We start from the raw sequence: 163,404 nt of genomic DNA, 5'->3' as shown, positions 1-163,404 counted from the left end.
AAAAAAAAAAAACCCCCTCCCCCCCAAGATGCGAAGGGGCGAAAAAAACTATTCCCTCCGGGGGGGGAAAGCACATTCCCCCGGGGGAGGCGGGGGGGGGGCGTTTTTGTGGGCGCCCCAGGGGCCTCCCCCCCCCCCGAAGCCGAGTACCGAGCTACGCCTTCCGGATGACTACGGGATACGGAGGCAAGTTTGCAGGGCGCGTCACGACGGCCTTGGGGTTCAGGGAGTGGTCTTCAATCGGGGCCCTTCCCACACCGAGGTCGTTCACCTTGGACGTGATGAAGTAGGAGCCCTCATTCTGGCCGGAAGCAGGGGTGATGACCCACAACTCATTGGAGGGGTAGAACGGCGGGACGCTGGGACCAACGATCAACGGGCGTACCGCGATCTGCTCCTTGGGCTCGGCACTCGGAAGCACCCATCCCGCACGCCGATCTGCCGTTTCGATCGTGAACACGTTCCGATCGTGACCAGGAGCATGCGTAATGATCCATTTCTGCGCAGGAGGATCGGGGAGCAGCGCAGCGAACAGCAGGTGGTCGATCACGACAGCGTGACCCTGCATCAGTTCAATCGTGCAGGTGAGCTCAGCCGCCCGAGCCACAGACGGCGCAGTCGCCGCGAACGCCAGACCAGCCAGTCCTGCGGCACCACTCCTCAGCACAGTCCTGCGACCAAGCTCCCCTGATGCGGTCATGTCGCCTTACTCCCTCGCTCGTCGACAAAGATCGTCCTGTCAACGAATTGGGGGGCCGCGGTTTCTGCGATGAGGACGGCGGCGGTGACCGGGCCCGAGGTGTCACTGGTGGCTGCGTCGGCTACCGCCGCCCGGACGGCGCGGGCTACTTCCAGCGGATGGTACCCGGGTGCGACCGCAAGCTGGACCTCGATGTGCCGACCTGGCGGATGGTCATGTTGCTCCACTTTGACCGGGCGGCTTCCCAGCACGGCGGTGAGGCGGGCCACGCCCGGAACAGCCGCTGCGACAGCGGCCAGCTCCCCGATGGGGCCCCGCATGGGTCCCGTTCCGGTCGTTGGGAGCGAGCTTCGCGCGGCTGCAGCCTCCGGTGGGGGCCCCATGGCGTTCTCTGCGGTCTGTGGCCTGACGACTCTCTCCGGGCCCTCGTGGAGATCCGTGACGCGCAGATCGACTGACTCAGTGGCCAGGCCGAGCCTTTCAGCGGCCACGTTGAGCAATGCGCTCCTCAACTGCTCCGCGGTGCGGGGAAGCGGCTCCCCCATGAATGCGGTGAATGCGGCCTCGATCCTGAGCGGGCCAGGCGGCAGCGCGCTGGCCGGCGGACGGACGGACGGCTCGGACACGGGGCCGAGCGATGCCGGTCCGATGCGCAGGCTTTCCAGCCGAACGCCGGGAATCTCGGCGGCCGTGCGCCCAAGGGCCCGGACGGCCGCTTGCTCGGTGATCCACGTCCCGTCGTCAGGCCCGCCGAGAGGGAGCAGCCGACCCAGGTCGAGATGGCGCCGTACTGCCTGCATCCATGCCTCAGTTTTCACCGGACTCTCACCCGCTTCCATGGCCGCGGTTCTCTTCCTCCCGTATTGTGCCCCGATTCCGCAGGAGCTCTGGGCAGGGGCACTTCGTACCACTCGTTGAACCACTCCGTCTCATGGCTCACACTCTGATAGATACCGCTAAAACGAATATAATCCTGTTAAAGAGTGCCTTGGTGATCTCCTTCAGGGAGGAACAGCCCGATGACTGAGAACACCGGCGGAAAGCACGGCCGTGCGCCCGGCTCTCGCGGCCGGACGACCATTGCCGACGTGGTGGTAGAGAAGATCGCCGGAATGGCGGCACGCGATGTGCCCGGCGTCCATGCTCTGGGTAGTGGATTCGCACGCTCGATGGGATCCATGCGGGAGCGGATGCCCGGCGCAGGTAGTGGCAAGTCCGTCACGCGCGGGGTCAGTGTCGAGGTGGGAGAGGTGCAGGCGGCCATCGATCTGGAGATCGTCGTCGACTACGGCGTCTCCATCACGGACGTGGCCAGTGACGTGCGCGAGAACGTGATCTCCGCAGTGGAGCGGATGGCGGGCCTGGAAGTCGTGGAAGTCAACATCGCGGTCAGCGACGTGAAGCTGCCCGACGAGGAGGACGAAGAGGAGCAGCAGCGGGTCCAGTAGCCAAGGGGGAGCAGCCCGCTTGAGTGAAGGAGCGAGTGATGAGCAAGGCTGTGGTCGGCTTGATTGCCGGAATGGCACTGGGCTTCGCCGGGTACTTCGGTGGCTTCTGGGCCTTCCTGCTGGTGCTGGTACTGGGCGCCGTCGGACTTGTCGCCGGGCGCTTGATGGAAGGTGATCTCGAGCCGGGTGACTTCATCCGCCGCCGCCATGACGACCACCAGCGGGTGCGCGACAGCCGGCGACGGGCTCAGGGAGACTGACGGCAGTGACCAGTGACGTCGATCGTCGTCCGGGCATTCCTCGCAGAGAGCGGGGTGCGACCACGGTCTCCGACCATGTCGTCGCGAAGATCGCTTCCCACGTGGCCCGCGAGGCGCTGGGCCGGTTCACCGATTCGGCCCGCAGTGTACCGACCGGCCACCGGACGCCACGCGTGACGACGTCTGTACGGGGGGCACCGGAGCGGAACGAGCACGTCGCAGGACGAGGCGGCGATCCCACTCATGGCCGTCCGGACGTGCTCGGCGAAGTACGGATGCGCATTGCCGTGGAGCTCGGCTATCCGTCCGACATCGGGGCTCAGTGCGCTGCGGTGCGCCGCGAGGTCATCGAGCAGCTCAGGACATGGGCCGGCATGGACGTGTCCGAACTCACGGTGTCGGTCGAGAGGCTGCACCCGGTGCACTCGCGGCATAGAGACCGGGAGAGAGTGAGATGAGCTCGAACACCTGGCGGCAGCCGACCGGCGATGGCGACATTCCCTCCGGTACGGGACAGGCAACTTCATCCGCAAGTACCCCCACTGGGGGCGCGACAGCCGCGGTCCACGAATCGCGCCGGTCGGCGCGCCGCTTCTGGTCCGCGCGACGGATTCCCGCAGCCATTGTGGCGCTGCTGTCCGTCGCAGGCATTGGGCTGCTCCTGTACGACGTGGTCTCGGTGCGGGCAGACCGGCCCGGGATGAGCTGGCGACGGCGGCTCGCCGAGGAACTGGCCACACGACCGCTGCATGACGTCTGGATGACCGTCGGGGCCGCAGTGGCGATGGCCCTTGGCCTGTGGCTTTTCCTGCTGGCGGTGACGCCGGGACTGCGCAGAGTGCTACCCATGCGGCAGCCCACCGGAATCCCCAGAACAGGGGAGGTCCACGCCGGGCTCGACCGCCACGCAGCAGCACTGAATCTGCGCGACCGGGCCGTACGGGTGTCCGGTGTGCAATCGGCACGGGTCGATTTCGGCCGCCGGAAGGTCAAAGCCCGGGCACAGGCACATTTCCGCGACCTCAACGAGGTTCACGCGGATCTGGACGCCGCGCTGAGCGAAGCCGTAACGAACTTGGGTCTCGCCCGGAAGCCCACGCTGGACCTGCGCGTCCGGCGCCCGAAGAAGGGGTGAGATGTCCCATGCTCAAGGCAGCGAACCGGGTGTTGCTGGGACTGCTCGGCCTTGGACTGTTCGCCCTGGGTGGCGGGGTGCTGCTCGGTGGGCTGGATCTGCAGCGCCACTGGGGGTTCGACATGCCGGGCTGGTGGCCCTTCCGAGGCCCGGAGGATGTCCTGCTGGGCACCTGGGGACGCGCCCGGTGGCGGGAGGAGGACTGGTGGTGGCCGACCGTCATTGCGGTGCTCGTCGTGCTTCTCGCGCTGCTCCTTTGGTGGCTTCTGGCGCAGCTGCGCGGACACCGGCTGGGCCAGGTCCTCATCGAGAGCGAAGGCGACGCGGCGGCCCGACTCAATGGCCGTGCGCTGGAGGACGCAATCGAGGAAGAGGCGCAGGTGCTGGATGGGATCTCGCGGGCCCATGTGCGGCTGACGGGTCGGCGTGCTGCTCCGGCCGCACGAGTACGGCTGTTGCTCAAGCCTCACGCAGAACCGGCGCGGACTCTGGAGCAACTGAGCGGGGAAACGCTCGCACACGCACGGGACTCGGCAGGCCTGGACCGCCTCCCGTTGGAGGTCCGGCTCCGGGAAGTCCGCCACCGCGCCCGCCGCGTCGCCTGAGCGTTGTTCCGTAAATGATCTACGACGTGTTCGCTGACTTGCTTGTGCCTTCGTCACCCGGCGAGGGAGAGGTTGTGCAGGCGGGCGATGCTGAGCATGGCGTGGTGGACGCCGTCGCCCTTGAGGCGGCAGTCGCGGAGGATCTTCCAGGTCTTCATCCGGGCGAAGGCGTGCTCGACGCGGGCATGGACTTTCCGGTGCGCGAGCTCTTGGACCGTGGCAGCACCCGAGTCCCTGACCGCCTTCGTGATCCGGACGCTCTCCAGGCGCAGTGGTCGTCCACGCCGAACGGCAGGGGCGCCGCGTCACCTACCGCACCCGTGCCGAGGTGGTGGCGCTGCCGGTGGCCGTGCAAGCGGATCGGGCGGCCCTCAAGGTAGTTCCCTTCCACGCCAGTTGTAGCCGGCGGGGCTGCTCAGCGAGTCGGCACATCGGCAGAGCAGGGGAAAACCAGGTGCGACTGCCCCCACCAGCCCCATACGCTGGGCGAACAGGACAATCCCCTCGGAGGAGCCCACCGCTTGCAGGCCGCAGTAACCGTCACCCCTACCCAGATCCCGGACCTCCTCCTGGGCCTCGCCACAGTCCGCCCGGTATTCCTCTGGGGTGCCCCCGGCATCGGGAAGTCCTCCCTGGTGAGGAAGTTCGCCGACTCCCTGGGCCTGGAGTGTGTAAGCCTGCTGGGTACTCAGCTCGCCCCTGAAGACCTGATTGGCGTGCCGCAGATCCGCGACGGCCGCTCCGTGTTCTGCCCGCCGGAGGCAATCGCCCGCGACGAGCCGTACTGCCTCTTCCTGGACGAGCTGAACGCCGCGACCCCGGATGTGCAGAAGGCTTTCTACTCGCTCATCCTCGACCGCCGGATCGGCAACTACGAGCTCCCGGCAGGCTCGATCGTGATCGGCGCCGGCAACCGCGCCACCGACAACGCCCTGGCACGTCCCATCGCCTCCGCACTCGTCAACCGCCTCACCCACGTCCACCTGCGTGCCTCCGCCATCGACTGGCTGGTGTGGGCGGGCGAGAACGGCATCCACCCCTGGGTGGTGGACTACCTCGCCGACCGGCCCGACCACCTGTGGTCGCAGCCGCCCAAGACCGAGGAGCCGTTCTCCACGCCCCGCTCCTGGCACATGCTCTCCGACGCGCTGCACTCCTTCGGGCCGGCGCTGGACGAGGAGACACTGAAGATCGTGGCCCACGGGACGCTGACCCCCGCCCATGCCGTCTCCTTCTGCGGGTACGCCAAGATCGTGCGACACACCTACGGCATCGAGGCGATCATCAAGGGAGACGCCTCCTGGCCCCGCCGCATCGAGGACCGCGACCTGCTCTACTACCTCGCCGAGGCGTTTCGGGGACGGCTCGTCAAGGAGCTCCCGGCCCGGCGCGAGCACGCCTCGGCCACCGTGCGCGAGACCTCCTACCGCGCCAAGTCTCTGCTCGTCCAGCTCGCCGAGATCTCCGTCGAGGTCGCCCAGACCGTCATCGCCGAGGACGCCGACGGCAACCCGGTGCTGCCCGCCTGGTTCCTGGTGGAGGCCGCCCGCGACATGCCGCGCCTGGTCGAGGCCCGGCGTTGAGCCGGTCCCGCAAGCAGGGCGCAGACCGCCCCGACCCGGCCGCCGAGGCCTTCGCCGCCGGCGCCGACCTGGTGCGCCGCAACCCCGCCCTCGCAGCCGTCGACGCCAACTTCGTCCGCACCAAAGGCAACGCCGACGCCCCTGGCCAGGGCCTCGTCCGGGCAGACTCCAACGGGCGGGTGCACGTCCACCCCACGCGCCGAGCCGAACCCGGCGAGTGGGCCTGGGCGCTCGCCCATGCCCTCCTCCACCTCGGACTCGGCCACCTCCCCGCCGCCAAGGAGCCCCGCGAACAGCCCGACCGCTTCGACCTCGCCGCCCGCTGCACCGTCGTCAACCGCTTCCTCGCCACCTTCCCCATCGGCACCGCCCCCGACCACCTCCCCGAGAGCTACCCCGACGGCGACGAGGAGCAGCTCGCCGCCCGCTGGCGCAAGACCGGCGTCCCGGCCGCCTACGAGCGGTGCGGCACCGCGGACGGCGAACCCGACCAGCTGCTGGTCCAGTGGCCGCACTGGGACACCGTCCTGCCCGACCGGCAACTCGCCTTCGCGTACGCCCTGACCCGTACGGTCTCCGCCGCGATGGACGTCGCGGGCGGCCGCCGAGACCGGCTCACCGGTGAGCGCGTCGCCCAGCGTCCCTGGGACCGCGCCCTCAACTGGTTCGTCTCGACCTACCCGCTGCTCGGCGGCCTCGCGGCCGGACTGACCGTCGTCGCCGACGCCGAACTCGCCCGCGTGCACGACATCTCCGTGGCCGCCGTGGACGCCGCCGCAAGCGAGATCTACATCAACCCGCTCAAGCGGTTCACGGACGAGGAGTGGCAGTTCATCCTCGCCCACGAGATGCTGCACGCCGCCTTGCGCCACGGCGGGCGCCGCGGCGCCCGCGACCACTATCTCTTCAACGTCGCCGCCGACTACGTCATCAACGGCTGGCTGGTTGAGATGAGCGTCGGCGCGATGCCCGAAGGGCTGCTGTACGACGCCGAGTTGAAGGGTCTGTCGACCGAGGAGGTGTACGACCGGATCGCCACCGGGCTGCGGCGTGGCCGACGCCTTGCGACCCTGCGCGGCAAGGGCGCCGGCGACATCCTGGGCGAACCACTGCCCGGCCGGACCGCCGACCCCGTCGACCTCGACGAGTTCTACCGGCGCGCCCTCGTCCAGGGCCACCAGCTGCACACCGACCGACAGCGCGGCCTGCTACCGGCCGGACTGGTCCAGGAGATCCGCGCACTTGCCCATCCGCCCGTCCCGTGGGATGCCCAACTGGCCCGCTGGTTCGACGAGTTCGTGCCCAGGCCCGAGCCGGTACGCAGCTACTCCCGGCCCGCCCGGCGCCAGGCCTCGACCCCCGACATCCCGCGCGCGGGCCGCTACTTCCCGCCCGAGGAGGTCGCCCGCTGCACCTTCGGCGTCGTCATGGACACCTCGGGCTCGATGTCCGGCCCGCTGCTCGCCAAGGCACTGGGCGCGATAGCCTCCTACGCCGAGGCCCGCGACGTGCCGGCCGCCCGAGTGGTGTTCTGCGACGCCGCCGCCTACGACGCCGGGTACCTGGCGCCGACGGAGATCGCCGGGCGGGTACGGGTCAGGGGGCGCGGCGGCACGGTCCTGCAACCCGGCATCGACCTGCTGCAGCGGGCCGACGACTTCCCGCCGACGGCCCCCGTCCTGGTGATCACCGACGGCTGGTGCGACGTGCTGCGGGTCCGCCGCGAGCACGCCTACCTGATCCCGGAGGGCGCGGGGCTGCCGTTCACCCCGCGCGGACCGGTCTTCCGGGTGCGCTGAGCGGCAGGGCCGCGTACGGCAAGGCCTCCTCGAACTTGCGGTAGCTCCGGGGCGCCCCCGGCCGGACCGAGGACGTGACGGGCCAGGATGCGTCGCTTGGCCTCGACCTCAAGCAGAACGCGGGCCGGGCCGTGCAGAGCCACATGCGGGGCGATCGTGGGGTGGAAGTCTGAGAGCTCTACCTGGCAGAAATCAACCGTGTTCCCCTGGACAGACCGCTCTCCGCAGTATCCGTCGCCGTCGCAGCGCCGGGCCAGGTCGGCCTCCTCATCCAGCCGTGTCCTGAGGAACGTCACCAGGTGTTCAGTCATGGGGACATCCTCGATGTTCTGCTGGGTGCCGTCACTTGCTTCTGTCGCCCGAGCGCGTTCCCTCGCGGGTCGGCGGTGAAACGATCTTGTCGTGGCTGGTGTGATCACGGCGTCTGAGCCGTCCTGGATGACCCCGTTCGCCGGGCTGAGCCCGCATACCTTCGGGAAGGTCGTGACGGCTCTACGGCGTGAAGGCGCCGACGTCGCCCGCAAGGGATGACGATGCGCCGGCTCGACCCGCTTTTCGGGGTGTCGAAGTTCGCAGCCGACCGCATCATCGACCATCTCGGGCCCATGCTGGCGCTCCGGCCCCGCAAGAGGTTCGCCAAGGGCACCGTGCTTGTCGTGGACGGCACCTTGGTCCCGACCCGCGACCACACCGTCGCCGAGCGGTCGAAGACATCTCATGTCGCTGGTAGGTCAACTAGGCGCTCAGACTGCGAGCTCCAGGGGTGCTGTGAAGGCACGATCGGGGTCGAATGGCGTGCGGCGTTGTAGGCAGTGGTGGGGGCAGCCGAGCAGTTTGTTGAACAGGTTTCTGAGAGCTGCCGTATGGCGCTCTCCACCAGTGCGCCGTCGGTCGTAGTGGGCGCGTGGAGCCTGTGTGCGTAGGGCTGCGAAGGCCCACATGCGCCCGGCTGAGGCCAGCCGCTGGTTTCTTGACGGTCCGTGCCACCACGACGTGGCTGCGGCCAGAGGACCGCGTGACAGGGGCCGCTCCCGCGTACGCCTTCATGGCGCGGGCATCCGCGAAGCGTTCGCGGTCATCTCCGATCTCGGCGAGCACTCGCGCTCCGGAAAGTACGGACAGCCCAGGGAGGCTCGTAGTGATTTCGGCATCTGGGTGCGCGAGGAATGCCGCCTCCGTCGCTGTCGCGAGCTGAGCGACGCTGTTGCATGCAGCATCGACCTGGCGGACGAGCGCTGTTGCCTGTTGTCCCAGTGCCTGCTCGACCTGCAGCGGTTGACGCGGGTAGTCCGCGCGGAAGATTGCCCGAAGCGGGACGCGCTCTGCCCGGGGCTGGTCCTGGACCTCGATGCCACGCTGATCACCTGCCACTCCGAGAAAGAAGCGGGAGGCCCGTCACCGCGGGCATGCCACCGTCGAGGACCACATCCGATGCGGCCAGACCACCGGCTTCGGCCGCTTCCCCTCCTGGGACTTCGCCATCAACGCCGTCTGGCTCGAACTCAGCCTCACAGCGATCGGCCTGCCGGCCCGGACCCGCGTCCTGCTGCTGAACGGCGAACCGGCCACTGCCGAACCGAAAAGGCTCCGCTACCGACTGCTGCACGCCGCCGCCCGCCTCACCCGAGGCGGCCGACGCCTCCACCTGCGGATATCGGCGACCTGGCCATGGAGAAACGAACTCGCCCACGCCTTCCATCGCCTTGCCGCACTGCCCCGACCTGCCGGCTGACCGACAACCCCCTGCCCGCCCACGACCCGAAGGACCCTGGAGAACCCGACCGCCGTGCCGGGCCTCCGCCATGCCCAAACAGCCAAATCACCTCGCCCACCCGACGGCTGACGAGCAGCGACGACTCATCACTCCAACCGAAACGGCGTTGGTCTTCATGGGGTCGAAATGTCGGTCAGTACCGTCTTGGAGCGGGTTCCGTTACGCGAGATGCCGCCATGGAGTTTCGTGCAGACGGGGCCATACCCCTCGATTTGAATCGCGCTTTCAGGATGATTGCCAGAAGCCGATGAGTCGCGTCATGGCATCGCTGGTGACGAGCGCTCGGGCGATGATGACGGCCATGCGGAAGCACCGGATTCCAGCGGTCTGCATCGCCGTGCATACGTGTGAGGCGCATACTGAAAAGACCTGGGAGAACGGAGGACGCCATGATCATTCTCGGCGTCATTCTGCTGGTCATCGGTCTGGTGGCCGGCATATCGATCCTGTGGACCATCGGTATCGTGCTCGTCGCGATCGGCATCGTTCTTTGGATCCTGGGTGCCGTCGGGCATGCAGTGGGCGGTCGACGGCACTACTGGTAGTGCCGCTTGCTCCGGATCTCCGTGCACGCGGCCACCGTGATGTCCAGCGGGGGCTGTGATGTGGGGGTGCTCGGATGCCGCGTGCCATTCAGCGTCCCGGATGGGAGCACACATGGCTGTACGGCATCAGCTCATCGCCCGGGAACCGTCCGTACTCTGGGCGGTTCTGGAGGACGAGAGCCGGTACGCGGACTGGGTGGTGGGGACCTTGGACTCCGCCCCGGGCAACGGGCGTTGGCCGGAAGTCGGATCGTCGTTCAAATACACGGTGCGTGTGGGGCCGAAGGAGTTCCACGGACGCACGACGGTCCGTCGTCTCGACGCCCCGCGCGCGCTGGAACTCGAAGTGCAGGGAGGGCCGTTGGGTACGGCACGGATAGCATTCGACATCCGGCCGTGGGGCGAGAAGACCCTGGTCATTCTCGACGAGCATCCACTGCGCGGCCTGGGAGGGAGTCTCCACAACACAGTTGTCGACGCCTTTGCACAGATCCGGCACCGCAGCATGTTGCGGCGACTTGCGGAAGTCGTCGAAGGAATGCCTCAGGACACGGGGTGAGTGACAGGCTGAGGGGACCAGCCCCAACTGCTGGTCAGCTGGCTGGGTCCAGTAGCTCAGCGAGACGCTCGTCTGGGGTTGACCAGTCGAGCGTCTTTCGTGGTCGGCTGTTGAGTTCGGAGGGCATCACCTCCAGCTGCTCAGGAGTGTGGGACGAGTCAATGTCCTTGGGGAAATGCCGTCGCAGCAGGCCGTTGGTGTTCTTCTTCGAGCCACGCCGCCCGGGGTAACGGAAGCTTAGCCAAGGGCTGTCCCGTAATCCCTGGCGGGCGCGCGACGACAGCTACGGCACCTCGCCGCGTTGTCGGAACGCCCGAATACATTTCGGGCGTCCCTCTGCCTTGCGATGCACCGCATCCGACGCCGCACGCTGATCCACCAGGGATTACGGGACAGCCTTAGCCGGATAGCGGAAGTAGACCGAATATCTGTGGACTTGCTGCACGGCTGGTGGGCCGCCATCTTCACGCCCTGGTCACAGGGCAGGGAACGCCAACGGCCCGGCGGAAGGGATTGGACGGTCGCGGCGAAAGCGTTACGTGTGGCCAGGAGACCGTGGCCCCACGGAGATGAAGGATGGGCTCGTGCCGTCGTCCGCTGCACCCCCAAATCATCGATCCACACAGCAGCCGCCCACCCCGGCTGACAGCCCTTGGCTCCGCTCAAGGTGCGAGGCGCCCGATACCGATCAGACTTGAATGCATGGCAGAAGAACGACAGCCCCGCGGCGAAAGCCACGACTTCCGAAACGCGGCGGAGCGATTTGGAAACACGCACCGCGAACACGTCAAGCTGCGTATTGCGGGCCTGCTGCCTTGTTGCAACTTCGTCCCCGCTGCAGGCACTCACGTTGAGGCCGCCGGAGTCCGGCCATGGGACTGATCACGGGGCTGCTCACGCTCCCCATCGCACCGGTCCGCGGTCTGATCGGGGCGGCGGAAGCTCAGCGACACTGTCGAGCGCGAACTGTACGACTCGGGAGTGCTCCGTGCCCAGCTGCCTGTACTGATCCGGGAACTTGAAGGCGGATGTATCGGCACGTAGGGAGTTCGAATCGGGAAGAGGGACGGCTGCTCGACCGGCTAGGTCGGCCCCGCACCGAACGATCGAAGGTGACGCACTCATGGATGACACAGCCAAGGTGACCCTCGCGGCCGCAGTAGTGGGCGGCTATGTGCTGGGCCGGACGAAAAAGGGCCGGCTGGCCCTGACCATTGCAACGTACCTGGCAGGGAGACGATTCGGCCTGGAACCCCGACAGCTTGCCGCCGAAGGAATGCGCAGACTAGGAGAGATGCCCCAGTTCGCCGAGCTGCAGGAGCAGCTGAAAGGGGAAGTCTTCGACGCAGGCCGTAAGGCAGTGGCTGCCGCCGCCGACCGGGGCATGAGTTCGCTGGCCGACGCCATCAGTGACCGTACGGCCCGGCTCGGTGAGAAGCAGGATGAGGGGGAGGAAGAGGGGGACGAGGAGGAGTACGAGCTGGAAGAGGGAGGCGCGGAGTACGAGGAAGAGGAGGAACCGGAAGAGGAAGAGGAAGAACCGGAGGCCGAGTACGAAGAGGGCCAGGCTGAGGAAGAGGAAGAAGAGGAAGAGCAGCCAGAAGAGGAATACGAGGAGGAAGAGGAAGAGGAAGAGCCGGAAGCGAGGCAGTCGAAGCAGCGCCGCAGTTCTCGCCAATCAGCCCAGCCCAGAGGAGGCGCGGCGCGCAAGAAGACCGCTCCCGCCCATGGAGAGAAGCCTCGGACGGCCAAGAAGTCTGCCGCCCGGAAGGCGGCCCCGGCAAAGAAGACGGCTGCGAAGAAAACTGCTCCGGCCAAGAAGTCCGCCGCCCGGAAGGCGGCCCCGGCAAAGAAGACGGCTGCGAAGAAAACTGCTCCGGCCAAGAAGTCCGCGGCCCGGAAGACGGCCCCGGCAAAGAAGACGGCTGCGAAGAAAACTGCTCCGGCCAAGAAGTCCGCCGCCCGGAAGACGACGTCGTCGAAGCGAGCAGCGTCCAAGCGCGCCGATCGTCGGAGGTAGCCAGTCATGACCAGGACGGAAACAGACCAGCCCACGGCGCAAATGTCGGGTGTGGACCGGCTTCGCGAAGAGGCGTCCAAGTTCCTCAGTGCACAGGTGGAGAGGCTCGCCGAGAAGGCGGGTGACAAACTGACCGACGTCACTGGGCAGCTCACCGATGTGGCTGAGAGTGGATCACTTCCTGCGATCGGCTCCCGTATTCTCCAGGGCGATTCCCCGCTGAAGGCATTCGTCGGAGAGAAAGCCAAGGGCGTCAAGGACAAAGTCGTGGGGAAGGTCAAGGAAGCGTTCGGCGGCGGAAAGGGGAAACGCAAGTCGAGCGGCGGCAAGGTCATGAACATTATCGAGGTTCTCGATGTGGGAGTGCCCCTGCGTGTCGCGTACGACCACTGGACGCAGTACGACCAGTTCAGCAGCTTCGCGAAGGGCGTTCGCGACGTCTCGAAGAACGATGAGATGTCCAGTGACTGGAAGGTCAAAGTCGGCCCTTCCTCGCGCGGCTTCAAAGCGACTGTCCAGGAACAGATTCCCGACGACCGCATCGTTTGGACATCCGAGGGAGCCAAGGGAACTACCCGTGGTGCGGTCAGTTTCCATGAGCTGGCACCCAGCCTGACTCGAATCGTCCTGGTCGTGGAGTACTACCCGTCCGGGTTCTTCGAGAAGACGGGCAACCTGTGGCGTGCCCAAGGGCGCCGAATGCGACTCGACTTCAAGCACTTTCAGCGATACGTCACCCTCGCCCAGGAAGAGCCCGAGGGCTGGCGCGGTGAAATCCGGGACGGTGAAGTCGTCGTGTCCCACGAAGACGCCATGGAAGAAGAGGCGGCCGAGCAGGAGGACGCACAAGGCGAGGAGTCCGAGGACGAGGACTACGAGGAGGAGCCCGAGGACTACGAGCCCGAGGACGAAGAATACGAGGACGAGGACGAGCCTGACGACGAAGAGTACGAGGACGAGGACGAGGACGAGCCTGAGGACGAGGACGAAGAAGAAGGCGAATACGAGGAAGAAGAAGGGGAAGAAGCCCCCTCCCGGGGGCGGGGACGACAGAGGTGACGCCGTGACTTGCGTCGCCTTCACGCAGAGGGGCCTACCCGTTTCGGGGCCGCAGAAGACCAATCTTGTCGGGCCGCAGCGTATCCAGATGGGTCGTGATCCGCCGCAGGACTTTGCGCGGCTTGGGCATCGGACGGTGCGGCGGGGCGGGACTGCGGACTGCCGGAGCAGACGGATGTACCTGCCGACGACACAGAGATCGCCTCGAAATCCCTGGTGCCGTTCGCGGATACCGGCGACGATGCGGCGCGGACGGCCGTTGACGTCCGTGGTTCCGTCCGGGGCCAAAGGTGGCTCTGCTTCGGAAGAGGCGTGCCAGGAACTTCCGCGGGTGGGACTGTAACTGCCCCGCCACGCGTACTGCACCGGCCACCTCGAAGGGCAGTTCCGTGTCGGTCACGGAGGACGCGTCGAGCCCTGCCCGCCGTGCGGCCTCTGCCTCGTCCCTGACCGCGTCGATGTGCTGCGGATCCCGTGTGCAGGTGGAGGCGGTGAGTGCTCCAGGTCGGCGTCGATGTTCAGTTCGGCGAAGAGAGCGGCCGTCCGGTCGAGCGCGTCCTGTTGTCATAGCGCGTACAGTCGGCGCTGCGGGCGCCGTGCTTCGCTTCCAACTGCGCCTACACCAAACCATGCGCAGCCGCCAGTTTTTGTCGTAGAGCCCCTGCTGGTCCGGTCCGATCTGGTCGACGTGCGCCCCGCCAAAGTCGGCCTCCACTTGGGCGCGGACCGCCCGCACGCGCCTATCCATGTCGTCGCCGCAGACGACGTGGTCAGGGACTATGCCTTCGGTGACCAGTTCGGAGGCCTGCTCGAAGTGTTTCGGGGTCCGCAGCACCTGAAGTCTGCGGCGGCCTCCAACCACAGGCGAGAAAACAGGCGGAGAAAAGGTTCCTGTACGAGTCGCAGAGTGGCGAGACTCTGCCGGGCTACCAGTAGTGCCTTCGACCAGCGACCGCGTGCCCCAGCGACCCCAAGATCCACAAGACAACCCCGATAACCGCGAGAACTATCCCGATTGTCCACAGTATGGAGATCCCGGTCACGAACCCGACGACAAGCAAAATGATTCCGAGAATTATCACGGTGTTCTCCGATCTTGCACATGCCCTCTCTTCTTACTGTGATTCCTGCGCACCGCAAGGGCAACTGCTCAGGGAATGGGCACATGCGCCTGCCATGACTTTTTCTCCAAAGGTGGGCCGTCGAAGAACAGGTCAACAAGAGTGAACACCGGCGTTCCACCACTTGCGAAACGCGCATGATACTGATCGCCGTTTGCGTGCGTCGTCAGTGCCCAGGGCCTCACTGGAAGTGATTCCTTCCACGGGAGACAGCGTGCCCACCACCCCACCGCTCACAGCGTTTCTTGTGCGGCAGCGATGGCGCTATGCAGCCAGTGGGGAGGCTGCGGCACGCGGTTAGGAGGCTGCACGCGGCGCTGAAGCAATGTGTGAGCTCCGAGATGCGGTCAGCCCAGGCCGTATATCATGGAACGGCGTCTTGTGAAGGTGACGCGGGCATCATGTCGTCTCCGATTCCGGAGCGGAAACATGGCCGTAGGCGAAGAGGACGAGACAGGGCGCGTCCGGCGTCCGTCCAGCAAGAAGCCCGTCAAGAAGACCGCCAGGAAAACCAGCACCGGACGGGCCAGCAGCCGCACGAACGAAACGAAGCGCGCGGCCCGTCGGGTTTCGGCCCCGCGAGCCATGCGGTATGCGGCTGAGCAGCTCCAGGAGCTTTTGGGGCGAGCACCCGAGTCCGTCTCGGCGGTGAAGCCGACGGAGGGCGGCTGGCAGGCGGACGTGGAAGTTATGGAGCTGGAGCGTATCCCCGGCACTACAAGCGTGATGGCGAGTTACCGGGTGACGCTGGACGAGGAAGGCGAACTGCTGGCGTACGAGCGCACCCGCCGCTACACCCGAGCCCAGATCGACCCGCGTGGCTAGGGCCGGAATGCCACTGCTGCACCGGCGCTCCACGGACGAACGGAAGCGGCCTCGTCCGGAGCCACGCGTGAGCTGTTGAAAGGAGGCACCATGACTATGGTGCCGCAGGGCGGAGGAACCGTTTCCAGGGCCGGCGGAGGAGGGTCGGGGAACCTTTACGACATCCTCGAGCTGATTCTGGACCGCGGCCTGGTGATCGATGTCTTTGTACGTGTGTCCTTGGTGGGCATCGAGATCCTCAAGATCGATGCCCGCATCGTCGTGGCGAGCGTGGATACCTACCTGCGCTTCGCGGAGGCCTGCAACCGCCTCGACCTTGAGGAGGGCCGCAAGGCTCCGTCTCAGTTGACCGACCTGGTCGGCGAGGTGACCGAGGGCGGAGCGCATGGCAAGGCCAAGGGTGCGCTGAGCGGGGCCGCTGACGTGCTGACCGACGCCCTGAAGGGAGGGCACGACGACGAGGAGGACGAAAAGAGGCGCAAGGAGCCCGAGGAGAGGCGGGAGCGGCCGCGGCGTCGGCCTGCCGCCCGACGCCGCGAGGAGTGAACCATGGCCGTATACGTGTATTCCATTGTCCTGGCCACCCATCCGCAGCGCTTGGACGGCCTCCACGGGGTGGGGGACCCGCCTGCGACCCTCCGCACGGTGCGCACCGAAATACTGTCCGCGGTCGTCAGCGACGCGCCCGAGGAGTTGCGTCCCAAACGCCGGGACCTCGGCGCGCACCAGGCCGTCCAGGAACAGCTGATGGCCGACGGCACCGTTCTGCCACTGCAGTTCGGCTTCACCACCGTGGACGACGACGCTGTGCGAGCGGTCCTGGAGGACGGTACGGATAATTTCAGCGAACGCTTGCGGGCGCTGGAGGGCTGCGTGGAATACCACCTGAAGGCCGCCCAGGACGAGGATGCGCTGTTGCGTCAAATCCTTCGGGAGTCCGACGAGGCGCGCGAGCTCAACGAGGAGATCAGAAGCGGCCGCAGCAGCCCGGAACTTCCGCTTGCCCTCGGGGAGCTGATCTCCCAAGAGGTACAAGCGCGGCAGGATCGGCTCGCCAGCGCAGTCCTCGATGCGCTGCGCGGACTCGCGCGGGAAGAACGCTCGTCGCGGCCGACCGGGAACGACTTCCTGAATGTGTCCTTCCTCGTGGAGCGGGACAACGAGAAGAACTTCCTCGGCGCGGAACAGGACATCGCCAAGGAACTGGGCGAGGACTTCGACCTGCGACTGGTCGGCCCGCTGCCCGCCTACAGCTTCGTCTGAGGAGTCCTCATGGGACTGTTGACTCAACTCGCGACTCTTCCGCTGGCGCCGGTGCGTGGCGTGGCCTGGGTCATGGAGCGCGTCGTCGAGGCCGCGGAGAACGAGTACTACGACCCAGCCCCCGTCGAACGGGAACTTGCCGCACTTGAGCGAGCGCTCGTGGCGGGAGACATCGACGAGGAAACCTTCGACCGGCGCGAGGACGAGTTGCTGGACCGGCTGGACGAGATCAGGGCCCATGTCCAGGGCGTCGATACCTGATCGCGGCAGCCGGTGGAACCGGCGCATTGCCACGCGCTCCCGTCGAAGCTCCGGGACACCAGGGAATTGAGGTGCAGCGGCCGTGACCGAACCCGTCGCCAGGAGGCTGGGCGACCTCCCGTCCAGGTCCGCCCCATACGGCCAGGGCTCCTCGGCCAATCTCGCCGACATCCTGGAGCGCGTCCTGGACAAGGGCATCGTCATCGCAGGCGATATCCAGATCAACCTCCTGGACATCGAACTGCTTACCATCAAGCTGCGCCTGCTGATCGCTTCGGTGGACAAAGCAAAGGAAATGGGCATCGACTGGTGGGAGCACGATCCCTCACTGTCGTCACGCGCCAACGACGGCTCCCGCTCACTCGCCGAGGAGAACAAGCGGCTGCAGGCTGAAATCACGGCGCTGCGCGAGGGACGTGAGCTGCCACGGGCCAAGGACGAGGAGAGCCGCGCCGCGGCTCCCCGGCGCACCTCACGCACCTCACGCACCAAACGGGCAGAGCCCAGCCCCCGCGGCGAGAGGCGGGACGAGCCATGACCGCCACGATCTCCTACGCGTACGCCGTAGCACGGGACGCCGACGGATCGCTGGAAGAAGCTCTGTCCGGGCTCCCTGGAGTGGCGGAGGCGCCGGTGCATCTAGTGCGTGTAGAACACAGCGACGATGTGGTCGTCGCTGTGAGCCCGGTACCCGAGCGGGACTTCCAAGAAGCCGCGCTGCGAGCGCATCTTGAGGACTTGGACTGGCTGGAGTCAGTCGCCCGCGCCCATCACCGGGTGATCGAGGCCTTGGCCGCCCGCACCGCCGTCCTGCCACTGCGTCTGGCGACGGTATACCTCGACGACGAGCGGGTGCGACTTATGCTCCGGGCTCGCCACGAGACGTTTGCCGGCAGACTGAACGACCTGGCAGCGCAGGTGGAGTGGGGCGTCAAGATCTATGTCGAAGCGGCCACTGAGACCGAGAGGCCGGCCGGCCCACCCACAGATGCGGGTCTGAGCCCCGGGCGGGCCTACCTCAGCCAGCGAAGAGCACAGCGACACGCCCGCGAAGACGCCTACCGGGACGCCGGACAGGCAGCCGAGCGGGTCGAGGCCGCTGCCCGCGCCTATGCGGTTGATCGCGTCCAGCACCGGCCGCAGCAAGGCGAACTCGCCCGCGGGCCGGGAGAGAACGTCATCAACGACGCCTACCTTGTGCCGCTGCAGCACGCCGAGGACTTCCGCGCCGATGCCATGCAGGCCGCAGAAGGACTACCCGGGGTACGCGTCGAAGTCACCGGGCCGTGGGCCCCGTACTCCTTCGCCACCCTCGCCGAAGCCGAACCGCTGAAGAGGGCCACGCCGTGAGGGCGGCGGGCAGGCCGGAGGCCACGCCGGAGGAGCCGCTGCCGCAACGGCAGATCGCACTGATCGACCTGCTGGACCGGTTGCTCAGCGGAGGCGTGGTCCTCACCGGTGACGTCGTACTCTCCATCGCCGATATCGACCTCGTACGCATATCGCTGCGCGCGCTGATCGTCTCCATCAGCGAACAGAATCCTTCCCCGTGGCATGCCATCTCAGCACCCATAGGAGATGACCATGACAGGTGAGGACCGTCCGCCCGGAAGCCGCCTCGACGAGATCGCCGATGCCGCCGCCCGCGCCTTCCGCATGCTGCCCGCAGTGCCGCAGGACATCCTGCCCCGGGGCGGCGCGGCGGCGCGAAGGCCGGCCCACCGGGTCACCACCGACCCGGACACGGTGGAACGGGATCTGATCAAACTCGTACTCACACTCGTCGAGCTGCTACGACAGCTCATGGAACGCCAAGCCCTTCAGCGGGTCGACGCAGGAGACCTCACTGAGGAACAGGAGGAGCGCCTCGGAGAAACTTTGATGATTCTGCACAGTCGTATGATTGAACTCTGCTCTCGGTACGACCTTTCCATGCAAGATCTCAACTTGGATCTCGGACCTCTCGGAACTCTGCTGCCACCACCCGAATGACCCCAGGGAGAACAAAATGGGCATCGGAAAGAAGTCCAAGAACATTGGCAAGATCGCGGAGGGAAAAACAAAGGAATCGGTCGGGCGGGCCGTGGGTAACGAAAGGTTGGAGGGAAAGGGGAGGGCCCAAAAGATGAAGGGCAAAGTGAAGCAGGCCGTCGAGAAGGGCAAGGACACCTTCAGGCACTGAAAGAAAGAAACGCCGCACTGACCCGCTGCCACACACACTCCGAGCAGGGGTGGGTCGGCGTTTAGCGGAGCAAGTGCAGACTCGTTGCAATCGGCACAAATGGCGGCGGGACAGTGCGCGCTCGGTGTACGAGGCGCTGAGGAGGGCGTTTGTCTTCGCTCACTTCATGTTTGTCCGGGTGGAACGGACATGCGACGGGCCGCTGAAAGGAATGTGCCTGGCGAAGGTATCCGCTACCACCGGCCGCTCTTTCGGTAAACGTCGACGGGTGTGGGCAAGCACATGCCCGTCAGAGTCGCCGTTGTGGGCTGCTCCGAGTCCGAAGCCCTGGCGAAGCTCTCCGCTCTCCACTCGATGCGGAAATCCTGGTTGTGAGCGATCCTGATTCCGATGTGAACGAGGTGGAACGCGAAGCGGGGAGACCAGTCGCAAGCGATGGAGATGCCAAGGAAGGGAAGACCGTGAGGCTCCCGGAAGCCCGAGGCGAGGTATCTGCCGCTCTGATCGAGGCGCTCGGCCGGGAACCAGGTCGGCGCAGCCTGCCCGACATACACCTGGTAGCGGGTACCGACCCGTACGACGATGACCTCCAACTCGCCCTGTACCTCTGCTACGAGTTGCACTACCACGGCTTCGACGGTGTGGACGGCGCCTGGGAGTGGGACCCGGAACTGCTCAGGGTACGTGCCGCGCTGGAGCGGGAGTTCATGGCTGCTTTGCGCGCTGACGTGCCGGTGGCCGAGGACATCGGCAGCGCGCTGGACGAACTCGTTCTGGAGCCGTCGGATGCCGACGGCGTGTCGTACTTCCTGCGGGACGAGGGCGAGCTGTGGCATCTACGCGAGTATGCCGCCCACCGCTCGCTGTACCACCTCAAGGAGGCCGATCCGCACGTGTGGGTGATCCCGCGCCTGACGGGCCGGGCCAAGGCAGGAATGGCCGCTGTGGAGTACGACGAATTCGGAGCGGGACGGGCAGAACAGGTCCACTCGAAGCTGTTCGCCGATCTGATGGCGGACCTCGACCTGGACGCCTCGTACGGACGCTACCTCGACGCCGGCTCTCGGCAGATGCTCGCGACCGTCAACCTCATGTCACTCTTTGGACTCCACCGCTCACACCGTGGTGCGCTGGTCGGTCACTTCGCCTCAGTGGAGACCACATCGCCACCAGGGGCGCGGCGCCTCGCTCAGGCATTGAAGCGGGCCGGTGCCGGGCCTGCGGCCATCCACTTCTACGCGGAGCATGTGGAGGCCGACGCCGTGCATGAGCAGCTCGTACGGCATGAGGTCGTCGCCGGTCTGCTCCAGGAGGAGCCGGATCTGGCACCGGACGTCGCCTTCGGTATCGCAGCCACGGGATGGTTGGAAGACCGGTTCGGGGAGCAGTTGCTCGGCGCATGGCGGGGCGGCGAGTCCTCAGTCTGTGTGCCGCTCTGAGGCCGACGGCGGGGCTTTCGGCCTCTTCCGGCCGCGGTGGCTCGTGTCGCACCAAGGGAAGATGAGGCTCCGCCGACAGGTACACAGTGCGACGACAGGCCGGTCCGAGCGTGCAATGCGGCCATCCTCCTGGACCACTTCGACCGGCCCCTCCACAAGCATGGGTCCGCCGGGCTCCTGCATGACGCGCCGTGCGGCTGCCCGAGGTGCGGTCTCCGGTTCAGTACGGCCGTTCTGCACGGATCACCACCAGCTCCTCTGCCTCCTGGCCGCGCTCGATCAGGCCCTGGGTCTCCAGCCAGTCGGCCCGTTCTCGCAGGACAGGCCCGAAGGGAACGAACCGGCGGTCGGTCACAGCCACGTCCAATCCGGCTTCAGCCAGCCGCGCCAGGGTCATCGCTGGGTTGCTCAGCACGGAGTGGACCGCGAGCAGCACACCTCCGGGGCGCAGTAGAGCGGGGCCCTTGGCACAGAGCCGGTCGAGTACCGCCCGGCCGTCGATCCCCGCCTCCCAGGCCCGAGCAATGCCGCGGCGCGGCATGCGGACGTTCGCGGATGGTACGTACGGCGGGTTCGCCAGCACGAGGTCGAACCTCAGGCCGGTCGCAGGCTCCGTCAGATCACCGCGGCTGGCCCGGATGGCCCGCGCGTGCCCCGACAGCAGTGCGTTCAGTCGTGTCGTGAGCACCGCCGCAGCCGACGTGTCGATGGCGATCACCCGGGCAGCGCCGTGGCGGGCGGCGGCGATCGCCACGGCGCCGGTACCAGTACCCACGTCGAGTACCTCCGCGCCGGGTGACAGATGCTCGCGCCGCAGAGCGGAAATCAGCATGGCTGTGTCTTCCTGTGGCATGTAGACACCCGGAGGCTGGAGGAGTTTCACTGTCGCGTCCGGCTCTCAGAGATCACGCAGGGCGGGCAGAAGGGTCTTCTCCGCCCAGTCGAGGAAGGGCTGCTGATGGTCACCGCCGACCTGGACCAGGGCGATCTCCGTGAAGCCCGCCACGGCGTAGGGACGCACTGCCTCGACGAAGGTGCCGATGTCGTCACCGCATGGGACGGAATCCGCGATGTCGTCCGGGCGCACGAACTGGGAGGCCCCGGTGAATCCGGCCGGCCCGGGGAGCTCTGCGTTGACCCTCCAGCTGCCGCACGACCAGCGGAACTGGTCGTGCGCCCGTTCGACCGCCGCATCCCGGTCGGTGTCGTAGCAGAGCGGCAGCTGGCCGACCCGCGGCTTGCACGTACCGCCGTGTCGGTCGAAAGCGTCCAGCAGGTCGCTCCTGGCTCGGTGGCAATGACAAGATTGCCCAGTCGGCCGGCGATCTCGCAGGACCGTTCCCCCGATACCGCGATCCCGATCGTCGGCAGCTCCTCGGGCAGATCCCAGAGCTTGGCGTTCTCCACGTCGAAACGGGTGCCGTGATCGCGCACATCGCGGCCGTCGAAGAGTGCGCGCATGACTTCTGCGGCCTCTTCCAGCATCTCCATGCGAACGTGGGCTGCGGGCCAGCCCGACACGCACGTCATCAACGGGATCCGCGAGGTGGCCTGTGCGGCCGCGCCGAGCACGCTCCATGCGTAAGGGGCGTGCTCCTGGGAGTCCAGCCACGGAAAGAAGTGGTCCGAGGCGACGGAGTAGTCGAAGCCGGCGCGCTCGACGCCCACCACATGCTCGACGAGCTGACGCGGACCGGCCTGTTCGGTCATCAGTGTGTATCCGACCAGCACCATGGAACACTCCTTGGCGAGTCCTGGGTTCCGAACACGAGCTGTCCGACTACGGGGTAGCCGGGTCATTTGACGAGGCCGCTCGCCCCGGGCCCGCGAGGACTCACGAGGCCGAATTTCCGCCGTCCCGCGACCTCACAACGGCAGCCGGCACCACCGATCGGTCCCACCCGAGGTAGAACTCGGCTTCGGAAATCGCATCGCGGGTGGTGCGCTGCCCCATGAGCACACACAAGGTGTACGCGACATCCTCGAGGTGTCGGCGGCTAGCCAGGTCGTGCGGCTCTGCCAGGACGACAACCTCCCATGCGCGATAGCGCCGCAGCAGCGAAACGACCAGGGATTTGTCCGGGTGCAACATCGCGGCTCCTTGGGCTGGGTGGCGGCCCACGCCGACTGGGTGACGGCCCACGCGTGAGGTCGCCGGCACCACTCGTAAACCCGAGTCGAGACGGGCGCTTTCCTCAATGGGAGACATGATGAAAACAGGGTGGGGCAATCAGCCTCGGCGACCTGGCGTTGCAATAGCTCCGGGCCGCCGAATTTCAGCGAACTTTCACCGAACGACGAAACCTGAGGCCTGGTGCCGGCCGTGCGGCGGGCACCAGGCCAGGGCCGCGCCTCGGGGGCCGTGAAACCCGGATACGGTCGCCCCGGGTACGCGGCCCACAATGCAGGTACTAACGTCCGGACTTCTTCAGCTGCTCAGCCGCCTTCGCCGCGGTCTCCTGGGCCTTGCCTGCCATGTGCTCGCCGCGGCCCTCAGCCTGCATGTCCTTGTCGTCCGTGGCACTGCCGACGGTTTCCTTCAGCTTGCCCTTGACCTGCTTGGCCTTGGCCTTTGCCTTACCCATGACGATTCTTTCCTTCACTGTGGGGGATGACGTAATCCACCTTGCGTCGACCGCTCCGAGGCCGCAATCGGTGAGGTGTCGCGCTCACGAGCAACTGGCGGGAGACGGCGTCGGAGCAGGAGTGCCGGCCGCGTCCGGCCTCGGCACGGAGTACACGCAGCGTTCTCTCCGAGGTCTCTTGTGCCTGCTCAGCGCATGGGCGGAGGAACAGCACAGTGGCTTCCCGCTTCAGCTGCCGCTGTCCGCTCGCCGCCGGAGGGCCGAACATGCATGCTGACAAAGGGGTCGTGTCCGCCTCGTAAGGTTCGCCATGGTTTCCACGCCCAGCCCGCCCCGGTCACACAGACCACCGGCAGAGGTCACGGAACTGGCCGGATGCACTGTCGGTGCCCCTTGCTGGGCAAGCCTCGCCACGCCGGACCCCCGAGCCGCCGAAGACTTCTACGGCGCCGTACTCGGGTGGGAGTTCCGGCGCACCTCCCTGGGTGAGGACTTCAGGATGGCGCTCGGGACGGGCGTGCCCACCGCGAGCCTGGGGTGCACAACACCGGCCTTGCAGGTGGCCCTGGACTGGACACCCTACTTCTGTGTCACAAACGCCGACGAGGCCGCTGCCCGCATCGTGGAACGCACCGGCACCATCGCAGTGGGTCCGGTTCGCCTTCCCCTCGGTCGCGGGGTGCTGGCTGCCGACCGTGAGGGCAATCGTTTCGGAATCTGGGAAGGGCAGCTGATCGCCGACTGGGAGTCCTGGCGCGCACACCGGCCGTGGCGACTGGAACTGCGCGCGGGAGACATGTTCGAGGCCGCCATCTTCTACGGCGAGGTGCTTGAGTGGGCCTGCGCCCGGCACGGTTGCTGCGAGGTCCGCTACGAGCATGGCGGCGTCGCGCTCCGGGACGTCGGAAACGTGGCAGCCCGGATCGTACCGGCCGGTACGGCGCTGAGCGGCGAGCGGACGAGTCCGCGCTGGAACGTCTACTTCCCCGTACCGAATGCTGACGCGGCAGCGGAGGCGGCCTCCCAGCACGGTGGCGGAACCATCGGCCGGGTCGTAGCGGGTGATCACCGCACGGCCCTGTTGCACGACCCGCACGGCGCGGTCTTCGGTGTCGAGTCTCCGCGCGGCTCCGTGGTCATCAGCGCGGCGTTTGGGCTCCGGCCCGGCGCAGATTCGGATCGGTCCCCGCGAGCCGAGAGGCCTGGCGAGGCCGCATAAGCGCAAAGATTCGGGGAACCACGACGGACCGTTCCAACCCGAAAGGACCTGGGAATGTCTGACAACGACGTGAGCATGCGGAAGGTGCTGGCCATCGTCACGAACTACGGCGTCGAGCAGGACGAACTGCTGGTGCCCCTCGAACACCTGCGGGGCTGGGGCGCCGATGTGGACGTCGCTGCTGTGTCGGCTGACGACGTTCAGACCCTGGTCAGCGACAAAGCTCCCGGAAAAACCATCCGACCCGAACTCACTCTGAGCGACGTTGACCCGGCCGATTACGACCTCCTGCTCGTGCCGGGTGGCACATTGAACGCCGATGCACTGCGTCTGCAGAATTCGGCGACGGAGATCGTCCGCTCCTTCACGTCGTCCGGGCGCCCCGTAGCGGCCATCTGCCACGGACCTTGGGCCTTGGTCGAGGCGGGTGTCACCGAAGGTAAGAGGCTCACCTCCTATCCCTCGCTGAGGACAGACATCGGCAATGCCGGTGGCGAATGGGCCGACGAGCCGGTCGTCAAGGATGACTCCTGCGGCTGGACGCTCATCACCTCGCGCAACCCAGGTGATCTGGAGCCGTTCCTCCAAGAGATCGATGCAGCGCTCGCCGTAGACACTCACTGAACGTGACCGGCCCTGCCGCTACGCGGCTTCCGGCTGGAGGACTCGTACATGCCATGGCGCGTACCCCGTAGCTGCTCTCCCACCTCGCTCCGAACCGCGGGCAGCTCCCCGCCAACGCTCTCGAACCAGCCGGCGCACTGCTCCGCGAGCTCCTCGATCGTGCCGGAGGCCCAGAAGAAGCCGCGCTCGGGCGACTCGTGAAGGCTCAAGAGCTGGTCGCGGACCTCCCGGCCTGCACGTGTGTGCCGTAAAAGTGCACGGGCCACTCGCCCGTGCCAGCCGGCGAGCCTCGTCGATAAGGCTGATACAGACGAGGGGGGGGGCCAAGAGGCGGAGATCGGCGTCGCCGAAGTCCCAGGTGGGCTGGGGCAAGACCGCAACCGACACCCCCGGAAAGCGGCTGAAATCGGCCACACTGACCCTGGCGCCGCTCAAGGGTTGTGCGCCCTTCACCGACCCGGGCGAGTCCGCCGCGCTCAAGGCGTGCGGGATCCCGGCCGCCGGGACCCACGGCAGCGTCTGCCGCGGCGACTCCGGTGGCCCACTGGTCGCCGGCGGGAAGGTGATCGGTGTGGCCTCCACGGGCAACAAGTACTGCGACGACCAGTACCCGGTCTCCGTCTTCACCCGGGTCAGCGCCATCGCCGCCGGGCTAGTCGTGTGACCCGGTTCACGGAGGGACAGGGCTGTCCCCGCCGCGCACCCGGTCGTCGATCCCGGCGCTCATGAACCAGCGACGGCGCAAGAAGCTCTCCCGGTACCTCGGCGCAGCAGTCCTCATGGGCGATGGCACCCGTGTGCAGGCGCTGCTGCGGGCCGGGGCCGCCTCGGAGCGAGCGGACAGCGGGGGCGTCACCCCGTTGTATCTGGCATCCGTGAACGGAGAAGCCGGGAGCGGCGGACCCGGTTCGGAAGGCACGCCCTTGTGCGCGGCCGCGTGCTGGGGGCACATCGCGGCGGCGCTCGAACTGCGGGCGCACGGTGCCGATCCGAACCTCAATGAAGATCACCGCACCGGGCCGCTCCCCCCTGGACTGGGCGTTCGGCGGCTCCCATCCAGAAGCGGTCATCCACCTCGTTGCAGCGGGAGCCACCGCGGAGCCCGACAGGATGGCCGGTTTTCAGCGGCACGGTGCGGACGCTGTGGGTGAATGAATGGTTACTCTTCGTCAGTTACCGTGACTGATCTTCAGCACCCGAGGGGACACCTGAATGAACCGCATGCACAACGTGCTTGCCGTGCTCGGCATCACCGCCGGGCTCATCGCGGCCCCCGCCGCGAGCGCCTCGGCGAAGCCGGAGGACCGGTCGTCTTCGTCCAAGGTCCGCCACGAGCCCTGCACCGGTGAGTTCCGCGGCGATGCCCGACTCGGTCCCAAGTGGCTTCCGAATACCCGGTTGGCACCCGTGGGCCCGCTCCTCAAGGGGTACAAGCGCACCGGAAACCTCTCCCCGCAGGCCTTCCTGAAGAAGTACTGGGAAGGCCCCGCCGACTCGGGCAGCTGGAAGTACCCGCCCAACGACGGATTCGGTCAGGTCAACGGGCAGCTCGACAAGGAGCCGACCAAGCTGCGTCCGGGCCAGCGTCTGGACCGCTTCGGTTCCGAGTTCGGCGGCTACCTGGCACCCGCCGGTGACGCGTACGCCGAGCGCGCGCTGCCGCCGCAGAACCTCAACACCCGTGACGCAGCCGTCGCTTGCGACTACCGCGTCTACAAGGTGGCCAAGCCCTTCTGGGTGTGGCAGGGCAGCATCGCCCCGTGGTTCGAGCAGCCGGGCGGCGGTCAGCAGATCAAGCTGGACGCGGTCTTCCTCGACCCAGGCCAGGGGCAGCGGCTGAACGTCAAGTGGTTGCTGGAGCACGACTACCTCACGTCCGCCGGCGCATAGCCTCGGCCGTGGACCGCCGGGAGCTGTACGCGGCGCTGAGCCGGGCAGGTGTGGCCGACGGCTACTACCGCATCGAGGGCGTCCACGAACCGGTCCCCACCCCCACGGACTTCCTGTTCCTGCGGCAGGCACCCGACGGGGTGTGGGAGACCGGTGCGTACGAACGCGGTACCTACGAGGTCATCGCACGGCACCCGAGCGAACAGGCCGCCTGCGAGCATCTGTTACGCCTTCTCCTCTGAGGAGCCGGCGAAGTGGATGAGACCGCGGGCGAGGTGAGGGCCGACGTCCGTTTGCTGATCGACCCCCGGCGTACGTCCGGCCGCGTCACGCGCGCGACCGGACGTACGGGTGTCAGTTCTCCGTGTGGACGCCGGTCAGCGCCGCACCGAAGTAGCCCTTGGCGTCGCCAACGGTGATTCCGGCGCTCTTGCCGCACAGGTTGACCGAGCCGCTCAGGACGGGCCCGGAGGCCGAGCCGCGGGCGACCCACACACAGCCGTCGCTGTTCTCGGTGGGCACGCCGACGATCGTCTCGGCCCGGCCGTCCTTGTTGAGGTCGGCAAGGTGCACCGCGGCACCGAACTGGTCCCCGGTCTCGACGGCGCCCGGCACGCCCGCGGTGTCCTGGGTGTATCCGGCAGCCTTCGCTGTGGTCAGGCCGGAGGCGGAACCGCGCAGCAGCACGGCCGTGCCGGCCGACTTGCGCGTGCCGACCGCCTCCTCGGGGGAGCCGACGAGAACGTCGGCGTAGCCATCGGCGTTCACGTCTCCGATGCTGAGCGACTGGCCGAACCGGTCGGCGTTCTCCGCGACGCCGGGAACCCCCGCCGTGTCCTGGTGGAAGATCTTCGGGCGCCGGGCGGTGGTGATGCCCTGCGCGCTGCCGTACAGCACCTGGATCTCGCCACCGCGGTGCGCCGAGCCCGTCCCGCCGGAAAGGGAGTCGTCATCGGCGATGCCGGTGACGAGGTCCCCGTAGCCGTCGCCGTTGACATCTCCGATACGGCCGGAATGGCCATCGGCGTAGGGGAGTTCGACGGGCTTGTCACCGAGGCCGCTTTCGCCGGGAGGGCCGTTGTCGATGTAGACCGATCCGCGGAGGTCGTCGTCCGAGGGGCCCGGCAGCCAGAACCGCTCCGCCCTGCCGTCGTGATTCACATCGCCCATCACCACGCCGCGGGTATCGCCCATGCGCCATTCCCGGTAGTTGGAGGCGCCCTTTCCGGTGCGGGAGAAGGGGCCGGTGTACGAGGCCCCTTCGCATCGGGAGCCGATGGAGACCTCCGGGGCGCCGTCACCGTTCATGTCCCCGGTGGCCAGGGACATGCCGAAGCCGCAGTACATGCGTCCATCCCCGTAACCGGCGGGCGGTGAGATGCTCGCGCCGCCCTTCAGCCCACCGGAGCCGCCCCACACGACGGTCACGGAGCCCCGGGCGTCCTTGCCGCCGACATCCTCGCCCTGGGCACCCACCAGCAGGTCCGCGTAGCCGTCCTGGTCCAGGTCGGCGCTGGCCACGGTACGGCCGAAGCCGTCCGATGCCTCGGGATCGCCCGGGATCCCGGACGTCGCCTGCGTGATGACGGTCCGGCGCGTGGCACTGACCGAAGAGGCCGAACCGTAGAGAATGACGACCGCTCCGGCCTCCGCCACGCTGCCATTGGCCGCGGACGGAGCACCGACGGCCAGGTCGCGGTAGCCGTCGCCGTTGAAGTCGTCCTGGACGGCTGCGGTGTTGGCTCCCTTGTAGGGGGCTGCGGCGGAAGACGCTGTCGGGACCAGCGGGGCGGCAACGACAGCTGTGATCACGGCAGCAGCCGTGACAGATCTGCGCAACGGGACTCCTTGACTCACTGACTCAAGCAACGAAACGTCCCTCTCGACACGCGAGGAACACAAAAGGTTGTACGTACCCGGAGCGCCGGGTCGGCGTGACCGTCCCGAGCGTCCGGCGAAGTGCCACAGCCCCTTCTTCTGAAATAGGAAGTATGTTCCGATGGTGAACATCGCGACCCGACCGGGTGATTGACCCCTCCGCCGGTGCGACGCCGCGCTGGGGTGCGGCTATCTCTGCTGCTTGTGATCGAGAACTTGCTGCGTGCCGCCACGGCGGTCGCTCTCACTGCCCTGCCCCTGGCCATGACGAGCCCGGCATCCGCCGGAGAAAGCCCGGTCGTACCACGGGCGACCCCATGTGCCGCCGTCGTGGCGCCTGCCGGACATGTCTGTGTGCCCTCGCCGAAGCAGTGCATCACGACGCCGTGCCCCCAGTACGACCTCGTCGCCATCCCGTTCTACCCGCTGCCCTCGGGCGGAGGGATCGTGGTTCCCCGAGGAGCAGCCCGCACTCTCTGACACCTGCCCGGGGCACGGCGCGCTCCGCTTTGCGCCTCGTGCCCCGGGGCCCGCGCCGAAGCGGGCCCGCCGCACCGTCGACAGCCCGCGCTCAGGGTCCCGGGACGAGAGCCGCAGCGGGCGTGCGGAGCACGGCTCGTGGTCGGGGCGGCGGGCTTCACGCGGGTCCGATGCGCAGCCAGGTGCGAGGACCGTCGTGCGTCCGCGACCGGGCGTTGTCAGTGGTCGCAGGTACGTTCGGTCGTGTCCTGCCGTTGTGGCGCGGAAGTCGCCCTGGTGCACGAAGGAGTGGTGCGTTGTCAGACTGGGAGAGGTCGAGCACGGCACGGGTGACAGCACCCGCACGACCGCGCAAGCTGGCCAAAGTCCCGTTCGTCGAGCTGGCCGACGGACGCCTGCAGGGTGTGGTGTCCAGCGGCTCGGACATCGGCCGGGTCTATGTGTCGTCGGTCGCCGCCGGTACCTACACGTTTGCCTGCAGCACCAACAACAACCGGCCGTGCGGCGGCGCGCGGGGGTCGTTCTGCAATCACATCCGGGCCCTGGTCAACGAGGCGGTGCTGCAGTACGGCGCCGAGCGCGTCGCCCGCTACCTGAAGGTCGAGACCGCTGACGGGGAGCCGAGCGCGCACACCATCACCGCCGGCATGAGCGACGCACGTCCGCCGCAGGGCGACAGCAAGGCCGCCGCACCCGTCTTCAGCCGGTTCCTGCGCCACCTCGCCTACCTCGAACTCACCCCGACCACCGCACCGTTGCCGGAGATGCAGTGGTTCCCGCCGACCAGGGCGGTGGCATGATGCGCACCGACCTGCTCCCGGAGACCATCACCGGACTCGATGAAGCCCTCACGGCTGTCGACGCCTTCGACCGGGCGCTCGTCGCCGGCCTGCTCCGTCCGCAACCCGCCCAGACCGCCGGGCTGACCGGACTCGCCCACGCGGTCGCCGGGACCCCGCTCGCCGCCAGGGTCGCCGAGGCGGCGGAGAAGGCGGCGGGCGGAGCCGCGAGCGAGGACCACTTCGTCGCCCTCGCCGCCGCACGCACCGCGCTCCTCGGTTCCGTCCACGACGCACTGATGACCCGCATCGAGGAGGCGACCGGCCGACCCCGCAGCGAGGAGACCGTCCCGTCGCCCACCGGCCAGCAGGCGGCGAACCTGCTCGCCGCCGCCCGCTCCTGGCTGTCCGATCTGGCGCGCTCCGGGTGGCAGGGCATCGACCACGACGTGGTCTCCGGGGCGGCGCCCGTCGTCTCCGCGATGCTTCCGGACCCCGCGCTGCGCCGCCTGGCGACGCTCCTCGACGGATTCGCCGCCGAACTTGCCGCGTCCTGTCCGGGCACGTCCCTGGAACGGATCCCGGCACGACGCTGGGCCGACCTGTGGGCACGCGCGCTGTTGCTGACGCTGCCCGGTGCGGCCGATGTGCCGGTGACCGGTAAGGCCACCGGCCGCCTCCTGCCCCTCGGCGTCGACGTCCATGAACACGCGACCGCTGTACAGGCCCAGGTCCACGCGGTGTTCGAGCCCGCGGACGGTGCGTCGCCCCGCCTGGTGCGTGCCGGAATATCGGTACCGAAGCCCGACACGGTCGTCGGAGCAGGGCTCTGGCAACTGCTCCGCCCGCACATGTCGCTCCTGGCGGCCGTCAGTGAAGGCCGCTCGATGGACCTCACCGACATGCCGGTCACCGCCGAGGGCGATCTGGTCTGGAGCGACGAGCACGCACGCCGGGGCGAGCCCGCCGACGCCTTCGCCACCGCTCGCGTCGCGCTGCCCACCGCCACCGACGCGGCGACCGCACCCCTGGATCGGCACCCGGCACGCATCGCCGTCCCCGTGTTCCTGGAGGGCTACGCCGCCCACAACGACGACGACGCACTGACGTTCACCCTCGCCGGAGCCCCTCTCGCCGTCGACACCGACCGCATTCCGACCGCCGGACCGCTCACCCCCGAGGCCGTCGCGGCATCCGGCGCGTGCATCGGACTGCTCCGCTGGGACGCCGGGACGTACCGCGTCCAGCCCCTGGCCGTCGAGACGACCGTACGGAAGAAGGCTGTCGCGATCCACGCCGGGGGATGGGCCGGCGGCACGACCGACAAGGCCGGAGTCAAGGCCGAGAAGGCCGCCACCGACGCCGTGACCGTGCTGCGGGAGCGTGCGGGGAGGCTGTTGCGGAAATGACGGAGCACACGACGGAACGAACCACCGAGGACACGACCCCGCGGACCCCGGAGGCGGATCCCCAGGACAACCGCCGTCAGGTGCTGTACTGGCGGCTCCTCGCCCGGCTCTTCGACCAGGAGGAACAGGGCGCGCTTGAATCCGCGAGCCTCGCCGTCGTCGAGGACATCGGCCTGCCCTCCGCACTGCTGGACCCACAGGTCTCCGTCGACTCGATCGTGCAGCGCCACCCGGAGCTGGTCGCCGAGTTCGACGGCCTGATGGCACCCGCCGCCGAGCCCGACGGCGCACGCGACCGGGCCGCCGAAGTACGACGGGCGGCGCTGGTGTCGAAGGTGCTGCTCAACGTCTTCGCCTCCGGCTCGGGCACGGTCACCGCCGGACAGCTGGCGCGCTGGCAGTCCGACGCGGGCTGGCTGGAGCGCGCGCTCGGCTGCAAACCCGGCGAGCTGCGTGGTGGCCGTGCCCGGGGACGGACCGCAGGGCCTGGTGCAAGCCCGACCGGCAGCGGCGGTGGCGGCACGACCCCCGACCTCAGTCGGCTGGTTCCGGCCATCGGCCCGGAACTCGGCACGATCGAGGCCGACCTCGTCAAGCGGATGCGCCTGCGCGAGGTACTGGCCGACCCCCGGCTCGCCGCGCAGCTGACCCCGAGCATGTCGCTGATCGAACAGCTGCTGCGCGACAAGAACAACCTCTCGGGCGTGGCCCTGGCCAACGCCAAGGACCTGATCCGCCGCTTCGTCGACGAGGTCGCCGAGGTACTGCGCACCCAGGTCGAGAAGGCCACAGTGGGCGCCCTGGACCGTTCCGTCCCGCCCAAGCGGGTGTTCCGGAACCTCGACCTCGACCGCACGATCTGGAAGAACCTCACCAACTGGAGCCCGGAGGAGGAGCGCCTCTACGTCGACCGTCTCTACTACCGGCACACGGTCCGCAAGACGACACCCCAGCGGCTGATCGTCGTCGTGGACCAGTCGGGCTCGATGGTCGACTCGATGGTGAACTGCACCATCCTGGCGTCGATCTTCGCCGGTCTGCCGAAGGTCGACGTCCACCTGATCGCGTACGACACCCAGGCCCTCGACCTCACGCCGTGGGTGCACGACCCCTTCGAGACCCTGTTGCGCACCAACCTCGGGGGCGGCACCGACGGCACGGTGGCCATGGCACTGGCCCAGCCGAAGATCGCCGAGCCACGCAACACCGTCGTGGTGTGGATCTCCGACTTCTATGAATGGCAGACCGAGCCACTGTTCGAGAGCATGGTCGCCATTCACCGCTCGGGAGCCAAGTTCATCCCCGTCGGCTCGGTCACCAGCTCCGGCCGCGGCAGTGTCAACCCGTGGTTCCGCGAACGCTTCAAGGACCTCGGTACGCCGGTGCTCTCCGGCCACATCCGCAAGCTCGTCCACGAGCTCAAGACATTCCTCGCCTAGAGACGTTCAGACGCTTAGAAAGGCCCTGTCATGTCCGACCTGTTGCGCGCCCCCGCCGAGATCAAGTACGCCGAGGAGCTGGAGTGGCTCGAATCCATCGACGACGGCCCCAAGCCCTTCTCCTGGCGGCTGTCCCCGAAGATGGTCCGCCTGTTCATCCTGGGTTCCGAGCGCTCCGACGGCCTGGACCGGGAGATCTCGCAGAAGTGGTACGGCGACCGCAGCTTCGTCGAGCGTTCCATCGTCACGCTCGCCTCCGACCGGGGCCTGCTGCTCATAGGTGACCCCGGCACGGGCAAGAGCTGGCTGGCCGAGCTGTTGTCCGCCGCGATCTGCCGCAATTCCACGCTGGTCGTGCAGGGCACGGCCGGCACCACCGAGGACCACATCAAGTACTCCTGGAACGTGTCGATGGTCATCGCCAAGGGCCAGTCGCGGGAATCGATGATCCCCTCGCCGATCATGACCGCGATGGAATCCGGCGCCATCGGCCGTTTCGAGGAACTCACCCGCTCCACCAGCGACGTGCAGGACGCGCTGATCTCGATCCTGTCCGAGAAGTACATCTCGGTTCCCGAACTGGACAGCGACAGCATCGTCTTCGCCAAGCCCGGCTTCTCGATCATCGCCACCGCGAACAGTCGTGACCGTGGCGTCAACGACCTGTCCTCGGCGCTCAAGCGCCGCTTCAACTTCGTCCGCATCCCGGTGGTGACGAACAAGAAGAGCGAGGTGGAGATCGTCCGCTTCCGCACCGAGGAACTGCTGCGCCGTCACCAGATCGAACTGGAAGTGCCGCCGACGCTCCTCGATGTACTGCTGCAGAGCTTCGCCGACCTGCGGGCCTCGGCGGCAGCGGCCGGCAGCGACGACGAGAAGCTGGAGTCCGCGCTGTCCACCGCGGAGCAGATCGGCGTGCTCGAGGACGCGGTGCTGCACAGCAACTTCTTCGGTGAGCGTGCCCTGACCGCCCGCACACTGGCCTCCTCGCTCGTCGGGTCGCTGGCCCGGCGCGAGCCCGAGGACCTGGCCATCCTCAACAAGTACCTGCACGGCGTCGTCGAGCCGCGCAGCAAGGAAGAGGGCGGATCCTGGCCGGAGTTCCTGGAGGGCGGCCGCGACGCGATCGCCACCCTGTCATGAGCAGTACCCACGAGGGGACCTTCGAAGGACTGCGTGCCCAACTGCAGGAGGCCGCCGCGTCGTTCGCCGACGGGCCCGACGCCCTGGAGGGCATCCTCCTCGGCATCGTCGACGACGTCGACCACGCGGTCCGCGAGCCGCTCGAGATCTTCCCCGTCTGCCATCACTCGCCCGCCTCGGCGATTGCGATGGCCCGCCGGCTGAGGGATAAGCAGCCCAAGGTCGTGTACCTCGAACTGTGCGAGGACATGGCACCGCTGCTGACCGAACTGCGCAACTGCAAGCTGCCGGTGGCGGTCCAGTCGTTCGCGACCGAGGTCGACGGCTTCCCGGCCGAGTGGTCCCCGCTGTCGGTGGTCGCACCGATCACCGAGGCCTCCGCCGAGTACCAGGCGATTGCCTACGCACTGGACACGCCGGGCGTCGAACTGGTCCTCGTCGACCGCTCCTCGGACCACGTCTTCCAGTGGGACGCGCGCGGAACGGAGACCGCCGAGCCGGCCGACCCGGACGCACCTCCCGTCGAGGAGGAGGCCGCGCTGCACGGCGACGCCGTCGGCGTGGAGATCGGAGATCTGCGACCGCGCTTCGCCGAGCTGGAGGAACACCTGCTGCGCCACGGCAAGGTGCGGCACTGGTCGGAATGGTGGCACCAGTACGTCGAACTGCCGCTCGGCGACAGCGACCACGACACCTACCGCCAGGTCATGCTTCTGATCGGAAGCCTCTTCCGGCGACTCGCTCCGGGCGACCCCCACCGGGTCCGTGTGGACGAGGACCGCGAACGCCATATGTGGACCAGGATGCGCGAGCACCTGGCCGCAACCGGTGCCGATCCCGCGGACTGCCTCTATGTCTGCGGCGCCTTCCACGCGGCCAGCCGCGTGCCGGAGTTCGGCGTGCACGGCACGGACACCTTCGAGATCAGCCCGCCCAGCGCCACCACGTGGCAGCACGGCCTGATTCCGTCCAGCCATGCGGCGATCGAGGCGCAATTCGGCCTCGCCGCAGGCTCGGTGTCGATCGCCGCCACCGTGTGGGCGAAGAACGTCAGACGCACGCGCGCGGAGCCGTACCGCCTGGCGGGACAGGCGGGCACGAAGAAATCGCGGGCCAGGAAGGTCGCAGCCGCAGCCGCGGTGGATCCCGTACCGGATCTCCCGCCCTCGGACAAGCTGACCGGTTTCCTGCGGCAACCGCCCGCCCTGGACCGGCTGGACGAGGCCGAACTGCTCGGCTGGTCGGTGGAGATCGTGCGCGCCGCGCGCCGCAACGGATACCTCGCCTCCACCGCCGACGCCATCGCGGTGTTCGAGACGTCGATCCTGTTGGCCGGAATGCGCGACCGGGCCAGGCCCACGCCGTACGACTTCCAGGACGCGGCCGTCACCTGCATCGAGAAGGACACCGTGCCCGGCCGGCGCGATGTGCGGCGCCTCGTGGAGATCATGATGGGCGGCGACCGGGTCGGCCAGGTCGGCTACGACGCGCTGCCACCCCTGGCCCGCGACGTGCACGACCGGCTAGCACCCCTTGGGCTGAAGCTCCAGCAGGGGGGTGTGCAACGGGCGTTGCTGGACATCGCGTCCCAGCCGGAACTGGAGCGGTGCTCCGACGTGTTGTGGATGCTGCGCTACCTGATGCCGCAGGGTGCCGCCCGGCCGATCATGGGCGAGCGGAAGCTGGGGGAACGGCCGATCCAGGAGTCGTGGGACCTCGCGCTCGGCACCTACCAGCGTGCGCTCATCGAGCTCGGCTACGAGGGCGTCAGCATCGAGCAGGTGCTGGAGCAGCGCCTGCGCCGTACGGCGTACGACCGGCGCGCCACCGCGGCGACGGTCCTGGAAGCCGTCGAGGACGCGACGCTGTACCTGCGCAGCCGCCGCCTCGCGGAGGAGCTGGGCACACACGCCCTGGAGGTGCTGTCGGCCGAACGCAGCGTCGACGGCGCACCGGAGGTACTGCGCCGGGTGCGGAGACTGCTGGCGTACTACCGCACCAGCGAGCCGGTGCTGCCGCCCTGGATCGAGTCCTTCGTCAAAGCCGGATACGCCCACTACTGCACCCTGCTGCCGACGGCGTTCACCGACGACGACGCCACCGTCCGCCAAGTGGCCGCCATGCTGGGTTTCCTGTTCAGCATGGAGAGCCTCGCGTTGTCGCTGGGGTGCGACCGGACCCAACTGGAACTGGCAGTGGTCCAGTCGCACCCGGAGGAGTCGTCGAAGACGGCGCTGCTGTGGGCGGCCCAGGTGCAGCTCGGACGTCTCTCCCGCGAGGACCTTCGGGCGAGGTGCGACGAGCTGCTGAGCAATCCCTTGGTCGTGCCCGCCTATCCGCGCTACCTCAGTGGCTTCCTGTACGCGCTGGATCCCGTCCCGGGCCTCACCGACTTCGTGGTGGAGGCGGTGTCGAACGCGTTCGGACGGCTGCCGGACCCGGTGCTCCTGCCGTGGCTGCCGACCCTGATCACCACTCTGCGATCGGGCGGCGCGGAGCTGGCCCCCCTGCTGATCCGCGAGGCCGGGCGGACCTTCCCCGGCCGGCTCGCGGCGCTGGACGCGTGGGTGCCACCGTGGCGGGCCCAGCCGGAGACGGAAGCCGCGCATCCGATACGCCACGCGGAAGGCGGCCACGGCTGCACGCTGCTCGCCGCACACCCGGCGACGTGCGACGCGGTGGCGAGTCTGCTGGGTTGCGAGGGGACATGGGAGACGGCGGACTCCGGCCCGGCAGGTGTGGCACTGACCGGTCGCCATCCGGATACGGCCGTCGCACTGGAGGCGCTGCTGGCCGGCGCATGACCTCGGAGGGCGCAAGTCCACGCAGCGGAGCCGTCGACGGCGGCCGCCGGGGTCATGTGTTGCACCGAGCCGACCGATGCATGCCGGCTCGGTGCCCCTCCTCGCCGCACCGGGCCGGGTGGTTGATTCACCTCGCTCCGGAACGAGCGCATCGACTGCTCAACACAGCGGGGCGGGATGCCCATCAACGGCGACGGTGCGGCTGAATCCCGCGAACGGCAGCGAGCCCATCATCCGGATCGAGGCCCAGTCTCCCTACGGCTGCACCACGAACCGGTAGACCGTGGAGTCGCGGGCCTGGAATCCCAGGCGTTCGTACAGCCGATTCGCTGCCTGACGGGACGGACGCGAGGTGAGGTCGACCGTCCGGACCCCGGCCGCCTCGGCCAGGCGCAGTGCCTCCTCCGTCAGCGCCGCCCCCACGCCGTGCCCCCGGGCCGCCGCGTCGACCACGACATCCTCGATGCGGCCCCGTACACCTGAGGGCAGCGGAAACATGATCAGCGTCAGCATGCCGACCGCTCGTCCTTCGACCCTGGCCACCAGCAGGGTGTTGGCGTCGCTGCGCAACAACTCGGCCACCGACTCCCGGTCGGGCGCACCGGCCGTCCTCGAAAGCTGGGGCAGAAGGCGAGAGACTGCTTCGACCACTTCGTCGGTCGCCCCGCGGACGACCTCCACCTCGACGCTCATGGGCGTGACCCTACCGACAAGTCCCGCAAGCGCGGTGGGAGGCAGGTGGCGAAGGTCCGGAGATCCACCGTGAAGTGCCTGGTCAGCGGCCCATTCGGGAAGTCGTGCAAGCTCTGGACGTCGAGTCCGGCCGCGTGATTCGATGGCGGGATGACATCGTTCTGGACGGGAAAGCGGATACGCCTGCGGGGTATAGAGCCCGACGACTGGACCGCGTTCATGCGCTTCGCCGAGGACGAGGAGCGGTTGGGAGACGTGCTGAACCCGCCTCGTTCCGCGGAGGGCCATCGTGCCTGGGCGAAGGAGCAGGCAGCCGCCAAGTCCGACGGAGACTGTTTCCAGTTGGCGATCGAAGCCGCCGACACGGGGGAAACGGTCGGAGCTGTGGGCTCGTTCCACGCCGACCCGCGGTCCGGCTGGTTCGAGTACGGCATCACGATCGGCGCCGACCACCGGCGCAACGGCTACGCGGCAGAAGCCGTACTGTTGCTGCTGCGCTTCATGTTCGCCGAGCGGCGGTTCCACAGGTGCCAGGCGCGGATCTTCGCACACAACGAGGCGTCGCTGGCCCTTCACCGTCGGCTCGGGTTCGTGGAGGAGGGACGCCTCCGCGACCATGTGTTCTTCGCCGGCCGGCACCACGATCTCGTCATGATGGGCATGCTCGCCGGTGAGTTCGCCCGACTGCATCCGGTGGGCGAACTCTGAGACCGTCCGTCAGTCCGGACCCCGTTCCACCTGTCCCGTCATCGGGCGCGTTCAGTCGACCGTTGCCTTGCCGAGGGCTTCGATGTGTGCGGGCCGGGACCGCTGCCGGTACTCCGCCCGGCGGACGGCAAGGGGGGCTACGAGGCCGGTCACGGTGAACAGGGCTCCTACGACGTACCACCCGGGGCGGCCCCAGGTGATGCAGAGCGAGATGAGCAGGCTCGGCCCGAGTGTTTCGGCCAGGCCCGCGCCCAGGCCGAAAACACCCAGGTACTGGCCGGTGGCGTGCTGCGGTGCGAGGGCGAAGGACACCTCGAAGCCTGCGGCGGAGTGCCACAGCTCACCGATCGTGTGGATCACCACCGCGACCATGAGCAGCGTGGCCGCGGCCCACGGCGGCATCCCCGCGGTCAGCGAGAGCAGCGAGCAGGAGACGAGGAAGGCCAGGCCCGATCGGCGGTAGGCGCCTGCGCCGGCTGCGGGGGAGTCGATGGCGCGGCTGGCCCGCACCTGAAACGCGATGACGATGAGGGTGTTGACGAGCATGGCGCCCGAAATGAGCCAGTGCGGGGCGGTGATGGCCTCGACCAGCCAGAGCGGAAGGGCCACGGTGAGCACCTTGAACTGGATGGCCATGATGCCGTCGAGCGCGGTGATCAGAAGGTAGGGCCGATCCCGCAGGGCGCCCCAGCGAGGGCCGTCGATGACGGGGCCGGGCATGACCGCGGGAAGCAGGACCAGGACGGCCGCGGAAGCCGCGCAGGCGATCACGATGCCGACGACCAGGAGTTGGTAGGCGGTACGGGTGCCGACCTGGACGGCCCAGCCCGCCAGCAGGGCACCGAGGGAGACGCCGATGTTGGTGACGGCACGGAGACGGGCGCGGAACTCCTGCGGCCGGTTCCCTCCGTAATGCCTGATGAGCGGGGAGCGGGCGGCCATCCCGGCGGCCTGCGCCCCGGTGGCCGCGCATACCGCCAGGACGAACGGCCAGAAGCTGTCCACCAGGAGGAAGCAGGCCGTCGCCAGTGCCCGGACGACGAGGGTGATCGCGTAGACGCCCCGTGCGCCGTGTCGGTCGGCGAGATGGCCGGCGGCCATGCCCATGACGAGCGAGACGCATCCGGCGATGCCGAGTCCGATCCCCACCTGGGCGGCCGGAAGGTGAACCGCCTGGGTGAAGTACAGCACCCCGGCGGTCAGATAGAGGCCGCTGCTGATGGTGTAGACGAAGTTCGAAGCGGTGATGACGCGCTGCGGACCGGTATCCGGTATCAGGTGGGGCACGAGGTGGCTCCGCGTTCTGGCTGGGCATGGGCGGCAGGGGGCAGGAGCAGGGGCAGGAGGGCGGAGGCCGGGGTGTCAGCTCTCTCGGGCGGTGCTGTGTCCGGACGGTGTGGTGACTGCCCCGCATCGAGGGGGCTCGTGGCCGCGCCGACGCTCTGCACCGGCCGAGACGTCAGGGCAACAGCGGTCATCGTGGTGACGACGCTCCACGCCGGTACGAAGCTGTGCGTGACGTCCTTGAGCAGGCCGAGCGCGGGCGGAACCACGACGATGGCGATCTGGTTGACGGACATGGCCAGACCGAGGGCGAAGCCGGTCCTGCCCGGCGGAGCCGACTCGGTCACGTAAGCGACCCAGGGGGCCGTACCAGCCGAATCCGAAGAACCCGAGCCAGACGGGCACGGAGCAGACGATTGCCGGTGATCGCCCCAGAGGTGTCATCAGCAGCACCGTCAGGATGCCTACGCCGCACTGCACCGAGATCAGACTCGTCCCGGACAACATGATGTGCGCCATGGACGGTTCGTGGGAAGCGTCGCGTATCGACGCTCTGCACCTCCCGCGGCCCGGGACGCCATCACGGATTCGACCGGGACCGGTCCGAGGCCGGACGGGGTGATCATGAGCGAGGGTGTGCGGGCATCGGCGTCGGGCGGTTCGCTTCGGAGGAGGCGGGGTGGCGGCCGATCGGTCACGGGCGCCAGTACAGCGACGGGTCGGGGTGGTTGGTGAAGCCGAGCTCGCGATAGAGCGGTTCACCCCCGGCGGAGGCGTAGAGGTCGACTCGGGCGACATCGCTCTCCCGGAACCAGCCGAGCAGGCCCTGCATGATCGAGCGGCTGTGACCGAGCCGCCGGTACGCCGGGTCGGTGACCACACCGATCACCTGCCCGATCCGGCCATTGCGCAGGTGCGGGCCGGGCAGCCGTTGCTCGATCGTGCCGATCCCACAGGCGGCGAGGCCGCTCCCACCCTCCACGACAAGGATGCGTACGGCATCCGCGGCCAACTGCTCCTTCAGCACCACGGCGAGGACGTCCAGCCAGTCGTTGCCTCCCGACGCGGGGTCGAAGAAGTCGCCGCCGAGGTTCTCGAACAGCATCACCCGCAGTCGTACGAGCTCCGCGATGTCGTCCTCCACCGCCTGCCGTACGGCTGCAGGGTCTCCAGTGCGTTGTGTCATGCCGATCAGGTTGGTGTAATGACCTTATGCATCTCAACCCTTACGGCGAGGATGTCGTGAACCTGGCTGCGGATCTGGCCAACCGGCGCCCGGCGACCGCCGAGGAACTCGCGGACCGCTGCCGCGCTGCCGGCCTGGTGGTGGACCTCCCGGCCACGCCGCAGGACCTCGACCGCACCCAGGAGGCACTGGACGCGTGGGAGAAGGCCGTCGACGCCGATGACGAGCACGAGCGCGCCGAGCTGCTCAACCGGATGCTGGCGGCGGCCGCCGCCTACCCGCGGCTGACCGACCACGCCGGAGACGGCTGGCACCTGCACTACCGCGACGACCGGCAGCCGCTCGGCTCCCTGCTGTTCTCACTGATCTCCGTCGGGACCGCACTGCATCTGGCGGGACGGGGCATGCACCGGCTGCGACGGTGTGCCGTGACCGAGTGCACCACGATCTTCGCCGACACCTCCCGCACCGGTCGGCAGCGCTACTGCTCCCAGCGGTGCGCCAACCGCGACGCGGTGCGCCGACATCGCGCGCGCACCGCACCGTGAGCGCATCGGGGCCGCGTGATGAGTTGTCGCCCGATCCGGCCGCTCACGTCCTCACCGTGGTGCGGGTGGCTCGCCGGGCCACTGCGTGCAGCAGGCCCCGGGGTAGGGCCTGCTGCACCCCGTGTGCACCGGACCGCCCCACCCCAAAGGCGGTGGTCAGCGCCATGGGAGGTGCACTCGCGCGTCCATAGTCTCGTCGGCGTAGGGATCTCACCAAGAGGTCCGACGGACCAGGAGGACCACCGCCGATGACCACCTCACGACGTCACGCCAAGCTGGTCGTGATCGCCGGGGCCGCCGCCCTCGCGTTGATGACGACCGCCTGCGATGACGCCGCGAAGTCCGCCCCACCGACCGACGCCAAGAATTCCGCGTCACCGACCGGCGCCGCGAAGCCTGCCCCGTCCTCCGACGCCACGACGCAGCGGAGGATCGACGCCGTCGCCGAGCAGGGCATCCCCGGTGTACAGGTGGTGATCTCCGACCCCGGACGCGGTACGCGCATTCTGCGCGCGGGGACGGGCAACACCGATACCGGGAAGCCGTTCCCCGATGACGCGCGGGTCCGGATCGGCAGCAACACGAAGGCGTTCGTGGCGACCGTCGTCATGCAACTCGTCGACGAGGGGCGGGTCGACCTGAACAGGAGCGTCGAGCACTATCTGCCCGGACGCGTGCGGGGCAACGGGAACGACGGGAGCCGGGTGAAGATCCGCGATCTCCTGCAGCACACGAGCGGGCTGACGGACTACGTCGCGGCGGGCGGCACGAAACCGGAGGACATCAAGCCCGGACAGCTGCGGTTGGCGGAGAGCGAAGAACCTCAGCGGCACTACACACCGGACGAACTGTTGAAGATCGCGATGTCCTTGCCGCCCGGCCCGGCGGCGAAGGACTCGGCGGTCTACTCGAACACGAACTACATCCTGCTCGGAATGCTCATCGAAAAGGTGACGGGCCACCCCGCCCCGGAAGAGATCACCACGCGCATCATCGATCGGCTCGGACTGAAGAAGACCTACTTCCCGAAGTCCGGGGAGACGGACATCCGAGGCCCGCACGCCCGCGGCTATCACCGGATCGGCGAGAAGCAGGTCGACGTCACCGATGGCGACGTGTCATGGGCGTACACCGCGGGCGCCATGGTCGCGACCGGCGCCGATCTCAACACGTTCTTCACGGCGCTGCTGCACGGTGACCTCGTGTCGAAGGACCGGCTCGCCGAGATGAAGCGCACCGTCCCGCTGAACAAGGACCCGAAGGACGGATACGGTCTCGGGCTCGTCCGCGTCCACAACTCCTGCGGCAAGGAGATCTGGGGGCACGGCGGGGGAATTCCCGGATTCATGACCGCGGGCGGTGTCGACCCGAAGGGCCGTGCGGTGGCACTGACGTTCAATCATGTCCCGATGAGCGAGAAGTCCAACGAAGCGGTGATGCGGGCCGTCGACGCCGCCGTGTGCGGGGACTGACGGAGACAGCTCATTACACGCTCCGGGGTCCGTCGTGTGTGCGACGGGCCCCGTACCGTCCTGGTGCACAGCGGACTCGACGCTGCTCGGCGTTCGTTTCATGGGACCGCGGATTCCGGGCCGCGAGCCGCAACCCGGCGAAAACCCGATGGACGGGACGCCCCGGGCACTGAGACAGTCCGACCGTGACCGCCACCCCCGCATCCCCCGTACTTACCCCCTTGGCCGACGGCCTCGTCCTGCGAGAGGCACGACCCGAGGACCTCGACCAGATCGGCGCCCTCCTCGCAGAACGCGGCGAACCGGCCGACGCCCTCGACCACCGGCTGGTCGTCAAGGATCCCGACGCCGGCTGGTCCGCCTGCGCCGTGGTCGTCGACGGCGACCGGGTCGTCTCCACCGCAACGCTCCTCGACGAGGACGTACGCATCGGCGGCATCCACCTGCCCGCCGGCCAGGTCGAACTGGTCGCCACCGACCGGGAATACGAAGGACGCGGACTCGTCCGGGCGCTGATGCGATGGGCCCACGACCGTTCCGCCGCCCGCGGCCATGTCATTCAGGCGATGATCGGAATCCCGTACTTCTACCGGCTGTTCGGTTACGAGTACGCCATCGACATCCCGCCGGCGCTTACCGTGCACACCGCACCGCCCGGCGACGGAGAGCCCGCACTCCGTGCCGCCCGCTCCAGTGACATCCCCTCCATGGCGGCCCTGCAGGAAACGGCCCAGAACCGGTTCGACGTGGCCATGCCGCACTCGGAGGCACGCCGGCGCTGGCTGCTGGCCCACGAGGCGAGCAACCTCTGGGTCGTCGAGCGCGGCGGCGCCGTCGTCGCCACCGGTCGCACCACGCCCCCGGACGACGAGGTCCTCCTGGCCGAGGCCGCCGCCCTCGACGAGGCATCGGCACGGGAACTGCTCCGCGGCGTCGCCGCGTCGGCCCCCGACAGCCGGATGCGAGTCGTCCACCGGGCCGGCACCGTGACCGCCGCCGCGTGGCAGGAGTTCCTCATCCACGAGCCGCCCACACAGGCGGAGCAGTACTACGTCCGCGTCCCGGACGTCGCCGCGCTGCTCGACCGGCTCCGGCCGTTGCTCTGGCACCGCCTCACCACGGCCGGGCAGGACCGCACCGGCCGCGACATCGTCATCTCCACCTTCGGCGCCCACTACCGGATCCCGGTCCGGGCCGACGGCCTCGGCCGGGTCGTCACCGGTGCTGCGATGCAGGGACCCGGAGCCGTGGGAGGCGTGGCAGTGGCCCCCGACCACCTGCCCGCCCTGCTGTTCGGCTCACACGGGATCGAGGGGCTGACCCGGATCCGGCCCGACGTCTACGCGGGGGACGAGGAACTGTTCCAGGCGCTCTTCCCGCCGGTCACGGCCGATCTGCTCACCTACTACCTGCCGTACTAGACCTCTCGACCTGGCGTATCCAAACTTCTACGACTCCGTACCGGACCTCGGGAGACAGGCGGCACGACCGGTCCGAGCCTGCGCCGAAATTCGGTGGCCCGGGTGCCCCGACGCCTGGACACTGACTGGTTATGTCTGCCAAGCCTGCAATCGGTCCGATGTGTACCCGAGATTCGCTCGCCTCCGATCTCCGTGCCATGGGCCTGCGCCCCGGTGAGACTCTCCTCGTCCACTCCTCGCTCAGCTCGCTCGGATGGGTCTGCGGCGGTTCCCACGTCGTCGTCATGGCGCTGCTCGACGTTCTCGGCGACGGCGGGACTCTGGTGGTGCCGACCCATTCCGGTGACAATTCGGATCCGGCGGAATGGGGGTGTCCGCCCGTGCCCGAGGCGTGGTGGGCGGGCATTCGTGCCTCGATCCCGGCCTTCGACGCACGGACCACTCCCACTCACGGCGTCGGTGTCATACCGGAGACCGTCCGCAACTGGCCGGGCGCCGTCCGTAGTTGCCATCCGCAGACGTCCTTCGCGGCCGTGGGCCCACGTGCCGCCGCGATCGTGGACGGCCACGCACTCGACTGCCGCCTCGGCGAGCACAGCCCGCTCGCCCGGCTGGAGGAGGGCGGGGCGCGGGTTCTCCTCCTGGGGGCGGGCTTCGATTCCTGTACCGCGTTCCACCTGGCCGAGTACCGGGTTCCCTCGCCGCAGACGGACAACTCCTTCGCCGTCATGACCCCGCAGGGCCGCAGCTGGGCGACCGTGCGCGAGACCTCGATCTCCGCGGACCGCTTCGACGACCTGGGTGCGGCCTTCGAGAAGGAACGCCCGGTGATGCGGGCCACCGTGGGCGGCGCGGAGGCCCGGTTGTTCGACCTGGCGGATGCCGTCGCCTACGCCGAGGGCTGGCTGTCCGAGCACCGGCCGAGGACCGCCACGATCTGATCGCAGCGGCGCCGCTCACGGGCAGTCCTCACGGCCTTCCGTTGCTGGTGGAGGACGCCTCGATCGGTCGTGGCGCGGGATCGGGCGCGGGAGCCGGGGCGCTGAGGTGCGGGGAAGCAGCCCGGGGTACACGGTTAGATCATGAACTCGGCCCTGCCGACCGCCATGCGGGTCCGTCACCGATCGGCGAACACCGTGCGACGGTCGGTGACGAGGACAGGGGTGAGTTCTTCGGCCATGGGAAACGGCGGCAGTGTGATCGCGGAATTCACGGCGGACCATCTCGACATGGAGGAGCTGTTCGCACGGATCGAGGCGCACCCCGCGGGCCGTAGGCGGCGGGAAACCCGAAGGAGCATCGAATGCCGGCCCTCGGAAGGATCAGGCCCGTAAACGGAGCTCCCTGCTGGGTCAGCCTGATGGCACGCGATCTGCACGCGGCCCAGGCCTTCTACACGGACGTCATGGGCTGGGAGTTCATCGCCAGCAGCCTCGGCAGCAACTTCTGCGTGGCGATGGCGCACGGCCGGCCCGTCGCCGGGATCGGATGCTGCTCTTCCGCTGCCACGAGCCCTCCCGCCGTCTGGACCCCGTACTTCGCGGTGGACGACGCCGACGAGACCGCGGACCGGGTCAGGGAACGCGGCGCCACACTCGCCGTCGGGCCCGTGAAACTGGGGGAGGGCCGAGCGGCGATGGCCGCCGACCGGGACGGGGCCGTCTTCGGTTTCTGGGAAGGCACGGCCCTGGCCTGGTCGGTGGGGCAGGGCAGCGCCCCCGCGCGGCTGGACCTGCAGACCCGCCACGCCTTCGAAGCGGCCATCTTCTACGCGGAGATCTTCGGCTGGGCCGAACCGCCCGGCGGCTGCACGGTCGACTACGCACAGGATCACGTCCGCGTCACGCTGGACGGGCGTACGGTCGCCACCCTGCGCGGCGGAGGTATCGAAACCGCCGCGGACCCCAGGATCCGGCCCCGGTGGAACGTCGACTTCCGCGTCGAGGACAGCGCACGGGCCGCGGCCACTGCCATCGACGCAGGCGGCGAATCGTCATTGGTTCCCGCACGTGACGGCCCTTCGAAGGATTCGTACATCATCCGTGATCCCGACGGCGCCCTCTTCACCGTGTCCGGCCCATGAGGGCAACCTCTCCAGGGCCGATGGACAATGTTGACCGGGCCCGTTGTGTTTCGGGATTATCGGTCACGGCTCCGGAGCAACAGGGCGCTCCGGAGCCTTCCTGCAGTCGAGGACGCCCCGGAAGGTGCTCTCGAAGCCGTTCGGACCGTTGAGGGTGAAGTCGTATGCCTTGTCCTCGGCGGCGGGGACCGTCACGGTCCTGGTGTCACCCGGGGCGACGGCGTGCTTCGCACTCTTGAGCTCGAAGGTCCCGCGGCTCGGTTGGAGATGATCCTGTGGGCCGCGTCCGAGGGGGTCGTCGGCACGGACACCGAGTGCCGGATCGTGCTGGTCGACCCGGCAGCGGCGCAGATCCTCGACTATCGGGCCGGTCGGCTCGGCGGCCAGGAACTCCACTCGCTGATCCTGCACTCACTCCCGAGGACCGGGCCTTCGCCACGAAAGGCGAGCCGGCGAGGGCCATCATTCTGCGGGCCCTCGCCTCACCCCTGCCCGTCGGCTGGGTCACCGCGGACCCCGCCTACGGCCAGGACACCCACTTCCGCCGATTCCTCGAAGACCATCGGCTCTCCTACGTCGTCGCCGTGCCCAAGCCCCAGCAGGTCCATGGCTCGCGCATCGACCACCTCATCCGCCGCGGGCTCACGCCTGGCCCTCGCCCGGGTGGTCGCCGTTATGGAGCAGTTCCCCGAACAGCGCGCGGTAGTGCACCATCGCGCCCCGCGGCTCCGCCGTGGTCGCCTGTCGACGCACCCTGCTGTCGGTTGAACGAGCTACCTCTTGTGATAGGCGATGAGTCTGATTGCCGAGGACGCGGCGCTCACCCAACCCCGACGTCATGGATCTGACGCTGCGTGCTTTCTGAACGGACTTATTCTGGATAAACACCGCAATTACCGGAGCACGTCATGATTCTCATCCTGGGGCTCATCATCCTGATCGCCGTGGTCGTCGTCGCCGTGGCCGGCATTGTCACCAACGGCGGCAGCGCTCACCAACTCACCAACGACTTCTCGGTATTCGGGTATCACGTGACCGGTTCCACCGGCACACTGTTCCTCTACGGCATCATCGTCGGGGCGCTGGCCATGTTCGGGCTGAGCCTGATCGTGGCCGCTGTGCGCCGCCCGTCCCACCATTCCAGAACCTCGCGCCGGGGCCTCAGGCAGCCCGGCCGCGAGCCAGCTGCGGATCGCGAAGACACGATAGGTCAACGCGACACCCACCGAGCGGAGACTGCGCACCGACCCCACGACGACCGCCCTGTCTCCCCGGGCGGTGGTGGGGCGCGCAGGTGGCACTTCTTCGGGCACCGATCCGCCCATCAATAGCCTTGGTGGCGTCGGCGTGCCGGGGCCGCGCCCACCAATGGGACGCGGCCCGACCGGCCTCAGAAGCCGGCGAACCGACCCCGGCCGTCGAGCACGGCGTCGGCGCCGACCGGCTCGCACGGTGGCATCCACGGGGCGGGCGTTGGGTGCTGTCGTCGTGCCTGGGACATGCGCTGCTCGCGCTGTGCGGATCCGCCGCACACAACGGGCGCGACTTGCTGACCTCCGCGTTGCAGATGCTCAGCCGTACCCAACTGGCGCTCGCCGTACTCGGCCTGCTGCTGTTGTGCACGGCCGGTGCCACATCGGCCCGTGCGATACGTGGCCGGATCCCGCACGAGACATGGCGGGCCGTGCACCTGCTCACCTGCCTGGGAGCCGCACTGGGCATCGCGCATCAGATGGCGGGGCCGGACCTCGCGGAGAACTCCTGCGCACTGGGGCGTGGGCACTGCTGCACACCGCGGTCGTCGTGCTGCTGGTTTGGTACCGGATCGTCGTCCCCGTATGCCAGGCACTGAGACACAACCTGCGGGTCCTGGAGGTCAGGGCCGAAGGGCCCGATGTGTTCTCGGTCGTGATGCAGGGCGACGGGCTCGACGAACTCCGAGCAGAGGCGGGGCACTTCTTCCGCCGGCGGTTTCGGCAGCGCCGGGTCCGGCACTCGGCATTGCCCTTCTCGCTCTCCGCACCCGTCCGGGAAACAAGCTCAGGATCACGGTCAAGGCGGTCGGGAACCACACCCGTCGGATCCGAAGAATCAAGCCGGGTACGCGAGTGCTGGCCACGGGCCCTTTCGGCGCCATGACGGCCCACAGACGCAAGCGGCGAAAGGTGCTGCTGCTCGCGGGTGGCGTGGGGATCACGCCGATGCGGGCACTTTTCGAGACGCTGCCGGGTGGGCCCGGCGACATCACCCTGCTCTACCGGGCCGGCAGTGAGGGCCAGTTGGGGATCGTCCTGGTGGTCGAGCACAAGAACGCCGACTGAGCACACGGACGCGGGCAGGAGGGCGCGGGCGGACCGGGACGCGGGCGACTCGCGCCCACGCCCCCGTCCGCACCACGGCACATCTCGCACCCCAGACCCTCACAAAACCTATACATCACCCTATACCTCGACAACACTCCGAAGTCGCACATCTACACTGTGCTGACATCTCGCGAAGAGGCGAGGTACTTGAGCATCACGGGGGCCCCATGGGATTCGGCTTCGGGCAGCGGCGCAGCGGACAACCTCCTGCCGAGCGGACCAGTTTCGTCGGACGCGCCGAGGAGATCGCGCTGATTCAGGAGGCCTTCCGCGAGGCACGGCTCGTGACCCTGGTCGGGCCCGGAGGCGTAGGCAAGAGCCGCACCGCTCTGCGCGCGGCGGAGGGCCTGCGGGAACGGTTTCCGGACGGGGTGTGGCTGGCCGAGCTGTCGGCCCTGTCCGACCCCGAACTGGTACCCGCGACGCTGGTCACCGTGCTGGGGGTCCCGGAGCACGCCGGGATGGAACCACTGGACGCGGTCGTCGCCCACATCAAAGGACAGCAGCTGCTCATCGTGCTCGACACCTGCGAGCACATGGTCGACGCATGCGCCGTGCTCTGCGACATCCTCCTGCGCGAGGCCGCCGAGGTGTGCGTCCTGGCCACCAGCCGGCAGCCACTCGATGTGGCCGACGAACAGACGATACCGATCGCCCCGCTCGGAGTGGACGACGCCCTGGAGCTGTTCACACAGCGAGCCGCCCGCGTCCTGCCGGGCTGGACCGTCACCGAATCCCACCGGGCTCAGACGCTGGCGCTCGTGGAACGGCTCGACAGAATCCCGCTCGCGCTCGAACTGGCCGCTGTGCGTCTGCGGGTCGCACCACTGGGGGAGCTGGTGGCCCGGCTGGACCGCCGGTTCGAGGTGTTCACCGGCGGGCAGCGTGCCGCCTGCGCCCGGCATCAGACGCTGCGCACGACCATCGGCTGGTCCTACGAGCTCTGCACCCCGGCGGAGCGCCTGTTGTGGGCACGCCTGTCCGTCTTCGCCGGGCCCTTCGAACTGGCGGCCGCGGAACGGGTGGGCGGGGGCGACGGACTTCCGTCCGACGTCGTCCTGGAGGCGCTGTTCGGCCTGGTGGACAAGTCGGTCGTGCAGCGGGTCGGCGAGGACGGGGCGTGCTACCGGCTCCTGGACACGATCCGTGAGTACGGCGCCGAACGCCTCGACGAGGAGAGCAGTGCGGCCCGTGTGCGCGGGCGGCACTTCGAGCATCATCGCGACACGGCCCGGCACCTGTGGGACGAGCTGATCACCCCCGCCCAGGCCGAGTTGCACCAAGCGGTGCGCAGCCAGATCGCCGACATCCGGGCCGCGATGAAGTACGCCTTCACGGCCACGGGCAGCGCGGCGGAAGGGCTGAGCCTTGCCGTGCAGCTCGCCCCCCACTGGAGGGCGACCGGCACCCTCTCGGAGGGGCGGTACTGGATCGAGAAAGGGCTCCAACTGGTCCCCGAGGACTGCGCGGAGCGGGCCTGGGGCCTGTTCATGACCGGAGTGATCGCAACCTGGACCGCTGACCTCGCGGAGGCGCCGACCTTCTTCCAGGAAGCGCGGAAGTCGGCGCTGAACTGCGACGAACAGCGCGTGGCACTGTTCACGGAGCCGTACATCGGAGCGATGCGGGCGCTGTGCGGCGAGATCGACGAGGGACTGGCCGACCTGGAGCAGGGGCGTCGGAGGATCGTCGCCGTGGGCGACTCACTGGGCATCAGCATGGTCCACTACGAAGGCGCGCTGCTGCGAGCCGTACTCGGAGACACCGACGGGGCCCTGGAACTGTGCGAGATAGGGCTGGCTCATCTGCACGGCACGGGTGATCGTCAGTTCTACGGGTCGACGCTCATGGCACAGGGCCTCGTCCTCTGGCTCGCCGGACGCCACGAGGAGGGGGCAGACGCGTTGCGGCAGGCGCTGGAGGCCATGAGCGAGATCGGTGACGTGCTGGTCGCGGCGCTCTGCTGCCTGGGCCTTGCCTGGCATGCCGCACAGCAGGAACGTCACGCCAGGGCAGCGTGGTTGCTGGGGTACGCGGAAAGCGCCCGGCGGCTGAGCGGTGACCCGGTGGCCATGTTGATGTCGGTGCTGGAACAGCAGGAGGCGACCAGGAATGCCGTACGGGGAGCGTTGGGAATCACGGAGTACGAACGCTGGCACGGTGTGGGGGCGCGGTTGTCGGGGACCGAGATCCTGGAGGCGGTGCGGGCGGACACCGACAGGCCCTCGGCGGTGCGGCGCCTGCCCCGCAGCGGTCAGGAGCCCGCGGCGGCCGATGTGCTCACTCCGCGGGAACGGGAGGTCGCCACGCTGGTCGCGCGAGGGCTGTCCAACCGGGAGGTCGCCGAACATCTTGTGATCTCCAAGCGGACGGCGGACACGCACGTCGAGCGCATTCTCACCAAGCTCGGCATCGATTCCCGTACCGAGATCGCGTCGGTGCTGAAGGCCTGAGGCCTGTCTCCGTAAATGACCTCCGAGGCCCACAGCGGCTATCCCATGACTGCGCGGGCCGCGTCGAGAAAGGCCAGTCTGTTGTCCTCCAGGTAGTCGCGCACGCTCTCACCGTCGGGCAGGCCTTCCCACACCGTCCGGTTGAGGTCGAGGAAGTACTTGCGTGCCGCGTCGTGCACGGCCAGCGGAAACTGGATGCGGATCAGCCGTTCCGCCACCCAGAGCCTGTTCATGGAGTCTCGGGTGGTGAGAAACCAAGGGGCCGTGTCGTCCCACTCCTGCGGCCGCCTGAAGGCCGCGCGCTCCGCCTCGGCCCCCGCCTCGACGAACCGCTCCAGCAGCGTGAGCCGCTCCGCACGCCGGGCCTCGGACAGTTCGGTCTGCTGTCGCCGCTGCTCCGCCCGCTCGGCCGATCGCTGCGTGGCGAACTGGACGAGGAAGGACAGCGCGCCACCGAGTGCGACGCCGCCCAACGATATGAGTGACACCCAAACTTGACCCGACATGGTGGCTATCGTTCCACGCTGTCGATCTCCGAACGCGGTCTTTCGGATGATCTCTGAGTTGTCCCACCACACACTCTGCGGTGACGAGCCGGCCGGTTCCGATCAGGCGACGGGCGACCACGAGTCCGGCAACGCGACGAGCGTGCGTGTCAGACCCCGCGAGACAGGCGGGACTTCTGAATCACGCCCTGGCCACGGTGCCATCGGCCGGACAGCCATATGGTCCGCCGGGCGTTGCCCATCGCCCGAGCCGCTCGAACCACTCTCGACACGATCGCTCAGAGCCTGCGTCGGAGCGACACTATGCTGTGGGCATGGTTGAGTCGTTGCCTTCCGTGGTCGCGGTTCGGTGGCGGCCGAGTGCCGGGTCCCTCGTTGGAGTCGGGCGCCGCACGCTCGTGGAGTCGCTGTATCTCCTCACCGCGCCGTTGAGCGCCGCTGTCGGTCTGCTGCTGGTGGTCGGCGGCCTCTGCGTCGGAATGGTTGGTTCGTTGTTGCCGGGCGGGTCGCCCCTCGCGGTCCGGGCTCTGGCCCTGGCGCGGTGGCCCGGCGATCTGGAGTGGTGGCGGATCGGCAAGGTCCGTTCCCGGGCCGACGGGGCGCGGGGCGCGGGCCGGCGGCCGAGGTCGAAGGAGACGGCCGACGCGGCGGACCCGGGGCTGTGGCTCGACCTGGCACATGCGGTGATGGTGCTCCCCGCCGTGCTGGTCACCTCGGTGGTGACGGCGCTGTGGTGGTTCGTGGGAGTCGCGACCGCGACGTACCCCCTGCGCAGCCAGGTCACGCCCGGGTCGCTGCGGCCCATGACCCTGTACGCGGGCAGCGACCAGTCCCACGTCGCCTTGAGCCTGGGGCTGACCTCGCCGTCCGAGCGGCTCGCCTTCGCGATCACGGTCGGCGTACTGCTGCTGCTCACCCTGCCGCTGCTGACCCGGGTGTGCACCGCCGCCCAGGCCGGTCTCGGGCAGGCGCTGCTGTCCACCATGTCCGCGTTGCACCGCAGGATCAGCGGACTGGAACAGGAGCGCGACACCGCCCGCGCCCAGGCCGTCGCAGCGGTGACGGCCGAGGCGGTCGCGGCGGTGACGGCCGAGGCGGTCGCCCTGCGCCGGCTCGAACGCGACATCCACGACGGGCCCCAACAACAACTGGTCCGTCTGGCGATGGAACTGGGCCGCGCCCAGCACAACTTCGACAGCAAGCCGGAACTCGTCCGGGCCGCACTCGCCGACGCGGTCATCCAGACTCAGGAGGCGCTGGACGAGCTACGGGCCCTGTCACGAGGCATCGCCCCACCGGTACTCGCCGACCGAGGACTGCGGGAGGCACTCTCCGCTCTGGCCGCACGCTGCGTCGTACCCGCCGAGCTCGACGCCGGTCCCCTGAGCCGTCGGCTCGACGCCGCCGTCGAGACGGCCGCCTATTTCGTGGTCGCCGAGGCGCTGACGAACGTGGCCAAGCACAGCTACGCCGGCCGATGCACAGTCGGCATGCGCCACACTGAGGAAGTCTTGCGGATCTGGGTGACGGACGACGGAGTGGGCGGCGCGGCTTTGGCAAAAGGACACGGACTGCAGGGGCTGGCCGACCGGGTGCACGCGGTCGGCGGCCGGCTGCGGGTCGACAGCCCCGAGGACGGCCCGACGACGGTCACCGCGGAGTTGCCATGTCGCTGAGCCCGGACGAACCAGCGCCTGAAGCACTGCCGGACGTCGCGGCCGGGGACCCCCTGCGGATCGTCGTCGCCGACGATGCGGTGCTGCTGCGCGAGGGGCTGGTACGCCTGCTCGCCGAGGACGGCCATGACGTGGTTGCGGCGGTCGGTGACGGCCCCTCCCTGGTCGAGGCGGTGCTCGCACACCGCCCGGACGTGTCGGTCGTCGATGTGCGGATGCCGCCGACGCACACGGACGAGGGCCTGCGGGCGGCGGTCACCGCCCGCGGACAGCTGCCCGGCGCCCCCATGCTGGTGCTCAGCCAGTATGTGGAGGTGTCCTACGCCACCGACCTGCTCGCGGACGGTTCCGGCGCCGTCGGCTATCTGCTGAAGGACCGGGTCGCAAAGGTCGAGGAGTTCCTGGACGCCCTGGACCGCGTCGCCCGTGGTGCGACGGTGCTCGACCCTCAAGTCGTCGCCCAGTTGCTGGCCGGACAGCGCCGGGACGACCCGCTGGGCGCGCTGACCGCGCGTGAACGGCAACTGCTGGCACTGATCGCCGAGGGCCATTCCAATACGGCCATTGCCCGGCGACTGGTGCTCTCCAACAGCGGGGTGGAAAAGCACATCGGCAACATCTTCGCCAAGCTCGGCCTACCGCCCGACGACGCCCGGCACCGCCGGGTGCTCGCCGTTCTGGCCTACCTCGACGCCTGGCGGCGGCCCCTCACCACCCGCCCTTGAAGAAGGCCAGGAGCGCGGGCGCCGGGTTGGCCGTAGTGGCCGTGTTCGCCACGGCGACAACGATGACGGCCAGCGACAACAAGGCCGACAGGAGACCGAACGACCTGAGGACGCGCCTCGTCCGCCTGTCGGACGCTCCTGTTCTCGCAAACCTCTTCCACGACGCCCCGCTCATGCCGGCAAGGACGACCGCTACCGCCGTGGCGGCCACGGCTATCACCGCGTGGTATCGGGAGAAGTCGCCGACCATCACCTCCAGAGCAGGCGGAGTTCGGTCACCGGTATTCGGGTAGTCAGCGAGAAGCTGCCTGACTTGATCGAGCGTATCGGCGAGTTCTCCGTGGGACGCGTGGATCGGCAGCATGGGCAGCAGTGAGGAAAGAGGCGCTGTCGCGCCCTGGATGTTGGCCATGACCGCCGCCAACGAGCACAGCGCGAGCACCGTGACGACAGCCCCGGCCGACGCGAGAGCGGCCCGGCTTCCCGCTTTGAGCCCGCCGGCCCGAAGGAATGCCTTCCAGAGATGAACGCCGAGCGCGATGAACACGATCAGCAGGATCGCAGCGATCACGGCCTTGACCACGTGGTAGTGGAGCCAGTAGTCGACAACGTTCTCCAAGTCCGGAGAGAAGTTCCGGTCGCCGGAACTCCAGTAGCCGACGAACGACTCGGAGAAGCTGTCGATGAGTTTGCGCCGATCGTCGAAGCCGCCGTCCGACATGCTCGTCGCCAACGGGCGAGGGGCGATGACGAAGGCAGGGACCAGGACCACGGCGAGAGCGACGAGCACAGCGATGGCGCGACCGGAGATACCTGCGGAGCGAGACTGTCCGTGCGTGCCGGTGGGTTGTGACGTTGTTGTCATGCCGACGACCCTTTCGCACCGGCGCTCACCCGGTCACTGCGGTCTGCCGCCCACTTGGGGTGTGGCAGGCCACACCCCACGCCATGATCGGCCGGTCAGGCCCTGGTTGTGCCGAGCGATGGCTGTGGTACAGCCGCAGGCGTGGGCGGTGGATCACACCGGACCGGTGGTCTGTCAGCCGGCGTTCGGAGCAGGTGACGCCGACCCGGCCGTACGTATGCCCGTCCCGCCACCGGTACGTATGCCGACGCCAAGAGGGTGACAGGGCCGGACGGCACAGATACGTGTACCGACCTGCGATTCAACGCCCGCCGGGGGACCGTGCCGTGCGGCAGGCTGGGCGTGCCGCTGGGGACGTGGAGTATCTGCGTGCAGCAGGGTGGATGCGGCTGTCGCAGGCCCGAGTGCTCCCTCCCCCCAGCGGCGCCGGAAACATGTGCCTGCGCTGTCGGCGGTGCAGGCGCATGATTCCGGCTGATCGCACCTGCGGGCGGCTGCTGGTGGCCCCGGGGCAGGTGGCGGGGCAGTGGTGTACGCGGATGGTGCTGTCGTCGCCGACGGTGAGGGCGATGGGCCGGTCGTGGAGGTCGGCCGATCCTACGGCACGGATCTTTTCGTGGTGTCCGGTGGCGCGGTGGATGTGGTGTCGGGCGGTGGCGACGTTCCAGCGGCGAATGGTCGTGTCCGGACTTCCGGGACCGCGACAAGTCGGCCCGAGACCGCTGCGGTTGCCAAGGTCATCACCGGCCCCGTGTGCCCGGTCAGACACCCACCCACCGGCGTCGTGGCGTCGCCGGCCGAGGAGACCCCAGCTGTCGATGTGCTCACGTCTGTCGCTCGTCGGCCGACAGATTTGCGCGGCGGGGTGGTATGCGGAACGGGCACAGCATGCACCCTGCCCTGGTGGTGTTCGGAGGTAGACAGCGTCTTCTTCCGGGTACCGGGACCCGGCACGCCGTCCGCTCCCCGACTCCTCGCCTACCGGCGGCGGATCTCGACCATGAAACAGCCGAACTCCACCGCGCGGACGTGTACCAGGGCCACTTCCGGATCGGCGAAGACCTCGCGCAGTGCGTGGTCCACCTCGGTGGCCCGCTCCTTGGGGATCTCGATGAGTCTCCCGCCGAGGATGTGCCCCTGGGCACCGTAGGCGCGCAGCACCCGGCGAGCACCGTGCAGTTCGACCGGATAGCCGGGGCCGACGGTCGGCCCGTCGCACTCCTCGGCGTGGACGAATACCGGGCCGCACTCGTCGTACGGCCCAGGCTCGGCGCCGGTCTCCGCCGCCCAGCGGCGCAACGGCGCGTACGAGACGAGGACGATCCGCTCACCTGCCTCGCTGTGTCGCAGACAGCAGCGCAGCGGCGCGCCGCCCTCCGGGTCGGTGACGGGTTCCCGGGCACAACCGGCGTCGTCCTGTTCCCGCAGTTGTTTCAGTACGGCGGGGTCGATGGCCCGCGCCTCATGAGTCGTGGTCATGGCTCCAGCATCCGCAGGAGCCCGCCCCGACGCTGGCGGAAATCAGACGTCGCTCTGGGAGGCGCCGGACCCCGTGAACCGATGCGGGCCGCACGGCGCGGCCAGGTCCCGTACGGCCTTCACCGGTGTCTTCCGACGACAACGTAAGTGTCGCTCGTGGACGGTCACTTGGGGAAGTACAGCGCCTCGGATGCCGTGGGCATCGGCTTCGTCTGCCGAGCGGCCGCCGAGTCCTCCTGCCGCCGTACCCACTGCCAGAGCCCACTGACCCGGTGATCGTGCTCGAATCCGGGGCCGAGAGGTCCGACCCGCTCGATCGCCTCCCCGGTGCGCGGATCGTCGCGTCGGGCAAGACCGTAGGCGGCCTCCAGACGCACGATCCGGTCGTCCTCGGCGAGCAGTGCCACCAAGGCGTCCGCCACGGCGGGCGTGCGGTCCCGGGACGCCGCGAGCGCCACCGCGGCCGTGGCCCGTACCTGGGCATCCGGGTCCTGGGCCAGGCGGAGCAGCGCCCGGACGATCTCCGGGGTGTGGTCGTCCCGAACGCCCAGCATCGTGCACGCGCTGCTGCGCACGGCGGCGACCGGGTCCTGCGCGAGAGTGAGCAACGCGGCCGTGGCCGCAGGTGTGTGGGCGGCGCCCTCCACGTGGAGGGTGTCGGGCACTCGGCGGCGTACGCGCGGGTCGGGATGGTCCGCGTACCGCAGCGCGATGGCTTCCTGTTCCGGATGCCCGTGCTCGCTGAAGGCGGCGAGCACCTGCGCGAGGACCTCACTGTCCGTTTCCTCGGCCGCCCAACCCGCCAGGAGCTCGCCTTCCTCCTTCTCGTGGTGGCCGGGGCCACAACGCACGATCGCCCTGGTCCACAGGTATCGGGCCGTCACCAGACGTTGTGCGGGAGCGGGATGGTGGCGTAGGGCCACCACGGCCGACCACGTCTCGGTGCTCCGCCGCTGGATCAGGACGTGGTGGACCGCCCACGCGTTCACATCGTCATCGGCCGGGTGCTCGACAGCGCGGGCGATCAGTTCGTCGACGGGTGTCAGAACGCGGAAGGCCCACTCCAGCAGAGTCAGGACGGCGCTGTGCCCGGCCCGCACGACGAGTCCGCCCAGCGAGACCTGATCGACGCGGTCGACGTCGTCGTCCTGGACCCGCACGGTCTCGGCGGGGCCCGGCGCACGAGTCCTGCGCCGCAACTGCTCGGCCGCGCCCGTCTCGTACCAGTTCCGCGCCAGGACGAGAAGCCGCTCACGGGAGGCTTCCGAAAGCCGCAGCCGGGGCTCGTCACCCAGCACCGCCGAGACGATCGCCGGTGAACCACCGTCCACGGCACGCCACAGCGGCGTGGTTCCGTCCGGCAGCAGCCGGTCGGGGTCCGCGCCGCCCTCCACCAACGCGCCGGCGACATGCTCGTCGTACGCGGCCACGGCCACGCACAACACCGGCAGTCCGGTCGCATCCACCGTGTCCGGATCCGTACCGCTCTTGAGCAGGGACCGCACCGCCCCGGCATCGCCCGCTCGTACCGCCGACACGAGTTGACCGTCGAGTCCGCCCTTGCCCATGATCCCGCCCCCCGATCCGCAATGACGCCGCCCAACAGCGGCCTGGGTCCCGATGGTGTGCCTCAGGCGCTCAGTTCTTACGGTCCGGACTCCACCCGTAGACCATCGGAGAGCTCTCGACGACCTCGCTCGGCCAGACCTGCCGAAGCCGGTCCAGCCGGACCCGGTGGTCCTGGACCCAGTCGTCCTGCGGCTGGATCGAGAAGACCGTGGTGAGCCGGTCGGGGTCGTGGACCGTCACGCTCACTGACCGGTCCTCGTTGAGCCGCATGCCGAGCTCAGGCCCTCGGCCACCGCCGATTCTCGCCGTACCCCCGGGAGCCAGCCCGTCGAGCTCGTGTTCCCAGGACGCGAGATCCCGCTGGAAGAGGTGGAGCTCAAGCCGCGCGTCCAGGAAGTCGGTGGACACCAGGACATCGGCGCGCAGGATGTCGTGCCCGGTGAGAACGCCTGGCTGATGGCGCCCGGTGACGCGGACGACGCACCGGTCGCCGTCCGCGTCCACCAAGTGGATCAGGTCGACCGGGTCCGGCTCTTCCACTGTGTGCCTCCCGTGGTCCGACTGGTGCGAGTAGCGTGCATCCTCTCCCATGGGAATACGCGCGGATGCGGGAGACCCCTCGAACACCTCGCACGCCGGGGTCGGCGGAGACCCGTCCCGCAGGGTCCGGGGCCACCACGCATCCAGGAAACCGGCGACGGACCGGCCCTGCTCGCCGGGCCATCGCGACCAGTCCGCCGCGGCCGGGCCCCGGGCCATGAGACCGGACTCGTCCGCGTCCTCCACCAGCTGTGGCAGAACCCGCCGGATGATCGCAGACCGTCGTGCCGGTGGAGAGGATCCTTCTGAGCGACCCTGCGGAGAAGGTCCGGGGGGAGCAGCACATCAGGAGGGCATTCCTCTTGTCGTCCGGATTTCATGGGCGCGGGCTCGGCGGCACCCGGGAGCGAGGATGTCGCAGAGGCTGTGCGTGCCGACGTCCGCTCCACTAGGGTGACGGCTGGGCCGTGACTGGCGCTGAGGTGGAGTACCACCGGGGAGCGGCCTGACATTCTGTCGAAGCCGTGCGCCTGGGCAACTCACCGTGAGGCTCAGGAGTGGCACGTGGCCCAGACGCAGACAGGTCGGCTGATGGACGGCACCGGCCTTGCCCGCCGCATCATCGCAACCAGCTCCGCAACCGCTGCGGAGATCCATCGGCGCACGGGGACGGTCCCGTGCCTGGCCACCGTACTGGTCGGAGAAGATCCGGCCTCGGTGACCTATGTCCGGATGAAGCGCGCCCGGTGCGAGAAGGCGGGTATCCGGTCACGGCATGTGGCCCTGCCCGCTTCGGTCAGCACCAGTGGCCTGATCGAAAGAATCACCGAACTCTCCGATGACCCCGGCGTGCACGGAATCCTGCTGCAACACCCCGTCGGAGCACACATCGACGAACGCGCTGCCTTCGAGGCAATCGTTCCGGACAAGGACGTCGACGGGGTGACCATGCATTCCTTCGCAGCGATGAGCTTCGGCCTGCCCGGCTTCGTGTCCTGCACCCCCGGAGGAATCATGCGTCTCCTGGCGGAGTACGGCGTGGAGCTCGCCGGTAAGCACGCGGTGGTGGTGGGACGCAGTCCCATCCTGGGCAAGCCCGCAGGCATGCTCCTCCTCGGGCGGAATGCCACGGTTACCTACTGCCACTCACGTACCTCCGGCCTGTCCGAGATCGTCCGGCAGGCAGACGTCCTGGTCGCAGCTGTCGGACGACCGCGTTTCCTCACCGGTGCGGACATCAAGCCCGGTGCGGTCGTGATCGACGCGGGGTACAACCCGGGCAACGTCGGGGATGTGGATTTCGAGTCCGCCAGGGAGCGGTCCGGTCTGATCACCCCTGTCCCCGGCGGTGTGGGGCCCATGACCATCGCCGTACTCCTCGCCCAGACGGTAGAGGCGGCAGCACGCCGGATCGGCGCGAGCCGACCGTAGGCTGCGATTCCTGACGGCCGGGCCGACAGCGCTCAGCCGGACTCCAGGGCATCACGGACGATGGCGGCGGACGCTCGGGCGGCGGTGAGGACCGGGGCCGTGTCGTGGGCGGCTCGGGCGAGCATGAAGGCGCCCTCCAGCAGGGCGATCACCGAGCCCGCGGTGTCCCGGGCGGTGTCCGCCTCGATGCCCGCCCCGGCGTAGAAGCCGGCGAGGGCCTCGATCCACGAGGCGAAGACATCCGCCGTCGCGCGACGCAGCCCCTCGTGTGTACTGGCGACCTCCAGGGCCACGGTGGCGATCGGGCACGGGTCGGCGAAGTCCAGCTCCCGGAGAGTCTCGGCGGCGCCCGTGAAGGCGGCTGCGGTGGCGGCTGCCGGATCCGCCTCCGGGTCGGCGAAAAGGCTGCCGATCAGCTCCAGGTAGGCGGCTCCGGAGGTGCGGATCACCTCCTCGCCGAGCTGCCCCTTCCCGCCGGGGAAGAAGTGGTACGCCGAGCCGTACGGGGCCCCGGCCTCCGAGACGATCTGCTTCATGCCGGTCGCCGCGTAGCCCTGCCGCCGGAAGAGCTCGGTGGCGGCGGTAACAATCCGCTGCCTGGTGTCGCCGGTGGTCCTCATGCCGGATAGTCTCTCACTAGATCGGTCTATCAAGTGATGGTCACGGGGAGGCCAGGCGATGCCGGAGATCGAACTGAGCGCCGGAACCATCGAGTACACCGACACCGGCGCCGGGGAGGACGCGGGGGAGGGCGTGGGCGAGACCCTGGTGCTTCTCCACGGGCTCGCTTTCGACGACTCGGTCTGGGACGCCCTCGTGGCAGATCTGCGCGAAGACTTCCGCGTGGTCGTCCCCGTCCTGCCGCTCGGCAGCCACCGCCGACCGATGCGGCCGTCCGCGGATCTGTCGGCCCAGGGCGTGGCGGACCTGCTCGCCGAATTCCTGGAGCGGCTGGACCTGCGCGAGGTCACGCTGGTGCAGAACGACGCGGGCACGGCCCAGCTCCTGCCCGGCGTACGCGACGAGCGCATCGCCCGACTGGTGCTCACCTCCTGCGAGGCGCTCGACAACTACCCGCCGGGCGTCCAGGGCCGCACCCTGTCGGCCGCGAGCCGAGTGCCGGGGGGCCTGTTCCTGCTCCTCCAGTCCTTCCGGGCGCCCTTCCTGGTGGCGATGCGCAGCTCACTGGGCGGCATGACGGCGCACGGGATCCCGTACGAGTCGGTACGCCGCTGGTACCGGCCACTGCTGACCGACCGGGCCATCCGCTGGGACCTCGCCCGCTTCCTGCGCTCCACGCGCAAGGACACCTATCTGCGGGCCGCCGAACGGCTGCGGCACTTCGACCGGCCGGCGCTGGTGGCCTGGGGCGCGGAGGACCGGATGATGCCGCCCGAGACCGGCCGACGTCTTGCCGAACTGCTGCCGCAGGGGCGATACGTCGAGATCCCCGGGGCCGGAACGCTGGTCCCCATGGACAACCCGGCGGCACTCGCCCGCGAACTGCGCCGGTTCATCGAGGAGAGCGCCTGAGGGCGGGAGGTCTGCGTCTCTTTGCCGGTGCGGGTTCCGCATGCGGTCCGGCCCGGCGCTGATTCACTAGGCTGTACGGAGCAATACCGCGCGGGGAGGGCCCACCGCGCCGCATCGAAGCAGTGCCCGTCGCTTTCCGGGCCGCTGCTCCCGCTCTGCCGGCACGCCCTGGCCCCCAAGAGAGGAAGCACCATGCCCTTCGCTCCCCTCGGCCGGCACAACGGCGAGCACAGCGACTACTGCAACACCAGTCTGTGCTGCCGCTGCCAGCAGCGGAACTGGACGACCCAGCAGGGCAACGAGCGGCTGTGCGGCCTGTGCGCGGCCTGCTGCCGTGAATGCGGCAGGGCGCCGGCCCCGCACCTGGACGGGCTCAGCGACGGGATCTGCGTGGACTGCCGGGGACTGTGCACCCGTTGCCACAACCCGCTGTCGGACGGAGGCGTCTGCCACTGCCAGCAGTGGAAGCAGAGTCCGGGCGGCGACCCGATCCGCTTCATCATGCAGGGCTTTCCCCAACCACTGCTCCAGGCCCTCGGGCACAGGGTCCCGCGCACCCTGCCCGACATTCTGTTCGAGGAGCTCGAGCGCCGGACGGCTGCCCAGCTCCTCGACCGTATCGAAAGGCGCTGGAGCAACCGCTGGTCCCACGCGATCCACGAACGCGACGAGGAGAACCGCCGCCGCTGGGCGCCCCAGGAGATTGCCGAGGCCCTGGTGAGCCCCGGTGCCTGCTCGAACCGGGCATGCGAGGACGGCTACCTGCTCGCCGACGGAGCGCCCTGCCCATACTGTCAGCGGCCGGCCCACCGCTTCGTCCCGGCCACCGCCGACGCGATCTCCACCTCGGAGCACGCGCGAGCGACCGCCGCGCAGATCCGGCAGGCGCTCATCGGCAACCGCTCCGCCGGAAAGAAACCCAACCGCGGGGCGCAGCCGGGCGCGTGGCCGACTCCTCCCGCCGGGTGACACCGCAGGCCGTGGCTCCGTGTCGATCGACGACCGGTGTCCGCCCCGCGGTGAGTCAGGAGCGACCCGCGGGGAAGAGTCTGGCGCGACCCCGCGACCCCGCGACCCCGCGACCCCGCGACCCCGCGACCCCGCGACCCGCTGGGGAGAGCCTGGCCGCCGTGCGCGCCACGTCCTCACGCGTGCGCCGCGTATCGGGCCCCCGCGGATCGCGGTGGTCACGGCGGCCTGCTCCTCCTCGTACCCGGTGGGCTCAGTGCGCCGGGGTGGCCGGCGTCTTCGCCGCTTCGGCGTTCTCCTGTGCGAGCCGTTCCATGCCGCTCTGCGTCTTGAGCGGCTTCTCCTTGATGAACAGCACGGCGATCAGGGCGAGGAACGCGAAGGGGGCTCCGATCAGGAAGACATCCGCGGTCGCGACCCCGTACGCGTGCTCGACCACCTGACGGGCCGGTTCGGGAAGCTTGGACAGGTCGGGGACACCATGGCCGGCGCCCCCGTTGTCCGCCGCCCCGCCGAAGCCCTTCGCCATCTCGCTCGCCACCCGGTGGCTGAGCACGGCGCCCAGCGCGCTCGTGCCGATCGCCCCACCGAGGCTGCGGAAGAACGACAGCACCGAGGTCGCCGCGCCGAGCTCCGACGCGGGTACGTCGTTCTGGGCCGCCAGCACCAGGTTCTGCATCAGCATGCCGACACCCACGCCGAGTACCACCATGTAGGCGCTGAGCAGCGCGAAAGAGGAGTCCGCGCTGATCGTGGAGAGCAGGCCCATGCCCGCCGTCATGATGATGCCGCCCGCGATCAGGAAGCCCTTCCACTTGCCCCGGGCGGAGATGATCTGCCCGGCGACGGTCGTGGAGATCATCAGACCGAGGATCATCGGCAGGCTCATCAGGCCCGCGACGGTCGGCGTCTTGCCGAGCGAGATCTGGAAGTACTGGGAGAGGAACACCGTGCCGCCGAACATGGCCACGCCGACCAGCAGGCTCGCCACGGTCGTCAGCGCCACGGTGCGGTTGCGGAAGATGTCCAGAGGGATGATCGGTTCCTGGACCTTGGACTCGACCAGCACCGCGGTGGCCAGCAGGACCACGCCGGCGGTGACCAGGGCGGCGGTCTGCCACGAAGCCCAGTCGAACCGGTTGCCCGCGAGGGTCACCCACAGCAGCAGTGAGCTGACCCCGCTCATGATGAGGACGGCACCGAGATAGTCGATCTTCACCTCTCTGCGGACCGTGGGCAGCTTCAGGGTCAGTTGGAGCAGCACGATCGCGAGCAGCGCGAACGGCACGCCGATGAAGAAGCACCAGCGCCACCCCAGCCAGGAGGTGTCCACGAGCACACCGCCGATGAGCGGTCCCGCGACGGTGCCGACCGCGAACACGGCGCCGAAGATGCCGGAGTAGCGGCCGAGTTCACGCGGCGGAATGATCGCCGCCATCACGACCTGGGCCAGCGCCGTGAGTCCGCCCGCACCGATGCCCTGCACCACACGGCTCACGATGAGCAGGCCGACGCTGTGCGAGAAGCCGGCGACGAGTGAGCCGACGATGAACATCGAGAGAGACAGCTGGATGAGCAGTTTCTTGTCGTAGAGGTCGGACAGCTTGCCCCAGATCGGGACGGTCGCCGTCATCGCCAGAAGTTCGGCGGTGACCACCCAGGTGTACGAGGACTGGCTGCCGTGCAGATCGGCGATGATCCTGGGAAGTGCGTTGGAGACCACGGTGGAGGCCAGGATGGCCACGAACATGCCGGCCATCAGGCCCGACATGGCCTGGAGTATGTGACGACGCGTCATGGCTGGTGCGGCCCCCTCGGGCGCACCGGCGGTACCGGTTTCGGGTGTGACGGCAGCGCTCATCGGCTGGCGTTCCTCATTCTCTGGATTCTCGGTTGGTCGGATGGTCGGAGTGATCGGGTGAAAGCCCCCGGTGGAGGCTCAGGGATGCGCTTCAGTCGTTCAGACCGGCGGCCAGCGAGGCGAACGCCTCGTGATAGATGCCCTGGAACGTGCGGGTACGGCCGGAGGCCACCCAGAGCTCGACGGCGGCGCGCACGGCGGCGATCGCCACGTGCGCGAGAAGCCTGGGACGGAGATCGGACTCGGGATCCTGGCCGAGGCGCTCGGCCACGGCGGCGATCAGCGCGCGTTCGTCCGCACCCTGGGCGGCCAGGAATTTGGACAGCAGTGAAGGACTCTTCCTGAGCACGGCCATCTGGAGCTCCCAGCGTTCGTGGTCCTCCTCGATGTGGGCGAGCTCCTGGCCGATCGCCTCGCGCAGGGCGTTGAGCGCCGTGAGTTCCTCCGGTGCGTCGAGCACCGCCCGACGGGTCCGTTCGGCGTTGTCCTGGGCGGGACGGGTGATCGCGTCCTCAAGGCACGGGAAATAGTTGAAGAAGGTGCGCACGGATACACCGACCGCGTCGGTGACCGCTTCCACCGTCACGTTCTCGAAACCGCGGTCTGCGGCCATGCGCAGCGCAGCGTCCGCGAGGGCGTCACGCGTCGCGCGCTTCTTGCGTTCACGCAGCCCGAGAGGCATGTCGGCGGCACTCATGAAGTGCATGCTATGCAAGTTTGCGCCTAGTGCAAAATTCTGCGGGCGGCGGGGATGCCCCCGCCGCCCGCTCCGACCCGGAAAGCCGCTCAGGGCGTCTCGTGCGCCGAGGCCGGGTACACCACTCCCTCCATGGAGAGGAGTTCGGCGATCCGCTCGGTGAGGTCCTGCGCGAGCAGCGGTCCGCCGTCCGCCGAGCGGATCCCGGGGGTCTCACCCGTCAGCACCCGGCCCACCCGGCCGCGCCCCGCGCTCAGCACCTCGCCCGTGACCGGCACCCCATCGGCGAGCAGCGCGGCCACCACCGGCGCGACCGCCTCGGGCGGCGCCTCCTCCCGCATCCGCTCCAGCGCCTCGGGCGGTACGCCCTCGGTTGCCGCGGACATCCGCGACCAGGCCACCGGAGCCACGGCGTTGACACGGATGCCGTGCGGGGCCCCCTCGGCGGCCAGCGTCCGCGTCAGCCCCACGATCCCCGCCTTGAGCAGGGAGTACGCGGCGTTCCCCGCCATCCCGTACAGACCGGCCGCCGAGGTGACCAGGACGATCCGGCCCCGGCCGCGCTCCATGAAGTGGGGCCAGGCGGCCCGAGCCAGCCGCCAGGCGCCCAAGGAGTGGACGGCCGTCATCCGCTCCAGCAGACCCTCGTCGATCTCGGTGAAGTCCAGCCCCGGCCGGTAGATCCCGGCGTTCGCCACGATGCCGTCGACCGAGCCGAACTCGGCGCACGCCAGATCGATCAGGGACTGTGTCCCCTCCACCCCGCTCGCGTCCGCGGTGCTGGCCACCGCTGTCCCGCCCGCCGCCCGGATCTCCTCCACGACCCGCGCCGCCGGGCCCGCGTCCCGGCTCCCGGTGCCGTCCGTCGCCGTTCCGAGGTCGTTGACCACGACACGGGCACCACGCCCTGCGAGGTCGAGGGCGTAGGCCCGGCCGAGGCCCCGGCCCGCGCCGGTGACGACGACGGAGCGCCCGTCCAGCCTCAGGGTGTCCCGCGTCATGCCGACACCTCCGGGCCCAGCGCGAAGCCCCGGTAGCCGGATCGCGCGACCTCCTCGCACCGCTCCCGATAATGGCTGAGCCCGCCCGCGTACGGCATGAACACCCGTGCCTTTCCTTCCACGTTGGCACCCACGTACCAGGAGTTGGCGCGCGGGTAGAGAGTCGTGTCGGCGACCTCGTTGACATGGGCGACCCAGGAATCCTGTGCCTCGGGCCGGGCCTCGATCCGGTCCACCCCGTCCTCGCGCAGCCGTCGCAGGCAGTCCACGATCCAGTCGACGTGCTGCTCCACCGCCCGCACCATGTTGACCAGGACCGAGGGGCTGCCCGGCCCCGTGATTGTCAGCAGGTTGGGGAAGCCGGCCACCGCGAGGCCCAGATAGCTGCGTGGTCCCGAGGACCACTGCTCCTTCAGGGACCGGCCGCCCCTCCCGCGGATGTCGATGCGGGTGAGCGGCCCGGTCATGGCGTCGTAGCCGGTGGCCAGTACCAGCACTTCGGCCGGGTACGTGCCGGCCTCGGTGCGGATGCCGTCCTCGGTGATCTCCACGAGCGGTTCGGCCCGCAGGTCGACGAGGTCGACGTTCTCCCGGTTGTACGTGGAGTAGTAGCCCGAGTCGACGCAGATGCGTTTGGCGCCGATGGGGTAGTCCAGCGGGACGAGCTTCCGAGCCGTCGCCGGGTCGTCCACGGCGTCCCGGATCTTCTCGCGGACGAACTCGGCGAGGTGTTCGTTGGCCTTTCCGTCCGTCAGCACGTCGGTGAAGACCGACATGATCTCGGTCCCGCCGATGGCCCACTTGCGTTCGAAGGCGGCCCGGCGCTCCTCCTCGCCCACATCGAGGGCCGAGCTGCCGGTGGAGGCGATGTAGAAGCCGGAGAAGCCGGAACGGGCATAGGTGCGCAACTCCTCCAGTTCCGCCTTGGCCCGCCAGCTCTCCCGGCCCGACAGCGGCCGGTTGCGGGCCGGCAGGCTGTAATTGGGGGTGCGCTGAAATACCGTCAGATGACTTGCTGCCGCAGCGATTTCGGGCACCGCCTGAATGCCGGAGGAACCGGTTCCTATGACGGTGACGCGCTTGCCCGCCAGGTCCACGCCCTCGTGCGGCCAACGGCCGGTGTGGTGCACCTCGCCGCGGAAGGCAGCGAGGCCGGGCAGATCGGGAACGCGGGATGCGGACAGGCAGCCCACGGCGGTGACGAGGAAGCGCGCACGGGCGCGGCGGCCGTCCTCGGTCGTCAGGAGCCACGTCCTGCTCTCCTCCTCCCACACGGCGGAGGCCACCCGCGTCTCGAAGGAGATCATCGGTCGCAGATCGAAGCGGTCCGCGACGTGCCTGGCGTAGCGCAGGATCTCGGGCTGGGTGGCGAAGCGCTCGGTCCAGTCCCACTCGGCGTGCAGCTCGGGGGAGAACGAGTAGCAGTAGTCCAGGCTCTCGACGTCGCAGCGGGCTCCGGGATAGCGGTTCCAGTACCACGTACCACCGACGTCGTCGCCCGTCTCGAAGGCGTGGCAGCTGAACCCGTGCGCGCGCAGCTGGTGCAGGGCGTAGAGGCCACCGAAACCGGCGCCGACGACGAGCGCGTCGTACTCCGGTACGGGGGTTGCTTGGTCGGTCATGTGCGGCTCCTTGCGGGGGAGTGGGTGGTCAGACGGCGAGACCGCGGCGCAGCGCGTCCAGCGCGCCCTCGCTCATGCGGCGGGTCACGGCCGTGTCGGGCACGAAGCCCGCCGCGCCGTGAAAGGTGCCGGGAAACAGGTGCAGCTCGGTGGGGACACCGGCCCGCACGAGGCGTTGGGCGTAGTCGAGGCCCTCGTCGCGCAGCGGGTCGAGGTCGCTGACGGCGACATACGCGGGCGGCAGCCCGGACAGGTCCTCGGCGCGGGCGGGCGCGGCATAGGCGGGTACCGGGGCCGCCGGGTCGCGGTCCGCCCCGAGGTAGGCCCGCCAGCTGTGCACGGCATTGGGGCGGTTCCACACCGGAGTGTCGGTGAACTCCCGCATCGAGGGGGTCTCCAGGCGGTCGTCCAGCTCCGGGATGTCGAGCAGCTGGAAGCACAGCTCCGGGCCACCGCGGTCCCTGGCGAGCAGGGCGAGGGCGGCGGCGAGGCCGCCCCCGGCGCTGATCCCGGCGACGGCGATCCGTGCCGGGTCCGCCCCGAGGCCGACGGCGTTCGCGGCGAGCCACTCCAGGGCCGCGTAACAGTCGTCGGTGGCGGCCGGATAGGGGTGCTCGGGGGCCAGCCGGTATCGCACGGCGACGACGAGGGCGCCGAGTTCGGCCGCCCAGCGCGCCGCGAGGGCCCGGTCGCCGTCCCCCTCCTCCAGGATGAACCCGCCACCGTGCACGTAGAGCACCGCGGGCAGTGCCGTCCCGGCCCCCGTCGGACGGAAGACCGCCACCGGAACCTCGGGGGCGCCCGCGGCCCCCGGAACGCGGTGCTCGCTCAGCTCGATGCCCTCGGGTACGGCGAAGGGCGGCGCGGCGGCGCCCATCGCCTCGACGGTGGCCCGTGCGGCGGCGGCGTCGCCGACGTCGAGGGCGGGCAGCAGGGAGAGCCACGGGGCGAGTTCGGGATCGACGGGCAGGGGAAGGGGCACGGGGGGCCTCCGGCGGACGGCACGGAGCGGCCCCGGACGGAACGAGGGCCGCCCGGGAGAGCCGCTGCTGACGTCCGTCAGTCTGGGTCCGCGGTCCTGCCCGCGGCATGCGCCGGATGGCGCGGGAACGGCCTCTGTCCGCGCCGCTTGGCGCCTTGCGCCCGGCGGACGGAGGGGGAAGGGGCGCCGGGGCCGCCGGCGAACTCCGTCTCCCCGGCGCACTCACACCGCCCCTCCCATGCGCCTCGCGCCACCCGCGTCGGCGGCCCTACGCCGGGTTGTCCCGCAGACGGCGCAGGGCGAGGGCCAGCGCGAGCCGGAAGCGGCCCACGGTCTCGCCCAGCCCGTAGCCGAGCGCCGCCTCCGCCCGCGCGACGCGCACCGCCACCGAGTTGTGGTGCAGGTGCAGCTCCCGCGCCGCCGCGCGCAGCGAATCCGTCTGCACCAGGACCTCCAGCGTGGTCAGCAGCTCCGTGCCGCTGCCGGGCTCCGCCGCGAGCGCGTCGAGGACGTCCAGGTCTCCGATGCCGGCGATGGCCGGGCCGGACAGTTCCCTCGCGAGCACCTCGAAGGCGCCGAGCGAGGAGTGGTAGATCGCGGGCTCCTCCACGACCGGGGCCAGGCCCACGTCCGAGCGAGAGGTCCCCGCGAAGCGCAGCGCCCGCACCGCACCCTCCCAGGAGCGGGGCGCCTCGGTCCCGGTGGCCTCGGGACCGACCCCGATCCGGAAGCCCGCCGGGGCGAGCAGCCGCTCCGGCAGCGGGCCCGCCACGGCCACCGCGTGCACGGAGCCGAGCGCGGCCGTCCGGCGACGGCCCGCCGAGGCGGGTGGGAGCCGTTCGAGGAGTGGTGCCATCCCCTCCGGGCCCCGACCGCCGTCGACGGCCAGGAGGGTGAGGGGGCCCGAAGGGGCGAGGCCCAGCAGCCGCAGCGCGCGGGCCCGTTCGGGCAGCGGGGCGGTGGAGCTGATGACGGTCTCCAGCAGCGCCGGGTCGAGCGGCACCGCCTCGCTCCCGCGACGGCTCAGTACGGTGTCGCAGGCCAACGCCAAACGTTCCAGAAGCAGTTCGTCGAAGGCCTGCGGGGCACCCTCTCGTGCCAGCCAGGCCCGCTGCCCGCCGCGCAGTTCCCGGACGGCCGCGCCCGGGGGAGGCCCGCCCGGCCGCGTACTGCCGTCCGGCCGGGCCGCGAGACCGTCGGGACCGGGCCCGGCCAGACCGACCGGACACTCGGCGACCCGGGCCGCCATGACCAGTACCCCGTCGAGGCCGAGCCGTTGCTCGACGAGGGTGTCGAAGAAGCCGATGAGCCGCATGGCGCTCTCCGCCCCGGCGTTGAGCCCGGCCAGCCGCAGCACGAGACCCCGCATGTGCCTACCCCGATCTCCCCCGTCGTAGAGGTGTTGTGATCTTGCGACGAGTGTCGTCCACCGCGGCGGGCTGGGGAAGAGTGCGGCCGGCCGGGGCTCCGGGGAGCCCGGGGACTGATCCCGAGGTCCCTTCTCGGTGAATCGGCCGACACACGTCTCCGGCCCGGAGTCCTGCGAGCGGCGAACCCGCAAGTGCTGCGAGCTGCATACCGCAGTCCTGCGAGCGGTGTACCGCGAGGAAACAGCCGGAGGGGCGCGCGCAGGGCGGTCAGGTCGGCCCGCACCTTGAGGGCGACGGCCCGGTCGAATTCGTCCATGTCCATGCGCAACAGGTCCAGGTCCTTGCGCGGGTTGGTTCCGCCGACGTGGTTGCACCGGACGTGCAGGTCGCCGAACTCGCCGATGGCCGCGGCGACCATGTCGGCGACCGAGCCCTCGCCGGTGACATCCACGGTGACCGGCAGCGCCCGGCCGCCCGCGGCCTCGATGAGCCCGGCGGTCTCCTCGGCTCCTTGGGTGTTGTGGTCGGCGATCACGACCCGGGCGCCTTCCCGGCTCATCAGTTCGGCGGCGGACCTCCCGATCCCGCTGCCCGCGCCGGTGACGACCGCGACCTTGTCCTTGAGTCGTTCCTGAGAACCGTCGCCGTGCGCTCCTCGCTTCGCGCTGCCCGGTCCCCGGGCATGTGCGTGCTGTGAGCTGACCCGGGACTCGCGTGAGGTGGCGAACTCCGGTCTCCGGGACCCGGTTCGGGTCGCGGGGACCGGAGTTGCCGTTCGGGCCTGGTGCGAGCCCGCGGGTGTTGTCGAGGGACCATTGCTGCGGGGGCCGCGGGTGTTCACGGCCCTCGCCCGACCGTTACACGGCCGGGCTTCGGCGGGCGTAGGTGAGGAAGGCTGCCCCGCTCTTCAGGACGGTGTGGTCGGTGAGTTCCCAACCGCACGGGTCGAATGCCGCGTTGTGGGAGAAGAGCGGTATCCCGGTGCCGATGGTCATCGGGCTCAGCTTGACGATCAGCCCGTCGATCTCGGAGTACAGCGCACCGGCCAGCTCGGCACCGCCCACCAGCCAGATGTCCTTGCCGTCCTGCTTCTTCAACTGTCGTACGGTCTCCACCGGATCGTCCGCGACCAGCTCCACCGCCGGGTCCGGGCTCTCGCTCAGCGTCCGGGAGAACACCAGATGCCGCAGGTGCGGGTAGGCGTCGGTCAATCCGGCCCGGAGACCGATCTCGTAGGAGCGGCGTCCTTCGAGGACGGTGTCGAAATGCGTGCCGTCGGCGGTGATGGACAGTGCGGCACGGGCCGGAGCGGGCAGGGTTTCCGGGTACTCGGTGATGAGGTGCTGAACGTAGTCCTCGGGCACGGGCCAGAAGCCGTCCGGACCGGTGGGGTCGGAACCGTCCGGTCCCGCGATGAAACCGTCGAGAGTGGACGCGATGTAGTACACGAGCTTGCGCACGGAATACCTTCCATTGACTGAGCGGCAGCGGCAGGGGCAAACGACGAGCGGCGGGCAGTGCGCAGCAGGCGCGAGCCGCACCCCTCGGCCCCTGGAGTCTCCATGATCATGCGTGCTTGTCACGGAGCAAGGGCGATTCGAGGAAAACTCAAAGACTGCTCAAGGGTGCGAACCGGCGGATGCTGATGGCCAAGACACCGTGCCGGTCATGGCCGGGGCCCGCGGACGGCCAACGGGCCGGGAGCCGGACGGGCTACTGGATGCTCCAGCGGTGCGGGTGGTCGGGATCGGCGGGGCACACGAAGACGTTGAGCTCGTCGGCGCGGCCCACGACGACCTCGGTGGGCGTGGCGGACCGGTGCGCGGGCCAGCACCTCACCGACTTCCGCGGACCTGCGCCGACGCAGGTGGAGCAGCAGGTCGTACCGGCTCGGGCCGTGCGCGTGGAAAGGGCACCAGAACACCTGGAGCAGGTCGCAGCCGTCCGGGCCGGCCGGCAGGTCGGGGACGTCCCGCCGGTACAGCTGCGCAAGGCCGGTCAACGGTAGGGGATCGGTCTCGCGGACGCCTGGGATCCGGTGCTCGCGGCCCAGCTCGTCCAGAAGGTGCCGTCCCTCCTCCGCGGGGCGGAAAAGGGGGTCGCGGGCCCACGCCAAGGCCAGGACCTCGCGCTCCCGGTGTATGTCCGCAGGACGCCGGCCACGTCCACGACCGTGGGCCTCGGTGCACACCGGCCACGGCTCGTCCGCCGGCCACAGCATCGGGCCACCCGCGGAACTGGCCGACACGTCCGGGTTCCCCGGCCTCGGGTGCAACCGGGTGGTGGTGCCCCGGTACGCGGCCAGCCCAGGAAAGAGCGGCTCGACATCCAGCGGCCGCGGCGGTGTGGTCCTCGTCATGGACCCGACCCTGGACATCCAGCGCCTTCGGTGACCGGGCGCCCCATGCCGACCGCCCTTCCACGGAAGCCCGGAACCCGACTCCGCCGAGCGGCCGTCCACCGGGCCGAGGTGCTCCGGGGTCACCGACGAACGCGGCCTTTCCGTCCACCGCCTGCGCACCCGCGTGCCCTAGGGAAGCCCTGTGGGGCTGGCCCTACGCAAGGTGGGTGGGTGGCCCCATGTCCCTGTGCCACCGTCAGTCGGCAAGATCCACACATGACTTCACAGCGCTTCCATGTCCGGCTCCTGGTCGGTGCGGCGATCCTCGGCAGTGGCGCGGCACTGACCCTGCCGGCCTCGTCCTCGACGGCCGCGACCCCGACCCGACCTGCCGCGACCGTGCCGGCCCCGATCGATGACACCCACACCCGGCCGGCGCAGGCCGGAACCGTCGTTTCCTTTCGCCAGGTGGCCGACCTGACGGCACAACAGGTGACCCTGGAGCTCCGAGGAAAGATCGATTCCTCCCAGGTCCGCTACGGAGTGACGGCGTACCAGATCGTCTACCGCACCACGAACAGCGCGGGTGAGCCCACCACGGCGAGCCAGCTCCTCGTATTACCGAAGACCGTCGGGCATCGTCTGCCGACCGTCTCCTGGTTGCACGGAACCATCGCCTACCGCAAGGACGTCGCCTCGGAGAACCCGGCCTCCGACGACCGACTCGCCGCGTACCTGTTCGCGTCGACCGGACGCGCGGTCTCGGCCCCCGACTATGTGGGCCTCGGCGCGGGCGAGGGCTTCCACCCCTACGGTGACCCACGGGCCACCGTCGCCGCCAGTGTCGACGGGCTGCGCGCGGCCCGTTCCTTCGCCCACCGAAACGGCCGGGAGCTCGAGCGTACGGTCCAGGTCAGCGGGTTCTCGCAGGGCGGGCCGGCGACGATGCTGGTCGGCCGGGCACTCCAGGATGAGGGCGCCGACCACTACTTCCGGCTCGGAGCGCTCGCTCCGGTCGCCGGCCCGTTCCACCTGTCCGTGTTCGAGGCGGCGGCAGCGGACGACAAGATCGCCAAGTCCGGTCTCTATCTTGCCTACTTCGCCACCGCATGGAACAAGACCTACGGCCTCTACAGCTCGCCGGGCGAAGCCTTCCGCGCGCCCTACGACCAGATCGTGGAGGGCCTCTTCGACGGTGACCACACGACCGAGCAGATCGCCGACGCGCTGCCGCCCGCTTCCAAGGACCTGTTCACCGAGGACTTCCTGGACAAGATCCGCACGCCCAGCGGCACCCTCAAGCTCCGGCTCAACGCGCTGGACACCACGTGCGACTGGAAGCCGAACGTACCTGTGAGCCTCTTCCACGCCCACGGTGACCAGGACGTCGATGACTCCCACTCCGGATACTGTGCACAACAGTTGAGGGGCAACGGCGCCGACTACCGGCTCACGGACGTCGGCGACTTCGACCACAGCGACTCGGTGAGGCAGGCCCTTCCGCGGATCGTCCGCTTCTTCGACGAGACCGCCGACGCCGGCTGAGACACCCTGCTCGACCTTGCCGGAGCCGACCCTCACCCTTGCGTCCGGGTCGGCCCCGGCTCTACGGCAGTACCAGTGGCTGGGCAGCTCAACCATCGGGCCTTGGCGTCGGCTCCGGCTCCGGCCTCGGCTTCGGGGATGTGCTGCCAGCTCTTGTCAGCGGTTCGGTGGGGTGTCTCCCGCGCTCGTGTTCATCCCGACGAGGAAGGCGAGTACGGCGACGTTGGTTCCCCGGATTCCTCGGACGTCGCCCCTTCCGTGTATACAGCGGATGCGAGGATGCCTTGATCCTTCCGATTCAGTAGCTGTTCAATCGGCGGATGACTGAGACCGATGCCGTCCCGGACGCCTGGGCTTCGCTGCCCGAGGGCTTTCAACCTTCCGAGGGCCTCGCCGATGCGTGGCTGCGGGGCCTGGGCTTCAACCGCGCCGCCCCGGCGGAGGTGCTGATCAGCCTCTTCGACGTGGGGAAGAAGCCCTTCGTGTATTTCCTCTACCGCGACGACCTTCCGGCCGGTGTCCTGGACGCGGCGGCCGTCCACCCCGCGAGGGCAGTCCGCGGCACAGCGGCGGAATCGGGGAGACTCTCGCCCGCGCAATGGAGCAGGCTCCTTGCCGCCACCGCGGATTCGCCGTTTCGCACTGTTCTGGCGGAGATGGCAGCGGATCAGGTGGCGCACCATGCCATGTACCCGGAGTTCGGAGTACGAATCGGTATCGAGCGGGCGCCGGACTCCGAGTCCCGCCCGCCTTCGAGCCCGGCCGAGATCGAGGCGATGGCGGCCACCGTTCCTGACATCACCGCCGATGACCGCACGTACGCGGTGTGGTGGATCGCCGCCCTTCACGCCGACGCCGACGCGATGCGCCGGCTCGCTGTGTCGCCGAACCTTCGGATCCGCCGCAGCGTGGCCCGCGCTCCGCACCTTCCGTCGGACGTCGTGGAGCTACTCGCCCACGACGAGGACCGCGTCGTGCGCCTGTTCCTCACCGAGTCCTGCGAGGACGCCCCGGCGAACCTGCTCCTGGAAGTGTGGAGCTGGTGGTCCGGCAGCTTCTCGTTCCCGGGGCGTCCCCTCAATCACCCCAACTTTCCCCGTCACGACCTGCTCCGTTTCGCCGAGGACCCGGATCCCCGTTTCCGCTTTCTGGCGCTCGACGACCCCGCATCGTGCGCCGCCCTCGTCGAACGGTTCAGCCGCGATCCCGACGCCCAGGTGCGAGGCCGCGCCGCCGCCGACCCGCGCCTGTCACCCGCATCCGCCGTCAGGCTGGCCGGTGATGCCGAGCGCAGTGTGCAGCACTCGGCCCGGCAGAACCCGGCCCTGCCGTCGGACGTCCTGATCTCCCTGCTCCTCGATGAGCACAGTGCCGAGGAAGCCGCCCAGAACCCTTCGATTCCGACGGCGGTCATGCACCGCGTGATCGCCCTGGCCGCAATCCCCGAGCGCGAGCCCGGCCGGTGATCCGTGGCCGGGCGAGGGTTTCCGTCAACTGGCCGTCCATGAGCCGGAAGGCCGGTGTGTTGCCCCTTCCTGGGTTCAGGCTCCTGCCCATGACCCATGCCTTCACAACATCTCTTTCGAAACAACTGTTGTAGGTCTATCGTCGGCGCATGGCCGCTCCCTCCACTTCCTCCGCCAAGTGCTCTGCCTCCGCCGAGTCCTCGGAACCGGACATCGAACTCGGCACCGCTGCCCTGCGCGTACTCGCTCACCCGCTGCGCCTGAACGTGCTCACCCTGCTGCGCGAGCGTGGTCCCTCCACCGCCACCCGCATCGCCGACGAACTCGGCATCAACCCCGGCGCGGCCAGCTATCACCTGCGCCGCCTCGCCTCGGGCGGACTCATCGTGGACGAGCCGGACCGGGGCACCGGACGGGAACGATGGTGGAAATCCGTCCATCGGCAGTCGATCCACGATCCCGCGGCCGCGCCCGCGGAACAGCGCGAGGCCGGACGCGCGTACGTACAGGCAGTCGCCGTGGCCGCTGCCGATCGACTGCGCCGGGCCGCGCAGGAGGTGGCGCTGCTTCCTGAGGAATGGCTCGACGTCACTGCCTACAGCGACTTCCTGCTGTATCTGACCCCTGGTGACGTGGACCGGATGAGGGCCGAGATCTTCGAGGTGATCTCCCGCTACCGGCACGGAGCGAGCGAAGCGCCCGAAGGTTCCTCTCCGGTGGTGCTGCAAGTGCAGGCGTTCCCGGTGCCCGGGACGGGTCAGCCGCCGACCGGCGACGCGTGAGCGCGCACGACATGTCCCTGTCCGCGCGGCCCGCGTTCCGGGACATCAATGTCCTGCGCTGGCTCACCGCGTATACGGCTTCGGTCACGGGCGACGTCGTGTACTTTCTCGCCCTGTCCTGGGCTGCCACTCGCGTCGGCGGGCCGCCGCAGGTGGGTCTGGTGGTCGCGGCCGGGGCGCTTCCCCGCGCGGTGCTCATGCTCGGCGGGGGCGTAGTGGCCGACCGGTTCGGGCCGCGCCGGGTTGCCGTCTTCAGCGACGCGATCCGCTGCGCGGTGATCCTCGCCGTGGCTGCGGCGGTTGTGCCGGCGTCCCCGAGCGTGTGGCTGCTGGTCGCGGTCGCGTTGGTCTTCGGCGTGGTCGACGCGGTGTTCATGCCGGCGGTGGGTGCGCTTCCGCCGCGCATCACGGCGCCTGAGCAACTCGCCCGGGTCCAGGGGATGCGCGGGCTGTCGATCCGGCTGAGCAACGCCGTCGGCCCCCTTCTGGCGGGATCCGTGCTGGTGATCGGTGGTGCGGCCGGTGCGTTCACGGTCGCAGGCGTTCTTTTCGCCGTCTCGCTCGTCGTTCTGCTCACGGTGCGCATCACAGCCGAGGCCGAGGCGGTGTCTCAACGTGCGTCCGCCTGGCGCGAGTTGATTGACGGCCTGCGATATGTCCGCCGCCACCGGATGCTCGCACCACTGGTCGCGGTGATCGGGCTGAGCGAGATGTGCTTCAGCGGTCCGGTCGCCACCGGCCTGGTTCTCCTGGCGGACGAACGCGGCTGGGGCGCCTCGGGCATGGGATGGGTCGCGAGCGCATTCAGCATCGGAGCGGCGGCCGCCGCGTTGCTGCTCACCGTGTCGCCCCGGATACCGCGCGCCGGACTGACGATGTCCGGCGCGTTGCTCGGCACCGCCGCGGGGGCGGCCGCCCTGGGGCACGCTCCCTCACTGCCCACCGCCGTGCTGTTCAGCGCCTTGATCGGCCTGACCAGCGGGTTCACCACAACCGTGACCGGTGCCCTGATCCAGACGGAGACCGACCCCCGATACCTCGGCCGGGTCACCTCGGTCACGACCTTGTGCACGCTCGGCCTCGCACCCGCACTCTTTCCGGTCGTCGGCGTCACCGTGGCCCTGTGGGGAGCGGACGTGTTCTTCGCCGGATGCGGCGCGATCTGCCTGCTCGCCGCGGCGCTCGGCCTGTCTGTGCCCGTGCTGCGACGCGCCGAACTCCGGCCGCCCAAGTCCGTGACACCGGCGGGACGGTGACCATCCGACCCTCTCGTCCCGCACGGCCGGGCCGGCGCGCAGCCCCGGAAAGGCCGCCGCGGTCGTACGCGAGTGCTCCACGCGACCTCGCGTGCCCCGGGGGCTACACCGACGGCAGGAGCGCCAGAGCCTGCTTCGCGTTGTGCCCGGCGACGCCGAGCATGAACGCCCGGTCGGGAAAGTCACCGTCGAGGAGGCGCAGTGGACCGGCCACCAGCGACAGACGCATCGCGAGCATGTAGAGGTCGAGCCGCTGCGGATCGAGACCGGGCCGGGCCAGCGCGGTGTACCGCTCGCCGAAGCGGAGCCGGAGGAAGACGTGCTCCCACTCGATGTCGAAGTACATCAGGTCCTCGATGTCGATCAGGACGGGGCGCCCTTCGGCGTCGATCAGGACATGGTCGGGCCCGAGTTCTCCGTGGATCAGTCCGTATTCCGTGCGAGGACTCACCCGGTCGGCCAACTCCCGCAGACGGTCGCGCAGCGCGGCGCCGGCCGTCGCGATGCTGCCGTCGCGGCCCGCCGCCTCCTCAAGGTCCCGCAGGGCGCGGTCGAGCACCCGCCGCTCGCACGAGACCTCGGACACGCCGTCGCCCCGCCCCAGCAGATCCACCTTGCCGTAGTGCCGGGCCCGGTCCCGGTGCATCACCTCAAGCATTTCGGCGAGGTCGCCCAGGGCCCCGGCGGCGCGCCCCGGGTCGGCTTCGAAGAGTGCTTCGAGCGTGCCGCCGGAGACGTCCTCGACCACGGCGACGTCCGCCGGGAAGCGGCGCCGGCTGTCATCCGCCAGGAGCACCCGCGGAGTCCGTGCCCCGAGACTTTCCAGAGTCCGTCGTGCGGTCAGGAACGGAACCATCCCGGAGGCGGGTGCGAACGGGTCGGCCGGATCGGTCTCTCGCGCGTCTGGCCAGAAGTTCTCGGCCTCGGCCCAGCTGTAGACGATCACACTCTCTGTACGGGGTCCGTCGAGGCGGACCCGGTACACGCCTTTCTTGCTTCCCCCGCGCAGCCGGTCCACCGCGACAACGCGGCGTCCCGTTCCCAGCGCATCATGCACGAGTTCCGACAGGTCTTCGATCTCCGCGAATTGCCGCATCGGCAGAACCTACAGAAGACGGCGCCGCGTCTGCCACTGGGTACATTTAGCCGCCACCGAGCTCTCCGGTCCCGTGGTTCATCGACGTTCCCGTAGTGCGTCGGCACCGCGTGCGGCCGGCCCGTCGCCCCGTGGACCGGACTGCTCGGCCCCCTCCGCATGACGGCCCGGGTCCTGGTCCACCCGGCTGTCGGCGCCAGCGTTCCTGCCCGCCCGGTCCTGGGGACCAGGCTCTCGGTCGTCGGCCTTCCGGTGCGGTCGGTCTCCCATGTGCTCTCCTTCGTACGCGTACGGGCAAGGCGGGTTCGTAGCCCGATCAGGCATTCCACCAGCAGGAACCGCCGATGGCGGTCACCATGGCGCAGCAGGAACAGGCGAGCCCCGACGTCCAGAAGCGCGTCCAGGACAGCTTCGACCGCCAGGGCCTCATGACCCACCTCGGTGCACGCATGACCCACATCAGCCCCGGCCGGGTCCACATCGAGCTCCCGTCCCGTCCCGAGGTGACCCAGCAGCACGGCTACGTCCACGCGGGCGCCACCAGCGCCATCGCGGACAGCGCCGGCGGTTATGCGGCGCTCACACTGTTCCCCGAGGAGTCCGAGGTCCTCACCGTCGGGTACAAGATCAACCTCCTCGCGCCCGCCGCGGGTGACCACATCGAAGCGATCGGGACTGTTCTGAAGTCCGGACGCACCCTGACCGTATGCCAGTTGGAGGTGTACGGCGTCCGGGCCGGCGGCGATCGGAAGCTCGTCGCCAACGGCCGGCAGACTCTGATCCGCGTGAACAGGCCCGCGGAGTGACCCCGCAGCCCGCCGACAGCAGGTGGACGCGAGAGCGATCCGGCGCTCCTCGTGGCCGATGTGGAGCCGGCCGGGCGATTTCCGGCGCTCACGTCGGCGGACGGACCGGGACGATGGCACTCAGCCCTTGATCAGCGGGTCATAGGGCTCGTCCTCCGCCGTGAAGACCAGGATGAAGTCCTTGCCCGTCCCGGTGGCGACCTGGTGCAGGCGAGCCAGGACCGCGGCTTCGCTGGGCAGGGCGAGGCCGAGAGCCTCGGCCGCACGGTCCCGTCGAGCTGTCAGGTCGGGCATGTCCTCCCGGTACTCGGCGGCCAGCTCGCAGCTCTCCTCCTCGGTGAACGCGCGGCAGTCGCGCCACCAGGGCGCGACCAGGAGGAGCCGCAGCAGCTCCGGCAAGCCGATCGCGACCAGAGCGGCGCCGCCTTCGGAGTCCGCGTACAGGACGGGACGCTCCTCGCCGCCATCGCCGCAGAAGAAGTACGTGCCCCCGCTCCATCACCCGCGAAGCCCTCCAACGCCTCGCCCGACGCGAGGTGGACGTTCTCGACATGGTCCCCCCGATCGAGGTCGAAGTCGCCCGGCCAGGCCAGGAAGCGGGCGGCCTCGTCGTGTTCGACGATGGCGGTGATCAGCGAGTGCATGCGCCGAACCATAGCCTCGATCCACCGACGTGGTGTGAAAGTGATCTCCTGGTGAACTTCGGCCGGGCCCTGGGCCGGGAGCCGGCTGTGGGCCGGACGGGGAAGAGCTCGGCCCGATCAACCCCCTCGCGGCCGTCGGCGGCGAGAACCCGCACCGCTCGGACCATGAATACGCCGCACCGTTCGCACCGTCGCACCCCAACCAGCAGTTTCCCAGGGCGCGTTGAGGCGATCCTGCCGACTGCTACGACGGGGGTGTGTGGATATCGATGTCGGTGATGAGGCTCCCGCCGTCCGTGTCAAGGATTCCGCACAGGCGGTTGACCGGCGTGTACAGGGGCCTGGCATCGGATTCGATGCCGTCTTCGTCCTCGAAGTCGAAGAGCCGGTCGAACGGCACGGTGACGAACGGCCACACGGCCGGGTCGGCCGTGGCGGAGTCGGGGTGGAACTGCCACCGGGTGCCACAGGTGCGGTTGTGGACCTCGCCGACATACCAGGCGGCTGTCTGGAGGAAGTCGCTGCCGCGTTCCTCCCATGCCTGGTCACTGCTGGTGTAGCGGGAGCGGACGAGGGCCTCCAGGCGATCGAGCGAGGCGGGGGTGAAGTCCCAGTCCCCGTCGTGCTGTTGGGCCCAAGCGGGAAACTCCTGCTGCTGGATCTGGAGCCAGGCGTCCAGGACGGGGTTGCTGGAGCGGATCCGGTCCAGCTCGGCCAGCTCCTGGTACTCGTCCTCGGTCATCTCCATACCGGCCGACCCTACTCGGTGTCCCCGCCGGTGCGGCAACGGCCCGCGTGTCGCGGCGCCAATCAGGTTGCATTCAAAAAGAGTTGAGGTACAGACTGCCTCGTTGGCGGTGTCATGTCACGGGGGGCTCACACCGCTCTCAAGTGTCCCCCAAGCCCCCTCAGGTAAGGGACAAAGAGTTGAAATCCATACGTTTACGCGTGAGGGCGCGCCTGTCGTCCGCTGTCGCGGTCGCCGCCGCGGCGACTCTCACGCTCACCGGCCTGCCGGGCCTCACCTCCAGTGCGGATGCCGCGCCGGCCAAGAAGCCGCCGAACCCGGGGATGCTGTGCCGGGACTACTTCGACCTGGCCGAGGATCTCCAGGCCATCGTGGATCTGCCCGACGCGGATGCCGACGCCTCGCGGGCCAAGTCCCAGTGGGACACCTACGAGTACGAGAACCCGGGCAAGAAGTGGGACGGCCTCGGTCCGCCGTCCGAGGAGGACGTCAAACGGCTGGAGAAGGAGGCCAAGGAGCCTCCGAAGTCCCGGGCGGTCGACCGGGTGTGGTGGAAGTGGATCAGGGCCAGCAAGAAGAACCCGAAGGCCTACGGTGACTTCACCTACTGGCGCGACATCATCCTGATCAAGAACGCCGGAAACGACCCGCGCGGCAAGGCGTTCGAGAAGAAGATCATCAAGGATCACGGGCTCGTCGGCGACGACTGGATCTGCCAGAAGGAGTTCGACTTCACCGACCCCGACACCGGCGAGACCCACCGGCGTCAGGCGGACGCCTGGAACAAGAAGACCGGGGAGGCGCTGGAGATCAAGTCCAACGGGCGCCCGGACCCCAAGCAGAAGCCCGGCGACATCGCCTGGTCCAAGCAGGAGAAGAGCCCGGTCAAGTCGCTGAAGTACGTCTTCGCCGAGCCGCAGGAGGAGGCCGCCAAGAAGCACCTGAGCGAACTGAAGAAGAACGCCCCGGGCAAGGTCACCGAGTACAACTACCGCTCCCGGAAGGTCGAGTTGGCCCCGAGCGGCGGCGTGCGGGACAAGACGACCACGATGCAGCCCCCGGGTTCCAAGGGTGTCACCGGCGGCGGCGCGCAGGACCTGATCCGCGAGTCGCGCCCGAACCCGAAGGCCATGAAGGAGTTCCTGGACCGCAAGAACGCGGCCGACCCCAACCGGCTCCAGCCCAAGGGGCCCGGCGGGGTGGACTTCACCACGCTGGAGCTGCGGTACATCGGCAAGCCGGTCAAGGGCAAAGGCGTCGACTACAGCTTCTCCGCCAAGGAAGTCCCCGAGGACACCGCCGGCTGGGGAGGCAAGGAGAAGGCGCAGCTCATCAATGACGCGTTCTTCACCTGGCTCGCCCTGACCCCGGAGAAGTTCTGGGTCAACCTCAACCCGGACCAGCCCGACAAGATCATGGACAGCGCGTTCGGGAAGACCGACGCCGGCCGGACCCTGCTGGAGGCCGACCTGGAGCTGAAGAGGGACTTCGCCGATGCGATGAACCCGACGAAGCGCCCGGAGGCCGACGAGTACTGGAAGTCGCTGCCCCGCAACTCCGAGGGCGTCCCCTGCTGGTTCCAGGTCCGCAACTGGATCGAGCCGGACACCGCGGTCGTCCGCGAGGAGAACGGCGGCATCCACATCCTGGATACGCCGCTGAAGGTCAAGGCCCAGTACCTGAAGATCGACAACATGCCGGGCGACCCGTACCTGTGCGAGTTCAACGAGGCCGAGAAGAAGGCCACCGAGGACCGCATGAACCGGCTGATCATGCCCGAGGTCGAAAGGCGCGTGAACAACGACGCGCGCTACGCCGACCTGCGTCGCGTCTACACGGCCCGGGTGGCGGCGGAGTTCATCCGCCAGCAGGACGCCAAGACCCCCACCGATTACCACAAGGTGATCAACAGCAACGACGTCTCCTCGTGGCCGCTGCGCGGGGAGAACAAGGACTGGACGCGGGAGAAGGTGTACCAGGCGTACCTGAAGTCGCTGCGTGAAGGCGAACAGCAGTGGGAGCACGACGCCGGCGGCGGCCGTTACACCATGAGTGTGGGCGGAGTGGACTTCTCCAAGCAGCCCAAGCGGAACATGGCCAAGCAGCGCTTCGACACCGAGCACCGCTATCTCCCTCGCGAGACGAAGTCATCGGTGCGCACGCTGACGGACAACGCCAAGGACGGCGACGCGAACCTCTTGCTCTTGGGCGGCAACACCGTCTCCTCCGACATCTCCAGCGGCGGCGACACCCCGGGACCGGACCCGAAGCCGACTCCCACGCCGACCAAGCCGGGTGAGCCGACGGGTAAGCCCACCGACCCCGGCACGCCCCCGGCCACCGGCGGCAACGGCGGCGGCACGGGCGGGAAGGATCCGGAAGGCGACCTCGCCGACACCGGCTCCAGCGCGCCGGTCGGACTGATCGCCGGACTCGCCGCAGCCCTCGCGGCCGTCGGCGGCGGCCTGGTGTGGTGGAAGCGCCGCCGCACCGCCGACCAGGAGTAATGTGACCGCAGCGCTCATTTGACGGCTTCGGCCCCGCACCCTATGACCGGGTGCGGGGCCGAAGTCGTCCATCGGTTCACTCCCGTCAGCGCGGGGTCGAGGTCCGTGCCGGTGGCGGTGGGCCGGAGGCCGAGGTCGACATGGGCGGTGAAGGCGAGCCCGCCGCCGGGAAGCAGCGGGGAGAGCCGGTAGGCGAGATGCTCACCGGGGCGTACGTCCTCGACGGCTCCCTCCGCGCGCCCGGCGACCGGGTCGGAGCCGTCCACGTCCTCCGCATCGCGGTACTCCTGGACGATCAGCCCACCCGGTCGCGCCTCGAAGACGAGCTCGGAGACGCGGAGGTCGTCCGGCGTCCACCACCGAGCGAGCAGCGAGGCCTCGGTCAGGTGACGCCAGACCAGCTCGGGGTGCCCTGCCAGCGACCGGTGGAACCTGAACGAACGGCCGTCGGCCCACCCCGACTCCTGTGCGGCGAGCCGCTCCGTGCGGAGGCTGAGCCCGTAGCGGTCGTAGGTCGCTTGCGGGCCACAGGCCTGGTCCGCGGTGTCGGCGAGCAGGGTGAGCGCAGCCGCCAGGTCGCGCAGGGCGGCGGGCCGGAGCGCGTAGACGCGGCGCTGGCCGGTGCGCTGCGAGGTGACGATGCCGGCGCGCTCAAGGGTCTGCAGGTGCTTGGGCGTCTGCGGCTGGCGCGATCCGGCCAGCTGGGCGAGGACACCGACCGGGCGCGGCCGCTCGGCCAGCAGGCTCACGAGCCGCCGGCGCGCCGGGTCGGCCAGTGCGGTGAGGAGTGCGTCCAAGGCAGTGAGTGTTCCTGGGAAGGAATATTCGCGTCCAGGGATATGCCGCTATTCCGTTGAGCAACTTCCTTGCCGGGCCCGCTCGATGTCGGCTGTCGGATAGGGCGTCCGCTTGCTCTCGGTAAGCAGGCGCCGATGGAACCCGTCCAGGACTTCGGCAGTCCGGGCGTGCCGGTCGATGATCGTGGCGATCACGGGCGCGACGCCCTCGGGCCTCTCGCCCGCGATCCAGCTGTGCAGAAACGCCCCGTGATCCACACTGCCGCGCAGGTTGTCGGGCAGATGGTGCCGGAGCAGATGGTTCGCGATGTAGTGGCCGTCATAGGCGAGATGGACGGAGAGGAACTCCGCCTCGATCCGCGAGAGTTCGAACCTTGCGCTCAGGGCGAGGCCGAAGTCCGCGAAGTAGATCGACCGGCCGTCGGTCAGGACATTGTGGAAATGGGCATCGAAGTGGACGAGCCCGCGGGATCTCATGAAGTCGGCTCCGCGCATCAGGGCTTCCTCCGCCCACGCGTATCTCGGGCCGTATTCGCCTTCCGGCGCGGCCGCCCTGTGGCCGCTGAGCCACGCGGCGAGCGTGTGCGGCACGTGTTCCAGGAAGATCACAAGACTGGTGGAGGACCGGCCGATGGCCTCCAGCCGCTCACGCACGGCTGGCGAGCCCTCCCAGTGTGCGACCGCCCCGTCGATACCCCCGAATTCGTCGGCGAATCCCTGGCGAGGGGAGTCCGGCAGGACCCGCCAGTGGTACATCAGCGGAAAGCTGTCGTGCTCGCCGCCGAGGACCCAGTCAGTGGTCATCGTGTGCACGGCCAGCTCCCGCCAGGCTCCGAACCCGGATGAGCCCACCCCGTACTGATAGAAGGTCGGCAGCCCGAAGACGTTCGCCGTCGACCGTACGTTCTCCGGCCGCATCTCGATGTCCGTCAGAGGGACCCGTTTGACGAAGATCCTGGCCCCACCGACTTCCAGCTCCGCGGACCTGCCCCCGATGCCGGACCCGAGCGGGGTGGCCGCGGCCACGACTTCGCCGAGCCGACGGTCGCTCAGCAACGACAAGTGAGTGGATACGGATCCGTATGTGGCCAGGCGTGCGGCACGCTGCGGGCCGGAACGGTCCATGAACGACTCCTCGATGCCCGAATGCCCACACCAGCGGTCCCGCCGACGCGGCCGATTCTATCCAGGGCAGCCGCCCGGCATTCCGGGCACTCGATGCGTCAGCCCGATGAACCCAATGAGAACTGTTCCGTCGATACTGGACAGTTACAACTGAAGGATTTGGGTTGGGGCATGGCCAACAAGACCCAGAGCGCATCCGCGTTCGCCGTCCGTGCCGCGCGGGCCGTCCAGGTGACCGTCGGCCGCCTGCGCCGCCGCATCCGAAGTGTGAACGACGCCGCGGACCTCACCCTCTCCCAGGCCTCCGTCCTCGCCCGGCTCTCCAAGAACGGGCCCGCTACGGCGAGTGATCTCGCTGCCGTGGAAGGCGTACGCCCGCAATCCATGGCCACCACGGTCGCGGCGCTCTCCCGCCTCGGGCTCGTGGAACGCCACCCCGATTCCGAGGACGGCCGCAAGCAGCGCGTCACCCTCACCGCTCCCGGCCGTGAACGCGCCGAGGGCGACCGGGCGGCCCGTCATGCCTGGCTGTCCCGTGCACTGGAGGAACGCTGCACGGCGGACGAGCGGCGGACGGTCGTGGAGGCGATGGCCGTCCTGGAAGGCTGATCGAGCCATGAGCGAGGGCGAGCCCTCCATACCCGCCGGCGCGGCGCCTCGCGGGGGCGACGGCGCGCGGGGCGACCCGGGAGGCCGCTTCGACCGACGCCTGATACCCCCGATGAACCTCGGGTCGGTCCTCAATCCGATCAACTCGACGATCAACGCTGTCGTACTCTGCCCGGCGGCCTGCGGGCATCGCCGCGCGCCTCGACCTCCCGGGCATCGGCCTGTTCGCGGCGATGCTCGTCACCCTGCTGCTGTTCCTGATGAACCTGGGCGTCGAGTCGCTGTACCTCCTCGCGATGGCCGTCGCGGCGGCCCTCGCGTTCGCCTGGCGCGAGCTGCGCGCCCGCGAGCCCTTCATCGACCTGCGGGTGCTCGCGCGAACGCACCCCTGCTCGCCACATACGGGCGCGGTCTGGTGGCGTACGTCGTTTCCTACGCCTTCTTCTACGGCTTCACCCAGTGGGTGGAAGAAGACCGCGGACTTTTCGCCTCCGAGGCCGGACTCGTGCAGCTGCCGATGTTTGCGCCGGCCATCGTCGTCTCGACGCTCACCGGTCGCCGCGAGGCCGTACAGGGCAAAATCGTCGGCGCCGTCGGCCAGATCGTCGCATGCGCGCTGATGCTGTCCCTGCACGCGAGCAGCCCGGTCCGGATGCTGCTCGTCGTTGCTCTGGTGTTCGGTGTGCCGCAGGGGCTCAACATCCTCGCTCTGCAGAACTCGTTGTACCGGCAGGCCGATCCGGAGCGCATGGGTGACTCGTCCGGGCTGCTGCGCACCTTCTCCTACATGGGTTCGATGGTCGCGTCCGCCGCATCGGCGCTCGCCCTCGGCCGGCACGCCGGCACCGGCGGCATGCACCAGCTGGCCTGGGTGATGCTCGGTGCGGCCGTGCTGTACCTGCTGATCACCCTTGCCGACCGCAGCCTGTACTCACTCGCTGCCCACGACGCAAGCCTGACGGGGCACCCGGCCGTGTCGTCTCCATGAGACCGCATGGTGGCCTGGGCGCGGACGACAGCGGCCGGCTGCGGCTGTCGCCCGCTCCAAGCGCTGAATACCCGCAGGATCAGGCGGAATAGCCCTTCGGCGGTATCAGGGTGGCGAGTTGGTCGAAGGAGAGCCAGTAGATCTGATTGCCGCTGAAGGATGCCGGGTCGGCGATGAGGACGGTGCGGTTCGCGTCGTCGTACCCGATGACCGTGAAGTAGTGGTAGATCGTCTGGTCCGACGGATAGCCGGGCGGCTGGTTCCCCGGCGGAGCGACGATGTTCGTCACCAGCGGGTAATTGTTGTCGATGTCCAGGACGATGTCGTTCCACAGCAGGTCGCGCTGGGCCTGGGTGGGTGGATCGTTCGGCATCTCCTTGGTCTCGTACCAGCCGGTCCCGAGGTTCGCGTTGAGCACGCCCGTCACCTGGCTGATGTGATCGGTGCCTGCCTCGGTCGTGCCGAGCTGCCGGGCCAGATCCGCCTGGCCGGGCGGGGCGATGCGCGCCGACAGTGCGATACGGGTCGCGGCGGGACCGCACCAGTAGCCGGTCTCCTGCACCTGGTAGTCGATCGACAGCGTGTGCGCGCTCGCCGTTTCCACACCACCGACCCGCAGGCGCGTGCCCGGATCGTGGTCTCCGCTGATGACCGGCGTCCCGGCCTTCGAACCGTGGGCGAGTACCGGCACCGAACCGGGGCGGGCGGCTTCCGCCTGGGCCGCGGCCGGGGCGACGAGCGTGCCGGCGGCGGCCAGGACGACTGCCGCGGCGAGGAATCTCTTGCGCATCGGGGCTCCTGATGGGAGGGGTGTGGGGGGAGTGGGGTGCGAAGTGCGGCGGGTGCGCAGGGCGCGGAGTGCGTTGCACACCCGTACCGCGTGCGTGGCCCGTGCCGCGTGCACGGTGAGGTACGGGATGCCCGTGGCCGACGAGGGATCAGGGGATCGGCGGGACGGAGGGGCTTTCGCGGGCGAGCAGGTCGCGGGCGAACGCTTCCCACTGCGCGTAACGGTCGGGATAGGCCGAGACCTGTACGGCCTGGCACACCTCGCCCGGTGGCATCGTCTCCCAGCCGTCGACCTGGATCAGCCCTGGGTTGCTGCCGAAGGGAGCCACACCGTAGAAGGATTTCGACGACGTGGCGACATCGGTGATCTGCTCAGGAGTGCCCCAGCCGGTGCTGGGACGTTGCTGGAAGATACCCAGGGAGTCGTGGTCCACCGGCGTCAGGTAGTTGACGAACTTCGACTCCTGCATGGCCGTCATCAGCGCGATGACCTGCCCCTGTTCGGGAATTCCCGCTCCCTTGCCGACACCGATGACGGTGCGCGCGTTGGCGAGCTCCTCGGGTCCGAGATCCGTGGCCGTGCGGAATGTCCGGAGCAGTTCGGCGTCGGACGAGTGTCGGAGGGCCGCTGCGGTCGCGCCGTCGACCTGTCCGCTGGCGGGCAGCCCGTGACGCTCCTGGAACGATGCCACGCCATGACCGGAGTCCGACTCCCCGCTCGTGGCCGCGGCGGCGGCACGCGGTAGGGGGGAGGCCTGGGCCACCCCGGGTGCGGTGAACAGTGTGCCGGCAACGGCGACCGAGGCGGCTGCGGTGCGGCCGAAGGCAGTGCGCAATGCCACTGCTTCATCTCCTTCGTGGGGTCGTCGCCCCGCCCATCCGCCCCACGCGTGGCCCGTTCTGTTCAGGGGCCTTGGTGTCGCGGCATCGCTCGGCACCTCCGCTACGGCGAGGTACCTCGAAGACGCACTGGGGATGCGCCGTTGGGAAACCGGGCCATGGGCAGGTGACGGCGAAGGAGCGTGGGGGGAAGCGGTGGGGGAGAGACGGTGGGGGGGTGGGGGGATGCGTGTGCGACAGCTCGCCTCAGCATCCTTTCGTGCCCATGACAGGCGCAAGCCCCGAAAGCCCAGGCTTACCGCTCGGTGCCGGGCGGCGCCGGCCGGTCCTCCGGGCGGGGCGTTCCGCCGCGCTCGCAACTACGCAGCAGCGCACGCCCTTCCGCGGTCGCGACGTGCAACGACCTCCCGTCCCGGCGGACCGTGGTCACCAGGCCGGCCGCGCGCAACACCTTCATGTGCTGGCTGATCGCCGGGTGCGTCACCCCGAGGAGACGGGCCAGGCCGACCGTGGAGGAGCCGGTCCGCACCGCTTGGAGAACGGCGGCACGTGTATGCCCGAGCAGTGCCCCCGGCACGCCGCTATCGGCTCGTTCCGGGGATGCGGGGCGGATCCAGTCCGTCGCGTGGTCGATCGGATACACCAGAACGGGGGGCAGTTCACCGTCGGCGAGCGTGATGGGCGTGGGCCAGCAGAAGAAGGAAGGCTGAAGTGTGAGCCCGCGGCCGTCGAGGCGGAGGTGATGGTCCACGGGGTAGTCGGCTTCGAGCACCGGTGGCCGCCAGCGCAGCCGCGGCCCGAGACTGGCCAACAGGCCCTCCGTACCGCCGTCGAGCAGTCTGTGCAGACGGACGATGCGGTCGGCATCGATGTGGGCATGGATGCGCGGCCAGAACGGGGCCAGCGCTTCCTGGTGGTACGTGCCCAGGGCGTGCCCCAGTCGCAGGAGAATGTCACCGTCCCCACCCGCCAGCGCGTCCGTCCAGCCCGGAAGCCGACGTGAAGCGGCGACCCGTGCCAGATCCCTGCGCAGCCGCGGACCAGGGGTACGCACCAGTGTGTCGACCGCCGACTGGAACGTCTCGCCGCCGCCCCGGGTAGGAGTGAGGAAATCCGGAGAACAGCCGTGAGGCGGCAGCAGCGCCGACAGGAACCGGCAACTGCCCGGGAGGCGCGGCCGGACCCACCGGCGCCATTCGCCGAACACTCCTTCTCCGTCGCGCCGTTGAAGTGTCTGCACACTGTTGCTGATCTCCCACAGATGATCCGGCCCCGAGGCGACGCGTACCCGCCCCAGGTCCTCGGACGTGAAGTACACCCGCAACACGACCAGTCCACCCCCGTACCCGACTCCATGGACACTCCGACCGACCGGAGCTGGGCTCCAGACGATCCCCGCACGGCAGTCTCTGTCAAGACGCTCGGCCCGCGCGCACGCCCCGTTCCGGGGTCCGCCCCTGGTACGGCCTGCCGCACATCACAACGGTCGGGGAGGTGAGCACCGTCCCGGGTCCCGCCGCCGACCGCCGTTGTCAGTGGCGTCCGGCAGACTTGCGATCATGTTCACAGGGATCGAAGGCCTCGACTGGGCGTCCATGGGCCATGCGTACGGCGATGCTTCGGACGTGCCGGGCCTGCTGCGGGGGCTGGCGTCCGCCGACGCGACCGAACGGGAGATCGCGCTCGACGGCATGCACGGTGCGGTGCACCACCAGGGGGACGTGTACGACAGCACCGTCGCGTGCATCCCGTTCCTGTTCGAACTGGTCACCACGGCCGGTCTGCCGGGGCGGGGCGGGATCGTCGAACTGCTCCGCAGCATCGACGGCGACGGCCGCGCCGTGGAGGAGATGTACTTCGAGTCCGACGACGAGGACGAGTACGCCGCCTCGGCCCGCAACCTCGCCCGAGCGGAGTCGGACACCCGGGCGCGCAGCGGACCGCTGCTGGACCTCCTCGACGACCCGGACGCAAGCCTGCGGCAGCAACTCCCGGGCGCACTCGTGCAGTTGCACGACGACCGGAGAGCGGTACTCACGGCGCTGCGCCGGCGGCTCACGATCGAGCAGGACCCGCGCGTGCTGCGGGCGCTGGCAGCCGCACTGGGCGAACTGGGCGTCCGTAACGCGGAGCTCGCGCCTCAGGCGGCGGACGCCCTGACCGCCCTCGCGCTCCCCGACACCGGCCGGACCGAACCGGGGCTGCGACTGGCGGCCCTGGTGCAGCTCGCGCGCTGCGCCCCCGGCCGGCTGCCGGAGCGGACCGTGGAGATGGCCGTCGACGTGATGCGGGAGGCACGGGAGGCGGAGGAGGAGGGCGCGGCGCGCGAGGACGGGGTGCCCGCCCCGGAGACGCCGACGATGATCTCGTACCTGCGTCGGCTCAAGGCATCGCATCGAGGCTCGGTGAAGGCTCCCTGGGCGACCGACCTGCTCAGGGAACTGCACTACGCCCTGGAGGACCGGGTCGCCGAACGATTCGCGCTGCTGGAGGACCAGTTGCGCAGTCCCGACTGGGGCCAGCGGCGCGAGGCGATCGACATGAGCGGTCTGCTCCTGACGGGATGGCGGGGCCCGCACGAGGAGCCCGTGCGGCTCCTGGGCGAGCAGCTCCGGGAGGCCGAGCCCCGCATCGCCCGGTGGGCGGCCGCGGAGCTGGAGTGGCTGTACGCCATCGGCGGCCCGGCGGCCGGTTCACTGGCCGAACGGGTGGCGGCCGGGCCGGGTTCCCCCACCCAGGCGCAGTGGAACGAGACTTCCTACGGGGCGGCGCTGAGCGCGCTCGCGGCGCAGGGCGACGCACGCGCCGTACCCGGGCTCGCCGAGGTGCTGCGGTTCGGACACGTGCCGGAAGTACTGGGCGACTGGATCGACCGGATGGGCCGGGAGGAGGCCGTCGCGCTGCTGCCCGTACTGGTCCGACGGCTGTCCTGGATCGATCCCGAGGACCGGCCCGAACGCACCGGGTACCTGCTGGAGGCCGTGGCCGCCACCGGCTCGGCCGAGGCGGTGGCGCCGGTCCTCCGCCTCCTGCGAACCTCCGGGACCGGAGGGACCAGGGTGCGGGGCGCCGCGCTGCGGGCACTGGCACGTCTCGGCGCGACGGCGCAGGAGGCACTGCCGGAGCTGAGGGAACTGGTCCGGGACAGCGATCCGAGCCATCGCGTCGACGCGGCTGCGGCGTTGTGGTCGGTCGGGGGTGAGAAGGACGTCGCGCTGTCCGCGCTGTCAGAAAGCCTCAAGGCCGAGCCTTGGTTCCATCGACACGACGCGATGCGGGTGATCGCCCGCATGGGCACCGAGGCAGCCGAGCTGCTGCCCGACCTGCGCAGACTCCAGGAGTCGCCCGAGGGGAACGGCGGCTGGGTCGCGGGCACCCTCGCGGTGGCGCTGTGGCAGGCGGGAAGGGACCCGGAGGAGTCGATGCCCGCGCTGCTGCACGCGTGGTCGGAGCATCGGGACAATCGCCCCGACGTGGCCGAGGTGTGGGCGCGGATGGGGCCCGCGGCCGCCCCCACCGTCCCGCTCCTCCGCCAGGAGCTCGCCGCCGCCCGGCGCTACGACAACACGGGCGGCACGGCCCGGAGCCGCTACCGCTGCGCCAACGACGAACAACTGCTGCGGCACGGCCGCGCCGTGATCGAGCAGTGCGGCGGCCGGTAGGGCGTCATCGGGCGGCCCGGGTTCGAACGACAGCGCCGCCATGTCCGCGAATGACGGTGGCAGCTCGTCCGGTCCGTGGTGCAAGGGCGATCTGCCGTCCGGGCGGGGACGGCGCTCCGAGAAGGCGTGGTACACCCGGCCGTTGATTTCGGTCAGCGCGAGGAGGGGCCCGTAGAACTCGCTCAGTTGCCGGTTGACCCGAGCGGGCCCTCCTGGCGTTGTGTCATCCGAAGGCTGTTCAGACAGGTCACGAGGTACCCGGCACATGCCAGCCCGACAGTGATGACTGCTGCACTCATGGGCCGCCCCCACCCCCACGCGCCGCCTGCGGATTCGGAGAGGGAAAACCCACGAGATGGGCGGCGGTGGCGGAGCAGGGCGGCGGCCTCCGGACAGCCGCGTGCAAGGCGGGAGGCTGCGCCACGACACCGGGCTCTCGACCAGCGTGATCCGACGGCCATCGTGGTCGCCATGTGTCGCCAGGCGCGGAGACGCCGAAGTCGGTCGGCCGAGGGTGTGTTCCACCTGGTGAGCAGGCGAAGACGACCGAATCCCGTCGAGACAGCCGCCGCCCGAGCATGCTTTAACGCGTTAATTCATCGGCCAACGGTCTTGTGGGACAAGGGTATTGACGCATTAATGACGGAGTCATACGGTGCGCACACGCTGTCCCCATCGAGCCGACGCCGGAGCGTACCCATGAAGCGCCGCACCTTCCTTGCCGGAACCACCGCCGTGTCCGTGCCCGTCGTGACCGCCCTGCCCGCAGCAGCCGCGCCGGCCCCTGCCGCGCAGCTCTCCGGTGACGACGCCGCCACGACCGTGCGCCTCGTCATCGACGGTGTGCCGCACGATCTTCCGCCGACCACGGTGTACAGAACGACGATCGAGGCAACCGACACGGCCGGGCAGGCGCGGGTCACCATGGTCGACGCGTACAGCGAGTTCTCGGTGGCGCTCCCCAGCCCGTACGTGCCGCACCTCGCCCGGGTCTCGGTGTGGCTCACCGGGATCGCACCGAAGAAGGGCAACCTCTGGCTGAAGATCTTCGACCAGGACAACGAGGAGTGGGGCACGCTCGCCGGCCGGGTCGACCCGACGGGTTTCGACGGGCGGACCCGCGTGACGTTCGAGCCGCAGCGGCTGGCCCGGATGACGTGGAGCGGGGTGGCCGACGGCAAGCTCACCTACCCGCTGCGCCGGCTCGTGCTCGTCTTCTTCCCCGACGACAAGCAGTCGGCCGATCCGTTCGTGTTCGACGTGGACTCCATAGAGGTGGTCGGCGACGGCGGGCCGGTGACCACCTGGAGCCGGGCCGGTGCGCTGGAACTGAGCAGCGGCGCGGACCGCGTCCTCGTCGACGATCGCGGCCGGCTGCTCGACTGGACATCCGGCGGCCGGGTCCAGTCGCCCGGTGTACTGCCACTCGCCGTGTACTACGACAACGGCACCAGTGTGTTCTCCGACGAGGCCGAGGCCGAGGTCACCCGGGTCGCCGCCGACGAGGCCAAGGTCCGTCTCACCGTGCCCGGTTTCTACACCGCGGACCTGACGGTACGGCTCCGCGCGGGGCGCCTGGAGCTGCGCCCGACAGCCGTACGTAACCTCTGGTCGCGGCCCATCCAGCTGGTCGCCTGCCCCGAAGTGGCCTACCGGGTCATCCCCGCCGACGGCACCATGCTCGGCATCGCGCCGAAGTGGGGCGGGCTCGCCCACACGCGCTCGGTGCTCGCCGGAGGGTTCTACGCCAACTACGGCATGCCGACCGCGACCCACGATCTGATCCTCTTCGAGGAGGACGACTCCGCTCTCGGCGTCTACTCCGTGCAGCCCGCGAGCGTGAAGCCGTTCCGCCCGACACAGTTCGGTTTCGTGGGCGGCCGGGCCCGCAGCGAGGCGCTGACCGGGTTGATGCACCGGGTCGACGCCTGGATCGCCCCCGCCGGATCGGACGTGCTCCCCGCGACCCGGCTGGTGGCCGGCGGCAGCGCCTTCGACCTGTTCGCGGCGTACCGGGCCGACAACAGGATGAACTCCTGGCGCGGTCTGGCGGACAAGCTCGACCCGCAGCTGCGCGCCGGGCTGGCCGACGCGGTGCACCTCAAGGTGGACCTCTGGCAGCCGACCGGCGGCACCTCGGCGACAGGCCGGCCCGAAGTGGCGTTCGACTACCTGCGTGCGGTGCCAGGGGGGCCGTACAGCGTCGAACTCGCCAGCTACTACTCCGACGGGCAGCACGATCACCACTACCCGGATTTCCTCACCTTCGACTACCTCGGCGGGCCGGCGGAGTTCCAGCGGCTCATCGACACCATCCACGACCGGGGGTTCTACGCCAGCGCCTACACCAACCCGACATGGTGGCACCCCGACAGCCGGGCGGTGGCGGCGCTCGGCGGCGTCGAACGGATCGGGATCCGTGACAGGCACGGCAAGCTGGTCACCAAGACGCACACCAACAACCTCGGGTACCTCATCGGCGGCTGGCGCAAGGCACCCCGGGCGCTGATCCTCGACCAGCTCCGCACGTTCCGCGACACGTACGGAATGGACATGATGTTCCAGGACGAGATCGCGCGCCGGGAGTACGACTACGCGGCCGACTTCTGCGCGCCGCCGTACGCGTACTGCGAAGAGCTGGTGGAGCAGACGGCGCAGTCCGCCGCGATCCTGCCCATCGGTACCGAGGGGGTCGGCGGTGACCGGATCTTCCAGAGCCTTACGTCGAGCCTCGGCTTCTATCTCAACACCATGCAGGGCGACCGGGCCGGCACGTACGACGGCCCCAACCGCAACGGCGTCGTCGTGCAGCAGTGGCCGTTGGGTACGGCCGTCATGCACGACAAGGTCGCGTTCTACCCGCACAACCTCGACCGGGGTGTGGACACGACCGAGAACCTGAGCTGGGCGCTGGCGTTCGGCCTCAACCTGCACTACCAGGCACAGCACATGACGGCGGACTTCAGGGCGGGGCGCGGATTCGAGCTGCTCAAGGGGCTGTCGCTCGTACAGAAGCGGGTCGCCGGCCGGTACTTCGGGCGGGCGATGACAGCGTTCCGGTACCTCACCGAGGATCTGAAGGTGTCGCGGACGGCGTTCGACGGGGGAGTGGAGATCATTGCCAGTCACGATCTCCAGCCACGCGCGTTGCCGCTGCCCGGCAGCCTGGGCACGGTGACCGTCGCACCGCACGGCTTCGTCGCCAGTGAGAACGGCACCCCGACGTATGCGCTGATCGACGACGCGCACCACCGGCCCGGCTACCTCGCGCGCTGGGCGGACGGCCGGTTCGTGCGCGAACTCGCGTGGTACCCGGCGGATCTGGCGGGGTACCGGTCGGACTCGGTGCACGCCGACCTCCGGCTCACCGCCACGCCCGCCGAACTTCCCGCGGGCGGCACCACCCGGGCGGCGCTGGCCCTCACCGCGTGGGACGGTGCGCCGGTCGACCTGGCCGGTGCGGACATCACCTGGGAGCTCGACGGCCGGCCGATCGTGCGCCTGGGCACCGACGCCGACGGCAGCGTGTGGCTCGCGCCGAAGCAAGGCGCTGCTTCCGGCTGGGCAACGGTCCGCGCCGTCGTCACCCGTGACGGGGTACCGGCCTACAGCGGTGTCGAGTTGGTCGAGATCACCGCCTGACCCGACGCGAGCCGGTCCCTCAGCACTCCGCTGCACGGCCTCCGCCGACCACGCAGCCCTTTCCCACCCATCCACCCGACCCGCCGGGCGCGTACAGGAAGACGCATGTTGGCGGCGGAAGTGGCGCGCCCTGCAGAGGGTTTAACGCGTTATGGATGCCCCCCGGTCGCGGCTGCGACGCCGTTCTTCTCGGTTCAGACGCTCACCGCCGTCCGGACGTGACGACGGGACGGGTTGCGTCCGCCCGGCGTCGCGGTGACGGACACCGCGTCCGGTGCGCGGTGCGGCTATGGGCGGCCGGTGAGGATGCTCCGAAGAGCCTGGAGAAGCTCCGGGCCGGTGGACGGGGAGGCGGCACGCCAGGCGACGTGGCCGTCTGGGCGGACCAGGACGGAACCCGCCGCGGGCAGGGCGCACAACCGGTTGAAGGAGCCGGGGTGTTCCTCGCGCAGCCGACCGCTGTCGAGCCGGTGGACGGTGACGGGGATGCCGGCTGCTGCGGCGGCGTCGGCCTGCTGTTGCCAGGCCGGAGTGTCCGCTGCTGTGATCAGGGCGAAGTCGGGTCCGACGAGGTCCAGGGTGGAGGAGATCCCGGGCGGTCCGTCGAGCCGTGTGTGCGGTGCGCGGAGTCCCGGGTCGCCGCTCGGGTGGTAGCCGGAGACGTCCAGCGGTGGCCGGGTGGGTGTGCCGGGGCCGGGGACGACGGCGGTGGAGCGGTAGGCGGCGGTGAGCAGGAGTTCGTCGTCGATGCGGTAGCCGGCACGGGCTCGGGCGTTCTCGGTGGACAGGTCGATGACCTGCCGGGCCACCGGGCGGCGCTCCGCCTGATAGCTGTCCAACAGTGCCGCGGTGGCGTGGCCGGTGGTGACGGCGGCGAGTTTCCAGGCAAGGTTGTCCGCGTCGCCGACCCCGGTGTTCATGCCGTGGCCTCCGGTCGGCGGGATGACGTGGGCCGCGTCCCCGGCCAGCAGAATGCGTCCGCTGCGGTAGGCGGAGGCCAGTTGGGCGTCCATGCGCCAGACCATGGTGTCGCGGACGGTCACCTCCAGGTCCGGGATGCCGGCCGCGGTCCGGACGAGGCTCTCAAGTCGCTTCCGGTCGGTGAGGTCCTCGTCCCCACGCCGGTGATCGGGGTCGAAGGGGTACTGGTAGATCCAGTGGTGGTCGTTGTCCACCGCCATGAAGCCACCCTGCCCGGGTGGGGTGAGGAAGTACGAGGCGCTCGCCCGGTCGGCCACCACCTCGCCGAGCGGTGCTTCGAAGCGGACGCTGAGAAAGTGGCCCAGGCCCGTCGGGCCGTCCATCCCGATGCCCGCACCGGCACGGACCGTACTGGCGGCACCGTCGCAGCCGACGAGCCACTGCGTACGCACGGTGTGCTGCTCGCCGTCGGCACGGTCCTCCAGCACGGCGCGCACGCCTTCCTCGTCTTGTGTGAAGGACAGCAAGCGCACGCCGAACCGGACCCGATCGGCCGCCAGTTCGCGGGCTCGCCGCAGCAGGACCGGTTCCAGTGCGTCCTGGGAGCAGATCATCCCTGGCGACGGGGTGTTCTCGTCACCGCCCGACGCGTCGTGAGCAACGCCCGTGCGCACGAAGGCCGGGTCGACCAGATCCCTGCCCCGGTAGAAGAAGACCTGCGAGGCCGGAAGGCCGGCGTCGCGGACGGCGTCTTCGAGTCCGCAGCGCCGGAAGATCTCCATCGAGCGGGCCGAGACCCCGCGGGCCTTGGGGTGACGGGAGGTGCCCGGACGGGCTTCGACCAGCAGATGGTCCACGCCGTGCCGGGACAGCAGGTTCGACAGGGTCAGGCCCACCGGCCCACCACCCACGATGAGTACGGGAGTCGTCGTCGGAAAATGCATGGGCTCTCCAGGGGGCGGGTCACGGCCGGCGTCGGAGCGGCCTGCCGCGAGGTGGATCCAGAGCGACCTGGCCGGATGACCACCGATCGTAACGCTCATTTCTTTATTTTGACGTTACCATGGGGGAGTGCTACCCGCTGGACGAACCCACCCGGTGAAGGTGAGAGGGTGAAGCCCATGACCGAGGACCCGACCGGGGCCAACCCCCGTGGCCTCCACTTCATCGCCGAACTGGCCAATACCGTCCAGGACGACGCCGAGGCGAGCGCGGCAGCGCTCCAAGCCCTCCTGGAGCGCCACAGCGGCCCGCCGTTCACGCTCACCGCGTCCGATGCCCGGCAGCTGCGCGAAGCCACCGCCCGCCTGATCCGCATCCTGGCGACGCACGACGAGGACCAGGCGGCCGAAGCGATCAACGCCCTCCTCGACGAGTACCCCGCCCAGCCCTGCCTCGTCCGCCTCCCAGGACGCCCCTGGTCCCTCCACACCAAAGCGCCCCAAGAAGCCGACCCCACCCACTGGCTGCTGTCCACCACCGGACTGGCCCTCGGGCTCTGGCTCAGTGAACGTGGCCGGTGCGCCTGGGGGCAGTGCGCCGCACCCGACTGCGACCACTACTTCATCGACACCGGCCGCCGCACCCCTCAGCGCTACTGCACCCCCCGCTGTGCAACCCGGGTCCGGGTCGCCTCGCACCGGGCCCAGCGGGGCAGGTAGAGCGAGCGGTCCGCGCCGGTGCCGTATCCCTCGCCGCCGGCGGGCCGGCGGAGCCGCCGTGTCGCGGGCGGGTTCTGCCACCGCACCCGAGAAATGGCTTGCGGGTGCCCGGATCCCCTGCCTACGGTGTTCCACATGGGTTCCCTGTGACAGTCCCCGTGCGACCGCGTTGAGTTCGACTCCGCTGTCGCACGTTCTCCTCCGTGCTTCCGCTCCTGCCACGATGCCGCCCCTCCGACGGGCCGTGGAGAGGGTTTCCGGTGTGCGCGGACGCGTCCACCCATCCGTGCCGATCGGCCCGGCCGAGAACAGGGGACTCCTCCATGCTCATGGCACAGCTATCTCTTCGGAACGTCACCCGCCGCTACGACGACCACATCGTGCTGGACGATGTGTCCTTCAGCATCAAGCCGGGCGAGAGGGCCGGCGTCATCGGCGACAACGGAGCCGGGAAATCCACCCTGCTACGGCTGATCGCCGGGCAGGACCGGCCCGACAACGGCGAGCTGACCGTGGTCGCGCCCGGCGGCCTGGCCCATCTCGCCCAGTCGTCGGATCTGCCCCCCGAGGCCAGCGTCCAGGACGCGGTGGATGCGGCGCTTGCCGATCTGCGTGATCTGGAGGCGCGGATGCGACACACCGAAGCCGGGCTCAAGGGCTTGGCGGGGACGGAGCTCACCACCGCGCTGGACGTCTACGCCCGTCTGGTCGCCCAGTACGAGGCACGCGCCGGTTACGAGGCCGACGCCCGGGTGGACATCGCCCTGCACGGACTCGGCCTGCCCGGCCTGGCGCGGGACCGAACCCTGGGCACGTTGTCGGGCGGCGAGCGGTCACGCCTGGCGCTCGCCACGACCCTGGCGTCCCAGCCGGAGCTGCTGGTGCTGGACGAGCCGACCAACGATCTGGACGACCAGGCGGTGGGCTGGTTGGAAGGACACCTGAAGGCGCATCGCGGCACGGTGCTGGCGGTCACCCACGACCGGGTGTTCCTGGAACGGGTCACCACCACCGTCCTGGAAGTCGGAGAGGGCAAGGTGACGCGCTACGGCGACGGCTACGACGGCTACCGCGCCGCCAAGGCCGCCGAGCGACGGCGCCGTCTGCAGGAGTACGAGGACTGGTGCGCGGAGCTGGCCCGCAACCAGCAGCTGGCCGCCACGAACGTGGCACGGCTGGAGGCGGTCCCGCGCAAGTTGCCGTTCGCCGTGTTCGGCCACGGCGGCTTCCGCGCCCGCGGACGCGGCCACGGGGCGATGGGCCGTATCCGCAACGCGAAGGAGCGCGTCGAGCGGCTGACGGACCATCCTGTCTCGCCGCCGCCCGAACCGCTGGTGTTCACCGGCCGCGTGACCACCGCCGATGGCCGGACGTCGCAGCCCGCGGCGGAACTCACCGGCATCCGTGTCGGGGACCGGCTGCACGTGCCGTCACTGCGGATCGGCGGCGAGGAACGTTTGTTGGTCACCGGGCCCAACGGGGCCGGCAAGACGACGCTGATGCGGGTGCTGGCGGGTGAGCTGGACCCCGATGAGGGGACGGTGCGCACGCGGGGCCGGGTCGGGCACCTGAGGCAGGAGGAGACTCCGTGGCCGCCCGAGCTGACAGTCCCGCAGGCGTTCGCCCACGGCCGCGGGGGTGACCTGGACGACCACACCCACCACCTCCTGGCTCTCGGTCTGTTCGCCCCGGCCGACCTGCGCCTGAGAGTGAGCGAGCTGTCCTTCGGACAACGGCGCCGGATCGAACTGGCCCGTCTGGTCAGCGAACCCGTCGACCTGCTGCTGCTGGACGAGCCCACCAACCATCTCTCCCCGGCCCTGGTCGAAGAACTGGAAGGAGCCCTGGCCGACTACCGGGGCGCGGTCGTCATCGTCACCCACGACCGCCGCATGCGTAGCCGCTTCACCGGCAGGCACATGGAACTGAGAGCCGGCCACCGCACAGAACTTCCGGAGGCCGCGGCGAGCTGAAGCTCTCGGGCCGCCTCCGCGCCCTCATCCAGCACCGGCGGCCATCCGCGGCCGTCCAACGGGCCCGGTGCGCACGCTCCGGAACGGCGACCTGGTCCCGCGAGGGCGTCGATGTCCGACTCGGACCGCTCGGCCCGCTGAAGTGCCAAGTCCAGTCGGCCGTTCCGCGCCGAGCATGCGGCACGGATCCCACCCCGTATCCGTGCCGGTTCGACAGCGATCCGTTCGCCGACGGAGGACGGAGCTATGGAGGACGGAGCTATGTACGCGTCCGTACGGTCTCGGTGAGCCCCGGCCCTTTACCGGTCCCGGACGCGGAGACCGCGGTCAGCACGGCCAGAAGCGCCGCGCTCCCGGTGAGGGAGAGTGCCTGTCCCCAGTCGACGTCCAGCACTCCGGTGGTGTGCAGTCCGAGCGTCGCGATGAGGGTCTGAGCAGCCGTCCGTAAGGTGCGCTCCGCCGTGGCCGTCCAGAAGGCCTTCGTGAACAGCGTGGCGGTCATCAGGACTCCTCGGTGTTGTCGACACCGGCGACGGCCCGCTCGATCGCGGCCTGGACTGCGGCGACGACGGTCTCCGAATCGGCGCCCGTGCCGACTTGACCGGCGAGCGCGGTGATCGCGGCAGTCTGGGCGGCCATCCGCTTGTCCATGGACCGGATGCGGGCCTGCATGTCCTTCAGGATGGACTGCGGCTGCCACGTCGGATTCGTCGAATGGTCCGCCGCGTCCGTCGGTCCGCCGATCGCGTCGGTCTTCCACACGGCGTCGAAGATGTCGCGCTTGGTGATTCCTGCCATGGGGTCCTCCTCGTGGTCGGAGCCGGGGTTCCAGCTCGCGGGGTGCTTGAGTCGCTCGGAAACGTCGGTGCGGAGCTTGGCCATGGTGAAACCACGTGGGTCGATCTTGTCGTCCGACCACTCCAGGTGGCCGATCACGGACTTCGCCGACCATCTGTGCGCCCGGCACATTGCGGCCTGGACGCGGACGATCGTGTCGTACTGGGCGGCCGGCCAGGGGTCCTTGCCGTCGCCGAGGTTCTCGCACTCCCACCCGTAGAACCGCGCGTTGCCGTCGACCCCGTCGCTGTTGCCGCGAGTGGGCGGAGTCGGCCGGGTGCCGTACGACTCGGCTATGACCTGCTCCAACACCTTGGGGTCGCCGCCGCCGGCGTGATTCGCGCGGCCCCAGCCGACCATGTGCACCCGGCCGTCCTTCGCGATCATCCCGTGGCACAGCGGACCGGGCAGCTCCGGGTAGCCGTCGCGGACCATCCGGACCGTCGCCGCGGTGCCCTTGGTCACGGTGTGGTGCACGATGCTGCCGTTGACCGGGCCCCAGGGGCCCTTCGAGTTGCGGTTGTGGGTACGCCAGTTGCCGACCTCGACCACGCGCACGCCCTCGGCGCGCAACGCCTTGAGGACAGCAGAGGCGGAGAGAGGAGTAGCCATTCGTTTCCCTTTCAGCCCGAGGTGTACGAGACGTTGCGGACCTTGCCGGTGAACCCGTCGTTCGTGCTGCCGTCGATCGACTCGACCGCCTCCACCCAGAGGCACGGACCGCGCAACGTGGTGTCCGCCGCCGTCACCGTGTACTTCGCTTCGCTGTTTCGTTCGCCACCGTTCGCGCGAAGGGGAGTTGGGCCGTGGTGACGTCCGGATCCATAGGAGTTTCATACCCCTGCGACGGCTTCCGGACTCGACCGCGCGGCCGGCAGTGTCCACGACTCGTCAGCAGCGAACGAGCGCAGACAGTTTTCAGCGGGAGGGTACGGGCTCGGGGCGGGCGTGGACGATGAGGGCCGTCACGTCGTGCTCCTACGGGTGGTGGAACGGCGCGCGGTGGAGACCGCGGCGGTGTTCGCGCCGACGATCACGGCGATGGCGAGCCAGGCGAGGGAGTCGAGCCGCTGCCCGAGGACGACGAGGCCGGTCAGGGCCGCGAAGGCCGGGTTCACGCTCATGAACACGCCGAAGAAGTGTGCCGGAGTGCGGCGCGGCGCCAGCAGGTCGGCCAGGAACGGCACCGCGGAGGAGAGCACCCCGGCCGCCAGCGCGCAGCCCAGCGCCGCTGTCGTGGGCGGGCGGTGCCACAGCGCCCCCGCGCCGACGGGCAGGTAGAGGGTGCCGGATACGGCCGCCGCGGCGGCCGAGCCCTCCAGGCCGGGCAGGCGGGCCCCGACGGTCCGGTTGAGCAGGATGTAGCAGGCCCAGCACGTCGCGGCCAGCAGAGCCAGGCCGATGCCCAGGTAGTCGGTGGACGGCGTGGGACGCGTGAGGACGGCCACCGCGCCCGCTGCCGCCACCGCGGCAACCAGGTCGATGCGCGGCGCCGGTACCCGGCCAGGCCACGGCCAGCGGCCGAGGAACTCCAGCGTGACCGCCAACCCGAGCCCGATCCGCTCGATCGCCGTGTACAGGGACAGGTTCATCCCCGCGAACACCAGTGCAAGACCCAGCACAGGACGCCACTGCGCCGCCGTGAAGGACCGGAGCCGCGGCCGGCCGACGGCCCCGAGCACGACGGCGGCCACCCACTGGCGTACCGCCACCACCCCGGCAGGTCCGAGCACCGGGAATGCCGGCGTCGCGATCGAGGCCCCGTCTGGTTGGACAGGCCGCTGCCGGGCATCAGCGCCACCCCGGCCCCGCGCCCCGTACCCCGGGAAGGGGCGGCGCTGTCGGCCGAGGTGCCCCGGGGAGCCGCAGCGAGGAAGGAATCGCGTTTCATGTCCTCCACGATGCGAGCGCCACGGGTATACGAAGAATGCATCCATGAACCTACCTATACGCTGGATGCATGGGTGAGATGCGGGACAGGGCGGCTGCGCTGGAGCTGAAGCACCTACGGTGTCTGGTCGCCATCATCGACACCGGCAGCTTCACCGACGCGGCCCACGAACTCGGCATCTCCCAGGCCGCTGTCTCCCGCACCCTCGCCGGTCTCGAAAGCCTTCTCGGCGTACGGCTGCTGCACCGCACCAGCCGCAGCGTCGCCCCCACCAGCACGGGTGTCCAGACCCTGGCCCGCGCCCGCCTCCTGCTCGCCGCCGCAGACGAACTCGTCCGCGAAGCCGCCACCGGCCATACCCGCCTGCACATCGGTCATGCCTGGTCCGCCTTCGGCCGGTACACCACCGAGTTCCAGCGCCGCTGGCACGAACAGCACCCCGAGACCGACCTGCGCCTCATCCGCCACAACACCCCCACCGGCGGCCTTGCCGAAGGGCTGTGCGACCTCGCCGTCATCCGTGCCCCGATCGACTTGAAGCCGTGGTCCCACGCGCAGATCGGACACGAGGCCCGCTACGTCGCTCTGGCGTCCGACGACCCCTGGGCCCGCCGCCGCAGTATCCGCCTGGACGAGGTCCCCGGCCGCACCCTGGCCATCGACCGCCGAACCGGCACCACAGCCCTGGATCTGTGGCCGGAGGAGGGCCGGCCCGCCGTCGAATACACCCATGACATCGACGACTGGCTCGCCGCCATCGCCACCGGCCGCTGCATCGGACTGACTCCCCAGGCCACCGCCGCCCAGTACCGCCGCGACGGCATCACCTACCGCCCGCTCCGCGGCGCCGAGCCGATTCCCGTCCACCTCATCTGGCGTGCCCACACCACGCACCCCGCCACCCACACCGCAATCGCCCTCGCCGCCGGCCTCTACCGCGAGGGCCGCGGCACCCCGCGCCCGCATGCTCCGAACCCGGCCGCCCGCCCCAAGTAATTCGCGGGCAGCGCGCCGCCCCCGTCCTGTCGCCGCGACGGCGTGGCGATCCCCCTGTCCGTGTCCCGGCGGGAGGAGCGTACGATCGTACGCTTCAGATGTACGATCGTACGCATGCCGACGAACCACTTCGCTGACGACCCGCGCACCAACTTGGAGCGGATGCTCGCGGGCGACCTCTACATCGCCGATGACCCCGAGATCGCCCGGCGCCAGCGGCGAGCGATGAAGCTGGCCGCCCGCTACCAGGCCGCCTACATCGAGGACGCCGACAAGGCCCGGCCGCTCCTCGCCGAACTGCTCGGCTCCGTGGGGGAGGGCGTTGACGTGCGGCCGCCGCTCTTTGTCGACTACGGCAGCAACATCACCATCGGGGCCCATACCTTCATCAACTTCAACCTGACCGCACTGGACGTCGCGCAGATCGTCATCGGCGAGCACTGCCAGATCGGTCCGAACGTCCAATTGCTCACGCCCACCCACCCCGTGGAGCCGCAGCCCCGGCGGGACAAGCTCGAAGCCGCACGCCCCATCACCATCGGCGACAACGTCTGGCTCGGCGGCGGCGCCATCGTGTGCCCCGGGGTGACGATCGGCGAGAACTCGGTGATCGGCGCCGGCGCGGTGGTCGTCAAGGACATCCCCGCCGATGTCGTCGCCGTCGGCAATCCAGCGCGCCTCGTCCGCGAGCTCTGACGGCGCTCGCATGGCCACCGGACGTACGGACCCGCAGCGGCGCGAACGGATTCTCGCCGCCACGCTCGACCTCATCGCCGACGAAGGCGTCGCAGGCGTCTCCCACCGCAAGATCGCTGTCCGCGCCGACGTGCCGCTCGGCTCGATGACCTACCACTTCACCGGCATCGACGAACTGCTGCGTGAAGCCTTCACACAATTCGCCGACCACATCGTGGCCGGCTTCGACGTCCGTCTCGGCCGAGTCGGCAGCCTCGAAGAGGCCCGTGAGGCCGTCACCGACCTCATCCACACACTCTCCGAGGGCCCCCGCCGTGACCTGATCCTCACCCAGGAGCTCTACACGCTCGCCGCCCGTCGCCCGGAATACCGGCAGCTGTGCCAATCGTGGATGCAGCGAAGCCGCCGCATCCTCGAACGGCACTTCGACGCCGGCACCGCACGCCAAGTGGACGCGCTGATCGAGGGGCTGACCCTGCACCGCGCCCTGGACGACGCCCCCCACGACCGCGAGCTGACACGCCTGGCCGTCGCCCGCATCACCACCGCGGCATAGCCGCACCCCGGCAGCCCGACCGGATTCGAACCGGCGTCCTCCCACACGCGGTGAAGGCGCGACAACCTCTGCGCTACGAGCCCCATCCTGTCCGCGGTCATACGGACCATCTGCGCTGCACCGCTCTTGCATTGTCGAAGGTAACGATGGATCGCCGGGCGTGGCAACGCCACAAGAGCCGAGCCGGAACCCGAGACATGACGACAGGGCACGGGACGGCCCGCCGCTGTGACGTCCGTTCCAGTGCTCGTCGAAGCGGGCCAGGCCGAGGTCAGCCGGCTTCGGTGAAGTCGAGATGACGGGTGTCACCGAGGCTGACGACTTGGCGGTTGTGGAAGAAGTCGTCTTCGCGCAGCGTGGTGATGCTGCCGGAGGGCGCCCGGAAACTGGCATATCCGGCCGACTCGATCGGCATCCTGATCCAGGACGCAACGACGAAGGTCAAGGAGCCGCCGTGCGTCACGATGACCTGATGCTCGCACGGGCTCCGAAGGATCTCGTCCACGGCCGCGTAGATGCGCTGCGCACACGCCGCCTTGGTCTCCGCGCCCTCGACGCCCTCGTCGTGTTCCATCCGCTCCCCGACGGCCGGCGGCGGGACGAAGCGCTGGTCCAGCGAACAGCACCACCCCGGCGCCGTCCGGGACTTGGGCCCGTAGCGCCTGGGCAATGGATCGCGCCGCACGGACACCGGCGGGCGTCAGTTGTGAGTCGTGCCACCCGCCGACGACTCCCTCGACGTGGTGCGTCGCCTCCGGGTGAGTGACGACGTAAAGAGTGCGCATGAGTGCGTGCCCTCCGGTAGTTGGCTTCTTGCTCGATTGCACTTCGCAACCATGGAGGAGACCGCTCGGAACTATCAAGCGGGTGCTTCGGCACGTGCTCGGGTGCTGGCGAAGCGGTCTCGCACCGCAGGACCAGGGCTCAGCCGTGGCGGGGTGCCGGCAGCTGTCCGACGCGACGGTCGAGCGGCGCCGATACCGGGTGCGCACGGACGGGGGATGCTGAGATACTCCCGGTATGCCGATCGTTGAAGTCTCGCCCGGAGTGTCCATCGCGTACGAGACCTTCGGCGATCCCTCCGATCCGGCTGTCCTGCTCGTGATGGGTTTCAGCGCGCAGATGATCGCCTGGCACGAGGACTTCTGCCGCGCACTCGCAGAACGTGGGCGTTACGTGATCCGGTACGACAACCGCGACTGCGGGCTGTCCACCAAGTTCGACGATCACCCCGTCGACGTGGGCCGGTTCACCGACACCGTGAGCTCGGGAGATGTAGCGTCCGCCCTCGCGATGGTGCCCTACACGCTGAAGGACATGGCCGACGACGGCCTCAACCTGCTCACCGCGCTCGGAATCGAACGAGCGCATGTGGTCGGATCCTCGATGGGCGGCATGCTCGCCCAGACGATGGCCATCGGACAGCCGACGCGAGTGCTGACCCTGACGTCGATGATGTCCTCGACCGGCGAGTCGGACTACGGCCGGCCCAGCGCCGAGGCCCAGGCAGTGCTCCTCCGCCCGAAGCCATCGGATCGCGAGGGGTACATCGCGGCGGCGGAGCGGGACCTGGTGTGGGCCTCCAAGCGATACGGCAACGTGGCGCTCCTTCGTGAGCTGGCCGCCGAGAGTTACGACCGCGCCTACTACCCGGACGGAGCCGGACGGCAACTCGGGGCAATGATCCTCAGCGGCTCACGCGCCGACGCACTCCGTGGGCTTCGAGTGCCGACCTTGGTGATTCATGGTCTGGACGACATCCTGACCGACCCCAGTGGTGGGAGGCGCACCGCCGACCTGGTGCCCGGAGCGAAGCTCTTGCTGCTCCCCGACATGGGGCACGACCGACCCCGCGAACTCTGGCGCGAGATCATCGACGCCCTGGACGCGCACACCCGCTGATCCCTTCCTCGTGCAGGCCGGGATCGCGCAGTCACGCACGCGTTGAGCACACGGTCTGGGAGCGTGCCCGCCCCACCACCGCAATGGCTGTCCCGATCCCCGCGATCACCAGCCCGATCCCGCCGAAGATCAGGGGCAGCAGCCACAGCGAGGCGAATCCGTTGATCCGCGCGTCCTCGGGGGAATCGGAGCGGTACAGCACCTCGACCCGCTCACCCTGCTCGTACGACGGTGGATTGGAAGCGGTCGAGCTCCGGAACGTCCTCGGCGTACCGTCCGACGAGGTGAACTCGACCACCGGGTACGCCACGGGCCTGTCGCTCTCCCGCTTCTTGCGGGAGGCGCCGCTGTGGTCGTTCCGCCACTCCAGCGCCACCACCGTGCCCGGGGCGCGCTTCGCGTCCGTCAGGAACGAGGCCGACACCCCTGCCAGGATCAACCCGACGACGAAGAACAGGGTCCCGAACGTGATCGTCCCGAATGTGATCCACCAACGGGCGCCCCGCCCACGCACCTGAACCCGCACGACGTCCCTCCCACTCGCTTGTCCGGAGTGAGAGGGACGCTATCCCAGGCACCCCGGTCGGCGTGCTGCCGCCCCGGGGGTGCGCGTGGTACGGCCGTTCAGGAACCGCCTGAATCGCCCATGGCCGGCACCTGGCGCAACGCCGCCGCAGGAATGCCGAGTTGCTCGGCCGGGACCGGCCGAGCGCTGGTGGCCGACTACGAGGCTCAGGCTCAAACCAGTTCCGGTTCCGGCTGCTGCGCCGGTGCGGCCTTCGGTTCCCACAGCCCGGTGGTCCGGACGTAGCCGTAAATCACCGAGGCCGTCGCCAGAATGAGAAGTGGTCCGAACACCCACGGATGTTCGGCCATCTCCACCGACAGATAGCGATACGACACCAGGAGTGCCGCGAAGACGGCTGTACCGTAGGCGACCAGCTGGATTCCCGACCGGTCCCAGCCACGGTCGAGCGACCGCAGTGCCGCCTCGATCGTGAGCGTGAACACCACGCCGGCAATGATGTCCGCGCCGTAGTGGTAGCCGAAGCCCAGCGTTGCGCCGAGCGTGGCAACCAGCCAGAACGCGCCCGCGAATTGCAGAATCCGTGGCCCCTTGCGGGAATGGATGAAGATCGCGGTGGCCCACGCCGTGTGCAGGCTGGGCATGCAGTTGCGCGGAGTGATCTCGTCGAATGTCATGTGGTGCGGGGTGCCGATCGGCGGCGGCGTGTCCGGCCACAGGTTGGCCACCGCCCAGTGCCCCCCGTCCGCGCCGTAGGCGAAGATCGGTCCGACCACCGGGAAGATCATGTAGATGCCCGGCCCGAGCAGGCCGATGACCAGGAAGGTGCGTACCAGATGATGGCCCGGGAAGCGACGTTCGACCGCCACCTTGCGTAGCTGGAACACCGCGACGGCGACCGCGGCCACCGGAAGCTGTGTGTAGATGGCGTCGAGGAAATGGGAGCCGATCGGGCCGGTGGCCGTGACGATCTGGCCCACCAGCCACGACGGGTTGCCCAGCGCATGATCGGCGGTTGCCACGTACTGGTCGAGCACGGTCGGGCGGGCCTTCGACGTGATGAGCAGCCAGGCATCACCCGTCTTGCGGCCGGTCACCAGCAGCAGGCCCAGCCCGACTCCCTTCAGCAGCAGGACACGTTCCTGGCCCGTGCGGCGCGTGACAGCGATGACCGCACAGCCCAGAATCACCCACAGTGCGCCGTTGCCGAAGGGATGGCCTTCGGTCACCTTGGTGTCCGTCGCCCACCGCACCAGCAAGAAGATGAGGTCGATGCCGATCGCGGCACCGGCGGCGATGAGCCGTTGCTTCCAGGTGAGCACCACCATCATCAACGCCATGCTGGCGTACAACAGGAAGCCTGATTTGGGGGCGATGATCACCTCTTGCGCCTGGGTGACGATCGGCCCCGGCATGCCGTAGTGGCGCGCGGCGATTTCCAGTGCGATGAGGAATCCGAGGGTTACCACCGCCGCTGTGGCCCACAGTATCGCCCGTGGTCGACGCCACGCGGCGATCGCTATTCTGTCGTCTTTTCGCGAAAACACCCGCGATGCTCTAGGTATCAATTGTTTGGCCGATTTGTTAGATGTTGGCTGGATGGTTCACCCTTCGTGCCGGATGGCGTGGATTTCCGGTGAAGGGCGGGCGATGAAAGCGCTCGTCGTGAGCTCGAACATGCTATCGGAGTGGTGTGGGCGGGTTCGCTGGTCACGGGTGGTTCGAAAGCCGGTCGGTCCTGGCTCGACGATTCGGCATTCCGTGGGGGAATGGAGCTCTCGAATGCCCGGCGGGCAGCGAGGAGGACACGGGTCGCCCAGTGGCTCCGATGCGTGCGCAGGAGGTCGTGAACGGGCTTACTGGACCGGTGAGTTGGTATCCCGTCAGTGCGCCTGATGCGGCCGACGCATGAAAGGCGGGATGAGATCCCACGGCCGGGAAGCGGGCCAGAGCGCCGGGAGCGGGGCACCCCGCACAAGAGAGAGGGTGCGACGGGGCGCTGTTCGCGGCGGAAACGAGTCGGTCCGTTCGGCCGGCGGCGGGACCGGATGCGTCGGCCGACTCCATGCGAGAGCCGGCTCTCCGCCACGTCCTTCGCCGCTTTCTGCCCGGGTGCGTCGCGGCGCCTCCAGCGACCCGCGATTCCGCCCGTGGGGTGACATCCTGCGCATGTCGGCCCGCGAGTCCGGAACGACGCGGCCCCTCCTGATACCAGCAGGGAATGCCCGAGCCCTCGCATCCGCAGCCCGACACCACGGATCCCGGCGCACCGTCCGAAGGACGACGACACCGGATCCGCACCGCGTCACGCCGGGCGCTGCGCGGCATCACCGGCCCCGCGGCCCGGAACCCGGACGTGCGACAGGCGCCGGCCGGCTCGCGGTACACGGCACGCGTGAACCCCACGCTCCAGACGGCCGCCGCCTACGCCTGGCGGATCCTTGTGGTGGGAGCCGTCGTGTACGCGGTCTTCTCGGCGCTGGGGCGGTTCCACGAGGTGGCGGCAGCCGTCTTCCTCGGCCTGGTCGTGACGGCGGTGCTGCGCCCGATCACGGATCTCCTGGCCCGTCCGATGCCGCGGGCGCTCGCCGTCACCGTGGCGCTGCTCGGCAGCATCGTCCTCGTTCTCGGTGTCCTGACGCTCGTCGGCGAGGCGGTCGCCGGAGAACGTGCCGGGCTGGAAAGGGAGTTCAGCGAAGGTCTGGGCAGGATCGAACAGTGGCTGGAGGGGCCGCCGTTCCGGCTGAATCCGAGGACGCTCGACGACCTCCAGTCCCGGATCGGGGAGTACCTGTCGAGCCATCGCTCCGCCCTCATCAGCACGGCCGTCAGCGGTGTGGGCCGACTGGTCGAGGTGGTGACGGTATTCGTCCTGGCGCTGTTCTGCTCGGTCTTCTTCCTTCACTCGGGCGACCGGCAGTGGGACTGGTTCTGCGATCAGCTCCCGCGGACGGCGCGAGCCCGGGTGGCGATCGCGGGCCGGGCGGCCTGGCGTACGTTCACCGGATACACCCACGGCATCATCCTGGTGGCAGGGACCAACGCCGTACTCGTGGGACTGGCCCTCTTCGTACTCGGAGTGCCACTGGCTCTGCCTCTGGCGCTGCTGGAATTCTTCGCCGCCTTCATTCCGCTGATCGGCTCGCCGATCGCCCTCGCGGTCGCGGCCGTGGTGGCTCTCGCGGCGAAGGGCCCGATCGTGGCGGCCGTCGTCCTCGTCCTGATCGTGGTCATCGGCCAGATCGAGGGCCACCTGCTGCACCCGCTCGTGATGAGCTGGGCCGTCCGCCTGCACCCGGTCGTGGTCGCACTGTCGGTGATCGGCGGCGCCATCGCGGCGGGAGTACTGGGAGCGGTGGTGGCAGTACCCCTCGTCTCGGTCCTCTGGTCGGTCCGTCAGGCGCTGCGCCCGGCGGACGAGTCCACATCCGCGAAGAGGTGAGCCCGTGCGCACCGGGAAGCGTGCGCCGAGGCGGAAGCGAGGCACCGGCCTCCCCGGCCGGCCCGCCCCCGCGCGTGGGGACGGAAGCCGAACCGCTCGCGCCGACGCTGCCGCACAGCCGTTGCCACCGCCCTTCACGGAGACCCGCGCCGGCCCTCGGGCAGGAGCAGGCCTTCGCCCCGCTCCACGGCAAGGTGCCGTGGAGCGGGCACACCGGCTCGCGTCAACGGGGTGTCAGGTGCTGCCTCCTCACGACCAGGCCCTTCGGCGCCTCGACGTGCGCCGTACCGTCGGCATCGACGGAGATGTCCAGCCGCCCGCCCGCGATGTCGAGCCCCTCGGCCTTCAGCGGACGGTATGACTCCGCGAACCCGGGCGCGACCGTGAGCGTTCCGCCGGGGACATCGGGGAAGAGCCCCAGCACCGACTGGAGGATCATCACCGACGAGGCCGCCGCCCAGGCCTGCGGGCGGCACGACGCGGGATAGGGCGAGGGCCGGGCATCGGTCACCGCTCCATGGCCGGCGAACAGTTCGGGAAGCCTGCCGTCGAAGGCCGAGGACGCGCTCAGCAGTCCCTCGGACAGGGACGCGGCCGCTTCCGGGAATCCGGCCCTGACCAGGCCGTTCACGGCGATGGCCGTGTCATGCGGCCAGATGGAACCGATGTGGTAGCCGTACGGGTTGTAGGCCACGGAGTCGCTGCTCAGCGTCCGCAGACCATGGCCCGAATCGAGGTCGGGCGCGCTGAGCCTGGCGGCCAGCAGGGCGCTCTCCTCGTGGTCGAGCAGGCCCGTGCCCAGCAGGTGGCCGAAGCCCGAGGTGACCGAGTCCACCGGCTTCTTGTCACCGTCGAGCGCCACGGCCGGGTACGGTCCCCGCTCGTCCTCCACCCAGAAGTGGCTGCGGAAACGGTCACGGAGCCGCTCGGCCCACTCCTCCCACCGGTCGGCGCCGGGGCGGCCGAAGGCGCGCAGCAGATCCGCGCCGCCCCGGGCCGCCTCGTACGCGTACGCCTGGACCTCGCAGAGCGCGATCGGGGAAGCCGCGATGCCTCCGTCGCCGTAGCGGATGGAGTCGCCCGAGTCCTTCCAGCCCTGGTTGGCCAGGCCCCGGCCGGTGTGGTCGATGTACTTCAGGAACCCGTCCCCGTCCGCGTCGCCGTGGTCGCGCATCCAGGCAAGGGCGGACTCCGCGTGCGGCAGGAGCTGTTCGACCTGTTCGGGCGCGAGGCCCCAGCGCCAGGAGTCGTGCAGCAGGGTGATCCAGAGCGGGGTGGCGTCGACCGTGCCGTAGTAGCAGGGCGGCAGGGAGAAGTTCTCGTTGAAATTCTGGGTGGCGCGGCGCACTTCGTGCAGGATCTTGCCCGGCTGTTCCTCGGTGGCCCGGTCGGACTTCGTGCCCTGCCTGCGGGCCAGGGTGCGCAGCGTTCCGGCGGCCAGGTCGGTGCCCAGGGGCAGCAGCATGCGGGCCGCCCAGAGGGAGTCGCGGCCGAAGAGAGTGAGGAACCACGGGGCCCCGGCGGCCAGGAACTGGTCGGCGGGGTTCTCCGGATCGGTGAGCCGCAGCCGGTCGAGGTCGGCCGCGGACTGGCTCAGCCAGTGGTCGAAGCGCCGGTCCGCGCTGCGCAGTCGCGGTGTGCGCCAGGGCAGGCTGTCCGCAGGGGGCGCGGGGAACTGGTCGCCGTCCTCGTGCGCCGCGTCGCAGTGCAGTACGGCGGTCCAGGCGGCTCCGGGGGCGAGTTCGATCTCGTACTCCAGCCGTCCGGCGGCCGGGTCGACGGCCGCGGGCTCCGCGGAGCCGGTGAGCCGTACGGCGTAGGTGTCCTGCGACCAGCGGAGTCCGTTCTCGGCGGAAGTGGCGGTGACCGGGCGATGGGCATGTCCGGACTTGACGCGCTCGATCGGGGCGAGGTCCGTCCCGGCGGTGACGATCAGCCGGACACGGACGTGCTGCCGCCCGGCGTTGGCGACTTCGAGGGTCTCCTCCAGGCGCCCGGGGGCGACGCGGCGGCGTCGGTGCAGGGTGACTGCCGGGTCCGGCGTGTCCTCGCCGAGGCCGCGCAGCACACTGCGGAAGGCCGCCCGGTCCGCGCCCTCCAGCCCTCCGCTCACCGGGGCGAGCACGATGTGGTCCGTCGCGACGGTCAGCCGGGCGAGTGCTCTGCTGTCGCCGTGGTAGAAGCCGTCGGCGGCACCGTCGATCTGACCGTCCGCACGCGAGATCACGAAGCTCGGCGCGTACAGCGTCACACAGGAGTCATGCAGGAATGGCTGGAGTCCTTCGGCCGACGGGCCTGCCCCCGTCTCGGAGTTTGTTATGTCGTGGGCCTTGACAGTTGTGTCCAACAGAGCAGAACCTCTCAGGCATTGGAGCGTTCCAAGAACCCTAACGACGACCTCAGGGCGTTGACAACGGTTTTGGAACGCTCCAATGAACTCGTCCATTCGCACAACCGGTTCCGGAGACCCTCATGCCCCGCTCCTCCAACACCCCCGCGACCAAGGCCGCTTCGGTAACCCTGGCCACGGTCGCGCAGCGGGCCGGAGTGTCTCCGCAGACGGTGTCGAACGCGCTCAACTCGCCCGAACTGCTGCGTCCGGAGACCCTGGACCGCGTCCTGCGCACCATCGACGAGCTGGGCTACCGCCCGCACCGAGCGGCGCAGACCCTGCGTACCCGCTCCAGCAAGCTCATCGGCTACGGCATACGTCCCACCGCCCCGGGCACCTCGGCCCCGGTCATGGACCGGTTCCTGCACGCCCTGTCCCAGACCGCCGACGAGGCCGGCTATCGGATCCTGCTCTTCGCCGCACCCCCCGGCAGCACGGGTCTCGACGGATACGAGGAACTCCTCGACCTCCACAGCGTGGACGGTTTCGTGCTGAGCGGCACCGACCGGGGCGACCAGCGCCAGGCCTGGCTGGAGAAGCGCGGTGTGCCGTTCGTGGCCTTCGGCCGGATGTGGTCCGGCCGACAGATCGGCGACTGGGTCGACGTCGACGGCGCCTCGGGCACGGACGCCGCGGTCGAGCATCTGGTGGGTCTGGGACATCGCCGGATCGCGTTCCTCGGCTGGCCGCGCGGCTCCGGGGTCGGCGACGACCGTGCCGCGGGCTGGCAGCGCGCCATGCGACGGCACGGCCTACCGGTGCGCGGCAGACGGGCACAGAGCGTCGATGACATCGCGTCGGCCCAGGCCGCTGTCGGACCACTGCTGGACGCGGGGGCGACGGCCGTGATCGCCGCCAGCGACATGCTCGCGCTGGGCTGCTATCACGCCCTGCGTGAGCGGCGGGTCGTGCCGGGCGCCGACATCGCCGTCGTCGGCTTCGACGACGACCCCATGGCGGCGCTCCTGTCTCCCGGACTCTCCACCGTCGCCCAGCCGCTGGAGGCCGTCGGCCGCGAATGCGTCCGGCTTCTGCTGGCCCGGATGTCGCAGGTCGGCGCTCCGCCCGAACGCGTCCTGCTCGAACCGTCCCTCGTCGTGCGTGACAGCACGTCCGCGTCGGACGACTGAACCACCACCCCCTCGCCCGTTCCACGGGCCACCGATTCACAGCGCGCCCTCTCCGGGCAGCTGAGCCGCAAGCCTCACCCCCCTCATGGAGGAACTCATGGGAACCCGTACGGCCGTCGCCGCGCTCGCCACCTGCGCGGCGCTCCTGACCGCCACCGGCTGCTCGTCCAGCTTCGGCAGCGACAAGGAGCCGGAGCAGGACAAGGCCGCCAAGCAGAATCTGACGGTACTGATCGCCACCTCGGGGGACTCCGAGACCCAGGCGGTCAAGGCTGCCGCCGCCGCGTACGCGAAGGAGTCGGGGAACTCCGTCTCCGTCGAGGTCGCCAAGGACATGAACCAGCAGCTTGCCCAGTCCTTCGCCGGGCACAAGCCGCCGGACGTCTTCTACGTCAACTCCGACCAGTTCGCGAACTACGCGAAGGGCGGCTCGCTGTACCCGTACGGGGACCGGATATCCGACGCCGACGACTTCTCCCAGCAGTTGCGGACCTCGTTCTCGTACGACGGGAAGCTGGTCTGTCTGCCGAAGGACACCTCCACCCTCGGTCTGGCCATCAATACCGACCTGTGGAAGAAGGCCGGGCTGACGGAGAAGGACTATCCCAAGAGCTGGGAGGAGCTGAGGACCGTCGCCGGCAAGCTCACCAACAACGGCGTCACCGGCCTGGTCACCAGCGACGAGTACCAGCGGCTCGGCGTCTTCATGAAGCAGGCGGGCGGCTGGCTCACCGACCCGGACCAGAAGAAGATGACCGCCGACACCGCGGAGAATGCCAAGGGGCTCAAGTTCGTCCAGTCCCTGCTCAAGTCGGGCTCGATGAAGTTCGCCAAGCAGGTGGACACCAGCTGGGGCGGTGAGGCGCTCGGCAAGGGCAAGGCCGCGATGACCATTGAGGGCAACTGGCTCGAAGGCGGCATGAAGCTCGACTACCCCGATGTGAAGTACGCCGTCGCACCGCTGCCCGCGGGGCCGGCCGGCCAGGGCACCCTCGCCTTCAGCAACTGCTGGGGCGTCGCCGCCGACAGCGCGCACCGCGACGCGGGAGTCGACCTGGTGAAGCACCTGACCTCCGCGAAGCAGCAGCTCGACTTCGCCGACGCGTTCGGAGTCATGCCGTCGCGGACGAGCGCGCTCAAGGCGTACGCCGGGAAGCAGCCCGCCGCCAAGGCCTGGGTGGACGGCAGCGCCTACGCGCAGGGCCCGGTGACGATCGCCGGCTTCGACAAGGTCCTGAGCCAGTTCAACACCGATCTGCAGTCGCTGCGCACCGCCGACCCGAAGAAGATCCTCGCCGACCTTCAGCGCAACGGCGAACAGGCGATCGCGAAGGGCAACTGAGCCCCATGCCCTTCCGCACGATGCGCGTGAGCGGTGTCCCCCGTACGACCGGCTCGCCCGGCGCACCTGACAGCGCACCCGGCGAGACCGGCACGACCGCGCAGGCCCGCGCCCGGCGCGCGGGCCTGCGCGGGGAGGGCGCCTGGGGCTGGCTGTTCGTCAGCCCCATGGTGCTCGTCCTCGGACTGTTCATGGTGCTCCCCATCCTGATGGCGCTGTGGGTGAGCCTGCTGCACTGGGACGGACAGTCCAACCCGTTCTCCGGCCAGGCCGATTTCGTCGGCCTGGACAACTACCGGTCGCTGCTCACACAGGACGGGCTCGACCGCACCCTCTTCGCCACGTCCCTGCGCAACAACCTCTACTACGTCCTGCTGACCGTCCCCCTGCAGACGGTGCTGGCACTGGGCCTGGCCCTGATCGTCAACCAGAAGATGCTGCGGGGGCGCGGCGCCTTCCGTACGACGTTCTTCTTCCCGTCGGTCACCAGCTCCATCGCCGTCTCCACGGTCTTCCTCTTCCTCTTCCAAGGCAGCGGAGCCGTCAACTCCATGCTGTCCTGGATCGGGGTCAAGGGACCGAACTGGTTCGCGGACCCGCGCGGGGTGCTCTCCCTGGTCCTGGGAGGTCTGGGAATCGTCGATCCCGAACGGCCCGCCGGCCTGCTGGCAGATCACTCCGCACTGGGGCTGTCGTGGTTCGAGTGGCTCTCGGGCCCCTCGGTTGCGATGTGCACGCTCATCCTGCTCGCCGTGTGGACGACCTCCGGCAGCTTCATGCTGATCTTCCTCGCGGCGCTCCAGAACATCCCGCGGGAACTGGAGGAGTCGGCGGCTATGGAAGGGGTCAACCGCCGTCAGATGCTGCGGTATGTGACGCTGCCGGCCCTGCGCCCCGTGCTGTTCCTGGTTCTGACGCTCGGGCTGATCTCCACCTGGCAGGTGTTCGACCAGGTGTACGTGATGGGCCAGGGCGCTCCGGGCAATACCACGCTCACGCCCGCCTTCCTCTCGTACTCGGCGGGCTTCGACAACGCGGACTTCGGGCAGGGCGCGGCGATCGCGTTCATCCTGCTCGCCCTGATCCTCGTCCTGACCGCGTTCCAGCGCTGGGCGCTGCGGGAGCGCGGCGTACGTACCAGGAGGAACCGATGACCGCCGCCGCTACGTCCGTACGCGAACGCGCCCGTCGCGCCCAGCACGACCGGGGCCGTCCCGTCCTGAGCCGATTCCGCCTGCCGTGGCGACTGGTGGGGTACACCGCGGTCCTCGGGCTGGGACTGCTCTATCTGCTCCCGTTCGTCCTCCAGTTGGTGACGGGCTTCAAGACGGACCCGGACGCCGCCGCGCACCCGCTGGCCCTGCTGCCGACCACTCCGACCACGGCCGCGTACCAGCGGCTGTTCGGGCTGAGCCGGGCCGCGGACGGAGTGCCCTTCCTGCGCTGGCTGGGCAACTCCGCTCTGATCGCGGTGCTGGTGACGGCGGGCCGGGTGCTGTTCGACTCCATGGCGGGGTACGCGCTGGCACGGCTGCGTTTTTGGGGCCGCTCGGTGCTGTTCGGCTTCGTGCTCGCGGTGATGGCGGTGCCCGGCGTGGCCCTGCTCATCCCGAAGTTCCTGGTGCTGAACACCTTCGGTCTCTTCGACACGTACACCGGCATGATCCTGCCGCTGCTGGTGGACGCGGCGGGCATCTTCATCATGAAGCAGTTCTTCGAGTCGGTGCCGCGCGAGGTGGAGGAGGCCGCACGGGTCGACGGGGCGGGCGTGTTCCGGATCTTCTGGTCCGTCGTCCTGCCCATGGCCAGACCGGCATTGATCACCCTGACGATCCTGTCGTTCCAGGGATCGTGGAACGAGTTCACGCACTTCCTCGTCAGCACGCAGTCCGGCCAGTACGAGACGCTCACCACGGGCCTGGCCCGCTTCGTCTCGGGCGGACTCGGCGGCGGAACGCAGTATCCGCTGAAACTCGCGGCGGCCCTGCTGTCCACCATCCCGGTGGCCGCGCTCTTCTTCTGCTTCCAGCGCTACTTCGTCAACGGCGCCAACGCGGGCGCGGTCAAGGAGTGAGCACCGGCCGGACGGGCCGCCCGGCGACATCCTCAGCCGGTAGGTCACCGACCCGGTGGCCGACCACCGGGTCGGCTTGCTCCGCAGCCGGCGGTTCGGGCGCCGGTCAACAGGAAGGCCGGCGCCGGGGCCGGGCAGGCAGCCCGCTCACGTATTCAGCAACCGGTTGAAGAACGACCGGTAGCGTTGCAGCGCGACACGCAGTTCCTCGGTCGGTACCTGCTCGCCTCGCTGCCACTGGCTTTCGAGCCCCTGCTTGTGGTCGGAGAAGGTCCTGGCGAGTGCCTGCATCACCTCCGCGACCAGAGTGTCCGCAGCACTGACCGCTTCCCGGGGATCATCGACGAAGTCACCCTGGATCCGCTGCCACCGGCTGCGGAACTCCTCCTGCTCCCTGCCGACACCGAGAAGGGGCTCGTCCCCCTCATCCCCGTCTCTGCTTCCGGCGGCGGGCGCGGCGCCGGAAGGCGGTGCGTGCGGTGACTCGTCCTCACGACCGTGGCCCGGGTCAGTCGTCGTGGCTTCCCCCGGGAAGGTCGGTGGCACTTCGGTCGGGGCCTCGCGGACCTCTGGCGCCGAGGCGTCCCCACCGCGTAGATCGTCAGTGGACAGGTTGCTTGCATCGGCCCCGAGGGGGTCCCGGTGTCCCGTCGCCATGGCTCTTCCTCCATCCGATCCGGCGCCTTCGGCGGGTAGCGGCCCGGACCGGAGGCGCACCTGGCGGTTCTTCCTCGCTACTCCCGCGGCCGCCCGCCATTGTGAAGCAGTTCGTCGAACAGAGCCCGGTAGTGGACCATCGCACCCCGTAGCTCTTCCGTGGTCGCCTGGTGACGGCTGCTGCGGTCGCTGACCTCGTGGGCGGTGCGGTAGTTCTGCAGAGTGCGGCCGTGCTCGACCGACAGATCGCTGACCTGCTGCTCGTATCCCTTGGTCGGATAGCCGCGCTCGCTCATCAGCGCGGTCACGAGCCGGTCGGCTTCGTGGACCGCGTCGTCGGGATGGTCGACGAAACGCTCCTGCGCCTGGCTCCAGCCCTGGGCGTACTTCTCCCGATCCGTCGCCGAGAGCGGTTTGATCTCCAGCGCGTCATGGCGCTGTTCCCGTTCCCTCAGTTCGTGTTCCGCGGCCGGCCGGCTCTGTTTCTCCTCCACGAGCCGCTCGTACTCCGGGCCGAACTGTTCCTTCAGATGGCGTCTGCGCGCAACCCTCCATGCTACGAGTGCGCACACCAGCAAAACGACCACTACCGCAACGATGATCGCTATGAGGGTTCCGGTCGACATGGCTCCTCCGCTCGCCGATCACCGAGAAACGAAGAATTGCCAGAGACGTTCCTGCGGTCTTCCCTCCCCGGGTCACGTCATTCATCACTCACCGCTCCCGGCGGAATCCGCCGGTGGATGACGCCGAGTGGCCTTCGGGAGCCGACGAGGGTTGCCCCGTCGCTCTACCAGTAGTGCCTTCGACCGGCGACCGCGTGTCCCATCCCGCCCAGGATCCACAGAATCAGACCCACCACGGCGAGAATGATTCCGATCGTCCACAGGATGGAGATTCCGGTCACGAAACCGATGACAAGCAGGATGACTCCGAGAACGATCACGACACGCTCCGATCTCGTGTGTTCTCCTTTCACTGTGTCTCCCGTGAGCCGTCGCGGCAACTGCCGACGGTCCGAGGGTTTCGTGCCGGGCAGGAGCAGCGGGTCACCGCCGGCGCTGCTCCCCCCGGAACCGTGCGAGCCACTCATCGCACCACACGGCTCATGCAAGCCCCACGCACGCGCTCGGCTGCGCAGAGTTCCCTATCGCTGCCTGACAGCGATCACGGTCGATGTCGTCTTCCGGATCGCGGGTTCAGGTAACGATCTCACCGGCCCAGCTGAATTCGAGGAGCGACCGGGGCAGGTACTCCGACTCGATTTCGAGGGGGAATCCCGCGTCGTGGGCGAGACAAGCGACGGCGAGGGGGCCGAGGGCAACGAGGCCTTCTGCATCCGTGGCCCGTTCCTCGGCCGCGGACCAGTACTCCGGGGGGAGCTCTCCGCGCGTGCCAGCATCCTAGCGATGATGGTCTGCGCGGCCGTGGTGAACGCCGAGGGGGGCTTGGCGTCCTGGCCGAATGCGCCGGTCGTCGACAAGCCAACGGACAGGAGCCGGTGCGGTGGCTCCGCGGTCACCCATATCTGCACCGCGCCGTTGATCAGCATCCGCGCATGGCGACCGTTCACCGATGCGGTTCCCGCCTGCCGCCACTTCCCCGCCGTCCCCTCCGAGACCGCACCGGCCAACGCGCTCGGGGTCAGCTCGGACGCCGGAAGCAGGCCCGATATCCGCTCGGGAGGGTTTGCGATCCAGGTGTCGGCCAGAGAGTCCGCGCTGCCCGGCTCGTCCCACAGCCACCACTGCCTGTTGCCGCGCAGTAGGGTCCGGCCGTTCCCGACGGCGATCTACGCCTGTGCTCCGTAGGCGCGACTCAGCGTGCCGTAGGACGTGCCGTCGCCTCTCACCGTGACGCGCACGCTGGTCGTCACGCCATCGCTGTCCGCCACGGTGCCTGCTTAGGTGACACCTCGCCAGGAGCGCAGGCCGTCCGTGGCCTCGGTCGCCATCTCCTGAGGTGTCCGGGCCTGCGGCCACACCAGATATGCCGTCAGAACCGCGCCGAGCAGCACCAACAGCGAAACCGCGCTCCAGCGCCGCGTACGGGTGGACAGTGCCCGCGCGACACCGCTCCTGAATCCCCGAAAGCGGAACCGCGGTGGCCTCTCGTCCCCTCGCACCCTCAACTGATCACCGGATACGGGAAGTTGAACTCATGTGTCCATCCGGTTCAGCCCGGTCGTCCAGGGCGGCCACGGCACCGGACACGAGCCGTACCAGCGCACCCGCCGTCGCCTTCGAGGCGGCAGGCGCGGAGCATCGTCCAAGTGTCCCGGGCGAGCGAGGGACGACCGTCAGGCCGACAGGGGGATGCCGGGTCGTACACGTGCGCCCCGGCGTGAGGGGCGCCCCTTGTCTCTCGTCAGGGTGCCGTGCTTCGGGTCCCCGCCGGGTACGTGCTGTGCAGCAGTTCCAGTCGGTTCTGGACGGCTTCGACTGCCCCGGGGCGTCGGCCAGGTACGTGGTGACGCAACGAGGCCAGGGGCAGGCCGAGTTCCAGGGCCCGCTGCGGGTCGCGAAGTTCATGCCACTGGTGGTGGGCGCGGTCCACGGCGCCTTCCACGGCGGGGTCGTCCGGGGGCTGTTGCCGGGCGAGGCGGGCGTCGGCGGCTGCCATCCACAGCTCGCAGCTGCGTGCCGGATCGTCGGCCAGACGAGCGAGGTCGGCCCGGACCTCCAGCCAGTGGGTGGCCTGCACGGAGCCCGCACCGTGGGTACGCAGTGCCCACCCCTCCCACATGGCTGCGAGCGACGCGGCTTCGCCGTGCCGCCCGGCGTGGGCGGCGGCAAGAATCGCAGGCAGCGGATCCTCCTTGGCCGCCTCGGCGCTTTCCCGCATCGGAGGAGGCGCTGTCGGACCAGAGGCTGGGGCCGGATATGGCTGGTTCGGGATCTGGACAGCGGACGCCGCGGGGGAGAGGACGGCCGTGTTGTCGATGGCCAGGAACAGTGCGTCGTGGGAGCCGGCCTGTGCGGCGACCTGTTCGTGGAGTTGGGCGAGCGGCGGGTTGATGCCACTGCGCCAGGTGGTGGCGAGGGCCTTCAGGTAGGCCGGCTCCGCGATTTGACGGCGGCTCGGCGGCGGGGTGACTCGGCCGTACACGCGGATCCCATGGCCGAGGACGAGGCCCTCGGTGCGGAGCTTCTGCCAGGCGTCCTGGGTGGCGACCAGGTCGATGATGACGGTGGTGGTGCCCGGCCGTCGCAGTTTGAGTTCGCCGGCCAGCCAGTGCCAGGGCAGTGCGGTGTAGCGCAGGGTGGTCGGCGTGGTCCGGGCGAGTGCGAGGTGGATCAGGTGCTGTTTGTGGTCGAGGTGGAGTTGTCCCGTCACGTAGAGGGTGAGTGGGCCGGATGCGGCGGCTGCGGCGCGGATGCGGGTGAGGACGGTCTGCGGGTCGGTCGGGTCGGCGAGTTCCACGATGGTGGCCGCCGTCGTGCCGGTCAGGATGCCGGGCGCGACCGCCGCGAGCGTGGGCAGGGCGCTGGTTGCGTCGATGAGACAGCCTTTGCCGGCCGGGGCTGCCGCGATCAGCAGCGCAGTCCCGGATGTCGTGTCCTCCCCGTTGATCATCACAACAGCACCGTAGCCGCTGCCCGGCGTGCGAACGTAACCAGCCACCAACTCCGGCCCGATGACTGGGTGGGGACTGTCATGAGACTGCCCGGTTGTCAGCGTGTCCGTGGCTGGGAACAGCCGCCGCGATGCCTCCCCGCCGCAAAGGGAAGACAGCCCCACTCCCGGCTTCGGTCGATCTTGGTTCGGATCGGCTCGCCTGCGAGGTGGAGGGCTTCCGCCTCCTGCTGGACCGCCGGATGGGGACACTGCCGCCGGTCCTGGTGAGAGATGAGAACGCGACCACTCCGCGGTACGACAGGACCTCCGAGGTCGCTGAGGTCCCTGAGGTCGCCGACGAGCCGAGCGAACAGGTCGAGCGTGGCGCCCGACGCGCGTGCGTCACCGTCACGGCTGTCGGCCCGTCACTTCGTTCGAAGCCGGCGTAAGTGTCCGCCTCGCCTCCGTCCCCCGTGGCGGGTCGAACAAGGTCTACCGTCGCACCACTTACCGCGTGCGGCTCGACCATCTGCTGGAACCGCTCAGCGTCCAAGGAGACGGCTGCACCGTCCACGAACCGCATCAACCAGAGGCTGTAACTCACAGGCCCACTCTTCCATCACCGTGATGCTCCCGACGACGAGAGAACCACGGCGGTCGTCGTCCTGTCGCTGGGTGTACGCATCGCCCTTGCCCCGTGCGCCCAGCCCGGCCAGGGTCGGCCCGTGGACAACCACGACGTCGCATCCGGACCGCCTCGCTCACCTCGCCCGCCTTGCCTCACATCGCCTTGCCTGCAAGGTCGCTCGGATATCGGCTGCCACAACGGTGATGGCCTACTCCAGGCCCCACCCGAAACTCAGGCCACCCGTTTCACGGGGAGCCTTCGCATCGCAGCCGTTGCCCTGCACGTGCGAGGCTGCGCTGGTTCGGTGGCTACTCCTTGCCGCTGTCGGTGGGGAGCGGAGCCGGACCGAGCGGGGTGAGGTCCTCGACCGCCTTCCGCACCTCGCGCATTTCGTTCCGCAACTCCGCAACGGCCTGCCGCACTTCTGAATTCAGCACCTCCCCGCCGACGCTGAGCCGGTCCCGGGCCCCGCGCAGGCTGACACGCATTCGGCCGAACTCGTCGACCACGGTTTTGTCGTACCCTGCTGGGCGGCCTGCCCGTTCGCTTCCAGCTTCTCGACGCCCTTGCCCAGGGTGTCCCGAAGATCGGCCCCCGTGGTCAAGACGGTGGTAGGCGGCATCGTCGGCATGCTGGTGAAGTCGGCGTCCTTGGGCCGTGGCATCTGCCCCCCATTGTTGCGTTCGGTAGTTGATCGAGTTCACTCCGTATGCTGCCCAAGTCGGCCGTGTCCTGCGCGCGATACGGATGAACCCACTCTCCGATCGGCACCATCCGGCCAAAAGTGCCGCAAAACAGCTGATCCGATGAGCCTCGGGGCCCCGGAAGGGGCTACGGGAGCGGTGCGGTCCTGGTCGGCTCGATGGTTGACGTGGAGCCGCGCATCGGTCCTCCGGGCGGCTGGGCGGTCCCCGCGGACGGAAATGATCCTGCCCGGTGGACCGCGATCACTGGGCAGTCAGTGCCGGCCGCCGCCCCGGCGATCCACGGAGAAGCGGGACGGGGGCGTGCCGAAGGCGCGGGTGAAGGCGGCGGTGAACGCCGCGGGAGAGGCGTAGCCGATACGGCCACTGACCTCGCTGACCGACCCGGTGCGGAGCAGCGGGACGGCCGCGAGCAGGCGGGCGCGGCCCCGCCAGACGGCTGGGCTGTCACCGGTCTCGGCGCGGAATCGCCGGGTGAAGGCCCGTTCGCTCATGGCCGTCCTGGCGGCCCACGCGGCGTTGGTGGCGTCGGCGTCCGGGGCGGCAAGGTACTCGCGGCAGAGCACCGCGAGGTCGGCGGAGGCGGGAATCCCCACATGGAACGGGAGCGGGGCACGCTCGGCGATCTCGTACAGGAGGAGCTCGGCGACGCTTCCCTCACGCCCGGACAGGCTGTAGTCGACCTCGAAATCGGCAGCGGCCAGGAGCAGCTCGCGCAGCAGCGGCGGAACGTCCACCACCGTGCAGGTGGCGGGCCACCAGGGGACGGCGCCCGGCTCGATGTACAGGCTCCGGGTGCTCACCTCCAGCATGTGGACCCGGTGCCGCGTATTCGGCGGGATCAGTACGGCGCGCTCGGGCGGAACGGTCCAGGTCCCCTCGGCGGTATCGACGACCATGACCCCCGTGGCGCCGTGGAGGAACTGCGCACGGCGGTGTTCGTGCCAGTCCAGTACGTGGCCGGGCGGGTAGTCGGTGCCGATCGGCAGGACGGCTCGGTCGACGTGGTCGACATCGGCCAGCGGGACGTTCTTCACCCGTCCATCGTAATGGCTGACACGCGAAGGAACTGTGCTGACCATCGCATGCGAGTAGAACCTCGGAGCTGATGGAGTGAGGTCATGGACTTCGTGATGTTGATCGGGGTCGGGCTCCTCACCGGGGTGACGACAGTGTTGTTCGGTTTCGGTGGAGGGTTCGTCGCCGTACCGGTCGTGGTGTGGGCGGACGCCGTACTCGGCGCGGACGCAATGCGGGTGGCGACGGCCACCTCGGCCCTGGTGATGGTGGTGAACGCAGGGTTCGCGACAGCCGTCACACCGCGGCGGGTGCTCCTCTCGCTCCGCGGCAGCGGCACGCTGCTTCTCCTGCTGGCGGTCGGCGCCTCGGCCGGCGCGCTCGCCACGCGCCTCGCTCCGGCCGCTCTGGCCCACTGGGCGTTCGTCGCGTACGTCGCTCTCACCATTGCTGACCTGCTCCTGCGCCCGGGATTCCTGCGCCCGAACACTCAGGTCGGGACGACATCCGACGCCCCGCGTCCGCTGCCGGCCGCCCTTGGCGCGCCGATCGGCGCGGTCGCCGCCTTCCTCGGCGTGGGCGGGAGTGTCATGACCGTCCCCGCGATGCGGCGGGCCGGGCACGCGATGCATGTGGCGACTGCGCTGGCCAACCCCCTCACCCTCGCCATCGCGTTGCCGGCCACCGCGGTGTCCCTGTACGTGGCAGCGGTCCCCACCGCCGCGCACACGCAGGTGCATCTCGTGGGTCTCATCGACCTCCGCGCCGCCTCGGCGCTGCTCCTGGGGGCGCTGCCAGTGATCGCGGTGCTGCGCCGACGCCCGCCACGGATCCCCGACCGCACCCACGCCTGGGCCTACATCGGGCTGCTCCTCATGGTGACGGTCGCGATGCTGCTCGTGGTCTGACCGGCCGTTTTGCTGCGGATTGATGTGTGTTGCCGAATCTCTTGGGGTGACGGTGTGGCTTCGCGGTGGATGGGCCATGGACTTCTTCCTCGGTGAGATCACGCGCGAGCATGAGGACATCGACTGGTTCGTTTGGGCGGACGATGCCGGTGCCCTGGCGGGAGGCTTGCTGCGGCACGGTTATCAACCGGTGCCAGGGCCGCCGCCTGACCCGCAGCCCGATTTCGCCAAGGACGGACTGGAGAACAGCTTTACGCTCCTGGGCCGGGATGCGGCCGGCCGCGTGGTGGTGGCCGGGGGCCCCTGGGCCGGTGCGCCGTGGCCCGAGGGAATGCTCGATGCCGGGCCGTATCGGTGGTCTGCAGTGTGCGATCGTCCGTCCGCAGGCCCAGATCGAGATCAAGCGGATGATGCCCGTCTGGGATCCTTCCCGGCCTCGGCGGACCAAGGACGCCGAGGACATCGCCCGGCTGGAGGCGGCCCTGTGCGTACGGGGCGAGCGGTCCGAGTGACGTTTCTTGGGCATCGGTCGTCCCTTACTGTGGGGCAGTGGCGGAGCGGCCACGAGTACGCGGGACCAGACGACGGCGAGGGACGGCTGCTGCTGCCATCATCGGCAAGGGCGCCCGGCCGGTGGTGAGTTGGCGGCGGGCCCAGATGGTGCTGCTGCGCTACTTCAGCCTGGACGGTACGGACCACGCCGACCACGAAGAGCAGGGAGACATGAGCCGCAACTACCTCATCTGGTGAAACCACGACGCCGACGACCAACGTCTATGTGCTGTTGCCGGATCGGGCCGGTTGTCTGCCGCGGTAAACCGCCACACAGGCTTGGTGACTTCTGGCGCTGGTTCCGTAGTCGATGGAACGGGCTTCGAGCGTGTGCGTTGCCGCCGAGTACGGCTCGGCGGCAACGCGGCGCTCGACGTTCAGTCCTGGACCTCAGTCGGGGCAGCGAACGAGATCCAGGTATCGGGCGGCAGGTCTGGGCGACCCGGTACCGGTCTGCGTTCCTCGGTCCATGCCTCGCCAGCGACCTCGGTGGCGACGCGGCGCCAGAATCCGACTGCGGCGATGTTGCCCTCCTGAAAGGCGACCTCCCACGGCCCCGGGTACCGCGCCGCGACTTGCCGAACGGCACACAGCCCGATACCCGTCCTACGCACGCCACGCACCACGAAGAAGCTGCTCAGCACGCGCGTCGGGCCAGTCAGGCCGCGAACGAGAGCGAGACCAACAGGGAACTCGCCACTGGACAGGAGATAGGGCGCCCAGTCGGCCTGTGTGAAGGCGGCGTGGAGCCGATCGCTGCGGAAGGTTCCGTCCGGGTCGGGCAGCACACCGCTGAACGCCGACATGTCATGTCGGAACAGTGACCAGAGGCGCTCCAGTGTCGGTCGGTCGGCCGGATCGGCATGGCGCACGGATACGTCGGTCATGGATCTCCTCCATGTTTTGCGGTTCGGTGGTGGCTGGGGCGTCTCGGGGTTGCTCGTCCGCGGCAGGACGGCGATGGCTGCCCCGTGTGCCCGAGGGCAAGGCCGCCGGGGCATGAAAAAAGCCTCCCTGGCGGAGACGTGGCCCGGCCGGGAAGGCGTAGTACTGACAGACAACTTATCAGGCTCACGGAGGCGCCTCGCTCTTGCGGGGCCCGATTACCCGGGGCAGCATCGGCTGATCTCCGCGACGTACTCGGTGCGGGAACCACCGCGTGTGCGGTCCCAGTTGCCCACGCGGCTCCGGTGGGAACAGAGCAGGCGGCTGAAGACGTAGGCCGACAACCCGGGGGTGATCTCATGAGCGAAGTGTTCCGTGCGATCCGGAGTCGGATGCCGATCCTGGGCAGTCGAAGGCGTCGGAAGCGCCTGCGCGGCAGAGGTAGCTCGGCGAACCCGGCTCAGGACAGCACCCGGGACTCGCTACCGTTCCCCGGCGTCCTCAGCTGTCGCCGGACTCGACGCCTCCTCGCAGCCCCCACTCATCAAGGCCGGAGTAGATCAACGCAACGCGACCTCTGGGAAAGGAGAGGGACTCGGCCTCCCCTGAATAGACGGCCACCAGCGAGTCGGTTCCTCGCCACCAGGTGTCCGCCAGGCCCATCACCTCGCGCACCGGCTCGTAGCCGTCCAGGTCGATGCCGTCGACGTCATCGCCGACGAGCTTGGTGACCTGCCTTGCCCACATGGATGCATGGTGGGCCAGTGCGAGCGACTCCACCCAGCCCTCGACGGTCACATGGAGGGGCGTCCACCGATCTGTATGAATGCCGAACTCACCGGACGGCCCGATCATGAATGAGTAGGGGACCGCGGTCCGCTGCATCCCAGCCTCGAACCACCACCCTTCAGAGTCCGAGCCTTCCGGCGAGTCCGGATCGAGGTACTTGGGGCCTCCGTCGTACCGTGGTGCGGGCGGCAGGAGCAGACCGCCCCATCGCTCTTGGAAGGCGACCATCCGGTCGATCACTGCCGCTGGGATGTCTCGCTCCAGCCACCACTGCCTGTGCCCCTCGACGGGCCGAACATCGACCTTGACGCCATGCGTGCCGACGAACGATCGAGCCCGTCGGGTCAGGCCGTCGGGCACATCGTGGATGAGGTGAAGATTCACCAGGAGGACGTTACCCAGTAGCCGTGGGGGAGAACGTCCCGGGGGCTGGCCTGCATGCCCGGCATCGACCGGACCCCCGGTTCGTACACCTCGAACCGCAGACGAAGTCGGCCTGGAACGCGGGTGTCCCGCGGTGTCCTCAGGGTCGGTGCGGTGGCGAGCGCACGGCCGGCAGAACTGTCGAGCAGTGGCACGGCGATGACGCGGTTGAGCTGAGCCACGATGTCGGCGGCGGACCGAGAAGGGTGGCGGTACTCGCCCGCTTCCAGGAGAAGCACTGCCCGGTCAGGCAGCAGCCGAATCGGTAGATCTGAATTCCCGCACAGCGGCGGAGCCTCACCGAATCGGTCAGGGACCAGCGAGTTCCGCCGAGGCATCCCGGCTGGCCAGGGCGGCTTGGCGGGCCTGGAAGATGGCCCGGAGCGCTTCCTGCCCGTCGACTCTGTCCAGTTCGGGCTCCTGGGAGAGGAGAAGACGCGCCTTGGCTTCGACCTCGCCCCAGGCGCGGCGACTGCGCCGGTTGGCCGCGCATCTCACGTCGCTGCGGAGGAAGCCCGAGCCGGCTGCGAGTCCGGCGGAGACCAGCGCCAGCAGGGCCGCGGGGACGCGGGCGTCCGCCGATGCGAGTCCGGCGGCCCCGGAGACACCGGCGAGGACGGCCGTCGGGAAGCCGAGTCCGATGTCGACGACGGTCCAGAAGCCCACGCGCCGGTCGGCGTTGCGTACTTCGCGGCGCGCTTCCGCCAGGAGGTGCTCCGTCTCGACCCGTAGACGTGTCGGCCCGTCCGGTGGGGCTCCGTTCTGCTGCTGTGCGTCGGCATCGGTCACTGCCCAAAGATCCCAGCCGGTCGGCCGGTGCGTCAGCCGAACGACATTCTTGCTGCGAACGGAAGGCCTCCTTCGGGGCTGCAGCCGTTCCGCGCGTCTCGTGCCATTGAAGTCGTCGTCGACCCGTGCCTGCGGGGATGTTCCGGCAGCCGCTCCAGGGACCCCGCAACCGCCTGGCCCTCCCCGGCAGGAGAGGGTGCATATGCCATCCGTCGGTGAGCGCGGGCGTCCCGGCGAGCTCGCCGCCCCCGTCGCCGACGCGATCAACGGAAGGGAGTTGACCGACGCCTGGCAGAACATCACCAACTGGCTCCAACACAACACCCCCGACCCCCACGCTGCGCTGCGCGCGCGTCGGCGTGAGCTGTGGTCTGTGATGCCCGTCAGCAGTCCGGGGACATGGCGGTCGGCCCCAGGCACTGCGTCCCGGGAGGGACGAGGTATGCGCGGACGGCCCCGTATCCACCGACCTGTCCCTGGGCCGGAACCGCCTTCCAGAGGGTCCAGGCGTTCGTGCAGCCCTCGGCCCACCGCTCGTGCAAGTGCGGCCTGAAGTCGTCGGGCTTCGTCCCGCGGTTTGCTGCCGCCGCTGGAAGAGGCCTTCCGGGGGTACCGCATCGACCGGAGGCTGCACGGTCCGGTCGGTCATCCGGAGCACGCGGGCGACGCGCGACAGCGGTGTTCTTCGCCGAGCATTCCATGGACGGTGGCGTGCTTCTCGCGGGCTCGGTCGGGGTGCGGATGAACACTGTGCTGTGGCGCGTGAAGGCCAAGGCCTGATTCCCGGACCCGATGGCCGACCCGGACCGGGCTGCCACCGGCTTCGGCCAGGCCCTCACTCGTCCGGCGTCCGAACGAGAGCCCTTCACTCCGCGTTCATGTCCTCTGGGCGTCGAAGGAGGCGAACATGTCGAGCAGCGGCTGCGGTGCGCGCTCATTGAAGATGATCTCCAGTCCCTCCGCGGACTCCCTCGCGGTTTCTTCGCTGCGGAGGAAGAGCGTTGCTTCGTAGGCGGACAGGGCCGCCTCGATGTTCCCGGAGTGCTCGGCCAGGCACCGCCCGAGGTCGGCGCCGTCGATCAGGGCGAGGTTGGCGCCCTCGCCGGCGAACGGGGACATCAGATGGGCCGCGTCGCCCAACAGGGTCACGCCAGGCACGCGTGCCCAGCGATGGCCCAGGGGCAGGGCATGGATCAGCCGGGGCACCGGAGCGCCGTCCGCGTCGGTGATCAGTCGCTGCAGTTCGGGAGCCCAGTCGGAGAATTGCTTCAGCAGGGCGGACCTGACGGCCGGGACGTTGGTGAAGTCGAGGGTGGCGACCCAGTCTTCGGGGGCGCGCAGAGCGGTGTAGACGTGCAGGCTGCCATCGGGTTCGCGGTGGCCGAGAAAGCCCTTGCCGTCGCCGAGGGCGAAGAACATGCCGCGGCCGAGCAACTGCGCGGCGGCGGGGTGACGGTTCTCGGCGTCCAGGAGATCGAGCTCCACGAAGGAGATCCCGGCGTACACGGGTACAGCGTCCGACAGCAGGGGACGGATACGCGACCACGCACCGTCGGCGCCGATCAGCAGATCGGTGGTGAAGTTTCCGCCGTCGGCGAGCATGACCTCGTGGCGTCCATCGCCCAGGGGCCGGGCGGCGGTGACCTTGGTGTTCCAGCGGACGGTGTCGTCCGGAAGGGAGTCGAACAGGAGGTTGCGCAGGTCGCCGCGGTCGATCTCGGGCCGGTGGCCGGAGCCGTCGTCGGCTTCGTCGCGCAGGACGCGGGCGTGCTTGTCGAGGATCCGCAGGGCCTCGCCGCCGTGGTGGACCTTGGTCAGGAATTCCTCGTGCAACTGTGCGGCACGCAGCGCGGCCTGTCCGGTCTCGGCGTGTATGTCGAGCATGCCGCCCTGGGGGCGGGCCTGTGCAGAGGCATCGAGGTCGAAGACGGTGGAGCCGATGCCGTTCACGTACAGGACGCGCGCGAGCATCAGTCCACTCAAGCCGGCACCGATGACGGCTATGGGGTGGTGGGGAGTACTGGTCATGGTGGTTGTCCTCATTCCTCTCGGAGCGGCAGAAGCAAGTGGCGACGACGCGTCACTGAGCGGTGCGCGCAGTGACGCGGATGCCGTTGATCACGGCGTGGAAGACCCAGGCGAGACGCTGCTCGGGGAGACCGGAGACGAGGTCCTCGCCGAGCGCGGCGATGCGCGGGTTGGTGTCGGAGGAGGCTTCGCGCAGCGCGGTGACCAGGGCGTTGTTTTCGGCTTCGGCATCGACGGCCTGGGTACGGGTGGAATGTTCCGCCGCGGTCGCGGTGGCCACCTGCAGCAGCACGTCCACGCCCCAGGCGGCCTGAGCGTCGGGCACATGGCCCTCGTGCAGGAGGGCGAGCACGGCCTCGACCAGGGCCAGATAGTTCGGGCCGGAGGGACGGGCGACCAGCGCCGACTGGGCCAGGCCGGGATGCTCGAACAGCACGTTCGTGTAGGAGACGAGGACCTGCGTCAGCCGCTCACGCCAGTCGCTTTCGCCGTCTGCCAGGGACAGCTCGACGGAGCCCAGCAGTGCCTCCAGGATCGCCGCATGCAATTCGGCCGTGCTGGCCACGTAGACGTAGAGCGAGGCGGGGCCGGTATCGAGTTCCTGGGCGAGGCGACGCATGGTGACGCGCTGCAGCCCCTCGGTTTCCATCAGACGGACCGCGGTGGCGACGATGCCCTCGTGCGTGAGGGCGGGCTTGGCGGGCCGCTCGCGGCGGCTGCGGGGGGGCGGGGAGCTCGGCATGCATCTCAGTATAACGAACATGTTCGTTACGAACATGTTCGTGCGCCTCAGGGGTGAGGCGAGCATGGCTGCCACCGCGACCTCGCACCGGGGGAGTGGGCCGGCCACCGCAAGGGACCCGAAGCGCCCACGCCCTGAAGCCGCCCTCCCGGCGCAGCCCTTGACACCTGCACCGGGGCGGGCGCATGGCGTGCGGTCCGTGGCGTGCGGCTCATGTGGGGGTGTTGTCAGCACCACCCCCACACGGGCCGCAGGCCACCTGACCCGCCGCCGACCGCGCAGCAGACTCTTCCCCAGCACCGGCAAGGACCCGCCGGGCACCGACCACGAACGGGGAAGAGCGATGACCAGTCACACACGCCGAAGGATCCTCCAAGGTGCGGCACTCGCGGCGGCCGGCAGCGTCGTCGGAGGCTACGGTCTCGGCCACTACGCCACCGTGGCGCAGGCCGCCACCCGTGGCACGGCAACCGGAGGGAAGCAGTCGTCCCCGTTCCTGGCGGGCGCCTTCGCCCCGGTAACCGAGGAACTCACCGCGTTCGGCCTCCAGGTGACCGGCCGGGTACCGCACGACCTGGACGGCCGCTACCTGCGCACCGGCCCCAACGCACTAGGCGTCGAGGACCCGCGGGCCCACCACTGGATGCTCGGCGACGGCATGGTGCACGGGGTGCGGCTGCGCGGCGGGCACGCCGAGTGGTACCGCAACCGGTGGGTACGGTCCTCGCAGGTGACGCGGAAACTGGGCGAGCAGTACCCGGGCGAGGCGCCCCCGGACGACTTCGCCTGCAACACACACGTCATCCCGTACAAGGGGCGCATCCTGGCCCTCCAGGAGAGCGGACCACTGCCGTACGAACTGGACGGCGAGCTGAACACGGTGCGGCCCTACGACTTCCGCTCCACGCTGGAGGGTGCGTTCACCGCACATACCAAGTACGACGCGGCCGCGGACGAGTTGCACGCGGTGGCGTACTACCCGACCTGGGACCACGTGCGACACCTCGTGATCGACCGGACCGGCCGGGTGGCACGGACCACGAGGATCCCGGTGGCGGACGCGCCGATGATGCACGACTTCGCTCTGACCGGGAAGTATGTGGTGATCGTCGACGTGCCGATCACCTTCGACATGGCGGCCGCCGAGGCAGGCGCACCCGTGCCGTATGTCTGGAACCCGAAGCACCCGATGCGGGTGGGAGTGATGCCGCGGACCGGCGGCGCCACCCGCTGGTTCGAGATCGATCCGGTGTACTACTCGCACACGCTGAACGCCTACGACCAGGGCGACACCATCGTCATGGAACTCACCACCATGCCCGCGCCGTTCCACGCCGCAGGCCGGGGCAATGGCGGGCCCTCCGCGACCGGCACCCCCGCGCTCGACCGCTGGACCATCGACCTGCGTGCGGGCCGCGTCCGCAGCACCCGGCTCGACGACCTGCCGCAGGAGTTCCCCCGCGTCAACGAGTCCCTGGTGTCGCGGCGGCACCGCTTCGCGTACGCGGCGAGCGCGGCGGAGATGTGGCGTGCCTACGAGACGCTCGACGGGGTGCCGCCGGACGACAAGTTCACCAACTGCCTGGTGAAGCACGACATGTTGCGCGGCAGCCGACAGGTGCATCGCTTCCCGGACGGCGCGGCGGCCGGGGAGCCCGTGTTCGTGCCGCGCCGCGGGGCACGGGACGAGGACGACGGCTACCTCCTGTCCTATGTGCACAACCCCGACCGCGGCGCGAGCGACCTGGTGATCCTTTCCGCGCAGGACTTCACCGGCCGCCCCCTGGCCCGCATCCACCTGCCGGGGCGGGTCCCGCTCGGCTTTCATGGGAGCTGGGTGCCTGACGCGTGAGGGAGCCACCTCCTGGGCTCCACGGCGGTGCCGGCTGCACTCGCTCGGCCAAGACCCCTGCCATCGGACCTGGATTCGCCGTGGTCGAACGGCCTGTCGCCGACGCCCCGCAACGAGTGCGTTGGGCCGTGTCTCATAGTTGATCTTGTGGCGCGAGGAGAGGCAACCGATACGGCTTGGTCGCGGAGAGGACCGCTGCTTCCGCAGAGCGACGGTGCTGGATACCGGGGGTGGAACGTCGTTGGTCGGTGTTTCGCGCGGTTGGAGCAGTTCCGTGTCGTGGCAATTCGGTTCGGCGAGTTGGCTGTCCGCTACCGGACCGGGGTCGTCATCGAGGCACTGGTCCTCTGGCAGAGATCGGACGATTGACATCGGCTCTCAGTCGGAGTTGAACCAGACCAGTACCCCGGGACCGTCCGGCGTGACCACTGGCACCCATGCCTCGTCGGCCTCATGCATGCGGCTCTCGTCCAGGCGAAGGTCGTGCGGCTCCTCAGTGTGTCCATCACATGCCCAGTACGAGATGCCGCCGACGATCTGGCCCAGCCTGTCCCGCTCATCGTCCGGCCACGGGTAGTTCCAGGTGCCGGCACCACGGAAGCCCTGCTCGAACAGTTCACGAAGCGCGTCCAGGGCGTCGGCGCCGGCTACGGGGACGAGGAAGCCCTCGACCTGGCCCTGCCGACAGGCTGTGCCCCCGTATTGCTGCTGATAGAAGACCCCCGTCCGGGCCTCCACGACCACATACAGCCACCCATCGGCCATCCCGTCGGGATCGAGGAAGACGAATCGTCGAGAGCTCATGGCGGCAGCCTTCCGGGCCGCGTCCACGAGTTCAACGGCATTTCGACACCACAAGATCAATCATGAGACGCGGCCTGGTGCGATGAGCATGTCTGACGGGATCGCCTGGATAGGCGCACACAGCACCACAGATGAATCCGCCGCCCAGCCCGGAATGCTCGGCGGGACATCGCTGACCCGTGCCCGCGGCCTCGACGCGGACGCGTTCCTCATCGCGCTGGGTGCAGACCTTGATGAGCTTGACACGCGTACCCCGTACAAGAATCTTGCCGTACCGGGTGGGCGGCCGGGCAGGCCGTCGCCCCGCGTCAATCCCGTCCCCGTCACGTACGGGACGTACGGGGACTGGGTGTACGTGCTGGAGGACTGGGGGACGGCGACGTGGGCGACCGGGTACCGGGACAGTCAAGTCGATGCGGCCCCATCCGGACGAGGAGATCGTCTGCGTGACGATGAACCGGTGGAGCCCACCGTCGGTGATCAGGCAGGCGCCGGGTGACGAGCACGCTTGGCGGGCCGACTTCGGACAGGACACGAGTCAGTCGTCCGCCTTGGATACGGCACTGCGTGCAGCGGGCGTAGTGTCCCCGTCTTTGCCGGACGAAGACGAGGCCGAAGGGGTGGCGTACTACGAGGAGCGCAGGGGGCGTCTCTCCACGGCTGTGTTCACCGCCATCGGCAACTACTGCGAAGTGTCCATCGACCCGACCGCCGTCCAGGCCCGTGACCTGCCGTCGGTGTTGATCCCCATGGAGCGATGAATGCACAGGACCGGCCCCCACCCCGTCAGGGCATTTCATTCGGAGCATCGGAGCATCGGAGCATCGGAGCATCGGAGCGTCTGGATCGGATCGAGCCGTTGTTACCCGATCGGACGCCGAGGCGAGGTGGCCGGTGGCGTGAGCACCGACAGATGATCGACGTGATCGCGTGGCAATGCCACACGGGCTCGCCCTGGTTGGCCTGCCTGTCCCGACGGTCACCGGACGTTCCGGAACCACGCCGGAAGCGGTCCCATCTACCTGGCCGGACTCCACCTTGCCGGCACCTTCCTCTGGTCCGCACGGTGATCCGAAAGAGGGCCTTTAACCTTCAGTGCGGCGGCGGTACGTGTTGATCAAGACGCCGGACGGTGTCGGCCGCGTGGCGGTAAGCGTCAGGTGGCGAGGGCTCTTGCCATCGGCGAAGAGCTGCTTCCCGCTACCCAGGATGAGAGGCAAGACCAGCAGCCGGTACTCGTCGACGAGGTCGTACTCGATCAGGGTTCCGAGCAGCCCTCCGCTGCCCAGCACCACCGTCTCGGTCTCGGATGCGGCCTTGATACGGCTGACCTCCTCCGCCAGATCTGCGCCGAGGAGGGTGGAGTTCGCCCATCTCAGATCCCTGAGCGTGTGGGAAGCCACGTACTTGGGCATCGCGTTCATTGCGGCCACCGCGGGGTCGTTCAAGTCGGCATCCGGCCATGTGGCGGCAAAGATCTCGTACGTCCTGCGGCCCAGGAGCAGGGCTCCGGCACCAGCCGTGGCCTCGCTCATGAACCGCTCCACCGCCTCGTCGACATAAGGCAGCACCCAGCCGCCTTGATCGAACCCACCGTCCCGGTCCTCGTCGGCCGAGAGGACCGACTGCATGACGCCGTCCAGCGATACGAAGTTGACCACGGCAAGCTGCCCCATGTGCTGCTCCCATCTGTGTGCTTGCTTCACCGATGTTGACCGCACACAGGAGCGGGACTCATCGGTCGTGCCGGCACTCTCCTTCTGGGCAGCGCGTCGATCCTGAAGAAACGGCCGCGGCGAATTCCACGGGCCGTTGCGACACGAGTGGTCAACTGGTGGTTCTCAGGAGCTGAGCGAGGCACTCGGCCGGGGCCTCCCAACCGAGTGTTCTGCATGGATGGCTGTTCAGCCCAGCGCCACGGCATCCAGCTCCTCGCGGCTGTATCGGTCCGGGTCGGTGCCTTTGAGGGAGGTGCTGCCGCAGCAGGCCGTTCGTGCATGTCTCTCGACATGCGGGGCCGGCGCCTGGAGGACTGGCGCAGCAGCGGGTTCTGTCTGATCCTGCGCGGCTTGGGTCGCGGTCTGCGGGCGTCAGCGCGGTGCTGGGCGGCGCAGGGCCGGTAATACGTCCGTCCGTTGGGCAAGCACGGTGCGGCTACGGCGTACTTCCCTGCTGATGGTCGAGGTGCTGCGGCCCAGCTCGGCGGGCAGCCACGCTTCTCGGTGCAGTCCGCCGGCACCGGAGAAAGACCGAGCACTTCGTCGACCAGGTCGGCGACGAACCGGGCGAGGCGGTCCTCGGGCAGCCAGTCGTCCAGCGACGGAGGCAGCAGCAGGACCTGGTGCGGGTCGAAGGCCCGAAACGTCCTGCCCACCGCCACCGGACGGCCCCGAGACCTCATCTTCTCGACCGGCCCGACCTCGGACAGTCCGCCCCTGCCGCGCATATCGTGATCACCGCGCATGAAGGATCGCGAAGCGCCGGCGGATCGCCGCCGCCGGGCCTTTGTGCGTGGCAGCGGTCAGCCTTGTTGGCGGAGGTCCAGCATGTAGAAGACCTTGTCGTAGCGGTGTTCGCGGACGGCGACGAAGTCGGGCAGACGGCCGTATTCCGTGAAGCCCAGCGACCGGTAGAGGCGCAGGGCGTGGGTGTTGTCGCCACGGGCGTCCAGGGTAAGGACCTCGATACCCGCCTCCCGGGCGTCAGCGATCAAGGCGGCGGTCAGCGCCCGACCGACGCCACGACCATGGACAGCAGCATCTACCGCGATCTTCTCCAGATCGGCGTGTGGCCGATGGGTCGGTCGGCCGTAGCGGAGCCAGTACCCCAACCCGACAAGCCGACGGTCGAGGTAAGCGGCACGCAGGGCCGCATCCCCGGCCTGCACCGCAGAGACGACGTGGCCGAGAAGTTCCGCCACCTCATCCCGCGAGGGCGGTTCGACCCAACCCAGCGCGGCACCTCCACTGACCAGGTCCGCCAGGATCTGGTGGGCCGACTCCGTAAACCGGACCTCCAGCTCCGGATCGGAGGTCAGTTCCATGGCGTCAAGGATTGCGGGCTCAGTGGTTACATCGCTGGTGATGGCCGGCTTCATAGTCGGCAGCCTAAGGGCTGTCCCGTAATCCCTGGTGGATCAGCGTGCGGCGTCAGATGCGGTGCGTCGCAAGGCGGAGGGACGCCCGAATACTGGATGTATTCGGGCGTTCCGACAACGCGGCGAGGTGCCGTAGCTGTCGTCGCACGCCCGCCAGGGATTACGGGACAGCCCTTAGGAGCGTGGGTCAGTAAACAACTCCTGGAATGTCGCGCCTCGTGGTGGAGTGGGGCTGTCGGGCGCTGCTGTTGAAAAGGCGTGGCTGCCCGTCAGCCGTGATGCGACAATCAGTCCGCATCTTGATCCAAATCCGCGTCCCGGAGGTCCGCATGGACATCGCCTCGCTGCTGCCGATGACCACGCCCCGGTTGTCGCTGCGTCTGTTCACTCCCGGCGACGCCGACGACCTGTACGCCTACCAGAGCCTGCCGAGCGTGGCGCGCTACTTGTACCGGCCGGCGCACACGCGGGAGCGCAGCGAGCAGGTTGCGGCCGAGCGCGCGGCGCACTCGATTTGGTGCGCCGACGGGGACAAGCTGGCGCTTGCTGTGTGCCGACGCGATGAGCCCGGCGTCCTTGGCGAGGTGACGCTCAGCCTGGCCAATGCCCGCGCCGCCCAGGCCGAGATCGGCTGGACTCTCGACCCACGTCACCAGGGGCACGGCTATGCGACCGAGGCGGCCGTGGCGCTGGCCGGGTTTGCCTTCGACAGGCTGGGCGTGCACCGGCTCTACGCACGGCTGGATGTGGAGAACACCGGGTCTGTGCGGGTCTGTGAGCGCCTCGGGATGCGTCGGGAGGCGCACTTGGTCGAGAACGACCTCGACGGGGATCGCTGGGGCAGCGAGTACATCTACGCGGCGCTGGCCGCGGACATTGGCGGTCAATCAGGCAGTTGAGCCCGACGCCGCCTCCTGTTCGTGATCTTCCATATGGAAGAATCCTGGTAGGTCTGGTGGGGATGGCTTGTTCGAGGTGGATACGGCGGCGGTGGAGCCGCAGACCGCGCCGACCGTGCCGGTGAAGAAGACGTTCCGGGTGTTCGTCCCCGATCAGATGATGTTGCTGCCGCCGTCGCTGGATGAGTGGTTGCCGCAGGACCATCTGGCGCGGTTCGTCGCCGAGTTGGTCGACGAGGCCCTGGACCTGGGCCCGATCCTGGCGGCCTACACCGAGAAGCGCGGGTTCCCGCCGTATGACCCGCGTCTGATGGTCCGGCTGCTGATCTACGGCTACACAACCAGGATGCGCTCGTCGTGGGCGATCGAGTGCAGGTGCGTGGACGATGTGCGTTCCGCTACCTGGCCGCCGGGGCCGGCCCGGATTACCGGTCGATATCCAGGTTCCGGGCCCGGCACCTGGACGCCCTGGCCGGGATCTACACCCAGTCGCTGCACCTGGCGCAGAGGCTGGGCATGGTGAAGATGGGCAGGGTGGCGTTGGACGGCACGAAGCTTGAGGCCAATGCCTCAAAGCACAAGGCGATGAGCTACGCCCGCTTGGTCGACAAGGAACAGCACGTCGAGGCGCAGATTGCAGAACTCGAAGCCGCGTCGGCCGCGCTGCTGGCCGACGCGGCCGCCGTCGACGCCGCCGAGGATGAGAAGTTCGGCTGCGGTGGCAAGGGCACCGATCTGCCCGGCGAGCTGGACCGGCGGGAGAAGCGCCTGGCGAAGATGCAGGCCGCTCGCGCGCAGATCGAGGCCGAGGCCGCCGAGCGGGCTCGGCGCCACGCCGAGGACAAGGAACGCCGACGCCAGGGGCGGACCGGTGCCGGCGACAATCCCGACGCCGTGCAGGCCGCCGGAGACAAGGCCGCCGAGGTTGCGCTGCCGATGGATAAGGCGCAGGCCAACTTCACCGACCCGGACTCCCGGATCATGAAGAACAGCGACGGGGCCTACATCCAGGCCTACAACGCCCAGGCCGTCGTGGACGGCGCGCACCAGATCGTCACCGCCGCCGATGTGACGACGAACCCCTCGGACGTGCTGAACTACACCATGATGCTCGACCAGTCCGCCGCGAACACCGGTATCCATCCCAAGCAGGCGCTGGTCGACGCAGGGTACTGCTCCGAGGCGAACCTCGCGGCCGCGGCCGACCGCAAGGAAGAGCACGGCACCGACACGTTCATGGCCACCGGTCGTCTGACCCACGACGAGCAGGTCAGCGCCGCACCGCGCGGACGCATCCCACAGGACGCCACGGCCCGTGAGCGCATGGCCCGCAAGCTGCGGACCAAACCCGGCCGCGCCGCCTACAGCTGCCGCAAGGCCATCGCCGAACCCGTATTCGGCCAGATTATGACCTGCCAGGATGGCCGTGAACTGCTGCTGCGCGGTGAGAACGGGGCCGTGGCGAATGGCGACTGCTGGCGGCCTGCCACAACCTCCGCAAGATCTTCCGGCACGCCGGAACCGCCGGGCTGGCCGCCGCCAGAGCCTGACGGCCCGGCCGGAGCCGCCTGAACAACGGCCCACCGAGCCCACCACTGCGGCACCAGGCCCGAACAAACGGCCGCGACCGGCCATCAGCCGATCCACAACCGCTCGTCGGCTGGGCCATTACCGACCCACGCTCCTAGCTGGAGTTGTCCGAGCTGGTGGTGGCCGGGGATGAGACGGAGACGAACGATGGCGCCCGCGACCTTGTAGACATTGCGGTTGCTGCTGCGGCAGCCGGCATGGCCGGGCCCAGCAGTAGATCGCTTCGCCTCGAGGATCACGGGTCACACCGCTCGGGCCAGACCCTGACCTGCATGGCCGACAGGCGACCGCGCCAGCCCAGCCCAGCCTGGCCCTGCCCGGAAAGTGTGCCCTGAGAGTTTGACGACACTTCGTGGCGTCAGGCCGATGACGCGAGGTCGCCGGGCAACATGGAGAAGAGGACGAGGTCGACTCGCCCGCCGTGAACAAAGCCGGCGTTCCGCAGTGTGCCTTCGCGGTGGAATCCGGCCTTGAGCGCGACCTTCTGGGACGCGGTGTTCTCCGTGGCAGCTCGCAGTTCCAGCCGTTGGAACTGCTGGTCGGCCAGGAGCCAGCGTGCCACTGCGCGTGTGGCTTCGGTTGCGACGCCGTGACCGCGAGCCCAGGGCGATACCCAGTAGCCGACTTCGCTCACCAGCGTTCGCCAGTCTGTCTTCTTCAGCCCGACCTGGCCCATCAGCCTTTTGGTGCGGGCGTCGGTGACGGCGAATTGGATGCCGTCTCCGTTGTCGCGAAGGGCATCGGCGGGGGCAGTGCACCAGTTGGTGGCTATCCAGCGTGTAGGGCCGGGGCAGTGGCAGCCATCGCTGGGTGAGTGGGTCCGCGCAGCTCGCGTGTGTGTCCGGGATGTCGCTGGTGTCGAACGGGCGGAGGATCAGCCGTTTCGTGCGTAGAACCGACTCGGGGAACATCTCCGGCTCCGTTCACAATTGATCGCCGATCGGCGATCACTGGTCCCGGGGACGGTAACAGGAGCCCCCGGTCCAGAAGCCGACGACATGGTCAGGGCCTTCCATCAGGAGCCACGACCACTGCAACATCTGCTGGTGCCCGGCAGGAGTGGCCGCAACCGCACCCACTCGGCGTCAGCCACGTCACCTCGTCCCATGCGCATACCAACAAATGGGTACGGACCAGTCGCATGAACGACCGGACAGGCCCGGGTGCCGACCAAAGCGGTCACGGCCCGCTCCCCGGCTGCCCGGCCTTCCCTTCGATGTCGTCGTAGACCGTGTCCCAGCGCAGGTTGGCGCCGTCGCGGCCGGCCCAGGAGGCGGTGCGACGGGCGGCGTCGCGGAGCTCGGCGGGCCATCTCGGGTCGGTCAGCAGTCGGTGCACTTCCTCCGAGATATTGCTGATGACCTGTCCCGCGACTTCCAGCAGGTGCCGGGCGAGTTGGTGGTCGCGGGGGCCGTAGCCGATGAGCAGTTCGTACAGGTGGGCACGCTCGCCGACCAGGAGACGCAGGTAGGGGCGCCAGGGGTTCCAGGCGAAACCCCGCCATCGGGCGGAGGGGCCGGATTCGGCGGTCGCGGCGGTGACGGCCGACCGCAGGAGCTCCTCCGCGTCCTCAGCACGTCCGGCCTCGTGGAGATCGACGCAGAGGCGGGGCATGGTGTCGAATCGGTGCGGCCATACGTTGCCCGGCTGCGTCAGGCTGTGGCCGCGAGGCATGCACAGGCTCGCCGGCTTGAAGGCCAGGGAGCGGAGGTCATCGAGGCCGATGTCGTGAGCGCCGTCCGCGAGTATCCGGCGTGCGTCGAGGACGGCGAGCCGGACCCTCAGCAGGTGGGCGGCGTTCCCGGCCAGCATGTAGGCCTCCTGCGCCCGCTGGGGCCGGTCGATCGTGGCGGCCATGGTCGTGGCCCGGTCGACCAGTTCGTCCAGGGTGGGGGCCAGGACTGCGCCCGCGGTGGAGAGGTCCCAGAGGGTGGGGGTGGCGGTGAGGGTCTGGGTCACCGCTTCCAGTAGCTCGGTCTGGGCGACGGCACTTGTGCGCAGCGCACGCAGTTGTTCGACCAGGTCGGCGGGGGCGCCCAGTGGTGTGAGGCCACAGCCGATCATCCGTGCGGTCAGCCGGTGCGCGGCCGCTGTGGCCTGGTGGTCCTTCTGTTCCATCAAGTGGGATGTGATGCAACGTAGTTGGTCGGCATTCCCGGCGGGCAGCTGCTTCTCGCTGGCCCGGACGAAGCCGACGAGGGCGTCGGTATCCGTGCGCCGCTGTGCGTCGCTCAGCAGCCACGGGAGGAGCAACCCAGGTGCCTCGGGGACACGGGCGATGACCTCTTCGCGCGGCGAGGGCAGCCGTTTGCGCGGCTGCCGTCCCCTCCGTCGGCGCTTCCCCTCGCCCTCCAGGCGCTTGACCTTGCCGGGGCTCTCCTCACCCTGCTCCTGCTCGAAGGCTTCCGGCTCCGCCTCCTGATCGTGGGGCGTGACACCGATGAGGTGGTCGAGGGCATGGGCGGCGAGGTGGTGGCCACCCGCCGCGGCGGCGACGGTGAGGTCGAGGTCCCAGGGAGCCGTGGTCCACGGCAGAAGGGTCACGGCACGCGGTTTCTCCGACCTGCGGTCGTCGGGCAGTGACGCCGCGACCACCCGGGCGGGCAGCCGTCGGCCCCCGGGAAGCAGAGCGGTCAAGGCCAGGGCGGTGGCCGACGGTTGCGGGGCCTGCCGTACCCGTTCGTGCGACAACTGCGTACGGCACCATTCCCGTGCCGTACGGCCGGCGGGAGTTTCGCCGGCCATGAGCAGCGGGCGCAGGAGGTAACGGGCAATGGACTTGCGGGCGTTGTCGCTCGGTGCGCAGGCCGCTGCGGTCGCCAGTTCCTCGCGCAGCGTCGATGCGGCGATGCGACTCCTGGGATGGCACAGAGTGCTGGCCACGCCGTGGAGAACGACATGGTGAGCGGCGACGGGCAGGTCACCGCGGGCCAGTTCGTTCAGGCAGGTACGCAGAGCCTGCAGGGTGTCCGCGGTTCGTTCGTGGGCCTGCGCGGCGGCCCAGCAGGTCGCGGCCGAGTCGATGATCCTGTCGATGTCCTTGGGGACCTTCTCAGGCACCCCGGCGAGGCGTTCCGGCAAGCCGCGGCACACCTCACCGTACGGGTCGGGCCATTCCGCGGCCAGCTCGGCGAGCGTGGCGAGGGTGTGTTCCAGGGGCGCGCCACGCCGTACGAAGGCGTCGTCGAGCATCTCGTCCATGACGGTGACGGCTGTGCGGTCGGGCTGAGCGGCGGGGGCGGCCGCCGCACCGTCCTCATGCAGATGACGCATCAGGGTGATCAGGTGAGGTGCGAGGGCGTATCGGGGCAACTCCGCGGCGGGCAGTTCGTAGAGGAAGCTGGCGGCGGTGGAACGCTGCTGCCGGATGAGCACCGTCAGGGTGTGCAGGACCTCGCGGCGCTGGGGGCTGTCGGCCGCGTCCCAGATCGTCCGCAGAAGCCTCGGCCAGATGTGTTCGGCGGGCCGACCCGTGGCGTTGAGGACCTCCAGGTAGTGCTCGGCGAGCAGCCTGCCGTTGTCCGGGTCCTCGATCAGAGGGACGGCGTCGGCCACGGAGCTGTCCGGAGCGTGACGCAGTCCGGCCAGGATGCGCAGGAAAGTCTCCCGCGCGACCGGAGAAGAAGCCTGGGCCAGGTGCGCCAGCCAGGGGTACCAGCGACTCGATCGGTGTGCGTGCACCCGGTCGCTGTAGTGGAAGGAGTGGCGGGCGGCCTCGGCGAGGTACAGGTCCTGGGGGTGCTCGGTGATGCGACCGACCGTTGCTTCGAGCCCCGCAGGGGCCTCGGCGAGGCCCCTGCCCGCGGCGTACTCGCCGATCGCCTGGTGGTGGAAGCGCAGTCGGCCGGGAAAAGGCTCGCCCAGTACGCCTCGCCGGAGCAGCAGTCCGATCCGGTGGGCCGCGGTGTCCGGGGGCAGGGCAAGGCGGGACGCAACGAGATCGCGGGCGCTTTCCCGCTGAAGCTCGATCGTGCCTTCGAGCAGGGTGGCCAGACCGAGTTCGGCGGCGGCCTCGCCGAGGGACAGAGTTTGTTCCTGGGGTTCCACGCCGGGGGCCGTCACCGCGTGCCGGGTGTCGCGGTCGACGCGCCACGTCCAGTAGTCGTGGAAGAGGCCGGCCACGTCGAGGTCGAATCCGCTCGGTCCCTTGGGCTGATACAGGTCGAAGATCATGCGCAGGTGCAGCGGGTGCCGGATCAACCTGCCCAGGGGCAGACCGCGGGCGGCCGCGTCCGTCAGAGCCCGCCTCATCTCCGGCAGGGTGCCGTCGCGGTCGTTGCGGGCCGGTGCGTACGCGTCGGCGTAGGCGTCGACCGCGCGGTCGAGTTCGGAGCCGGGGGCCCAGCCGTGGCGACGGTCGGCCTCGGGGCCGTCGTCGTACAGACCGAGGCGAATATCGGCGAGGATCGAGGTATAGGCGCCGGACTCGTGCTCCGTGTCCCGGCGCTGCTTGAGCAGACCGGCCTCGCCCGCCCGGCAGGCCAGGGCGACGGCGGTGTTCCTGGACCGCAGGACGGTTATGAGTTCGACGAAGTCGTGCGCGGTCTCCGGCTGGTGCAACAGCAGGTCGGCGGTGTCGAGCAGCAGGACGATACGGTGCCGGGCGCCTGGGGCGCCGGCGGCCCGTCTACGGTGTTCCTCCAGCAGCGCGGGGAGTTCGCGCGGGCGTAGATCCGCGGCCCCGCCGGGACCGGCCAGGAGGGAAGTCGCGGAGAGCAGGACGAGGCAGATGTCCCCGCGTTCGGACAGAACCTGGTACACGCCCCACAGGGAGCAGCTCTTGCCGACACCGGGCTCACCGACGAGAGCGGCGGCCTGCCCGGGAGCCGCACCGGCCAGTTGGCGGTCGATGTGCTTGAGCACCTGCCGCTCGGCTGCCCGTTCGATGCGGACCTCGGCCAGTGTCACGCGGTCGAGCCCAGGCCCGAACTGGTTGACGGTGACCGTCTCGAGGGACCGCAGTGCGCCTTTCCGAGCCTGCGCCAGCGTCGGCAGCCTCCGGTCGATTTCCTGCCGAGTGAGTGAGTGCGAGGCCGGGACCGCGGGTCGCCGTTGTGATCGCTGCCGTGCCGCGGACTGTTCCTCGTCGCTGTCGGGCAACGCCGCTGCGTACCGCTTCCGCAGCTCGGCGAGATCTCCGTAGCCGCTGTCGCACTTGGGGGAGCAGCCCGACTGCACTCGGGCCTCCTCGCAATAGTCCAGGCCGGCCTGCCTCCATACCCCGCCCTTGCGGATCCAGGTGGAGATGGTCCCGGGCGACCGCACACCGCACCATTCGGCCAGGTCCCCCGTGCGCATACGCCGTCCCTCGTAGCCGTGCGCGACGCTCCACATCCAGTGCTTCAGCGCATGGAGAATCCAGAGCCGGTCCTCGCTCCAGCCCTTGGTGTCCTGGGGCCACTGCACCTGACGGCCCGGACTCGCGGGATGCCATCGCTGTTCTTCACCGGCCAATTCTTCAACCCCCGGCGCAATCTGAAAAACGACCACTCAGTGTCATCCGACCAGGTGGGCAGCGTACGCGAATTGCGCGAGCAGCGGTCGGCGATCGGCTCCGTTCTGCACAACTTCCCCGTCGAGAAACCTCGTTCGTGCCGGAAGAACCGACATGACCAGGAGGAACCGATGAACCTCGACGAGCTGTTCGACCACGCGACGGACTGGGCGGAGACCATCGCCCCGTGGACGGGCATCAACCACGGACTGCGTCTCGCCCGGGACGTCGTCCGCTACGGCACGGTGCTGTGGATGACCCGAGGCTGCACCCCACGAGAACGGGCCCTGGCCTTCGCGGCGATGCACCGGTCACGCCGGGGCCACCGCCGGAGGAGGTGAGCACCTGGCGTCCCGCCCTCCGAGCCCCCGCGGACCACGCCCTGTCGAGACCGAATTCGGCGAGCTGGGCGAGCTTGTCCGCGGGGAGCATTGCGAGCCGCGCCTCCGGGTTCGAGGGCCACACCCCGGATTCGCCCCGATCGCCTTGGCCTCATCACCACCACCATCGGCCACGCCGTCCTTCAGCACCTCGACATGATTTCTGCGTCTCCACATGGGCACAGGGGGCGGTTCATGTGTCCTCTGTCCTCCGTAGCGCAGTGATCAACGACCCCCGTGTGGAGAGGAAGGTGCTTCTTGAGGTGAGCGCGACAGCCGAGGGCATCCAGCTGAACCGACTGTCACACGGTTGCCCCGGCTGCCGGGCGCGCCCGCGGAGGTGCTGGCCCGGCGGGCCTGCGCGCCCGCCTCGGCGAGCAGGCGCAGGCCCTCGCTGTACTTTGTACGGCGCGGGGCCGGGGGTCAGCGGTAGTCGTCCGGGGAGCTGTCCTTCCCGCCGTACGTGACATCCTCGAAGTACGCCCAGGCGTCGGGCCGACTGCCGTCCACGTCCCGTACGTCGTAGGTCCTGGCGAGTTCCGCGCTGGAGGTGGACTTCCCGTTCCAGCGGGCGGCCCGGTCCGGGTCGGCGGCGAGCGCGGCTACCCCGCGGGCGAGGTAGTGCGGCGATTCGGCGATCACGAAGCCCGGTTCCTGGGCGACGGCGTCGCGCCAGTTCTCCTCACTCACGCCGAAGTGGGCGAGCATCTGTTCCGAGCGCAGGAAACCCGGCGTGACGGCGACCGCCGTGCCCCCGTACTCCGCCAGTTCCTCGCCCAGCCCGAAAGCGATCCGGATCGGGGCGTTCTTCGCGAGGTCGTAGTAGAGGTTCTCGCGGTACCGGCGGTTGGAGACTGCCGTGCCGTCGGTGACCTCCACGTGCAGGGGCGCGTCCGAGCGGACCAGGAGCGGGAGGGCGAGTGCCGCGGTGATCACGTGAGAGCGCACCCCGAGTTCCAGGATGCGCAGACCGTCGGCGAGCGGCGTCTCCCAGCTCTTCTTGCCGAAGACGGAGCCGACGAGCAGGTGCTCCCCGCCCCAGAGGTCATTGACCAGGATGTCGAGCCGCCCCTGTTCACGGTCGATTCGCTGGACGAGGGCGCGCACCCGGTCCTCGTCCAGGTGATCGGTGGGGACGGCGATGCCCGTGCCGCCGGCCGCTGTGACCAGCTCCGCAGTCTCCTCGATGGTTTCCGTGGTCCGGCCGACCTCGCTGGCGTGCTCGCGGGTGGTGCGGCCGGTGACGTAGACGGTGGCGCCGGCGCGGCCGAGTTCGACGGCGAGGGCACGCCCCGCGCCGCGGGTGGCCCCGGCGACGAGCGCGACCCGGTGGGCGAGCGGGCCGTTCTGGCTGGTGTCCTGGGTGTTCTTGTTCTTGTTCATGGCACCACGGTGCACGTTAAAGGCGTCAGTTCATGTCGCCTTTTTTTCCCTGAGTTGTTCCCGCGTGCTCTGCGGGGGCGCAGCCGAGTTCCACGGCTGATGCTGATGCGGTGGTGGATGTGGGCTTTCGGAGATCAGGACCGCGACGGGGCGAGAAGCCCGTCGCAGAGCAGGCGATCATCGCCCTGCCGGACGAAACCTGACCGGGCCCGAGCCTCAGCCCAGTGATGGGCGGAGGCATATTCGCCAAACGGCAACGGCAACGGCAACGGCAACGGCAACGGCAACACGGCGGCGGCGGGAGTCCGGCCGATTCCGCCACGCTTCTCCGCAGCCCTCGGAGGTGAGGACACGCTCGGGCAGGCGCGAGACGACCGCTGCGACGCGCCGAGGAGGGCGCTGTCGTGAGGCCGACCCTCCGCGATCAGTTACGCCTCGGCCGCAGGGGTCGGCTGGGTCCTGGGCCCCTTGGCAGACTGCGAGGCGACCTTGACAGTGGCCGGCCAGGTCAGCGCCGACCGGTCGGCGACCCAGTAGAAACCATGCTCCGCCTTCCATCCGATCCATGGCGAGGTCAGTACGGTCGGGGGATGCCGTGAGCCTCCAGAGCGGTGGTGTAGCGGGCCAACAGTTCGTCGAGGTTGGAGAGAGGAAAAGGGCTGCGGCTTCACGGGCTTCAGCTACGTCACCCTGGTCGCAGGCCTCAACGATCTCAGCAACGTCGGCCCGGACGATCGATAGGGAATCGCCCGGGATCAGGACCCCGGGAACCTGCACGGGGGCAGCCGCACGACGGCATGATTGCCCGGATCCGTAAACAGTTCAGCCTCGATACGTTCCATTGGGCCATCCAACCCCATACGCAGAGGGCAGCCGCTGCTGCATACGTTCGAAGCAGCTGCAGAGGCGCAAACGGCGCCGCTCTTATGTGTGGCCAACCGCCATGCTCAGACTGGCCAACTGAAGCGCTCAGTGCGACCGCACCGCCCAGGCGCCCCGCTGTTCCCCTCCGCGCGCAAGAACGCCGCAGCTGGCCCGGAACAGTCAACCTGCACCTGCTGATCGTCCACGGTCCCGACCCGATCCACCTCGCCGAGGTCTTCGGGCTCCGTGAGAAGACCGCGATTCGCTGCGCGAACTCCGCCCGCCGACTCCTGGAATGACCCCGTCGAGAGCGGCTCTGGCTGTCGTGCCACGTCGAAGATGGCGTCGCGTTCACGGGCCGAGGGAATGGGCGGCCATAAAGCCATCGCAGTACCCCATAGAGGGCTGGTAGCAATTGATGATGTCGACTGAGCTTCTTGACCCGATGGAACGTCTCTTCGCCGAGCGAGCCTGCGAGCGCCTGATCGTCGAGTTCGTGCGCCGCCTTGATCTGGGAGATCCGGGCAGTGTCGCGGACCTCTTCACGCCTGACGGGGTGTGGGAGTGGCCTCACGGCGACCGCAGGGTGGAGGGGCGTGAGGCGCTCCGCAGCTACTTCGGTTCGCGCCCCAAGGACCGGCTGTCACGCCGTATGTCTACGAATATCCTGGTTACGGTGAATTCTGCGTCGGCGGCCACCGCCACCTCTTACTTCGCCACTTACCGGGTCGACGGCTATACCGATGGCATGGTGCCCCCGAGGCTCCCCGCGAACGTGGGCCACTACGAGGACACGTTCCGGAAGGTCGAGGACGCCTGGCTCCTCGCCGGCCGAGTCACGCACCTACCATTCGGCGGAGAGACGGTGCGTCTCAGCCACCCCGACCATTCGTGACTGCGGGGCCGAACCTGGCTATGTCCACCCGCCGCCGAGGCGCTGGCCGCCGCCCGGCGGCTTCACCACGAAGCCACGGATCCGACGCCGCGAGGCACGGCGACAAACTTTCGGGTTCCCACTGGGAACCCTTCAGTTTTCGCGAACTCGCCGGGGACTCGGGGTCTCGCCGAGGTGAGCCCAGAAAGGGCCACGACGTAATCTTGATTACTTCGGAGTGCGCGCCTGTGGCGCGGATCGGTCTCATGCCACATCTCATACGCACCCCAGTCCGGAAACGCAGCCGACTTGCGATGTCCAGGGGATCTACGGCCGATCGCCCCAGTGAAGACTCCGCACGGCGCGGTGGATCGCCCGCAGAGGAGCGGTGTCCCGTCCGCCGTTTCGAGTGTGGGGGCATCGGAAGGATTCCTGCGCCGGTCGCCGGTCGCCGGTCGCCGGTCGCCGGTCACCGGCCGTCGGCCGGTTCGCGCCGACGCTCGGTCTGCGGTCGCAGAGGCGCCTCCCTCGCGCGGGGGAGAGGCTCGGTCCGCGAGAGTGATCCTTGGGCCTGTTCGCTGCGCGAGGGTGGAGCCATGGCCCCGAAGACCTTTCACACGCCCCCACCCGTCAGGCGCATCGCCCAGCCGGTTCCCTGCCGGGCGATGCGCCTGGCCTACGCGCTTCCACTGCTCCTGCTGCCGTCGTGCCTGCGGCGGCTGCCCTTCGCCCTCCACTTCGAGATGGGGCAGGTTCAGGAACGCGGTATGCCGCCGTACTGGGTGAGCACTCCGTACGTTCTGGGGCTCAGCGTGCTCTCCGAGGTGACCGCGATCTTGGCTATCGGGCTGGTCCGGCGATGGGGCGAGGCGGCGCCTGCCTGGATTCCGATCATCGCTGGCAAGCACATCCGGCCGATGGCGGCCGTCGTCCCCGCCGTCATCGGCGGTCTGATCCTCGCCCTGATGTTCACTGACATTCCGATCGGCGACGATCGCAGACTCACCGCGTACGGCGTCATCGGCACCGTCGACTACACCAACGACGCCTGGCAGGCGCTCGCGACGGTGTGCGTCTCCCCGACCGGGGCATGGGGACCCATCGTCATCGTCCTGGCCATCGCCTACTACCGCGGCCGTCGGGCAGAGTGCCGAACGGGAGGGTGGCCGGCGCGCGGTCACCTGCGCAGCAGCGAAGCGCAGCTGCGCGACGTCCACAACTAAGCGCTCCGCGCCTGCTGTTGATGATGTTCGGGCGTGAGGCGGTGACCTCGGTGGGTGAGTGGTGGTGCGTTCCGGGAGGCGCGCCTTGAAGGAGCTGGTGTGGATCGAGGGAGCGGTGCACAACAAGCCTCGCAGAAAAACTCCACAAGTAACTTGGCGAAGTTGCTTGTGCAGTTTTATGCTGGAGCCATGAACGAGAACCCCGGGCGTCAGCAGTCCGCTGCGACCGCGCAGCGTCTCAACGACGCGATGAAACGACTGCGTGCACGCCTGCGCGCGGAATCGGGACAGCATGCGACCGGCCTGACCGCCACACAGCTCGGTGTGCTGGCGAGCGTCGTGCGGGAGGGGCCTGTCACCGCGGCCCGGCTCGCCGCGCTGGAGCACGTCAGCGCGCAGTCCATCGCGCAGAGCCTGGCGGTGCTCAAGGCCGCCGGGTTGATCCACGGCGAGCCCGACCCGCGGGACGGCCGCAAGAAGCTGATGAGCGCCGACCCGACCGCGACCGAGCTGGTCGACAAGCTGCTCGCCGGTCGCGCCACCTTCCTTGTGCGGGCCATCGACCAGGTTGTCGCTGCGGACGAGCGCAAGGACATGGAGAAGGCGATCGATCTGCTGGAGCGTCTCGCCGCGGCCGACTTGAGCGACGGCGCCATATGAGCAGCGGCGCCGAACCGACCGAGTCCGCGACGGACGACGCCGCACGCAGGCCCTTCGCGTGGACGTTCACCACCCCGCTCTACGTGGGTTCCAGCCTCAACCCGATCAACAGCTCCATCATCGCGACGGCCCTGGTGCCCATCGCCACCGACCTGCACGTCTCGGTGGGCGCCACCGCCGTGCTCGTCTCCTCGCTGTACCTGGCCAGCGCCGTCGCGCAGCCCACCGCAGGCAAACTGGCGGAGGTTCTTGGCGCACGCCGGATCTTCCTGTGCGGCATCGTCCTGGTGCTGCTCGGCGGTGCGGTCGGCGGCCTCGGCCGAAACCTGGCCGTGCTGACCGTCGCCCGGGTCCTGATCGGCCTCGGCACCTCGGCTGCCTTCCCCTGCGCGATGGTGCTGATCCGGCGCCGCGCCGAGCAGGCCGACATGGACTCGCCGCCCGGCGGCGTCCTCGGGGGCGTCGCCATCGCGGGTATGGCCACCGCCGCCGTGGGCCCGCCGATCGGCGGCCTCCTGGTGGGAGCCGCGGGCTGGCGCTGGGCCTTCCTGATCAACATCCCGGTCACCCTGATCGCCCTGGCCATGGCCATCCGCTGGCTGCCCAGGGATCCTCCGCTCGACCGCGCGGACAGCGGCTTCCGCCAGGTCGCCGGCCGGATCGACCTGCCCGGCATCATCGGCTTCGCCGCGTCCATGACCGCGCTGGTCATCTTCCTGATGGGTCTCCCGCACGTCGGATGGGTCGCGCTCGCCGTCTTCGTCCTGACTACCGTGCCCACGGTCATGTGGGAGCTGCGCAAGACCACACCCTTCTTCGACTTCCGAGGCCTCGCTGCCAATGGCGCCCTCACCCGCACCTACCTGCGCCAGGCACTCACCCTGTTGGGCGTTTACACCGTGATGTTCGGCGTCACCCAGTGGATGGAGGCCGCATACGGGATGTCCACCCTGAAGGCAGGGCTCCTCCTGCTGCCGATGGGAGCCGTTTCCGCACTCCTCTCACGCCCGCTCGCCAGCCGCAACCTCGTACGCGGACCACTGATCGCCTCGGCGGTGACCATGCTGCTCGGCTCGGCCGGCATCATGCTGCTCACCTCGCACAGCCCGGCGATCGCAATCGTCCTGGTCTCCCTGGTCTTCGGCATCACGACCGCCACCACCACGGTCGGCAACCAGACCGCCCTCTACCTCGCGGCCCCGGCCGACCAGATCGGCACCGCCTCCGGCCTGTTCCGGACCTTCGGATACCTCGGAACCATCACTTCCTCCGTGATCGGCAGCATCGTCTTCCGTGACGGTGCCAGCGACCACGGTCTGCACTCCCTCGGCCTCGTGCTGATCGCGGCGGGAGCCGCCGTCCTCCTGCTGACCGTCCTCGACCGCCGCCTGATGGGCGGCAATACGAGCCGCCCGACCGACGAAACCACCAACACCGCCGGAATCACCACCAAGGAGAACACCGCGTGACCACCCCTACGCCAACCCCCTCCACGATCACCCCCAGGCGGACCGCCCTCCTGGCCATGGACTTCCAGAACGGGATCGTCCCCCTTGCCCCCGACGCGGACGCGCTCGTCGAACGGGTCAGGGGCGCCATCGACGACGTCCGTGCCGCCGGCGGCACCATCGGCCATGTCCGCGTTGCCTTCACCGAGAACGACTGGGCAGCGGTTCCCGAGACCAACAAGTCGTTCACCGCAGTCGCCACGGCGAGAATGCTGCACCACGAGGGCACCGCCTCGCAGATCGACGACCGCCTCAGGCCTCAGGACGGTGACATCGTCGTCCGCAAGATCCGCTACGGCTCGGTGTCCACCACCGATCTCCACGATCAGCTGACCGACCGCGGCATCGACACCCTGGTGCTCGCCGGGATCAGCACCAGCGGCGTCGTACTGTCCACCCTCATCGACACCGCCGACCGCGACTACCGCGTCTACGTCCTGTCCGACGGCACCGCCGACCCCGACCCCGAGACCCACCGGGTTCTGATCGACAAGGTGTTCCCCTCCCGCGCCCACATCATTGACACCACCGAACTGCGCGGACTCCTGCAGTCCGCCTGACGTCGCAGACGGGGAGTAGCCGACGGCCGCGGCCACGTAGGCCGTCAGCTCGTGGTCGCCGTCGCGCGATTGCACGCACACCGTCATCATCGCCGGGGCCTCGTCCACCCGGCCCGGCCCCATGAGCAGAGTCAGGTTGACCACCGTGTCCGGAGCCAGGTTCCGCGCCGCGCCGATCTGCCGCTTCAGGGACATTACGGGGGACGTCCGCCATCGTCAGGGCATGCGCGTCCGCCCACAGATAGAGACCGGACTGCCTGTCGCCGAGAGCCACCACGCCATCCGGGAGTGGCAGGCGTTCCTCGGAGCCAGTCCAGACGGCTTCGCGCCCACGTGCACGTTGCCTTCGGAGATCCAGAACAAGCCCACCATGCCCATGGGTTGCGCACACATCAAACGATTCGGGACGTCCGCCGCGACGTGCGACGCAGCCAGGAAGCTCCCACGTCCCGCCCCTCCACACACAGCACGGCCCGAACCACCAGTGTTGCGACGAGGAAGGCTCGCCGGTCCGAGGCGTGCGAGATGATCGCGTCATGAATGAGATCGTCTTGATGTCGGACTCGAAGGTCGCCGCAATTCCCGTTGCGGAATGCGGCGAACGTCTCGTGGATGTCCGCCGTGGCGGCTCGTTGCTGGTCGACGCACGTCAACAGGACCCGGCGGATGCCTTCGCCTTCCTGCGCGACGGCGTGCTGGACCGGCTGCTCAAGGCCCAGGCGATGCTTCCACGGGGCCTGCGGCTGCTGTTCGTCGAGGGGTACCGGCCACCCTCACTCCAGCGGCAATACTTCGAGGAGTACGCAGACCAACTGCGCGCCGGCCACCCCGAGTGGCCCGACGGGCAGATCCACTCGGCGGCGAGCCGCTACGTGTCCCCGCCCGACATCGCCCCGCACAGTGCCGGCGCGGCTGTCGACCTCACCCTGGCCGACAGCAGCGGACGCGAGCTGGACCTGGGCACACCGATGAACGCGGACCCAGAAGAGAGTGAAGGCGCCTGTTACACCCACGCCCTCAACATCAGCGACGAAGCCCGCGCCAACCGGAAACTGCTGGGCTCTGCGCTTACCACAGCGGGCCTGGTGAACTACCCGACCGAATGGTGGCACTGGTCCTTCGGCGACCGCTACTGGGCGCTGATCACAGGGGAGGCCGCGGCCCTCTACGGCGCGAAGGAGACCATCCCGTGCCGCTGACCGGACCAGCTGTCCCGGGACCGGCCTGCCCGGACCGGCCGTTCAGGCGCCTACGGTCGGCGGTGAGGCGTTGCCAGCCGGATGCCCTTCTCGTTGCGGATGCGGGCGCGGACGCGGGCGAGGATGATCGGCTGGCGGCCGCCGAGGTCCGGCTTGTGCTTGGTGACGGAGCCAACGCCTGGTGACGAGGATGTGCCGCGGGTGCAGTCGGGTGAAGCTCGTACCACAACGGGCTTGATTCAGCGACGAGTTCCTCTTCCGAGTTCCCTTTCTTAGTTCCCTTTCCGGGCCTCTCCGGATGCTGGGGCCGCGAGTGATGCGTGACTGGCTCCAACTCTGCCCTGTGCGGGGGAAATTCAGGTTTGTGAGGTGGCGGCACTGGCTACCCTGCACCGGTACACGCTACGCAGCATGAGTTCAGCTTGGAGGAAGAACCGTGAAGCTTCGAATAGCGGCTGTGACTGTCACCGGTCTCGTGGGTCTCGCCATGACGGCAGGCCCTGCCCGCGCCGATGCGGGCTCGGTCGATGTGGGCTCGGTCGATGTGGCTTCCACCAGTACGGCAGTGACCCCGCTGGCCGGTCAGGACGCCTGCTCGACCCTCTATGTCGGCACAGTCCTTACGGGTCGGGGCTGTTTCGAGTCCTACGGGGACAAGATCTGGGCCGAGGACCTCAGGGGCGATGGCCTGCGAGTGATTGTCGAGACCAGATACAACTATGACCGCCCGAACGACGAGTGCCACCAGGCCGGCGGCGTGGGATCGGGCGGATACTGCAACTACAACATGAGGGAGGACGGTCAGGTGAGCTTCCGTGTCGTCACACGGAACGGCGCCACGGGGCCGAACGACACCACTGGCGCCTGGACCAGGTGGCTCGCGATCGGTTGAGCCGCGGACGCGGGGAAGACCGACTCGCGCGGTCCACCACCACGTGCGATTCCCGTAGCGGTGGCGAGCCCTGCGGAGCACAATGAATGAGCCCTTTTCGGAAACGCCTTGCGGCAGCTTGTGATCTTCGCTCGGGAGTTGCGGCCGTGTTCGCGTCGGAGCGGGACGAGGGCGGCGCGGGCGATGCGGGTGACGGAACGGGGGGGTGAGGCTGACCACGGGCAGGGGCCTGAAGGTGACCTTGAGCAGAGGTTTAGCATGCTCGGCCACACCGAGGATGCCGCGGATGACGGAGTGGAACGCCCCTACACCTTCGGCCAGTTCGCCGCCCTTGGGGTTCTTGACCGGGTGGCGGAGGCCGTGGCCGGGGCTTTCGCCACCGAGGTCGGTCGAGGTGGGGACACCCGGGGTGACGGAGCGTCGGTTCAGGGATTCGCGAGGGTCTCGGCGGTGGCCCTGCCGACATCGAGTGCACCAGTACAGGTGGTACTGGGCAACCCGTGAAGCCTCTCGGTGCCTGGAACCTTCTCTTCGCGGACTCGTTCCTACCGGGGCTTCACTCATAACTGATGTTGGGTCAGGTTCGCTTGATGCCTTCGCTATGCGTATAGATGTCCGCTACAGGGCGGTCACCTGTCGGCCACAGCACTCCTCTGTCCTGCGGTAGTTCGCCAGCAGTCATGAAGATCCCCGACCCGGCGGACGGGCGGCATGAGTCAATACTCTGAGCCCCGTCCACACTACCTGGGAGAGTCATGACAAGTAGGTTCACGGAATTGGCCGTTGACTGTCACGATCATCCGGAGAGACTCGCGGCCTTCTGGCGCGAGGTTTTGGACTTCAAGGTGATCGACCGGAGCGAGGGAAAGGTCGAGATCGGCTCCTGGGTCCCGACCGTCGAGGATGTTCGGGCCCGCCAGATGCCGCCCACCCTGCTGTTCATCCAGGTGCCCGAGGGCAAGACCGTGAAGAACAGGCTTCACTTCGACGTCAGCCCGATCGACGGCAGCACCGGGGACGAGGTGACCAGAGTGCTCGGTCACGGCGCCACCAAGACTGATGTGGGCCAGGGCTCAGGCGGAAACTGGGTGGTCATGGCGGACCCCGAAGGCAGTGAGTTCTGCGTCCTACGCACCCTGGCGCCGCAGAACTAAGCGGCGATCGGGCGCCCGCAGGCCGTTACACATCGTAATCGTCACTAAGCCGAAAAGACCTGACTGGCTCCTGCGGGAACGCCGGAATCCGGACTGGCTGAGCAGGGGGCGGAGGCCTTGGCAGTCGTTGCGAATTCCTTAGGCGCGGGGGTCCGTGTCCGTGATCAGTCGAACCAGACCACGAGTCGCACGTGCTCTGGTCCGTGCAACTCGGCCAGCGTCCGCATCACGTCCCAGACCGGCGCCCAATGGGTCCCTGCCCCGGCGACGGTACGTCGGCTGAGCGTGCCGGACCGATCGGTCTCGCCCCAGTCGGCGGCTGCCAGTTCGGCCCAGCTGATCCAGGTCGTTCCGTGCGCGTCCTGTGCGCCCCACGTGTTGAACGCGTCCCGCAGTCCGTCAGAGGCGTCCACCGGCAAACCGCGGCCTTCGGCCAGCGGCCGGAACCCGAAGGAGTTGCGGACGCCGAAGAGGCAGGCGAAGGCGTCATAGGCGTTCCCGGTGTTGAGGAGGAAGAGGTCAATGGCGGGGTGCCATACCGCGTCCTCGTCGTCCTCTCCCCAGATCCGGGCCAAGGGCCTGCACTCGATCATTCCGCTCGCGTCGGTGGACATGTCTGCAGTCTGCCGAGGGCGGACACGGCTCGTCGCCTCGTTTTCGTTACGCCCATCAGCGGTGCCCTGCCACCCCGCCGGCGGCACCTGTCTCGCAAGGTCACCTCGGACCTCGCAAAACCCCTCGCGAGGCCGGTCTGGAACTCGCAAGGTTCACCGCTACAGGACACTGAGGCTCCGGAGAGTGTTATCCAGGTCGGCGACAAGATCACGGTCATCGTCACAGAAATTGACCGGCAGCGACGCAGACCGACCCTCTCCCGACGACAGGTTTCGACAACTCTCGAATGATCCCTCGGTATCGCCGCAGTGTGCGGCAAAGCCCGAACCACCGTCTCCATCCAGGCAGGCTTGCCTCCTGAACCCGTGAGTTCGCCACGAGCATCCTTCAGAATTCGCGAACTCGCGGACGTTCGGCTTGGATGCCTTTTACTGCCGGTCAGGAATCCCCGGATCCCACGAGAAGCGCGGGGCCGAGGGCCAGATCGGCTGGTTTCGGAGAGACTGCCTCGTCCCCGTTCCCGGAAGTCGCCACCTCGCCGAACTCAACGCGGTGATCGAGCAGCGGACGAGGCAGACGACGTACGGCGGACCCAGTCCCGGCCTTGCATGATCGGCGAGTACTTCGAGGCCGAGCAACCGCTGCTGGCACTGCGGCCGGAGGACCCGTTCGAGACGGGCCGGCTCGTCACCCTGCCGATTCGCCCGTGTGGTGGGATGTTCACCAGTGTTCGCGGCGGGCGTTGCGGAACATCGTGACAGACGCAGAGCGGGGGAGGAGGAGAGGGGATCATGGCGAGCGGTCACGAGACTCGCGGGGCGGCCCTCAGCTCGCGAGGGCTGCCGACGCGCGCCCTGACCCGTGAAGTCCTGCGGGCAAGGGAGCTCCTGGCCGCCGGGGAGTGGCGCCCTGCCGCGACGGACTCCGAGGCGGCGGCAGCCGTCCTGACCCGCCTCGCAGCCTCACTCCCTGCCCGGCGTGCAACAACCGCACGGACATTGGCCACGGACCGGGACCGGCGGCTCCAACGCATCCTGCGCACTGCTCTCCACTACCTCGACGCAGGCGCCGTCAGCCCACCCGCAACAGCCCTCCTGGCTGCAGTCGCCCGCGCTTTCCTGCCTTGGCACGCCCACCCGAACCCACCGGGCGCAGCGGCCGCACCGAGATACGGGACACCGGCGGGGACGGCAGACGGCCTGGTCATGCCACCGACGGAGGCGGGCGAGGCTCTGCTCCCCGATCTGACCACACTGTTTGCTGTGCTGGCCTCGGCGGAAAGGGCCGGGACCGTCCCGCTCACGCCCCCGGTCGAGCCCTTACGGGTCCGGTACTCGGGCCGCTTCCGTCGTTACGGCAGACCGGCCTTCGGTGTCTGGACGGCCGACACCATCGGCTGCCCGGCATGCGGGAATCAGGTCGGCCCGTGGACGGTGACCTGTGACTGGATCCGGATCTCGCTGGGTTGTCCGTGCGGGGAGGTGACCCACGAGCACGGCCTGGCCTTCTCCGAGATCTGGCTCCTCCTACCGGACTCGTGACCGGGCGCGACGATCTCGCCGCCCAGGACCGCGGGTCGCTCGAGCACGGACGCAGGTTCTGCGAGTCCTGGGTACGCGGCGGTGGTGTGCGCCTGGACCGGGAGCGGGACCGCAGGATTATCGTCCGTCACCTGGCGGGGACAGCCCTCAGCGCCGACGCGCGAGATGGACGGTGATGTCGGCGACAAGCTCGACCGTCTCAGGCAGGACTCGCATGATCTGGCTAAAAACCTGCTCCTGCTCCAAGGCCGGCAGTACGAGATAGGCCGAGATGGTCGAGAGGTGGCCAACATAGTCGCGAGCACTCATCGTCACGCGCCGTTCGATCACCGATTGCTGAACATCGGTGAACCACACAGATCGTTGGAGTTCCGTACCCGGCCATTGCATTTCATGATCCGGAGGTGTCCCATCGGGGGAGGGAATTTCGTCGCTCTCCAGGAACGGTGCCCGCGCCGCGTGAACAGTTTCCTCCACAGCCGGGTCAGCCAGCCGGATCGGCCCGCCGAAGGAGGCGAACACACCACCTGGCTCCAACAACGCGGCCATCCGTGACCACCGGCCCTCCGGGTTCGTCCAATGCAGCGCTGCTGCCGCATAGACCAGTCCGTACTTCTTGCCGGGTTGCAAGTCCTCGAACGCGGCCTGCGCCGTCCTGACACTTGCTGGCACGTTTTTGCCCAGCTCGGCGAGCATGGCACCGTCAGGCTCAGTTGCGGTGACGCTGACCCCCCGCTGAGCGAAAAGGCGGGTTGCCTTGCCTGTCCCGGCGCCGATCTCGAGGGCAGTTTGGACCGGCTGACCCGCGTACGCCATCACCATGTCGACAAGCTGCACGGGGTATCCGGGCCTGAAGCGTTCGTATGCTTCCGCCATCGCTCCAAAGCTCAGTGCGCGACTAGACATGCCGAGCATCCTGACACGATCTACGTCCTCGGCGCTCGGCCATTTCGCACGGCCAAGCCGCAAGGCTCGGAGGGAGGCCTCATACTGCCGCCGCTTTCACCCGACGGCAGGGTGACCACCTGGCGTCCTCGTAGAACGTGGTTCCAGGATGCTCTCCTGTCCAATCCGGCAAAGTCCTTCCAGGGGGCCTTGGGTCAGGGCCCAACCGAGACCCGGAGCAGGCTCTGTCCCATGGCTGTGACGATCGAGACGCCTGTCCATCTATCCGTGGTCAGGACTTGGTTGGGCGGTGTGGTTTGAGGTCGTTTCGGGTTTGGTGTGGAGGACTTCGCGGGCCTGTTCGGCGGCGCGGATGATGCTTTCGCTGATGAAGTCGAGGAAGCGGGCGACGTTCTCCAGGCGGATGGCGGCGGGGGTGTGGGGGCCGAGGACGGCGACGCCTTGGCGTGCGGCTTCGACGAGCTGGTCGTTGGATCGGGCGCTGGCGATAGTCGCCTGGTAGAAGAGTTCGTCGCCGACGACGTAGCGGTCGCGGCGGCGTTCGTCGCGTTCTCGGCGGACGAGGCTCTGGCTCTCCAGGAAGGCGACGGCTTTGGAGATGGACGCCGGGCTGACCTGGAGGCGCTGGACGAGGTCGGACGCGGTGAGGCTGCCCGCGTCACTGGTGAACAGGCAGGTCAGCACCCGGGCCATCATCTTGGGCAGGCCCGAACCCATGAGGGTGGTGGTGAGCGTCTCTTCGTACGAGGCCATGGCCTCGGCGTCGCGGCCGTGCGCCTGGAGGGCTGTATCCGCCCCTCGGGAGGAGGCGGGCCTGCGCCGGTGGGCGCGGCGTTCGGTGGCGCGTTGGGCCAGGTCGGCGCGGTAGGCGGTGGGGCCGCCGTTGCGCATGACCTCACGGGTGACCGTCGAGGTCGGACGGTCGAGGCGCCGGGCGATCTCGGCGTAAGGGAGGCTGTCGGCCAGCCCCAGCGCGATCTGCTGGCGTTCCTGATGGGTGAGCCTGCCTCCTGGCATCGCAGTCTCCTTGGTGATCCTTCGTAGTGGTCCCTGTTCCCCACCATAGCGTTCACTTTCTGTCCATTGCAATGATGGAGTGGGTGGCGTTGCGTTACCTGGAAGGCTGTTGCAATAGATTCCATCCTTTGACCTGCGTGTATATCGATTCTATGCAACAAGCGTGTTGATGCAACCCGGAAAGCAACGTAGCGTTTCTGGTGTCGGAAACAATGAACGAGCACGGGAGAGCACCATGCAGAAGTTCGATACCCCCGCCCCGATCTCCGCCGTCCTGGACATCCCCGCCGGACGTATTCAGTTCATCGCCGCCAACCGCACCGACACCACCGTCGAGGTCCTGCCCGCCAACCCCTCCAAGAGTCGCGACACCAAGACCGCTGAGCAGACCACCGTCACCTACACCGACGGCATCCTGCGGATCCACACCCCCGAGCCCAAGAACCAACTCTTCGGCCCCGCCGGATCCCTGGAGGTCACCGTCCAGTTGCCCGCCGGTTCCCGCATCGAGGCCAAGACCGCCAGCTCCGAACTCCGCGGCGTCGGCCGCCTCGGCGACGTCACCTTCGAAGGCGCGTACCGCCAGATCAAGATCGACGAGGCCGAGAGCGTTCGCCTATCGGCGGTCGACGGCGATGTCCAGGTCGGCCGGCTCAACGGCCCCGCGGAGATCAGCACCGCGAGGGGCGACATCCGGATCACCGAGGCCGTGCGCGGCACGGTCGTGCTCCGCACCCAGTCCGGCAACATCTCGGTCGGCGCCGGTGCCGGCGTCTCGGCCGCCCTGGACGCCGGCACCGACCACGGCCGTATCAGCAACGCCCTCAAGAACAACGGCGCCGTCGAACTCGACATCCGCGCCACCACCTCCCACGGCGACATCACCGCCCGCAGCCTCTGAAGGCACAGAACCAGAACGAACCTGGCCACGCCTCCCGAGAACAGGTGGAACGCATGACGAAGGACAGCACTTCCTCGACCAGTTCGAAGTGGACCGGCATGGTGCCGGTCGACGATACGGCCCTGGCCGTCACCGACACCGGCGGTCCCGGCATCCCCGTGATCTACCTCAACGGCCAGTTCGCCACCCAGGGATACTGGCGGCGGGTCATCACCGAACTGGGGGCGGGGTGGCGGCACATCACCTACGACGAGCGGGCCCGCGGCAAGAAATCGAAGCGTTCGGCGGACTACTCCTTCGAGGCAGCCGTCCGGGACGTCGATGCCGTCCTCGCGGCCAGGGGCGTGGACCGGGCGTTATTGGTGGGTTGGTCCTACGGAGCGTTCGTCGCGGCGCACTGGGCCAGCCGGTATCCGGACCGTGCCCTGGGCGCGGTCATGGTCGACGGAGCATTCCCGTACGACTGGCTCGACGAAGCCATGGAACAGCGGATCCGGAAGATGTTCCGGCGGATGGGCTGGTTCCTGCCGCTGCTGCGCCCGACGGGCCTGGCCCCGCGGATGACCGCCGAGCAGCAGGCGGACAGCAACATCGAGATCGGCGTGATCTCCCGCGAGCGCGAGCTGGGCCCCGTACTGGACAACATCACCGTCCCGGTGCGGTACGTGGTCGCTTCGGGGACGTCCCTCGGAAGCCGCGGTGACGAGCAGGAACAGATACGCGCCAGCCTCGACGCGGTGACCGCCCGCAACGCGAACATCAAAATCAGCGCGAAGGTTGCCAGCAACCACGGTGCGATCCTGAAGAAGGAGTCCCCGGCCATCGCCGAGGCCGTACGCGACATCGCCGCCCTCGACCACAGGGAGCACTGAAGTTACGACCAGCGCACTGACGACTGGCTCCATTCGGCCGGCGTCCGGACCGACGACTCGGGCCGGACGCACCGTCGGCGCCACGCGAGAATCATCCGGTGGGTTCCGTACAGGGTTGCCGCAGCGAGGAGTTCGGTCGGCCACCACGTCCCACGCGTCGCATCGCCGCGTCCCACAGCGCCTCGGCACGACCTGCCAGCTCCGTGCCCGGTCCTCGACATGCAGGACGAGCAGGAGGACGCCAAACGCCAAGGTCGCCACCGCCCAGCGGGCATACGGCCGAGTCAAGGGCGTTCGAGCAGTATTCGTGAAGGCAGTTGAGACCATGGACGACCTGCTCGACCTGACGTGTGCGGTCCTCGATACCGCCCACGTGGAGGCCAGAAGAAGGGGCGAACTCACAGGGGCGAGCAGGGTGACGGCGAGTGTGATGGCCGTCGTTGTCGACGGCCCGCGGCAGTAGTGTGTTGTCGCCGGACAACGGAAGGCCCGGATCGGCGCCTTCTTCCGGCGAGGTGTCGGCGATCGGCTTGTTGTACGCAGCGATGGTCGAGCAAGAACCGGAGATACCCTGCCGGTTGGCCGTGTTCGAGTCAGCACCTTCCTGTCGAGGGCGTCTTCACCACCTCCACATCCCCCGCTCGCAATTTGCTGCCGGACAGGGGAAGCGCCCCGCTGGTCACACTGACGGGCCCTCTCGTTCCGCCGACCCGGCCGTGCTCGGTGAGGATGCGGATGCGGGCGCGGGTGCAGAGGAAGGCACCAGGATCGACTGGTGCGCCACGGTGCTCAGGCGGGTGTTCCACAGCGTGATGGTCGACAGTGAGAAGAACAGCAGATTGCCGATGCTCAGCTGCGCCCCCTGGATCGCGGTCCCCACGGAACCGGGCACCAACGTGGTGACGAGGGCCCCGACAGGGATGCAGATCAGCGGGTTCACGGCGCACATCCACCGGGGGAAGGCAGTGGTGCTCCGGAGTACGCATACGGCCATCCAGACGGAACCCAGTACCCAGCAGGCCAGCAGTACCGCGTAAGGAAGGAACAGTACGCCCGCCAGGTCGCCCGGCAACGCGTTCAGAGGGGCGGACCGTGCGCCGGAGGCGTCGATCACCTTGGCCGCCTGGCCCCAGTAGAAGAAGGAGCCATGCGCGAAGGGAGCGAGGGCGAAGCCTGTGGCCAGCAGCAAGAAAGGTGGGAGTGAGAGCAACCGGTGTGCCGGCTGGAGCCCCTGGTGCAGATGCCAGCACGCGACCAGATAAAGCGGACCGGTCAGCACGCCGAGGAGCGCTCCCCACGCCAGCCGCGTCGTGGATGCCGACAGCATTGCCGCCAGTGAGACACCGGCCATTCCGTCATAGCCACTCAGAAGGGGATGATCGTCGGGCGATGCCACGGGCTTGCCCAGGAGCAGGATGTTGCAACCGAGTTACCACGCGCAGAGCACAGCTCGGTGTCCGGGCTGGCTGGTCGCCACCCATCGAGACGACCTCTTACCTTGGCGTTTATCCTCGGCGGGCTTGGTGTTCCTTGATCGATTCGGCGCGTTTGACCGTCTTGCCGACATCGTGGTGCCTGGCCCGGTTTTTATT

At 69.1% G+C, this 163,404-nt stretch carries 155 protein-coding genes, 1 tRNA gene, 17 pseudogenes and 1 riboswitch; of the genes and pseudogenes, 97 read left to right on the top strand and 76 right to left on the bottom strand.

The annotated features are described in order from the left end of the window. Positions 1–154 precede the first annotated feature (154 nt). Both ACFV8T_RS15045 and ACFV8T_RS15040 read right to left on the bottom strand, forming a co-directional pair. Positions 155–700: an I66 family serine proteinase inhibitor gene (locus ACFV8T_RS15045; protein WP_385327613.1), complete on the bottom strand. Its 546-nt coding sequence runs from the start codon at positions 698–700 to the stop codon at positions 155–157. Further along, entirely contained in the window at positions 697–1,539 is an 843-nt protein-coding gene (locus ACFV8T_RS15040) for a hypothetical protein (RefSeq protein ID WP_385327611.1), read from the bottom strand. Before ACFV8T_RS15040 ends, ACFV8T_RS15045 begins: the two co-directional genes overlap by 4 nt. Positions 1,540–1,719: 180 nt before the next feature. On the opposite strand from ACFV8T_RS15040, the gene ACFV8T_RS15035 reads away from it, so the two are divergent. Genes ACFV8T_RS15035 through amaP form a run of 5 tightly spaced genes read left to right on the top strand, consistent with a single transcriptional unit; the run spans position 1,720 to position 4,148 of the window. Beyond that, on the top strand, positions 1,720–2,148 hold the full coding sequence (locus ACFV8T_RS15035; protein WP_385327609.1) for an Asp23/Gls24 family envelope stress response protein: 429 nt from the start codon (positions 1,720–1,722) through the stop codon (positions 2,146–2,148). A 38-nt stretch (positions 2,149–2,186) separates the two neighbouring features. Further along, entirely contained in the window at positions 2,187–2,408 is a 222-nt protein-coding gene (locus ACFV8T_RS15030) for a hypothetical protein (protein ID WP_385327608.1), read from the top strand. A gap of 5 nt (positions 2,409–2,413) precedes the next feature. Next, positions 2,414–2,866: an Asp23/Gls24 family envelope stress response protein gene (locus ACFV8T_RS15025; protein WP_385327607.1), complete on the top strand. Its 453-nt coding sequence runs from the start codon at positions 2,414–2,416 to the stop codon at positions 2,864–2,866. Continuing rightward, positions 2,863–3,543 carry a DUF6286 domain-containing protein gene (locus ACFV8T_RS15020; protein ID WP_385327605.1) on the top strand — a complete coding sequence of 227 codons (681 nt, stop codon included), beginning with the start codon at positions 2,863–2,865 and terminating at the stop codon, positions 3,541–3,543. The genes ACFV8T_RS15025 and ACFV8T_RS15020 overlap by 4 nt, the downstream gene beginning before the upstream one ends. Positions 3,544–3,551: 8 nt before the next feature. Continuing rightward, positions 3,552–4,148 (top strand): alkaline shock response membrane anchor protein AmaP, encoded by a 597-nt coding sequence (amaP, locus tag ACFV8T_RS15015; protein WP_385327603.1) that lies wholly within the window; start codon positions 3,552–3,554, stop codon positions 4,146–4,148. 53 nt (positions 4,149–4,201) lie between these two features. Here amaP and ACFV8T_RS15010 read toward each other — a convergent pair. Next, positions 4,202–4,351 (bottom strand): annotated as a pseudogene (locus ACFV8T_RS15010) (transposase); the annotation flags it as partial. A gap of 318 nt (positions 4,352–4,669) precedes the next feature. On the opposite strand from ACFV8T_RS15010, the gene ACFV8T_RS15005 reads away from it, so the two are divergent. Next, positions 4,670–5,731, top strand: coding sequence for an ATP-binding protein (locus ACFV8T_RS15005; protein ID WP_385327601.1), 1,062 nt, complete (start codon positions 4,670–4,672; stop codon positions 5,729–5,731). Beyond that, positions 5,728–7,530: a hypothetical protein gene (locus ACFV8T_RS15000; protein WP_385327600.1), complete on the top strand. Its 1,803-nt coding sequence runs from the start codon at positions 5,728–5,730 to the stop codon at positions 7,528–7,530. The genes ACFV8T_RS15005 and ACFV8T_RS15000 overlap by 4 nt, the downstream gene beginning before the upstream one ends. On the opposite strand, the gene ACFV8T_RS14995 is transcribed toward ACFV8T_RS15000, so the two are convergent. Beyond that, positions 7,464–7,841 (bottom strand): DUF6221 family protein, encoded by a 378-nt coding sequence (locus tag ACFV8T_RS14995; RefSeq protein WP_385327598.1) that lies wholly within the window; start codon positions 7,839–7,841, stop codon positions 7,464–7,466. The genes ACFV8T_RS15000 and ACFV8T_RS14995 overlap by 67 nt on opposite strands. A 91-nt stretch (positions 7,842–7,932) precedes the next feature. On the opposite strand from ACFV8T_RS14995, the pseudogene ACFV8T_RS14990 reads away from it, so the two are divergent. Further along, positions 7,933–8,240: pseudogene (locus tag ACFV8T_RS14990) on the top strand (IS5/IS1182 family transposase); the annotation flags it as partial. A 25-nt stretch (positions 8,241–8,265) separates the two neighbouring features. On the opposite strand, the gene ACFV8T_RS14985 reads toward ACFV8T_RS14990, so the two are convergent. Next, complete coding sequence (locus ACFV8T_RS14985; protein WP_385327897.1) at positions 8,266–8,628, bottom strand: transposase; 363 nt, start codon at positions 8,626–8,628, stop codon at positions 8,266–8,268. A gap of 289 nt (positions 8,629–8,917) precedes the next feature. Between ACFV8T_RS14985 and ACFV8T_RS14980 the strand changes: the two are divergent. The 3 genes and pseudogenes from ACFV8T_RS14980 to ACFV8T_RS14970 form a co-directional block, all read left to right on the top strand. Further along, positions 8,918–9,262, top strand: a pseudogene (locus ACFV8T_RS14980) (transposase); the annotation flags it as partial. A gap of 431 nt (positions 9,263–9,693) precedes the next feature. Beyond that, positions 9,694–9,849, top strand: a complete 156-nt coding sequence (locus ACFV8T_RS14975) for a DUF6131 family protein (protein WP_164495245.1) — start codon at positions 9,694–9,696, stop codon at positions 9,847–9,849. Positions 9,850–9,961: 112 nt separating this feature from the next. Continuing rightward, positions 9,962–10,408 carry an SRPBCC family protein gene (locus tag ACFV8T_RS14970; RefSeq protein ID WP_385327597.1) on the top strand — a complete coding sequence of 149 codons (447 nt, stop codon included), beginning with the start codon at positions 9,962–9,964 and terminating at the stop codon, positions 10,406–10,408. A gap of 34 nt (positions 10,409–10,442) precedes the next feature. Here the strand turns inward: ACFV8T_RS14970 and ACFV8T_RS14965 are convergent. Continuing rightward, positions 10,443–10,634: pseudogene (locus tag ACFV8T_RS14965) on the bottom strand (IS30 family transposase); the annotation flags it as partial. Positions 10,635–11,531: 897 nt separating this feature from the next. Between ACFV8T_RS14965 and ACFV8T_RS14960 the strand changes: the two are divergent. After that, entirely contained in the window at positions 11,532–12,428 is an 897-nt protein-coding gene (locus ACFV8T_RS14960; protein WP_385327596.1) for a histone protein, read from the top strand. Between the two features lie 6 nt (positions 12,429–12,434). Beyond that, positions 12,435–13,487, top strand: coding sequence for an SRPBCC family protein (locus ACFV8T_RS14955; RefSeq protein ID WP_385327594.1), 1,053 nt, complete (start codon positions 12,435–12,437; stop codon positions 13,485–13,487). Positions 13,488–14,413: 926 nt separating this feature from the next. On the opposite strand, the gene ACFV8T_RS14950 is transcribed toward ACFV8T_RS14955, so the two are convergent. Continuing rightward, complete coding sequence (locus tag ACFV8T_RS14950; RefSeq protein WP_229846355.1) at positions 14,414–14,569, bottom strand: DUF6131 family protein; 156 nt, start codon at positions 14,567–14,569, stop codon at positions 14,414–14,416. A 468-nt stretch (positions 14,570–15,037) separates the two neighbouring features. On the opposite strand from ACFV8T_RS14950, the gene ACFV8T_RS14945 reads away from it, so the two are divergent. From ACFV8T_RS14945 to ACFV8T_RS14900, 10 genes are all read left to right on the top strand, one after another. Then, positions 15,038–15,433: a gas vesicle protein gene (locus ACFV8T_RS14945; protein ID WP_385327593.1), complete on the top strand. Its 396-nt coding sequence runs from the start codon at positions 15,038–15,040 to the stop codon at positions 15,431–15,433. A gap of 90 nt (positions 15,434–15,523) precedes the next feature. Further along, positions 15,524–15,979 carry a gas vesicle structural protein GvpA gene (locus tag ACFV8T_RS14940; protein ID WP_385327591.1) on the top strand — a complete coding sequence of 152 codons (456 nt, stop codon included), beginning with the start codon at positions 15,524–15,526 and terminating at the stop codon, positions 15,977–15,979. 3 nt (positions 15,980–15,982) lie between these two features. Further along, the gene (locus ACFV8T_RS14935; protein ID WP_385327590.1) at positions 15,983–16,696 is read left to right on the top strand and encodes a GvpL/GvpF family gas vesicle protein; all 714 of its coding nucleotides are present in this window, start codon (positions 15,983–15,985) and stop codon (positions 16,694–16,696) included. Between the two features lie 9 nt (positions 16,697–16,705). After that, positions 16,706–16,957: a gas vesicle protein GvpG gene (locus ACFV8T_RS14930; protein WP_259930026.1), complete on the top strand. Its 252-nt coding sequence runs from the start codon at positions 16,706–16,708 to the stop codon at positions 16,955–16,957. 82 nt (positions 16,958–17,039) lie between these two features. Continuing rightward, positions 17,040–17,495: a gas vesicle protein gene (locus ACFV8T_RS14925; RefSeq protein WP_385327589.1), complete on the top strand. Its 456-nt coding sequence runs from the start codon at positions 17,040–17,042 to the stop codon at positions 17,493–17,495. Next, the gene (locus tag ACFV8T_RS14920) at positions 17,492–18,307 is read left to right on the top strand and encodes a GvpL/GvpF family gas vesicle protein (RefSeq protein WP_385327588.1); all 816 of its coding nucleotides are present in this window, start codon (positions 17,492–17,494) and stop codon (positions 18,305–18,307) included. The genes ACFV8T_RS14925 and ACFV8T_RS14920 overlap by 4 nt, the downstream gene beginning before the upstream one ends. Beyond that, positions 18,304–18,552 (top strand): gas vesicle protein, encoded by a 249-nt coding sequence (locus ACFV8T_RS14915; protein WP_385327586.1) that lies wholly within the window; start codon positions 18,304–18,306, stop codon positions 18,550–18,552. Before ACFV8T_RS14920 ends, ACFV8T_RS14915 begins: the two co-directional genes overlap by 4 nt. After that, the gene (locus ACFV8T_RS14910; protein ID WP_385327584.1) at positions 18,542–18,949 is read left to right on the top strand and encodes a gas vesicle protein K; all 408 of its coding nucleotides are present in this window, start codon (positions 18,542–18,544) and stop codon (positions 18,947–18,949) included. Before ACFV8T_RS14915 ends, ACFV8T_RS14910 begins: the two co-directional genes overlap by 11 nt. A gap of 16 nt (positions 18,950–18,965) precedes the next feature. Beyond that, the gene (locus tag ACFV8T_RS14905) at positions 18,966–19,139 is read left to right on the top strand and encodes a CsbD family protein (protein ID WP_266424262.1); all 174 of its coding nucleotides are present in this window, start codon (positions 18,966–18,968) and stop codon (positions 19,137–19,139) included. Positions 19,140–19,600: 461 nt separating this feature from the next. Continuing rightward, positions 19,601–20,578 (top strand): iron-containing redox enzyme family protein, encoded by a 978-nt coding sequence (locus ACFV8T_RS14900; protein WP_385327582.1) that lies wholly within the window; start codon positions 19,601–19,603, stop codon positions 20,576–20,578. Here ACFV8T_RS14900 and ACFV8T_RS14895 read toward each other — a convergent pair. The 5 genes and pseudogenes from ACFV8T_RS14895 to ACFV8T_RS14875 all read right to left on the bottom strand — a co-directional run bounded on the left by ACFV8T_RS14895 (position 20,558) and on the right by ACFV8T_RS14875 (position 23,163). Next, entirely contained in the window at positions 20,558–20,740 is a 183-nt protein-coding gene (locus tag ACFV8T_RS14895; protein WP_385327581.1) for a CDGSH iron-sulfur domain-containing protein, read from the bottom strand. The two genes, ACFV8T_RS14900 and ACFV8T_RS14895, sit on opposite strands and share 21 nt — an antisense overlap. Before the next feature lie 58 nt (positions 20,741–20,798). Beyond that, the gene (locus tag ACFV8T_RS14890) at positions 20,799–21,461 is read right to left on the bottom strand and encodes a HemK2/MTQ2 family protein methyltransferase (RefSeq protein ID WP_385327579.1); all 663 of its coding nucleotides are present in this window, start codon (positions 21,459–21,461) and stop codon (positions 20,799–20,801) included. Positions 21,462–21,476: 15 nt separating this feature from the next. After that, a pseudogene (locus tag ACFV8T_RS14885) lies at positions 21,477–22,312 on the bottom strand (TIGR03557 family F420-dependent LLM class oxidoreductase). A gap of 100 nt (positions 22,313–22,412) precedes the next feature. Next, positions 22,413–22,670 carry a DUF5133 domain-containing protein gene (locus ACFV8T_RS14880; RefSeq protein ID WP_385327577.1) on the bottom strand — a complete coding sequence of 86 codons (258 nt, stop codon included), beginning with the start codon at positions 22,668–22,670 and terminating at the stop codon, positions 22,413–22,415. 319 nt (positions 22,671–22,989) lie between these two features. Beyond that, the gene (locus tag ACFV8T_RS14875) at positions 22,990–23,163 is read right to left on the bottom strand and encodes a CsbD family protein (protein WP_385327576.1); all 174 of its coding nucleotides are present in this window, start codon (positions 23,161–23,163) and stop codon (positions 22,990–22,992) included. Between the two features lie 310 nt (positions 23,164–23,473). Between ACFV8T_RS14875 and ACFV8T_RS14870 the strand changes: the two genes are divergently transcribed. The 6 genes and pseudogenes from ACFV8T_RS14870 to ACFV8T_RS14845 all read left to right on the top strand — a co-directional run bounded on the left by ACFV8T_RS14870 (position 23,474) and on the right by ACFV8T_RS14845 (position 27,138). Then, positions 23,474–24,382 (top strand): VOC family protein, encoded by a 909-nt coding sequence (locus ACFV8T_RS14870; RefSeq protein ID WP_385327574.1) that lies wholly within the window; start codon positions 23,474–23,476, stop codon positions 24,380–24,382. A gap of 54 nt (positions 24,383–24,436) precedes the next feature. Further along, positions 24,437–25,006 carry a DJ-1/PfpI/YhbO family deglycase/protease gene (locus ACFV8T_RS14865; RefSeq protein ID WP_385327572.1) on the top strand — a complete coding sequence of 190 codons (570 nt, stop codon included), beginning with the start codon at positions 24,437–24,439 and terminating at the stop codon, positions 25,004–25,006. A 238-nt stretch (positions 25,007–25,244) separates the two neighbouring features. Continuing rightward, a complete protein-coding gene (locus ACFV8T_RS14860) occupies positions 25,245–25,670 on the top strand; it encodes a trypsin-like serine protease (RefSeq protein WP_385327571.1) in 426 nt (141 codons plus the stop codon). Between the two features lie 61 nt (positions 25,671–25,731). Beyond that, positions 25,732–26,161 (top strand): annotated as a pseudogene (locus tag ACFV8T_RS14855) (ankyrin repeat domain-containing protein). A gap of 57 nt (positions 26,162–26,218) precedes the next feature. Further along, positions 26,219–26,896, top strand: coding sequence for a TNT domain-containing protein (locus tag ACFV8T_RS14850; RefSeq protein ID WP_385327569.1), 678 nt, complete (start codon positions 26,219–26,221; stop codon positions 26,894–26,896). Between the two features lie 8 nt (positions 26,897–26,904). Next, a complete protein-coding gene (locus tag ACFV8T_RS14845; protein WP_266424303.1) occupies positions 26,905–27,138 on the top strand; it encodes a hypothetical protein in 234 nt (77 codons plus the stop codon). Positions 27,139–27,250: 112 nt separating this feature from the next. Here ACFV8T_RS14845 and ACFV8T_RS14840 read toward each other — a convergent pair whose 3' ends face one another. Beyond that, entirely contained in the window at positions 27,251–28,735 is a 1,485-nt protein-coding gene (locus ACFV8T_RS14840; protein WP_385327567.1) for an FG-GAP-like repeat-containing protein, read from the bottom strand. 815 nt (positions 28,736–29,550) lie between these two features. Here ACFV8T_RS14840 and ACFV8T_RS14835 point away from each other — a divergent pair. Genes ACFV8T_RS14835 through ACFV8T_RS14815 form a run of 5 tightly spaced genes read left to right on the top strand, consistent with a single transcriptional unit; the run spans position 29,551 to position 36,828 of the window. Next, on the top strand, positions 29,551–30,054 hold the full coding sequence (locus ACFV8T_RS14835; protein WP_266424308.1) for a hypothetical protein: 504 nt from the start codon (positions 29,551–29,553) through the stop codon (positions 30,052–30,054). Then, positions 30,024–31,442 (top strand): hypothetical protein, encoded by a 1,419-nt coding sequence (locus tag ACFV8T_RS14830; protein ID WP_385327566.1) that lies wholly within the window; start codon positions 30,024–30,026, stop codon positions 31,440–31,442. Before ACFV8T_RS14835 ends, ACFV8T_RS14830 begins: the two co-directional genes overlap by 31 nt. After that, a complete protein-coding gene (locus ACFV8T_RS14825; RefSeq protein ID WP_385327565.1) occupies positions 31,439–32,881 on the top strand; it encodes a VWA domain-containing protein in 1,443 nt (480 codons plus the stop codon). Before ACFV8T_RS14830 ends, ACFV8T_RS14825 begins: the two co-directional genes overlap by 4 nt. A gap of 30 nt (positions 32,882–32,911) precedes the next feature. Further along, a complete protein-coding gene (locus ACFV8T_RS14820; protein ID WP_385327563.1) occupies positions 32,912–34,024 on the top strand; it encodes an AAA family ATPase in 1,113 nt (370 codons plus the stop codon). Continuing rightward, a complete protein-coding gene (locus ACFV8T_RS14815; RefSeq protein ID WP_385327562.1) occupies positions 34,021–36,828 on the top strand; it encodes a hypothetical protein in 2,808 nt (935 codons plus the stop codon). Before ACFV8T_RS14820 ends, ACFV8T_RS14815 begins: the two co-directional genes overlap by 4 nt. 255 nt (positions 36,829–37,083) lie before the next feature. Here the strand turns inward: ACFV8T_RS14815 and ACFV8T_RS14810 are convergent, their stop codons facing one another. Beyond that, positions 37,084–37,521 (bottom strand): GNAT family N-acetyltransferase, encoded by a 438-nt coding sequence (locus ACFV8T_RS14810; RefSeq protein ID WP_385327560.1) that lies wholly within the window; start codon positions 37,519–37,521, stop codon positions 37,084–37,086. Positions 37,522–37,671: 150 nt separating this feature from the next. Between ACFV8T_RS14810 and ACFV8T_RS14805 the strand changes: the two genes are divergently transcribed. After that, on the top strand, positions 37,672–38,229 hold the full coding sequence (locus ACFV8T_RS14805) for a GNAT family N-acetyltransferase (RefSeq protein WP_385327559.1): 558 nt from the start codon (positions 37,672–37,674) through the stop codon (positions 38,227–38,229). Between the two features lie 51 nt (positions 38,230–38,280). On the opposite strand, the gene ACFV8T_RS14800 is transcribed toward ACFV8T_RS14805, so the two are convergent. The 3 genes from ACFV8T_RS14800 to ACFV8T_RS14790 form a co-directional block, all read right to left on the bottom strand. Next, complete coding sequence (locus ACFV8T_RS14800) at positions 38,281–39,516, bottom strand: MFS transporter (RefSeq protein ID WP_385327557.1); 1,236 nt, start codon at positions 39,514–39,516, stop codon at positions 38,281–38,283. After that, positions 39,504–39,860, bottom strand: a complete 357-nt coding sequence (locus tag ACFV8T_RS14795; RefSeq protein WP_385327555.1) for a hypothetical protein — start codon at positions 39,858–39,860, stop codon at positions 39,504–39,506. The genes ACFV8T_RS14800 and ACFV8T_RS14795 overlap by 13 nt, the downstream gene beginning before the upstream one ends. A gap of 347 nt (positions 39,861–40,207) precedes the next feature. Continuing rightward, positions 40,208–40,699: a GNAT family N-acetyltransferase gene (locus ACFV8T_RS14790; RefSeq protein ID WP_385327553.1), complete on the bottom strand. Its 492-nt coding sequence runs from the start codon at positions 40,697–40,699 to the stop codon at positions 40,208–40,210. 26 nt (positions 40,700–40,725) lie between these two features. On the opposite strand from ACFV8T_RS14790, the gene ACFV8T_RS14785 reads away from it, so the two are divergent. From ACFV8T_RS14785 to ACFV8T_RS14765, 5 genes are all read left to right on the top strand, one after another. Beyond that, on the top strand, positions 40,726–41,247 hold the full coding sequence (locus ACFV8T_RS14785) for a CGNR zinc finger domain-containing protein (protein ID WP_385327551.1): 522 nt from the start codon (positions 40,726–40,728) through the stop codon (positions 41,245–41,247). Between the two features lie 248 nt (positions 41,248–41,495). Beyond that, the gene (locus tag ACFV8T_RS14780) at positions 41,496–42,719 is read left to right on the top strand and encodes a serine hydrolase domain-containing protein (protein WP_385327549.1); all 1,224 of its coding nucleotides are present in this window, start codon (positions 41,496–41,498) and stop codon (positions 42,717–42,719) included. Between the two features lie 185 nt (positions 42,720–42,904). Beyond that, positions 42,905–44,140: a GNAT family N-acetyltransferase gene (locus ACFV8T_RS14775; RefSeq protein WP_385327547.1), complete on the top strand. Its 1,236-nt coding sequence runs from the start codon at positions 42,905–42,907 to the stop codon at positions 44,138–44,140. 131 nt (positions 44,141–44,271) lie between these two features. Beyond that, the gene (locus ACFV8T_RS14770) at positions 44,272–45,081 is read left to right on the top strand and encodes an aminoglycoside N(3)-acetyltransferase (RefSeq protein WP_385327545.1); all 810 of its coding nucleotides are present in this window, start codon (positions 44,272–44,274) and stop codon (positions 45,079–45,081) included. A gap of 419 nt (positions 45,082–45,500) precedes the next feature. Further along, positions 45,501–46,223, top strand: a complete 723-nt coding sequence (locus ACFV8T_RS14765) for a VOC family protein (protein WP_385327543.1) — start codon at positions 45,501–45,503, stop codon at positions 46,221–46,223. A gap of 63 nt (positions 46,224–46,286) precedes the next feature. Here the strand turns inward: ACFV8T_RS14765 and ACFV8T_RS14760 are convergent, their stop codons facing one another. Next, the gene (locus ACFV8T_RS14760) at positions 46,287–46,418 is read right to left on the bottom strand and encodes a hypothetical protein (protein WP_385327541.1); all 132 of its coding nucleotides are present in this window, start codon (positions 46,416–46,418) and stop codon (positions 46,287–46,289) included. A 266-nt stretch (positions 46,419–46,684) separates the two neighbouring features. Between ACFV8T_RS14760 and ACFV8T_RS14755 the strand changes: the two are divergent. The 5 genes and pseudogenes from ACFV8T_RS14755 to ACFV8T_RS14735 all read left to right on the top strand — a co-directional run. After that, a pseudogene (locus ACFV8T_RS14755) lies at positions 46,685–46,864 on the top strand (transposase); the annotation flags it as partial. 267 nt (positions 46,865–47,131) lie between these two features. Then, positions 47,132–47,554 (top strand): hypothetical protein, encoded by a 423-nt coding sequence (locus ACFV8T_RS14750; RefSeq protein ID WP_385327540.1) that lies wholly within the window; start codon positions 47,132–47,134, stop codon positions 47,552–47,554. A 146-nt stretch (positions 47,555–47,700) separates the two neighbouring features. Continuing rightward, entirely contained in the window at positions 47,701–48,075 is a 375-nt protein-coding gene (locus ACFV8T_RS14745; protein WP_385327538.1) for a ferric reductase-like transmembrane domain-containing protein, read from the top strand. Positions 48,076–48,358: 283 nt separating this feature from the next. Then, positions 48,359–48,544 (top strand): hypothetical protein, encoded by a 186-nt coding sequence (locus ACFV8T_RS14740; protein ID WP_385327536.1) that lies wholly within the window; start codon positions 48,359–48,361, stop codon positions 48,542–48,544. Between the two features lie 209 nt (positions 48,545–48,753). Beyond that, positions 48,754–51,039, top strand: coding sequence for an ATP-binding protein (locus tag ACFV8T_RS14735; protein WP_385327534.1), 2,286 nt, complete (start codon positions 48,754–48,756; stop codon positions 51,037–51,039). 38 nt (positions 51,040–51,077) lie between these two features. Here ACFV8T_RS14735 and ACFV8T_RS14730 read toward each other — a convergent pair whose 3' ends face one another. Beyond that, positions 51,078–51,545, bottom strand: coding sequence for a hypothetical protein (locus ACFV8T_RS14730; RefSeq protein WP_385327533.1), 468 nt, complete (start codon positions 51,543–51,545; stop codon positions 51,078–51,080). A 314-nt stretch (positions 51,546–51,859) separates the two neighbouring features. On the opposite strand from ACFV8T_RS14730, the gene ACFV8T_RS14725 reads away from it, so the two are divergent. Further along, a complete protein-coding gene (locus ACFV8T_RS14725; RefSeq protein ID WP_385327532.1) occupies positions 51,860–53,221 on the top strand; it encodes a sensor domain-containing protein in 1,362 nt (453 codons plus the stop codon). Positions 53,222–53,274: 53 nt separating this feature from the next. Next, positions 53,275–53,946, top strand: a complete 672-nt coding sequence (locus ACFV8T_RS14720; protein WP_385327896.1) for a LuxR C-terminal-related transcriptional regulator — start codon at positions 53,275–53,277, stop codon at positions 53,944–53,946. Here ACFV8T_RS14720 and ACFV8T_RS14715 read toward each other — a convergent pair. The 4 genes from ACFV8T_RS14715 to ACFV8T_RS14700 form a co-directional block, all read right to left on the bottom strand. Continuing rightward, positions 53,930–54,736 carry a hypothetical protein gene (locus ACFV8T_RS14715; protein WP_385327530.1) on the bottom strand — a complete coding sequence of 269 codons (807 nt, stop codon included), beginning with the start codon at positions 54,734–54,736 and terminating at the stop codon, positions 53,930–53,932. The two genes, ACFV8T_RS14720 and ACFV8T_RS14715, sit on opposite strands and share 17 nt — an antisense overlap. Positions 54,737–55,789: 1,053 nt before the next feature. Beyond that, positions 55,790–56,290, bottom strand: a complete 501-nt coding sequence (locus ACFV8T_RS14710; RefSeq protein ID WP_385327528.1) for a DUF1203 domain-containing protein — start codon at positions 56,288–56,290, stop codon at positions 55,790–55,792. Positions 56,291–56,454: 164 nt separating this feature from the next. Further along, positions 56,455–57,858 (bottom strand): HEAT repeat domain-containing protein, encoded by a 1,404-nt coding sequence (locus ACFV8T_RS14705; RefSeq protein WP_385327526.1) that lies wholly within the window; start codon positions 57,856–57,858, stop codon positions 56,455–56,457. Between the two features lie 70 nt (positions 57,859–57,928). Next, positions 57,929–58,399, bottom strand: a complete 471-nt coding sequence (locus ACFV8T_RS14700) for a DUF5959 family protein (protein WP_385327525.1) — start codon at positions 58,397–58,399, stop codon at positions 57,929–57,931. 457 nt (positions 58,400–58,856) lie between these two features. Beyond that, positions 58,857–58,942, top strand: a riboswitch (ZMP/ZTP riboswitch). A gap of 48 nt (positions 58,943–58,990) precedes the next feature. Between ACFV8T_RS14700 and ACFV8T_RS14695 the strand changes: the two genes are divergently transcribed. Then, positions 58,991–59,830, top strand: coding sequence for a bifunctional 5,10-methylenetetrahydrofolate dehydrogenase/5,10-methenyltetrahydrofolate cyclohydrolase (locus ACFV8T_RS14695; protein WP_385327894.1), 840 nt, complete (start codon positions 58,991–58,993; stop codon positions 59,828–59,830). 32 nt (positions 59,831–59,862) lie between these two features. Here ACFV8T_RS14695 and ACFV8T_RS14690 read toward each other — a convergent pair whose 3' ends face one another. Continuing rightward, positions 59,863–60,450, bottom strand: a complete 588-nt coding sequence (locus ACFV8T_RS14690) for a TetR/AcrR family transcriptional regulator (protein ID WP_385327523.1) — start codon at positions 60,448–60,450, stop codon at positions 59,863–59,865. A gap of 58 nt (positions 60,451–60,508) precedes the next feature. Here ACFV8T_RS14690 and ACFV8T_RS14685 point away from each other — a divergent pair, with 58 nt between their 5' ends. Continuing rightward, positions 60,509–61,363: an alpha/beta fold hydrolase gene (locus ACFV8T_RS14685; RefSeq protein WP_385327521.1), complete on the top strand. Its 855-nt coding sequence runs from the start codon at positions 60,509–60,511 to the stop codon at positions 61,361–61,363. 192 nt (positions 61,364–61,555) lie between these two features. After that, the gene (locus tag ACFV8T_RS14680) at positions 61,556–62,332 is read left to right on the top strand and encodes a hypothetical protein (protein ID WP_385327520.1); all 777 of its coding nucleotides are present in this window, start codon (positions 61,556–61,558) and stop codon (positions 62,330–62,332) included. 253 nt (positions 62,333–62,585) lie between these two features. On the opposite strand, the gene ACFV8T_RS14675 is transcribed toward ACFV8T_RS14680, so the two are convergent. The 9 genes and pseudogenes from ACFV8T_RS14675 to ACFV8T_RS14635 form a co-directional block, all read right to left on the bottom strand. Next, entirely contained in the window at positions 62,586–64,193 is a 1,608-nt protein-coding gene (locus ACFV8T_RS14675) for an MDR family MFS transporter (RefSeq protein ID WP_385327518.1), read from the bottom strand. Positions 64,194–64,284: 91 nt separating this feature from the next. Continuing rightward, positions 64,285–64,890, bottom strand: coding sequence for a TetR family transcriptional regulator (locus tag ACFV8T_RS14670; protein WP_385327516.1), 606 nt, complete (start codon positions 64,888–64,890; stop codon positions 64,285–64,287). 89 nt (positions 64,891–64,979) lie between these two features. Continuing rightward, entirely contained in the window at positions 64,980–65,891 is a 912-nt protein-coding gene (locus ACFV8T_RS14665; RefSeq protein ID WP_385327514.1) for an SDR family NAD(P)-dependent oxidoreductase, read from the bottom strand. Beyond that, positions 65,888–67,513, bottom strand: a complete 1,626-nt coding sequence (locus tag ACFV8T_RS14660; RefSeq protein WP_385327512.1) for a flavin-containing monooxygenase — start codon at positions 67,511–67,513, stop codon at positions 65,888–65,890. Before ACFV8T_RS14660 ends, ACFV8T_RS14665 begins: the two co-directional genes overlap by 4 nt. A 28-nt stretch (positions 67,514–67,541) precedes the next feature. Continuing rightward, the gene (locus ACFV8T_RS14655) at positions 67,542–68,495 is read right to left on the bottom strand and encodes an alpha/beta hydrolase (protein WP_385327510.1); all 954 of its coding nucleotides are present in this window, start codon (positions 68,493–68,495) and stop codon (positions 67,542–67,544) included. Positions 68,496–68,763: 268 nt separating this feature from the next. Further along, positions 68,764–69,864, bottom strand: coding sequence for a helix-turn-helix domain-containing protein (locus ACFV8T_RS14650; protein WP_385327509.1), 1,101 nt, complete (start codon positions 69,862–69,864; stop codon positions 68,764–68,766). Positions 69,865–70,145: 281 nt separating this feature from the next. Next, positions 70,146–70,424: pseudogene (locus ACFV8T_RS14645) on the bottom strand (SDR family oxidoreductase); the annotation flags it as partial. 298 nt (positions 70,425–70,722) lie between these two features. After that, positions 70,723–71,325, bottom strand: a complete 603-nt coding sequence (locus ACFV8T_RS14640) for a dihydrofolate reductase family protein (protein WP_385327508.1) — start codon at positions 71,323–71,325, stop codon at positions 70,723–70,725. Positions 71,326–71,578: 253 nt separating this feature from the next. Continuing rightward, positions 71,579–71,704, bottom strand: coding sequence for a hypothetical protein (locus ACFV8T_RS14635; RefSeq protein ID WP_385327506.1), 126 nt, complete (start codon positions 71,702–71,704; stop codon positions 71,579–71,581). Between the two features lie 344 nt (positions 71,705–72,048). Here ACFV8T_RS14635 and ACFV8T_RS14630 point away from each other — a divergent pair, with 344 nt between their 5' ends. The 5 genes from ACFV8T_RS14630 to ACFV8T_RS14610 all read left to right on the top strand — a co-directional run bounded on the left by ACFV8T_RS14630 (position 72,049) and on the right by ACFV8T_RS14610 (position 77,255). Next, entirely contained in the window at positions 72,049–72,258 is a 210-nt protein-coding gene (locus ACFV8T_RS14630) for a hypothetical protein (protein ID WP_385327504.1), read from the top strand. A 224-nt stretch (positions 72,259–72,482) separates the two neighbouring features. Further along, positions 72,483–73,751 (top strand): hypothetical protein, encoded by a 1,269-nt coding sequence (locus ACFV8T_RS14625; protein WP_385327502.1) that lies wholly within the window; start codon positions 72,483–72,485, stop codon positions 73,749–73,751. A 320-nt stretch (positions 73,752–74,071) separates the two neighbouring features. Beyond that, positions 74,072–75,217, top strand: a complete 1,146-nt coding sequence (locus ACFV8T_RS14620) for a hypothetical protein (RefSeq protein WP_385327500.1) — start codon at positions 74,072–74,074, stop codon at positions 75,215–75,217. Positions 75,218–75,366: 149 nt separating this feature from the next. Next, positions 75,367–75,999, top strand: coding sequence for an ArsR/SmtB family transcription factor (locus tag ACFV8T_RS14615; protein ID WP_385327499.1), 633 nt, complete (start codon positions 75,367–75,369; stop codon positions 75,997–75,999). An 11-nt stretch (positions 76,000–76,010) separates the two neighbouring features. Further along, positions 76,011–77,255 carry an MFS transporter gene (locus ACFV8T_RS14610; RefSeq protein ID WP_385327892.1) on the top strand — a complete coding sequence of 415 codons (1,245 nt, stop codon included), beginning with the start codon at positions 76,011–76,013 and terminating at the stop codon, positions 77,253–77,255. 103 nt (positions 77,256–77,358) lie between these two features. Here ACFV8T_RS14610 and ACFV8T_RS14605 read toward each other — a convergent pair whose 3' ends face one another. Beyond that, the gene (locus tag ACFV8T_RS14605; RefSeq protein WP_385327497.1) at positions 77,359–78,351 is read right to left on the bottom strand and encodes a phosphotransferase family protein; all 993 of its coding nucleotides are present in this window, start codon (positions 78,349–78,351) and stop codon (positions 77,359–77,361) included. A gap of 344 nt (positions 78,352–78,695) precedes the next feature. On the opposite strand from ACFV8T_RS14605, the gene ACFV8T_RS14600 reads away from it, so the two are divergent. Further along, a complete protein-coding gene (locus ACFV8T_RS14600; protein ID WP_385327496.1) occupies positions 78,696–79,157 on the top strand; it encodes a PaaI family thioesterase in 462 nt (153 codons plus the stop codon). Positions 79,158–79,277: 120 nt separating this feature from the next. Here the strand turns inward: ACFV8T_RS14600 and ACFV8T_RS14595 are convergent, their stop codons facing one another. Continuing rightward, entirely contained in the window at positions 79,278–79,556 is a 279-nt protein-coding gene (locus ACFV8T_RS14595) for a hypothetical protein (protein ID WP_385327495.1), read from the bottom strand. 489 nt (positions 79,557–80,045) lie between these two features. Continuing rightward, positions 80,046–80,549: a hypothetical protein gene (locus ACFV8T_RS14590; protein WP_385327493.1), complete on the bottom strand. Its 504-nt coding sequence runs from the start codon at positions 80,547–80,549 to the stop codon at positions 80,046–80,048. Positions 80,550–80,749: 200 nt separating this feature from the next. Here ACFV8T_RS14590 and ACFV8T_RS14585 point away from each other — a divergent pair, with 200 nt between their 5' ends. Next, positions 80,750–83,056 carry an LAETG motif-containing sortase-dependent surface protein gene (locus ACFV8T_RS14585; protein ID WP_385327492.1) on the top strand — a complete coding sequence of 769 codons (2,307 nt, stop codon included), beginning with the start codon at positions 80,750–80,752 and terminating at the stop codon, positions 83,054–83,056. Positions 83,057–83,070: 14 nt separating this feature from the next. On the opposite strand, the gene ACFV8T_RS14580 is transcribed toward ACFV8T_RS14585, so the two are convergent. Continuing rightward, positions 83,071–83,853, bottom strand: coding sequence for a metalloregulator ArsR/SmtB family transcription factor (locus ACFV8T_RS14580; RefSeq protein WP_385327491.1), 783 nt, complete (start codon positions 83,851–83,853; stop codon positions 83,071–83,073). A gap of 48 nt (positions 83,854–83,901) precedes the next feature. Continuing rightward, a complete protein-coding gene (locus tag ACFV8T_RS14575; protein WP_385327489.1) occupies positions 83,902–84,978 on the bottom strand; it encodes a protein kinase family protein in 1,077 nt (358 codons plus the stop codon). Positions 84,979–85,149: 171 nt separating this feature from the next. Here ACFV8T_RS14575 and ACFV8T_RS14570 point away from each other — a divergent pair, with 171 nt between their 5' ends. Then, a complete protein-coding gene (locus ACFV8T_RS14570) occupies positions 85,150–85,587 on the top strand; it encodes a MarR family winged helix-turn-helix transcriptional regulator (RefSeq protein ID WP_385327487.1) in 438 nt (145 codons plus the stop codon). 188 nt (positions 85,588–85,775) lie between these two features. Continuing rightward, a pseudogene (locus ACFV8T_RS14565) lies at positions 85,776–86,575 on the top strand (MFS transporter); the annotation flags it as partial. 79 nt (positions 86,576–86,654) lie between these two features. On the opposite strand, the gene ACFV8T_RS14560 reads toward ACFV8T_RS14565, so the two are convergent. The 3 genes from ACFV8T_RS14560 to ACFV8T_RS14550 form a co-directional block, all read right to left on the bottom strand. Further along, positions 86,655–87,365 (bottom strand): C39 family peptidase, encoded by a 711-nt coding sequence (locus tag ACFV8T_RS14560; RefSeq protein WP_385327486.1) that lies wholly within the window; start codon positions 87,363–87,365, stop codon positions 86,655–86,657. A gap of 148 nt (positions 87,366–87,513) precedes the next feature. After that, a complete protein-coding gene (locus ACFV8T_RS14555) occupies positions 87,514–88,206 on the bottom strand; it encodes a peptidoglycan-binding protein (protein ID WP_385327485.1) in 693 nt (230 codons plus the stop codon). 293 nt (positions 88,207–88,499) lie between these two features. After that, positions 88,500–89,531 (bottom strand): ArsR/SmtB family transcription factor, encoded by a 1,032-nt coding sequence (locus tag ACFV8T_RS14550; RefSeq protein WP_385327483.1) that lies wholly within the window; start codon positions 89,529–89,531, stop codon positions 88,500–88,502. A gap of 232 nt (positions 89,532–89,763) precedes the next feature. Here ACFV8T_RS14550 and ACFV8T_RS14545 point away from each other — a divergent pair, with 232 nt between their 5' ends. Both ACFV8T_RS14545 and ACFV8T_RS14540 read left to right on the top strand, forming a co-directional pair. Beyond that, the gene (locus tag ACFV8T_RS14545; protein ID WP_385327481.1) at positions 89,764–91,866 is read left to right on the top strand and encodes a HEAT repeat domain-containing protein; all 2,103 of its coding nucleotides are present in this window, start codon (positions 89,764–89,766) and stop codon (positions 91,864–91,866) included. A 699-nt stretch (positions 91,867–92,565) separates the two neighbouring features. Beyond that, the gene (locus tag ACFV8T_RS14540; protein ID WP_385327480.1) at positions 92,566–95,508 is read left to right on the top strand and encodes a hypothetical protein; all 2,943 of its coding nucleotides are present in this window, start codon (positions 92,566–92,568) and stop codon (positions 95,506–95,508) included. A gap of 287 nt (positions 95,509–95,795) precedes the next feature. Here the strand turns inward: ACFV8T_RS14540 and ACFV8T_RS14535 are convergent, their stop codons facing one another. After that, positions 95,796–97,373 (bottom strand): FAD-dependent monooxygenase, encoded by a 1,578-nt coding sequence (locus ACFV8T_RS14535; protein ID WP_385327478.1) that lies wholly within the window; start codon positions 97,371–97,373, stop codon positions 95,796–95,798. 177 nt (positions 97,374–97,550) lie between these two features. Here ACFV8T_RS14535 and ACFV8T_RS14530 point away from each other — a divergent pair, with 177 nt between their 5' ends. Both ACFV8T_RS14530 and ACFV8T_RS14525 read left to right on the top strand, forming a co-directional pair. Continuing rightward, positions 97,551–98,090, top strand: coding sequence for a CGNR zinc finger domain-containing protein (locus ACFV8T_RS14530; RefSeq protein WP_385327476.1), 540 nt, complete (start codon positions 97,551–97,553; stop codon positions 98,088–98,090). A 323-nt stretch (positions 98,091–98,413) separates the two neighbouring features. Beyond that, positions 98,414–100,063 carry a TlrC/CarA/OleB/SrmB family ABC-F type ribosomal protection protein gene (locus tag ACFV8T_RS14525; RefSeq protein ID WP_385327475.1) on the top strand — a complete coding sequence of 550 codons (1,650 nt, stop codon included), beginning with the start codon at positions 98,414–98,416 and terminating at the stop codon, positions 100,061–100,063. 259 nt (positions 100,064–100,322) lie between these two features. On the opposite strand, the gene ACFV8T_RS14520 is transcribed toward ACFV8T_RS14525, so the two are convergent. The 4 genes and pseudogenes from ACFV8T_RS14520 to ACFV8T_RS14505 form a co-directional block, all read right to left on the bottom strand. Beyond that, positions 100,323–100,565 carry a holin gene (locus ACFV8T_RS14520; protein WP_385327473.1) on the bottom strand — a complete coding sequence of 81 codons (243 nt, stop codon included), beginning with the start codon at positions 100,563–100,565 and terminating at the stop codon, positions 100,323–100,325. Continuing rightward, positions 100,565–101,512, bottom strand: coding sequence for an N-acetylmuramoyl-L-alanine amidase (locus ACFV8T_RS14515; RefSeq protein WP_385327471.1), 948 nt, complete (start codon positions 101,510–101,512; stop codon positions 100,565–100,567). Before ACFV8T_RS14515 ends, ACFV8T_RS14520 begins: the two co-directional genes overlap by 1 nt. Before the next feature lie 11 nt (positions 101,513–101,523). After that, positions 101,524–101,649 (bottom strand): hypothetical protein, encoded by a 126-nt coding sequence (locus ACFV8T_RS14510; RefSeq protein ID WP_385327469.1) that lies wholly within the window; start codon positions 101,647–101,649, stop codon positions 101,524–101,526. A gap of 216 nt (positions 101,650–101,865) precedes the next feature. Beyond that, positions 101,866–102,692 (bottom strand): annotated as a pseudogene (locus ACFV8T_RS14505) (DMT family transporter). A gap of 168 nt (positions 102,693–102,860) precedes the next feature. On the opposite strand from ACFV8T_RS14505, the gene ACFV8T_RS14500 reads away from it, so the two are divergent. The 3 genes from ACFV8T_RS14500 (at position 102,861) to ACFV8T_RS14490 (ending at position 105,039) form a co-directional block, all read left to right on the top strand. Then, on the top strand, positions 102,861–103,787 hold the full coding sequence (locus ACFV8T_RS14500; RefSeq protein ID WP_385327467.1) for a LysR family transcriptional regulator: 927 nt from the start codon (positions 102,861–102,863) through the stop codon (positions 103,785–103,787). A 114-nt stretch (positions 103,788–103,901) separates the two neighbouring features. Then, complete coding sequence (locus ACFV8T_RS14495; RefSeq protein WP_385327465.1) at positions 103,902–104,483, top strand: sugar O-acetyltransferase; 582 nt, start codon at positions 103,902–103,904, stop codon at positions 104,481–104,483. A gap of 10 nt (positions 104,484–104,493) precedes the next feature. After that, a complete protein-coding gene (locus tag ACFV8T_RS14490; RefSeq protein ID WP_385327463.1) occupies positions 104,494–105,039 on the top strand; it encodes a TetR/AcrR family transcriptional regulator in 546 nt (181 codons plus the stop codon). A 10-nt stretch (positions 105,040–105,049) separates the two neighbouring features. On the opposite strand, the gene ACFV8T_RS14485 is transcribed toward ACFV8T_RS14490, so the two are convergent. The 3 genes and pseudogenes from ACFV8T_RS14485 to ACFV8T_RS14475 all read right to left on the bottom strand — a co-directional run. After that, positions 105,050–105,122: transfer RNA gene (locus ACFV8T_RS14485), tRNA-OTHER, on the bottom strand. Positions 105,123–105,310: 188 nt separating this feature from the next. Continuing rightward, on the bottom strand, positions 105,311–105,613 hold the full coding sequence (locus ACFV8T_RS14480) for a histidine phosphatase family protein (protein ID WP_385327461.1): 303 nt from the start codon (positions 105,611–105,613) through the stop codon (positions 105,311–105,313). A 124-nt stretch (positions 105,614–105,737) separates the two neighbouring features. Next, positions 105,738–105,824 (bottom strand): annotated as a pseudogene (locus tag ACFV8T_RS14475) (histidine phosphatase family protein); the annotation flags it as partial. A 235-nt stretch (positions 105,825–106,059) separates the two neighbouring features. Here ACFV8T_RS14475 and ACFV8T_RS14470 point away from each other — a divergent pair. After that, positions 106,060–106,941 carry an alpha/beta fold hydrolase gene (locus ACFV8T_RS14470; protein WP_385327460.1) on the top strand — a complete coding sequence of 294 codons (882 nt, stop codon included), beginning with the start codon at positions 106,060–106,062 and terminating at the stop codon, positions 106,939–106,941. Between the two features lie 31 nt (positions 106,942–106,972). On the opposite strand, the gene ACFV8T_RS14465 is transcribed toward ACFV8T_RS14470, so the two are convergent. After that, positions 106,973–107,467 carry a DUF3592 domain-containing protein gene (locus ACFV8T_RS14465; protein ID WP_385327459.1) on the bottom strand — a complete coding sequence of 165 codons (495 nt, stop codon included), beginning with the start codon at positions 107,465–107,467 and terminating at the stop codon, positions 106,973–106,975. A 212-nt stretch (positions 107,468–107,679) separates the two neighbouring features. Next, entirely contained in the window at positions 107,680–108,990 is a 1,311-nt protein-coding gene (locus ACFV8T_RS14460; RefSeq protein ID WP_385327891.1) for a phosphatase PAP2 family protein, read from the bottom strand. 698 nt (positions 108,991–109,688) lie between these two features. Here ACFV8T_RS14460 and ACFV8T_RS14455 point away from each other — a divergent pair. Further along, positions 109,689–110,909 (top strand): AI-2E family transporter, encoded by a 1,221-nt coding sequence (locus ACFV8T_RS14455; RefSeq protein WP_385327457.1) that lies wholly within the window; start codon positions 109,689–109,691, stop codon positions 110,907–110,909. Positions 110,910–111,132: 223 nt separating this feature from the next. Here the strand turns inward: ACFV8T_RS14455 and ACFV8T_RS14450 are convergent, their stop codons facing one another. After that, positions 111,133–113,160, bottom strand: a complete 2,028-nt coding sequence (locus ACFV8T_RS14450) for a glycogen debranching N-terminal domain-containing protein (RefSeq protein WP_385327455.1) — start codon at positions 113,158–113,160, stop codon at positions 111,133–111,135. 221 nt (positions 113,161–113,381) lie between these two features. Here ACFV8T_RS14450 and ACFV8T_RS14445 point away from each other — a divergent pair, with 221 nt between their 5' ends. The 4 genes from ACFV8T_RS14445 (at position 113,382) to ACFV8T_RS14430 (ending at position 117,847) form a co-directional block, all read left to right on the top strand. After that, on the top strand, positions 113,382–114,431 hold the full coding sequence (locus ACFV8T_RS14445; protein WP_385327453.1) for a LacI family DNA-binding transcriptional regulator: 1,050 nt from the start codon (positions 113,382–113,384) through the stop codon (positions 114,429–114,431). A 97-nt stretch (positions 114,432–114,528) separates the two neighbouring features. After that, complete coding sequence (locus tag ACFV8T_RS14440) at positions 114,529–115,773, top strand: extracellular solute-binding protein (protein WP_385327452.1); 1,245 nt, start codon at positions 114,529–114,531, stop codon at positions 115,771–115,773. A 5-nt stretch (positions 115,774–115,778) separates the two neighbouring features. Then, on the top strand, positions 115,779–116,927 hold the full coding sequence (locus ACFV8T_RS14435) for a carbohydrate ABC transporter permease (RefSeq protein WP_385327450.1): 1,149 nt from the start codon (positions 115,779–115,781) through the stop codon (positions 116,925–116,927). Further along, the gene (locus ACFV8T_RS14430; RefSeq protein WP_385327448.1) at positions 116,924–117,847 is read left to right on the top strand and encodes a carbohydrate ABC transporter permease; all 924 of its coding nucleotides are present in this window, start codon (positions 116,924–116,926) and stop codon (positions 117,845–117,847) included. Before ACFV8T_RS14435 ends, ACFV8T_RS14430 begins: the two co-directional genes overlap by 4 nt. Before the next feature lie 147 nt (positions 117,848–117,994). On the opposite strand, the gene ACFV8T_RS14425 is transcribed toward ACFV8T_RS14430, so the two are convergent. The 4 genes and pseudogenes from ACFV8T_RS14425 to ACFV8T_RS14410 form a co-directional block, all read right to left on the bottom strand. After that, positions 117,995–118,504 (bottom strand): hypothetical protein, encoded by a 510-nt coding sequence (locus ACFV8T_RS14425; protein ID WP_385327447.1) that lies wholly within the window; start codon positions 118,502–118,504, stop codon positions 117,995–117,997. Between the two features lie 77 nt (positions 118,505–118,581). Beyond that, positions 118,582–119,130 (bottom strand): hypothetical protein, encoded by a 549-nt coding sequence (locus ACFV8T_RS14420; protein ID WP_385327445.1) that lies wholly within the window; start codon positions 119,128–119,130, stop codon positions 118,582–118,584. A gap of 164 nt (positions 119,131–119,294) precedes the next feature. Then, positions 119,295–119,450, bottom strand: coding sequence for a DUF6131 family protein (locus ACFV8T_RS14415; RefSeq protein WP_385327443.1), 156 nt, complete (start codon positions 119,448–119,450; stop codon positions 119,295–119,297). A 253-nt stretch (positions 119,451–119,703) separates the two neighbouring features. Then, positions 119,704–119,817: pseudogene (locus ACFV8T_RS14410) on the bottom strand (Imm49 family immunity protein); the annotation flags it as partial. On the opposite strand from ACFV8T_RS14410, the gene ACFV8T_RS14405 reads away from it, so the two are divergent. Beyond that, positions 119,791–120,315 (top strand): hypothetical protein, encoded by a 525-nt coding sequence (locus tag ACFV8T_RS14405; RefSeq protein WP_385327441.1) that lies wholly within the window; start codon positions 119,791–119,793, stop codon positions 120,313–120,315. The pseudogene ACFV8T_RS14410 and the gene ACFV8T_RS14405 sit on opposite strands and share 27 nt — an antisense overlap. A gap of 556 nt (positions 120,316–120,871) precedes the next feature. Here ACFV8T_RS14405 and ACFV8T_RS14400 read toward each other — a convergent pair. From ACFV8T_RS14400 to ACFV8T_RS14390, 3 genes are all read right to left on the bottom strand, one after another. Beyond that, positions 120,872–122,080, bottom strand: coding sequence for a hypothetical protein (locus ACFV8T_RS14400; protein ID WP_385327889.1), 1,209 nt, complete (start codon positions 122,078–122,080; stop codon positions 120,872–120,874). 918 nt (positions 122,081–122,998) lie between these two features. Next, the gene (locus tag ACFV8T_RS14395; RefSeq protein WP_385327439.1) at positions 122,999–123,199 is read right to left on the bottom strand and encodes a hypothetical protein; all 201 of its coding nucleotides are present in this window, start codon (positions 123,197–123,199) and stop codon (positions 122,999–123,001) included. Between the two features lie 449 nt (positions 123,200–123,648). Continuing rightward, a complete protein-coding gene (locus ACFV8T_RS14390; protein WP_385327438.1) occupies positions 123,649–124,431 on the bottom strand; it encodes a helix-turn-helix domain-containing protein in 783 nt (260 codons plus the stop codon). Between the two features lie 84 nt (positions 124,432–124,515). On the opposite strand from ACFV8T_RS14390, the gene ACFV8T_RS14385 reads away from it, so the two are divergent. The 4 genes and pseudogenes from ACFV8T_RS14385 to ACFV8T_RS14370 form a co-directional block, all read left to right on the top strand. Further along, positions 124,516–125,319 (top strand): sulfite exporter TauE/SafE family protein, encoded by an 804-nt coding sequence (locus ACFV8T_RS14385; RefSeq protein ID WP_385327436.1) that lies wholly within the window; start codon positions 124,516–124,518, stop codon positions 125,317–125,319. A 22-nt stretch (positions 125,320–125,341) separates the two neighbouring features. Further along, positions 125,342–125,443, top strand: a pseudogene (locus tag ACFV8T_RS14380) (nucleotidyltransferase domain-containing protein); the annotation flags it as partial. A 214-nt stretch (positions 125,444–125,657) separates the two neighbouring features. After that, entirely contained in the window at positions 125,658–125,831 is a 174-nt protein-coding gene (locus ACFV8T_RS14375) for a hypothetical protein (RefSeq protein ID WP_385327903.1), read from the top strand. A gap of 139 nt (positions 125,832–125,970) precedes the next feature. Then, positions 125,971–126,069, top strand: a pseudogene (locus tag ACFV8T_RS14370) (transposase); the annotation flags it as partial. Between the two features lie 179 nt (positions 126,070–126,248). Here the strand turns inward: ACFV8T_RS14370 and ACFV8T_RS14365 are convergent. From ACFV8T_RS14365 to ACFV8T_RS14345, 5 genes are all read right to left on the bottom strand, one after another. Next, positions 126,249–126,758, bottom strand: a complete 510-nt coding sequence (locus tag ACFV8T_RS14365; RefSeq protein WP_385327435.1) for a GNAT family N-acetyltransferase — start codon at positions 126,756–126,758, stop codon at positions 126,249–126,251. A 499-nt stretch (positions 126,759–127,257) separates the two neighbouring features. Then, complete coding sequence (locus ACFV8T_RS14360; RefSeq protein ID WP_385327433.1) at positions 127,258–127,905, bottom strand: hypothetical protein; 648 nt, start codon at positions 127,903–127,905, stop codon at positions 127,258–127,260. A gap of 372 nt (positions 127,906–128,277) precedes the next feature. Further along, positions 128,278–128,757, bottom strand: coding sequence for a hypothetical protein (locus tag ACFV8T_RS14355; protein WP_385327432.1), 480 nt, complete (start codon positions 128,755–128,757; stop codon positions 128,278–128,280). 876 nt (positions 128,758–129,633) lie between these two features. Continuing rightward, positions 129,634–130,785 (bottom strand): FAD-dependent oxidoreductase, encoded by a 1,152-nt coding sequence (locus ACFV8T_RS14350; RefSeq protein WP_385327430.1) that lies wholly within the window; start codon positions 130,783–130,785, stop codon positions 129,634–129,636. A 52-nt stretch (positions 130,786–130,837) separates the two neighbouring features. Further along, on the bottom strand, positions 130,838–131,527 hold the full coding sequence (locus ACFV8T_RS14345; RefSeq protein WP_385327429.1) for a TetR/AcrR family transcriptional regulator: 690 nt from the start codon (positions 131,525–131,527) through the stop codon (positions 130,838–130,840). 343 nt (positions 131,528–131,870) lie between these two features. On the opposite strand from ACFV8T_RS14345, the gene ACFV8T_RS14340 reads away from it, so the two are divergent. Next, the gene (locus ACFV8T_RS14340; protein WP_385327427.1) at positions 131,871–133,379 is read left to right on the top strand and encodes a carotenoid oxygenase family protein; all 1,509 of its coding nucleotides are present in this window, start codon (positions 131,871–131,873) and stop codon (positions 133,377–133,379) included. A gap of 378 nt (positions 133,380–133,757) precedes the next feature. On the opposite strand, the gene ACFV8T_RS14335 is transcribed toward ACFV8T_RS14340, so the two are convergent. After that, complete coding sequence (locus ACFV8T_RS14335; protein WP_385327426.1) at positions 133,758–134,183, bottom strand: DUF6210 family protein; 426 nt, start codon at positions 134,181–134,183, stop codon at positions 133,758–133,760. 88 nt (positions 134,184–134,271) lie between these two features. On the opposite strand from ACFV8T_RS14335, the gene ACFV8T_RS14330 reads away from it, so the two are divergent. Next, positions 134,272–134,682, top strand: coding sequence for a hypothetical protein (locus ACFV8T_RS14330; RefSeq protein WP_385327425.1), 411 nt, complete (start codon positions 134,272–134,274; stop codon positions 134,680–134,682). A gap of 94 nt (positions 134,683–134,776) precedes the next feature. Further along, the gene (locus tag ACFV8T_RS14325) at positions 134,777–134,944 is read left to right on the top strand and encodes a hypothetical protein (protein WP_385327423.1); all 168 of its coding nucleotides are present in this window, start codon (positions 134,777–134,779) and stop codon (positions 134,942–134,944) included. A gap of 324 nt (positions 134,945–135,268) precedes the next feature. On the opposite strand, the gene ACFV8T_RS14320 is transcribed toward ACFV8T_RS14325, so the two are convergent. The 3 genes and pseudogenes from ACFV8T_RS14320 to ACFV8T_RS14310 form a co-directional block, all read right to left on the bottom strand. Next, the gene (locus ACFV8T_RS14320; protein ID WP_385327421.1) at positions 135,269–135,859 is read right to left on the bottom strand and encodes a dihydrofolate reductase family protein; all 591 of its coding nucleotides are present in this window, start codon (positions 135,857–135,859) and stop codon (positions 135,269–135,271) included. A gap of 524 nt (positions 135,860–136,383) precedes the next feature. Then, positions 136,384–136,611 (bottom strand): annotated as a pseudogene (locus tag ACFV8T_RS14315) (IS1182 family transposase); the annotation flags it as partial. A gap of 93 nt (positions 136,612–136,704) precedes the next feature. Then, positions 136,705–137,280 carry a GNAT family N-acetyltransferase gene (locus tag ACFV8T_RS14310; RefSeq protein ID WP_385327420.1) on the bottom strand — a complete coding sequence of 192 codons (576 nt, stop codon included), beginning with the start codon at positions 137,278–137,280 and terminating at the stop codon, positions 136,705–136,707. 329 nt (positions 137,281–137,609) lie between these two features. Here ACFV8T_RS14310 and ACFV8T_RS14305 point away from each other — a divergent pair, with 329 nt between their 5' ends. Together ACFV8T_RS14305 and ACFV8T_RS14300 are read left to right on the top strand one after the other, a co-directional pair. Then, entirely contained in the window at positions 137,610–138,179 is a 570-nt protein-coding gene (locus ACFV8T_RS14305; protein WP_385327419.1) for a GNAT family N-acetyltransferase, read from the top strand. Positions 138,180–138,246: 67 nt separating this feature from the next. Beyond that, positions 138,247–139,729, top strand: a pseudogene (locus ACFV8T_RS14300) (IS1182 family transposase). A 398-nt stretch (positions 139,730–140,127) separates the two neighbouring features. Here the strand turns inward: ACFV8T_RS14300 and ACFV8T_RS14295 are convergent. Both ACFV8T_RS14295 and ACFV8T_RS14290 read right to left on the bottom strand, forming a co-directional pair. Further along, a complete protein-coding gene (locus tag ACFV8T_RS14295) occupies positions 140,128–140,484 on the bottom strand; it encodes a GNAT family N-acetyltransferase (protein ID WP_385327888.1) in 357 nt (118 codons plus the stop codon). A gap of 464 nt (positions 140,485–140,948) precedes the next feature. Then, positions 140,949–145,175, bottom strand: a complete 4,227-nt coding sequence (locus tag ACFV8T_RS14290) for a hypothetical protein (RefSeq protein ID WP_385327417.1) — start codon at positions 145,173–145,175, stop codon at positions 140,949–140,951. Positions 145,176–145,394: 219 nt separating this feature from the next. Between ACFV8T_RS14290 and ACFV8T_RS14285 the strand changes: the two genes are divergently transcribed. Further along, positions 145,395–145,604, top strand: a complete 210-nt coding sequence (locus ACFV8T_RS14285) for a hypothetical protein (RefSeq protein WP_385327415.1) — start codon at positions 145,395–145,397, stop codon at positions 145,602–145,604. A gap of 462 nt (positions 145,605–146,066) precedes the next feature. On the opposite strand, the gene ACFV8T_RS14280 is transcribed toward ACFV8T_RS14285, so the two are convergent. Beyond that, a complete protein-coding gene (locus tag ACFV8T_RS14280; protein ID WP_385327413.1) occupies positions 146,067–147,026 on the bottom strand; it encodes an SDR family oxidoreductase in 960 nt (319 codons plus the stop codon). Between the two features lie 216 nt (positions 147,027–147,242). Continuing rightward, a pseudogene (locus ACFV8T_RS14275) lies at positions 147,243–147,868 on the bottom strand (DUF6959 family protein). A 443-nt stretch (positions 147,869–148,311) separates the two neighbouring features. On the opposite strand from ACFV8T_RS14275, the gene ACFV8T_RS14270 reads away from it, so the two are divergent. The 8 genes from ACFV8T_RS14270 to ACFV8T_RS14235 all read left to right on the top strand — a co-directional run bounded on the left by ACFV8T_RS14270 (position 148,312) and on the right by ACFV8T_RS14235 (position 155,960). Further along, entirely contained in the window at positions 148,312–148,785 is a 474-nt protein-coding gene (locus tag ACFV8T_RS14270; protein WP_385327411.1) for a nuclear transport factor 2 family protein, read from the top strand. A 575-nt stretch (positions 148,786–149,360) separates the two neighbouring features. Next, positions 149,361–149,987, top strand: a complete 627-nt coding sequence (locus ACFV8T_RS14265) for a hypothetical protein (RefSeq protein WP_385327410.1) — start codon at positions 149,361–149,363, stop codon at positions 149,985–149,987. A 189-nt stretch (positions 149,988–150,176) separates the two neighbouring features. After that, entirely contained in the window at positions 150,177–150,647 is a 471-nt protein-coding gene (locus ACFV8T_RS14260; RefSeq protein WP_385327408.1) for a MarR family winged helix-turn-helix transcriptional regulator, read from the top strand. Further along, on the top strand, positions 150,644–152,116 hold the full coding sequence (locus ACFV8T_RS14255) for an MFS transporter (protein WP_385327406.1): 1,473 nt from the start codon (positions 150,644–150,646) through the stop codon (positions 152,114–152,116). The genes ACFV8T_RS14260 and ACFV8T_RS14255 overlap by 4 nt, the downstream gene beginning before the upstream one ends. Further along, positions 152,113–152,715 carry a cysteine hydrolase family protein gene (locus ACFV8T_RS14250; RefSeq protein WP_385327404.1) on the top strand — a complete coding sequence of 201 codons (603 nt, stop codon included), beginning with the start codon at positions 152,113–152,115 and terminating at the stop codon, positions 152,713–152,715. The genes ACFV8T_RS14255 and ACFV8T_RS14250 overlap by 4 nt, the downstream gene beginning before the upstream one ends. A 536-nt stretch (positions 152,716–153,251) precedes the next feature. After that, positions 153,252–153,914, top strand: coding sequence for a M15 family metallopeptidase (locus ACFV8T_RS14245; protein ID WP_385327403.1), 663 nt, complete (start codon positions 153,252–153,254; stop codon positions 153,912–153,914). A 436-nt stretch (positions 153,915–154,350) separates the two neighbouring features. Then, positions 154,351–154,806 (top strand): hypothetical protein, encoded by a 456-nt coding sequence (locus tag ACFV8T_RS14240; RefSeq protein WP_385327401.1) that lies wholly within the window; start codon positions 154,351–154,353, stop codon positions 154,804–154,806. A 755-nt stretch (positions 154,807–155,561) separates the two neighbouring features. After that, positions 155,562–155,960 carry a VOC family protein gene (locus ACFV8T_RS14235; protein WP_385327400.1) on the top strand — a complete coding sequence of 133 codons (399 nt, stop codon included), beginning with the start codon at positions 155,562–155,564 and terminating at the stop codon, positions 155,958–155,960. Positions 155,961–156,124: 164 nt separating this feature from the next. Here ACFV8T_RS14235 and ACFV8T_RS14230 read toward each other — a convergent pair whose 3' ends face one another. Continuing rightward, the gene (locus ACFV8T_RS14230; protein WP_385325838.1) at positions 156,125–156,574 is read right to left on the bottom strand and encodes a hypothetical protein; all 450 of its coding nucleotides are present in this window, start codon (positions 156,572–156,574) and stop codon (positions 156,125–156,127) included. Here ACFV8T_RS14230 and ACFV8T_RS14225 point away from each other — a divergent pair. The 3 genes from ACFV8T_RS14225 (at position 156,491) to ACFV8T_RS14215 (ending at position 158,116) form a co-directional block, all read left to right on the top strand. Further along, positions 156,491–156,865, top strand: a complete 375-nt coding sequence (locus ACFV8T_RS14225) for a S1 RNA-binding domain-containing protein (RefSeq protein WP_385327398.1) — start codon at positions 156,491–156,493, stop codon at positions 156,863–156,865. The genes ACFV8T_RS14230 and ACFV8T_RS14225 overlap by 84 nt on opposite strands. A 318-nt stretch (positions 156,866–157,183) precedes the next feature. Beyond that, positions 157,184–157,333, top strand: a complete 150-nt coding sequence (locus ACFV8T_RS14220) for a hypothetical protein (RefSeq protein ID WP_385327396.1) — start codon at positions 157,184–157,186, stop codon at positions 157,331–157,333. A gap of 447 nt (positions 157,334–157,780) precedes the next feature. Continuing rightward, a complete protein-coding gene (locus ACFV8T_RS14215; RefSeq protein ID WP_385327394.1) occupies positions 157,781–158,116 on the top strand; it encodes a hypothetical protein in 336 nt (111 codons plus the stop codon). A gap of 147 nt (positions 158,117–158,263) precedes the next feature. On the opposite strand, the gene ACFV8T_RS14210 is transcribed toward ACFV8T_RS14215, so the two are convergent. Both ACFV8T_RS14210 and ACFV8T_RS14205 read right to left on the bottom strand, forming a co-directional pair. Further along, a complete protein-coding gene (locus tag ACFV8T_RS14210; RefSeq protein ID WP_385327392.1) occupies positions 158,264–158,992 on the bottom strand; it encodes a class I SAM-dependent methyltransferase in 729 nt (242 codons plus the stop codon). Positions 158,993–159,283: 291 nt separating this feature from the next. Beyond that, a complete protein-coding gene (locus tag ACFV8T_RS14205; RefSeq protein ID WP_385327391.1) occupies positions 159,284–160,039 on the bottom strand; it encodes a helix-turn-helix domain-containing protein in 756 nt (251 codons plus the stop codon). Positions 160,040–160,274: 235 nt separating this feature from the next. On the opposite strand from ACFV8T_RS14205, the gene ACFV8T_RS14200 reads away from it, so the two are divergent. From ACFV8T_RS14200 to ACFV8T_RS14190, 3 genes are all read left to right on the top strand, one after another. Beyond that, on the top strand, positions 160,275–160,940 hold the full coding sequence (locus ACFV8T_RS14200) for a DUF4097 family beta strand repeat-containing protein (RefSeq protein ID WP_385327389.1): 666 nt from the start codon (positions 160,275–160,277) through the stop codon (positions 160,938–160,940). A gap of 53 nt (positions 160,941–160,993) precedes the next feature. Then, entirely contained in the window at positions 160,994–161,812 is an 819-nt protein-coding gene (locus tag ACFV8T_RS14195; protein ID WP_385327388.1) for an alpha/beta fold hydrolase, read from the top strand. A 307-nt stretch (positions 161,813–162,119) separates the two neighbouring features. Next, positions 162,120–162,275, top strand: a complete 156-nt coding sequence (locus ACFV8T_RS14190; RefSeq protein WP_385327386.1) for a hypothetical protein — start codon at positions 162,120–162,122, stop codon at positions 162,273–162,275. Between the two features lie 216 nt (positions 162,276–162,491). Here ACFV8T_RS14190 and ACFV8T_RS14185 read toward each other — a convergent pair whose 3' ends face one another. After that, positions 162,492–163,208 carry a DUF6796 family protein gene (locus ACFV8T_RS14185; protein ID WP_385327384.1) on the bottom strand — a complete coding sequence of 239 codons (717 nt, stop codon included), beginning with the start codon at positions 163,206–163,208 and terminating at the stop codon, positions 162,492–162,494. Between the last annotated feature and the right edge of the window lie 196 nt (positions 163,209–163,404).

This window comes from Streptomyces sp. NPDC059832 (assembly GCF_042731715.1).
Taxonomy (GTDB): domain Bacteria; phylum Actinomycetota; class Actinomycetes; order Streptomycetales; family Streptomycetaceae; genus Streptomyces.
Note: the sequence above shows the minus strand (reverse complement) of the source record. Positions and strands in the feature narration are given on the sequence as shown.

Bases quoted from the DNA above. Each gene is read 5' to 3' on its own strand.
- ACFV8T_RS15045 (WP_385327613.1), bottom strand. From the start codon at position 700: ATGACCGCATCAGGGGAGCTTGGTCGCAGGACTGTGCTGAGGAGTGGT.
- ACFV8T_RS15040 (WP_385327611.1), bottom strand. From the start codon at position 1,539: ATGGAAGCGGGTGAGAGTCCGGTGAAAACTGAGGCATGGATGCAGGCA.
- ACFV8T_RS15035 (WP_385327609.1), top strand. From the start codon at position 1,720: ATGACTGAGAACACCGGCGGAAAGCACGGCCGTGCGCCCGGCTCTCGC.
- ACFV8T_RS15030 (WP_385327608.1), top strand. From the start codon at position 2,187: ATGAGCAAGGCTGTGGTCGGCTTGATTGCCGGAATGGCACTGGGCTTC.
- ACFV8T_RS15020 (WP_385327605.1), top strand. From the start codon at position 2,863: ATGAGCTCGAACACCTGGCGGCAGCCGACCGGCGATGGCGACATTCCC.
- amaP (WP_385327603.1), top strand. From the start codon at position 3,552: ATGCTCAAGGCAGCGAACCGGGTGTTGCTGGGACTGCTCGGCCTTGGA.
- ACFV8T_RS14995 (WP_385327598.1), bottom strand. From the start codon at position 7,841: ATGACTGAACACCTGGTGACGTTCCTCAGGACACGGCTGGATGAGGAG.
- ACFV8T_RS14975 (WP_164495245.1), top strand. From the start codon at position 9,694: ATGATCATTCTCGGCGTCATTCTGCTGGTCATCGGTCTGGTGGCCGGC.
- ACFV8T_RS14970 (WP_385327597.1), top strand. From the start codon at position 9,962: ATGGCTGTACGGCATCAGCTCATCGCCCGGGAACCGTCCGTACTCTGG.
- ACFV8T_RS14960 (WP_385327596.1), top strand. From the start codon at position 11,532: ATGGATGACACAGCCAAGGTGACCCTCGCGGCCGCAGTAGTGGGCGGC.
- ACFV8T_RS14955 (WP_385327594.1), top strand. From the start codon at position 12,435: ATGACCAGGACGGAAACAGACCAGCCCACGGCGCAAATGTCGGGTGTG.
- ACFV8T_RS14945 (WP_385327593.1), top strand. From the start codon at position 15,038: ATGGCCGTAGGCGAAGAGGACGAGACAGGGCGCGTCCGGCGTCCGTCC.
- ACFV8T_RS14940 (WP_385327591.1), top strand. From the start codon at position 15,524: ATGACTATGGTGCCGCAGGGCGGAGGAACCGTTTCCAGGGCCGGCGGA.
- ACFV8T_RS14935 (WP_385327590.1), top strand. From the start codon at position 15,983: ATGGCCGTATACGTGTATTCCATTGTCCTGGCCACCCATCCGCAGCGC.
- ACFV8T_RS14930 (WP_259930026.1), top strand. From the start codon at position 16,706: ATGGGACTGTTGACTCAACTCGCGACTCTTCCGCTGGCGCCGGTGCGT.
- ACFV8T_RS14920 (WP_385327588.1), top strand. From the start codon at position 17,492: ATGACCGCCACGATCTCCTACGCGTACGCCGTAGCACGGGACGCCGAC.
- ACFV8T_RS14910 (WP_385327584.1), top strand. From the start codon at position 18,542: ATGACAGGTGAGGACCGTCCGCCCGGAAGCCGCCTCGACGAGATCGCC.
- ACFV8T_RS14905 (WP_266424262.1), top strand. From the start codon at position 18,966: ATGGGCATCGGAAAGAAGTCCAAGAACATTGGCAAGATCGCGGAGGGA.
- ACFV8T_RS14895 (WP_385327581.1), bottom strand. From the start codon at position 20,740: ATGCTTGTGGAGGGGCCGGTCGAAGTGGTCCAGGAGGATGGCCGCATT.
- ACFV8T_RS14880 (WP_385327577.1), bottom strand. From the start codon at position 22,670: ATGTTGCACCCGGACAAATCCCTGGTCGTTTCGCTGCTGCGGCGCTAT.
- ACFV8T_RS14875 (WP_385327576.1), bottom strand. From the start codon at position 23,163: ATGGGTAAGGCAAAGGCCAAGGCCAAGCAGGTCAAGGGCAAGCTGAAG.
- ACFV8T_RS14870 (WP_385327574.1), top strand. From the start codon at position 23,474: ATGGTTTCCACGCCCAGCCCGCCCCGGTCACACAGACCACCGGCAGAG.
- ACFV8T_RS14865 (WP_385327572.1), top strand. From the start codon at position 24,437: ATGTCTGACAACGACGTGAGCATGCGGAAGGTGCTGGCCATCGTCACG.
- ACFV8T_RS14850 (WP_385327569.1), top strand. From the start codon at position 26,219: ATGAACCGCATGCACAACGTGCTTGCCGTGCTCGGCATCACCGCCGGG.
- ACFV8T_RS14825 (WP_385327565.1), top strand. From the start codon at position 31,439: ATGACGGAGCACACGACGGAACGAACCACCGAGGACACGACCCCGCGG.
- ACFV8T_RS14820 (WP_385327563.1), top strand. From the start codon at position 32,912: ATGTCCGACCTGTTGCGCGCCCCCGCCGAGATCAAGTACGCCGAGGAG.
- ACFV8T_RS14815 (WP_385327562.1), top strand. From the start codon at position 34,021: ATGAGCAGTACCCACGAGGGGACCTTCGAAGGACTGCGTGCCCAACTG.
- ACFV8T_RS14810 (WP_385327560.1), bottom strand. From the start codon at position 37,521: ATGAGCGTCGAGGTGGAGGTCGTCCGCGGGGCGACCGACGAAGTGGTC.
- ACFV8T_RS14805 (WP_385327559.1), top strand. From the start codon at position 37,672: ATGACATCGTTCTGGACGGGAAAGCGGATACGCCTGCGGGGTATAGAG.
- ACFV8T_RS14790 (WP_385327553.1), bottom strand. From the start codon at position 40,699: ATGACACAACGCACTGGAGACCCTGCAGCCGTACGGCAGGCGGTGGAG.
- ACFV8T_RS14785 (WP_385327551.1), top strand. From the start codon at position 40,726: ATGCATCTCAACCCTTACGGCGAGGATGTCGTGAACCTGGCTGCGGAT.
- ACFV8T_RS14780 (WP_385327549.1), top strand. From the start codon at position 41,496: ATGACCACCTCACGACGTCACGCCAAGCTGGTCGTGATCGCCGGGGCC.
- ACFV8T_RS14770 (WP_385327545.1), top strand. From the start codon at position 44,272: ATGTCTGCCAAGCCTGCAATCGGTCCGATGTGTACCCGAGATTCGCTC.
- ACFV8T_RS14765 (WP_385327543.1), top strand. From the start codon at position 45,501: ATGGCACGCGATCTGCACGCGGCCCAGGCCTTCTACACGGACGTCATG.
- ACFV8T_RS14750 (WP_385327540.1), top strand. From the start codon at position 47,132: ATGATTCTCATCCTGGGGCTCATCATCCTGATCGCCGTGGTCGTCGTC.
- ACFV8T_RS14740 (WP_385327536.1), top strand. From the start codon at position 48,359: ATGACGGCCCACAGACGCAAGCGGCGAAAGGTGCTGCTGCTCGCGGGT.
- ACFV8T_RS14735 (WP_385327534.1), top strand. From the start codon at position 48,754: ATGGGATTCGGCTTCGGGCAGCGGCGCAGCGGACAACCTCCTGCCGAG.
- ACFV8T_RS14730 (WP_385327533.1), bottom strand. From the start codon at position 51,545: ATGTCGGGTCAAGTTTGGGTGTCACTCATATCGTTGGGCGGCGTCGCA.
- ACFV8T_RS14725 (WP_385327532.1), top strand. From the start codon at position 51,860: ATGGTTGAGTCGTTGCCTTCCGTGGTCGCGGTTCGGTGGCGGCCGAGT.
- ACFV8T_RS14710 (WP_385327528.1), bottom strand. From the start codon at position 56,290: ATGACCACGACTCATGAGGCGCGGGCCATCGACCCCGCCGTACTGAAA.
- ACFV8T_RS14705 (WP_385327526.1), bottom strand. From the start codon at position 57,858: ATGGGCAAGGGCGGACTCGACGGTCAACTCGTGTCGGCGGTACGAGCG.
- ACFV8T_RS14695 (WP_385327894.1), top strand. From the start codon at position 58,991: ATGGACGGCACCGGCCTTGCCCGCCGCATCATCGCAACCAGCTCCGCA.
- ACFV8T_RS14690 (WP_385327523.1), bottom strand. From the start codon at position 60,450: ATGAGGACCACCGGCGACACCAGGCAGCGGATTGTTACCGCCGCCACC.
- ACFV8T_RS14685 (WP_385327521.1), top strand. From the start codon at position 60,509: ATGCCGGAGATCGAACTGAGCGCCGGAACCATCGAGTACACCGACACC.
- ACFV8T_RS14680 (WP_385327520.1), top strand. From the start codon at position 61,556: ATGCCCTTCGCTCCCCTCGGCCGGCACAACGGCGAGCACAGCGACTAC.
- ACFV8T_RS14675 (WP_385327518.1), bottom strand. From the start codon at position 64,193: ATGAGCGCTGCCGTCACACCCGAAACCGGTACCGCCGGTGCGCCCGAG.
- ACFV8T_RS14670 (WP_385327516.1), bottom strand. From the start codon at position 64,890: ATGAGTGCCGCCGACATGCCTCTCGGGCTGCGTGAACGCAAGAAGCGC.
- ACFV8T_RS14665 (WP_385327514.1), bottom strand. From the start codon at position 65,891: ATGACGCGGGACACCCTGAGGCTGGACGGGCGCTCCGTCGTCGTCACC.
- ACFV8T_RS14660 (WP_385327512.1), bottom strand. From the start codon at position 67,513: ATGACCGACCAAGCAACCCCCGTACCGGAGTACGACGCGCTCGTCGTC.
- ACFV8T_RS14650 (WP_385327509.1), bottom strand. From the start codon at position 69,864: ATGCGGGGTCTCGTGCTGCGGCTGGCCGGGCTCAACGCCGGGGCGGAG.
- ACFV8T_RS14625 (WP_385327502.1), top strand. From the start codon at position 72,483: ATGACTTCACAGCGCTTCCATGTCCGGCTCCTGGTCGGTGCGGCGATC.
- ACFV8T_RS14620 (WP_385327500.1), top strand. From the start codon at position 74,072: ATGACTGAGACCGATGCCGTCCCGGACGCCTGGGCTTCGCTGCCCGAG.
- ACFV8T_RS14615 (WP_385327499.1), top strand. From the start codon at position 75,367: ATGGCCGCTCCCTCCACTTCCTCCGCCAAGTGCTCTGCCTCCGCCGAG.
- ACFV8T_RS14610 (WP_385327892.1), top strand. From the start codon at position 76,011: ATGTCCCTGTCCGCGCGGCCCGCGTTCCGGGACATCAATGTCCTGCGC.
- ACFV8T_RS14605 (WP_385327497.1), bottom strand. From the start codon at position 78,351: ATGCGGCAATTCGCGGAGATCGAAGACCTGTCGGAACTCGTGCATGAT.
- ACFV8T_RS14600 (WP_385327496.1), top strand. From the start codon at position 78,696: ATGGCGGTCACCATGGCGCAGCAGGAACAGGCGAGCCCCGACGTCCAG.
- ACFV8T_RS14590 (WP_385327493.1), bottom strand. From the start codon at position 80,549: ATGGAGATGACCGAGGACGAGTACCAGGAGCTGGCCGAGCTGGACCGG.
- ACFV8T_RS14575 (WP_385327489.1), bottom strand. From the start codon at position 84,978: ATGGACCGTTCCGGCCCGCAGCGTGCCGCACGCCTGGCCACATACGGA.
- ACFV8T_RS14570 (WP_385327487.1), top strand. From the start codon at position 85,150: ATGGCCAACAAGACCCAGAGCGCATCCGCGTTCGCCGTCCGTGCCGCG.
- ACFV8T_RS14560 (WP_385327486.1), bottom strand. From the start codon at position 87,365: ATGCGCAAGAGATTCCTCGCCGCGGCAGTCGTCCTGGCCGCCGCCGGC.
- ACFV8T_RS14545 (WP_385327481.1), top strand. From the start codon at position 89,764: ATGTTCACAGGGATCGAAGGCCTCGACTGGGCGTCCATGGGCCATGCG.
- ACFV8T_RS14540 (WP_385327480.1), top strand. From the start codon at position 92,566: ATGAAGCGCCGCACCTTCCTTGCCGGAACCACCGCCGTGTCCGTGCCC.
- ACFV8T_RS14535 (WP_385327478.1), bottom strand. From the start codon at position 97,373: ATGCATTTTCCGACGACGACTCCCGTACTCATCGTGGGTGGTGGGCCG.
- ACFV8T_RS14530 (WP_385327476.1), top strand. From the start codon at position 97,551: ATGACCGAGGACCCGACCGGGGCCAACCCCCGTGGCCTCCACTTCATC.
- ACFV8T_RS14525 (WP_385327475.1), top strand. From the start codon at position 98,414: ATGCTCATGGCACAGCTATCTCTTCGGAACGTCACCCGCCGCTACGAC.
- ACFV8T_RS14520 (WP_385327473.1), bottom strand. From the start codon at position 100,565: ATGACCGCCACGCTGTTCACGAAGGCCTTCTGGACGGCCACGGCGGAG.
- ACFV8T_RS14515 (WP_385327471.1), bottom strand. From the start codon at position 101,512: ATGGCTACTCCTCTCTCCGCCTCTGCTGTCCTCAAGGCGTTGCGCGCC.
- ACFV8T_RS14500 (WP_385327467.1), top strand. From the start codon at position 102,861: ATGGGTGAGATGCGGGACAGGGCGGCTGCGCTGGAGCTGAAGCACCTA.
- ACFV8T_RS14495 (WP_385327465.1), top strand. From the start codon at position 103,902: ATGCCGACGAACCACTTCGCTGACGACCCGCGCACCAACTTGGAGCGG.
- ACFV8T_RS14490 (WP_385327463.1), top strand. From the start codon at position 104,494: ATGGCCACCGGACGTACGGACCCGCAGCGGCGCGAACGGATTCTCGCC.
- ACFV8T_RS14480 (WP_385327461.1), bottom strand. From the start codon at position 105,613: ATGGAACACGACGAGGGCGTCGAGGGCGCGGAGACCAAGGCGGCGTGT.
- ACFV8T_RS14470 (WP_385327460.1), top strand. From the start codon at position 106,060: ATGCCGATCGTTGAAGTCTCGCCCGGAGTGTCCATCGCGTACGAGACC.
- ACFV8T_RS14455 (WP_385327457.1), top strand. From the start codon at position 109,689: ATGCCCGAGCCCTCGCATCCGCAGCCCGACACCACGGATCCCGGCGCA.
- ACFV8T_RS14445 (WP_385327453.1), top strand. From the start codon at position 113,382: ATGCCCCGCTCCTCCAACACCCCCGCGACCAAGGCCGCTTCGGTAACC.
- ACFV8T_RS14440 (WP_385327452.1), top strand. From the start codon at position 114,529: ATGGGAACCCGTACGGCCGTCGCCGCGCTCGCCACCTGCGCGGCGCTC.
- ACFV8T_RS14435 (WP_385327450.1), top strand. From the start codon at position 115,779: ATGCCCTTCCGCACGATGCGCGTGAGCGGTGTCCCCCGTACGACCGGC.
- ACFV8T_RS14430 (WP_385327448.1), top strand. From the start codon at position 116,924: ATGACCGCCGCCGCTACGTCCGTACGCGAACGCGCCCGTCGCGCCCAG.
- ACFV8T_RS14425 (WP_385327447.1), bottom strand. From the start codon at position 118,504: ATGGCGACGGGACACCGGGACCCCCTCGGGGCCGATGCAAGCAACCTG.
- ACFV8T_RS14420 (WP_385327445.1), bottom strand. From the start codon at position 119,130: ATGTCGACCGGAACCCTCATAGCGATCATCGTTGCGGTAGTGGTCGTT.
- ACFV8T_RS14400 (WP_385327889.1), bottom strand. From the start codon at position 122,080: ATGATCAACGGGGAGGACACGACATCCGGGACTGCGCTGCTGATCGCG.
- ACFV8T_RS14385 (WP_385327436.1), top strand. From the start codon at position 124,516: ATGGACTTCGTGATGTTGATCGGGGTCGGGCTCCTCACCGGGGTGACG.
- ACFV8T_RS14375 (WP_385327903.1), top strand. From the start codon at position 125,658: ATGCCGGGCCGTATCGGTGGTCTGCAGTGTGCGATCGTCCGTCCGCAG.
- ACFV8T_RS14365 (WP_385327435.1), bottom strand. From the start codon at position 126,758: ATGACCGACGTATCCGTGCGCCATGCCGATCCGGCCGACCGACCGACA.
- ACFV8T_RS14350 (WP_385327430.1), bottom strand. From the start codon at position 130,785: ATGACCAGTACTCCCCACCACCCCATAGCCGTCATCGGTGCCGGCTTG.
- ACFV8T_RS14345 (WP_385327429.1), bottom strand. From the start codon at position 131,527: ATGCCGAGCTCCCCGCCCCCCCGCAGCCGCCGCGAGCGGCCCGCCAAG.
- ACFV8T_RS14340 (WP_385327427.1), top strand. From the start codon at position 131,871: ATGACCAGTCACACACGCCGAAGGATCCTCCAAGGTGCGGCACTCGCG.
- ACFV8T_RS14335 (WP_385327426.1), bottom strand. From the start codon at position 134,183: ATGAGCTCTCGACGATTCGTCTTCCTCGATCCCGACGGGATGGCCGAT.
- ACFV8T_RS14330 (WP_385327425.1), top strand. From the start codon at position 134,272: ATGTCTGACGGGATCGCCTGGATAGGCGCACACAGCACCACAGATGAA.
- ACFV8T_RS14320 (WP_385327421.1), bottom strand. From the start codon at position 135,859: ATGGGGCAGCTTGCCGTGGTCAACTTCGTATCGCTGGACGGCGTCATG.
- ACFV8T_RS14310 (WP_385327420.1), bottom strand. From the start codon at position 137,280: ATGAAGCCGGCCATCACCAGCGATGTAACCACTGAGCCCGCAATCCTT.
- ACFV8T_RS14305 (WP_385327419.1), top strand. From the start codon at position 137,610: ATGGACATCGCCTCGCTGCTGCCGATGACCACGCCCCGGTTGTCGCTG.
- ACFV8T_RS14285 (WP_385327415.1), top strand. From the start codon at position 145,395: ATGAACCTCGACGAGCTGTTCGACCACGCGACGGACTGGGCGGAGACC.
- ACFV8T_RS14280 (WP_385327413.1), bottom strand. From the start codon at position 147,026: ATGAACAAGAACAAGAACACCCAGGACACCAGCCAGAACGGCCCGCTC.
- ACFV8T_RS14270 (WP_385327411.1), top strand. From the start codon at position 148,312: ATGTCGACTGAGCTTCTTGACCCGATGGAACGTCTCTTCGCCGAGCGA.
- ACFV8T_RS14265 (WP_385327410.1), top strand. From the start codon at position 149,361: ATGGCCCCGAAGACCTTTCACACGCCCCCACCCGTCAGGCGCATCGCC.
- ACFV8T_RS14260 (WP_385327408.1), top strand. From the start codon at position 150,177: ATGAACGAGAACCCCGGGCGTCAGCAGTCCGCTGCGACCGCGCAGCGT.
- ACFV8T_RS14255 (WP_385327406.1), top strand. From the start codon at position 150,644: ATGAGCAGCGGCGCCGAACCGACCGAGTCCGCGACGGACGACGCCGCA.
- ACFV8T_RS14245 (WP_385327403.1), top strand. From the start codon at position 153,252: ATGAATGAGATCGTCTTGATGTCGGACTCGAAGGTCGCCGCAATTCCC.
- ACFV8T_RS14235 (WP_385327400.1), top strand. From the start codon at position 155,562: ATGACAAGTAGGTTCACGGAATTGGCCGTTGACTGTCACGATCATCCG.
- ACFV8T_RS14230 (WP_385325838.1), bottom strand. From the start codon at position 156,574: ATGTCCACCGACGCGAGCGGAATGATCGAGTGCAGGCCCTTGGCCCGG.
- ACFV8T_RS14220 (WP_385327396.1), top strand. From the start codon at position 157,184: ATGATCGGCGAGTACTTCGAGGCCGAGCAACCGCTGCTGGCACTGCGG.
- ACFV8T_RS14215 (WP_385327394.1), top strand. From the start codon at position 157,781: ATGCCACCGACGGAGGCGGGCGAGGCTCTGCTCCCCGATCTGACCACA.
- ACFV8T_RS14210 (WP_385327392.1), bottom strand. From the start codon at position 158,992: ATGGCGGAAGCATACGAACGCTTCAGGCCCGGATACCCCGTGCAGCTT.
- ACFV8T_RS14205 (WP_385327391.1), bottom strand. From the start codon at position 160,039: ATGCCAGGAGGCAGGCTCACCCATCAGGAACGCCAGCAGATCGCGCTG.
- ACFV8T_RS14200 (WP_385327389.1), top strand. From the start codon at position 160,275: ATGCAGAAGTTCGATACCCCCGCCCCGATCTCCGCCGTCCTGGACATC.
- ACFV8T_RS14195 (WP_385327388.1), top strand. From the start codon at position 160,994: ATGACGAAGGACAGCACTTCCTCGACCAGTTCGAAGTGGACCGGCATG.